General features: G+C 67.1%; 223 protein-coding genes, 4 tRNA genes, 1 other RNA gene and 1 pseudogene (2 of these 229 only partly in view). 97 read left to right on the top strand and 132 right to left on the bottom strand.

Annotated elements, in window-relative coordinates; all coding sequences use genetic code 11:
- Both mhuD and G6N32_RS02415 read left to right on the top strand, forming a co-directional pair.
- A protein-coding gene (gene mhuD, locus G6N32_RS02420; RefSeq protein WP_036341775.1) for a mycobilin-forming heme oxygenase MhuD crosses the window boundary here: on the top strand, window positions 1–250 show its 3' portion. Its footprint begins 68 nt before the window's first position; the window shows 250 of its 318 coding nt (coding positions 69–318); its start codon lies off the left edge, out of view; its stop codon occupies window positions 248–250.
- The gene (locus tag G6N32_RS02415; RefSeq protein ID WP_179964169.1) at window positions 225–1592 is read left to right on the top strand and encodes a serine hydrolase; all 1368 of its coding nucleotides are present in this window, start codon (window positions 225–227) and stop codon (window positions 1590–1592) included. Before mhuD ends, G6N32_RS02415 begins: the two co-directional genes overlap by 26 nt.
- Here the strand turns inward: G6N32_RS02415 and G6N32_RS02410 are convergent.
- The 7 genes from G6N32_RS02410 to lysS form a co-directional block, all read right to left on the bottom strand.
- The gene (locus G6N32_RS02410; RefSeq protein WP_115317520.1) at window positions 1572–2129 is read right to left on the bottom strand and encodes a histidine phosphatase family protein; all 558 of its coding nucleotides are present in this window, start codon (window positions 2127–2129) and stop codon (window positions 1572–1574) included. The genes G6N32_RS02415 and G6N32_RS02410 overlap by 21 nt on opposite strands.
- The gene (locus G6N32_RS02405) at window positions 2126–2929 is read right to left on the bottom strand and encodes a CbtA family protein (RefSeq protein WP_115317521.1); all 804 of its coding nucleotides are present in this window, start codon (window positions 2927–2929) and stop codon (window positions 2126–2128) included. The genes G6N32_RS02410 and G6N32_RS02405 overlap by 4 nt, the downstream gene beginning before the upstream one ends.
- 24 nt (window positions 2930–2953) lie before the next feature.
- Window positions 2954–3166, bottom strand: a complete 213-nt coding sequence (locus tag G6N32_RS02400; protein ID WP_115317522.1) for a CbtB domain-containing protein — start codon at window positions 3164–3166, stop codon at window positions 2954–2956.
- A 145-nt stretch (window positions 3167–3311) separates the two neighbouring features.
- Window positions 3312–3680, bottom strand: a complete 369-nt coding sequence (locus tag G6N32_RS02395) for a YbjQ family protein (protein WP_115317523.1) — start codon at window positions 3678–3680, stop codon at window positions 3312–3314.
- A gap of 108 nt (window positions 3681–3788) precedes the next feature.
- A complete protein-coding gene (clpC1, locus tag G6N32_RS02390) occupies window positions 3789–6317 on the bottom strand; it encodes an ATP-dependent protease ATP-binding subunit ClpC (RefSeq protein WP_115317524.1) in 2529 nt (842 codons plus the stop codon).
- Window positions 6318–6568: 251 nt separating this feature from the next.
- Window positions 6569–6910 carry a histone-like nucleoid-structuring protein Lsr2 gene (gene lsr2 / locus G6N32_RS02385; protein WP_036341782.1) on the bottom strand — a complete coding sequence of 114 codons (342 nt, stop codon included), beginning with the start codon at window positions 6908–6910 and terminating at the stop codon, window positions 6569–6571.
- A gap of 115 nt (window positions 6911–7025) precedes the next feature.
- On the bottom strand, window positions 7026–8546 hold the full coding sequence (lysS, locus tag G6N32_RS02380) for a lysine--tRNA ligase (RefSeq protein WP_115317525.1): 1521 nt from the start codon (window positions 8544–8546) through the stop codon (window positions 7026–7028).
- A gap of 23 nt (window positions 8547–8569) precedes the next feature.
- Between lysS and G6N32_RS02375 the strand changes: the two genes are divergently transcribed.
- Window positions 8570–9838 carry an alanine racemase gene (locus G6N32_RS02375; protein ID WP_115317526.1) on the top strand — a complete coding sequence of 423 codons (1269 nt, stop codon included), beginning with the start codon at window positions 8570–8572 and terminating at the stop codon, window positions 9836–9838.
- Here G6N32_RS02375 and G6N32_RS02370 read toward each other — a convergent pair.
- From G6N32_RS02370 to ftsH, 11 genes are all read right to left on the bottom strand, one after another.
- Window positions 9835–10647 carry a type III pantothenate kinase gene (locus tag G6N32_RS02370; protein WP_115317527.1) on the bottom strand — a complete coding sequence of 271 codons (813 nt, stop codon included), beginning with the start codon at window positions 10645–10647 and terminating at the stop codon, window positions 9835–9837. The genes G6N32_RS02375 and G6N32_RS02370 overlap by 4 nt on opposite strands.
- 2 nt (window positions 10648–10649) lie before the next feature.
- The gene (panD, locus tag G6N32_RS02365; protein WP_115317528.1) at window positions 10650–11066 is read right to left on the bottom strand and encodes an aspartate 1-decarboxylase; all 417 of its coding nucleotides are present in this window, start codon (window positions 11064–11066) and stop codon (window positions 10650–10652) included.
- On the bottom strand, window positions 11066–11995 hold the full coding sequence (gene panC / locus G6N32_RS02360) for a pantoate--beta-alanine ligase (protein WP_115317529.1): 930 nt from the start codon (window positions 11993–11995) through the stop codon (window positions 11066–11068). Before panC ends, panD begins: the two co-directional genes overlap by 1 nt.
- Complete coding sequence (locus G6N32_RS02355) at window positions 11992–12927, bottom strand: Rossmann-like and DUF2520 domain-containing protein (RefSeq protein WP_163789095.1); 936 nt, start codon at window positions 12925–12927, stop codon at window positions 11992–11994. Before G6N32_RS02355 ends, panC begins: the two co-directional genes overlap by 4 nt.
- A 95-nt stretch (window positions 12928–13022) precedes the next feature.
- Complete coding sequence (locus tag G6N32_RS02350; protein WP_115317531.1) at window positions 13023–14327, bottom strand: DUF6779 domain-containing protein; 1305 nt, start codon at window positions 14325–14327, stop codon at window positions 13023–13025.
- A 67-nt stretch (window positions 14328–14394) separates the two neighbouring features.
- On the bottom strand, window positions 14395–14871 hold the full coding sequence (locus G6N32_RS02345; RefSeq protein WP_115317532.1) for a DUF3180 domain-containing protein: 477 nt from the start codon (window positions 14869–14871) through the stop codon (window positions 14395–14397).
- Entirely contained in the window at window positions 14871–15395 is a 525-nt protein-coding gene (gene folK / locus G6N32_RS02340; protein ID WP_115317533.1) for a 2-amino-4-hydroxy-6-hydroxymethyldihydropteridine diphosphokinase, read from the bottom strand. Before folK ends, G6N32_RS02345 begins: the two co-directional genes overlap by 1 nt.
- Window positions 15392–15793 carry a dihydroneopterin aldolase gene (gene folB, locus G6N32_RS02335; RefSeq protein ID WP_115318880.1) on the bottom strand — a complete coding sequence of 134 codons (402 nt, stop codon included), beginning with the start codon at window positions 15791–15793 and terminating at the stop codon, window positions 15392–15394. The genes folK and folB overlap by 4 nt, the downstream gene beginning before the upstream one ends.
- The gene (gene folP / locus G6N32_RS02330) at window positions 15786–16640 is read right to left on the bottom strand and encodes a dihydropteroate synthase (RefSeq protein WP_170310577.1); all 855 of its coding nucleotides are present in this window, start codon (window positions 16638–16640) and stop codon (window positions 15786–15788) included. Before folP ends, folB begins: the two co-directional genes overlap by 8 nt.
- The gene (folE, locus tag G6N32_RS02325; RefSeq protein ID WP_115318882.1) at window positions 16637–17239 is read right to left on the bottom strand and encodes a GTP cyclohydrolase I FolE; all 603 of its coding nucleotides are present in this window, start codon (window positions 17237–17239) and stop codon (window positions 16637–16639) included. The genes folP and folE overlap by 4 nt, the downstream gene beginning before the upstream one ends.
- Window positions 17240–17256: 17 nt before the next feature.
- Window positions 17257–19587, bottom strand: a complete 2331-nt coding sequence (ftsH, locus tag G6N32_RS02320) for an ATP-dependent zinc metalloprotease FtsH (RefSeq protein ID WP_115317534.1) — start codon at window positions 19585–19587, stop codon at window positions 17257–17259.
- Between the two features lie 174 nt (window positions 19588–19761).
- Here ftsH and G6N32_RS02315 point away from each other — a divergent pair, with 174 nt between their 5' ends.
- Window positions 19762–20661 (top strand): alpha/beta fold hydrolase, encoded by a 900-nt coding sequence (locus tag G6N32_RS02315; protein ID WP_170310576.1) that lies wholly within the window; start codon window positions 19762–19764, stop codon window positions 20659–20661.
- Window positions 20658–21851, top strand: a complete 1194-nt coding sequence (locus tag G6N32_RS02310; protein ID WP_115317535.1) for an LLM class flavin-dependent oxidoreductase — start codon at window positions 20658–20660, stop codon at window positions 21849–21851. Before G6N32_RS02315 ends, G6N32_RS02310 begins: the two co-directional genes overlap by 4 nt.
- Before the next feature lie 41 nt (window positions 21852–21892).
- On the opposite strand, the gene G6N32_RS02305 is transcribed toward G6N32_RS02310, so the two are convergent.
- Window positions 21893–22666 carry an MBL fold metallo-hydrolase gene (locus tag G6N32_RS02305; protein ID WP_115317536.1) on the bottom strand — a complete coding sequence of 258 codons (774 nt, stop codon included), beginning with the start codon at window positions 22664–22666 and terminating at the stop codon, window positions 21893–21895.
- A 36-nt stretch (window positions 22667–22702) separates the two neighbouring features.
- On the opposite strand from G6N32_RS02305, the gene G6N32_RS02300 reads away from it, so the two are divergent.
- From G6N32_RS02300 to G6N32_RS02285, 4 genes are all read left to right on the top strand, one after another.
- A complete protein-coding gene (locus G6N32_RS02300; protein WP_115317537.1) occupies window positions 22703–23422 on the top strand; it encodes an SIMPL domain-containing protein in 720 nt (239 codons plus the stop codon).
- Between the two features lie 688 nt (window positions 23423–24110).
- Entirely contained in the window at window positions 24111–26795 is a 2685-nt protein-coding gene (locus tag G6N32_RS02295; RefSeq protein WP_163789093.1) for a cadherin-like domain-containing protein, read from the top strand.
- Between the two features lie 222 nt (window positions 26796–27017).
- Window positions 27018–29216 carry a sensor histidine kinase gene (locus G6N32_RS02290; RefSeq protein WP_115317539.1) on the top strand — a complete coding sequence of 733 codons (2199 nt, stop codon included), beginning with the start codon at window positions 27018–27020 and terminating at the stop codon, window positions 29214–29216.
- Window positions 29203–29865, top strand: coding sequence for a response regulator transcription factor (locus tag G6N32_RS02285; RefSeq protein WP_115317540.1), 663 nt, complete (start codon window positions 29203–29205; stop codon window positions 29863–29865). The genes G6N32_RS02290 and G6N32_RS02285 overlap by 14 nt, the downstream gene beginning before the upstream one ends.
- A 35-nt stretch (window positions 29866–29900) precedes the next feature.
- Here the strand turns inward: G6N32_RS02285 and G6N32_RS28710 are convergent.
- The 5 genes and pseudogenes from G6N32_RS28710 to dacB all read right to left on the bottom strand — a co-directional run.
- Window positions 29901–30035: pseudogene (locus G6N32_RS28710) on the bottom strand (VOC family protein); the annotation flags it as partial.
- A gap of 77 nt (window positions 30036–30112) precedes the next feature.
- Window positions 30113–30682: a hypoxanthine phosphoribosyltransferase gene (gene hpt, locus G6N32_RS02280; RefSeq protein WP_410432862.1), complete on the bottom strand. Its 570-nt coding sequence runs from the start codon at window positions 30680–30682 to the stop codon at window positions 30113–30115.
- A 38-nt stretch (window positions 30683–30720) separates the two neighbouring features.
- Entirely contained in the window at window positions 30721–31686 is a 966-nt protein-coding gene (tilS, locus tag G6N32_RS02275; protein WP_115317542.1) for a tRNA lysidine(34) synthetase TilS, read from the bottom strand.
- The gene (locus G6N32_RS02270) at window positions 31665–32711 is read right to left on the bottom strand and encodes an Rv3626c family coenzyme F420 biosynthesis-associated protein (RefSeq protein WP_115318884.1); all 1047 of its coding nucleotides are present in this window, start codon (window positions 32709–32711) and stop codon (window positions 31665–31667) included. Before G6N32_RS02270 ends, tilS begins: the two co-directional genes overlap by 22 nt.
- Window positions 32708–34093: a D-alanyl-D-alanine carboxypeptidase/D-alanyl-D-alanine endopeptidase gene (gene dacB, locus G6N32_RS02265; RefSeq protein WP_115318885.1), complete on the bottom strand. Its 1386-nt coding sequence runs from the start codon at window positions 34091–34093 to the stop codon at window positions 32708–32710. Before dacB ends, G6N32_RS02270 begins: the two co-directional genes overlap by 4 nt.
- Window positions 34094–34232: 139 nt before the next feature.
- Between dacB and G6N32_RS02260 the strand changes: the two genes are divergently transcribed.
- The 3 genes from G6N32_RS02260 to G6N32_RS02250 all read left to right on the top strand — a co-directional run bounded on the left by G6N32_RS02260 (window position 34233) and on the right by G6N32_RS02250 (window position 36339).
- Entirely contained in the window at window positions 34233–34721 is a 489-nt protein-coding gene (locus tag G6N32_RS02260) for an inorganic diphosphatase (RefSeq protein ID WP_115317543.1), read from the top strand.
- An 83-nt stretch (window positions 34722–34804) separates the two neighbouring features.
- Window positions 34805–35341, top strand: a complete 537-nt coding sequence (locus G6N32_RS02255; protein WP_115317544.1) for a 2-oxo-4-hydroxy-4-carboxy-5-ureidoimidazoline decarboxylase — start codon at window positions 34805–34807, stop codon at window positions 35339–35341.
- A gap of 35 nt (window positions 35342–35376) precedes the next feature.
- The gene (locus G6N32_RS02250) at window positions 35377–36339 is read left to right on the top strand and encodes an alpha/beta hydrolase (RefSeq protein WP_163789089.1); all 963 of its coding nucleotides are present in this window, start codon (window positions 35377–35379) and stop codon (window positions 36337–36339) included.
- On the opposite strand, the gene G6N32_RS02245 is transcribed toward G6N32_RS02250, so the two are convergent.
- Window positions 36336–37181 carry an alpha/beta fold hydrolase gene (locus tag G6N32_RS02245; protein WP_115317546.1) on the bottom strand — a complete coding sequence of 282 codons (846 nt, stop codon included), beginning with the start codon at window positions 37179–37181 and terminating at the stop codon, window positions 36336–36338. The two genes, G6N32_RS02250 and G6N32_RS02245, sit on opposite strands and share 4 nt — an antisense overlap.
- A 78-nt stretch (window positions 37182–37259) precedes the next feature.
- Here G6N32_RS02245 and G6N32_RS02240 point away from each other — a divergent pair, with 78 nt between their 5' ends.
- The 4 genes from G6N32_RS02240 (at window position 37260) to puuE (ending at window position 40594) form a co-directional block, all read left to right on the top strand.
- Window positions 37260–37868, top strand: a complete 609-nt coding sequence (locus G6N32_RS02240; protein WP_115317547.1) for a TetR/AcrR family transcriptional regulator — start codon at window positions 37260–37262, stop codon at window positions 37866–37868.
- A gap of 30 nt (window positions 37869–37898) precedes the next feature.
- On the top strand, window positions 37899–38591 hold the full coding sequence (locus tag G6N32_RS02235; protein ID WP_115317548.1) for a hypothetical protein: 693 nt from the start codon (window positions 37899–37901) through the stop codon (window positions 38589–38591).
- A 61-nt stretch (window positions 38592–38652) separates the two neighbouring features.
- Window positions 38653–39690, top strand: coding sequence for an allantoicase (gene alc / locus G6N32_RS02230; protein WP_410432859.1), 1038 nt, complete (start codon window positions 38653–38655; stop codon window positions 39688–39690).
- Window position 39691: 1 nt separating this feature from the next.
- Window positions 39692–40594, top strand: a complete 903-nt coding sequence (gene puuE / locus G6N32_RS02225; RefSeq protein WP_115317549.1) for an allantoinase PuuE — start codon at window positions 39692–39694, stop codon at window positions 40592–40594.
- On the opposite strand, the gene G6N32_RS02220 is transcribed toward puuE, so the two are convergent.
- The 6 genes from G6N32_RS02220 to G6N32_RS02195 all read right to left on the bottom strand — a co-directional run bounded on the left by G6N32_RS02220 (window position 40579) and on the right by G6N32_RS02195 (window position 45534).
- A complete protein-coding gene (locus tag G6N32_RS02220) occupies window positions 40579–41292 on the bottom strand; it encodes an aspartate/glutamate racemase family protein (RefSeq protein ID WP_115317550.1) in 714 nt (237 codons plus the stop codon). The two genes, puuE and G6N32_RS02220, sit on opposite strands and share 16 nt — an antisense overlap.
- Window positions 41289–42839, bottom strand: coding sequence for an NCS1 family nucleobase:cation symporter-1 (locus G6N32_RS02215; RefSeq protein ID WP_115317551.1), 1551 nt, complete (start codon window positions 42837–42839; stop codon window positions 41289–41291). The genes G6N32_RS02220 and G6N32_RS02215 overlap by 4 nt, the downstream gene beginning before the upstream one ends.
- 53 nt (window positions 42840–42892) lie before the next feature.
- A complete protein-coding gene (locus G6N32_RS02210; protein ID WP_115317552.1) occupies window positions 42893–43615 on the bottom strand; it encodes a GntR family transcriptional regulator in 723 nt (240 codons plus the stop codon).
- A 62-nt stretch (window positions 43616–43677) separates the two neighbouring features.
- Window positions 43678–44049 (bottom strand): SpoIIAA family protein, encoded by a 372-nt coding sequence (locus tag G6N32_RS02205; protein WP_115317553.1) that lies wholly within the window; start codon window positions 44047–44049, stop codon window positions 43678–43680.
- Between the two features lie 26 nt (window positions 44050–44075).
- Entirely contained in the window at window positions 44076–44486 is a 411-nt protein-coding gene (locus G6N32_RS02200) for a hypothetical protein (RefSeq protein ID WP_232077447.1), read from the bottom strand.
- Between the two features lie 79 nt (window positions 44487–44565).
- Window positions 44566–45534: a TerC family protein gene (locus tag G6N32_RS02195; RefSeq protein WP_115317554.1), complete on the bottom strand. Its 969-nt coding sequence runs from the start codon at window positions 45532–45534 to the stop codon at window positions 44566–44568.
- A 239-nt stretch (window positions 45535–45773) separates the two neighbouring features.
- On the opposite strand from G6N32_RS02195, the gene G6N32_RS02190 reads away from it, so the two are divergent.
- Genes G6N32_RS02190 through G6N32_RS02170 form a run of 5 tightly spaced genes read left to right on the top strand, consistent with a single transcriptional unit; the run spans window position 45774 to window position 53352 of the window.
- Entirely contained in the window at window positions 45774–49673 is a 3900-nt protein-coding gene (locus G6N32_RS02190; protein WP_410432856.1) for a Pls/PosA family non-ribosomal peptide synthetase, read from the top strand.
- Window positions 49670–51007 (top strand): M1 family metallopeptidase, encoded by a 1338-nt coding sequence (locus tag G6N32_RS02185; protein ID WP_115317556.1) that lies wholly within the window; start codon window positions 49670–49672, stop codon window positions 51005–51007. The genes G6N32_RS02190 and G6N32_RS02185 overlap by 4 nt, the downstream gene beginning before the upstream one ends.
- Window positions 51004–52290, top strand: a complete 1287-nt coding sequence (locus G6N32_RS02180; RefSeq protein ID WP_410432854.1) for a polysaccharide biosynthesis protein — start codon at window positions 51004–51006, stop codon at window positions 52288–52290. Before G6N32_RS02185 ends, G6N32_RS02180 begins: the two co-directional genes overlap by 4 nt.
- Before the next feature lie 25 nt (window positions 52291–52315).
- A complete protein-coding gene (locus G6N32_RS02175) occupies window positions 52316–53017 on the top strand; it encodes a polyprenyl-phospho-N-acetylgalactosaminyl synthase PpgS (protein WP_115317557.1) in 702 nt (233 codons plus the stop codon).
- Window positions 53014–53352 (top strand): DUF2304 domain-containing protein, encoded by a 339-nt coding sequence (locus G6N32_RS02170; protein ID WP_115317558.1) that lies wholly within the window; start codon window positions 53014–53016, stop codon window positions 53350–53352. The genes G6N32_RS02175 and G6N32_RS02170 overlap by 4 nt, the downstream gene beginning before the upstream one ends.
- On the opposite strand, the gene G6N32_RS02165 is transcribed toward G6N32_RS02170, so the two are convergent.
- Window positions 53349–54281 (bottom strand): NAD-dependent epimerase/dehydratase family protein, encoded by a 933-nt coding sequence (locus G6N32_RS02165; RefSeq protein WP_115318888.1) that lies wholly within the window; start codon window positions 54279–54281, stop codon window positions 53349–53351. The genes G6N32_RS02170 and G6N32_RS02165 overlap by 4 nt on opposite strands.
- A 38-nt stretch (window positions 54282–54319) precedes the next feature.
- Between G6N32_RS02165 and G6N32_RS02160 the strand changes: the two genes are divergently transcribed.
- Together G6N32_RS02160 and G6N32_RS02155 are read left to right on the top strand one after the other, a co-directional pair.
- Window positions 54320–56110 (top strand): hypothetical protein, encoded by a 1791-nt coding sequence (locus tag G6N32_RS02160; protein WP_115317559.1) that lies wholly within the window; start codon window positions 54320–54322, stop codon window positions 56108–56110.
- 27 nt (window positions 56111–56137) lie between these two features.
- Window positions 56138–56506: a carboxymuconolactone decarboxylase family protein gene (locus G6N32_RS02155; RefSeq protein ID WP_115317560.1), complete on the top strand. Its 369-nt coding sequence runs from the start codon at window positions 56138–56140 to the stop codon at window positions 56504–56506.
- A 77-nt stretch (window positions 56507–56583) separates the two neighbouring features.
- Here G6N32_RS02155 and G6N32_RS02150 read toward each other — a convergent pair.
- Both G6N32_RS02150 and G6N32_RS02145 read right to left on the bottom strand, forming a co-directional pair.
- A tRNA-Thr gene (locus G6N32_RS02150) sits at window positions 56584–56659 on the bottom strand.
- Window positions 56660–56682: 23 nt separating this feature from the next.
- Window positions 56683–57897 carry a DNA polymerase III subunit delta' gene (locus tag G6N32_RS02145; protein ID WP_115317561.1) on the bottom strand — a complete coding sequence of 405 codons (1215 nt, stop codon included), beginning with the start codon at window positions 57895–57897 and terminating at the stop codon, window positions 56683–56685.
- Between the two features lie 93 nt (window positions 57898–57990).
- On the opposite strand from G6N32_RS02145, the gene G6N32_RS02140 reads away from it, so the two are divergent.
- Window positions 57991–59592, top strand: a complete 1602-nt coding sequence (locus tag G6N32_RS02140; protein ID WP_115317562.1) for an adenylate/guanylate cyclase domain-containing protein — start codon at window positions 57991–57993, stop codon at window positions 59590–59592.
- Here the strand turns inward: G6N32_RS02140 and topA are convergent.
- The 3 genes from topA to G6N32_RS02125 all read right to left on the bottom strand — a co-directional run bounded on the left by topA (window position 59589) and on the right by G6N32_RS02125 (window position 63443).
- Window positions 59589–62393 carry a type I DNA topoisomerase gene (topA, locus tag G6N32_RS02135; RefSeq protein WP_115317563.1) on the bottom strand — a complete coding sequence of 935 codons (2805 nt, stop codon included), beginning with the start codon at window positions 62391–62393 and terminating at the stop codon, window positions 59589–59591. The genes G6N32_RS02140 and topA overlap by 4 nt on opposite strands.
- 113 nt (window positions 62394–62506) lie before the next feature.
- On the bottom strand, window positions 62507–63085 hold the full coding sequence (locus G6N32_RS02130; RefSeq protein ID WP_115317564.1) for a hypothetical protein: 579 nt from the start codon (window positions 63083–63085) through the stop codon (window positions 62507–62509).
- A 154-nt stretch (window positions 63086–63239) separates the two neighbouring features.
- A complete protein-coding gene (locus G6N32_RS02125) occupies window positions 63240–63443 on the bottom strand; it encodes a cold-shock protein (protein WP_005138711.1) in 204 nt (67 codons plus the stop codon).
- A 289-nt stretch (window positions 63444–63732) separates the two neighbouring features.
- Here G6N32_RS02125 and G6N32_RS02120 point away from each other — a divergent pair, with 289 nt between their 5' ends.
- Window positions 63733–66060 carry a DNA 3'-5' helicase SftH gene (locus G6N32_RS02120; protein ID WP_115317565.1) on the top strand — a complete coding sequence of 776 codons (2328 nt, stop codon included), beginning with the start codon at window positions 63733–63735 and terminating at the stop codon, window positions 66058–66060.
- A 311-nt stretch (window positions 66061–66371) separates the two neighbouring features.
- Window positions 66372–67397 (top strand): PAS domain-containing protein, encoded by a 1026-nt coding sequence (locus G6N32_RS02115; RefSeq protein ID WP_115317566.1) that lies wholly within the window; start codon window positions 66372–66374, stop codon window positions 67395–67397.
- On the opposite strand, the gene G6N32_RS28705 is transcribed toward G6N32_RS02115, so the two are convergent.
- The 7 genes from G6N32_RS28705 to ssd are packed head-to-tail and all read right to left on the bottom strand — an operon-like array spanning window position 67394 to window position 71850.
- Complete coding sequence (locus G6N32_RS28705) at window positions 67394–67720, bottom strand: Rv3654c family TadE-like protein (RefSeq protein WP_115318889.1); 327 nt, start codon at window positions 67718–67720, stop codon at window positions 67394–67396. The two genes, G6N32_RS02115 and G6N32_RS28705, sit on opposite strands and share 4 nt — an antisense overlap.
- A gap of 10 nt (window positions 67721–67730) precedes the next feature.
- Window positions 67731–68021 carry a TadE family type IV pilus minor pilin gene (locus tag G6N32_RS28700; RefSeq protein ID WP_115318890.1) on the bottom strand — a complete coding sequence of 97 codons (291 nt, stop codon included), beginning with the start codon at window positions 68019–68021 and terminating at the stop codon, window positions 67731–67733.
- A 35-nt stretch (window positions 68022–68056) separates the two neighbouring features.
- Window positions 68057–68224, bottom strand: coding sequence for a DUF4244 domain-containing protein (locus tag G6N32_RS02100; protein WP_115317567.1), 168 nt, complete (start codon window positions 68222–68224; stop codon window positions 68057–68059).
- A 53-nt stretch (window positions 68225–68277) separates the two neighbouring features.
- A complete protein-coding gene (locus tag G6N32_RS02095; RefSeq protein WP_172507216.1) occupies window positions 68278–68847 on the bottom strand; it encodes a type II secretion system F family protein in 570 nt (189 codons plus the stop codon).
- Window positions 68844–69623, bottom strand: a complete 780-nt coding sequence (locus G6N32_RS02090; protein ID WP_115317568.1) for a type II secretion system F family protein — start codon at window positions 69621–69623, stop codon at window positions 68844–68846. Before G6N32_RS02090 ends, G6N32_RS02095 begins: the two co-directional genes overlap by 4 nt.
- Window positions 69623–70786, bottom strand: a complete 1164-nt coding sequence (locus G6N32_RS02085) for a TadA family conjugal transfer-associated ATPase (RefSeq protein WP_115317569.1) — start codon at window positions 70784–70786, stop codon at window positions 69623–69625. Before G6N32_RS02085 ends, G6N32_RS02090 begins: the two co-directional genes overlap by 1 nt.
- Window positions 70783–71850: a septum site-determining protein Ssd gene (gene ssd, locus G6N32_RS02080; protein ID WP_172507217.1), complete on the bottom strand. Its 1068-nt coding sequence runs from the start codon at window positions 71848–71850 to the stop codon at window positions 70783–70785. Before ssd ends, G6N32_RS02085 begins: the two co-directional genes overlap by 4 nt.
- Before the next feature lie 449 nt (window positions 71851–72299).
- Between ssd and G6N32_RS02075 the strand changes: the two genes are divergently transcribed.
- Complete coding sequence (locus G6N32_RS02075; protein WP_115318892.1) at window positions 72300–73124, top strand: HAD-IB family hydrolase; 825 nt, start codon at window positions 72300–72302, stop codon at window positions 73122–73124.
- Window positions 73125–73497: 373 nt separating this feature from the next.
- Here G6N32_RS02075 and G6N32_RS02070 read toward each other — a convergent pair whose 3' ends face one another.
- Window positions 73498–74244 carry a Fic family protein gene (locus G6N32_RS02070; protein WP_115317571.1) on the bottom strand — a complete coding sequence of 249 codons (747 nt, stop codon included), beginning with the start codon at window positions 74242–74244 and terminating at the stop codon, window positions 73498–73500.
- Window positions 74245–74357: 113 nt separating this feature from the next.
- Between G6N32_RS02070 and acs the strand changes: the two genes are divergently transcribed.
- Entirely contained in the window at window positions 74358–76316 is a 1959-nt protein-coding gene (acs, locus tag G6N32_RS02065; protein WP_115317572.1) for an acetate--CoA ligase, read from the top strand.
- A gap of 1 nt (window position 76317) precedes the next feature.
- Here acs and G6N32_RS02060 read toward each other — a convergent pair whose 3' ends face one another.
- A complete protein-coding gene (locus G6N32_RS02060; RefSeq protein ID WP_410432848.1) occupies window positions 76318–77028 on the bottom strand; it encodes a S1 family peptidase in 711 nt (236 codons plus the stop codon).
- 144 nt (window positions 77029–77172) lie between these two features.
- Here G6N32_RS02060 and G6N32_RS02055 point away from each other — a divergent pair, with 144 nt between their 5' ends.
- Window positions 77173–77685 (top strand): phage holin family protein, encoded by a 513-nt coding sequence (locus G6N32_RS02055; protein ID WP_036341835.1) that lies wholly within the window; start codon window positions 77173–77175, stop codon window positions 77683–77685.
- Complete coding sequence (locus G6N32_RS02050) at window positions 77685–78653, top strand: alpha/beta fold hydrolase (RefSeq protein ID WP_115317573.1); 969 nt, start codon at window positions 77685–77687, stop codon at window positions 78651–78653. Before G6N32_RS02055 ends, G6N32_RS02050 begins: the two co-directional genes overlap by 1 nt.
- Here G6N32_RS02050 and marP read toward each other — a convergent pair.
- From marP to nth, 4 genes are read right to left on the bottom strand one after another with little or no spacing between them, the layout of a single operon-like run.
- The gene (gene marP, locus G6N32_RS02045) at window positions 78646–79833 is read right to left on the bottom strand and encodes an acid resistance serine protease MarP (RefSeq protein WP_115317574.1); all 1188 of its coding nucleotides are present in this window, start codon (window positions 79831–79833) and stop codon (window positions 78646–78648) included. The two genes, G6N32_RS02050 and marP, sit on opposite strands and share 8 nt — an antisense overlap.
- A complete protein-coding gene (locus G6N32_RS02040; protein ID WP_172507255.1) occupies window positions 79830–80606 on the bottom strand; it encodes an NUDIX hydrolase in 777 nt (258 codons plus the stop codon). The genes marP and G6N32_RS02040 overlap by 4 nt, the downstream gene beginning before the upstream one ends.
- Before the next feature lie 23 nt (window positions 80607–80629).
- Window positions 80630–81271, bottom strand: a complete 642-nt coding sequence (locus G6N32_RS02035; RefSeq protein ID WP_115317576.1) for a TlpA family protein disulfide reductase — start codon at window positions 81269–81271, stop codon at window positions 80630–80632.
- A 21-nt stretch (window positions 81272–81292) separates the two neighbouring features.
- Window positions 81293–82105: an endonuclease III gene (gene nth / locus G6N32_RS02030; RefSeq protein ID WP_115317577.1), complete on the bottom strand. Its 813-nt coding sequence runs from the start codon at window positions 82103–82105 to the stop codon at window positions 81293–81295.
- Between the two features lie 94 nt (window positions 82106–82199).
- Here nth and G6N32_RS02025 point away from each other — a divergent pair, with 94 nt between their 5' ends.
- Window positions 82200–82499, top strand: a complete 300-nt coding sequence (locus G6N32_RS02025) for a hypothetical protein (RefSeq protein ID WP_115317578.1) — start codon at window positions 82200–82202, stop codon at window positions 82497–82499.
- Between the two features lie 100 nt (window positions 82500–82599).
- The gene (crp, locus tag G6N32_RS02020) at window positions 82600–83274 is read left to right on the top strand and encodes a cAMP-activated global transcriptional regulator CRP (protein WP_005138643.1); all 675 of its coding nucleotides are present in this window, start codon (window positions 82600–82602) and stop codon (window positions 83272–83274) included.
- 323 nt (window positions 83275–83597) lie between these two features.
- Here crp and G6N32_RS02015 read toward each other — a convergent pair whose 3' ends face one another.
- The 3 genes from G6N32_RS02015 to G6N32_RS02005 are packed head-to-tail and all read right to left on the bottom strand — an operon-like array spanning window position 83598 to window position 85008.
- Window positions 83598–84398 carry an MBL fold metallo-hydrolase gene (locus tag G6N32_RS02015; RefSeq protein WP_115317579.1) on the bottom strand — a complete coding sequence of 267 codons (801 nt, stop codon included), beginning with the start codon at window positions 84396–84398 and terminating at the stop codon, window positions 83598–83600.
- Window positions 84395–84850, bottom strand: a complete 456-nt coding sequence (locus G6N32_RS02010; RefSeq protein ID WP_115317580.1) for a RidA family protein — start codon at window positions 84848–84850, stop codon at window positions 84395–84397. The genes G6N32_RS02015 and G6N32_RS02010 overlap by 4 nt, the downstream gene beginning before the upstream one ends.
- The gene (locus tag G6N32_RS02005; RefSeq protein ID WP_005138621.1) at window positions 84847–85008 is read right to left on the bottom strand and encodes a Sp36 family protein; all 162 of its coding nucleotides are present in this window, start codon (window positions 85006–85008) and stop codon (window positions 84847–84849) included. The genes G6N32_RS02010 and G6N32_RS02005 overlap by 4 nt, the downstream gene beginning before the upstream one ends.
- A gap of 62 nt (window positions 85009–85070) precedes the next feature.
- Here G6N32_RS02005 and bagA point away from each other — a divergent pair, with 62 nt between their 5' ends.
- Both bagA and bagB read left to right on the top strand, forming a co-directional pair.
- Entirely contained in the window at window positions 85071–86093 is a 1023-nt protein-coding gene (bagA, locus tag G6N32_RS02000; RefSeq protein WP_172507256.1) for an ATPase BagA, read from the top strand.
- A gap of 35 nt (window positions 86094–86128) precedes the next feature.
- Window positions 86129–87262: an ATPase BagB gene (gene bagB, locus G6N32_RS01995; protein ID WP_115317582.1), complete on the top strand. Its 1134-nt coding sequence runs from the start codon at window positions 86129–86131 to the stop codon at window positions 87260–87262.
- 39 nt (window positions 87263–87301) lie between these two features.
- Here bagB and G6N32_RS01990 read toward each other — a convergent pair whose 3' ends face one another.
- The gene (locus G6N32_RS01990) at window positions 87302–87655 is read right to left on the bottom strand and encodes a WhiB family transcriptional regulator (RefSeq protein ID WP_083120837.1); all 354 of its coding nucleotides are present in this window, start codon (window positions 87653–87655) and stop codon (window positions 87302–87304) included.
- 292 nt (window positions 87656–87947) lie between these two features.
- On the opposite strand from G6N32_RS01990, the gene ponA2 reads away from it, so the two are divergent.
- From ponA2 to G6N32_RS01970, 4 genes are all read left to right on the top strand, one after another.
- Complete coding sequence (ponA2, locus tag G6N32_RS01985) at window positions 87948–90380, top strand: transglycosylase/D,D-transpeptidase PonA2 (RefSeq protein WP_115317583.1); 2433 nt, start codon at window positions 87948–87950, stop codon at window positions 90378–90380.
- A 38-nt stretch (window positions 90381–90418) separates the two neighbouring features.
- Window positions 90419–91375: a metallophosphoesterase gene (locus G6N32_RS01980; protein WP_115317584.1), complete on the top strand. Its 957-nt coding sequence runs from the start codon at window positions 90419–90421 to the stop codon at window positions 91373–91375.
- A gap of 25 nt (window positions 91376–91400) precedes the next feature.
- Entirely contained in the window at window positions 91401–92519 is a 1119-nt protein-coding gene (gene cds1 / locus G6N32_RS01975; protein WP_115317585.1) for an L-cysteine desulfhydrase Cds1, read from the top strand.
- Window positions 92520–92759: 240 nt separating this feature from the next.
- Window positions 92760–92833: transfer RNA gene (locus G6N32_RS01970), tRNA-Pro, on the top strand.
- Between the two features lie 75 nt (window positions 92834–92908).
- Here the strand turns inward: G6N32_RS01970 and G6N32_RS01965 are convergent.
- Window positions 92909–93784 (bottom strand): LysR family transcriptional regulator, encoded by an 876-nt coding sequence (locus G6N32_RS01965; RefSeq protein WP_115317586.1) that lies wholly within the window; start codon window positions 93782–93784, stop codon window positions 92909–92911.
- A gap of 70 nt (window positions 93785–93854) precedes the next feature.
- Between G6N32_RS01965 and G6N32_RS01960 the strand changes: the two genes are divergently transcribed.
- On the top strand, window positions 93855–94571 hold the full coding sequence (locus G6N32_RS01960; RefSeq protein WP_115317587.1) for an SDR family oxidoreductase: 717 nt from the start codon (window positions 93855–93857) through the stop codon (window positions 94569–94571).
- Window positions 94572–94589: 18 nt separating this feature from the next.
- On the opposite strand, the gene G6N32_RS01955 is transcribed toward G6N32_RS01960, so the two are convergent.
- Complete coding sequence (locus G6N32_RS01955) at window positions 94590–95426, bottom strand: alpha/beta hydrolase (protein ID WP_163789086.1); 837 nt, start codon at window positions 95424–95426, stop codon at window positions 94590–94592.
- On the opposite strand from G6N32_RS01955, the gene G6N32_RS01950 reads away from it, so the two are divergent.
- Window positions 95419–95898: a hypothetical protein gene (locus tag G6N32_RS01950; RefSeq protein ID WP_163789084.1), complete on the top strand. Its 480-nt coding sequence runs from the start codon at window positions 95419–95421 to the stop codon at window positions 95896–95898. The two genes, G6N32_RS01955 and G6N32_RS01950, sit on opposite strands and share 8 nt — an antisense overlap.
- 232 nt (window positions 95899–96130) lie before the next feature.
- On the opposite strand, the gene G6N32_RS28535 is transcribed toward G6N32_RS01950, so the two are convergent.
- On the bottom strand, window positions 96131–96844 hold the full coding sequence (locus tag G6N32_RS28535; RefSeq protein ID WP_174901037.1) for a hypothetical protein: 714 nt from the start codon (window positions 96842–96844) through the stop codon (window positions 96131–96133).
- Window positions 96845–96974: 130 nt separating this feature from the next.
- A complete protein-coding gene (locus G6N32_RS01940) occupies window positions 96975–98645 on the bottom strand; it encodes an FAD-binding dehydrogenase (protein WP_115317589.1) in 1671 nt (556 codons plus the stop codon).
- A gap of 209 nt (window positions 98646–98854) precedes the next feature.
- Here G6N32_RS01940 and G6N32_RS01935 point away from each other — a divergent pair, with 209 nt between their 5' ends.
- The gene (locus G6N32_RS01935) at window positions 98855–99877 is read left to right on the top strand and encodes an iron-containing redox enzyme family protein (RefSeq protein WP_115317590.1); all 1023 of its coding nucleotides are present in this window, start codon (window positions 98855–98857) and stop codon (window positions 99875–99877) included.
- Here G6N32_RS01935 and G6N32_RS01930 read toward each other — a convergent pair.
- Both G6N32_RS01930 and G6N32_RS01925 read right to left on the bottom strand, forming a co-directional pair.
- The gene (locus G6N32_RS01930; protein WP_232077445.1) at window positions 99854–100084 is read right to left on the bottom strand and encodes a CDGSH iron-sulfur domain-containing protein; all 231 of its coding nucleotides are present in this window, start codon (window positions 100082–100084) and stop codon (window positions 99854–99856) included. The two genes, G6N32_RS01935 and G6N32_RS01930, sit on opposite strands and share 24 nt — an antisense overlap.
- Window positions 100081–100776, bottom strand: a complete 696-nt coding sequence (locus G6N32_RS01925) for a HemK2/MTQ2 family protein methyltransferase (RefSeq protein WP_410432973.1) — start codon at window positions 100774–100776, stop codon at window positions 100081–100083. Before G6N32_RS01925 ends, G6N32_RS01930 begins: the two co-directional genes overlap by 4 nt.
- Before the next feature lie 126 nt (window positions 100777–100902).
- On the opposite strand from G6N32_RS01925, the gene G6N32_RS01920 reads away from it, so the two are divergent.
- Window positions 100903–101601 (top strand): phosphodiesterase, encoded by a 699-nt coding sequence (locus tag G6N32_RS01920; protein ID WP_115317592.1) that lies wholly within the window; start codon window positions 100903–100905, stop codon window positions 101599–101601.
- On the opposite strand, the gene G6N32_RS28420 is transcribed toward G6N32_RS01920, so the two are convergent.
- The 3 genes from G6N32_RS28420 to G6N32_RS01910 all read right to left on the bottom strand — a co-directional run bounded on the left by G6N32_RS28420 (window position 101598) and on the right by G6N32_RS01910 (window position 103366).
- Window positions 101598–101771, bottom strand: coding sequence for a hypothetical protein (locus tag G6N32_RS28420; RefSeq protein ID WP_170310573.1), 174 nt, complete (start codon window positions 101769–101771; stop codon window positions 101598–101600). The genes G6N32_RS01920 and G6N32_RS28420 overlap by 4 nt on opposite strands.
- A gap of 107 nt (window positions 101772–101878) precedes the next feature.
- Window positions 101879–102865 carry an LLM class F420-dependent oxidoreductase gene (locus G6N32_RS01915; protein ID WP_115317593.1) on the bottom strand — a complete coding sequence of 329 codons (987 nt, stop codon included), beginning with the start codon at window positions 102863–102865 and terminating at the stop codon, window positions 101879–101881.
- Between the two features lie 36 nt (window positions 102866–102901).
- Window positions 102902–103366: a GatB/YqeY domain-containing protein gene (locus G6N32_RS01910; protein WP_083120853.1), complete on the bottom strand. Its 465-nt coding sequence runs from the start codon at window positions 103364–103366 to the stop codon at window positions 102902–102904.
- A 93-nt stretch (window positions 103367–103459) separates the two neighbouring features.
- Here G6N32_RS01910 and G6N32_RS01905 point away from each other — a divergent pair, with 93 nt between their 5' ends.
- Genes G6N32_RS01905 through G6N32_RS01885 form a run of 5 tightly spaced genes read left to right on the top strand, consistent with a single transcriptional unit; the run spans window position 103460 to window position 108800 of the window.
- Window positions 103460–104710, top strand: a complete 1251-nt coding sequence (locus G6N32_RS01905; protein WP_410432842.1) for a DUF7847 domain-containing protein — start codon at window positions 103460–103462, stop codon at window positions 104708–104710.
- 13 nt (window positions 104711–104723) lie between these two features.
- Entirely contained in the window at window positions 104724–105380 is a 657-nt protein-coding gene (locus tag G6N32_RS01900) for a DUF4129 domain-containing protein (RefSeq protein ID WP_115318895.1), read from the top strand.
- The gene (locus G6N32_RS01895) at window positions 105377–106498 is read left to right on the top strand and encodes a DUF4350 domain-containing protein (RefSeq protein WP_115318896.1); all 1122 of its coding nucleotides are present in this window, start codon (window positions 105377–105379) and stop codon (window positions 106496–106498) included. Before G6N32_RS01900 ends, G6N32_RS01895 begins: the two co-directional genes overlap by 4 nt.
- Entirely contained in the window at window positions 106495–107478 is a 984-nt protein-coding gene (locus G6N32_RS01890; RefSeq protein WP_115317595.1) for an AAA family ATPase, read from the top strand. The genes G6N32_RS01895 and G6N32_RS01890 overlap by 4 nt, the downstream gene beginning before the upstream one ends.
- The gene (locus tag G6N32_RS01885; RefSeq protein WP_115317596.1) at window positions 107478–108800 is read left to right on the top strand and encodes a DUF58 domain-containing protein; all 1323 of its coding nucleotides are present in this window, start codon (window positions 107478–107480) and stop codon (window positions 108798–108800) included. The genes G6N32_RS01890 and G6N32_RS01885 overlap by 1 nt, the downstream gene beginning before the upstream one ends.
- A 1-nt stretch (window position 108801) precedes the next feature.
- Here G6N32_RS01885 and G6N32_RS01880 read toward each other — a convergent pair whose 3' ends face one another.
- On the bottom strand, window positions 108802–109794 hold the full coding sequence (locus G6N32_RS01880; RefSeq protein ID WP_115317597.1) for a stage II sporulation protein M: 993 nt from the start codon (window positions 109792–109794) through the stop codon (window positions 108802–108804).
- A 28-nt stretch (window positions 109795–109822) separates the two neighbouring features.
- On the opposite strand from G6N32_RS01880, the gene G6N32_RS01875 reads away from it, so the two are divergent.
- Window positions 109823–110707: an RDD family protein gene (locus tag G6N32_RS01875; RefSeq protein WP_115317598.1), complete on the top strand. Its 885-nt coding sequence runs from the start codon at window positions 109823–109825 to the stop codon at window positions 110705–110707.
- On the opposite strand, the gene G6N32_RS01870 is transcribed toward G6N32_RS01875, so the two are convergent.
- A complete protein-coding gene (locus G6N32_RS01870) occupies window positions 110704–111165 on the bottom strand; it encodes an anthrone oxygenase family protein (RefSeq protein WP_115317599.1) in 462 nt (153 codons plus the stop codon). The two genes, G6N32_RS01875 and G6N32_RS01870, sit on opposite strands and share 4 nt — an antisense overlap.
- 83 nt (window positions 111166–111248) lie before the next feature.
- Between G6N32_RS01870 and G6N32_RS01865 the strand changes: the two genes are divergently transcribed.
- Window positions 111249–112181 carry an AraC family transcriptional regulator gene (locus G6N32_RS01865; protein WP_115317600.1) on the top strand — a complete coding sequence of 311 codons (933 nt, stop codon included), beginning with the start codon at window positions 111249–111251 and terminating at the stop codon, window positions 112179–112181.
- Here the strand turns inward: G6N32_RS01865 and G6N32_RS01860 are convergent.
- Genes G6N32_RS01860 through G6N32_RS01835 form a run of 6 tightly spaced genes read right to left on the bottom strand, consistent with a single transcriptional unit; the run spans window position 112168 to window position 116748 of the window.
- Entirely contained in the window at window positions 112168–112509 is a 342-nt protein-coding gene (locus tag G6N32_RS01860) for a hypothetical protein (RefSeq protein WP_232077443.1), read from the bottom strand. The genes G6N32_RS01865 and G6N32_RS01860 overlap by 14 nt on opposite strands.
- Before the next feature lie 44 nt (window positions 112510–112553).
- On the bottom strand, window positions 112554–113726 hold the full coding sequence (locus G6N32_RS01855; RefSeq protein WP_232077441.1) for a cation:proton antiporter: 1173 nt from the start codon (window positions 113724–113726) through the stop codon (window positions 112554–112556).
- Entirely contained in the window at window positions 113708–114085 is a 378-nt protein-coding gene (locus G6N32_RS01850; protein ID WP_115317601.1) for a hypothetical protein, read from the bottom strand. The genes G6N32_RS01855 and G6N32_RS01850 overlap by 19 nt, the downstream gene beginning before the upstream one ends.
- Window positions 114086–114110: 25 nt before the next feature.
- Complete coding sequence (locus tag G6N32_RS01845; protein WP_232077439.1) at window positions 114111–114611, bottom strand: nuclear transport factor 2 family protein; 501 nt, start codon at window positions 114609–114611, stop codon at window positions 114111–114113.
- The gene (locus G6N32_RS01840) at window positions 114604–115353 is read right to left on the bottom strand and encodes an SDR family NAD(P)-dependent oxidoreductase (RefSeq protein ID WP_115317603.1); all 750 of its coding nucleotides are present in this window, start codon (window positions 115351–115353) and stop codon (window positions 114604–114606) included. The genes G6N32_RS01845 and G6N32_RS01840 overlap by 8 nt, the downstream gene beginning before the upstream one ends.
- 48 nt (window positions 115354–115401) lie before the next feature.
- Entirely contained in the window at window positions 115402–116748 is a 1347-nt protein-coding gene (locus G6N32_RS01835; protein WP_115317604.1) for a carotenoid oxygenase family protein, read from the bottom strand.
- 89 nt (window positions 116749–116837) lie between these two features.
- Here G6N32_RS01835 and G6N32_RS01830 point away from each other — a divergent pair, with 89 nt between their 5' ends.
- From G6N32_RS01830 to G6N32_RS01820, 3 genes are all read left to right on the top strand, one after another.
- On the top strand, window positions 116838–117362 hold the full coding sequence (locus G6N32_RS01830; protein WP_115317605.1) for a PadR family transcriptional regulator: 525 nt from the start codon (window positions 116838–116840) through the stop codon (window positions 117360–117362).
- 83 nt (window positions 117363–117445) lie between these two features.
- A complete protein-coding gene (locus G6N32_RS01825; RefSeq protein WP_115317606.1) occupies window positions 117446–118174 on the top strand; it encodes a PadR family transcriptional regulator in 729 nt (242 codons plus the stop codon).
- A 69-nt stretch (window positions 118175–118243) separates the two neighbouring features.
- Complete coding sequence (locus tag G6N32_RS01820; RefSeq protein ID WP_115317607.1) at window positions 118244–119428, top strand: histidine phosphatase family protein; 1185 nt, start codon at window positions 118244–118246, stop codon at window positions 119426–119428.
- On the opposite strand, the gene glpK is transcribed toward G6N32_RS01820, so the two are convergent.
- Window positions 119425–120990, bottom strand: coding sequence for a glycerol kinase GlpK (gene glpK, locus G6N32_RS01815; RefSeq protein WP_163789082.1), 1566 nt, complete (start codon window positions 120988–120990; stop codon window positions 119425–119427). The genes G6N32_RS01820 and glpK overlap by 4 nt on opposite strands.
- Before the next feature lies 1 nt (window position 120991).
- Here glpK and G6N32_RS01810 point away from each other — a divergent pair, with 1 nt between their 5' ends.
- The 5 genes from G6N32_RS01810 (at window position 120992) to G6N32_RS01790 (ending at window position 126640) form a co-directional block, all read left to right on the top strand.
- Entirely contained in the window at window positions 120992–121747 is a 756-nt protein-coding gene (locus G6N32_RS01810) for a class I SAM-dependent methyltransferase (RefSeq protein ID WP_115318899.1), read from the top strand.
- Between the two features lie 47 nt (window positions 121748–121794).
- Window positions 121795–123273: a glutamate-cysteine ligase family protein gene (locus tag G6N32_RS01805; RefSeq protein ID WP_115317609.1), complete on the top strand. Its 1479-nt coding sequence runs from the start codon at window positions 121795–121797 to the stop codon at window positions 123271–123273.
- 25 nt (window positions 123274–123298) lie between these two features.
- The gene (locus G6N32_RS01800) at window positions 123299–123976 is read left to right on the top strand and encodes a class I SAM-dependent methyltransferase (protein ID WP_115317610.1); all 678 of its coding nucleotides are present in this window, start codon (window positions 123299–123301) and stop codon (window positions 123974–123976) included.
- Window positions 123977–124140: 164 nt separating this feature from the next.
- A complete protein-coding gene (locus tag G6N32_RS01795; RefSeq protein ID WP_115317611.1) occupies window positions 124141–125514 on the top strand; it encodes a hypothetical protein in 1374 nt (457 codons plus the stop codon).
- Between the two features lie 328 nt (window positions 125515–125842).
- A complete protein-coding gene (locus tag G6N32_RS01790) occupies window positions 125843–126640 on the top strand; it encodes a C39 family peptidase (protein ID WP_115317612.1) in 798 nt (265 codons plus the stop codon).
- 21 nt (window positions 126641–126661) lie between these two features.
- Here G6N32_RS01790 and egtE read toward each other — a convergent pair whose 3' ends face one another.
- The 9 genes from egtE to G6N32_RS01745 form a co-directional block, all read right to left on the bottom strand.
- Window positions 126662–127777 carry an ergothioneine biosynthesis PLP-dependent enzyme EgtE gene (gene egtE / locus G6N32_RS01785; protein ID WP_115317613.1) on the bottom strand — a complete coding sequence of 372 codons (1116 nt, stop codon included), beginning with the start codon at window positions 127775–127777 and terminating at the stop codon, window positions 126662–126664.
- Window positions 127774–128739, bottom strand: coding sequence for an L-histidine N(alpha)-methyltransferase (egtD, locus tag G6N32_RS01780; protein ID WP_115317614.1), 966 nt, complete (start codon window positions 128737–128739; stop codon window positions 127774–127776). The genes egtE and egtD overlap by 4 nt, the downstream gene beginning before the upstream one ends.
- Window positions 128736–129440 (bottom strand): ergothioneine biosynthesis protein EgtC, encoded by a 705-nt coding sequence (gene egtC, locus G6N32_RS01775; protein WP_115317615.1) that lies wholly within the window; start codon window positions 129438–129440, stop codon window positions 128736–128738. The genes egtD and egtC overlap by 4 nt, the downstream gene beginning before the upstream one ends.
- On the bottom strand, window positions 129440–130726 hold the full coding sequence (gene egtB, locus G6N32_RS01770) for an ergothioneine biosynthesis protein EgtB (protein WP_115317616.1): 1287 nt from the start codon (window positions 130724–130726) through the stop codon (window positions 129440–129442). The genes egtC and egtB overlap by 1 nt, the downstream gene beginning before the upstream one ends.
- The gene (gene egtA, locus G6N32_RS01765) at window positions 130723–132012 is read right to left on the bottom strand and encodes an ergothioneine biosynthesis glutamate--cysteine ligase EgtA (RefSeq protein WP_115318900.1); all 1290 of its coding nucleotides are present in this window, start codon (window positions 132010–132012) and stop codon (window positions 130723–130725) included. The genes egtB and egtA overlap by 4 nt, the downstream gene beginning before the upstream one ends.
- Before the next feature lie 77 nt (window positions 132013–132089).
- Entirely contained in the window at window positions 132090–132731 is a 642-nt protein-coding gene (locus G6N32_RS01760) for a sensor domain-containing protein (RefSeq protein ID WP_115318901.1), read from the bottom strand.
- Window positions 132732–132735: 4 nt separating this feature from the next.
- Window positions 132736–133164: an organic hydroperoxide resistance protein gene (locus G6N32_RS01755; RefSeq protein WP_172507218.1), complete on the bottom strand. Its 429-nt coding sequence runs from the start codon at window positions 133162–133164 to the stop codon at window positions 132736–132738.
- A gap of 82 nt (window positions 133165–133246) precedes the next feature.
- Window positions 133247–134695: a catalase gene (locus G6N32_RS01750; protein ID WP_115317618.1), complete on the bottom strand. Its 1449-nt coding sequence runs from the start codon at window positions 134693–134695 to the stop codon at window positions 133247–133249.
- A gap of 147 nt (window positions 134696–134842) precedes the next feature.
- Window positions 134843–135319, bottom strand: coding sequence for a hypothetical protein (locus G6N32_RS01745; protein ID WP_163789080.1), 477 nt, complete (start codon window positions 135317–135319; stop codon window positions 134843–134845).
- A 128-nt stretch (window positions 135320–135447) separates the two neighbouring features.
- Here G6N32_RS01745 and G6N32_RS01740 point away from each other — a divergent pair, with 128 nt between their 5' ends.
- Together G6N32_RS01740 and G6N32_RS01735 are read left to right on the top strand one after the other, a co-directional pair.
- Window positions 135448–135948: a hypothetical protein gene (locus G6N32_RS01740; RefSeq protein ID WP_115317620.1), complete on the top strand. Its 501-nt coding sequence runs from the start codon at window positions 135448–135450 to the stop codon at window positions 135946–135948.
- Between the two features lie 76 nt (window positions 135949–136024).
- Window positions 136025–136246 (top strand): hypothetical protein, encoded by a 222-nt coding sequence (locus tag G6N32_RS01735; RefSeq protein WP_115317621.1) that lies wholly within the window; start codon window positions 136025–136027, stop codon window positions 136244–136246.
- Window positions 136247–136296: 50 nt separating this feature from the next.
- On the opposite strand, the gene G6N32_RS01730 is transcribed toward G6N32_RS01735, so the two are convergent.
- Genes G6N32_RS01730 through G6N32_RS01720 form a run of 3 tightly spaced genes read right to left on the bottom strand, consistent with a single transcriptional unit; the run spans window position 136297 to window position 139766 of the window.
- Window positions 136297–137406, bottom strand: coding sequence for a DUF4185 domain-containing protein (locus G6N32_RS01730; protein ID WP_115318902.1), 1110 nt, complete (start codon window positions 137404–137406; stop codon window positions 136297–136299).
- A gap of 45 nt (window positions 137407–137451) precedes the next feature.
- Window positions 137452–138498 carry an aspartate-semialdehyde dehydrogenase gene (locus tag G6N32_RS01725; RefSeq protein ID WP_115317622.1) on the bottom strand — a complete coding sequence of 349 codons (1047 nt, stop codon included), beginning with the start codon at window positions 138496–138498 and terminating at the stop codon, window positions 137452–137454.
- A gap of 2 nt (window positions 138499–138500) precedes the next feature.
- On the bottom strand, window positions 138501–139766 hold the full coding sequence (locus G6N32_RS01720) for an aspartate kinase (RefSeq protein ID WP_115317623.1): 1266 nt from the start codon (window positions 139764–139766) through the stop codon (window positions 138501–138503).
- Between the two features lie 95 nt (window positions 139767–139861).
- Here G6N32_RS01720 and G6N32_RS01715 point away from each other — a divergent pair, with 95 nt between their 5' ends.
- Window positions 139862–140515 (top strand): nitroreductase family protein, encoded by a 654-nt coding sequence (locus G6N32_RS01715; RefSeq protein WP_115317624.1) that lies wholly within the window; start codon window positions 139862–139864, stop codon window positions 140513–140515.
- Here the strand turns inward: G6N32_RS01715 and G6N32_RS01710 are convergent.
- Complete coding sequence (locus tag G6N32_RS01710) at window positions 140456–140899, bottom strand: hypothetical protein (protein ID WP_115317625.1); 444 nt, start codon at window positions 140897–140899, stop codon at window positions 140456–140458. The two genes, G6N32_RS01715 and G6N32_RS01710, sit on opposite strands and share 60 nt — an antisense overlap.
- Before the next feature lie 134 nt (window positions 140900–141033).
- On the opposite strand from G6N32_RS01710, the gene G6N32_RS01705 reads away from it, so the two are divergent.
- From G6N32_RS01705 to G6N32_RS01675, 7 genes are all read left to right on the top strand, one after another.
- A complete protein-coding gene (locus G6N32_RS01705; protein ID WP_115317626.1) occupies window positions 141034–142287 on the top strand; it encodes an ammonium transporter in 1254 nt (417 codons plus the stop codon).
- Between the two features lie 94 nt (window positions 142288–142381).
- On the top strand, window positions 142382–143689 hold the full coding sequence (gene glnT / locus G6N32_RS01700; protein ID WP_115317627.1) for a type III glutamate--ammonia ligase: 1308 nt from the start codon (window positions 142382–142384) through the stop codon (window positions 143687–143689).
- Between the two features lie 20 nt (window positions 143690–143709).
- Window positions 143710–144603: a class II glutamine amidotransferase domain-containing protein gene (locus tag G6N32_RS01695; protein ID WP_115317628.1), complete on the top strand. Its 894-nt coding sequence runs from the start codon at window positions 143710–143712 to the stop codon at window positions 144601–144603.
- Window positions 144591–145313: a GltB/FmdC/FwdC-like GXGXG domain-containing protein gene (locus tag G6N32_RS01690; protein WP_115317629.1), complete on the top strand. Its 723-nt coding sequence runs from the start codon at window positions 144591–144593 to the stop codon at window positions 145311–145313. The genes G6N32_RS01695 and G6N32_RS01690 overlap by 13 nt, the downstream gene beginning before the upstream one ends.
- The gene (locus tag G6N32_RS01685) at window positions 145314–146648 is read left to right on the top strand and encodes an FMN-binding glutamate synthase family protein (RefSeq protein ID WP_115317630.1); all 1335 of its coding nucleotides are present in this window, start codon (window positions 145314–145316) and stop codon (window positions 146646–146648) included. It abuts the gene before it with no gap.
- The gene (locus G6N32_RS01680) at window positions 146645–147832 is read left to right on the top strand and encodes an NAD(P)/FAD-dependent oxidoreductase (RefSeq protein WP_115318903.1); all 1188 of its coding nucleotides are present in this window, start codon (window positions 146645–146647) and stop codon (window positions 147830–147832) included. The genes G6N32_RS01685 and G6N32_RS01680 overlap by 4 nt, the downstream gene beginning before the upstream one ends.
- Complete coding sequence (locus tag G6N32_RS01675) at window positions 147807–148481, top strand: type II toxin-antitoxin system RelB family anti-toxin (RefSeq protein WP_163789077.1); 675 nt, start codon at window positions 147807–147809, stop codon at window positions 148479–148481. Before G6N32_RS01680 ends, G6N32_RS01675 begins: the two co-directional genes overlap by 26 nt.
- Here G6N32_RS01675 and G6N32_RS01670 read toward each other — a convergent pair.
- Window positions 148453–149337 carry a hypothetical protein gene (locus tag G6N32_RS01670; protein WP_115317632.1) on the bottom strand — a complete coding sequence of 295 codons (885 nt, stop codon included), beginning with the start codon at window positions 149335–149337 and terminating at the stop codon, window positions 148453–148455. The two genes, G6N32_RS01675 and G6N32_RS01670, sit on opposite strands and share 29 nt — an antisense overlap.
- Before the next feature lie 192 nt (window positions 149338–149529).
- Here G6N32_RS01670 and leuA point away from each other — a divergent pair, with 192 nt between their 5' ends.
- Together leuA and G6N32_RS01660 are read left to right on the top strand one after the other, a co-directional pair.
- Entirely contained in the window at window positions 149530–151407 is a 1878-nt protein-coding gene (gene leuA, locus G6N32_RS01665; protein WP_232077437.1) for a 2-isopropylmalate synthase, read from the top strand.
- 29 nt (window positions 151408–151436) lie between these two features.
- Entirely contained in the window at window positions 151437–151823 is a 387-nt protein-coding gene (locus G6N32_RS01660; RefSeq protein WP_115317633.1) for an SHOCT domain-containing protein, read from the top strand.
- Window positions 151824–151854: 31 nt separating this feature from the next.
- Here the strand turns inward: G6N32_RS01660 and G6N32_RS01655 are convergent, their stop codons facing one another.
- The 3 genes from G6N32_RS01655 to G6N32_RS01645 form a co-directional block, all read right to left on the bottom strand.
- Window positions 151855–152064 carry a hypothetical protein gene (locus G6N32_RS01655; protein WP_115317634.1) on the bottom strand — a complete coding sequence of 70 codons (210 nt, stop codon included), beginning with the start codon at window positions 152062–152064 and terminating at the stop codon, window positions 151855–151857.
- Between the two features lie 119 nt (window positions 152065–152183).
- Window positions 152184–154499, bottom strand: coding sequence for a putative bifunctional diguanylate cyclase/phosphodiesterase (locus G6N32_RS01650; protein ID WP_232077435.1), 2316 nt, complete (start codon window positions 154497–154499; stop codon window positions 152184–152186).
- A 41-nt stretch (window positions 154500–154540) separates the two neighbouring features.
- Window positions 154541–155530: a DEDDh family exonuclease gene (locus G6N32_RS01645; RefSeq protein ID WP_115317636.1), complete on the bottom strand. Its 990-nt coding sequence runs from the start codon at window positions 155528–155530 to the stop codon at window positions 154541–154543.
- An 89-nt stretch (window positions 155531–155619) separates the two neighbouring features.
- Here G6N32_RS01645 and G6N32_RS01640 point away from each other — a divergent pair, with 89 nt between their 5' ends.
- Window positions 155620–156864: a Mur ligase family protein gene (locus G6N32_RS01640; RefSeq protein ID WP_172507219.1), complete on the top strand. Its 1245-nt coding sequence runs from the start codon at window positions 155620–155622 to the stop codon at window positions 156862–156864.
- Window positions 156857–157570, top strand: a complete 714-nt coding sequence (locus tag G6N32_RS01635) for a type 1 glutamine amidotransferase (RefSeq protein ID WP_264028839.1) — start codon at window positions 156857–156859, stop codon at window positions 157568–157570. Before G6N32_RS01640 ends, G6N32_RS01635 begins: the two co-directional genes overlap by 8 nt.
- Window positions 157571–157652: 82 nt before the next feature.
- Here the strand turns inward: G6N32_RS01635 and G6N32_RS01630 are convergent, their stop codons facing one another.
- The 4 genes from G6N32_RS01630 to G6N32_RS01615 form a co-directional block, all read right to left on the bottom strand.
- Window positions 157653–158498, bottom strand: coding sequence for a type IV toxin-antitoxin system AbiEi family antitoxin (locus G6N32_RS01630; protein ID WP_115317638.1), 846 nt, complete (start codon window positions 158496–158498; stop codon window positions 157653–157655).
- Window positions 158499–158604: 106 nt separating this feature from the next.
- On the bottom strand, window positions 158605–159378 hold the full coding sequence (locus G6N32_RS01625) for an EAL domain-containing protein (protein ID WP_115317639.1): 774 nt from the start codon (window positions 159376–159378) through the stop codon (window positions 158605–158607).
- 19 nt (window positions 159379–159397) lie between these two features.
- Window positions 159398–160009, bottom strand: coding sequence for a recombination mediator RecR (recR, locus tag G6N32_RS01620; protein WP_115317640.1), 612 nt, complete (start codon window positions 160007–160009; stop codon window positions 159398–159400).
- A gap of 4 nt (window positions 160010–160013) precedes the next feature.
- On the bottom strand, window positions 160014–160340 hold the full coding sequence (locus tag G6N32_RS01615; RefSeq protein ID WP_163789511.1) for a YbaB/EbfC family nucleoid-associated protein: 327 nt from the start codon (window positions 160338–160340) through the stop codon (window positions 160014–160016).
- Between the two features lie 164 nt (window positions 160341–160504).
- Between G6N32_RS01615 and G6N32_RS01610 the strand changes: the two genes are divergently transcribed.
- Window positions 160505–161263, top strand: coding sequence for an Rv3717 family N-acetylmuramoyl-L-alanine amidase (locus G6N32_RS01610; RefSeq protein ID WP_115317641.1), 759 nt, complete (start codon window positions 160505–160507; stop codon window positions 161261–161263).
- Here G6N32_RS01610 and G6N32_RS01605 read toward each other — a convergent pair.
- Window positions 161260–161706: an SRPBCC family protein gene (locus G6N32_RS01605; protein ID WP_115317642.1), complete on the bottom strand. Its 447-nt coding sequence runs from the start codon at window positions 161704–161706 to the stop codon at window positions 161260–161262. The two genes, G6N32_RS01610 and G6N32_RS01605, sit on opposite strands and share 4 nt — an antisense overlap.
- 89 nt (window positions 161707–161795) lie before the next feature.
- Between G6N32_RS01605 and G6N32_RS01600 the strand changes: the two genes are divergently transcribed.
- Together G6N32_RS01600 and G6N32_RS01595 are read left to right on the top strand one after the other, a co-directional pair.
- Complete coding sequence (locus G6N32_RS01600) at window positions 161796–163169, top strand: FAD-binding oxidoreductase (protein ID WP_115317643.1); 1374 nt, start codon at window positions 161796–161798, stop codon at window positions 163167–163169.
- Window positions 163166–164479, top strand: a complete 1314-nt coding sequence (locus G6N32_RS01595) for a class I SAM-dependent methyltransferase (protein ID WP_115317644.1) — start codon at window positions 163166–163168, stop codon at window positions 164477–164479. Before G6N32_RS01600 ends, G6N32_RS01595 begins: the two co-directional genes overlap by 4 nt.
- 7 nt (window positions 164480–164486) lie before the next feature.
- Here the strand turns inward: G6N32_RS01595 and G6N32_RS01590 are convergent, their stop codons facing one another.
- From G6N32_RS01590 to ffs, 4 genes are all read right to left on the bottom strand, one after another.
- Window positions 164487–164858: a heme-binding protein gene (locus G6N32_RS01590; RefSeq protein WP_115317645.1), complete on the bottom strand. Its 372-nt coding sequence runs from the start codon at window positions 164856–164858 to the stop codon at window positions 164487–164489.
- A gap of 83 nt (window positions 164859–164941) precedes the next feature.
- Window positions 164942–166855: a DNA polymerase III subunits gamma/tau gene (locus G6N32_RS01585; protein ID WP_115317646.1), complete on the bottom strand. Its 1914-nt coding sequence runs from the start codon at window positions 166853–166855 to the stop codon at window positions 164942–164944.
- Window positions 166856–166864: 9 nt separating this feature from the next.
- A complete protein-coding gene (locus G6N32_RS01580) occupies window positions 166865–168160 on the bottom strand; it encodes an aspartate aminotransferase type Ic (RefSeq protein WP_115318907.1) in 1296 nt (431 codons plus the stop codon).
- A 12-nt stretch (window positions 168161–168172) separates the two neighbouring features.
- Window positions 168173–168269, bottom strand: an RNA gene (ffs, locus tag G6N32_RS01575) — signal recognition particle sRNA small type.
- 105 nt (window positions 168270–168374) lie between these two features.
- Here ffs and G6N32_RS01570 point away from each other — a divergent pair.
- The 3 genes from G6N32_RS01570 to G6N32_RS01560 all read left to right on the top strand — a co-directional run bounded on the left by G6N32_RS01570 (window position 168375) and on the right by G6N32_RS01560 (window position 170495).
- Window positions 168375–168460 (top strand) — tRNA-Ser (locus G6N32_RS01570).
- Between the two features lie 81 nt (window positions 168461–168541).
- Entirely contained in the window at window positions 168542–169366 is an 825-nt protein-coding gene (gene lucA / locus G6N32_RS01565; RefSeq protein ID WP_115317647.1) for a lipid uptake coordinator LucA, read from the top strand.
- Window positions 169367–169427: 61 nt separating this feature from the next.
- Complete coding sequence (locus tag G6N32_RS01560) at window positions 169428–170495, top strand: NAD(P)H-dependent amine dehydrogenase family protein (protein ID WP_115317648.1); 1068 nt, start codon at window positions 169428–169430, stop codon at window positions 170493–170495.
- 6 nt (window positions 170496–170501) lie between these two features.
- On the opposite strand, the gene G6N32_RS01555 is transcribed toward G6N32_RS01560, so the two are convergent.
- A complete protein-coding gene (locus G6N32_RS01555; protein ID WP_115317649.1) occupies window positions 170502–170759 on the bottom strand; it encodes a hypothetical protein in 258 nt (85 codons plus the stop codon).
- A gap of 200 nt (window positions 170760–170959) precedes the next feature.
- Between G6N32_RS01555 and G6N32_RS01550 the strand changes: the two genes are divergently transcribed.
- Window positions 170960–171628 (top strand): cutinase family protein, encoded by a 669-nt coding sequence (locus G6N32_RS01550; protein ID WP_178059245.1) that lies wholly within the window; start codon window positions 170960–170962, stop codon window positions 171626–171628.
- 8 nt (window positions 171629–171636) lie between these two features.
- Here the strand turns inward: G6N32_RS01550 and G6N32_RS01545 are convergent, their stop codons facing one another.
- Together G6N32_RS01545 and G6N32_RS01540 are read right to left on the bottom strand one after the other, a co-directional pair.
- Complete coding sequence (locus G6N32_RS01545) at window positions 171637–174168, bottom strand: CocE/NonD family hydrolase (RefSeq protein WP_115317650.1); 2532 nt, start codon at window positions 174166–174168, stop codon at window positions 171637–171639.
- Between the two features lie 148 nt (window positions 174169–174316).
- Entirely contained in the window at window positions 174317–175612 is a 1296-nt protein-coding gene (locus G6N32_RS01540; protein ID WP_147291959.1) for a PecA family PE domain-processing aspartic protease, read from the bottom strand.
- A 49-nt stretch (window positions 175613–175661) separates the two neighbouring features.
- Here G6N32_RS01540 and G6N32_RS01535 point away from each other — a divergent pair, with 49 nt between their 5' ends.
- On the top strand, window positions 175662–175928 hold the full coding sequence (locus G6N32_RS01535) for a hypothetical protein (RefSeq protein WP_115317652.1): 267 nt from the start codon (window positions 175662–175664) through the stop codon (window positions 175926–175928).
- 254 nt (window positions 175929–176182) lie between these two features.
- Here G6N32_RS01535 and G6N32_RS01530 read toward each other — a convergent pair whose 3' ends face one another.
- Together G6N32_RS01530 and ligD are read right to left on the bottom strand one after the other, a co-directional pair.
- Window positions 176183–176377, bottom strand: coding sequence for a PASTA domain-containing protein (locus G6N32_RS01530; protein WP_147291960.1), 195 nt, complete (start codon window positions 176375–176377; stop codon window positions 176183–176185).
- A 158-nt stretch (window positions 176378–176535) separates the two neighbouring features.
- Window positions 176536–177588 carry a non-homologous end-joining DNA ligase gene (gene ligD, locus G6N32_RS01525; protein ID WP_163789074.1) on the bottom strand — a complete coding sequence of 351 codons (1053 nt, stop codon included), beginning with the start codon at window positions 177586–177588 and terminating at the stop codon, window positions 176536–176538.
- A gap of 86 nt (window positions 177589–177674) precedes the next feature.
- Here ligD and G6N32_RS01520 point away from each other — a divergent pair, with 86 nt between their 5' ends.
- A complete protein-coding gene (locus tag G6N32_RS01520) occupies window positions 177675–178739 on the top strand; it encodes an ATP-dependent DNA ligase (protein ID WP_115317655.1) in 1065 nt (354 codons plus the stop codon).
- Here the strand turns inward: G6N32_RS01520 and G6N32_RS01515 are convergent.
- The 3 genes from G6N32_RS01515 to bfr form a co-directional block, all read right to left on the bottom strand.
- Window positions 178736–179137, bottom strand: coding sequence for a DUF302 domain-containing protein (locus tag G6N32_RS01515; RefSeq protein WP_115317656.1), 402 nt, complete (start codon window positions 179135–179137; stop codon window positions 178736–178738). The genes G6N32_RS01520 and G6N32_RS01515 overlap by 4 nt on opposite strands.
- Window positions 179138–179159: 22 nt before the next feature.
- Complete coding sequence (locus tag G6N32_RS01510) at window positions 179160–179429, bottom strand: metal-sensitive transcriptional regulator (RefSeq protein WP_115317657.1); 270 nt, start codon at window positions 179427–179429, stop codon at window positions 179160–179162.
- A gap of 165 nt (window positions 179430–179594) precedes the next feature.
- Window positions 179595–180083 (bottom strand): bacterioferritin, encoded by a 489-nt coding sequence (gene bfr / locus G6N32_RS01505; protein ID WP_036341926.1) that lies wholly within the window; start codon window positions 180081–180083, stop codon window positions 179595–179597.
- A 415-nt stretch (window positions 180084–180498) separates the two neighbouring features.
- Here bfr and G6N32_RS01500 point away from each other — a divergent pair, with 415 nt between their 5' ends.
- The 7 genes from G6N32_RS01500 to G6N32_RS01470 all read left to right on the top strand — a co-directional run bounded on the left by G6N32_RS01500 (window position 180499) and on the right by G6N32_RS01470 (window position 191474).
- Window positions 180499–183045 carry an ABC transporter ATP-binding protein/permease gene (locus G6N32_RS01500; protein ID WP_115317658.1) on the top strand — a complete coding sequence of 849 codons (2547 nt, stop codon included), beginning with the start codon at window positions 180499–180501 and terminating at the stop codon, window positions 183043–183045.
- Window positions 183042–184802, top strand: a complete 1761-nt coding sequence (locus tag G6N32_RS01495) for an ABC transporter ATP-binding protein (RefSeq protein ID WP_115317659.1) — start codon at window positions 183042–183044, stop codon at window positions 184800–184802. Before G6N32_RS01500 ends, G6N32_RS01495 begins: the two co-directional genes overlap by 4 nt.
- Window positions 184803–184836: 34 nt before the next feature.
- Window positions 184837–185721 (top strand): tRNA glutamyl-Q(34) synthetase GluQRS, encoded by an 885-nt coding sequence (gene gluQRS, locus G6N32_RS01490; RefSeq protein ID WP_115317660.1) that lies wholly within the window; start codon window positions 184837–184839, stop codon window positions 185719–185721.
- Window positions 185722–185766: 45 nt separating this feature from the next.
- Complete coding sequence (locus G6N32_RS01485) at window positions 185767–187236, top strand: ABC transporter permease subunit (protein ID WP_115317661.1); 1470 nt, start codon at window positions 185767–185769, stop codon at window positions 187234–187236.
- Window positions 187233–188006, top strand: a complete 774-nt coding sequence (locus G6N32_RS01480; RefSeq protein ID WP_115317662.1) for an amino acid ABC transporter ATP-binding protein — start codon at window positions 187233–187235, stop codon at window positions 188004–188006. The genes G6N32_RS01485 and G6N32_RS01480 overlap by 4 nt, the downstream gene beginning before the upstream one ends.
- Window positions 188007–188035: 29 nt before the next feature.
- A complete protein-coding gene (locus G6N32_RS01475) occupies window positions 188036–189409 on the top strand; it encodes a flavin monoamine oxidase family protein (RefSeq protein ID WP_115317663.1) in 1374 nt (457 codons plus the stop codon).
- A 304-nt stretch (window positions 189410–189713) separates the two neighbouring features.
- Complete coding sequence (locus G6N32_RS01470) at window positions 189714–191474, top strand: Ig-like domain-containing protein (RefSeq protein ID WP_163789072.1); 1761 nt, start codon at window positions 189714–189716, stop codon at window positions 191472–191474.
- A 40-nt stretch (window positions 191475–191514) separates the two neighbouring features.
- Here the strand turns inward: G6N32_RS01470 and G6N32_RS01465 are convergent, their stop codons facing one another.
- From G6N32_RS01465 to G6N32_RS01455, 3 genes are read right to left on the bottom strand one after another with little or no spacing between them, the layout of a single operon-like run.
- Entirely contained in the window at window positions 191515–192735 is a 1221-nt protein-coding gene (locus G6N32_RS01465; RefSeq protein ID WP_115317665.1) for a cytochrome P450, read from the bottom strand.
- Window positions 192736–192751: 16 nt separating this feature from the next.
- On the bottom strand, window positions 192752–193984 hold the full coding sequence (tgt, locus tag G6N32_RS01460; protein ID WP_115317666.1) for a tRNA guanosine(34) transglycosylase Tgt: 1233 nt from the start codon (window positions 193982–193984) through the stop codon (window positions 192752–192754).
- Window positions 193985–194009: 25 nt separating this feature from the next.
- On the bottom strand, window positions 194010–194909 hold the full coding sequence (locus G6N32_RS01455) for a haloalkane dehalogenase (protein ID WP_115318909.1): 900 nt from the start codon (window positions 194907–194909) through the stop codon (window positions 194010–194012).
- A 184-nt stretch (window positions 194910–195093) separates the two neighbouring features.
- On the opposite strand from G6N32_RS01455, the gene G6N32_RS01450 reads away from it, so the two are divergent.
- The gene (locus tag G6N32_RS01450) at window positions 195094–195606 is read left to right on the top strand and encodes a lipoprotein LpqH (RefSeq protein ID WP_115317667.1); all 513 of its coding nucleotides are present in this window, start codon (window positions 195094–195096) and stop codon (window positions 195604–195606) included.
- A gap of 55 nt (window positions 195607–195661) precedes the next feature.
- On the opposite strand, the gene G6N32_RS01445 is transcribed toward G6N32_RS01450, so the two are convergent.
- The 4 genes from G6N32_RS01445 to G6N32_RS01430 all read right to left on the bottom strand — a co-directional run bounded on the left by G6N32_RS01445 (window position 195662) and on the right by G6N32_RS01430 (window position 198973).
- Window positions 195662–197023: a WS/DGAT/MGAT family O-acyltransferase gene (locus G6N32_RS01445; RefSeq protein ID WP_115317668.1), complete on the bottom strand. Its 1362-nt coding sequence runs from the start codon at window positions 197021–197023 to the stop codon at window positions 195662–195664.
- 180 nt (window positions 197024–197203) lie between these two features.
- Window positions 197204–197488: a hypothetical protein gene (locus G6N32_RS01440; RefSeq protein ID WP_115317669.1), complete on the bottom strand. Its 285-nt coding sequence runs from the start codon at window positions 197486–197488 to the stop codon at window positions 197204–197206.
- A gap of 118 nt (window positions 197489–197606) precedes the next feature.
- Window positions 197607–197879: a hypothetical protein gene (locus tag G6N32_RS01435; protein WP_115317670.1), complete on the bottom strand. Its 273-nt coding sequence runs from the start codon at window positions 197877–197879 to the stop codon at window positions 197607–197609.
- Entirely contained in the window at window positions 197879–198973 is a 1095-nt protein-coding gene (locus G6N32_RS01430; protein ID WP_115317671.1) for a hypothetical protein, read from the bottom strand. Before G6N32_RS01430 ends, G6N32_RS01435 begins: the two co-directional genes overlap by 1 nt.
- 70 nt (window positions 198974–199043) lie before the next feature.
- On the opposite strand from G6N32_RS01430, the gene G6N32_RS29075 reads away from it, so the two are divergent.
- A complete protein-coding gene (locus G6N32_RS29075; RefSeq protein WP_264028836.1) occupies window positions 199044–199172 on the top strand; it encodes a hypothetical protein in 129 nt (42 codons plus the stop codon).
- Window positions 199173–199306: 134 nt separating this feature from the next.
- Here G6N32_RS29075 and G6N32_RS01425 read toward each other — a convergent pair whose 3' ends face one another.
- The 4 genes from G6N32_RS01425 to G6N32_RS01410 all read right to left on the bottom strand — a co-directional run bounded on the left by G6N32_RS01425 (window position 199307) and on the right by G6N32_RS01410 (window position 201031).
- Entirely contained in the window at window positions 199307–199744 is a 438-nt protein-coding gene (locus tag G6N32_RS01425) for a hypothetical protein (RefSeq protein WP_115317673.1), read from the bottom strand.
- A 191-nt stretch (window positions 199745–199935) separates the two neighbouring features.
- A tRNA-Ser gene (locus G6N32_RS01420) sits at window positions 199936–200026 on the bottom strand.
- A 28-nt stretch (window positions 200027–200054) separates the two neighbouring features.
- Window positions 200055–200516 (bottom strand): nucleoside deaminase, encoded by a 462-nt coding sequence (locus G6N32_RS01415; protein ID WP_115317674.1) that lies wholly within the window; start codon window positions 200514–200516, stop codon window positions 200055–200057.
- Complete coding sequence (locus tag G6N32_RS01410; RefSeq protein WP_115317675.1) at window positions 200513–201031, bottom strand: tRNA adenosine deaminase-associated protein; 519 nt, start codon at window positions 201029–201031, stop codon at window positions 200513–200515. Before G6N32_RS01410 ends, G6N32_RS01415 begins: the two co-directional genes overlap by 4 nt.
- A 96-nt stretch (window positions 201032–201127) precedes the next feature.
- On the opposite strand from G6N32_RS01410, the gene G6N32_RS01405 reads away from it, so the two are divergent.
- Window positions 201128–202072 (top strand): prephenate dehydrogenase, encoded by a 945-nt coding sequence (locus G6N32_RS01405; protein WP_232077856.1) that lies wholly within the window; start codon window positions 201128–201130, stop codon window positions 202070–202072.
- Here G6N32_RS01405 and G6N32_RS01400 read toward each other — a convergent pair.
- From G6N32_RS01400 to G6N32_RS01380, 5 genes are read right to left on the bottom strand one after another with little or no spacing between them, the layout of a single operon-like run.
- A complete protein-coding gene (locus G6N32_RS01400; RefSeq protein WP_115317677.1) occupies window positions 202035–202637 on the bottom strand; it encodes a putative glycolipid-binding domain-containing protein in 603 nt (200 codons plus the stop codon). The genes G6N32_RS01405 and G6N32_RS01400 overlap by 38 nt on opposite strands.
- Window positions 202634–203422, bottom strand: coding sequence for an ABC transporter permease (locus G6N32_RS01395; protein ID WP_115317678.1), 789 nt, complete (start codon window positions 203420–203422; stop codon window positions 202634–202636). Before G6N32_RS01395 ends, G6N32_RS01400 begins: the two co-directional genes overlap by 4 nt.
- Window positions 203419–204063 carry an ABC transporter permease gene (locus tag G6N32_RS01390; RefSeq protein ID WP_115317679.1) on the bottom strand — a complete coding sequence of 215 codons (645 nt, stop codon included), beginning with the start codon at window positions 204061–204063 and terminating at the stop codon, window positions 203419–203421. The genes G6N32_RS01395 and G6N32_RS01390 overlap by 4 nt, the downstream gene beginning before the upstream one ends.
- On the bottom strand, window positions 204060–205157 hold the full coding sequence (locus G6N32_RS01385; protein ID WP_115317680.1) for an ABC transporter ATP-binding protein: 1098 nt from the start codon (window positions 205155–205157) through the stop codon (window positions 204060–204062). The genes G6N32_RS01390 and G6N32_RS01385 overlap by 4 nt, the downstream gene beginning before the upstream one ends.
- Entirely contained in the window at window positions 205158–206111 is a 954-nt protein-coding gene (locus G6N32_RS01380) for an ABC transporter substrate-binding protein (RefSeq protein WP_115317681.1), read from the bottom strand.
- Window positions 206112–206268: 157 nt separating this feature from the next.
- Between G6N32_RS01380 and G6N32_RS01375 the strand changes: the two genes are divergently transcribed.
- Window positions 206269–206622 carry a LapA family protein gene (locus tag G6N32_RS01375; protein WP_115317682.1) on the top strand — a complete coding sequence of 118 codons (354 nt, stop codon included), beginning with the start codon at window positions 206269–206271 and terminating at the stop codon, window positions 206620–206622.
- Here the strand turns inward: G6N32_RS01375 and G6N32_RS01370 are convergent.
- Genes G6N32_RS01370 through G6N32_RS01360 form a run of 3 tightly spaced genes read right to left on the bottom strand, consistent with a single transcriptional unit; the run spans window position 206619 to window position 209490 of the window.
- A complete protein-coding gene (locus G6N32_RS01370) occupies window positions 206619–207644 on the bottom strand; it encodes a phosphotransferase family protein (protein ID WP_115317683.1) in 1026 nt (341 codons plus the stop codon). The genes G6N32_RS01375 and G6N32_RS01370 overlap by 4 nt on opposite strands.
- A 13-nt stretch (window positions 207645–207657) precedes the next feature.
- Entirely contained in the window at window positions 207658–208266 is a 609-nt protein-coding gene (locus tag G6N32_RS01365) for a histidine phosphatase family protein (protein ID WP_115317684.1), read from the bottom strand.
- A gap of 60 nt (window positions 208267–208326) precedes the next feature.
- Window positions 208327–209490 (bottom strand): CaiB/BaiF CoA transferase family protein, encoded by a 1164-nt coding sequence (locus tag G6N32_RS01360; RefSeq protein ID WP_115317685.1) that lies wholly within the window; start codon window positions 209488–209490, stop codon window positions 208327–208329.
- An 87-nt stretch (window positions 209491–209577) separates the two neighbouring features.
- On the opposite strand from G6N32_RS01360, the gene G6N32_RS01355 reads away from it, so the two are divergent.
- From G6N32_RS01355 to G6N32_RS01335, 5 genes are read left to right on the top strand one after another with little or no spacing between them, the layout of a single operon-like run.
- Window positions 209578–210621: a phosphotransferase family protein gene (locus tag G6N32_RS01355; protein ID WP_115317686.1), complete on the top strand. Its 1044-nt coding sequence runs from the start codon at window positions 209578–209580 to the stop codon at window positions 210619–210621.
- Entirely contained in the window at window positions 210622–211407 is a 786-nt protein-coding gene (locus tag G6N32_RS01350; RefSeq protein WP_115317687.1) for an SDR family NAD(P)-dependent oxidoreductase, read from the top strand. It abuts the gene before it with no gap.
- Between the two features lie 12 nt (window positions 211408–211419).
- The gene (locus tag G6N32_RS01345) at window positions 211420–212727 is read left to right on the top strand and encodes an acyl-CoA dehydrogenase family protein (protein ID WP_115317688.1); all 1308 of its coding nucleotides are present in this window, start codon (window positions 211420–211422) and stop codon (window positions 212725–212727) included.
- The gene (locus G6N32_RS01340) at window positions 212724–213347 is read left to right on the top strand and encodes a TetR/AcrR family transcriptional regulator (protein ID WP_115317689.1); all 624 of its coding nucleotides are present in this window, start codon (window positions 212724–212726) and stop codon (window positions 213345–213347) included. Before G6N32_RS01345 ends, G6N32_RS01340 begins: the two co-directional genes overlap by 4 nt.
- The gene (locus tag G6N32_RS01335) at window positions 213347–214321 is read left to right on the top strand and encodes an NADPH:quinone oxidoreductase family protein (RefSeq protein ID WP_115317690.1); all 975 of its coding nucleotides are present in this window, start codon (window positions 213347–213349) and stop codon (window positions 214319–214321) included. The genes G6N32_RS01340 and G6N32_RS01335 overlap by 1 nt, the downstream gene beginning before the upstream one ends.
- Window positions 214322–214326: 5 nt before the next feature.
- Here G6N32_RS01335 and G6N32_RS01330 read toward each other — a convergent pair whose 3' ends face one another.
- The 7 genes from G6N32_RS01330 to G6N32_RS01300 form a co-directional block, all read right to left on the bottom strand.
- A complete protein-coding gene (locus G6N32_RS01330; protein ID WP_115317691.1) occupies window positions 214327–216204 on the bottom strand; it encodes an alkyl/aryl-sulfatase in 1878 nt (625 codons plus the stop codon).
- Between the two features lie 28 nt (window positions 216205–216232).
- Window positions 216233–218221, bottom strand: a complete 1989-nt coding sequence (locus G6N32_RS01325; RefSeq protein WP_115317692.1) for an alkaline phosphatase family protein — start codon at window positions 218219–218221, stop codon at window positions 216233–216235.
- Between the two features lie 72 nt (window positions 218222–218293).
- A complete protein-coding gene (locus G6N32_RS01320) occupies window positions 218294–220198 on the bottom strand; it encodes a glycosyltransferase family 39 protein (protein WP_115317693.1) in 1905 nt (634 codons plus the stop codon).
- Window positions 220198–221439: a bifunctional glycosyltransferase family 2/GtrA family protein gene (locus G6N32_RS01315; protein WP_115317694.1), complete on the bottom strand. Its 1242-nt coding sequence runs from the start codon at window positions 221437–221439 to the stop codon at window positions 220198–220200. Before G6N32_RS01315 ends, G6N32_RS01320 begins: the two co-directional genes overlap by 1 nt.
- 44 nt (window positions 221440–221483) lie before the next feature.
- Window positions 221484–223280, bottom strand: a complete 1797-nt coding sequence (locus G6N32_RS01310) for an ArnT family glycosyltransferase (protein ID WP_115317695.1) — start codon at window positions 223278–223280, stop codon at window positions 221484–221486.
- On the bottom strand, window positions 223277–224779 hold the full coding sequence (locus G6N32_RS01305) for a sensor histidine kinase (protein ID WP_115317696.1): 1503 nt from the start codon (window positions 224777–224779) through the stop codon (window positions 223277–223279). Before G6N32_RS01305 ends, G6N32_RS01310 begins: the two co-directional genes overlap by 4 nt.
- Window positions 224757–225461 (bottom strand): response regulator transcription factor, encoded by a 705-nt coding sequence (locus G6N32_RS01300; protein WP_170310615.1) that lies wholly within the window; start codon window positions 225459–225461, stop codon window positions 224757–224759. Before G6N32_RS01300 ends, G6N32_RS01305 begins: the two co-directional genes overlap by 23 nt.
- A 160-nt stretch (window positions 225462–225621) precedes the next feature.
- On the opposite strand from G6N32_RS01300, the gene G6N32_RS01295 reads away from it, so the two are divergent.
- On the top strand, window positions 225622–225805 hold the start of the coding sequence (locus G6N32_RS01295) for a DUF4249 domain-containing protein (protein ID WP_115317698.1). It continues 287 nt past the right edge of the window; only the first 184 of its 471 coding nucleotides appear in the window; it begins with the start codon at window positions 225622–225624; its stop codon lies beyond the right edge, outside the window.

The raw sequence follows: 225805 nt of genomic DNA, 5'->3' as shown, positions 1-225805 counted from the left end.
CGCCAACCGCGCTCACGCCGTCGACAACCAGCCCGGCTTCCTCGGGTTCCAACTGCTGCGACCCGTCAAGGGCGAGGACCGCTACTTCGTGGTGACCACATGGGAGTCCGAGGAGGCGTTCCAGGCCTGGGCAAGCGGGCCGGCGATCCACGCTCACGCCGGTGAGCGCGCCAACCCGGTGGCCAAGGGTGCCCATCTGCTCGAGTTCGAGGTTGTGTTGGACGTTGCCGGGACCGGCTCGAAGGCGTAACGCACGCCGGGTGTGCCGGCGCGCGGTGGCAGTGGCGACCGTGATCGCGTCCGCCGCCGCCCTGGCAACCAGCTGCACATCGGCTCCCGCGCCGCCCGCCAATGCCGGCGCGGGTGTCCGCATCGACCTCAACACCCCGCAGGGCGTGCGAGCCAAGCAGGTCATGGACATGCTGAACTCCGACTGGCCGATCGGAAACGAGAGCGTCAAAACGTTGGCCACCCCGGACCTGGTGGACCCGGTCGCCCACACCATGGACTCGCTGTGGTGGGACCGGCCCTACACACTGGCCGGCGTCGAGGTCGGCGCCAACGTCGCCACCCTGCACATGCTGACCTCCTACGGCGCCCGCCAGGACATCGACCTGCGCATCGGCGACGACACCTTCGTCAGCCGGTTCGTCGTGACCACCGAGAAGCCGAAGATCGAATCGTGGCAGGACGTCGATACCGCGCTGAGCCGCACCGGCGCGCGCTATTCCTGGCAGGTGTCCAAAGTCGACGACGGCCGCTGCGAGAAGGTCGCGGGCACCAACACCTCTGAATCTCTGCCGCTGGCTTCGATTTTCAAGACATACGTGTTGTACGCGGTTGAAACTGCCGTCACCGCAGGAACTGTGAACTGGGACGACAAGCTGACGATCACCGCCGAAGCGAAGAAGCTTGGCTCATCGGGCTTCGACAAGCTTCCGCCCGGATCCCAGATCACCGTCCGCGAAGCCGCGGGCAAGATGATCTCGACGAGCGACAACATGGCCACCGATCTGCTGATCGGACGGGTGGGAACCCACGCCATCGAAGAGGCCCTGGTCGCCGCGGGTCACCACGACCCGGCGAGCATGACTCCGTTCCCGACGATGCGGGAATTGTTCGCGATCGGTTGGGGCAATCCCGATGTGCGTGAGCAGTGGAAGAAGACCGTGCCCGCGAATCGGGGAAACCTGTTGCACGAGGCCGATTCCCGCCCGTACGACCCCGATCCGATGCGCTCCCACACACCGGCCTCGACCTACGGCGTCGAGTGGTACGGCAACGCCGAGGACATCTGCCGCGTGCACGCCGCACTGCAGCGTGGCGCCGTCGGTCGCGCGGCGCCGGTCAAGGACGTGATGTCGGAAGCCGCGGGCATCGATCTCGACCCCGCCGAGTGGCCCTACATCGCCGCCAAGGCCGGAAACCTGCCCGGCGAGATGACATTCAGCTGGTATGCGGTGGACCGAACCGGCCAGGCCTGGGTGGTCAGCTTCCAGTTCAACTGGCCCCGCTTCCACAGCGCGAACGCGGGCGGCTGGGCGATGATGATCATCAAGCAGGTGTTCGGGCTACTGCCCCGGTACCGCTGACCGCAGCGTCCACATCGAACCCCGGTGATGTAGGGCGGTGCTGCTGGCCGGTGCGATATCGATGCGCCAGAACGACTTTGGCGGCGCATCGAGCGTGCTGAGGATCGCCGCGCGAACCACCGCGGGGTGGGTGAACGCGACGACGCGGCCCGGTGTGCGGGCCACATCGTGCAGCCAGCCGCGCACCCGGACGATCAGCTCGACCACCGACTCGCCACCGTGCGGGCGGCTGTCCGGGTCGGTCAGCCACTGCGTGAGCTCAGCCGGCGGCACCTGGTCGAGGCTGCGTCCGGCCCAGGAGCCGCACGCGAGGTCGGCCAGCCGCGGATCGACCGCGGGAGTCAAGCCGAGCGCTTCCGCGCTCTGACGGGCCCGGAGTTCCGGCCCGGAGAGCACCACATCGGCGGCACCCGCGTCGAAGCCGGCGAGCTGACGTCGGCCCAGCGGGTTGAGCTCTTCGTCGAGCGGAAATCGTCCGGCTGCCATGGCGTCGGTCATGGCGTGTGACACCAAGGTCAGCCGGACGACCTCGCTCACGCCTTGACGAGCTCCCGCTGCTTGCTGTCGAGCAAGCGGTGCAGCATCGCCGCACCGGCCAGACCGATCGTCGCCCATACGATCACCTGGGTGCCCAGCGCGTAGAGCCGGAACTCGTAGAGATCCGTCGCGGGGAAGCCCGGGAACACAATCATCCCGGCGTCGTTGACCATCGGTCCCGGCGTCTCGTTGATCGTCGGCAGCAGCAGCATCACGACCGCGACCGCGACGATGTACGCGCCGCCGGCGGCCAGCGTGGCGTTCCAGGCGCCGAGCTTCGGCGTGAGCTGGAAAGCCAGATAGACCGCGGCGACCATGAACAGCGCCGAGAGCGCCACCATCAGGATGTACAGCAGCGCGCGCTGCTTGATGGTGTCGTCCAGGCTGGTGGCCGGCGGGCTGGGCGGATACTTGAGCGCCGGCACCACCCACAGCGAGACGAGCATCGCCCCCGCGGTCAGTACCGCGAGCTTGCGCGCCGACACATTGCTGATGCGGCTGTACGCCACGCAGAACACGACGGCGAACAACGCACCGAGCGCCACGCTGAACAACAGCACGCCCAGCCCCATGCCGATGTTGGACTGCACCGTGCGGGTGAACAGCTCTCCGCCTTCATGGCTGTGCCCGTGCCCATGCGCGGACGCCGCCTCCATGGCTTCGTGTGCCGCTGTGGTGCCGTCTTCAAAGTCGATGGCGCGGCCGACGATCGGCTCGATGAAGATCTTGGACCAGACGAATCCGAACACGCCTGCAAGGGCGCCGGCCAGGATGCCGCGCCAGATTATTGATTTTTCCATTGTTTTTGTGTGATTCCCGCCGACTCAGTGGCAGGGGAATCCGAGGAGGTGGCGGGCGTCATGCACGAATTCGTGGATGTACATGTTGTCGCCGAACACCGAGGTGGCCCCTTGATCGACACCGACGAAGTACAGCACCAGCAGCGCGAAGAAAGCGGTCAGCGAGAGCCAGACGACGGCTTTGGCGGCCGAGAGATCGACGGCGCGCGAGCGGCTCTTGGTCTGCGGAGTAGTCATTCGGTGTCCTTCCAGGGAGCTGCGCGTCCCAATGCGAACCATGACGGGCCTCGGGTCTGACTCTCGACAGTGGCGCGACCGTTCTGGAATTTCACCAGATTCCTCGACTCGTCTCTTACACCGAGGATGCTATACCGCCGCGGGTTCAGCTGGCGCCGTAACCCAGTTGCTGCGCGGTGTACTTGGCGGCATCGGTGACCGGGACCGCCTGGACCGCGGTGCCGTAGGCGCAGATTTCGGTCCACACATCGCCGAGTTCGGTGGTGTCGAACCGCATTCCGATGATCGCGTTGCCGCCGCGGGTGCGGGCCTCGTTCATCAAGCGATTCATCGCCTCGTTGCGGCTCTCGGCGAGGTTCTTGGTCATGCCCTGCAACTCGCCGCCGAACATGCTCTTGAAGCCCGCACCCATCTGGGAGAAGGCGTTGCGCGATCGCACGGTGAGGCCGAAGACCTCGCCGCACACCCGCTGGATCTCCCAGCCGGGGATGTCGTTGGTGGTAACCACAAGCATGAAGCGCAGCGTAGCGGTCACACTCGGGCGAATCGATGCAGACGCAAACAATTCACCGCGGGTACGAAAAAGGCCCCCGACGGGGTCGGGGGCCTTTCTCTCAGCTGCTTACTCGCTGGCTGTGCCTGCGTTGGCCAGATCCGCTTCGGGGATCTCCGGACGCTTGGGTCCACCGAGGAAGGTGAACTTCGCGTCCTCGCCGGCGCCTTCGCCGTCCCAGTTCTCCACGTCGACCGTGACCAGCTGACCGGGGCCGACCTCCTCGAAGAGAATCTTCTCCGAGAGGGCGTCCTCGATCTCGCGCTGAATGGTCCGTCGCAGCGGCCGGGCACCGAGGACCGGGTCGAAGCCTCGCTTGGCCAACAGCGCCTTGGCGTTGTCGGTCAGCTCCATCTCCATGTCCTTGGTCTTGAGCTGCTTGGACACCCTGCCCACCATCAGGTCGACCATCTGGATGATCTCGTCCTGAGTCAGCTGGTGGAAGACGATGATGTCGTCGATGCGGTTGAGGAACTCCGGGCGGAAGTGCTTCTTCAGCTCGTCGTTGACCTTCTGCTTCATCCGCTCGTAGTTGTTCTCGCCGCCACCCTGGGTGAAGCCGAGTCCGACCGCCTTGCTGATGTCGGAGGTGCCCAGGTTCGAGGTGAAGATCAGCACGGTGTTCTTGAAGTCGACCGTGCGGCCCTGGCCGTCGGTCAGACGGCCGTCCTCGAGCACCTGCAACAGGGTGTTGTAGATCTCCTGGTGGGCCTTCTCGATCTCGTCGAACAGCACCACCGAGAACGGCTTGCGCCGCACCTTCTCGGTGAGCTGGCCGCCCTCCTCGTAACCGACGTATCCGGGCGGTGCACCGAACAACCGCGACGCGGTGAAGCGGTCGTGGAACTCGCCCATGTCGATCTGGATGAGTGCGTCGTCGTCGCCGAACAGGAACTCCGCCAGCGCCTTGGACAGCTCGGTCTTACCGACACCGGACGGGCCGGCGAAGATGAACGAGCCGGACGGGCGCTTGGGATCCTTCAGCCCGGCGCGGGTACGCCGGATGGCCTTGCTGACCGCGCGGACCGCATCCTCCTGGCCGATGATCCGCTTGTGCAGCTCGTCCTCCATGCGCAGCAGCCGAGTCGTCTCCTCCTCGGTCAGCTTGAACACCGGGATGCCGGTCCAGTTGCCGAGCACCTCGGCGATCTGCTCGTCGTCGACCTCAGCCACGACATCGAGATCGCCTGAGCGCCACTGCTTTTCACGCTCAGCACGTTGAGCGACCAGTTGCTTCTCCCGGTCCCGCAGATTCGCGGCCTTCTCGAAGTCCTGCGCGTCGATCGCGGATTCCTTCTCCCGGCGAGCGTCGGCGATCTTCTCGTCGAACTCACGCAGGTCTGGCGGTGCGGTCATCCGGCGGATGCGCATCCGCGCGCCGGCCTCGTCGATCAGGTCGATCGCCTTGTCCGGCAGGAACCGGTCGTTGATGTAGCGGTCGGCCAGAGTGGCCGCGGCAACCATCGCCGCATCGGTGATCGACACCCGGTGGTGGGCCTCGTACCGGTCGCGCAGACCCTTCAGGATCTCGATGGTGTGCGCCACCGTCGGCTCACCGACCTGGACCGGCTGGAAGCGGCGTTCCAGGGCGGCGTCCTTCTCGATGTACTTGCGGTACTCGTCGAGCGTGGTCGCACCGATCGTCTGCAGCTCACCTCGAGCCAGCTTCGGCTTGAGGATCGACGCCGCGTCGATGGCACCCTCGGCGGCACCGGCACCGACCAGCGTGTGCAGCTCGTCGATGAACAGGATGATGTCGCCGCGGGTGTTGATCTCCTTGAGCACCTTCTTGAGGCGCTCCTCGAAATCACCGCGGTAACGGCTGCCGGCCACCAGCGACCCGAGGTCGAGGGTGTAGAGCTGCTTGTCCTTGAGCGTCTCGGGGACCTCGCCGTGCACGATCGCCTGGGCCAGGCCCTCGACGACGGCGGTCTTGCCGACGCCGGGCTCGCCGATCAGCACCGGGTTGTTCTTGGTGCGCCGGCTCAGCACCTGCATCACCCGCTCGATTTCCTTCTCGCGGCCGATGACCGGGTCGAGCTTGCCCTCCATGGCGGCCGCGGTGAGGTTGCGGCCGAACTGATCGAGGACCAGCGACGTCGACGGGTTGCCGGACTCGCCGCCACGGCCGCCGGTACCGGCTTCCGCGGTCTCCTTGCCCTGGTAGCCGCTCAGCAGCTGGATGACCTGCTGGCGCACCCGGGTCAGTTCGGCGCCGAGCTTCACGAGGACCTGGGCGGCGACGCCCTCGCCCTCCCGGATCAGGCCGAGCAGAATGTGCTCGGTGCCGATGTAGTTGTGGCCGAGCTGCAGCGCCTCGCGCAAGCTCAGCTCCAGCACCTTCTTGGCGCGCGGGGTGAAGGGGATGTGCCCGGACGGGGCCTGCTGGCCCTGACCGATGATCTCCTCGACCTGGCTGCGGACACCTTCCAGTGAGATGCCCAGCGACTCCAGGGACTTGGCAGCTACGCCCTCACCCTCATGAATAAGTCCCAACAGGATGTGCTCGGTGCCGATGTAGTTGTGGTTGAGCATCCGGGCTTCTTCTTGAGCCAGGACGACGACCCTGCGGGCACGGTCGGTGAATCTCTCAAACATCCTCGGTTACCTGCTCTCCATCACGATTAGGTACAGCGGTAGTCACCACGTACCTGTCGTCCACTCTAATGGGCGGCCCGGGAAGGCGTCCTCCCTTGTCACCCTTACCGCTTTCCCCAGCGGTGCGGACCTAGCACACCAACGCGGCGGAGCTGCGAATCGTTTCCGGCAATCACCGGCATCCGCTTCGCCGCCAGCGAAACGACGCCGACACCGTCGTCGCGGCGAGGGACGAGCAGGTTAGCTGGCGGCTATGTTGCGGCGTGGAAGGCGTCGATGATGTCGGCCGGGATGCGTCCCCGAGTCGACACCTTGTGGCCGTTGCGGCGCGCCCATTCCCGGATCGCGGCGCTCTGCTCCCGATCAATGCTGGCGCGGCCACGGCCGGCCGGGCCCGAACGCCCACGGCGACGGCCGCCCACCCGGCGGCTGGCCTCGACCCACTGCTTTAGATCGTTGCGCAGTTTCTGAGCATTCTTTGACGAAAGATCGATCTCATAGCTCACGCCATCGAGCGCGAATTCGACCGTTTCATCGGCTGCGCCCGCACCGTCGAAATCGTCGACGAGAGTCACGGTCACTTTTTTGGCCATTGCCTCACTGAATCCTTCTGCCTGCGCTCAACAACCCATAGTCGAGCGTCTTCCCCATGTGAACCAATGTGCCACAGCGGCCCACATCATTCAACGTAGCTCGGATAAGCGCACCTCAGCCATGTCGGCGAACAATCGGGAACAAAACAGTTTCCCGAATTGACAAGCCGGTGAGTGCCATCAGCAGCCGATCGACACCCATTCCAGTTCCCGTGGTCGGGGGCATCGCATACTCCATTGCCGCCAGAAAATCCTCGTCGAGTGCCATCGCCTCGTCGTCGCCCGCGGCCGCTGCCCTGGCTTGGGCTTCGAAGCGCTCGCGCTGCACGATCGGGTCGACCAGCTCGGAATAGCCGGTGGCCAACTCGAACCCGCGCACGTACAGATCCCACTTCTCCGTCACGCCGGGGATGCTGCGGTGCTGCCGGGTCAGGGGTGTGGTCTCGACCGGGAAATCCTTGACGAATGTCGGAGCCCACAATGTGTCGCCGACGGTGTGCTCCCACAGTTCTTCGATCACCTTGCCGTGCCCGTAGCCGCGATCCCTTGGGATCTCCACCTCCAGCCGGTCGGCAATAGTCAGGAGATATTCCAGCGAAGTGTCCGGGGTGATCTCTTCACCGAGGGCTTCAGACAACGACGGGTACATTTCCAGCGACGGCCATTCACCGTCGAGGTCATAGATTGTTCCGTCCGGCAATGGCACTTGCCGGGTGCCGATCGCCTCATCCGCGACTTCCTGAATAACTTCACGGGTGACGATCGCCGAATCGTCATAGGTTCCCCATGCTTGATAAGTCTCGAGCATCGAGAATTCCGGCGAATGCGTCGAATCGGCACCTTCGTTTCGGAAGTTCCGATTGAGCTCGAAAACCTTCTCCAGTCCGCCGACCACGCATCGCTTGAGGAACAACTCCGGCGCGATCCGCAGATACAGATCGGCGTCGAGCGCGTTGGAGTGGGTGATGAACGGCCGTGCCGCCGCCCCACCGGCCAGCGTCTGAAGCATCGGCGTCTCGACTTCGAGGAACCCGCGACGATCCAGCGCATTACGCAGCGCTCGGACTACGGCGATGCGTTGCCGGGCCACGGTTCGGGCCTGCGGGCGCACGATCAGGTCGACGTAGCGCTGCCGGACGCGCGACTCTTCGCTCATTTCCTTGTGAGCGACGGGCAGTGGACGCAATGCCTTGCTGGCCATCTGCCAGGCATCGGCCAGCACCGAGAGTTCGCCGCGGCGGGAACTGATCACCTCGCCGTGCACGAACACGATGTCCCCGAGGTCCACCTCGGTCTTCCAGGCCTCGAGGGCGTCCTGACCGACACCGGCCAGGCTGATCATGGCCTGCAACTGGGTGCCGTCGCCCTCCTGCAGGGTGGCGAAGCACAACTTGCCCGAGTTCCGGGCGAACACCACCCGCCCGGTGACGCCGACGATCTCGCCCGTGGCGGCGTCGGCTTCCAGGTTCGGATACGCGGCCCTGATCTCGGCCAGCGAATGGGTTCGTGGCACCGAGACGGGATACGGATCTTTTCCTTCGGCCAATAAGGCCTCGCGCTTGCCCTGGCGAATCCGGAACTGCTCGGGGACGTCGGAGTCCGCGTGGTCGGTTTCCGGAGTATCAGCAGAGCTCACGACGTGCCAGCTTAAATGAGGTCATGGGGTCCCTCCTAAACGCGGCCGCGGTCACAGCCCTGGCGGGCGAACGAGTGGACTGGCGGTTCAAGGGGCTGCCCGCTTCCTGGTCGGGGCTGACGGTGGCGCAGATCTGTGCCGCCGCGCCCGACCTTCTCGACGCCGGGCCGCTGGGCCCGGTGTGCGTGCTCTCCGACACGGCGCTGCGGCACAACCTGGCCACGATGGCGCAGTGGTGCGCCCGGCACGGGGTCGAGCTGGCACCGCACGGGAAAACCCATATGTCGCCGCAGCTGCTGGCCCGGCAGTTCGCAGCTGGTGGGTGCGCGGTCACCGCCGCGACGATCAGCCAGGTGCGCACCTACCGCGCGTTCGGAGTGCGCGAGGTGGTGCTGGCCAACGAACTGGTGGACGCCGCGGGTCTGACGTGGCTGGCCGCGGAGCTCGACACCGATCCCGAGTTCCGGCTGATCTGCTGGGTGGACTCCGCGCGCGGGGTGGCGCTGATGACCGAGGCGTTGCACGCGGCGGGCGCGCGACGCCGGCTGGATGTCTGCGTCGAGTTGGGCGCGCTGGGCACCCGCACCGGCTGCCGCGACGACACGACGGCCGACGCCGTGGCGGCCGCTGTGGTCGCCAGTCCGCGGCTTCGCCTGGTCGGGGTGGCCGGCTACGAGGCCGCCCTGGGCCACGACGTGTCGCCCGCCGGCGTCGAGCGGGTGCGGGGCTATCTCGAGTGGGTTCGCGCGGTGGCTATTCGACTTGCGCCGCTGTGTTCGGACATGGTCGTAACCGCGGGTGGCAGTACGCATTTCGATCTGGTCGCCGAGACGCTGACGGGCCCGTGGCGCACGGTCCTGCGCAGCGGGGTGTATCTGACCAACGACGACGGGCTCTATCTGCGGACCTCACCGCTGACCAGGCCGGGTGCTGAGCCGGGCGGGTTCGTACCGGCGATGCACGTGTGGGCTCAGGTGTGTTCGCGGCCCGAACCGGGCCTGGCGTTGTTGACGATGGGCCGTCGCGACGTGTCCTTCGACGCAGATCTGCCTGTCCCACAACGACTTCGAGTCGGATCTGACTGGACGGACCTGGCCGGCTGTGAAGTGACCGCGCTCAACGACCAGCACGCGTTCGTGCGCCTGTCGCCGGCCGCCGAGGACGCCGTCCAGGTCGGCAGCTGGATCGAGTTCGGGGTGTCACACCCGTGCACGGTGTTCGACAAATGGCAGCTGATCCCGGTTTTGGATGCTGGCGGCCGGGTGGTCGATCTGGTGCGCACGTTCTTCTAGCGGGCTGATTTGATCCGGCGCTGATTGTCGCGGTTGCGTTCGTAGACCATCCGCAGGCCGTCGAGGGTGAGGTGCTGATCGTAGTGCTGCACGGTGTGCAGATCGGGCAGCATCAACGGGGCGGTGTGACCGGTGGCGACAACCGCCACGTCGGAGCCGGCAAAGCCGTCGACATCCTCGCGGATCCGGTTCACCAGGCCGTCGACCAGCCCCGCGAAACCGAACATCGCACCGGCCTGCATGCACTCCACGGTGTTCTTGCCGACCACGGACCGCGGCCTGGTGAGCTCGACGCGACGCAGCGCCGCCGACCGTGCGGCCGCCGCGTCCGAGGACACCTGAACACCGGGAGCAATTGCGCCCCCGAGGAATTCGCCCTTCGCGGAGACGACATCCACACAGATCGAGGAACCGAAATCCACCACGATGGCCGCCGAGGAGAACTTCGCGTAGGCAGCGAGGCAGTTCACGATCCGGTCGGCGCCGACCTCCTTCGGGTTGTCGACCAGCAGCGGAATTCCGGTGCGCACACCAGGCTCGATCAGCACATGCGGTACGGCAGACCAGTACTGCTCGAGCATGAGCCGGACCTCGTACATCACCGAGGGCACGGTGGACAGGCCGGTCGCACCGGTCAGTCGTTCGGAGTCGTCGCCGATCAATCCCTCGATGGTGAGCGCGAGTTCGTCGGCGGTCACTTCCGGCTCGGTACGGATTCGCCAGTGCTGCACGACTTTCGCATGATCGCCGGATCCTGAGATCAATCCGACGACTGTGTGGGTGTTGCGGACGTCGATCGCCAGCAACACGGTCAGCTCACCGTCCGCGGCGACAGCAAGCCGGTGACATCGTCGGGCACGTGGGCCGGGTCGTCACCGAGATCGATCTGCCGGTTGTCGGCGTCGACGAACACGACGCGCGGCCGGTACTCCCGCGCCTCGGCATCGACCATCACGCCGTAGGCGATCAGGATCACCAGATCGCCGGGATGTACCAGATGTGCTGCGGCACCGTTGATTCCGATCACCCCGGTGCCGCGCTTCCCAGTGATGACGTAGGTCTCCAGCCGCGCACCATTGTCGATGTCGACGATGGTCACCTGTTCACCCTCGAGCAGGTCGGCGGCGTCCATCAGGTCGGCGTCGACGGTCACCGAGCCGACGTAGTGCAGGTCGGCGTGGGTGACGGTCGCGCGATGAATCTTCGACTTCAGCATCGTGCGGAACATCAATTTCTCCAGGTGATTTCGGGGTGATCACCGTTGCCGCCAACGCCGGGCGGAGCGGTGTCGGTGGACAGATCGACGGCGATGTTGTCCAGTAGCCGGGTGCTGCCCAGGCGTGCGGCGACCAGCAGACGCGCGGGGCCGTACGGCGGCGCTGGCTCCAGCCACGGCCCCCGCAGTTCTAGGTAATCGACCTTGATGGCAGGCACTTCGTCGAGCACTGCCCGGGCGGCGTCCAGCGCGGCGTCGGCTCCGCCGGCCGCTGCCCACATGCCGGCCAACAGCGCCGAGGACAGCGCGCAAGCCTGCTCACGCTCCTCGGAATTGAGGTAGCGATTGCGCGAGGACATGGCCAACCCGTCAGACTCGCGGACGATGGGTACACCGACGACCCGGACATCAACGTTGAGGTCGCCGACCATCTGGCGGATCAGCACGAGCTGCTGGTAATCCTTCTCACCGAAGAACGCCCGATCCGGTCGCACGATCTGTAGCAGCTTCAGTACGACGGTCAGCATGCCGGCGAAATGCCCTGGCCGAGAGGCGCCTTCGAGATCGCCACCCAACGGACCGGGATGCACCGTGGTCCGCGGCCCGTCTGGATACATGGCCGACGCGCTCGGGGCGAACACCACCTCGACGTCTTCACCGCGAAGGAGTTCGAGATCGGATTCCAGAGTGCGAGGATAGGCGTCGAGATCTTCGCCGGCGCCGAACTGCAAGGGGTTGACGAAGATCGACACCACGACAACCGCGCCGGGCACCTTCTTGGCGGCGCGCACCAGAGACAGATGGCCGTCGTGCAGCGCGCCCATCGTCGGCACCAGCATCACCCGCCGCCCGGTGTGGCGCAGCGCGCGCGTCACATCGGATACCGCCTGCGGCGCCTGGTACAGATTGAGTTGTCCGGGAGCGAATTTCGGCGAAGTCATGACCGCCGCCCTTGTCCTGACCAGTTGGCCAACACCTCAACAACCTCCTCGGGGGCGTGCGCACGCTGGGCGGTGCGTAGTGAGTTCGCGCAATACGATTGGGCCAGTTCGGGATTCACCGCGTGAAGGGCAGCGAGGTGCCCGGCGACCGCAGCCGCATCGCCGCGGGCGACCGGTCCCGTCAGGGCCGCCTGCCCGCGTTGCAGCGTGTTCTCCAGCGCAGCACGGGCCAACGGGCCGACGATCCGCTCCGCCAGGCCACCGGGTGCGTCACCGACCAGTTCCTGCCCGAGCAGCTCCTGGCCGGATACCGCCGCTCGCAACGCATCCAGCGCGTCGGCGACCACCGTGACAAGGTGGTTGCTGGCGTGGGCAAGGGCCGCGTGATAGAGCGTGCGTGCATCCTCGCGCACCCCGAACGGCTCGCCGCCAATCTCCAGCACCAGTGACTGGGCGATCGCGTAGCCGATCTCATCGGCGGCGGTGACGCCGAAGCAGCTGTCGGACAGCCGGGCGATGTCCTCGTCGGCGCCGGTGAATGTCATCGCCGGGTGTATCGCCAGCGGGACGCACCCCAGTTCGGCCAGCGGCGCCAGGATCGAGACCCCGTTCGCGCCCGAGGTGTGCACGACGATGGTTCCCCGGCGGACCGCACCCGTCGCCGCCAGCCCCCGCACCAAGCCGGGCAGCTCCGAATCGGGGACAGTCAGCAGCAGCAGCTCGGCCCGGTCGGCGACATCCGGCACCGGCAGGATCTCGGTGTCGGGTAGCCGCCGTTCTGCGAGCCGCCGCGACGCCGTCGAGATCGCACTGCAGGCGACCACCACATGCTCGGCACGCTCCAACGCGACGCCGAGGGCGGTGCCGACACGGCCGGCCGACACGATGCCGACCTTGAGCCTGGCCGGGCGCAAGCCGCTGGGGGTCCCCACGTAGACGACCTCGCTGACGTCAATGAGTTGGTCGTTCCAGTCCTATGCCAGGTACCGGACGGTCGACACAACTCTAACCCGCCCCGATTCGCGGCCTATTCGTCGCGTCGACGCCGCCTACCGCCCTCGCCGGGAGTGGCGTTGGCCTGCAGGCGGGCCAGCAGGTCGGCGACCGACTGGCCGCCGGTCTGCTCGGCGTCCCGGGCCCTGCGCCGGGGCTCCTCCTCGGTCCCGCGGTGCCGGGCGGGAGGCGGTGGGGTGGTCATCGCGGGCTGGCCGGGACTTTCGACGGAATGACGCGACCGGGGCGCGGCGGGTTCCGGCGCCGGCTGCATCACAGGTTCGGGCCGCGCCTCGGGCTGCGGCTCCTGCGGCGGGGTCCAGTGCCGGCCTCGGGGCTCGCTGGCCGGTGATCCCTGCGCCGCGGCCGACGGCACAACGAAACCGTTGTCGGCGTTGGCAACCCAATTACTGCCCGGCGAGCCCGGCGGCAGCCAGCGCCCGTCGGCTTCCACGGGTCGCCATTCGGCGCCCTCGGGTGCCGGGCGCGGCGGTTCGGGCTGGGCCGGTTCCGGGGCCAACGCCGCGGCCGCTGCTGCGACATCGGGATCAGATAGCGGCGGTGGTGGCGGCGGCGCAAACGGTCGTTCCGGCTCGGCAGGGCGCCCGGCGTTCTGGCCGCCGTTTTCCCACGGCCGCCGATGCGAACCACCCGGCTCGGCTTGCGGCTCGGCCCGGCGTCGACGCCGCGGCGACGGTGCAGCAGGCTCCGGCTGCTCGGGCTGCGACGAGACCAGCGGCTCTTCGGGAACGTCGATGATCGGGTTCTCGGCGGTCCGGCTGGCGGTGTCCTCGGGCCGGACCGGGGTGATCCGGCTGCTCTCGACACGCCCGGGCACCGGCGGCATGGTCGTCGTGTCGCGGGTCCAGTCGGCGGTCCGTTCACCCTCGAGTGCCGGCCGGTCACCCAGGTCGGCGTCGAACATGATCTCCAGGTTGGCGCGCAGCGCCGCCAGCTCGGCGCGCAGTGCGGCGACCTCGTCGGCGGCTTGCGCGCGCAGCTCGGAGGCGAGCTCGCGGCGCAGATGCGATTCGACGCTGAGTTCGTATTCGCGCCGGGCCGAGATCTCCCGGTCGAGCTGCAGGTCGTAGACCAGCTTCAGGTCGCGCGCCCGGGCGGCATCGATATCGCTCTGCCTGCGGTACATCACCGAGACGAATGCACCGATCACTGCGGCCCACAACGACAGGATGACCGCCAGTTTCAGCAGCTCGACGCGGGTGGTGAACACCAATGCGGAGCTGGCCGCAATGGCAAGGACCAGCAACACCGTCAAGAGCAGCCAACCCGGCCTGCGGCCGCCGCGCCGATTCTTGGCGCCGCGGGACAGAACGGTCATGGGCTGACTGTACCCGCGCGATGTCCGTGCGCGTGTCGTCGAGCTGCGGCGATTCGCCGCCTTCGCACTACTCCCGGGCGGCGTCGGGATCGTCGGTAGGGTCACCGGGCGAACGGCAGCAATGTTGCAGCCACAGCGCCGCGACGACGAGCGCCAGCGCGCTGAACGCGGCCACCACCGCACCCGGGGTGTCCGCGCCTGCCACCCGCAGCTCGGTACGGCGGGGCAGCAGATAGGCCAGCACCCCGACCCACCAGCCCAGCATCACCGCGCCGACCCAGGTCGAGGCCTTGGCGACCACCACGCTGCGCGCAACTGTGAGCGGGTGCAGCCTGCCGCCGCCGACGCCGATCTGGCCGTCGCGGATCTTGGCTCGCACCGACACCGCCCAGGCACCCTCGATCGCCGCGACGGCCAGCAGGGACAGCCCGGTGAACAGGGTGATCGGTGGAAAGTAGCGGTACAGCATGTGCACGAGCAGATAGGCCAGGATCGCGACACCGACTGCGGCGACGATGAGATCGCGTGTACGGGTCGGGCCCATCAAGCGCCGCCCAGCCGAAGTACGAGAGGGGTCAGGCGCACTCCGTCGCGGTCCACCGCGTCGAGCTCGGCCAGCAGCCGGTCGACGCGCTGGGTCTGGCCGGCCACGGTGAGTTCGGCGTCGGGGTCGACGGCCAGCCACGGCACCATCACGAAGGCCCGCATGTGGGCAAGCGGATGCGGCAGGGTCAGGCCGTCGTCGCGGGAGAACACCTCACTGTCGCCGTCATGGCAGGTGACGAGGTCCACGTCGAGGGTGCGCGGCCCCCACTTCTGCTCGCGGATGCGATCGTTGGCGTTCTCCAAAGCCTGTGCGCGGCGTAACCATTCGTGGCCGTCGGCCTGGCGATCGTCGGCGACCACGACCGCGTTGAGGAACGGTCCCTGCTCGACGCCACCCCAGGCATCGGTTTCGTAGACCGGGGACAGCGCACGCACCAGGTCGCCGAGCCCGTCGACGGCGGCTTGCAGCCGCGCCATCCGGTCGCCGAGATTGGAGCCGATCGACAGCACCACGCGGGTCACAACTCGCCCCCGAGCGGAACGATCTGGCCGCGTCCGCTGCGCCGAGACCGCCGCGCAACGACGGCAACGTCGGTGAACGTCAACGGGATCGGCGCGTTCGGCTTGTGCACCACCACCTCGACGGCATGCACCCGCCGGTCGTTCATCACGTCCTCGGCGATCTCGCCGGCCACCGTCTCGATCAGATTGCGTGCCGGGCCGCCGACGATGGCCGCCGCGCGCTGGGCCAGCGTGCCGTAGTCGAAGGTGTCGGCGAGGTCGTCGCTGGCGGCGGCGGCGTCCAGGTCGATCCACACGGTGATGTCGACGATGAAGTCCTGTCCGTCTCGGCGCTCGTGATCGAAGACGCCGTGGTTACCGCGGACCGTCAGGCCGCGCAGCTCGATCCGGTCAGCCATCTGCACCTGCTTGCTCGCCGCCGCCACCCCATGCTCCGGCCACTTTCAGCGCGTCCACGCTGGCGCGCACGTCATGCACCCGCACACCCCAGGCGCCGTGGACTGCGGCCAGCGCCGAGATCACCGCGGTCGCGGTCTCGCGCCCGTCCGGTGGTCGGACGGTGCCGTCGGCGTCGGCGAGCAGCGAGCCGAGGAACCGCTTGCGGGATGCACCGACCAACACCGGGATCCCGGTCGCAACGAACTCCGGGAGCGCGTGCAGCAGCGCCCAGTTGTGCGCGGCGGTCTTGGCGAATCCCAGGCCCGGGTCGATGATCAGGTTCTCTTGGTCCACGCCTGCGGCGACGGCAGCCTCGACACCGGCGAGCAGATCGTCGCGCACCTCGGTCACCACGTCGCCGTAGTCCGGCACATCGTGGGGATGCTCGGCCCGCACCGATCGCCAGTGCATCAGCACCCAGGGCACCTTGGCCTCGGCCACCAGCGGCGCCATCACCGGATCGGCCTTGCCGCCGGAGACGTCGTTGACGATGGTGGCGCCGTTGTCCAGAGCGGCAGCCGCGACGGCCGCGTGCATGGTGTCGATGCTTACCGTGACCCCTTGGGCGGCAAGCCCTTTGATGACGGGTATGACGCGGGCGGATTCCACCGCGGCGTCGATGCGCACCGCCCCGGGGCGGGTGGACTCACCGCCGACGTCAATGATGGACGCACCCTGGGCGGCCAGGGCCAGTCCATGTTCGACGGCGCGGGCGGGGTCGAGATAGCGTCCGCCGTCGGAGAAGGAGTCGTCGGTGACGTTGACAACTCCCATCACCAGGGTGCGCGGGCCGTGTGATTGCGTCATTTACGCAAGATGAGATCCAGCGCCTCGGATCGCGATGCGTGGTCGCTCTTGAACTGTCCGCGGACCGCCGATGTCGTGGTGCTCGCACCTGGCTTACGTACCCCGCGCATCGCCATGCACAGGTGCTCTGCCTCGATCACGACGATCACCCCGCGCGGCTTGAGCTTGCGCATCACGGCGTCGGCGATCTGGGTGGTCAGCCGCTCCTGCACCTGCGGGCGCTTGGCGTAGAGATCGACGACGCGGGCCAGCTTCGACAGTCCGGTCACCCGGCCGTCTTCGCCGGGGATGTAGCCGACGTGCGCGACGCCGTGGAACGCCACCAGGTGGTGCTCACAGGTCGAGTACATCGGGATGTCCTTGACGAGCACGAGTTCGTCGTGTTGCTCATCGAAGGTGGTGTCCAACACCATGTCCGGGTCGGTGTAGAGCCCGGCGAACATCTCCTGGAAGGCCCGCGCGACCCGCGCCGGGGTGTCCTGCAGACCGTGCCGGTCGGGGTCCTCGCCCACCGCGAGCAGCAGTTCACGAACGGCGGCCTCGGCCCGGGACTGATCGAAAACAGGCATCTCCAACGTGCTCACGTCGGGCTGCGGCATCGAAGCTCCGTTCGTCATCAGCCGTTGGACGGTGGCTTCGACCGGCCCCCGTCGTCACCCGATTCGTCCTGCGGCTTCGCATGCTGACCGGTGTGACTGGGTGAAGGATACGGCTGGTAGGGCGGATAGGGCTGGCCCTGTTGAGGATGTTGCTGTCCCCAGCCGGGCTGCGGCGGATACCAATATCCGCCCTGCTGACCGTGTTGCTGACCCGGCTGGCCCTGCTGCGGACCTCCCGGCGGCGGCCAGCCGGGGGCATGCCAGCCGGCCGGCGCACCGTAGTCAGGCTGCGTCGAACCCGGCTGCGGCTGCTGGCCGGAGTGCGCGCCGTTGCCGTTCCCGCCACGGGGCTGCTGGGCCTGCGCCGCCGCGGTCGCCTGGGCGATCGCTTTCTTGAAGGCCGGTTCCGGCATCGGCTTGGGCCACGGCTCGCCGCGTTCGATCGCCAGCTCACCCGGAGTCTTGATTGGCGGCTTGTCGGACGGGATACGACCACCGAAGTCGTCGAACACCGTCAGACGCGGCCGCTTCTTCACCTCACCGAAGATGGCTTCCAGCTCCTTGCGGTGCAGCGTCTCCTTCTCCAGGAGTTCACCGGCCAGGATGTCGAGGACATCGCGGTACTCGGTGAGGATCGTCCACGCCTCGGTGTGGGCGGCCTCAATCAGCTTGCGGACCTCGTCGTCGATGTCGCGGGCGACCTCGTGGCTGTAGTCCGACTGGGTGCCCATCGTGCGGCCCAGGAAGGGGTCGCCGTGCTCGGTGCCGTACTTGACCGCACCGAGCTTGGAGCTCATGCCGTACTCGGTGACCATCGCCCTGGCGATCTTGGTGGCCTGATCGATATCGGACACCGCGCCGGTGGTCGGCTCGCGGAAGACCAGTTCCTCGGCCGCGCGGCCGCCCATCGCGAACACCAGCCGGGCGATCATCTCCGAGCGGGTCATCAGACCCTTGTCATCCTCGGGCACCGACACCGCGTGGCCGCCGGTACGTCCGCGGGCCAGGATCGTCACCTTGTAGATCGGCTCGATATCGGGCATCGCCCAGGCCGCCAGGGTGTGCCCACCCTCGTGGTAGGCGGTGATCTTCTTCTCCAGCTCGCTGATCACGCGACCCTTGCGACGCGGTCCGCCGATCACCCGGTCGACGGCTTCCTCCAGCGCGGCCGCCGTGATGATGGTGCCGTTCTCGCGGGCGGTGAGCAGCGCGGCCTCGTTGATGACGTTGGCCAGGTCGGCGCCGGACATGCCGACGGTGCGCTTGGCGAGGCCGTCGAGATCGGCGTCGGGAGCCATCGGCTTGCCCTGCGAGTGCACCCGCAGCACGGCCTTGCGGCCGGCGAGGTCGGGGCTGGTGACCGGGATCTGGCGGTCGAAGCGGCCCGGGCGCAGCAGCGCGGGGTCGAGGATGTCAGGCCGGTTGGTGGCCGCGATCAGGATGACGCCCTGGCGGTCACCGAAGCCGTCCATCTCGACGAGCAACTGGTTCAGCGTCTGCTCGCGCTCGTCATGGCCGCCGCCCATCCCGGCGCCGCGCTGGCGACCCACAGCGTCGATCTCGTCGACGAAGATGATGCACGGGCTGTTTTGCTTGGCCTGCTCGAACATGTCCCGCACCCGGGAGGCGCCGACGCCGACGAACATTTCGACGAAGTCCGAACCAGAAATCGTGAAGAACGGAACTCCGGCCTCACCGGCGACCGCGCGGGCCAGCAGCGTCTTGCCTGTCCCGGGCGGACCGTAGAGGAGTACGCCGCGCGGGATCTTGGCGCCGAGCGCCTGATACCGCGACGGGTTCTGCAGGAAGTCCTTGATCTCGTACAGCTCTTCGACCGCTTCGTCCACACCCGCGACGTCGGCGAAGGTCGTCTTCGGCATGTCCTTGCCCAGCTGCTTGGCCTTGGACTTACCGAAGCCGAAGCCCATCCGGCCGCCGGTCTGCATGCGGGAGAACAGCACGAACAAGCCGACCAGAAGGAGCAAAGGAAGCATGTAGACCAGTAGCGAGCCCAGAATGCTGCCCTGGTTGACCACGGTGTTGGTCTTGATGTTCTTGGCGCTGAGGGCGTTGAACAGGTCGACCCCGTACCCGGTCGGGTACTTGGTGATCACCTTGTTGGAGTTCTCGGTGTCGCCGTTGCCGTTCTTCAGCTCGAGGCGAAGCTGTTGCTCGCGGTCGTCGATCTGCGCGGTCTTGACGTTGTCGCTGGTGATCTGCGACATCGCCACCGAGGTGTCGACGGGTTTGTAACCCCGGGTGTCGTCACTGAAATAGAAGAACGACCAGCCGAGCAGCAGCACAACGGCAACGACCGTGAGTGTGCGGATCACGTTTTTGCGGTTCATCAAGCATCGGCCGTTACGGCCCGGTCCTTCCGATATGCGCAGCTGGGATAGTTCAGGCTACCGCTAGGACAACGTGGGCAAGTGCCCACAGGGTTTCCGTCAGGCTTTGGTAGCTGTTCGCTGTGCGCCGAACCGGCTCTTCCGGGCTGCCCGGAGCTGTGCTTGGCTGGCACCGTGCTCGCTTCGACCGAACGGTTAGTCGATGTCGGCGAGGTCCGGTTGCGGGTGCTCGAAGCCGGTGACCGGGGCGCGCCCGTGGTGGTGCTGGCGCACGGCTTCCCGGAACTGGCGTACTCGTGGCGACACCAGATTCCCGTGCTCGCCGCCGCCGGCTACCACGTGCTGGCACCTGACCAGCGCGGCTACGGCGGATCGTCGGCACCCGAGGCGATCGAGGCCTACGACATCCACCGCCTCACCGGCGACTTGGTGGCACTGCTGGACTCCGAAGTCGGCGGCGGCGCCGCGCAGGCCGTGTTCATCGGTCACGACTGGGGCGCGATGGTGGTGTGGCATACCGCGCTGCTGCACCCCGACCGGGTCCGGGCGGTCGCCGGCTTGAGCGTGCCGCCGATCCCGCGGGCGCGGAGCCGGCCCACCGAGCGGTGGCGGGAGAAGTTCGGCGAGGACTTCTATATGTTGCGGTTCCAGGAGCCAGGGAAGGCCGACGCCGAAATGGCCGCCGACGTGGCGGCCACCATGCGCGGGATGTTCGCCGACCTCTCCCCGTCGGCACCGCCCGGGTGGATCAGGGACGACGAATTCGACCACTACGTCGGCGAGTTCGGCAGGACGGGATTCACCGGCGCGCTGAACTGGTACCGCAACTACGACCGCAACTGGGAGTCGACGCCTCAGCTCGCGGACGCGCACATCACCGTGCCCGCGTTGTTCGTCGGCGGGACCGCCGACCCGATCGCGCCGACGATGAACCCGGCCCGCGCCCGCGAGGTGGTGGCGGGGCCGTACACCGAGCGGTGGATCTCCGGCGCCGGGCACTGGGTGCAGCAGGAGCGCCCCGAGGACGTGAACCGGATCCTGTTGGAATTCCTACACGAAGTGGAGTCGCCGTGACGCAAAAGCCGCTGAACTTCGGGGTGTTCATCACTCCGTTTCATCCAGTGGGCCAATCCCCAACCGTCGCACTGGAATACGACCTGGAGCGGACGGTCGCCCTGGATCGGCTCGGATTCGACGAGGCGTGGTTCGGCGAACACCACTCCGGCGGGTACGAATTGATCGCCTGCCCGGAGGTGTTCATCGCCGCGGCCGCCGAGCGCACCAAGCACATCCGGCTGGGCACAGGCGTTGTGTCACTGCCCTACCACCACCCGCTGATGGTCGCCGACCGCTGGGTGCTGCTCGACCACCTGACCCGGGGCCGGGTGATCTTCGGCACCGGGCCCGGCGCACTGCCGTCGGACGCGTACATGATGGGCATCGATCCGGTGGAGCAACGACGGATGATGCAGGAATCGCTGGAGGCGATCCTGGCGCTGTTCCGCGCCGGGCCAGACGAGCGGGTCGACCGGCACTCGGATTGGTTCACGCTGCGCGACGCGCAGCTGCATATCCGGCCCTACACCTGGCCGTACCCGGAAATCTCCACGGCGGCAATGGTTTCCCCGTCGGGTCCGCGGCTGGCCGGGCAACTGGGCACCTCACTGCTGTCGCTGTCGATGTCGGTGCCCGGCGGGTATGCGGCGCTGGAGGACGCCTGGGGTGTCGTCGTCGATCAGGCCGCCAAGGCCGGTCGGCCCGAGCCCGACCGCTCGACGTGGCGAGTACTGGGGATCATGCACCTCGCCGATACCCGGGAGCAGGCGATCGAGGACTGCACATACGGGCTGCAGGATTTCGCCAACTATTTCGGCGCAGCCGGGTTCGTGCCGCTGTCCAATGATGTCGAAGCCGCCGAGCAGTCCCCGCGCCAGTTCGTCGCCGACTACGCCGCCGGGGGCAACTGCTGTATCGGCACACCCGATGACGCCATCGCCTACATCACCGACCTGCTGGATCGCTCGGGCGGCTTCGGCACCTTCCTGATGCTCGGTCACGACTGGGCGGACCCGCAGGCCACCTATCATTCGTATGAGCTGTTTGCGCGAAAAGTCATGCCGCACTTCAAGGGACAGCTTCAGGCGCCGAGGGCGTCGCACGACTGGGCGCAGCGCAAGCGCGACGACCTGTTCGGCCGCGCCGGTGAGGCGATCATGAAGGCGATCGGCGAGCACGCCGGCGAGCAGGCCGGCGAGCGCACTTAGGCCTCGGTCAGCTGCAATCTCGTTGCAACACCTGTACCGCCCTAGATTTCAGCCGGCGTTCCCGGCGTGAGCCAGTGGACATTCGCGAGCTCCGACAGTGCCTGGCGTGCAACATCTTCCGGCTCGCGGAAGTGCGTCCAGCCCTCGTAGTGCACGGGCACCACCACCCGCGGCCGCATCAGTTGGGTCAACTCGAGGCCCTCGCGGGCGGTCATGGTGAAGCGCACCGGCCCGGTGAACCCGAACCGCACCCCGCCTAGATGCAGCAGCGCCACATCGACCGGCATCCGCCGAGCGACCTCACGCAGACCGTCGTAGAGCACGGTGTCCCCCGACATCCACAGCGCGGCGGCATCCTCGCCGTCGCGGTGCAGCGCGAACCCGTTGACCTTTCCGGTGATCGGGCCGCTGAAACGGGGGCCGTGCCGGGCCGGGGTGGCGGTCACCGTCAGCGGCGGGCGGCCCTCGGCCGTCAGCGTCGTCGACTCCCAATCCGCCAGGCCGCGGACATTCGGCGCGGCCAGCCGCCGCGCGGCGGGCACGGTGGAGACGACGGTGCCGGCCTGAGCGAGCAGGGCACGGCCGGAGTCGTCGAGGTTGTCCGCGTGCTGATCGTGGCTGAGCAACACCACGTCGACGGGTGCGATGGCGTCGCGCGGCCGGGCCGGACCCGCGACCTTGCGCGACGACGTGCCCCAACCGAACGTGTACCGGCGCCCTGGTGAGTCGAAGGTCGGGTCGGTCAGGATCCGCCAGCCGTCGGCCTCGACCAGCGTGGTGGGGCCGCCGAGGTGAGTGAGCACCAGCTTGGCCATCGGAAAAACCTAGCGCGCCACGCTACGGTGTCTCCCATGCCCATCGCCGGACGTCGTGTCGTTGTCGCGCTGGCCTCGGCGGCTACCGCCGCCGCCGTACTCACCGGCTGCGACTCCGCACCCGCGGTGCCCACCAATCCGCGACAGGTCACCGTCGTCGGCTCCGGCGATGTGAAGGGCGTGCCCGACACCCTGACCGCCGACGTGAGCGTCGAGGCAGCCGCAGCCGACGTCACCACGGCGATGAACCAGGCCAACGACCGCCAGAACGCGGTACTCAACGCGCTCAACGCCAGCGGCGTCGACACCAAGGACATCAGCACCACCGGGGTCAGCCTGCAGCCCCAGTACGGCGACAACTCCGTGATCACCGGCTACCGGGCGAGCAACTCGATCCAGATCAAGATCCGCAAGTTGGACACCGCCTCGCAGGTGCTGGCCAATATCGTCAGCGCCGGTGGTGCCGCCACCCGAATCAACTCGGTGAGCTACTCGATCGAGGACGACGCCAAGCTGGTCGGCGACGCCAGGGCCCGCGCGTTCAACGACGCCAAGCAGCGGGCGCAGCAGTACGCCGACCTGTCCGGGCTGTCGCTGGGCAAGATCATCTCAATCTCCGAGGCACCCGGTGGCACACCCCCGCCGCCCCCACCGATGCCGATGCCGATGCGCGGCGAGATGGCCAGTTCGGTTCCGCTGTCCCCCGGCCAACAGACGGTGAGTTTCTCGGTGACGGCGGTCTGGGAGCTCGGCTAGTACGGCTGACGTCCTCGCACTTCCGCACTGGTGACGAGACTTGGCGAAGAATCACCCGTTCGACCGACATCACTTCTGTTATCGCGTTGTTATTTTGTGCGCGGGGGCAAGCATCGTTGCCAGAATCCAGAAACCCCCTGGATGCGGATCGAACTAGAACGACTGCGCTGGTGGTCAATGGCTTAGCGCACGCTCTACTTTCGATCTCGCGGCGTCGATGCGAAAGCGCGAAGGAACCGCCGTGGCTGCTACGAGTCCGAAGAAGTCCGCGCGTAAGGGAAGGCACCGCAAACTTCAGCCAGCAAATGCTGTGGCCACCCGGTGGTTGCGTATCGGCGCGGTCGGCGTGGGGTTGGGCGCCGCTTTCACTGTCGGGCAGGGGACCGCTACAGCAGCACCCGATGACACCTCGCACGCCGGCACTCACGTCAGCAGTGACGCAAACGACACGCACGGGGCCCAAAGCAAACGAAAGAGTCCGGGCACCGCGGCGCCCCGACGCGACACCGGATCCAGGGCAGCGAAGCCGGATCACGGCTTGAGCCCGACTGACGGATCGGCCGGCACCAAGACGGCAAGCTCGACAACTGTGCCCTCCGTGCTGACGCCGCCTCGTCGGAGCAATCTGAGCTTGCCCCAAGCCCCCGCGCCGACAGCGCTGCTGGGTGCATCGGAGTTGCCCACCTCGATGGCGACGACCCCCGACGTCAGTGGCTCGCCAACTGTTCGTCGAACCGTCTCACCAGATGGTTTCGGCAAAGTCGTCAGCGGCGTGTTCAACTCAATTGGTCTGGGGCAGTTGCCAACTGACCTGCCATCGCCAACAATCCCATTGGGACCGCTCTTTGCCACACTCTCCGGCGCGGCTCGAGAAGTCGAACTCTTGTCGAACAGCCGACACACCCCCACCGGGTCGATCAGCGCCGGCGCGCTCAGCACCGAAGAAACCGAGGATGCCGTCGACAATTCAGCGACTGCAGCCCACTCAGCCAATGACGCCGCGTCCGACGCAGAAGCGGCCCGGGAACGGTCCCAGGCCGAGCTCAACAAGTCTCTCGGCTGGGTTCCCGTGTTGGGCACGGCGTTCAACGCATTCAACTTTGTGGCAGATTTCGTCGACTTCGCCCGCGCGGCCCTGCGCGGCGACACCGCTGACATGAGTGACGAGATCAACGATATGACCGTCGATCTCGTCGGAATGATCCCGGTCGTCGGGGGTCCGCTCGCGGCGATGATCCACCAGACACTGGTAGTGGGCCCCGTCGTTGGACACGCTCCTGCCCCAGTGAACGACAGCTTCACCACGGACGAAGACACTCCACTGGCCGGCAACGTACTAACTAACGACACCGATGCTGACGGCGACGTTCTGACCGCCGCCCTAAGCAAGCAAGCCGCCCACGGCGCTGTCGTTCTCGACCAAGACGGCACGTTCACCTATGCACCGGTCGGCGACTACAACGGCGTCGACACATTCACATACACCGTCAGCGACGGTGTCAACATCAAGACCGCCACCGTGACCGTTACCGTCAGACCGGTCAGCGACGCACCCATCGCCAAAGACGACACTGTCACTCTCAACGAGGACACTTCGAAAATAATCGCGGTGCTGGCCAACGATACCGATGTCGATCGAGATCCCTTGAGCGTCCTCGCGACCACCATCCCCCAACACGGGGAGGTCAGCGTCGGTACTGGCGGTGCGATCACGTATACACCAGTGGGGGACTACAACGGAGCAGATTCCTTCGCGTACACGGTGACCGACGGGCACGGCGGCACCAGCACCGCCACGGTGTCTATCACCGTGACTCCGGTGAACGACGCACCCATTGCGGTGACGGACAACGTTGCCACCGACGAAGACACAGCGTTGACCTCGAACGTGTTGACCAATGACCAGGACATCGATGGTGACGCCTTAGGTGCAACGCTCAGCACCCAGGTCGCTCACGGCACCCTGATCTTCAACGTTGACGGCTCATACACCTACACCCCGAATGCTGACTACAACGGCGTCGACAGCTTCACTTACAGCGTCAGCGACGGTGTAAAGACCAGCACAGCCAATGTCAACATCACAGTCAACCCTGTCAACGATGCGCCTGTGCCCGGCAACGACTCCACCGCCCTCGACGAAGACTCCTCGACCGTAATCGCGGTCCTGGGCAACGATTCTGACGTCGAACACGATCCGCTGAGCGTCGTTGGCACCTCGACTCCCGGACATGGGACGATCGCCGTCGGCGACGGGGGCACCATCACCTACACTCCGTCAGCCAACTACAACGGCGCAGATAGCTTCACCTACACAGTCTCCGATGGCAACGGCGGCAATACGGTCGCCACCGTGTCTGTGACAGTCAATCCGGTCAACGATGCACCGGTGGCCAATACCGATAACTACGGCGTCGACCAGGACAAGCAGCTAACCGGCAACGTTCGCAACAACGACACCGATGTCGACGGCGACGCCCTCACTGTCGGCTTCGTCTCCGGCCCGAGTCACGGCAGCCTGACTCTCAACCCTGACGGCTCATTCACTTACAACCCCGCTGGCGGCTACAACGGCGGGGACAACTTCACCTACACCGTGACAGATGGCAGCGGCGCTAGCGCGACCGGCACTGCGAACATCACGGTCAATTACGTGGCTCCCCCTGTAACAACCCCAACGCTGAGCCAGAAGGTCGGCACGTTCGTCGGAAACACGAGAGGCAGAACTATAGCGAACCCGGACGGGTCCTACGCCGGCGAATGCGTCTCCCTCGTTCGCCAATACCTCGAGCAAGTCTTCAACATTCGAACCGGCGCCTGGGGCAACGCGATCGACTACCGCAGCGGTGGCTCTGGCGGAAATCAGCTCGCCGCTCGCGGCTTCACTTGGCACACCGACCGCAACTTCCAAGACGGCGACATCCTTGTGTTCGGCCAGAACTCACAGGCAGGCACAACCGCCTACGGTCATATAGGAATCTGGTATGGCGGCCAGTTCTACGACCAGAACGACGGCTGGCGGGCAAATGCGAGAACCGCCAACTATTCACCGTTCAGCGGTGTTTCGCCAGCCTTGCTGGGCTATTGGCGGGCATCTGGCAGCAGCAATCCGCAATACGCCACCGCAAAGGTCATGGCGAGAACCCAGCGGATGGCGGCTGCCACTCTGAATTCCCAGCAGCTTGGTTGGTACGAGGTGAACACAAACCTATCGTTGGTTTGCTACGCGCGGGGCCAAGCAGTCAAGGGCTATTACAGTTCCTCCTTCAGCGGAGGCCTGGACAACCTTTGGTACAAAACTTCAGATGGCGGATACGCTGCCGACGTCGACATCAGCACAGGGTCCAACAATCCCGTCACAGGGTCTTGTTGACAGGCGTCAGCAGAACGGCGTTGGCGTCTGACGGCAACAGTTTGGCAGTACTGGTGTCGTACGATCGACTGATTTATCTTGCGTGGCCGTCAAATATATTCAGTCGTGAGTTCAATAGTCACTCAGCCGATATGATCCGCACCAACGGCGAATTTGAGCCGACTTGGGGAATTCGACGGTTGTGCGGCGGGGGCGCAAAAGTTGATACAAACACACCATTCGGTGCGTGCGTTCTCTGAGCGGCACCTGTGGTTGATCGCCAGGTTTCTCACGGTCGTGCGTGCTGGCGCGATCCTCGTGATATCTGCAGCGACGCTGTTCGACCCGGCTTCGGACGGCGTCGCCAATCTGGTCTTCATGGCGGTCCTGGCGGGATGGTCGTCTTTTCGGATCGTGCGAAATGCGCCGACACGAGGCGCTCTCACCGTCGACTTCGGCTGGGCGATCCTGACAGCCGCACTTCTGTCGATCCTGGAGCACGCGGGCACATGCGGACTGTCGCACGCGGCACCGCTCGTGATCGTCACCGTCTCGGTCGTCACCTTGGCCGCGCAAGTGTCGACGCGATCGGCAGTGGCGATGCTCGCCGTGACACTCATCAGTTACGGCTGGGGCGCGGCCCAGCTCATCGGCTGGGAGCGGACCGAGAAGATCGACGACCTCTACCGGATAGCGTTCGGCTGGATCATCGCAGTCGTGCTGCGCGCTGTGGTGCTGCGCGTTGCGGCGGCCGTCGACCAGTCACACAGCGATCATCTTGCTGCCGAGTTGGCGAATCAGGTCAGTGAGGCGCGGCGAAATTTTGTCGCTGAACAGTTGGCCGTCTTGCACGACACCGCGGCAGCGACGCTGCTACTGGTTGGCCAGGGAGCGACTGTCACCTCCGAAAGACTTGCGGCACAAGCCCGGCGAGACTTGCAGATTCTGCGCTCGGCACCCGCCATGGACAGCGACCGCTTGATGGACACTGTTGCTCTGCTCGAGGAGGCCACCTGCCGGATCGGGGTTCCCATCTCCATCACGGGGCGCAGCGAACTATGGCTTCCAGGAGAGCTTGCAACCGCGATCTGTGCCGCCGCGTCCGAAGCGATGACCAATGCCCAACGGCATGCCTGCGCCGACGCGATCACGATCGACGTTGGACGCGAGCATGTGGTGGTCTGCGACAACGGCTCGGGATTCTCGCCGGACACGAAAATGGGCAATGGCGTCACCGAGTCGATCGTCGGACGGATGAAGCGCGCCGGTGGATCCGCCACCCTCACAACCGGCCCAGGCGGGACGGTTGTCAAGATACGTTGGGCAACTGCGAGATCAAGACAGAATCTCGACGTCGATCGCACTATAGAGCAGCTGAGCGCCGGGTACCGGATCGCGTTGGTCGTCCTGGCAATCACGAACCTGGTTGCGGCTGTTGTGTGGGCTTCTCCAGCGTCCACCCACCGTCCGGTGCAGTACGCGTTGGCAGCACTAGCGGGGCTGTGCGCGCTGGCTGGGCTGCCGGGTCGATTCTCGGAGTGGCGGTGGACAGCGCCAACGGCTGCAACCTGTCTGGGTGCCATCGCAGTGATGCAGCAAGCGGAGCTGTCAGCCGCTGAGCTGAGTACCGACGCGAACTGGTCACAGCTGACGATCGGGTTCTGCCTTCTGCCACATACTTTGAGCTGGTCGTCGGGTCGAGCCGCAACGGTTCTGATAGCTCTGTGGACGGTGCCGGCGGCGGTAGCGCTGTCCCGTAGTCCTGACTGGTCGATATTTCTGGCCGCCACGATCGCTGCCTGCTTGATCCCGCAACTCGGGGTGGCGATGTTCAGCAGCCTGGCCCGTAGCGCGGCGACCGAAGCGAGCCGCGAGAACCGGGCACGCCTGCAGGTGGTCGGCCGCGAACACGTTGCGCAGGCTCTTCAACGCGAGTACCTGGACCGCTATGCCGCCCTCGTCGATCGGCTCACTCCTCTGCTTACCGCGTTGAGCGAAGGCCAGCCGGTCACACCTGCCTTGAGACGGCAGGCGCGAATCGAATCACAACGCCTACGGGCGCTGTTCGACGAGGCGTCGTCATCCAACGGGCAACTGCTACAGCAACTTCAGCACGCAATCGGGCCCGCCCAGGACCGCGGGCTGGAGGTGAGCCTGCACGTCGACGACGACCTGCCAGGGCTCACCGAGGATGCCGTCACGTCGTTGATGGGGCGCGTCACCGATGTCCTGGATATCGCCGACTCTCACGCCCGGATCGTGCTCACCCGCGCAGATAACGGCGGGGTCGCCGTGAGCGTACTCGTCGACGTGACTGATCAACACCCCGAACAGCTTTGGGCCGACGACAGCGCCCAGGTCGTTTCGACCGACACGTCGACATGGGTCACGTTCTCAACGCCGGCGGGCAACATGGCATCGGATCAGGATGTCAGTGCCTGATCACAGTCCTCTCAGGGTCGTTGTCATAGACGATCACGACGCCATCCATGACGCCGTACGTATCTGGTGCAGAGACGCTGAGCCTGCGGCTACCTTCGTCGCGGCATTCTTCTCGACTGAACAATTCCTGTCCGATGTCGGCTCTGAGGTCGATGTCGTAGTGTTCGATCTCGAACAGGACGGCCGCAGAATCGATTTTGCCGGCTTGTCGCGCGTGATCGAGCGCGGCTACCGCGTCGTCGTCTACTCCTACCAATCCGCCAACGAAGTGATACTTCGCTGTCTGGAGATAGGAGCACTGAGTTACATCGCCAAGTCGGAGAACAAGCAACACCTCATCGACGCGATCACGGCGGCCCACGCCGACGAGCCCTACGTCGGTCCACGCATGGCTGCAGCGATGTTCGCAAACCAAGATGCGGGGCGGCCCAACCTGACATCACGCGAAATGGAGGTGTTGATCGCATGGTTCCAGACGGAAAGTAAAGACCTCGTCGCCCAGCGACTGTTCATCTCGCCCTCGACGGTACGCACCCACCTGCAACGCGTACGGGCCAAATACGCGTCCGTCGGCCGGCAGGCTCAAACGAAGTCCGCTTTGGTGGCCCGCGCCATCCAGGACGGCATCATCGCCGTCGACGATCTTTAGGCTCGCTCGACCAGTCGGCGGAGGTGGCCGACAGTTCACCGACAAGCGTCGAAGTCCTCCTGCGAATACTCCCGGACCTCGACCAGCACCATCTTGTTGCCGGAGTTGCCCCGCATCAACGCTTCGACTCCATAGGGCCGCTCCTCGGGCGCCTGGAGGCACTCGAGCCCCGCGCCGAGATCGACGAGATGGCGTGATCCACTCGAACTTCGGCGGCCAAACGTCGGTTTGGGCGCGGTGGAACCGACTAGCCCTGGTACACCTTCGGCTCGAGTGTGCCGATGAAGGGCAGATCGCGGTAGCGCTCGGCGTAGTCCAGGCCGTAGCCGACGACGAACTCGTTGGGGATGTCGAAGCCGACGTATTCGATGTCGACATCGGCGCGTACCGCGTCGGGCTTGCGCAGCAGCGTGCACACCCGCAGCGACTTGGGATGGCGGGTTGCCAGGTTGCGCAGCAGCCACGACAGCGTCAGCCCGGAGTCCACGATGTCCTCGACGATCAGCACGTCGCGATCATGGATGTCGCGGTCGAGATCCTTCAGAATGCGGACCACCCCGGACGACGACGTCGACGATCCGTACGAGCTGACCGCCATGAATTCCAACTGGGTAGGCAGCGGAATCGCGCGGGCGAGGTCGGTGACGAACATCACCGCACCCTTGAGGACCGTGAGCAGCAGTAGGTCCTGACCGTTCAGCGAATCGCCGTAGTCGCGGGCAACTGATGCCGCCAGCTCAGCGGTCCGGGTGTGAATCTGCTCTTGTGACAACAAGACCGATTTGATGTCCCCGGGATACAGCTCGTGCGCCGACACGTCCACACTGTGCCACGAGCAAGGCCTGACGACCAATCTCACACCGGTTGCGTGTACATGATCAGCCTGCCGTCACGGCGGGCGGCGAACAGTCTTTGCTGCCGAAGCGCCGAGCCGACCGCCACTCCGCCCTGCCCGTGCCAGGCGGTGACCAGGGCGTCCACCGCACGGATCTGCTTGTCGGTGAGGTTGGTCGCGCCGCCACCCAGCAGCCAGCCGCGGATCACCCGGCGCCGCACGGCGGTGGGCAGGGCAGTGAGCGCAGTGACCGCGACGGTGTCGCCGGTGTCGCCGAGGGCACCTGCCGCCAGGGCGGCCCATTCGTCCAAAGCGTCGGTGTCCTCTCGCAGCGCGGCCGCGGTGCGGGCCAGCGCCTCGGCAACGCCGCCGCCGAGCACGTCTTCGAGCAGCGGGAGCACTTCGGTGCGCAGCCGAACCCGGGTGAACCGGCCGTCGTGATTGTGCGGGTCGTCCCACGGGGTCAACCCGAGCTCGGCGCACGCGGCGTGGGTGACGGAGCGGCGCACCCCCAGCAGCGGGCGGTACCAGGGCGGGTCGCAGGCCCGCATGCCGGCGATCGACCGCGGTCCCGACCCGCGGCCCAGCCCGAGCAGCACGGTCTCGGCCTGGTCGTCGAGGGTGTGCGCCAGCAGCACCGGCGTCTCGGCGCGCGCGGCGTCCAGCGCGGTGTAGCGCGCGGCGCGCGCGGCGGCCTCGGGACCGCCGTCGGCGCCGACCTGCACCCGCAGCACCCGGGCGTCCACGCAGCCGAGGTCATGCGCCTGCCTGCGGGCAGTCGCGGCGACCTGGTCGGAGCCGGGCTGCAGACCATGGTCAACGATGAGGGCGGTGGTCGGCAGTGCCGCGGCGGCCGCCGCCGTCAGAGCCAGCGAGTCGGGTCCACCGGACAGCGCGACGCACCACGACGTCGCGCCGGGCAGGTGCTCGGTCGCGAAGCCGGCCACCCCGGCCCGCAGGGCGGCTACAGCACCCGGTCGATCCACCGCTGCGGATCTTCGATCTCGTCGGGCAGCGGCAGGGTGTCCGCATTCGTCCACACCGTGTTGAACCGGTCCATCCCGACCCGGTCCACGACGTGGTCGACGAACGCCTTGCCGCGGGTGTACTGGCTGAGTTTGGCGTCCACCCCGAGCAATGCCCGCAGCAGCCGCTGCAGCGGCGGTTGCTTGCGCTGCCGGCGTTGATCGAACCGGTTGCGGATGGTTTGCACCGACGGCACGACGGCCGGACCGACCGCGTCCATCACGTGGTCGGCGTGACCTTCGAGCAGGGTGCCGAGCACCAGCAGCTGATCCAGCGCCACCTGCTGCGGCTCGGACTGCACCGCGCGCATGAACCCGAGGATGCCCGCATCGTTGGGGCCCAGGTCCCCGCTCCGCCGCTTCTTGGCAAACTCCGCCAGCCGTCCCACCACCTGCGTCACGTCGTCGGCCGCATCGGAGGTCAGCACCCCGAGCGCCTGCGACATGTGTTGTGCCAACCAGGGATTGGCGGAGAACTGCACCCGGTGGGTGACCTCGTGCAGGCATACCCACAACCGGAAGTCGGCCGGGGAGACCCGCAGTTGGCGCTCGACGGCGATGACGTTCGGGTAGACCAGCAGCAGCAGGCCGTCCTCGGAGCCGGTGTCGGCGAACGGGTCGTACTGGCCCAGGATTCCCGAGGAGATGAACGCCAGCACCGCGCCGGTCTGCGCGCCGGTCACCCGGCCGGTGACCGGGTTGCTGGGTGTGTCGGTGCCGCCGGTCATCACCCGCATGGAATCCGACGCCGCCCGGATCCAGCCCTGGCGGTCGACGATGCGTGCCTCGGCGACCGGGGCGTCGCCGCCCATCCGGGTGACCTCGCGGACCGGGCCTTCGGCCTTGCGCGCCGCGACAGACAGTTCGTCGACGGCCTGGCTGCGGGTGTAGTCGGTGGCGGCCGGCCCCGGCCGGGCCAGCCAGGCGCCGACATTCCCGGCGAACGACCAGTCCACGGCCCGCCCGACGGTCACCTGCGAGCTCATGAGCCGCACCCGCAGGTGCGCAGGACGCTGGCCAGTGCGTCGAGGGCCACCCGGCCCATCGGACCGGCGTCGTTGGAGATGAACGCGAACGTCAGCACTCGGCCGCCGGCATCGGTCACCACTCCGGCCAGGGAGTTGATCGCCGTCAGCGACCCGGTCTTGGCCCGCAGCCAGCCGGCCGACGCCCCCTTGGAGTCACCGCCGAGGAAGCGGTCCGACAATGTTCCGCTGCCGCCGGCGATCGGCAGCAGGTCGAGCAGCGGACGCATGCTGGGCTGATCGGGGCCCGCAGCGGCCTGGACCACCTCGTCGAGCGTTTTAGCCGTGAGCCGGTCCAGCACCGACAACCCACTGGAGTCGAACAGCGTGGCGCCGGTCATGTCGACGCCGGCGCCGGCGAGCTTGGTGGTGATCGCGTCGACCGCGCCCGCGAAGCTCATCGGGCGTCCGCCGGCCTTGGCCACCTCCCTGGCGATCGACTCGGCCATCACGTTGTCGGAGGCGTTCATCATCTGCCGCAGCCGCTCGATCAGTGGTGCGCTTTGCACCGCCGCCAACTGCCTGCCGGTCGGCCGCCCCGGCGCCATCGTGACCTTGGCCGGGTCGACGCCCAGCGCGGTGGCCAGAGCGCGGCCCGCGTCCAGGGCCGGGGTTCGGGACCGGGCCGAATCGACTGTGGTCGGCTGGATACGTCCGGCGTCGATCATCACCGACTGCATGGGGGCGATGTCGCCGCCATCGATGTCGGCGGGATCCCAGCCGGGCGCGAAATCCGGCCCGCTGTACAGAGAGTCGTCCACCTGGACCGCCGTCGCGGTGATCCCGCTCTTGCGCACCTGATCGGCGAGATCACTGATCCGGGCGGCACCGCGATACCAGGTCTCCTGGCCGGCCGGGGCGGCCGACAGGATGGGGTCGCCGCCACCGACGAGCACAACCACGCCCGGCTGCGTGGTCTGGTCGGCCGCGACGACGGTGGTGGTGACCCGCTCGTCACGGTTCAGGGCCAGCAGCGCGGCACCGGTGGTGAGCGTCTTGTTGGTCGAGGCCGGCAACAGTGGCACGTCTGAGCGGTGCTCCCAGAGCTGGGTACCGGTCTGCGCGTCGGTGACCCGGCCGCTGACATTGCCGAGATTGGGATCGGCGACGGGCAGGGCCAGCGCAGCGGTCAGACCGGCGGCGGTGGGCACCGGCGCGCTGTCGGACACCGGGACCACGCCGGGGTTGGCCGTCACCAGCGCATGACCGGGCGGGGCCTGCGCGCTGCCGGTGTCACTGCCGTGGGTCAGGACGGCGGCTATTGCCACGATGGCGGCGACCAGCACGACCACCGCCACGGCGAGCACCACGTGGGCCCAACGCCACCCGCGAGTCGGGCTCATCATTCTCCTGGGGCCTTCCTGACTTCTGTTTCGTCTCATTGTGCCGAACCACCGTGCAGTGCAGGCCAGCGCGGGCGTTAGGGTAATGCCGCGTCGCCGGCCCGGCGGGCACGAGTCAGCGGAAATAAGGAGTCGCACGGTGGAGTTCGACGTCACCATCGAGATCCCGAAGGGTCAGCGCAACAAGTACGAGGTCGACCACGAAACCGGACGGGTCCGCCTCGACCGCTACCTCTACACCCCGATGGCCTACCCCGCGGACTACGGCTTCATCGAGGACACCCTCGGCGAGGACGGCGACCCGCTGGACGCGCTGGTGCTGCTGCCGCTGTCGGTGTTCCCCGGCGTGCTGATCGAGGTACGCCCGGTCGGGATGTTCAAGATGGTCGACGAAGCCGGCGGCGACGACAAGGTGCTGTGCGTGCCTGCCGGAGACAAGCGCTGGGACCACATCCAGGACATCGGCGACGTGCCCAAGGACGAACTCGATTCGATCCAGCACTTCTTCACCCATTACAAGGACCTCGAGCCGGGCAAATTCGTCAAAGGCTCCGACTGGGTCGGACGAGCCGAGGCCGAGGCCGAGGTGGAGCGCTCCCGCGAGCGGTTCGCCAAAGAAGGTCACTGAGCGCCGAGGGCGCTGGTGAGAAAGTTTGCCTGGCCGTAACAATCGGTAACCCGGTTGTCCTTTGGCTTTTCGATCATGAACTGGTGTTGATGCACCAGGGCATCGGTCTCGAGGCCTTCAACGAGCTGCCGGACAGCAAGGCCGTCCACGCGCTCTATGAGTGCTGCAACAGTGTCACCTTGGCGCGGGACCTGACCAGGGGACGCCCGTACTCCGACCGGGACGAATTGTTCCGGCGCGCCGACGACTTGCTGTTCTCGCTGTCGGAGTCCTCGATCGACGACATCCTGCAGGCCTACCCGCATGTCGGCCGGCGCCCCGGGAGCACCAAGTCGCAGGCCGAGCAGTGCTCGGTCTGGGACTCCTCGCCCGAGGTGATGGCCGAACTCACCGCGGCGGTAACCGACTACAACGAGCATTTCGGTTTCGGATTCGTCATGCACATCGGCGGCTTGCCCCGTGAGGTCTGCGCCAAGTCGGTGATCGCGGCGGTCCGCGACCGGATGCACCACGACCCCGAAACCGAACGCAAGGTTGTCTGCAACGAGCTGGCCCGGATCAATCGAAGCCGGCTCGAACGGATGCTCGGACCCGAGGGCGGCTACGACAACTGGGGCTGACAACTGGGGCTGACAACTGGGGCTAGGGTGCAACCGTGCCCCTGCCGATGGATCCGGAAGTACTGACCCTGCTGCAACCGCTGATGGAGGCGGCAGCCGCTCTCGAACCGCCCGCGATCGGGGATGTGGCGACCCGCCGCGAGCGGGCGATCCCGATGTTCCAGACGCTCGGCGCGTCGCGCGATCCGGTCGACGGCGTCGAGGTGTCGCGGCACACGCTGCGCACCGCCGACGGCGCGGAACTTGATCTGTCGTGGTACTTCCCCACCTCCGAGTCGCCCGGCAGCGCCGTGCTGTACCTGCACGGCGGCGGCATGATCTACAGCCTGGCCGAAACCGCTCCGGCCTACGACACGGCGATGCGTGGCTACGTCGCGGCCACCGGGGCCCCGATGCTGCTGGTGGATTACCGTGTGGCCCCGGAGTTTCCGGACCCGACGCCGGTCGAGGACTGCTACGCCGCGCTGTGCTGGCTGGCCGAGCACGCCGCCGATCTGGGCGTCGACCCGGCCCGTATCGCGGTCGCCGGTGACAGCGCGGGCGGGGGCCTGGCAGCCGGGGTGAGCCTGTTGGCCCGCGACCGCGGCGGCCCCGCGCTGGCTGCGCAGGTGCTGATCTATCCGATGCTCGACGACCGCACCACCACCCCGGATCCCGAACTCGACCCGGAACTGCTGACCTGGAACTACGACGACAACATCACTGGCTGGGGTGCGCTCCTGGGCGATCGCGCCGGGGGCGATGACGTGTCGATCTACGCCGCGCCGGCCCGCGCGCAGGTGCTGACCGGGCTGCCGCCCACCTACCTCGACGTCGGCGATCTGGACATCTTCCGCGACGAGAACATCGCTTATGCCGCGCGGCTTTCCGCTTCCGGAGTGCCAACCGAACTGCACGTTCATCCTGGCTGCCCGCACGCCTGGGAGGCGCTGGCCCCCGCCGCGGCGGTGTCGGAGCGCGCGGTGGCCGACCGGATCCGGCGATTGCGCGCGGTCTAGCGTCCGACAGCGCTTGTGGCCGTGGCGAACTCGGCGATCAGATCGGCAAGGACATCCGGCTCGTCGAGCATCGAGAACGTGCGTGCGCCGCGGATGATCTCCAACCGGGAGTTCGGCAGGGCGTCGGCAAGCCTGCGGCCGTCGGCCTGCGGGAAGAACGCGTCATCGGCCGACCACGCGATCAACGCCGGCTTGGCGAACTGCGGTAGCTTGGCGGCGGCGTCGAGAGTGGTCTGCCGGGTGAGCGATCCGGTGAACCGACGCAGGTTCTCGGCGATCGCGCGGTCGCGGACGGCCTTGCGGGTCCATTCGGCAGTCAGCGCGTCGAGGTTGGTGTGGGCCAGCGCACCGTACGCGCGGCGCCGGACCGTACGAGAACGCATGCCCTGCACCGCGATTCGCCATAGCAACGGAATCCTCGCCGCGGTGATGAATGGTGCCAGGATCGGTGGCGGAAAGTGTTCGAACGCATCGCAACTGGTGAGGACCAGCGCGCCGAGCCGGTCGGGGAACTCGGTGGCGACCACCTGGGCGACGGCTCCCCCGGTGTCATTGCCGACCAGGACGACGTCGTCGAGCCCGGTTTTGTCGAGGAACTCGGCCACCATCGCGGCGACGCCGCGCATCGTCATATCGGCCGACGACCGCATCGCCGTCTGGTGTGCGCCCAGCGGCCAGGTCGGCACGATGCACCGCAGGCCATGCCGAGCCAGCCTGGCGCTCAACGGGCGCCACAGCGACCCACCCATCGCGTAGCCGTGGATGAAGACCAGCGGCCTGCCCGCGGCCGGTCCGGCCGTTTCGTAATGGATGGTTCCGCTGCTGAGTTCTACGGTGTGCATGACGATCTCCTCTCGATGACAACTAACAAACAGACAGTCTGCATGTAAGATACCGACAGGGTGTACGGAAAACAAGACATGACCACCAGACGTACTCAGGCGCAGCGCTCCGCGGCAACCCAGGACGCGCTGCGCATGGCCGCGCGCGAACTGTGGGGCCAGCGGGGTTACGCCGAGGTCGGAACGCCGGAGATCGCCCAGCGCGCCGGCGTCACCAGGGGCGCGATGTACCACCAGTACGCCGACAAGTCGGCGCTGTTCCTCGACGTCGTCGAGGCAGTCGAAGCCGACGTGATGAACCGGTTGGCCGCGGCAGTTCTCGCTCAGGAGCCGCCGACGCCGGCCGCCACCCTGCACGCCGCCGTGGACGCCTGGCTCGACATCAGCTCGGAGCGCGAGATCCGTCAACTGATCCTGCTTGATGCACCGAATGTATTGGGCTGGAATGGTTTCCGCGATATCGCTGAGCGCTACAGCCTGGGCATGACCGAGCAGTTGCTGCAGGCCGCGATGGACTCCGGCGAACTCGCGGACCAGCCGGTGCGTCCGCTGGCGCACATCCTGATCGGCGCGCTGGATGCCGCGGCGCTGACCATCGCCCACGCCGAGGATCCCGAACGCGCGGGCACCGAGGTGCGCAGCGCCCTGCACCGCATCGTCAACGGGATGCTCGCCGGACAGCCCTGACCTTCGAGCACGTACACCGACTGCGGTGGCATGCTGGAGGCGGTGGATTCGCTGTGGCACTTCTGGTGGCTGATCTTCCCGCTCGGCGGGGTGATCGGCGGTGTGGTCCGGTCTGTGGCCGCGGCCAACGAACGGCGGGCCGAGCGCCGCATGGAGCGTTACCGCCTCAAACAGCAGGCCAAGATCGCCGTCGCGGAGGCGGCCGGTAGAAACCGTGGTACCGACGCGGCATACCGGCGGGAGCTGAAGCGAATCACCGCTGCGCACAATCGGACCGACGAACGTTGGCTCTCCTACGAGACCGACGTCGCCAAGCTGCTCGACTTCCCGATGATGACCGACATGCGCGATCCCCTGACGGTGTCGTTTCACAAGGCCCGCCAGCGCGCCGAGCTGTTGCGGCCGGAGAACATCGACGACGTCGTCGGCGATCGCGATGCCCAGCTGGAGTATCGCGATGCCGTCGGCGAGTACGCCGCCGCGTTCGACGTCGCCGAGGCCGAGGCGATCCGCCGGCGCCGCAGTGATTTCTCGGTCGGCGATCAGCAGCGCCTGAGCCGCGCTCAGCACTTGTTGCACCTCGCCGAGGACACCGCCGCCACCCCCCAGGAGCGGCGCATTGCCTACGACAGGGCGCGGCGCGAACTCGACGGACTGGTCGTGCTGCCCGCCGCCGCTCGAGAGGCGATCGAGCGGCGCGTGGCCGGCGAGATCGAAGCCTGAGACGAACCCGGCGGCCGATGCTCGGCGCGCCCCGAAGTGGCCGGTCACTTAGGCTCAGAAGGTGATCGACGGCGGGCAGGACTCCACTCGGACGCAATCAGACTTCCTGTCCCTCCCCGATCTGGCGGCCCGGCCGGCAGGCGGAACTGTGGTTTGGGCCAACGACGACTTGTTCGCCGAGCGAGAGAACCTCATCAACCCCCGGCCGGCCGAGTTCCGCCCGGCCACCTTCGGGCACAAGGGCCAGATCTACGACGGCTGGGAGACCCGGCGCAGGCGCGGCACAATGCCCGGGGACTGCGACACCGCGATCGTTCGGCTAGCCGCCCCGGCCATCGTGCGCGGCGTCGTGGTCGACACCGCGTGGTTCACGGGCAACTACCCACCGCAGGTCTCGGTCGAGGCGGCCTGCGTCGAGGGTTACCCGAACGTCGAAGACCTTGTGCACCAAACTGACTGGACCACCATCCTCGACCGGGCCGACGTCAACGGTGACACCCGGAATCTGTTCGAGGTCAGTTCGTCTCGCCGGTGGACGCATGTCCGGCTGTCGATCTACCCCGACGGCGGAGTGGCCCGGCTGCGTGTCCACGGCCAGGGTCTGCTCGACCCGCGGTTCGTCGACGGCATTCCGCTCGATCTCGCCGCCCTGGACAACGGTGCCCGAGTCACGGCCTGCTCCAACATGTTCTATTCGTCGCCGAACAACCTGCTGCTGCGCGGCACCGCGCACACGATGGGTGACGGGTGGGAGACCTCGCGGCGGCGTGACAACGGAAATGACTGGGTGCAGGTGCAATTGGCCGGTCACGGGGTGCTCACGGTGGCCGAACTGGACACGTCCTACTTCGTCGGTAACGCCCCCGGCAGCGCCCGGCTGGTGGGTCGCGACGACGACGGCGACTGGTTCGAGCTGCTGCCGCGCACCGATCTGCAACCCGATACCCGGCATCGCTTCCTGCTGTCCAGCCAACGGCCGGTCACCGATGCCCGCCTCGAGGTGTATCCCGACGGCGGTATGGCGCGGCTGCGGTTGTTCGGCCGGCTCACCGACACGGGACGGCGTCGGGTTGCGGACAAATGGGCTGCGGCGGCGTGACATGACCTATCCGAGGGACATGGTCGGCTACGGCCGTATACCCCCTCACCCGCACTGGCCGGGCGATGCCGCCATTGCGGTGCAATTCGTGCTGAATTACGAAGAAGGGGCCGAGAATTCGGTCCTCGATGGCGACCCGGCCTCGGAGACGTTCCTGTCCGAAATGACACCGGCCGAGCCGTTCCCCGACCGGCACATGAGTATGGAGTCGCTCTACGAGTACGGCTCACGCGCAGGGCTGTGGCGGCTGCTTCGGCTCTTCGAGCGTCGCGGTATCCCGCTGACCGTCTTCGCGGTCGCATTGGCCATGCAGCGAAATACCGAGGCGGTGGCGGCTTTCAATGAGCTCGGCCACGAGATCGCTTGCCACGGACTGCGATGGAAGTCCTACCAGTCCGTCGACCGGGACACCGAGCGGGCGCACATGGCGCAGGCCGTTTCGATCCTGCGCGATCTCACCGGAGCGGCTCCGCTGGGCTGGTACACCGGCCGCGATTCGCCGCACACGCGCGAACTCGTCGTCGAACACGGCGGCTTCGTCTACGATTCCGATTCCTACGCCGACGATCTGCCGTACTGGGTGGACGTTGCCGGCCGTGCCCATCTCGTCGTGCCATACACGTTGGACACCAACGACATGCGGTTTGCCTCGGCCGCAGGCTTTTCCAACGGTGACGAGTTCTTCGCCCATCTGCGGGACGCGTTCGACGTGCTCTACGCCGAGGGTCGCGCGGGCGCCCCGAAGATGCTGTCCATCGGACTGCATTGCCGGCTGGCCGGGCGTCCGGCGCGCACCGCGGCGCTCGAACGGTTCTGTGACCACGTCCAATCCCACGATGGGGTCTGGATCGCCCGCCGTATCGAAATCGCCGACCACTGGCGCAGGGCTCACCCCGCCGAGTAGCGCTTGTCCGGCGGTGTCGCGTACTCGCCTCGCTTGGACGTGCGTAAACCCATGGTCACCAGCGACTGCACCGTCAGGGTTGCGGCGGTGACCCCGTCAATGACGGGTACACCCACGTCGGCGGAGATCTCGGCACACATATCCGCCATACCGGCACACCCCAGCACCACGACGTCGGACCCGTCGGCCTCGATGGCGTCGCGGCAGGCCTCGGTGACGACCTTGCGCGCGTTCGGGTCGGTCTCCAGATCGAGTACCGGAATCTCGCAGGCATGGATACCGCGGCAGAACCGTTGCATGCCATACCGTTCGGCAAGTCGCGCCGACTGGCCGATGGTCCGCGTCAGTGTGGTGACGATGCTGAACCCGCTGCCGAGATGGCTGGCCGTCTGCATCGCGGCCTCCGCGATCCCGATGACCGGTCCGGCCGCCACCTCCCGTGCGGCATCGAGGCCAGGATCACCGAAACACGCGATCACGTAGCCGTCGACACCCTCTCGATCACCGTGGCGCACCGCCTGCAGCACGCCCGGAACCGCCAGCGCCTCGTCGTAGTGGCTCTCGATCGACTCCGGTCCGATCTCGGAGGTGATTCCGGTGATGACCACACCGGATCCGGCCACCGCGCGGGCACACTGTGCGATCGTGTCGGTCATGGCCCGTGTGGTGTTGGGATTGATCACCCAGATCCGGGTCACGGCAGCGCAGCGACGGCCAGCTTGCCGCGCGTCGCGAGCCCGTAGTAGATCGCCAGGCCCAAACCGCAGCCGATGAACCAGCTGTACTGCGCAGCGGTATGCATACCCGGCACTCCGACAGCCAGCACCGGCACCACCGCGACCAGGGCCGAGACCGCCGTAGCGATCACCGCAGCCGGGTTGTAACCCTTCTTGTACCAATAAGTTCCGTCCTCGGCGAGGGTGAACAGCGCGTCAACGTTCACCTTCTGCTTGTGGATCAGGTAGTAGTGGCCGATCAACACGCCGAACAGCGGGCCGATGAACGCACCGAGCGTCTCCAGTGTGTAGTGGATGACCTCGGGATTGTTGTACAGGTTCCACGGGGTGATGAGCACCGAGCCGACGGCGGCGATCATTCCGCCCGCGCGCCAGCTGATCCGCTGCGGGCTGACGTTGGAGAAGTCGAAAGCCGGCGAGATGAAGTTCGCGACGATGTTGATGCCGATCGTGGCGATGGTGAAGGTCAACGCTCCCAGCACGATTGCGAAGGTGGAGTCGATCTTGGCCACGGTCGCCACAGGATCGGTGATCAACTCGCCGAAGACCGGCACGGTGAGTGAGGCGGTGACGACCACCAGGATCGAGAACACCAGAAAGTTCACCGGCAGACCGAGGAAGTTGCCACGCTTGACCGCCGCGAACGACCGGCCGTAGCGGGCGAAGTCGCCGAAGTTCAGCATCGGGCCCGAAAAGTACGACACCACAAGGGCGATGGCACCGAGCATGACCGGCACGGCATCCAGACCCGTGTACTTGACATCGCCGAGATTGAGATCGATTGCGCCCCAGCCCGCTTTGTAGATCAGATAGCCACAGAGCATGAACATCACCACGTACACCGCGGGACCGCAGAAATCGATGAACTTGCGGATGGATTCCATCCCACGCCAGAAGACGCATGCCTGCAGGACCCAGAGCAGCAGGAAGCTGCCCCAGCCCAGGAACGGCAACCCCAGAAAGCCGTGCTGGTTGACGTCGGCGTACGGCGCAAGTGCGGGAAAGAGCTTGAGCAGCACCACATCCAGCGCAGCGGAGGCCAGATAGGTCTGGATGCCGTACCAGGCCACCGCGATCAGACCGCGGATGATGGCGGGGATGTTCGCACCGAGCACACCGAAGACGCTGCGGCAGATCACCGGATATGGCACGCCGGTGGCCTGGCTGGGCTTGGCGACCAGGTTGCAGAAGACGTTGACGATCACGATGCCGATGAGCAGTGCGATCAAGACCTGCCAGCTGGCAAGGCCCAGGGCGAACAGGCTGCCCGCCGTGACGTAGCCCCCGACGCTGTGCACGTCGGACATCCAGAAGGCGAAGATGTTGTAGGAGCTCCAGTGCTGCTCGCGCAGCGGAGCCAGGTCCTCGTTGGTCAGGCGCGGGTCGTAACCCGGCTTGATCAGTCCGCCGCCGACCGGGTGGCCGGCGGCTTCCACGATGTCACCCGCGCCGACGACGGCGCCGGGCGGCAGGTTTTTCACGCTCTGCGGTGTGTCGATGTCGGTCATGGCCGGACGCTATCGACGGTGCGTTTCCCCGGTATTTCCGGTGAACTACCCGGCTATTGCGCCGAAGATATATCCGCAGGCAGAAACAGCCCGGTGTCCGTCGGCAAGGCGGCGATGACGGAATTGAGCCGCCCGGCGTGCAACTCGGCGACAGTGAGCAGCTGTTCCACGTCGCCGGCCAGGAATGCGAGCACCATTTCGCGGTGGTCGCCGTGCAGCGCGGCCCGGGCCGAGGGCTCGACATGCACCATGGACTGCACGGGTTCGGTCATGTTCCATGCTGATTCGAGCATGTGCAGCAGCCGGAACATGCGCGACGGCCGGCTCAACGAGAGATGAAAGTGCCTGCTCTGCCGGTGGTAGGTGAGCGGATCGTCGTCGTCGACGGCCTGCTGCAGGGCATCGTTCGCCGCGACGATCGCCGCCCGGTCGGCATCGGTCGCGTTGGCCACCGCGGACGCCAGCGCCGCGGCCTCCAAAGTCTCACGCACGATGTACATTTCGCGCAGTTCTTGCACCGTGAGCTGTGCGACGGTGTAGCCGGAGTTGGATCGATGCGCGACCAACCCCTCTCCGATCAGTGTCTTCAGCGACTCACGGACCGGAATCTGGCTCACCCCGAACAGATCCGCCACTTCGGCCAACGGAATCGGCGTCCCGGGCGCGACGGCACCGTCGAGGATCACCCGCCTCAACTCGTCGAGGATGGCCTGTTGCGGGCTTCCTGGGTGGTCGACCACCAGCCGATCGAGCAGCGCCGAACGTCGTCGCAACATCGGGTCACGGTAGGCGCACTATGTTTCCGCGGTGCTACGGCGCAGCCGACCGGTTGAGGCGACTACCCGGCCGCCCACTGCTTGGCCTGCTCGAGCTCGGCGAGACCGAACACCGCGACGTCACCGGGCATCAACCAGCCCACCGCGTGAATGGTGTGGACCACCCACTCCTTGTCGCTGACCACCGCGACCCGCTTGAACGCGGCGTGCCGGGTGAACAGCGTGCCCAAGCCGAGTTTGAGATCCTCGACCAGGCCACCGGGCCCGAACCCCTGGTAATCGGAGTCGATGACTTCGACGATCCGGATGTCGCCGTCCGGCTTCATCAGGTCGTCCATCGCCGGCTTGAACGCCTTGAGGTCCTCGCCGCTCACCCGGCCGGACACCCGAAGGCCCGTCACACCCTCAGGCATGTCGGAAAGGACTTCGATCATGGATTCAGCGTAGAACCGCGACCCGCTCAGGCGGCCGGGATTCGCAACCGATCCTGGATGCGGCTCAGGGCGGCGTGCGCCCGGGGACGCAGATCGTCGGCCGGTCCGACCGGGATCAGCGTGACGCCGTCAGCGACCCCGGCCACATACAGGTCGGCGACCAGCCCGGCCAGGCCGTCAACGGTCCCGGCGTAGCGAACTCCCTCGGTGCCGCCATGGTCGGAGATCGCGGCCAGCGCCGTGCGCGGGTCGTCAGCGACCGCCACCGACAGATCGAGCACCACGGCGACGTCGGTGGGCAGTCGGCGGCGCCGTCGTGCCGCTTCCTGCAGGTCCGGCGCGCTCAACCGCACCACCGGGCGCTGGCCCGCGGTCACCTCGGTCAATTCCGTCCAGGCATCGTCGGTCTCGGCGATGAACACCCGTAACTCCGGCATGTCGGCCACGCTAAGGACACCAGCGAGCACCGGCAATGGTTCCGTTCAGCCGGACCAGAACTCCGATGTCTGCGGGCTTTCAGCGGTTGTCGACCACCCGCGTCTTGATCAGGCTGGCGACCATCGTCAGGAACAGCGTCAGGATGATGACGGCCAGGCTCAGCAGTGTCGGAATCTCCGGCACGTGCACGCCTTCGCCCCCGTTGATGAACGGCAGCTCGTTTTCGTGCAGGGCATGCAGCACCAGCTTGACCCCGATGAAGAACAGGATGAAGGCCAGGCCCTGCGACAGGTACACCAGCCGGTTGAGCAGATCACCGAGCAGGAAGTAGAGCTGGCGTAACCCCATCAGCGCGAAAAGGTTTGCGGTGAACACGATGTAAGGCTCGCGGGTGAGGCCGTAAATCGCGGGGATGGAGTCCAGCGCGAACAGCAGGTCGGTGGTGCCCAGCGCCACGATGACCAGAAACATCGGCGTCATCAGGCGCTTGCCGCCCTCCTTGACGTACAGCTTCAGGCCGTCCCATTTGTCGGTGCTCGGCACGTACTTGCGGGCCAGGCGCACCACGGTGTTCTCGGCGTCGTCGTCGTGCTCGGTATCGCGGACCAGCCGGATCGCGGTGTACAGCAGGAATGCCCCGAAGATGTAGAAGATCCACGAAAACTGTTCAATGGCAACAGCACCCAGCGCGATGAAGATGCCGCGGAAAATCAGCGCCAGGACGATGCCGATCAGAAGTGCCTCTTGCTGATAGATCTTCGGCACCTTGAAGCTGGCCATGATGATGATGAAGATGAACAGGTTGTCCACCGACAGGCTGTACTCGGTGAGCCAGCCCGCGTAGAACTCCAGGCCGAACTGACCGCCGTGGAAGTTCCACACCCACAGCCCGAATGCGATGGCCAAACCGATGTAGAACGACAGATAGATGCCGCACTCACGCATCGTGGGTTCGTGCGGGCGCCGCGCGACGAAGATCACGTCGAACAGGAGCACCGCGACCGTCACGCCGATGGTGATGAACCATTCGAGCGGTGTCACATTCATAACAGGACCTCCGGGCGTCACAAAACGTCCGAGGTCTCTTCCGCCGAGCAAAGCTCGGCCCGCGGCACCGGACAGCCAACGTTGGCCGCCGTGGTGACGACACCGCGACGAAGGAATACTCCCCTCTGGCAGCAGTCTGTCAGGTCGGCGCGCCCAGCAGCAAACCGAACGCGGGATCGCCTCGGCCACCGGCCGCGTCCGGCACCGCGATGTCGACGAGGCGGCCTAGGATCCTCGTCGTGGCGACGCCGGAAATTCCCCCGCAATACTTGTTGTCGGAGCAGGCACCGGCCCCGCGCACCCTCATCGACATCCTCTACGACACCGCCAACCGATACCCCGACGCAGCCGCCATCGACGACGGCACGGTGCAGCTGACCTATGCCGAGCTGATCGCCGACATCGAGGAGAGCGTCGAGTGGCTGGCCGCCCGCGGCATCGGCCGCGGCGACCGGATCGGCATCCGCATGCCGTCCGGCAGTTACGCCCTCTACGTCGCGATCCTCTCGACGCTGGCCGCCGGTGCGGCCTATGTCCCGGTCGACGCCGACGATCCCGACGAGCGCGCCGAGCTGGTGTTCAACGAGGCCGGCGTGGTCGCCATCATCACCGAAGCCGGCCTGACCCGCGGGCCTGGCTCGTCGCGCGGATGGCGGGCGACAGCCCCACTGGGTCGCGACGACGCGTGGATCATCTTCACCTCCGGATCCACCGGAACCCCCAAGGGTGTCGCCGTCACCCACCGCAACGCGGCGGCGTTCGTCGACGCCGAGGCGCGAATGTTCTTGCAGAACAACCCGATCGGACCGGCTGACCGGGTGCTGGCCGGGTTGTCGGTGGCGTTCGACGCCTCCTGCGAGGAGATGTGGCTGGCCTGGCGGTACGGCGCATGTCTGGTGCCTGCGCCCCGCGCCCTGGTGCGTAGCGGCATGGACCTCGGGCCGTGGCTGGTGGCGCGGGACATCACCGTGGTGTCGACGGTGCCCACGCTGGCGTCGTTGTGGCCGGCCGAGGCGCTGGAAGCGGTGCGGCTGCTGATCTTCGGCGGCGAGGCCTGCCCGCCCGAGCTGGCCGAACGGCTGGCGGTCGAAGGCCGCGAGGTGTGGAACACCTACGGACCCACCGAGGCAACCGTGGTGGCCAGCGCCGCCCGCCTCGACGGGCGCAGTCCGGTCAGCATCGGGCGCCCGCTGCCGGGCTGGGACCTGGCGGTGGTCGACTCCAGCGGCGCCCCCGTCGCTCTCGGCGAAGTGGGCGAACTGGTGATCGGCGGAGTCGGCCTGGCCCGCTACCTGGATCCGGAGAAAGACGCCGAGAAGTACGCGCCGATGCCGTCGCTGGAGTGGGCGCGGGCCTACCGCAGCGGCGACCTCGTCCGCTTGGAAGCCGACGGACTGTATTTCCAGGGCCGTGCCGACGATCAGGTCAAGGTCGGCGGACGGCGCATCGAACTCGGCGAGGTCGACTCGGCGCTGGTGAACCTGCCCGGCGTCAGTGGTGCCGCTGCGGCGGTGCGACGCACCGCCAGCGGCACTCCGATGCTCGTCGGCTACATCTCCAGCGCCAACCCCGATTTCGACCTCGCCGCGGCCCGCACCCACCTGGCCGAGGCCCTGCCCGCAGCGCTGGTGCCGCGCCTGGTGCTACTCGACGAGCTGCCGACCCGGACCTCGGGCAAGGTCGATCGCAATGCGCTGCCGTGGCCGCCGCCCGGCTATCAGGACTCCGAACCCGACCTCGGCGGCACCATGGGCTGGCTGGCCGGGCTGTGGCGCGACGTCCTTGGCGCCGTGGTGGACGGCCCGGAGGCGGACTTCTTCGCCCTCGGCGGCGGCTCGCTGTCGGCGGCCCAGCTGGTGGCCGCGCTGCGCGAGCGCTACCCGCAGCTGACCGTCGCCCAGCTCTACGACCACCCGCGGCTGGGATCGCTGGCCGAATTCCTCGACGAGCAGAAGCCGTCGGCCGCGGTCACCCCACGCCATGTCACGCCGACGCCGGTGTCGACGCAGGCGGCCCAGGTGCTGTTGTCGGTGCCGCTGGCCACGCTGACCGGGCTGCAATGGGTGACGTGGCTGGCGCTGATCAACAACGTGGCCGCCGCGGTGCATCCGCTGCCGTGGCTCGCACCGGTCAACTGGTGGCTGGTCGTGGTCGCCTTCATCCTGTTCATCACCCCGATCGGCCGGATGGGCATCGCTGTGCTGGGCGCGCGGACGCTGCTGTCGGGGCTGGAGCCGGGCACCTATCGCCGGGGCGGGTCCGAACACCTGCGGGTGTGGCTGGCCGAACGGCTGGCCGACGCCAGCGGCGCCGAGAACCTCGCGGGTGCGCCGTGGCTGGTGTACTACGCCCGGGCGCTGGGTAACAAGATCGGCAAAGGCGTAGATCTGCATTCGGCGCCTCCGGTGACCGGCATGCTCACGCTCGGCCACCGGGTTTCCATCGAACCGGAGGTCGATCTGACCGGGCATTGGATCGACGGCGACCTCTTCCACGTCGGCCCGATCAGCGTCGGCAACGATGCCAGCATCGGGGCACGGACCACGCTGTTCCCGGGTGCCGTCGTCGGGAAGAACGCCGACGTGGCGCCCGGCTCAGGTGTGGTCGGCAAGGTGAAGAACGGGCAGTACTGGAAGGGTTCGCCGGCGGTGAAGTCCGGCAAGGCCCGCCATCCGTGGCCCGAGCACCGGCCGCCGCGCGCCGCCCTGTGGGTGGGCGTCTACGGGGTGACGTCCATGCTCCTCGGCGGGGTGCCGCTGCTGGCGCTGGCGATCGGGCTGGGTGTGCTGGTCTGGCCGGCCCGGCACAGTGCGACGCTGGGTTCGGCCCTGGCCGCGGCTGCGCCGTGGATTCCGGTGGCCGCGCTGGTCGCCCTGGTGGTGTACGCGGCGTTCACCGTCGTGGCGGTGCGGATCCTCGCGATCGGGCTCCGCGAGGGCTATCACCCGGTGCGCAGCCGGGTGGGCTGGCAGCTGTGGACCACCGAACGGCTGATGGACGCCGCCCGCAACTACCTGTTCCCCGTCTACGCCAGCCTGCTCACCCCGTGGTGGCTGCGGGCCCTCGGCGCGAAAGTCGGCCGCAACACCGAGATTTCAACCGCACTGCTGACCCCGAAGTTCACCGTCGTGGAAGACGGCGCATTTCTGGCCGACGACACCATGGTGGCCTCCTACGAACTCGGCGGCGGATGGATCCACGTCGCCAAGGCCACCGTCGGCAAGCGCGCTTTCCTGGGTAACTCCGGTATCACCCAACCGGGCCGGCGGGTGCCCGACGATGGCCTGGTCGCGGTGCTTTCGGCCGCCCCGCACAAGGCCAAGGCCGGTTCGTCGTGGCTGGGCAGCCCGCCGATCCGGTTGCGCCGCCGCGCCGATGAAGGCGACGCCGCACTGACATTCAGCCCCCCGATGCGGTTGAAGGTGATGCGCGCCGCGGTCGAGACCTGCCGGCTGTTCCCGGTGATGGTCACCTTCGCGATCGGAGTGGCGGTTCTGGCCGCGCTGCAGGCCTTGGCGCTCGAATTCGGCTATGCGGTCACCGCACTGGCCGGCGGCGTCGTGCTGCTGATTGCGGGCGCAGTCGCCGGAGGGACCGCGGTGGCCGCCAAATGGCTTGTGGTGGGGCATATCCCGGCCGACGAGCAGCCGCTCTGGTCGTCGTTCGTGTGGCGCAACGAGGTGTCGGACACGTTCGTGGAAACGGTGGCGGCGCCGTGGTTCGCCCGCGCCGCCAGCGGCACCCCCGTGATGAACCTCTGGCTGCGGGCGCTCGGCGCCAAGATCGGCCGTGGCGTGTGGTGTGAAACGTACTGGCTGCCCGAAGCCGACCTGGTGACGCTGCAGCGGGCCAGCACCGTCAACCGCGGCTGCGTGGTGCAGACGCACCTGTTTCATGATCGGATCATGCGCATGGACACCGTCGTGCTCGACGAGGGTGCCACGCTGGGTCCGCACTGCGTGGCATTGCCCGCTGCCAAGCTCGGCGCAGGCGCCACCGTCGGCCCGGCATCGCTGGTGATGCGCGGCGACGAGGTGCCGCCGTCGACCCGCTGGCAGGGCAATCCGATTGCCCCGTGGCTCGTTTCGAGGAAGAAAACCCGCGACGATGCGCGCAAAGCCGAGGACAGCGCCGCGTGAAACAACCCGCCAAGAAGGCCACCAAGAAAGGTGGCCCACCCGTCATCGATCCGTATCTGCCGAACAATGGCAACTTCGGCTATCGAGTCTCACGCTACGAATTGGACCTCGAGTACAAGGTGGCGATCAATCGGCTCACCGGTACCGCGACCATCACCGCGGCGACGCTGGCGTCACTGAAGACGTTCACGCTGGATCTGTCCGCGGCCCTGTCGGTGTCGAAGGTCACGGTCAACGGCCGCCGGCCGGCCAACTTCTCCGCCTCCAACGGCAAGCTGCACATCACCCTGTCCACACCATTGCCCGCCGGCGCGGCGATGTCGATCAGCGTGCGCTACGGCGGCAACCCCCGGCCGATCCGAAGTTATTGGGGTGAAGTCGGTTTCGAAGAGTTGTCGAACGGCGCGCTGGTGGCGGGCCAACCGAACGGCGCAGCGTCATGGTTCCCGTGCGACGACCATCCCAGCGCCAAGGCCAGCTACCGGATCCAGATCAGCACCGACAGCCCCTATCGCGCGGTGGCCAACGGTGAACTGGTCTCGCGGCGGGTTCGGGCCGCACACACGGTATGGACCTACGAACAGCCGGAGCCGACGTCGACCTACCTGATCACCCTGCAGATCGGCATGTACGGCGCACACAAGCTGCCCAAATCCCCAGTGCCGATGCAGGCGGTGCTGCCCGACCGGCTGCGTCCCGAATTCGACCAGGACTTCGGCCGTCAACCGCAGATGATGAAGTTGTTCGTCAAACTGTTCGGCCCGTACCCGCTGAGCAACGGCTACACCGTTGTGGTGACCGACGACGATCTCGAGATACCGCTTGAAGCACAAGGTATCTCGATCTTCGGCGCCAACCACTGCGACGGCAAGCGTGGCGCCGAACGACTGATCGCCCACGAACTGGCCCATCAGTGGTTCGGCAACAGCGTGACCGCGCGGCGCTGGCGCGACATCTGGCTGCACGAGGGATTCGCCTGCTACGCCGAATGGTTGTGGTCGGAAAACTCCGGCGGGCGCTCCGCCGACCAGTGGGCCCACCACTACCACGCCAAGCTGGCGTCCTCTCCGCAGAATCTGCTGCTGGCCGATCCCGGGCCGCGGGACATGTTCGACGACCGGGTCTACAAGCGAGGTGCGCTCACCCTGCACGTGCTGCGCGATACCCTTGGTGACGAGAAATTCTTTGCGCTGCTGCGTGATTGGACCAGCAGGCACCAGCACAGCACGGTCGTGACCGACGACTTCACCGGTCTTGCCGCCAACTACGCCGACATCTCGCTGCGCCCGTTGTGGGATGCCTGGCTGTATTCCACCGAGGTGCCGCGGCTGTGACCGACGCGGGTGCCTCGTTCGAGGCGCTGAGCGCCACCGGTGCTGACCAGATCAGCGGCACCGGGGCGATCACCCGCAGCAGTGTGGCCAGAGTCGGCGCGGCCACCGCGATCTCGGCGGTCTGCGGATACGCGGTTCTCTACCTGGCCGCCCGGGCGCTGGACCCGGCCGGCTTCTCGGTGTTCGGGGTGTTCTGGGGTGCGTTCGGGTTGGTCGGCGGCGCGGCGTACGGGTTACTGCAAGAAGCCACCCGGGAAGTCCGCTCCGCGGGTTATGTCGAGATCGCGGAGGGACCCCGCACGCATCCGATGCGGATCGCGACGGCGGTCGGAGTGGTGTCCGCCCTCGTCATGGCGGGCACCTCGGTCTTGTGGGCGCCGCACGTGTTCAGCGTGTCCCGGCCGCTGTCGGTGGTGCTGCTGAGCGTAGGCCTGGCCGGATTCTGCATTCACGCAACACTTTTGGGCCTGCTCGCCGGCACCGGCCGCTGGGGTGGTTACGGGGCCTTGATGGTCACCGACGCGATCATGCGGGTAGTGGTCGCGGTGGCGGCGTTCGCGGTGGGCTGGGGGCTCGACGGCTTCTTGTGGGCGACTGTCGCCGGTGCGATCGGATGGCTGCTGCTGCTGTCGGTGTCACCGGGCGCGCGAACCGCGGCCGGGCTGCGCACCCCGGGTAGTACCGCGACCTTCCTGCGCGGAGCCGGACACTCGATCGCGGCCGCCGGCGCCAGCGCCATCCTCGTCATGGGCTTCCCGGTATTGCTCAAGGCGACCTCCGGTGGTGACCTCGGGGCGGCCGGCGGCGTGGTGATCCTGGCGGTGACACTGACCCGCGCGCCGCTGCTGGTTCCGCTCACCGCGATGCAGGGCAATCTGATCGCACACTTCGTCGACCACCGCGGCCACCGACTCAAGGCGTTGATCGCCCCGGCGGCGGTGGTGCTGGTGCTCGGCGCCGTCGGGGTGGTGGCCGCCGGACTGCTCGGGCCGTGGCTGATCCGGGTGGCGTTCGGCGACGAGTACGGGCCGGGCGGACTACTGCTGGCCTGGCTGACCGCCGGCGCCGTGGCGATCGCGCTGTTGACCGTGACCGGGGCCGCCACGGTCGCCGCCGGCCTGCACCGGGCGTACTCGATCGGCTGGGTCGGGGCCACCGTCGTCTCCGCGGCCCTGCTGAGCCTGCCCATGGACCTCACCGATCGCACCGTGGTCGCCCTGCTGTGCGGACCACTGGTCGGCATCGTCGTCCACCTGGCCGCGCTGGGCCGCGCCGCACGCTGAAGCCACGGTTCCCGGCGTGTACCTTGTGGACATCGACACGTCCTACCCCGACGCCTGGATCATCGTGCCGGCGTTCAACGAGGCGCAGGTCATCGCCGACGTCATCGCGGACCTGCGCCAAGTCTTCGACCACGTGGTCTGCGTCGACGACGGCAGCAAGGACGACACCGCCGACATCGCCTGGCGGGCGGGCGCCCACGTGGTCCGCCACCCCGTGAATCTCGGACAGGGCGCGGCCATCCAGACCGGCGTGGAGTACGCCCGCCGCCAGCCCGGCGCGGCGGTGTTCGTCACCTTCGACGCCGACGGGCAGCACCGCGTCAAGGACGTCCTCGTCATGATGGAGCGGCTGGCCAAAGGCGATGTCGACATCGTGGTCGGCACCAGGTTCGCCGGCACCACCGTCAGCCACACCCCGCCGCTCAAGCGGGTGATCCTGCGCGCGGCGGCCGTGCTGAGCCCCAGCAGCCACCGTCTGCATCTGACCGACTCGCACAACGGGCTGCGGGTGTTCAACAAGACCGTCGCCGACAATCTCAACCTGACGATGAACGGGATGAGCCACGCCGGCGAATTCATCACCCTGATCGTCGAAAACCATTGGCGGGTAACCGAAGAGCCCGTCGAGATCCTCTACACCGAGTACTCGATGTCCAAAGGCCAGCCGCTGCTCAACGGGGTGAACATCGTCTTTGACGGGTTCCTGCGCGGAAGGATGCGCCGATGAACTGGATCCAGGTGCTGCTGATCACGGCGGTGATCGCACTGCTGGTCTACCTGCTGCGGTCCCGCACCAACGCCAAGGCCAAGGCGTGGGTGAAGGTCGGCTATGTGCTGTTCGTGGTGCTTGCGGTTTACGCCATCCTCCGCCCGGACGACACCACGGTGCTGGCCAACTTCCTCGGGGTTCGCCGTGGCGCCGACCTGATCACCTACGCACTGATCATCGCGTTCGTGTTCACCACGCTGAGTACATATCTGCGGTTCAAGGAACTCGAGCTGAAGTACGCCCGCCTGGCCCGTGCGGTCGCCCTGGAGGGTGCGCGCACCCCGGAGCACTAGCCCCGGAAATAGCCCACCGTGCGGGCGATGCCCTCTTCGAGGCGCACCCGCGGCTGCCAGCCCAGCACCATCTCTGCTTTGCGGACATCCAGGCAGGACCGCTTCACGTCGCCGAGCCGCGCCGGGGCGAACTCCGGGTTGTCGGCCACCCCGAGCGCCTTGGCCACCACCGAATGCAGTTGCCGGTCGCTGGTTTCCACACCGGTGCCGATGTTGAACCGCTGCCCGCACCCGCCTGCTCCGGAGGCCCGGACGAAGGCATCGACGACGTCGTCGACGAAGACGTAGTCGCGGGTGTTGGAGCCGTCGCCGTAGACCCGGGTGGGCCGGCCGGCCAGCAATGCGTTGACGAAGATCGCGACCACCCCGGCCTCGCCGTGCGGGTCCTGGCGCGGGCCATAGACATTCGACGGCGCGATGAACGAGCAGTCCACGCCGTAGAGGTGGCGGAAGGTGTTGAGGTACAGCTCGCCGGCCACCTTGCCGGCCGCGTAGGGCGACCCGGGATCGACCGGGGCGGTTTCGTTGGTGGGGAAGTTCGTCGGCACGCCGTAGATCGATCCGCCCGAGGAGGCGTGGACGATCTTGCGCACGCCGGACCGCCTGGCCGCCTCGGCGAGCCGCACGGTGCCCACGACGTTGACCGCCGCGTCGAATTCCGGCTCCTCCACCGAGCGGCGCACGTCGATCTGGGCAGCGAGGTGGTGGACGACCTCGGGCTTGTGCTTGTCGAACAGCCCGATCAGGTCTGCGTCGGCGATGTCGGCCTCGACGAATTCGAACCGGTCGCTGGTGCCCGCCGCCGCCAGGTTCGCGGTGCGGCCCCGGCTCAGGTCGTCGAACCCGACGACGGTGTGCCCGTCTGCGAGCAGGCGATCGACCAGCGTCGACCCGATGAAGCCGGCGGCCCCCGTGACCAGTACCTGCATGTCGGTCACCCTACCGACAGGTGAGTACAGTCGACGCGATGGCAGTTCCGACCCGGGTGGCGCGCATGCCACCGGTGGCTGCCGCGGCCGTCGCCCTCATCGCCGTACAACTGGTGGTCCGCGCGATCCTGGCATTCGGCGGCTACTTCTACTGGGACGACCTGATCCTGGTGGGCCGGGCCGGCACTCAAGACCTGTTGTCGACGTCGTATCTGTTCGACGATCACGACGGACACGTCATGCCGGGGGCGTTTCTGGTGGCCGGGGTGATCACCCGACTGGCGCCGCTGGTGTGGGCGTGGCCGGCGGCCAGCCTGGTGGTGTTGCAGCTGCTGGTGTCGCTGTCGCTGCTGCGCGCGTTGCACGTGATCCTCGGCTGGCGACCGGTGTTGTTGATTCCGTTGACCTTTGCCTTGTTCACCCCGCTGGGTGTGCCCGGATTCGCGTGGTGGGCGGCGGCGCTGAACTCCCTGCCGATGCTGGCCGCGATGGCCTGGGTGTGTGCCGATGCAATCCTGCTGGTGCGTACCGGGAATCGACGGTATGCGATCACCGCGGTGCTGGTTTTCCTCGGTGGTCTGCTGTTCTTCGAGAAAGCCGCGGTCATCCCGTTCGTCGCATTCGCGGTGGCCGCGCTGCTGTGTCACGTCCGGGGTGGCACCGCGGTGCTGCGCACGGTGTGGCACCGCGGCCTAGCGCTGTGGGCGCCCGCTCTGGCGTTGACGGCGGGGTGGGTGGCCGTCTATTTGGCGGTCGTGGACCACCGGCGCTGGAGCTCGGATCTGGCGATGACGTGGGACCTGTTGTCCCGCTCTGTCACTCACGGGATCGTGCCGGGCCTGGCCGGCGGCCCGTGGGAGTGGCAACGGTGGGCGCCCGCCTCGCCGTGGGCAGTGCCGCCGGTGGCCGTGATGATCCTGGGCTGGCTGGTACTGGTCGCGGTCGCGGCGGTGTCGCTGCTGCGCAAGCGGCGCGTCGGCCTGGTCTGGCTGGTGGCCGTCGGTTACGCGGTGGCCTGCCAGATCCCGATCTACCTACTGCGCTCGTCGAAGTTCACCGCCCTGGAACTGGCGCAGACCCTCCGGTATTTCCCCGATCTGGTGGTGGTGCTGGCATTGCTTGCGGCAGTGGCGTTCTGCGCGCCCAACCGCGACAGCCGATGGCTGGACGCCTCGCGCTCCCGTACCGCGGTGGTGTCGGCGGTCGCGGTGGCGTTCGTGATCAGCAGCGTGTACTCGACGGCGACATTCCTGACGAGCTGGCGGGACAATCCTGCACAGCCCTACCTGCAGAACGCGATCCGCGCGCTGGCCCAGGCCCGGGCATCGTCATCGGTGCCACTGCTCGACCAGGAGGTCGACCCGCTGGTTCTGCAGCGCGTCGCCTACCCGGAGAACCTGGCCAGTCACATGTTCGCGCTCATTCGCGATCGACCCGAATTCGGCAGTTCCACACCACAGTTGCGCATGCTCGACAGCAGCGGCCGGCTGACGGATGCGATCGTCACCTGGACCCGCACGATCGTCGCGGGCCCGCAGCCCGGCTGCGGTTATTTCGTCCAGCCCGACGCGCCGGTTCGGATGCCTTTGGACGGGCCGCTGCTGCCCGCGGACTGGACGGCCGAGATCAACTATCTGGCCAACAGCGACGGCTCGATGGTGATGTCGCTGAACGAGGGCCCCGAGACCAAGGTGCCCGTGCACCCTGGGCTGAACCGGGTCTTCGTCCGGCTGCCGGGGGCCGGCGACGCCATCACCGTGCGGGCGTCGACCGCGGCTCTGTCGCTGTGCCTGGCGTCGGGCCCGGTCGGGTATCTGGCACCGCGCTGATCCCCGTCATGTGCCAAAGTAGTTTGTATGTCTAACTTGCGCGAGGATGGCCTACGCGTTTTCCGGGAGATGCTGCCCGGAACGCTGCCCGACGGGGACGTCGACTTCGGTGGTGGGTTCGCCCCCGAACTGATGGATATCGGTGTCGAGAGCGTGTTCGGCCGGCTGTGGACCCGTGAGGGGCTCAGCCGCCGCGACCGAAGTCTGGTGACGCTGGGCATCCTGATCGCACTGCGGGCCACCGCGGAGATGGACGCGCACTTCCGGATCGCCCGGCAGAACGGCCTGTCCGAGGAGGAATTGGCCGAGGTGATCTATCACGCCAGCGGCTACGCCGGTTTCCCGGCGGCGGCCACGGCCCGCACCGTCGCCGCCGAAGCGCTGTCGCGCGATTAGGTGAAAGCCCAGTGTGCGGACTGATCCGCACATCCCGGCGCGTCCCGTACGGCACCGCACAATCGTGCGGGCAAGAGTGGAGCCACCTAGGAGAATCGAACTCCTGACCTATTCATTACGAGTGAATTGCTCTACCGACTGAGCTAAGGTGGCGCGGCCTCGACCGAGCAGTGAGTCTACAGGTCCGAGCGCAGTGCTTGACCCACGGTCGCCACCATCGCATCGACGGCGAACTTGGGCTTGACGTTGATCGCCAGCGCCTCGCGGCACTCGAGTACGGCTTCGATGCAGCGCAGCAGCCGCTCAGGGGACGCATGCGCCGCCAGAGCTGCCACCCGCTCGGCCATGTCGGGGTGATTCGGCGCCACCGAGCCCGCACCGTTGGCCACCACCAGCGCATCCCGGAAGTACGTCGCCAGATCGATCAACGCACGGTCGAGCGCATCCCGCGAGGCGCGGGTCTGCCGGGACTTCTGTCGCCGTTCGAGATCCTTGATCGCACCCGCCGACCCGCGCAGCGTTCCCGCAGTCCCCTTCCCGGTCCCACCGGCACCCAGCGCGGTGCGCAATTCGTCCGCCTCGGCCTCGTCACGGTCCACGTTGAGGGCCTTGGCCTCGGCCTCGGCAGTGGCGACCAGCTCTTCGGCTGCCGCATACGCGCGCGACGGCGTCGCGGCGTCGCGGGCCAGGCTCAGCGCGCGGGACCGGCGTTCCCGGGCGTCGGGATCGGTGGCCAGCCGCCGGGCCCGCCCGACATGCCCTCCGCTGATCGACGCCGCCCACTGTGCCTCCTCGGCGGACAAGCCGTCACGGTCAATCAGCACCTGCGCGATCGCCCCGGCCGGGGGCGTCACCAACGCGACGTGCCGGCAACGCGAGCGCAGGGTGATCGCGATGTCCTCGGGGTCCACCGACGGCGCGCACAGCAGGAACACCGTCGACGGCGGTGGTTCCTCCACCACCTTGAGCAAGGCGTTGGCCGCACCCTCGGTGAGACGGTCGGCGTCCTCCACCACGACGATCTGCCAGCGGCCGGTGCTCGGCCGCCGGGACGCGATCTGGACGATGGCGCGCATCTCGTGGACCCCGATGGACAGCCCCTCGGGGATGATCCGCCGGACATCGCCGTGGGTGCCGGCCATCGTGGTCGTGCACGCCCGGCACTCTCCGCAGCCGGGTGTGCCCTCGGCGGTGCACTGCAGGGCCGCCGCGAAGCACTGGGCGGCCACCGAGCGCCCTGATCCGGGCGGACCGGTGATCAGCCAGGCGTGTGTCATGGTGCCGGTGGCAGCCACATCGTGAGCGGAATCACCCCGGGCGGCTCGAGCCGCACCGACCAGCTCCGCTTCCACGGCGCTTTGGCCCACCAACCGCGTGAAAACTCCGGACATCGCCTCAAACACTAGTGCGCAGCAACGACACAATCGCTGCCCACCGGGTTCTAGAGGTGCTGATCGGTCGCTCTGTACCGATACGGTGGGTTCGTGACCACCGCGCAACTCAGCCCGGGGCGGATCAATGGATTCGTCCGGTGGGTCGCGCGTACACCGTGGCCGGTGTTCACCCTGGGCATGCTGCAGGCCGACATCATCGGAGCCCTGCTGGTGCTGGGCTTCCTGCGGTTCGGGCTGCCGCCGTCGGACCGGGTCATGCTGCAGGACCTGCCGACGTTGAACCTCGTCATCTTCCTGAGCTATCTGTTCATTTCGTTCGCGGTGGGTGCCTTCGTCAGCCTCAAGCTGCTCGTTCCGGTGTTCCGCTGGCAACGCCGCGACGCCCTGCTGGCCGAGGACGATCCGGCGGCCACCGAGACGGCCCGGCTGCGGGCGCTGCGGATGCCCATCTACCGCTCGGTGATCAGCATGACCAACTGGGTGTTGGGCGCGGTGGTGTTCATCGCCGCCAGCTGGCCGGTGGCCAGCCATGCCGCACCGGTGCTGGCGGTGTCCACGCTGCTGGGTGCCACGGCCACCACGATCATCGGCTACCTGCAGTCCGAGCGTGTGCTGCGCCCGGTGGCGGTCGCCGCGCTGCGCGGCGGCGTTCCGGAGAAGTTCCACCGGCCGGGCGTCGTCCAGCGGCTGGTGCTGACCTGGCTGCTGTCCACCGGGGTGCCGCTGCTGGCAATCGTGCTGTCGGTCGTGGCCAGCAAGTTCTCCCTGCTGGCCGCCTCCGCTGACGCTCTGTTCACGCCTATCCTGCTGATGGCCGTCGCTGCCCTGGTGGTGGGGATGGCCGGCAATGTGCTCGCGGCCATGTCGATCGCCGATCCGCTGCGCCAGCTGCGCTGGGCGCTCGGGGAGGTCCAGCGCGGCAACTACAACGCCCACATGCAGATTTACGACGCCAGCGAGCTCGGCCTGCTGCAGGCGGGCTTCAACGACATGGTCCGCGATCTGAGCGAACGGCAGCGGCTGCGCGACCTGTTCGGCCGCTACGTCGGTGAGGACGTCGCCCGGCGCGCACTGGAACGTGGCACCGAGCTGGGCGGCCAGGAGCGTGACGTTGCGGTGCTGTTCGTCGACCTGGTCGGTTCGACGCAGCTGGCTGCCTCACGCCCGCCCAGCGAGGTCGTGAACATGCTCAACGAGTTCTTTCGCGTGGTCGTCGACACGGTCAAGAAACATGGCGGCTTCGTCAACAAGTTCCAGGGCGACGCGGCGCTGTGCATTTTCGGCGCGCCCATCGAGCACCCCGACGCCTCCGGGGCGGCGCTGGCCGCCTCCCGCGAACTGCACGACGAGCTGGTCGGCGTGCTGGGCCAGACCGAGTTCGGTATCGGTGTCTCGGCCGGGCGTGCGATCGCCGGTCATATCGGCGCGCAAGCCCGCTTCGAGTACACCGTGATCGGTGACCCGGTCAACGAAGCCGCCCGATTGACCGAACTGGCGAAGCTGGAGAACGGCCATGTGCTGGCGTCGGCAATCGCGGTCAGCGGTGCTTTGGACGCAGAAGCGTTGTGCTGGAACGTCGGCGAGATCGTCGAGCTGCGCGGCCGCCGCGCACCCACACAGTTGGCCCGGCCGGTCAACCTTCTGCTGCCCAGCGGAACCCGCGGCGAAATGGCCACCGGCTCAGGAAGTTAAGCCTTCTTCGCAGCCTTCTTGGCGGGCGCCTTGCGCGTCGTCTTCTTCGCGGCAGCCTTCTTCTTGACCGGTCCACGAGCCCGGCGATCAGCGAGCAACTCCGAAGCCCGCTCGTCGGTGATCGACAGGACGTCGTCACCCTTGCGCAGGCTCGCGTTGGTCTCGCCGTCGGTGACGTACGGACCGAAGCGCCCGTCCTTGATCACCATCGGCTGACCCGACGCCTGATCGACACCGAGCTCACGCAGCGGCGGCGCCGCGGCGCCCTGGCGGCCACGGCGTTTGGGCTCGGAGTAGATCTTCAACGCCTCTTCGAGGGTGATCTCGAAGATCTGATCCTCGGTGGCCAGCGAGCGAGAGTCGGTGCCGCGCTTGAGGTATGGCCCGTAGCGGCCGTTCTGCGCGGTGATCTCCTCGCCGTTGGCGGGATCCACGCCGACCACCCGCGGTAGTGAGAGCAGCTTCAGAGCGTCCTCGAGGGTGATGGTCTGCAGGTCCATCGAGCGCAGCAGGGAGCCGGTGCGCGGCTTGGGGCCGGTCGGCTTCTTACCCTTCTTGGCACCCACGCCGGGATCATCGTCCGGCGGCGGGGGCAGCACCTCGGTGACATACGGGCCGTAACGCCCGTCTTTGGCCACGATCTCGTGGCCGGACTCCGGGTCCACGCCGAGTGATCGGCCCTCTTGCGGTGTGGCGAAAAGGGTTTCGGCCATCTCGAGGGTCAGCTCGTCGGGGGTGATCTCGTCGTTGAGGTTGGCCCGCTGCGGTTTGGGCTCGCCGTCCTCGCCGGTGATCATCCGCTCCAGGTACGGGCCGTTCTTGCCCACCCGGACCACGATCGGGCGGCCCTCTTCGTCATCAAAGAGCTTGATGGAGTTGACTTCTCGGGCGTCGATACCTTCGAGGTTGACGCCCACCAGCTTCTTGAGGCCACCGGCACGGGCGATCGAATCCGCCACGCCGTGCTCACCGCCGAAGTAGAAGTTCGACAACCAGTTGGTGCGCCGTTCCTGGCCGGTGGCGATCTCGTCGAGTTCGTCCTCCATGGCGGCGGTGAAGTCGTAATCCACCAGCCGGCCGAAGTGCTGTTCGAGCAGACCGGTCACCGCGAACGCCACCCAGGACGGCACCAGCGCGCTGCCCTTCTTGTGGACGTAGCCGCGGTCCTGGATCGTCTTGATGATCGAGGAATACGTTGAGGGCCGGCCGATTCCGAGTTCCTCGAGCGCCTTGATCAGCGACGCCTCGGTGTAGCGGGCCGGCGGGTTGGTGGTGTGCCCGTCGGCGGTCAGGCCGGTCGCGTCCACCCGCTGGCCCTGGCGCAGCTGCGGCAAGCGGCTCTCGGCGTCGTCCGCCTCACCGCCGGCCTGCTCGTCGACGGTCTCGACATAGGCCTTCAGGAAGCCGGCGAACGTGATGGTGCGGCCGCTGGCGGCGAACGTGACTTCCCGTCCGTCCGAAGATGTTCCGCCGATACGCAGGCTCAACGTCGTGCCGCGGGCATCGGCCATCTGCGAGGCGACCGTGCGTTGCCAGATCAGCTCATAGAGCCGGAACTCGTCGGTATCGAGTTCGCGGTGCAGCGCCCCCGGGGTGGCGAAGACATCACCGGCGGGGCGGATCGCCTCGTGCGCCTCCTGCGCGTTCTTGACCTTGCGGGTGTACTGGCGCGGCGAGGGATGCACGTACTCGTCGCCGTAGAGCTGGCGCGCCTGGTTGCGCGCGGCATCGATCGCCGACTGCGACAGTGTCGTCGAGTCGGTACGCATATAGGTGATGTAGCCGTTCTCGTACAGCCGCTGCGCGATGCTCATGGTGCGCTCGGCGGAGAACCGCAGCTTGCGGCCTGCCTCCTGCTGCAACGTCGAGGTCATGAACGGCGGATACGGCTTGCGGGTGTAGGGCTTCTCCTCCACCGAGGCCACCGACAGGCTGGCGCCCCGCAAACCGGTGGCCAGCGAACCGGCCGCCGCCTCGTCGAGCACGACCACCTCGTCGGGCTTGCGGATGACGCCGAGGGAGTCGAAGTCGCGCCCGGTGGCCACCCGCTTGCTGTCGACGTTGACCAGCCGGGCGGTGAACCGCGGCGGCGCGGCGTCTGGGTCCGAGACACTGGCGTCGAGTTCGGCGATGACATCCCAGTAGGACGCGCTGCGGAAGGCCATCCGGTCGCGTTCGCGCTGCACGATGATGCGGGTGGCCACGGACTGCACCCGGCCCGCGGACAGCTTCGGGGCGACCTTCTTCCACAGCACCGGGCTGACTTCGTAGCCGTAGAGCCGGTCGAGAATTCGTCGGGTTTCCTGCGCGTCGACCAGGTCGTTGTCGAGGTCGCGGGGGTTTTCGGCGGCCGCGCGGATGGCGGGCTCGGTGATCTCGTGGAAGACCATCCGCTTGACCGGGACGCGGGGCTTCAGCGTCTCCAGCAGGTGCCAGGCGATGGCCTCGCCCTCGCGGTCACCGTCGGTGGCCAGATAGAGCTCGTCGACATCCTTGAGCAGCCCCTTGAGCTCGGTTACCGTGCTCTTCTTCTCCGGGCTGATGATGTAGAGCGGTTCGAAGTTGTCCTCGACGTTGACGCCCAGGCGCGCCCACGGCTCGGTTTTGTACTTGGCGGGCACGTCGGCGGCATTGCGCGGCAGGTCACGGATGTGACCGCGGGACGACTCCACGATGTAGTTGGAGCCCAGGTAACCAGCGATTTTGCGCGCCTTGGTGGGCGACTCGACGATGACGAGCCGCCGAACGTTGCCGTTGCCCCGTCCGTCGCCGCCGTTGCGGCGGGTTCCGTCGTCAGCCAACTGCCCCTACGCTCCACTTCTGTATGTCCGTCAGGTACCCCCAAACCCGCGGGCAACTGACAATTTCGCACTATGGACCGGTCAACGCAAACCGACCCTCGCTGCGCAATCTCTCAGATCCGAGGCCACGCTGACAACGCTTCGATCTGATTCGGGGGTTCCCCGACGTTCTCCACCAGGCGCGATAGCCGTCGACGGCCGCTGATTCTCAGTGCCGGCCGGGCCCCTCGGGTGCCGATCAGCGTGGGTGCAATCCCCACCCTCATCAACGCCGACGCCAGCGGGGAATGCGTGTCGGGGGCGTGCGGGTCGAGCCCGAGCAGATAGCGGTCGGCTTCGGGAATGCCTGCTGCCAGCGTCCAGGCCCGCAGCTCCCGCGCTCCGGGCAGCCACTGCGGCGGCACCGTCTTGACGGCCCCCCTGGTCCATGCGGCGGCGATTCCGGCCAGCCGTCCGTCCACCGCGGTGCGCACCAGCGGATTGTTCTCGTCGGTGCGGGTGATCTCGGCGGCGAGGCCGGTTTCGGTGATCATCTCCGCCAGCGCGTCGGCCCGCCACAGGTCGTCGACCACCACCGACAACCGTGCCCCACCGCCCACGACCACCACCTGTCCGGTGGCGGCGAGCAGCCCGGTGAGATCGGCGACCGCGGGGGGCACCGATTCAGCCGAGAAGAAGGACAGCTGGCTCACGAGTCGACAGTAAGGCAGTGGGAGACGAGCGGGACGCAGCCGAGCGCTACGACCGGCGACGGGCGTGGCGGACCCTGCGCGGGACAGCCACCAACGAAAGCACCCCCGAAGCCCGTCACCGGGACCCGGGGGTGTTTCGTGATGTCGTTGTTGATCAGACGGCGCGAACGCCTGTGGCCTGGGGGCCCTTGGGGCTCTGACCGACCTCGAACTCGACCCGTTGGTTCTCCTCAAGGGTGCGGAAGCCCGACCCCTGAATTTCCGTGTAGTGGACGAACACGTCGGCAGAGCCGTCCTCGGGTGCGATGAACCCGAAACCCTTCTCGGCGTTGAACCACTTCACAGTTCCCTGTGGCATCTTTCGTACTTTCCTTCTCTTCCAACCGGGAGCGGCCGACCGAGTTTTCGGCAGACCGGGCCCGTTCCGACCGCCATCCTTCGTGGAGTCGCCGGAACTCACCCGACCTACAACCCTCGCAGGAACCGCGATCGCAACGTCGATCCTGCGAGTGCTGACACACGAACACAGAAGCTGCGACCGCCCTTATCCAATCACGTCCAGAGCTGTTAGGACAGTCTCAGTGCTACTAACTGATGAACAATTCGATACAGGGGTGTACATCGCTTTTAGAAAGGGCCGATTTCAAATGGTGAGTTTCGGCAGCGAGCTGCTTAACGCGGCGGTCGCGGGTGCCGAATCATCGCCTGCTGCGCTGCTTCACGTCGCCGAGCTTCCCGCCCGGCAGGCGAGCGCGGCGGACTGGCCTGCCTGGGCTGATCCAGATGTGCTCCGCGCGTTCCATGATCACGGAATCGCCGAGCCGTGGTCGCATCAGGTGCAGGCCGCCGAGCTGGCGCACGCGGGCCGCCATGTCGTCATCAGCACCGGCACCGCATCGGGCAAGTCGCTGGCGTTCCAATTACCGATCATGGATGCGCTGGCACGTGATCCACGCGCCAGGGCACTTTATTTGTCACCCACCAAAGCACTCGGCCACGACCAATTGCGCACCGCCCATTCTTTGACCACTGCCGTGGCCGCGCTGGCCGACGTCGCACCCACCTCCTACGACGGCGACACACCGGTCGAGGTACGCAGATTCGCCCGCGAGCGGTCGCGCTGGTTGTTCTCCAATCCCGACATGATCCACCTGTCGTTGCTGCGCAACCATGCCCGGTGGGCGGTCTACCTGCGTGGGCTGCGCTACATCGTCGTCGACGAATGCCATTACTACCGAGGAATTTTCGGGTCCAACGTGGCCATGGTGTTACGACGGCTGCTGCGGCTGTGTCAGCGCTACGCCCCGGCCTCGGGACCCGGGCCGACGGTCATCTTCGCCAGCGCGACCACCGCGTCCCCCGGTGAGACTGCCGCCGAGTTGATCGGGCAGACCGTGACGGCGGTGACCGAGGACGGGTCACCGCACGGAGCGCGCACGGTGGCGCTGTGGGAGCCCGAACTGCGTACCGACCTGACGGGCGAAAACGGTGCTCCGGTGCGGCGTTCGGCCGGTGCCGAGACGGCTCGCATGATGGCCGATCTGGTTGCTGAGGGGGCGCGGACGTTGACGTTCGTCCGGTCGCGGCGGGGGGCTGAGCTGACCGCGCTCGGTGCCAGGGCGCGGCTGGAGGACATCGCCCCGCAGCTGATCGACACCGTGGCGTCCTATCGGGCCGGGTACCTCGCCGAGGACCGCCGGGAATTGGAGCGCGCCCTCACCGACGGCGAATTACGGGGGCTGGCCACCACGAACGCACTGGAGCTGGGGATCGATATCGCCGGGCTGGATGCCGTTCTGCTGGCGGGCTTTCCGGGGACGGTGGCGTCGTTCTGGCAGCAGGCCGGCCGGTCGGGGCGGCGCGGTCAGGGTGCGCTGGTGGTTCTTGTGGCACGCGACGACCCGTTGGACACCTACCTGGTGCACCACCCGGAGGCGTTGCTGGACAAGCCGGTTGAGCGGGTGGTGATCGACCCGACGAACCCCTACGTGGTGGGTCCACAGCTGCTGTGCGCGGCGACGGAGATGCCGCTGGAGGACGCGGAGGTACGGCGCTGGGAGGCCGAGCCGGTGGCAGCCGAGCTGGTCGACGACGGATTGCTGCGCCGGCGCGGCGGCAAGTATTTCCCCGCCGCCGGCCTGGATCCCCATCCGGCGGTGGACATCCGCGGTTCGGCCGGAGGCAGTATCGCGATCGTCGAGGCCGGGACGGGGCGGATGCTCGGCAGCGCCGACGCCGGCCAGGCGCCGGCGGCCGTTCACCCCGGCGCGGTGTATCTCCATCAGGGTGAGAGCTACCTCGTCGACTCGTTGAGCTTTTCCGACGGCGTGGCGTTCGTGCACGCCGAGGATCCCGGCTACACCACATTCGCCAGGGAGGTCACCGACATCGCGGTGACCGCAACGGGCGAGCGGGTGCACTACGGCCCGGTGACGCTGGGCCTGGTCCCGGTATCGGTGACCCACCGGGTGATCGGCTACCTACGCCGGCGGTTGTCCGGCGAGGTCATCGACTTCGTCGAATTGGACATGCCTGAGCACTGCCTGCCGACCACCGCGGTGATGTACACGATCACGCCGGAAGCGTTGGCGGACAGCGGGATCGGACAACTGCGCATACCGGGTTCGTTGCACGCCGCCGAGCATGCCGCGATCGGACTGCTGCCGCTGGTGGCCAGTTGCGACCGCGGCGACATCGGCGGCGTGTCCACCGCCGTCGGCGCCGACGGCCTGCCGACGGTGTTCGTCTACGACGGGCATCCTGGTGGCGCCGGCTTCGCCGAGCGCGGCTATCGTCTGGCCGGCACCTGGCTGGGCGCCACCGCGGCCGCGATCGAAGCGTGCGAATGCCCGCAGGGCTGTCCGTCATGTGTGCAGTCGCCCAAGTGTGGCAACGGGAATGACCCGCTGGACAAGTCCGGTGCTGTCGCGGTCCTCAGGCTCGTTCTCGCCCAGCTGGCTGCAGGCGGTGCTTGACCGGTGCGTGCCGACTGACCCCTCGAACAGCCGACACCCACGATGCAAGCACGCGCCACGGTGATGGCGCTGCACCCCCACTGCTGGAGGCGTTGCGACAGCCTGACATCACTGCCCGCGGCGAACGGCCGGACAACGCGATCCGTTCCCAACCCGACAGGTCGGGTAGGCGAAAAAATACCTAACCGCGATTGCGGCCGCAAGAGAATCGGCATCGCGGTGGTTTGCCGGACCAACTCATTGTTTTCCACCAGCGGATTCCAGCCGTCCGCCCCAAGCTCGTCCCAAGGTGCTCTCGTTAAACTGCCACCATGACGCCCGACTGGCTGCTGGTGGAGACACTCGGCACCGAACCGGTGGTGGTCGCGCAGGGCCGTCAGATGAAGAATCTGGTGCCCCTGGCCATCTACTTGCGACGCAACCCGCACCTGGCCGCCATCCAGACCGCCATCGCCGAAACCGTGGCGACCGGCAACAGCCTGGCCAGCATCACCCCGAAGAGCGACCGCGTGATCCGCACCGAACCCGTCCAGATGTCCGACGGTCGGATGCACGGTGTGCACGTCTGGATCGGCCCCGCCGACGCCGAGCCGCCGGAGCGGCCGATACCGGGGCCGTTGAAGTGGGACATGACTCTCGGGATCGCCACCGACACCGTCGAATCACTGGTGAACGCCGGGCTGGATCCCACCAAGGAGCCCACGCACGGCCGGGCCTTCGCCGAGGATCTGCCGTCGCGCAGCTTCAACCGCGACGAGGCCAAGGTGCTGGCCCTGGCGATCGATGCCGCACCTGGCCGAACATACTGCACCACTTGGACTTTCACCGATAGTAACGGCGAGACCATTCGGGCGGGCTTTGTGGCGCGCACCGCATCGGAGATGGCCGACGACGCCACCGAGCACCTCGTCGCCCGGGCGATGAACCTGCGCTGCGACCTCGACGATGGTGCACTGCCACCCGACCACCTGGCGCAACGCATTCTCGACGGGCTGTCGCAGCCGGGCGTCCACCGGGCCCTCGTCGACCTCAACACATGGAAGCTGCTGAAGTGGCTCGATGATCCGTGCCCGCACTACGACTGGCGTCAGAGCGTCCAATTTCACCCTGACGACCGCGACCTGCTCATTCCGATGGCGGACGACTTTGCGACCGGCAGCACCAGCCAGGTGTTGCGGTTGCCCGGGATGGACGGCGGCTGGGTGCCCATGCACGTCACCGTCAATCGCGTCGAGGTGGACAAGAACATCTTCGCCGGCCTGATCACCCTGCGGCTGCCCACCGCCGCGGAACTGTCGGCGGCGCGGCTGACCGCCGAGGGCACCTCAACCTCCTAGCCCAGATCAACCGGACCCGCCCGCGCCGCGGCGTGCGCGCGGCCCCCGAGAAGCCGTCCCGTCGCGACCTCGACATGAACCACGATGTCGAGCGTGTCGACGTCGCACCCGCTCAGTGCCGCGCCCATGGCGCGGCTGACCGCCGCGGCCTGCCGACACGCCGTCTCGGCTCCCTGCGGCAGCCACATGGCCGCGGCCAGCGCCGCCATGTCCGCGCCGGCCTGCGCCCGATGTCGTGCCACCACAGCGCTTCCGACCTGGACACCGGCCACGGTGATGGCCGCCAAGATGGCGATGAGCACCGCCGCCAGCACGGTCGCCACACCGTGCTCGTCACGCGCCAGGCTCGCCGGCCGCGACACCGTCGGCGGTGATGACGACGCCGGGCAGCAGCCGGGACCTGGCGGTGACCGTCGCGACGATGAAGCCCCCGTCGCGGCGGATCCGCAGTGTCGCTCCCGCCGGCCCGACCCACCGGGCAGCGGTGTCCGCGCCCGCCTCATCACCGCGGGCCGCCAACCGGGCTGCCTCGCGGGCGGCGTCGATGCAGCGCACCTGCATCGCGACCGCGGTGATTCCACTGGCGCAGACGACCAGGACCACCACCAGCGCGGCGATGGCCAGAGCTGCCTCGACCGTGGCGAAACCGCGGTCACTGCTTAGACCTTCGTGTTCAGCGCGCGGTTGATGATGTTGGTCAACGCCCCGACGATGGAGTCGCCGGTGACCACGCTGTAGAGGATCGCGCCGAACGCCGCGGCGGCGATCGTGCCGATCGCGTACTCGACTGTCGACATCCCGGCGTCGTCGACCGCCGCTATCATCATCCGGGCTTTCAGTTCTCGAAATACACTGCTGCTCAATTGTTTTCCTCCTGATCTCACAGAATTCCCGATGCGAACACATCACCGGCCAAGCCGGCCACCACCGGCACGATGCCCAGGCAGACGAATGCCGGCAGGAAGCACAGCCCCAGTGGTCCGGCGATCAGCACCGAGGCCCGCTCGGCGGCCGCCGCCGCGGTGTGGCCGGCGTCTTGCCGCGACTGCTCGGCGAGTTCGGCCACACCCTGTGCCAGTGCACTTCCCGACGACGCCGACCGGCGCGCCAGCCTGGCCAGGGCATCGGTGTCCTCGCCGGGCTGCGGGCACCAGGCGGTGTCGGCGTCGGCGCCCAGTGCCAACAGGTCCGCCGCGCGTCGCAGCACCGCACCGAGTCGCTCCGGTGCCGAGGGCGCCGTCGCCGCGGCCGCAGCGGACACCGACATGCCGCCCGCGAGGCATACCGCGAACACGTCGAGCGCCGACGCGGTCGCCAGCGGGTCAGTGCGCAGTCCGCTGCGGCGCACAGATGCAGACGTATCGGAGGCGCCCCTCATCCGGCGACGGATCACCAGCGGACCCGGTGTGACGAGCAGCGCAGCAGCCAACAGCACTGCAGCCGTGGTCATGTCAGCAGCCGATCGGTGATGCGGTCGGCCCACACCAGCCCCACACAGACCAGCGCCGCACCCACGACCAACAACCAGCCGCCCGCACCGCCGCCGAGGAGAAAGGCGACCGGATGCGCACCGACCAGCTCTCCGAGTAGGACCCCGAGCGCCGGCAGGCCGGCAAGGATGACCGCTGTCGCCCGCGCTCCTGCCAGGCCGGCGTCGACCCGCGCGGTGAACCGTTGTCGCTCAACGATGTCGCGGTGTGCGGTCCGGATCAGTGCCGCCATCGCCAGTCCGTGGTCGGCCGCCAGTTGCCAGCACACCGCAAGCCGCTCCCATTGCGCGGGAACCGATGTCGACTCTGCGAGTGCCCGCAGCCCGGTTCCGACGTCGGCGCCCAGTCCCGCGCGGGCCGCGACCGACTGCAATGCGGTTCCGATGGCGCCGCCGGATTCTCCTGCGGCGACAGCGAAGGCCCGCACCGGGTGCGCGCCCACACGCAGCTCGCCGGCCAGCGTCTCCAGCGCTGCCGCCAACGTATGGCCGGCCTCGCTACGGTCCCGGCGCCTCAGTCGACGGCGCCGCCGCTGACTCACCGTGACGCCCAGCATCACCGAGGCCACCAGCGCAGGGGGCGGCAGCGCCACCGCGACGACCACAAGAGACGCGACCAGCGCGGGCACCCGCACGCCGGATCGACGCGGCGCCAGGCCCAGCCGCGACCGCGGCGGTGGCGGTGCAGCCAGCACCGCCAGCCCCAAAAGCACAGCAGCGAAGGGTATTCCGGTCATTACCGCCGCCGCTGGTCGATCAGTGTCTGCAGGGGTTGTCGACCGCCCTGCCAACCCCGGTCGGCGTGCCACGCCGTCATCGCATGCACGCCGCCGCCGTCGCCCCGGCGCAGTACCGCGATCTCGGAGAGCCTGCGCGTTCCGTCGCGACGACGACCCACATGCACCACCGCCTGGACCGCCGCGGTCAGTTGGCTGTGCAACGCCGCGCGGTCCAGACCGCCCAGGGCCGCGAGTGCCTCCAGCCGGGCAGGCACCTCGGCCGGGCTGTTGGCGTGCACTGTCCCGGCACCGCCGTCGTGGCCGGTGTTCAGAGCGGTCAGCAGGTCGACGACCTCGGCGCCACGCACCTCGCCGACGACGATCCGGTCCGGCCGCATCCGCAGGGCCTGACGAACCAGCTGCCGCATCGTGACCTCGCCGGCGCCCTCCACGTTGGCTGCCCGCGCCACCAGCCGCACCAGGTGGGGGTGGCGGGGCGCTAGTTCTGGGGCATCTTCGACGCACACGATCCGCTCGCTGCCGTCTACCGCACCGAGCGCAGCGGCCAACAAAGTTGTCTTTCCTGCGCCGGTACCGCCGGAGACGAGAAACGCCAGCCGGGCGTCGATGATGCCGGCGAGCACGTCGGCGGCGTCAGGTGCGATCGCCCCTGCGGCGATCAGGGCGGCGAGATCCTGAGACGCGGGCCGCAAGACCCGCAGCGACAGACAGGTGCCTGCGACAGCGACCGGCGGCAGCACAGCGTGCAGTCGCACCGAGAACTCCCCGGTGCCAACCCCGGTCAGCTGCCCGTCAACCCATGGCTGTGCGTCGTCCAGTCGTCGTCCTGCGGCCACGGCGAGCCGCTGCGCCAGCCGGCGCACTGCGGCTTCGTCGGCGAATCGGACCGCGGCAGGGCGCAGGCCGGTGCCGTCGTCGACCCACACCGCGTCGGGTGCGGTGACCAGAACGTCGGTTGTTCCCGGTGCGCGCAGCAACGGCTCCAGCGGTCCGGCGCCGGTGAGCTCGGTCTGTAGGACCCGCAGGTTGGTCAGGACCTCGGTGTCCCCGAGCACTCCCCCGGATTCGGCGCGGATAGCGGCCGCAACAGCCGTCGGCCGCAAAGACGACGACTCGGCAGCCAGCCGCTCGCGGACCCGGTCGACCAGCGACGCGTTCATGCGGCGCGCACCTGTCCACCGGTCGTCAGGATCTCGAGCACCGCACGCGCAGCGGTACCGAGCGGGGAACGCCGCCGCATCCGCAGGCCGCCCCGCTCCAGCCGTTCGGCCAGCATCGGCTCGGGACGCATGGCGGCCAGAAGCGGCAGATCCGCGACCGCGGCGGCCTCCTCGGCGCGCAGCCCGCTCGGTGCCGGACCGCGCACCACCAGGCCGACGTTCGGGTTGACGCCGCGCAGCACCGGCGCCAGGGCCGCGGCCGCCGCGACGCCCCGGATGTCGCAGCTGGTGATCATCACCACCAGGTCGGCGGTGTCCAGTGCACAGGTGACCGCCCCGGTCATTCGCCGCGGTAGATCGCAGATCACCAGAATTCCGCCGCGTCGCCCGGCATCGACGACAGCCTCGACCGCTCCGGGTGCCATCTCCTGGCCGTGCCGATCGCCGGACAACACACTCACACCGTGGTGTCGCGGGAGCGCATCACGCACCGCCGACCAGGCCAATCGACCGCCCTGCAGGCTCAAATCGGGCCAGCGCAGCCCCGGCACGGCCTCACTTCCGATCACGAGGTCGATGCCGCCGCCCCATGGGTCGAGATCGACCAGCAGCGACGACGACGCCACCTGCGCCAAGGCCGCCGCGAACGTCGAGGCGCCGGCTCCGCCGCGGCCGCCGGTCACAGCGATCACCCGCCCGGTGCGCGGGCCGTCGCGAACCGACTCGGCGGCGTCAGCCAGATGCCGCACGAGCTCGGCGTCTTGGGCGGGAAGTGTGCAAACCTGCTGAGCGCCAACGGCCATGGCCGCTGCCCACACCGGTCCATGCGGGTCGGTCGGGCAGACCAGGATCACCCCGTCGCGCCTGGGCAGACCGTCTCGCTCACAGCTTCGCGCCGCGTCCTCATCGAGGATGACGGCGACGGCGGCCGACCACGTCTTGCGAGTGAGCGGCGCAGAAACCGCCATCGGGCGCAGGCCCACCGCGGCGGCGACCCGCTCGGCCTGTTCGCGTAACTCGGTGTCGCCGGCGAGGACGAGGACGACACCCGGACTGCTGCTCACCACGCAAGAGTCGGCGCTGCGACGCGCCGGCGCCAGTCGCCTCGGACGGATCTGGGGATAAACGCGGAACTGGGGAGTGACTACCGACACCAGGGCAGCGCACAAGTGATCCCGGCAACGTTTCTCAAGTTTGCCGGGATCGCCCGAGATTCTTTGTCGGAAAAAGGGACGACCCCCGCCAGGGGGGGAGGAGGCGGAGGTCGTCGTGTATCAGCCCCGGGGGGTCGGGCTGATGCACACCCGGCATAAGCCGAGTAATACTTACTATACACACGACGATGTGGAGTCGCGCAAGTGTTGCTACCAAGTCGAAACCATGTATTCGCTGTGAAAATGCAGGGTGCGACACGTGGCTTGGCCTGCCACTTTGCCCTCGCCTCCGAACCGGGGCGTCCGCCGCGCCTATCCTGAGAAGCGTGACCGACCCTGCCTCGGCCGCCGACCAGCTAATCCACGTTCGGCCGGAGCCCGCGACCGGGCTCAACTCTCGGACGGCGGCGTTCTTCGACCTCGACAAAACCGTCATTGCCAAGTCAAGCACGCTGGCTTTCAGCAAACCCTTCTTCGATCAGGGTCTGCTCAACCGGCGAGCGGTCCTGAAGTCGAGTTATGCGCAATTCCTCTTCCTGATGTCCGGCGCCGATCACGACCAGATGGACCGGATGCGCTCCTACGTCACCGCGATGTGCGCAGGCTGGGACGTCGAACAGGTGAGGGCCATCGTCACCGAGACGCTTCATGACATCGTCGACCCGCTGGTCTTTGCGGAAGCTGCCGAACTGATCGCAGACCACCGGCTGTGCGGCCGCGACGTCGTGATCGTCTCGGCCTCGGGCGAGGAGATCGTCGCACCGATCGCGCGTGCGCTGGGTGCCACGCATGCCATGGGAACCCGGATGGTCATCGAGGACGGCAAGTACACCGGCGAGGTTGCTTTCTACTGTTATGGCGAGGGAAAAGCCGCAGCCGTTCGCGAGCTGGCCGCGCTGGAGGGATACGCCCTCGAACACTGCTACGCGTACTCCGATTCGATCACCGACTTGCCGATGCTGAGGTCGGTCGGCCACCCAACCGTGGTCAATCCTGACCGCGCATTGCGCAAAGAAGCCACCGCGCAGGGCTGGCCGGTGCTGACGTTCCTGCGTCCGGTGCCGTTGCGCGACAGGATCCCGGCGCCGTCGGGCGCGGCGGTGGCGACGACGGCCGCGTTGGGAATCAGCGCGCTGGCCGCCGGCGCGCTGACGTATTCGGTGCTGCGCCGGTTGTCGTTCTAAACGCATCCAATTCGTTGCCGATTAGCCCCTTGCTGTGACCGTGGTCACGGAGTACAAAGGAAGGCACGGACGCCTGGCAAGGCCAAGATAGCGCCGGAAGAGAAGGCACTATCTCCCAAGCCAAGCGGCCCAGCACGGTTCCCGGCACCCACGCGGAGCACGCCGCGATAATGGCAGAAGTGTTGCGGGCCTGCGTAATTGCGAAGAGCGGACGGACAGAACGACCCCTTGGGTGGGGTTGTAAACGAACCGCAGCGCAAGACCGCCGAGGCCAACCCACGCAGCCCACCTCGCACGCTTGGTAACCGCGAAACCGTGCTAGCGGGCGGCGAGCCGAAGAGATTCGGATCGTCGCCCGCTTCGCTGTCCGGACCTACTTGGCGGCCGCGTCCGCGATCGATATCGCCTCTCGCGCACCGTCTTCCAGCGCCTGGCAGGACATCAGTAGCCAGGCCCCGACGGCTGACGGGTCGCCCGTCGCGAACGCCTGCGCGCGATCCCGGTACTCATCGGCGCGGCGCATCCAGTACACCTCCGGCACGCCCAGCCCGTGCGGGTCCAGACCGGTGGCCATGGTCACGAGCCGCGACACCGCGCGTGCCACCACCCCGTCCCCGGGGCCGAACGGCGCCAGTGCGAGCAGCTCGCCGTGAGCGACGGCGGCCAGCACCGGCGCCGGAGCCGAGCTGCCGCCGGTGGTCAGCCGGGTGACCAGATCCAGCCGCGCGGCCACCTCCGGATTCTGGCGCGGCCGGCCAAGAAGATCTCCGTCGGTCAGATCCGCCGCGGCCAGCGCGTGCAGCCGCGCCAGCGCTTGTAGCGGGGCGCGCTGCCACACCCCGACCAGGTTGGTGGTTCCACCCTCCAATGCCTGGCCGACGCGCAGGGCGCCGGCCAGCACCGGGTCGTTGGGCTCGGCACCGGAGGCATCCAATTGCACGGCGCCGCCGTCGAGAGCCGACGACGAACGCGCTCCGCGGATGGCTGACTCCGCCGCGGTCACCGGCCAGTTCCGCAGATTGGTGCGATGCCGGTGCGCCTTGGCCAAGGCTTCCCGGGCGGCCTCGGCGGCGTCGGCCACCCCGGGCAGAGTCATCAGCGGGGCCAGGACGTCACTCACGTTCGGTCACGCTATCCGATTCCCGCCTGCCGTTCGGCGCGCGGCAGTAACCGCCCGCCGACGATTGTGACGTGCCAACTCCGATGCAACGTTCGGTGACTACGCTCACAGACATGACCGAGGCGCACACCGAAGTTCAGTCAAGTTTCCCGGCGTCGGACGAATTCGCCGCCGCCGCCAACGCCACCGCCGCCCTCTACGACGAGGCCGAGGCGGACCGGTTGGCGTTCTGGGCAGACCAGGCCAACCGGCTGTCGTGGGAGACGCCCTTCACCGAGGTACTGGACTGGTCCGGCGCGCCGTTCGCGAAATGGTTCGTGGGCGGCAAGCTCAACGTCGCCTACAACTGCGTCGACCGGCACGTCGAGGCCGGCAACGGGGACCGCGTCGCCATTCACTGGGAGGGTGAACCGGTCGGCGACTCGCGGGTACTGACCTATGCCCAACTCAAGGACGAGGTCTGCAAGGCCGCCAACGCGCTGACCGACCTCGGGCTGGCCGCGGGCGACCGGGTGGCCATCTACATGCCGATGGTCCCGGAGGCCATCGTGGCGATGCTGGCCTGTGCGCGCCTGGGTGTGATGCACAGCGTGGTCTTCGCCGGCTTTTCGGCGGCCGCGCTGCGGGCCCGCGTGGAGGACGCCGAGGCCAAGGTCGTCATCACCACCGACGGGCAGTACCGGCGCGGAAAGGCGGTGTCGCTCAAGGAAGCTGTCGATGATGCGGTCGCCGGCCAGGATTGCGTTGAGCACGTTCTGGTGGTGCGCCGCACCGGCATCGACATCAGCTGGACCGACAACCGCGACCAGTGGTGGCACGAAGTCGTGGACTCCGCGTCGACCGAGCACACACCCGAAGCGTTCGACTCCGAGCATCCGCTGTTCCTGCTGTACACCTCCGGCACCACGGGTAAGCCGAAGGGGATCATGCACACCTCGGGTGGCTATCTGACGCAGGCGTCGTACACCCACTACAACGTGTTCGACATCAAGCCGGAGACCGACGTGTATTGGTGCACAGCCGATATCGGCTGGGTCACCGGCCACACCTACATCGTCTACGGGCCGCTGTCCAACGGCGCGACGCAGGTCGTCTACGAAGGAACTCCGGCCTCCCCCGATGAGCACCGTCATTTCCAGGTGATCGAAAAGTATGGTGTCACAATCTATTACACGGCACCTACGCTGATCCGCACGTTCATGAAGTGGGGTCGGGAGCTCGCGTTCGAACACGATCTGTCCAGCCTGCGGCTGCTCGGATCGGTCGGCGAACCCATCAACCCGGAGGCCTGGCGTTGGTACCGCCTGGTTTTCGGCGCCGACAAGACACCGATCGTCGACACCTGGTGGCAGACCGAGACCGGCGCGATCATGATCTCGCCGCTGCCCGGCGTGACGGACTGCAAGCCGGGTTCGGCGATGCGGGCGCTGCCCGGCATCTCGGCCAAGATCGTCGACGACGACGGAAATGAATTGGCGCCCAGCGTCGATGGCGGTGAGCACGTCACCGGGTATCTCGTGCTGGACAAGCCGTGGCCGTCGATGCTGCGTGGCATCTGGGGCGACCCGGAGCGGTTCAAGGAGACGTACTGGGCGCGCTTCGGCGAACAGGGCTGGTACTTCGCCGGCGACGGCGCCCGGTACGGCAGCGACGGCGAGGTGTGGGTGCTCGGCCGCATCGATGACGTGATGAACGTGTCAGGGCACCGGATTTCGACCGCCGAGGTGGAGTCAGCGCTCGTCGGGCACGCCGGAGTGGCCGAGGCTGCCGTCGTCGGCGCCACCGACGACCACACCGGGCAGGCGATCTGCGCGTTCGTCATCCTCAAGGCCCACCACGCCGAGATGCCGAATGATCAGATGGTCGACGAGTTGCGCGCCGAGGTGGCCAAGGAAATATCCCCGATCGCGAAGCCACGCGAAATCCATGTTGTCCCAGAGCTTCCCAAGACCCGCAGCGGCAAGATCATGCGACGGCTGCTGCGCGACGTCGCCGAGGGCCGCGAACTGGGCGACACCTCGACCCTGGTCGATCCGACGGTGTTCGAAGCGATCCGGGCCAGCAAGACCTGAGTCAGCCGACGTCGGCTGTCGGCACGAAACCGGTGCCGGGCCGGTTCTTGCCTGCGACATCGCCCAGGATCGCGTTGATCGACATCGTCACCGCGGGTGTGTGCAGCGGGATGAACTTGACCACGCAGGTGGGCAGGTCCTCGCTGAACGCGCCGTGGATCATGCCGACCAGCTTGTTGTTCACCGTGACCGGTGCACCGGAATCGCCGGGCTGTCCGCACACCTGGTTGACGATCGTGCCCGGGTCCTGGCCGGGGCCCCAGGTCACGCCGCACGAGTAGCCGGTGGTGCGGCCGAGCTTGCAGGCGACCTCACCGAACGTCGGATCCGGCCCGATGCCGTCGATGACGAAGCCCTTGTAGTTCGAGATCGGCTGCACCTTGGCAGGGTCGAACCGGATCACCGCGTAGTCCAGGCCGTCGTTGCCGGCGACCATGGTGCCGATCACGCCGTCGGCGGGCCGATCCTCGGAGGCCACCTGGGCGCCGGGGCCGCCGCAGTGCGCGGAGGTGAAGCCGATGAGCGCGCCGGTGTTGTCGTTGCCGATGGACGTCAGCGTGCAGTAGGTGTCGCCGTTGACGACGATCCCCGCCCCACCGCCCATGGGCACCTTGCCGTCGGCCGTCGCGACCGGTGCCACGCCGGCGATCAGGGCGACAAGGGCCATCAATGCGGCCCTCGCCGTCAGGCGCACACGCTGCGCGGTCGTCACTGGCAACCTCCATTCACCGTCCGCCCCGACAGGGCGAGTCTAGCCTGATCACACCCGTAACTTGCGTAACAGCTCAGTGGGTATCCCCGCTGCGGGCGCGGCATGGCAACATGAACCGCGACGACAGAAAGTTGGAGGACAGCCGTGAGCAATGGCGATCGCAAGACCGGTGTACCCACCACCGTCACCTCGATCCCGCTGGTGGATCCGAACGCGCTACCGGCCAATCCCTCCGTTGGCGATCTGGTCAAGGACGCCACCGCACAGATGTCCACGCTCGTGCGCGCCGAGGTCGAGCTCGCCAAGGCGGAGATCACCCGCGACGTGAAGAAGGGCCTCACCGGCAGCGTCTTCTTCATCCTCGCGCTGGTTGTGCTGTTCTACTCGACGTTCTTCCTCTTCTTCTTCCTCGCCGAGCTGCTGGACACCTGGCTGTGGCGCTGGGTGGCCTTCCTGATCGTCTTCCTGCTGATGGTGGTCACCACCGCGGTGTTCGCCCTGTTCGGGTATCTGAAGGTCCGCCGGATCCGCGGACCGCAGAAGACCATCGAATCGGTCAAGGAAGCGCGCGAGGCATTCACCCCCGGCCACGACAGGTCACCGGCCAAGGTCGCCACCACGGGCACCCCGCCGCCCACTGATCCCTCCGGCTGGTGATGGCTCAACCGGATCCCTCGGTCACCCGCATCGCGGGGCCGTGGCGGCATTTCGACGTTCACGCCAACGGAATCCGGTTCCACTGTGTCGAATCGACCCATGACCGTGATGCGCGCGCCGAGTCGGCGGCGGGCGCGTCGCGGCCGTTGGTGATCTTGCTACACGGTTTCGGCTCGTTCTGGTGGTCGTGGCGCCACCAGCTGCGCGGTCTGTCCGGCGCCCGGGTGGTCGCCGTCGATCTGCGGGGTTACGGCGGCAGCGACAAGCCCCCGCGCGGCTACGACGGCTGGACCCTCGCCGGTGACACCGCCGGGTTGATCCGGGCGCTCGGCCACAGCTCGGCCACGCTGGTGGGGCACGCCGACGGCGGCCTGGTGTGCTGGGCGACAGCGGTGTTGCATCCGCGGGCGGTGCGGGCGATCGCACTGGTGAGCTCGCCGCATCCCGCCGCACTGCGGGCCTCGGCGCTCGGAAGGCGCGACCAGGGCCGCGCCCTGCTGCCGACGCTGCTGCGGTATCAGCTACCGATCTGGCCCGAGCGCGCCCTCACCCGGCACAACGCCGACCTGCTCGAGCATCTGGTGCGCAGCCGCGCATCCGGTAAATGGCTTGCTTCCGAGGACTTTTCGGAAACCATCGCGCACATGCGCCGGGCCATCCAGATCCCGTCGGCGGCGCACTCCGCGCTGGAGTACCAGCGCTGGGCGGTGCGCAGCCAACTGCGCAGCGAGGGTTGGCGATTCATGAAGCTGATGAACCGTCCGCTCGTCGTTCCGCTGCTACACCTGCGCGGCGACGCAGACCCCTACGTGCTCGCCGACCCGGTGGACCGCACCCAGCGGTACGCGCCCCGCGGCAGGTTCGTGGCGGTCTCGGGCGTCGGGCACTTCGCCCACGAAGAGGCCCCCGACGAGGTCAACGATCACCTGCGGCGGTTCCTCGGGCAGGTCTACGACACCACTAGGTGACGCAGGCCCCGGTGGCCACCTTGGCGGTGTTGCCGATCTTGGCCAGCTGCCGCGACACCTCGTTGGCCGTCAGCACGAAACCGGTGTCATTGTCGTCGACTGCGGCGCCGAACACGACGCCGAGCACCTGGCCCGCCCGGTTGATCATCGGTCCGCCCGAGTTGCCTTGGCGCACAGTTCCTCTGATTGTGTACACCTCGCGGTTGACCGTCGTCGTGCGGTAGATGTCCGGCCCGTTGAGCTCGATGGTCTCGCGTACCCGCGCCGGAGTCGCCGCGAACTCGCCGCCACCGGGATAGCCCAGCACGACCGCGTCGGTGCCGGATTTGGCCGGCTGGTCGGCGAACACCAGCGGGCGCTGCGGCAGGTTCGGGACGTCCAGGATGGAGATGTCCTCGTTGGGGTCATATGACACCACGGTCGCGTCGTAGGTCTGCCCTTCGGCTTCCACGGTGACACTGTCCGAGCCTGCGACCACGTGCGCGTTGGACATCACCCGGTTCGGGGCGATCACGAAACCGGTGCCCTCCAGTACCTTTTGGCATCCGGGCGCCACGCCGCGGATCTTCACCACGCTGGCACGCGCATTGCCGACAACCAGGCTGTCGGCCAGCGATGCGTCGGGGGCGTCCACGGCCTGAATGGGAGTGCGGCCGAAGGGCTGCAAGACATCCGGCAGCCCCGAGGTGCGCAGCAGTGCCGACATCCGCTTGGGCACGGCCTTGAGCCACTCGGGTGCGTACTTGTCCACCTCGGCAAGCACTTTCGAGCCGCGCGTGGCAGCGGCCAGGTTCGGCTGGTCCGACGACGTCAGCGGGCTGGCGAGCAGCCACGCCGCGACCATCACCACCAGCAGCTGCACAGCCACGCCGATCACCGAGTCGACGGTGCGGACCGCACGGTTGCGGATCGCGCCGCGTACCGCCCGGCCGAGCACCACTCCGGCCACCTCACCGACGACCACCAGAGCCAGGATCAAGAACAGTGCGGCAAACAGCTTGGCCCGCGGTGAGCTGATGTGGCTGACGATGTGGGGTGCGAGCATCACTCCGGCGATGGCGCCGAGGATGACGCCGACGAACGACATCAGTGAACCCAGCGCGCCGGACCGCCAGCCCGAGACGGCCGCCACCAACGCCACCGCCAGCACGGCGATGTCCAGCCATTGCGAACTCGTCACAGGGGCTCCTCACTGCTTCCGACGAGCGCCATGGCCTCGTCCAACTCCCGGACGTCCTCGCTGTTCCACGGTTGCGACCAACCGGCCACATCGAGCATCGCTGAGATTACGTGTCCGGTGAACCCCCACACCAACATCTGGTTGAGCAGAAATGCCGGCCCCGCCAGGCCGCGTCCAGCGCCCGTGCGGTAAACCATCAGCCGGTTCTCAGGATTGATGAACGCCCGCACCGGAACTCGCGCGACGAGCGCGGTCTCACCCTTGTCGACGACGGCCACCGGGCCCGGATCCGGTGAGTACGCCAGCACCGGTACGACATGAAAACCCGAGGGCGGGATGAACATTCGCTCGAGGACGGCCAGCGGATGCAGGCGGTCGGGGTCAATGCCGGTCTCCTCCTGCGCTTCTCGCAGCGCAGTGCCCACCGGCCCGTCGTCCCCCGGGTCGGCCGCCCCGCCGGGAAACGCGGCCTGGCCGGCATGGTGGCGCAGCGAGCCTGCCCGCACCGTCAGCAACAGATCGGCGTCGTCGGGCAACCGGCCGTCGGTGTAACCGGAGCTCGGCCCGGAGAACAACACGAGCACGGCGGCGTCGCGTGCATTGGTCCCGGCCTCGCGCGCTTCGACAACCGCCGCCAACAGCTCAGGGGGAACCTTGCGGCGATACGCATGCGGAACACGGTCGACGTTGTCGACCAACGGTGCCAGCCAGGGCGGCCGGTACTCCGGGGTGAGCGCGCCCAAGCCTGCCGATCGGGGGGAACCCTGGGTCACCGGCGCGTCTCTCTCGTCTGTCGTCACTGCATTGCATTCTTCACCGCGGCAGCGATCTCGTCGGCACTGGTGAACGCCTGCGGCAGGATTTTGGCAACGCTACCGTCCGCGCGCAGTATGACGGTCGCGGGCATCACGTTGGGCACTCCCAACGCCGCGGCGATCCGGCGCTGGCCGTCCTGCAGCGTGGGTAGTCGCACGCCGAGCTCGGCCAGTCGCAACAGGCCGGCCGTCTCGTTCTCATCCTGATGCACGGTCACCACGGCCACGTCCGGCCCGACTCGGCGCTGGTAGTCCGCCATCGCAGGCAGTTCCTCCGTGCACGGCCCGCACCAGTAGGCCCAGAGGTTGAGCACCACCGGGCGACCGGCCAGCGCGCGGGCCACATCTACCTGTGCGCCGTCGCCCGCACACTCGACGACGATGCCGCGCAACTCCTTCGGCCCGGGGTTGTCGGCCGCGGCCGGGCACGGCGGCAGGTCGGCGCGCCGGCGCGGCTCGGCCAGCGCCTCGGGCGTGTCGGCGTCGCGGTGTGTCCGCGATAGCTGGGCACCCGGCGAACCGCCCGACCCCGACGGGGTGTCGCCGAGTTCGAGGGCAAATGCTGCGATCAGGGCGGCCGCCACCGCGAGCACCACCAGCGTCCAGCGGGTCGACGTCGTCATCAGTGCAGTCGGGCCGAAACGTCAGAGACCGGCCAGGGCCAGCAGATGCTCGGTCTCGGGGCCCTTGACCAGCGGCGCGGCGGTCAGCGGATCGGTGGGCCCGAGACCGAAGGACGGGCAGTCCTTGGCCAGCACACACACTCCGCAGGCCGGCTTTCGGGCATGGCAGACCCGTCGGCCGTGAAAAATCACTCGATGGCTCAGTAATGTCCACTCACTGCGCTCGATCAGGTCGCCCACGATGTGTTCGACCTTGACCGGGTCTTCCTCGGCGGTCCACCGCCAGCGGCGGACGAGGCGGCCGAAATGGGTGTCAACGGTGATACCGGGAATGTTGAAGGCATTGCCCAAGATCACGTTGGCGGTCTTGCGGCCCACGCCGGGCAATGTCACCAGTTCGTCGAGGGTGCGCGGTACTTCGCCGTCGAACCGCTCGACGAGTTCCTGGCCCAGCCGGATCAGTGAATTGGCCTTGTTTCGGTAGAAGCCGGTGGGCCGGACCAACTCCTCGAGTTCGGTGCGGTCCGCCTGCGCGTAGTCGAGGGCGGTGCGGTACTTCTTGAACAGCGCCGGCGTGGTCCGGTTGACGCCCTTATCGGTGGACTGCGCCGACAGAATCGTGGCGACGGTCAGTTCCAGCGGGTTGGTGAAGTCGAGCTCGCAGTAGACGTGCGGAAACGCCGTGGCCAAGGTGCGGTTCATCCGTCTGGCGCGCCGGACCAGGCCCAGATGGGTTTCGGAGTCCCACTTCTTTGCTTCCGCCTTGCTCGCGGCCGGCGGGGTCGCAGCGCCGCCAGCGGTCTTGCGCCTGGTTGACGGGCTGTTCGTGGTCACGATGCAAGGGTACTGACTCCGGTCCGGCGAGCTGCGGACTGACCGGTGACAATTCGTGATCCCGCTGAGACCTTGCCCGTGTTTACTTTCCCCCGTGACCTGGTTGCTCGCGGTATGTGTCCCCGGGCTTTTGATGCTGTCGACGTTCGGGTTGCAAAGACTTGAGGAGGCCTTGCACGTCGATCGCAAGGCCGCCGACGAGGTCACCGAATATCTGGAACGGGCCGCCACGACGCCGGCCGCGCACCTTGTGCCGCGCACCGAACCCGCGCCAAGACGGGCCGACACACCGTCCCGACTGGCCGATGACGAGCCCGGTTTGCCGACGCGCTCACACGCCTACGCACGTCCCAATCCGCAATTTCACCGGACTCAGTACGCCAATCGTGTGTAGCGTTGGCACGTCGAAAGACCGGCAACGACTAGACTGACAGTGCCCGGCCACACAGCTGGCCTGCGCATTTCATATCACCGAAGACTTTAAGAGGGGCGACGTGGACGAGATCCTGGCGAGGGCCGGAATCTTCCAGGGAGTTGAACCCAGCGCTGTTTCCGCGCTGACGAAACAGCTTCAGCCGGTTGACTTCCCGCGGGGACATACGGTCTTCGCCGAGGGTGAGCCCGGCGACCGGCTGTACATCATCATCTCCGGGAAGGTGAAGATCGGCCGCCGCTCGCCGGACGGCCGGGAAAACCTGCTGACAATCATGGGTCCGTCGGACATGTTCGGTGAGCTGTCGATCTTCGATCCGGGCCCGCGGACGTCTAGCGCCACCACCATCACCGAGGTACGCGCAGTCTCCATGGACCGCGACGCGCTGCGGGCGTGGATCGCCGACCGGCCCGAGATCGCCGAGCAGTTGCTGCGGGTGCTGGCTCGCCGCCTGCGCCGCACCAACAACAACCTCGCCGACCTGATCTTCACCGATGTCCCGGGGCGCGTCGCCAAGCAGCTGCTGCAGCTGGCACAGCGATTCGGCACCCAGGAGGGCGGCGCACTGCGGGTCACCCACGACCTCACGCAGGAGGAGATCGCCCAGCTTGTCGGCGCCTCACGCGAGACGGTGAACAAGGCGCTGGCCGATTTCGCCCACCGCGGGTGGATCCGCCTGGAGGGCAAGAGCGTGCTGATCAGCGACAGCGAGCGGTTGGCTCGCCGAGCGAGGTAAGCGCGGACGGAGCTTGCGGAGCCCGGGCGCAACCAAGCGAGAATCGGCACAGTGCGAGGTAAGCGCGGACGGAGCTTGCGGAGCCCGGGCGCAACCAAGCGAGAATCGGCACAGTGCGAGGTAAGCGCGGGCGGAGCTTGCGGAGCCCGGGCGCAACCAAGCGAGAATCGGCACAGTGCGAGGTAAGCGCGGGCGGAGCTAGCGGAGCCCGGGCGCAACCAAGCGAGCATCGGCACAGTGCGAGGTAAGCGCGGGCGGAGCTAGCGGAGCCCGGGCGCAACCAAGCGAGAATCGGCACAGTGCGAGGTAAGCGCCCGCCGACGTCACGCCCGCAGGTAGTCCAGCTGGGCGCGCACCGATTTCTCGGCCGCGTCCCATAATTCCTCGTTCACGTCGGTGTAGACGTGCTCGACAACCTGGCGCGCACTGGCGTCCTCACCCAGCACCCGCAGAGCCTGGCGTACCTGATCGAGCCGTTCCTCGCGATGCGCGAGATACATCGCAGTGACGGCTTCGAGGTCGTCGAGGTCGGGACCGTGGCCCGGCAGCACAGTGCGACGTCCGAGCCCCTGCAGCCGGCGCAGGGATTCCAGGTACTGAGTCAGGCTGCCGTCCTCGTCGTCGATGACGGTGGTCCCCCGGCCCAGCACGGTATCGGCGGTCAGCACCGGACCTTTCCCGGCGCTGCGCTTGCCCTTGGCGCCATCGACCAGGAACGACAATGAGTCGGCGGTGTGACCCGGGGTGGCCATCACGGTGATCCGCAGGCCGGCGGCGTCGATGACTTCGCCGTCGCTCAGCGGACCGCCGAGCCCGCGCAGGAACCCGCTGCCCACCGAGCGCACCACCGCACCCGTGCGGTCGACGATCTTGTCGATGCCGCCGGTGTGGTCCTCGTGCTTGTGACTGATCAGCACCAGCGAAATGGTGCCGAGTTCGGCGAGCCTGCCGATGTGCTCGTCGTCGTCGGGACCCGGGTCGACGATCACCATCTCGTCGCTGCCGGGCCCGCGCAGCACCCACGTGTTGGTGCCGTCCAGCGTCATGATCCCGGGGTTGTTGCACAGCAGTACGGAGGCCGATTCGGTCACCGGCCGCAGAATCCCGTACGCCGGATGGGTCATTCCACCTCGGCGATGAGCTCGACCTCCACCGGCGCGTTCAGCGGCAGCTCGGAGACTCCGACCGCGGAGCGGGCGTGCGTGCCGGCCTCGCCGAACACCTCACCCAGGAACTCCGAGGCCCCGTTGATGACACCGGGCTGACCGGTGAATCCGGGTGCCGACGCGACGAACCCGACGACCTTGACCACTCGCGTCACGTTGTCGAGACCCACCAGCGCGTCGATGGCGGCCAGCGCATTGAGCGCGCACAACTGCGCGGCCTGCTTGGCCTGCTCTGCCGTCACCTCGGCGCCTACCTTGCCGGTGTGGATGAGGCTGCCCGATTCGGTCGGCAGCTGGCCAGAGGTGTAGATGAGATTGCCCGTCCGCACTGCGGGCACGTACGCCGCCAGCGGCTTGGCGGGCGTCGGGAGAGTCAGGCCGAGCTCGGCCAGTTTCTGGGATGCGGTCACTTGGGCCGCTTCAGGTACGCGACGTGTTGTTCACCGGTAGGACCGGGGAGGACGGCGACCAGTTCCCAGCCGTCGGCGCCCCACTGGTCGAGGATCTGCTTGGTCGCGTGGGTCAGCAGCGGAACCGTGGCGTATTCCCATGTCGTCGGTTGACTCATGACCGAAGCCTATCGCCCGCTCCCTTTGCCGCCGGGGCCCACAGGGGCTTGGCTAGCATGCACTGATGGCGACCACATCGAGCGACGGCAGCTCTCTGGCCTGGCCCTCCCGTCTGACCAAGGCGCGTCTGCACTTCGTGACGGGCAAAGGCGGTACCGGCAAGACCACGGTCGCGGCGGCGCTCGCGCTGACCCTGGCCGCCGGCGGTCGCAGGGTGCTGCTGGTGGAAGTCGAAGGGCGGCAAGGCATTGCGCAGCTGTTCGATGTTCCGCCGCTGCCGTACGAGGAGCTGAAGATCGCCACCGCCGAGGGCGGCGGCCACGTCAACGCGCTGGCTGTCGACATCGAGGCGGCGTTCCTGGAGTACCTCGACATGTTCTACAACCTGGGTCTGGCCGGCCGGGCGATGCGCCGGATCGGTGCCATCGAGTTCGCGACGACCATCGCGCCGGGTCTACGGGACGTCCTGCTCACCGGCAAGATCAAGGAGTCGGTGGTGCGACTGGACCGCAACAAGCGTCCGGCGTACGACGCGATCGTCGTCGACTCTCCCCCGACCGGCCGGATCGCCCGGTTCCTCGACGTCACGAAGGCCGTCTCGGACCTGGCCAAGGGCGGGCCGGTGCACTCGCAGGCCGACGGCGTGGTCAAGCTGCTGCACTCCGAACAGACCGCGATCCATTTGGTCACCCTGCTCGAGGCGCTGCCGATCCAGGAGACCATCGAGGCCATCGAGGAACTCAAAGAGCTCGACCTGCCCATCGGCAGCGTGATCGTGAACCGCAACATTCCGCCGTTCCTGCCGCCCGACGACCTCGCGAAGGCCGCCGAGGGTGACATCGATGCCGACGCGGTCCGCGCCGGGCTCGACAAGGTGGGCATCAACCTGGCCGACGACGACTTCGCCGGGCTGCTGACGGAGACCATCGAGCACGCCAGCCGGATCAAAGCCCGCTCGGAAAGCGCCGAGCAACTCGACCGCCTCGAGGTCCCGCGCCTGGAGCTACCGACGATCGCCGACGGGGTGGATCTGGGAAGTTTGTACGAGTTGGCGGAAACGCTTGCGCAGCAAGGCGTCCGATGAGCGGAGCGAAGACGACCATTAGAGGAAGCCGATAGATGAGCACCACTCCCCCAGTACTCGACATGAAGTCGATCCTGGCCGACAAGTCCAATCGGGTCGTGGTGTGTTGCGGCGCCGGTGGCGTCGGCAAGACCACCACCGCGGCGTCGATGGCCTTGCGGGCCGCCGAATACGGCCGAACCGTCGTGGTGTTGACCATCGACCCGGCCAAGCGGCTGGCGCAGGCCTTGGGAATCGAGGAGCTCGGCAACACCCCGCAGCGGGTGCCGCTGGCCCCCGAGGTGACCGGCGAGCTCTACGCGATGATGCTCGACATGCGCCGGACGTTCGACGAGATGGTCGTCGAATACTCGGGATCCGAACGCGCACAGTCGATTCTGGACAACCAGTTCTATCAGACCGTCGCCACGTCACTGGCCGGCACGCAGGAATACATGGCCATGGAGAAGCTCGGCCAGTTGCTCGGGCAGGACCGCTGGGATCTGGTGGTGGTGGACACCCCGCCGTCGCGCAACGCCCTGGACTTCCTCGACGCACCGAAGCGGCTCGGCAGCTTCATGGACGGCCGCCTCTGGCGGTTGCTCCTGGCACCCGGTCGCGGCTTCGGCAAGCTGGTGACTGGTGTCGTCGGCCTGGCGATGAAGGCCATGTCGACCATCCTCGGTTCGCAGATGCTCTCGGACGCTTCGGCTTTCGTGCAATCGCTGGACTCGACGTTCGGCGGTTTCCGCGAGAAGGCGGACCGCACCTACGAGTTGCTCAAGCGGCGCGGCACTCAGTTCGTGGTGGTGTCGGCGGCTGAGCCGGATGCGCTTCGCGAGGCGTCGTTCTTCGTCGACCGGCTCTCCGCGGAGGGCATGCCGTTGGCGGGGCTGATCCTCAACCGCACCCACCCGACGCTGTCCGCGCTGACCGTGGAGCGAGCCATCGACGGCATCGAGGAGTTGGAAGCCGCTGGCCCGGATAACGGGAATCAGCTTGCGGCGGCGGTCCTGCAGATCCACGCGGACCGGGCGCAGACCGCCAAGCGGGAAGTCCGGTTGTTGTCGCGGTTCACCGGTGCCAACCCGCATGTACCGGTGGTCGGCGTGCCCTCGCTACCGTTCGATGTGTCGGATCTCGACGCCCTGCAGGCGATCGCCGATCAGATCACGGGCGAGACCGCGTAAAGAGAGTCCCGGCCGATCGGCCGGGACTCCTCGCGAAAATTAGCTGACGCTACGGTGCTTGCGCTGCGCGGCGAAGAATTCCGACCAGGACACCACCTCGGGGTGCTGCTTGAGCAGTGCACGACGCTGACGCTCCGTCATGCCGCCCCAGACCCCGAATTCCACACGATTGTCGAGCGCATCCGCGCCACACTCGGCCATGACCGGACAGTGACGGCAGATGACCGCGGCTTTGCGCTGGGCGGCGCCGCGGACAAATAGCTCGTCAGGGTCGGTTGAGCGGCACAGAGCTCGCGAAACCCAGGCAATCCGGGCTTCCCCGTCCGCACCTGGAATGGATCCGTGCAAAAGCGCTGCGCTTGGCTTGCGAACAGCGGTCCGAATACCTGACACCGACGATCCCCTTCGTCCGGCCGCGGTCTGCGGCTGACAATCTTCTGGTGTAGGCCGCGTATGCGATCTACGCCACATTGCGACTTGGAGTGTTACCTGTATCGCACTGTCTGTTTAAGTTAGGTGGTCAGGTATCTTTTGCGCAACAGTTGAATCACAGGTTTTTTGGGACGATCGTCCAGACCGATCATGAACTGGCTTTTTCTGACTCTTGCGTAAATACCGTCGATATCCTCGTCGGCCCTGGGACGCTGCGCAAGAGCCGTCCCGGTCTCTCGTTACTCTGTAGCTCATGTCGGAACGCCCGCCAGCCGGGGCCACGATCATCAAGCTGGCCTGGTGCTGCCTGCTGGCCAGCGTGATACTGGCGGCGCTTCTATTTCCCGTGGTCGGCGGGATAGGCCTGATCTCCAACCGCGCCTCCGATGTGGTGGCCAACGGCTCCGCCCAGTTGGTCGAGGGCGAAGTGCCCGCGGTGACCACCATGGTCGATGCCAAGGGCAACCCCATCGCCTGGCTGTACTCCCAACGTCGCTTCGAGGTTCCGAGCGACAAGATCGCCGACACCATGAAGCTGGCAATTGTGTCCATCGAGGACAAGAGATTTGCCGAACATAACGGTGTCGACTGGAAAGGCACGCTGACCGGCCTGGCCGGCTACGCCTCCGGCGACGTCGACACCCGGGGCGGATCCACTCTCGAGCAGCAGTACGTGAAGAACTATCAGCTGCTGGTGATCGCCCAGACCGACGCCGAAAAGCGCGCCGCCGTGGAGACCACGCCGGCCCGCAAGCTGCGTGAGATCCGGATGGCGCTCACGTTGGACAAGACATTCACCAAGCCTGAGATTCTCACCCGTTACCTCAACCTGGTCAGCTTCGGCAACGGCGCCTTCGGCATCCAGGACGCCGCCCAGACGTACTTCGGCATCGACGCCTCACACCTGAACTGGCAGCAGGCCGCGCTTCTGGCCGGGATGGTGCAGTCGACCAGCGCGCTGAACCCGTACACCAACCCCGACGGCGCGCTGGCGCGCCGCAATCTCGTGCTGGACACGATGATCGACAACGTCCCGGGTAAGGCTGACGAGCTGCGGGCCGCCAAACAGGAACCGCTGGGCATCCTGCCGCAGCCGAACGAACTGCCGCGCGGCTGCATCGCCGCCGGCGACCGCGCGTTCTTCTGCGATTACGTGCAGGAGTACCTCGCACGGGCCGGCATCAGCAAGGACCAGCTCGCCAGGGGCGGCTATCTGATCAAGACCACGCTGGATCCCGATGTCCAGAATTCGGTGAAGAGCGCCGTCGACTCGCTTGCACCGCCGGACATCAACGGCATCGCCAGCGTCATGAGTGTCGTGCTGCCGGGCAAGGACGCGCATCCGGTGGTCGCGATGGTCAGTAACCGGACCTACGGTCTGAACTCCGCGGTCGGGGAAACCATGCAGCCGCAACCCTTTTCGCTCGCCGGCGACGGCGCGGGCTCGATCTTCAAGATCTTCACCACGGCCGCGGCGCTGGATATGGGCATGGGAATCAACGCCAACCTCGACGCCCCTGCCCGCTTCGAGGCCAAAGGCCTCGGCAGCGGCGGCGCCAAAGGCTGCCCGCGTGACACCTGGTGCGTGCAGAACGACGGCAACTACCGCGGATCGATGAGCGTCACCGACGCGCTGGCCCAGTCGCCCAACACCGCGTTCGCCAAGCTGATCTCCCAGGTGGGCGTCCAGCGCACCGTCGACATGGCGGTCAAGCTGGGCTTGCGTTCCTACGCCGAGCCCGGCACCGCGCGCCCGTACGACCCGGAGACCAACGAGAGCCTCGCCGACTTCATCAAGCGGCAGAATCTCGGATCGTTCACGCTGGGCCCGATTCAGGTCAACGCGCTCGAGCTGTCCAACGTCGCGGCCACGCTGGCCTCCGGCGGCACCTGGTGCCCACCCAATCCGGTCGACAAGCTCTTCGACCGCAACGGCAACGAGGTCTCGGTCACCACCGAGACCTGCGATCAGGTGGTTCCGGAAGGGTTGGCCAACACGCTGTCCAACGCGCTGAGCAAGGACGACGTCAGCGGTACCGCGGCCGGGTCGGCCCGCTCGGTGGGCTGGGACCTGCCGAGCTCCGGTAAGACCGGCACCACCGAGGCGCACCGGTCCTCGGGTTTCCTCGGCTACACCAACCGGTACGCGGCGGCCGCCTATATCTATGACGACTCCAGCACCCCGTCGGATCTCTGTTCCTTCCCGCTGCGGCAGTGCGGCGACGGCAACCTTTACGGCGGTAACGAGCCCGCCAAGACCTGGTTCACGGCGATGAAGCCGATCGCGACGAACTTCGGCGACGTCGCGCTGCCGCCCACCGATCCGCGGTACGTCGACGGCGGACCGGGCTCCCGGGTGCCCACGGTGTCGGGCCTGACCCAGGACGCGGCACGTACCCGCCTGAAGGAATCGGGCTTCCAGGTGGCCGACCAGGCCACCCCGGTCAACAGCACATCCCCGGCCGGCACGGTGGTCGGCACATCGCCGGGTGGGCAGACGATTCCCGGCTCGATCATCACGATCCAGATCAGCAATGGCATACCGCCTGCGCCGCCGCCTCCTCCGCCGGGGGCGCCGCCGATACCGGGGCTCGACGGAGCGCCGTTTGGGCAGACCGTGGTCGAGATCCCCGGACTGCCGCCGATCACCGTTCCGCTGCTGGCTCCGCCGCCGCCACCACCATGATCGGGTGAAGGGCGGGCAGGGGCAGTATTCTTGCGCGTATGGCTGTGCCGTCCGCTGTGAAGTCGTCCGCTCTCGTAGCTGCCGGCTCGGCCGCGCTTGCGGTCGGCTACGCCACGGTGATCGAACGCAACGCGTTCGTGGTCCGCGAAGTGACGATGCCGGTGCTCTCGCCCGGCTCCACCCCGCTGCGGGTGCTGCACCTCAGCGACATCCACATGCGTCCGACCCAGCGGCACAAGCAGGCCTGGCTGCGTGAGCTGGCCCGCTGGGAGCCCGACCTGGTGGTCAACACCGGCGACAACCTGTCGCACCCCAAGGCAGTGCCCGCGGTGGTGCAGGCGGTCGGAGACCTGCTGTCGGTGCCGGGTGTCTTTGTGTTCGGCAGCAACGACTATTTCGCCCCGAAGTTCAAGAACCCCGCGCGGTACTTGTACGACAGCAAAGGTCGTATCCACGGCAAACCGCTGCCCTGGCAGGACCTGCGCGCGGCGTTCACCGAGCGTGGCTGGCTGGATCTGACCCATAATCGCCGCGACTTCGAGGTGGCCGGGCTGACAATCGCCGCCGCCGGGGTCGACGATCCGCATCTGGGCCGGGACCGCTACGACACGATCGCCGGCCCGCCGTCGGCCGCAGCCAACCTGAGCCTCGGCGTCGCGCACGCCCCCTACACCCGGGTGTTGGACCGTTTCGCCGCCGACGGTTATCAGCTGATCATGGCCGGACACACCCACGGCGGGCAGGTGTGCCTGCCCTTCTACGGCGCCCTGGTCACCAATTGCGATCTGGACCGGTCCCGCGTCAAGGGTGCCTCGCGCTGGGGCGCCGATACCGGCCTCCATGTATCGGCGGGCATCGGCACATCGCCGTTCGCGCCGTACCGATTCTGCTGTCGTCCCGAAGCCACCCTGCTGACCTTGGTGGCCGCGCCGACCGGCGGGCATGACCAGACGCGAAGCGTGGTGCGTTCCAGCCCCACCGCCTCGGTGCGGTGAGCGCCGCCTGCTGTCTCAGCCGGCGATGACGTCGGTCGCCGCCCACACCCGGCCACGCGGCTGGGTGGACAACGCCATCCGGTTGATCGAGGCCGACAGCCGGCGCAGCGCGGATACCCATCTGCTGCGTTACCCGCTGCCGGCGTCGTGGAGCGGTGGCGTCGACATCGCGCTCTATCTCAAGGACGAATCGACCCACATCACCGGCAGCCTCAAGCACCGGTTGGCTCGGTCGCTGTTTCTCTACGGGCTGTGCAACGGCTGGATAAGCGAGCACACCACCGTCGTCGAGGCGTCCTCGGGATCGACGGCGGTGTCCGAGGCCTACTTCGCCGCGTTGTTGGGGCTTCCGTTCGTCGCCGTGATGACCGCATCGACGAGCGCGTCGAAAGTGAAGCTGATCGAGGCGCAGGGCGGGCGGTGTCATTTCGTCGACGAACCCGGCGAGGTGTACACGGCGGCGCAGCGGATCGCCGAGGAGACCGGCGGCCACTACCTGGACCAGTTCACCAACGCCGAGCGGGCCACCGACTGGCGGGGAAACAACAACATCGCCGAGTCGATCTACCACCAGATGAGTGCCGAACGCCATCCAATTCCGACGTGGATCGTGGTGGGCGCCGGGACCGGGGGCACCAGCGCGACGATCGGGCGCTATGTCCGGTATCGACGCCATGAGACGAAGCTGTGCGTGGTGGACCCGGAGAACTCGGCGTTCTTCCCGTCCTACGCGCACGGCCGCGATGTCGTCACCGGTGCGCCGTCGCGGATCGAGGGCATCGGCCGTCCGCGGGTGGAACCGTCGTTCCTGCCGGAGATCGTCGACCGCATGGTGAGCGTGCCCGATGCCGCGTCGATCGCGGCGGCCCACCATGTGTCACGGGTCTTGGGACGTCGCGTGGGGCCCTCGACGGGAACCAACGTCTGGGGCGCGTTCGGCCTGCTGGCCGAGATGGTCGCGGCCGGGGTCGGTGGTTCGGTGGTCACGCTGATCGCCGACAGCGGCGACCGCTATGCCGACACCTACTACGACGCCGAGTGGTTAGCGGGTCACAACCTCAATCCCGGCGAGCACGCGGACGCGCTGGCCGAGTTCGAACGTTCCTGCGGCTGGGTCTGGTCCGGCTCGTCGACGACGTCGTAGTCACCGGTCACCACCAGCCACAGCGCTGCGAGCAGGAAGAAACCCCCGTACACCACGGCCCCCAAAGCGGTCATCATCCGCCCCACCTTTCGCTGCTCGGCGCATTTGTGTCGCCGTCAGTTTCCATAACGCCACCGACAAGTCAGATCCATCCCGCGACACGCCGTGAACTTCGCCGAGGGCCCGACAAGCCGTTTGGCTTCTCACCCGTCGCGTGCGATACGCTGTCGAGGCTTCACGCGGGGTGTGGCGCAGCTTGGTAGCGCGCTTCGTTCGGGACGAAGAGGTCGTGGGTTCGAATCCCGCCACCCCGACTCCAGTTGATGCAGCTAGTGGCCCTGATCCGGGTAAGCCGGTCAGGGCCTCTTGCGTAAAACGGCGTAGGCGGGTCAGACCGTCTCAGCCGCGCACGCCAGAGCGGCGGTCACAAATGCGTCGCGGACCGGATCGGCGACAGCAGCATCCCAGATCAGCGTGACCCCAGCCGGTGCCAGATCCTCGATGGGGACGACGCAGACGTCAGGCCGCCGGTAGAACGCTGTTGCCGACCGCGGGAGGATCGCGAATCCTTCGTGCGCGGCGACGCGTTCGAGTTTCTCCTCCATGGTGGACGCGATGCGGTGACCACCGCGGCGGTGTTCGGGCATCGCGAGGGCGCACCATTCCGGTATCAGGGCGGGATCCTGCAGAGGGCGGTACGAGGCCAGCTCGGAGAGCCGCACCGACCGACGGCGGGCAAGGGGGTCGTCGGCGGGCAGCAGCGCGTCGCGCGGTTCCTCGAGGAGCGCCGCAGCCCCGAGCCCGCGGTGGTCGATGGGCTCGCGGGCGTAGACCACGTCGAGAGTGCGGTTACGCACCGATTCGAGCTGTGCGGCCCAACCAATCGGGACCACCTCCGCACGGTGGGCCGGGTTTGCCGCTGCGAAGCTCCGCACGGCCGCGGTCGCCAACAGGCCGGGCATTACGCCGACCCTGACGACTCGGGTGCTACTCGCAGCTCGAGTGAGCCTGTCCTGCAATGCCTTTGACTCTGACAGCAAGAAGCGCGCATCCTGCAGCAACTGGCTGCCCGCGTCAGTGAGTGTGGTACCTCGGGTGTCACGGATCAGCAGTCGGACGCCGAGCTCGTCCTCGAAGGCCCGAATCTGACGAGAAAGCACCGGCTGGGCGATGTGCAGCCGGCGGGCGGCGCGACCGAAGTTCAGCTCCTCGGCCACCGCGACGAAGTATCGAAGCTTGCGCATGTCCAGGTCGGGACCGCTCATACCCCGAGGGTATCGCTCGGCGACGAAGAGAGTCTTGGACGTACGCGGTCGCGCGGCGGACCGTTGAATCATGAGCCTGAAGCACACCAACGTCCTCGTCATCGGCGGCACCTCCGGTATCGGCCTCGGCGTCGCACACGCCGTGGCCGACCGCGGCGCCACCCCGTATGTCGCGTCTCGCCATCAGACCGGCGTCGACCGTGCGCTGGCGGAATTGCCCGACGGAGCGCGCGGGGCCACCGTCGACCTCACGGACCCCTCGGCCCTCGACCGGCTCGCCGCCGATGTCGGCGACCTTGACCATCTGGTGTACACGGCCGGCGAATCACTCGAATTGGCTGCGCTCGCAGACCTCACACCGGCGGTCGTCAACGGCTTCCTGCAAACGCGGTTCGTCGGCGCTTTGAGCGCGGCACGGGTATTCGGCCCTCGACTGCGCAGTGGTGGCTCGATCACATTGACCAGTGGCACGGCAGCGTGGGACCCCGGCTACGGCCCGCTCCCATCCAGTCTGTGCGGAGCGATGAACGCATTGACCACCGCGCTCGCGGTCGAGCTCGCCCCGATCCGGGTCAACGCGGTCGCACCGGGGATGATCCGCACCCCGCTGTGGGATGAGATGGCGCAAGCCGATCGAACCGCGCTCTTCGACCAAGAGGCGCAACGGATTCCATTGGGTCGCATCGGTGAGGTGGACGACGCGGTGCTCGCCTACATCTACTGCATGGAGCAGACGTTCGGCACCGGCACCGTCATCAGGGTGGAGGGCGGTTCGCTGTTGGTCTGACACACCGCTCGTCGGAAACTACAGGCCCAGCGATTGATAGATCCCGGCACGCTCCCGGTAGGCGTCCGGCAGGGGCGCGAAGATCGTCCAGTCGTGGAACTGGCCCTTTCGCAACACGAACGTGAAGTCCGCGCCGGCCGCCGTCGCCTTGTCACGCAACCGCAGCGCCTGCTGGGTCAGCAGATCCCGAGAGCTCGAGTACACCGTGGTCGGCGGCAGTCCGGCCAGCGATCCGAAGATCGGGCTGACGACGGGATCGGTTGTGGCGAGATCGCCCGCCCACGTCAGAAGGTTGTTGTCGTGGCCATCGTGGGGATTGCCCAGCAGCGGGTCGTCGACCGGATTGGGGAACGTGTCGCTGAGGTCGAGCGCCGGGGCCAGCAGCAGCAGGCGATGCGGCTGGGTGCCGGTGCGCTTGACGATCTTCTGCAGGGCGGCCAAGGCGATGGTGCCGCCGGCCGAGTCACCCATCACGCTCACGTTGTCCGAACCGTGCGCGGCAATCTGCGCGCCGATGAAGTCGGCCATCACCGGGATGTCGGTTGCGGCAGTGCCAACGGGGGCAAGGGTATACAGCGGGACCACGATCGTAGCGTGCGTGTCGCGGGCCATGTCGGTGTAGGTCCACCAGTGGAAGATGCTGATCTGGCCGATGAACGAGCCGCCGTGAATGGCCACCACGTACTGGCCGCTGGGATCGTGCGGCGTCAGCGTCCACACGGCCATGCCTTCGTATTCGGTCTTCTGCGCTGTGATCCCGGACAGCAGGAAGAAGTCCGGCTTCCCGTCGGTGAAGAACGGGATCTGCGCGCTGGTTCCACTGAGGCTGAATGGCAGATTGAAGGTCTTGGTCACGAAATTGATGACGCGTAGGCCGGCCACCACTGCGCGCTGGAAGATCGTGGGTGGCGGACCGCTGTACAAATTCTCGTCGACCGGCGGTGCCGCCTCGGCGGGCACCGCCTCTGCTCTCGCGGTCGCCCTGGCCGACGAGGCGTGTGCGACGGCATCGATGCTGGGACTTACCACCAAAGACGTTGTGGCAGATGGCTTTACTGTTGCCAACGCAGGCGAGACGGAGTCCTGGTCGTCGCGCCGGGTGGCGCCGAGAACCGAGAGTGCCACCGCCACGACGTTGGGTGCCTTGGGCGTGGGGGCAGTGGGCGTGAGCCGCACCGGATTCGAAACCACCGACAGCGCTTGGGATTTCGCTGCCGAACGAGGTCTTTGTCGCGCGCTGGACGCGGAGGTGCTCTTGGTCGACGACGCCGCCGACGACGACGGACTGTCCGACCCGGATCCGGTATCCGCCCACGCGACGCCTTGAGCAGCCAGTGCTATGCCCGCACCTACTCCAAGGGCAGCGGCAAGGCCGCCGATTCGTCCGACGAACACGCCTGCTGCCATGGCCCGACCTCCCGACGACGCTGTGGTTAGGCCGAACGTAGCAGGACTGCCCTGGTCGCAAAGCGATTTGTCGACGTGGCCGGCCAGGCGAGCACAGGCAAAAACCGTTCGCCGGCTCATACGGCGAACGGTCCAGCCTCAACGGCTGCGCGTCAGAACGGTGGTGGCGGCAGCCCCGGCGGGGGCGGCAGTGGGGGCGGGCCGGGTAGCGGCGGCGAGCCCGGCAGGAACGGAATCCACGGCGGCGGCGGCAGCGCGGGTGGCGGCGGCAGCGGCGGCGGTCCGATCGCGGGCGGCGGAGGCAGCGGGCCGAGCGCCGGTGGCGGCGGCAGCGCAGGGGCTGCCGGTGGCGGAGGCAACACCGGAGCTGCCGGCAACGCGGCAACCGCGGGTGGCGGTGGCAGCGCGGGGGCCGCCGGAGGCGGAGGCAACACCGGCGCTGCCGGCAACGCAGCTGCCGCCGGAACCGCTGCTGCGGCAGGAACCGCGGCTGCCGCCGGAGCCGCCGCGCCCGTCAAGGCCGCGAGCGGGTTGCCACTCTGGAAAGCGGAGAACACCAGCGCAGAGCCCACACTGCCGGCCACCGCGGTAGTACCACCGATCGCCCCATTGGCGATCGGCACCCCGATGGCGAGCCCGACGTTCTGCGCGGCCTGGTCCTGGGCGGTCTGGCGGGCCTCGTCCACCGAACGACCGATGGTGTTGTTGTATGTATTCGTCAAGCTGTCGAGGTACGTCTGCAGATCCGACCCCTGATCAGCCGTCGCGCTGGGGGCGGCTGCACCCGTACCGGCCGCCGCAAACAAGGTCCCCAGCGACAACGAAGTCGCAGCCACCGCTCGAAGCGATGTATGACGAAGGCTCATATCGGCCTCCTTCCTGATGGCGCCATAGTATCGGGCTGGGCGATAAACCGACACTTACGTTTTTCTAAGCTATCGGGAATCCGGCCAGCAACGTGACAAAGCTCAGTTCAGGAACACCGTCATGCAGGCGTCACAGTGCTGTCGCGGCCGCCCGACCCGCGGCACGCCCGGAAAACAGGCAGCCGCCGAGGAACGTTCCTTCCAATGCGTTGTATCCGTGCACGCCACCGCCGCCGAAGCCGGCGACCTCCCCCGCCGCGTACAGCCCGTCGATCGGCTGGCCGTCCGTTCCGATGGCCCGCGACGACAGATCGGTCTGGATACCGCCGAGAGTCTTTCGCGTCAGGATGTGCAGCTTCACCCCGATCAGCGGCCCCGCGGCCGGGTCGAGAATCCGGTGCGGTGCGGCGGTCCGGCCGATGCGGTCGCCGATGTAGCGACGAGAGTTGCGAATGCCTTGCACCTGAGCGTCTTTGGAGTACGGGTTTGCCATCTGCAGGTCGCGCGACTCGATCTGTCGGCGAATCAGCCCGGCATCCAGCAGCGGTTCGTCGGTGAGCGCATTCATCTTCGCCACCAGTTCGTCGAGACCGTCGGCCACCGCGAAGTCCGCTCCGTTGCGCTTGAAGGCCTCCACCGGCGCCGGCGCACCCTTGCTGAACAACCGCTCCTTGAGGAATCCGGTGCGGTCCTTGCCGGTGATGTCGGGGTTCTGCTCGGAACCCGACAGGGCGAACTCCCGCTCGATCATCTTCTGGGTCAGGATGAACCAGCTGTGGTCGTACCCGGCGATCTCCGGGGTGGTGCGCAGATAGCGCAGCGTGCCCAGGGTGTCGTAGCCGGGCAGGTACGGCTGGGGCAGCCGCCGGCCCAGTGCGTCGAACCACATCGATGACGGTCCCGGCAGAATCCGGATGGCGTGCTTCGGCCAGATCGGATCCCAGTTCTGCACACCTTCGGTGTAGTGCCACATCCGGTCTCGGTTGACCAGGCGCACGCCGGAGCCGGCGGCGATGTCGAGCATCCGCCCGTCGACGTAGGCCGGCACACCGGTGATCATCGACGTGGGCGGTGTGCCCATCCGCTGCGGCCAGTAGCGCCGCACGATGTCGTGGTTCCCACCGATGCCACCGGTGGTGACGATTACGGCCTGAGCATGAAATTCGAAGTCGCCCAGTCGATCCCGATTCGACGGCGCACCGCGTGGTGCGTCGTCAGGCGCCAGCACCGTGCCCCGCACGCCGGTTGTGGCACCGTCCGCGATGACCAGTTCGTCGACCCGGTGCCGGTGCCGGAAGATCACCAGGCCGCGCTCGGCGGCAGCCAGTGCGGAGTTGACGAACGGCTCGACCACGCCGGTGCCGGTGCCCCAGGCGACGTGGAAGCGCGGCACCGAGTTTCCGTGCCCGTCGGCGCGGAGGTCACCCCGCTCAGCCCAGCCGACGGTCGGCAGGAACGTGATGCCGTGCCCCAGCAGCCAGGAGCGTTTTTCACCGGCGGCGAAGTCGACGTAGGCGCGGGCCCACCGCACCGCCCAACTGTCCTCGTCGTCGACCCGGTCGAATTGCGCACTTCCGGACCAGTCACCCCAGGCGAGCTCGAGACTGTCCTTGACACCCAGCCGACGCTGCTCGGGGGTGTCGACCAAGAACAGGCCACCGAACGACCAGAACGCCTGACCGCCGAGGTTGGCCTGGTTCTCCTGGTCGAGCAGCAGCACCTTTTTACCGCGGCTGGTCAGTTCGTGGGTGGCGACCAAACCGGCCAGGCCGGCGCCGATCACGATGACGTCTGCGTCCATTTGATCTGAACCCTTCGGTGTCGACAGAGGATTATCGTCCCCCCATGCCGGAAATCAGTTTCGATCGGTGGTCTCGGCCACTGGCTGCTCCGCTGGGTTTGGGCCCCGGTCGCTGCGACGTCTCGGTGTCCGCTTGCTCACACAAGGAAAACCGCAACTGGAGTGACGGACGGGGTTTAGCTCCTCGCCTCTGCGGGGACAAGCTTTCAGTGACGCTTGCTCCCATAGTTGTAGAACCGCGCCTCCCTGAAGCTCGTGGGCCGGTATCGATGGCCGTCCTCGAGCTTCTCACCGAACGTGCGCCGCGCAACTATCTGCAGCGGATCGAAGCATCGCTCCATGACTCCGATCCTTACGGCATCGACATCCAGCTTGCGCTCTACGTCTGCTACGAGCTGCACTACCGCGGGTTTGCCGGAGTCGATCCCGGTTGGGAGTGGAACCCGGGACTTCTGTATCTGCGCGCCCAACTCGAAGAGACGTTCCTGACCGCTGTGCAGCGCGACGTCGGTGACATCGGTCCCGAAGACACGGCCGACGCCGAGATGGCGAAGCTGACGATCGAACCGGCGGACGGCACCGGCCCGTCCTACTATCTGCGCAGCAAGGGCACCTGGGAGCAGATGCAGGAGTACTTCGTGCATCGCTCGCTCTACCACCTCAAAGAGGGCGACCCGCACGCGTGGGCCATCCCCCGGCTGACCGGACTGGCCAAGTCGGCGTTCGTGGCCATCGAGTTCGACGAATTCGGCGGTGGCAGAAGCGATCACGCGCACCAGCAGCTCTTCGCCGACCTGATGGTCGCCGCTGGCCTCGACGCGAGCTACCTCGGCTACATCGACGCGGTGCCCGCCGCGTCGCTGACCGTGGTGAACCTGATGTCGATGTTCGGACTGCACCGTGCGTATCGGGGCGCTGCCATCGGACACTTCGCCTCCACCGAGATCACCTCGTCGCCGGGGTCGCGTCGACTGGTCGATGCCATGGAGCGGATGGGTGCGCCGGACACGTGTGCACAGTTTTACCGTGAGCACGTGGAGGCTGACGCCGTACACGAGCAGGTGGTCCGCACCGACGTCGTAGGCGATCTGGTGAGCCGGGAGCCGGCGCTGGAGCGGGATGTCATCTTCGGAATCCGGGCCCACCTGGTGGTGGAGGACCGGCTAGCCGATCACCTGATGCGATGCTGGACCGGCGGACGCAGCTCGCTACGCCGGCCGCTGAGCAGCTGACGACTCGCCGTCGCCGGTACGCCGGCGACGGCGATGACTGGTGTCACACAGCGGATAGGTCTTGCTGCGCTTGCACATACAGATCGCGACCATGAAGCGGTCGGACTCGACGACGGAGCCGTCGGGCATCTCGATCCGCACCGGCCCCTGCACCATCATGGGGCCGCCGCTGACGATCCGGACCACCCGGGGTTCGTCGTCGCTCACCGCTTTTCCGCGCGAATCACCACGATTTCCTCCTCCCGCCTGCCGGCGGGCAGCATACCGATCCTCTCCATCCACGACGCCCGGGCGCTCAGCACCGGCCCGAACGGAATGACCTGACGCAGAACAACGTCCGCGTCCAGACCAGCGGACCGCAAGCGGCTCAGCGACTGATCGGTGTCCGAGAACTCCGACTGCACGATCAGCATCGTTCCATTGTTGCTCAGGAATTCCGCGGCCGAGTCACACAGCGGATTCAGAACCTGGCGGCCGTCGACGCCGGCATTCCAGGCCGTCGACGGACCCACTTCGGCGGAGATCTCCTCAAGGTGGGCATCGGGACTCGTTGGCACATAAGGCGGATTGGAGACGACGAGATCGAACGGACCGGCTGCGAGGGCGTCGCCCCAGGTGCCCAGCCGCGTTTCAACTCCGACACCGGCCTCTTCGGCGTTGTCGGCGGCACATCGAACCGCCTTGGGGCAGATGTCGAATGCGGTGACGCTATCGGCGCCCAGCTGCGCGGCCGAAATCGCGATCACGCCGCTTCCAGTGCACAGATCAACCACACGGCGACCGGGGACAGCGCCAAATATGGTCATGGCTTCGATGAGTAACTGCGAATCCTGTTGCGGCGCATAGACGCCGGGAACAGCTGCAACCGAACTTTCAAGGTCGGGGTAGAGAATGGTCAACATTGGCCTTTCGACAGTCGATCGCGCCCGTGTTTTCTCACCGCGCTGCGAGATACATGCCCCATTACGGGGGCGTTAAACCCGGCGAGTTGTTTGCCCGCCCCACCGACCGGGAAGGCATTCGGTGTGAAAGCTTCCGATCTTGCAGCCCTTCCCATTGCCGCCGGCGCCGCACTGCGGCAGCGCCGTTTCTTCCATCCCAGCGGCGTATTGGCCAACGGCACGATCGAGCGGTTGTCGCCACCGCATGAAGGTCTTCCGGTCGAATCCGGCAACATCGTCGGGCGCGTCTCCAAAGCTCTCGGCACACCCGGCGCCCTGCCGGATGCCGCTGGGCTGGCCTGGCGGATGCCCCCTGCCGCGTTCGCTGCCACCCCGTGGGACGTCTTGCTGGTGTCTGCGGGGTTCGGGGCGAGCGCCTTCGTACCCAACCGGGTGGCATTGCGTGCGGTGACGTCATGGTCAGAGGCGGTGTATTCGAGCCTGCTGCCGCTGCGATACGAGGACGAACTGTGGTGGATCCGCGCCCGCCTGACCACGCCCGTCGGCGGCTCGGGATTGTCACTGCAGGCAGTGCACCAGCGGATCAACGGCGACGGCCTGGACTTCGACGTCGAGCAAGCGCGCGGGAACGGCGGATTCGAGCCGATGGCGACCCTGCGGCTCACCGAGGTGGTGCCGCTGAACCAGCACGCCGAGCATGACGTCTCGTTCGACCCGGTCCGCCACAGCGCACCGGACGTACAGGTCTGGCCGGAATGGTTGCGAAACGTCCGGGCCAAGGCGTACCGCAGCAGCCGAGAAGGACGCGACGCCGAGTCCTAGTCGGGCGGCTCCTGATCGGGCGACGCGGCGACGTCAGGGGCCACTTCGCGGGTGGACATCCCACCTTGCCCGCCCTTGTCCGCAGGACCGGGCCGTCCGCCACGCGGCTCGTCCTGGTGGTCGTCGGTGTAGTCGGCGTGATCTTCTTCATCCGAGGTGCGGTCTGTCATGACCAGCGGGATTACCCCGACACCTTTCGTTTGAACCCGTTGGTGGGCCGCATCACGCCGGCCCTAGCTGTTCGGTGCCAAACGCTGCGCGACCAAGGGATGTGCAATCAGTGTGCGGCGTCCCGCAGCTTCGCCAACAAGGGTTCAGCCGCCTTCGCCAGGAATTCGTCCTGCCCTTCGTCACCGATCTGCACGAGCGCGATGTCGGTGAATCCGGCGTCCCAGTACTTCTTGACTGATTCCACGATGGCGTCCAGGTCGGGTCCGCACGGAATGCTGTCCGCAACGTCCTGCGGTCTGACGAACTGGGTGGCGCCGGCGAACCCGGCCGGGGTGGGCAAGTCGGCGTTGACATCCCAGCCGCCGCCGAACCAGCGGAACTGGTCGTGCGCCCGCTGGATCGCGGCGTCGCGGTCGGGATCCCAACACACCGGAATCTGCCCGATGATCCGCCCGCCACCGGCCAGACCGGTGGCCTGGCGCGCCCGGTGCCAGGCGTCGACCAGTTTGCCGTCGGGTTCCACGGCGATCAGATGGTCACTCACCGTCGCGAAGGCATCGACCGAGCGCTCGCCCGACATTGCGACGCCGATGGTGACCGGTTCGTCGGGGACGTCCCATATCCGTGCCGAATCGACCTCGAAGTAGTCGCCCTTGTGGTCCACGAGCTCGCCGCTCAAGAGCTCGCGAATCACGACGATCGCTTCTTTGAGCATGTCCTGGCGCCGCTGGATCGTCGGCCACCCTTTGCCGACGACGTGTTCGTTGAGGTTCTCACCGGAACCCAGACCGAGGGTGAATCGCCCGTCGGCCAGGATCTGCAGGGTGGCGGCCTGTTGCGCGACCACGGCGGGGTGATAGCGCATCGTCGGGCACGTGACGTAGGTGTAGAGCGCCACCCGCTCGGTCGCGTGCGCGACAGCGCCCAGCGTCGTCCAGGCATTGGGTGCGTGCCCCTGGGAGGTCAGCCAGGGCGAGAAGTGGTCACTGGAGACTTCGAAGTCGAAGCCTGCCTGTTCAGCCGAAACAGCGTAGCGCACAAGGTCTTTGGGCCCGCTCTGCTCGGTCATCAGGGTGTATCCGAAGCGCGTCATGCGCGACGAGTACCCCGACGCCGGAGACCGAAACGACTACAAGCGTGCTTTGACCGCCGCGGACAGCCGCGATCCGTCGGCTTTGCCCGCGGCGATCGCGTTGGCCGCCTTCATCACCAGGCCCATCTGCTTGGTCGACGGGCGCTCACCGATCTCCTCGGCCACCTGGGCGATCGCGGTGTCGGCCACATCGGCCACCTCGGCGTCGGTCAGCGGAGTCGGCAAGTACTCGTCGATGATCCGGGCCTCGGCGTGTTCCTCGGCGGCCAGCTCGCCGCGTCCGTTCTGGGTGTAGATCTCGGCGGACTCGCTGCGCTTCTTGGACTCCCTCGCCAGGACCTTCAGCACCTCCTCGTCGGAGAGATCCCGCGCCTGCTTGCCGGAGACCTCCTCGGTCTGGATCGCCGCGAGCAGCAGCCGCAGCGTCGCGGTACGCAACTTGTCCTGGGTCTTCATCGCTTCGGTGAGGTCCGATCTCAGCCGGTCCTTGAGCTCCGCCATGGCGCAAACGCTACGCGCCCGGGACGGCGAGGACGTTGAGAAATACTTCGCCGCTCGACAGGATGGGCTGATGAGCTACGACGTCGGGGACGGTTGCCGGTGACGGTACCGCCTGCCGGACCTCCAGGACCGCCACCGGGATGGCCTGGTCAACCGCCCTTCCCGCCGCCCGGATATCCGCCGCCGGGCTACCCGCCGCCCGGCTACGGGCCACCGGGATATCCCCCGCCCGGCTACGGGCCGCCCGGATATCCCCCGCCCGGCTACGGGCCGCCCGGATATCCCCCGCCCGGCTACCCACCCCCGGGCTACCCACCGCCCGGCTACGGCCCCCCGGGATTCCCACCGCCCGGCTATGGCCCGCAGCTTCTGATGGCGGCCAAACCAGGCATCATTCCGCTGCGGCCGCTGTCGCTCAGCGACATCTTCAACGGCGCCGTCGGCTACATCCGCGCCAACCCGAAGGCCACGCTGGGCCTGACGACGGTCGTCGTGGTGATCACTCAGGCGCTGGCACTGATCCTGCAGCTGGGTCCGCTGCTCTCGATGGGCAAGGTGGGCGCCCAGACCGGCGAGGAGCTGTCCACGCCGGCAATGCTGGGTTCCGCGGCGTCCAGTGCGACCAGCGGGCTGACCACCGCCCTGGCCGGAATTCTGCTGTCCGGCATGCTCACCGTCGTCGTGGGCCGAGCCGTCTTCGGCACCAAGATCACCGTCGGCGAGGCATGGCAGCGCCTCCGCGGCAGACTGTGGGCGCTGATCGGCTTCAGCGCCATCGAAGTCCTCGCCGTCCTGGTGCTGGTCGGCGTTGTCGTGGCGGTCATCGCCGGTGTTGCGGTGGCCGGCAACGGCACCGCAGCGGTGATCGTCGGTATTCCGCTGGTACTCGGGCTGATCGCGGCGCTGGTCTACCTGTACACCGCGCTGTCGTTCGCGCCGGCAGCTGTGGTGCTCGAGCGTAAACCGGTCATGGCAGCCATCCGGCGCTCGTTTGGCTTGGTACGCAACCACTTCTGGCGCATATTCGGCATCCGGCTGCTGGCGTCGGTGGTGGCCGGGGTCATCGCCGGAGCGGTCGCCGTCCCGTTCAGCATCGCCGGACAGGTGTTCCTTCTCGGAGCGGACTCGTCGGGACCGATCATCCTTGCCACGACGTTGACGGCCATCGGCGGTGCGATCGCACAGATCATCGTCGCACCCTTCACCGCAGGGGTGACGGTGCTGCTGTACACCGACACCCGCATCCGCGCGGAAGCGTTCGATCTGGTGCTGCAGACCGGTGCCACCGCGGCGCCCGCGGACACCGGGGCCGCCGACGATCTGTGGCTCACACCGGGGCGCTGACGCGCCGATCACCATGCCTGTCATCGACATCGACCGGGAGACCGCTCACGACGCGGCCCAGCGTGAGCTGGCCAAACCGATCTACCCGAAGGAATCGTTGACCGACCGGCTCAACGAGTGGCTTCAGGAACTGCTGTATCGGGTGATCGCCAAGGGGGCTTCCATCCCGGGCGGGTGGTTGACCATCGCGGTGCTGGCGATCGTCGTGCTGGTGGCGTTCATCGTCGCGGTGCGGATCGCCAGGCGGACGATGCGCACCAAGCGGGGTGGTGATGCGGGCCTGTTCGGCACGCGCGAACTCAGCTCGGCCGAACACCGGGCCACCGCGCAGGCGTATGCGACGCAGGGTAACTGGGCTGCCGCCATCCGGCACCGGCTTCGCGCGGTCGCCCGCCATCTCGAGGAGATCGGACTGCTCAACGCGGTCCCGGGTCGCACCGCCAACGAACTCGCCGCGGACGCCGGCGAGCTTCTGCCCGCTTTCGGCGGCGACTTACGCCGGGCGGCAACGGTTTTCAATGATGTCACCTACGGAGAACAACCCGGCACCGAACCGGACTACCTGATGGTCGCCGCCCTCGACGAGGCCCTGCGCCGGCACGCCGGCCCGGCCTCTTCCGACGGCGGCGATGCTCCCGTCGTCGCCGACACGTGGGCTCCGCTGCGGTGAGCGCCACCCTCGGCCAGCGGTGGCGTACCGGACGCTGGATTGCCTTGGCGCTGATCGTGATCGCGGCGATCGCCGCGATCAGCGCGTTCCTCACCGCGCCGCGACCGGGCGGCCGGATGGATCCGGATTCCACCAGCCCCGACGGGGCGCATGCCCTGGTCGCCCTGCTGCGCGACCGCGGTGTCGACGTCGTCGTCGCCGACACCGTGGCCGATGTCGAAAACTCCGCCCGCCCGGACAGCCTCCTGCTGGCGGCCGAGACCTACAACACCCGGGGTGCGGATCTGCTGACCCGGCTGGCCGATGTCCCCGGAGACCGGCTGGTGCTGGAGCCCACCTCCCGGGCTCGACAGGCGCTGGCCGCCGACGTCCGCCTCGGCGGTGCCAGCATGCTCACCTCCGAGCCCGAGTGCAATCTGCGCGAGGCGACCCGCGCCGGCACTGTGCAATTGGGCGCCACCGACACCTATGAGAAGGCCGGCGACATCGATGTGACGCGCTGCTACGGCGGCGCAGTGGTGCGCTATCAGGACGGCGGACGCACCGTCACCGTCGTCGGCAGCGCGGACTTCATGACCAACGGCGGCCTGCTCAGCGAAGGCAACGCGGCGCTGGCGATGAACCTGGCCGGTGACCGGCCACGGCTGATCTGGTATGCCCCGCAGAAGCCGGAAGGCGAAGGGGCAGAAGGTTCATCGCTGACCGATCTGATGCCCGACGCGGTCAACTGGTTGGTGTGGCAGCTCTGCCTGGTGGTGGTGCTGCTGGCGGTTTGGCAGGGCCGCCGGTTGGGACCGCTGGTCGCCGAGAAACTGCCGGTGGTGGTGCGGGCGTCCGAAACCGTCGAAGGTCGCGCCCGGCTCTATAGGTCTCGCCGAGCCCGCGGACAGGCCGCCGAGGCTCTGCGCACCGCGACACTGCAGCGGCTGGCACCTCGACTCGGCCTGGGCCCCAGCGCCTCTCCTGCGGCGGTGACATCTGCGGTCGCCCAGCGCTACGCGGGGGACCCGAACACCCTGCAGCGCCTGCTTTTCGGTCCTCCCCCGTCGACCGATACCGATCTACTCCAACTAGCCAACGCACTCGATGACATCGAAAGGCAGGTCACGACGTCGTGACGAACTTTGCCCAGCCTCCCGCCCCCATCGCCGAGCACGATGCGGCGCGCAGCGCTCTGCTTGCCCTGCGCGGTGAGATCGCCAAAGCCGTCGTCGGCCAGGACGCCGTGGTGAGCGGGCTGGTGATCGCCCTGCTGTGCCGCGGACACGTTCTCCTGGAGGGAGTTCCGGGCGTGGCGAAAACCCTTCTGGTGCGGGCGATGTCGGCCGCGCTGCAACTGGACTTCAAGCGGGTTCAGTTCACCCCCGACCTGATGCCGGGTGACGTCACCGGGTCGCTGGTGTACGACGCCAAGACCGCGGCGTTCGTGTTCCACGAAGGGCCGGTGTTCACCAACCTCATGCTCGCTGACGAGATCAACCGGACCCCACCGAAAACCCAAGCCGCACTGCTGGAGGCGATGGAGGAACGTCAAGTCAGCGTCGACGGTGAGCCGCGGCCACTGCCGGACCCGTTCATCGTGGCCGCCACCCAGAACCCGATCGAGTACGAAGGCACCTATCAGTTGCCCGAGGCGCAGCTCGACCGGTTCCTGCTGAAGCTGAATGTCCCGCTGCCACCGCGCGATCAGGAGATCGCGATCCTGTCCCGGCACGCGAACGGATTCGATCCGCGCGACCTGAGCGCCATCCGCCCGGTGGCAGGCACCGCCGAACTGGCCGCGGGCCGCGAAGCGGTCAAGCGGGTGCTGATCGCCGACGAGGTGTTGGCCTACATCGTCGACATCGTCGGCGCCACCCGCAATTCCCCATCGCTGCAGCTCGGTGTGTCACCACGCGGCGCGACCGCCCTGTTGGGCACGGCGCGGTCCTGGGCGTGGTTGTCCGGACGCGGATACGTGACCCCCGACGACGTCAAGGCCATGGCCCGGCCGACGCTGCGGCACCGTATCGCGCTGCGCCCCGAGGCCGAACTCGAAGGAGCTACCCCCGACGGCGTGCTGGACGGCATCCTGGCCGCGGTGCCGGTGCCGCGCTAGTGGTCCTCACCGGACGCGCCGGCCTGATCGCCCTGCTGGGCGCCCTCCCGATCACGCTGTCGCCCTGGCCGGCAACGACATTCATCGTTGCACTGCTCGTGCTGCTGCTCATCGTGGCCCTCGACATGGCGCTCGCCGGAAGTCCGCAGGCCCTGCGCCTGACCCGCGAGCCCGACACCTCCGCGCGGCTGGGGCAGACGGTCGATGCCGTCATCCACATCCACAACACCGGCGGCCGCCGGTTCCGCGGTGCGGTGCGCGATGCCTGGCCGCCCAGCGCCTGCGCCGAACCCCGCGCGCATGCACTGTCGTTGCGAGCGGCTGAAACCGGCACCGTCACAACTGTTCTGCGGCCCGTTCGCCGCGGCGATCTGCGCTCGGAGGTGATCACCGTCCGCTCGATCGGGCCGCTGGGTGTCGCCGGGCGGCAGCGGTCTCATCCGATCGCGGGGCAGGTTCGGATCCTGCCGCCGTTCCTGTCGCGCAAGCATCTGCCGTCCCGGCTGGCCCGGCTGCGGGAGATCGACGGGCTGATGCCGGTGCTGATCCGCGGCCAGGGCACCGAATTCGACTCGCTCCGCGAGTATGTCGTCGGCGACGACGTCCGCTCGATCGACTGGCGCGCCACCGCCCGCCGCGCCGACGTAGTGGTGCGCACCTGGCGCCCCGAACGGGACCGGCGTGTGGTGATCGTGCTCGACACCGGCCGCACGTCGGCGGGGCGCGTCGGTGTCGATCCCACCGCCCGGGACCCGGGTGGCTGGCCACGGCTGGACTGGTCGATGGACGCCGCACTGCTGCTGGGCGCGCTGGCATCGCGCGCGGGCGACCACGTCGACTTCCTGGCGCACGACCGGCTCACTCGCGCAGCGGTGTTCGGCGCATCCCGCACCGAGCTGCTGGCCCACCTGGTGGAGGCGATGGCGCCGCTGGAGCCGGCGCTGATCGAATCGGATGCGACCGCGATGGTGGCTGCCGTCCAGCGCCGGGTGCGCCGCCGCGCGCTGGTGGTGCTGCTGACCGACCTCAACTCCTCTGCGCTCGATGAGGGGCTGCTGCCGGTGCTCCCACGGCTGTCGGCCAAACACCAGGTGATCGTTGCCGCGGTATCGGATCCGCGGGTCGACGAGCTGGCTGCCGGTCGCGCCGACGCTGCCCAGGTTTACGACGCGGCTGCCGCCGAGCGGGCCCGCAACGACCGGCGCAGCATCGCCAGCCGACTGCGGCACAGCGGTGTCGAGGTCGTCGACGCGGCGCCGGAGGATCTCGCGCCGGCCCTGGCCGACCGCTACCTGTCGATGAAGGCCACCGGCCGCTTGTAGCTCAACCCGTCGGCACGACGTCGGGGGCGTCCTCGACGTCGCCGGTTTCTCCAGCGCGGCTGGCTTTGCGGCCGAAGTACACGACATACGCCAGGAATCCGGCCTCTGCGGCCACTCCGATGCCGATTCGGACGAAGGTGGGCAGCGGTGACGGCGTCACCAGCGCCTCGATCAGCCCCGACACCAGCAGCACCCCGGCGAGCCCGACCGCCGCCGCGACCACCGCACGGCCCTGCTCGGCAAGCGCCTGTCCCCGTGGCCGGTCGCCCGGGGAGATGACCGTCCACCCCAGTCGCATGCCGACCGCTCCGGCCAAGAAGACCGCCGTCAGCTCCAACAGCCCGTGCGGAATCAGCAGCCCGAACAGCACATCGGCTTTGCCCGCGTGGATCATCAAGCCGCCGACCACGCCGAGGTTGGCCGCGTTCTGGAAGATCACCCACGGGATCGGGATGCCGAGCAGGATCGCGAACCCGATGCACTGCGCGGCCACCCAGGAGTTGTTCACCCACACTCGCAAGGCGAACGAGCCTGCCGGGTTCTCGCTGTAGTACGAGGCGAAGTCGTGGTTGATCAGATGGTCGATCTCCTGCGGTGTGCTCAGCGCCGACTGCACCTCCGGGCTGCCGCCCACCCAGATCCCGATGACAGTTGCCACCGCGAAGAACGCGACGGCCGTCGCCAGCCACCAGCGCCATGCGCGGTAGGCCACCACGGGGAACGACACCGTCCAGAACCGGGCGAACTCATGCCACATGGGGGCGTGCGCACCGGTGACGGCCGCGCGGGCCCGCGCCACCAGGCTGGAGAGCCGACCCACCAGAACCGAGTCCGACGAGGCCGAACGCACCATCGACAGATGCGTCGAGACCCGCTGATAGAGCTCGACGAGTTCGTCCACCTCCGGCCCGGAAAGGCGCCGGCGCCGCTTGACCAGGTGCTCGAGCCGAGTCCAGGTGTCCTGGTGGGCCAGCACGAATGCGTCGACGTCCACCCGGCCGACACTAGTACCGTGGACCGTTATGGTGCCCGAGACGGTGGTGACCGGGGACGCCGTCGTCCTCGACGTCCAGATCGCCCAACTGCCGGTGCGGGCCGTCAGTGCGCTCATCGACATCGCGGTCATCCTGGTCGGCTACGTCATCGGTGTGCTGCTGTGGGCCGCCACGATCACCCAGTTCGACGAGGCGCTGTCCGCCGCGGTTCTGATCATCTTCACGGTGCTGGTGATGGTCGGCTACCCGGTCGTTTTCGAGACTGCCACGCGGGGAAGGACACTCGGCAAGATCGCGATGGGCCTTCGGGTGGTGTCCGACGACGGCGGCCCGGAACGGTTCCGCCAGGCGCTGTTTCGGGCACTGGCGGGTTTCGTGGAGATCTGGATGTTCATGGGTGGACCCGCGGTGATCTGCAGCCTGGTCTCGCCACGGGGCAAACGTATCGGTGACGTGTTCGCCGGAACCGTGGTGATCAGTGAACGCGGCCCGAAGATGCCGCCCCCGCCCGTGATGCCTCCGTCGCTGGCGTGGTGGGCTTCCTCGTTGGAACTCTCTGCGCTCGGCCCTGAGCAGGCTGAGCTGGCACGCCAATTCCTGGCTCGTGCACCGGAATTGGATCCCTATGTGCGTGACGATATGGCGTTCCGCATCGCCGTCGACGTCGTAGGCCGCATTTCGCCTCCGCCGCCACCGGGCACGCCGCCGCAATACATTCTGGCTGCCGTGCTCGCCGAGCGGCACCGCCGCGAGCTGACTCGGCTCCGCCCGCCGGATCCTGCACCGCACTTCCCCGCCGGGCCGCCGCCGTCGTATCCTGCTGGGCCGCCGTCATATCCGGTCACGCAGGCGCCGGGGCCCGTGCCGCCGGCGCCCCCACCCCGCACTGACGGGTTCGTACCACCCAGCTAGCGCAGCCGAACGCCGATCAGCATCAGCACCGAACCGGCCAGCGCCCCGACCGTCCGCACGTGATTCCACAGCGTCCACGTCCGGTAGTAGTCCTGCCACGGCAACCCGGCCGCCAGCCGGTCGTTCAGCGGCACGTTGACCGCGACCGTCACGACGAACGGCACCAACGCGAGCACCGCCCCGACCACCAGCCAGCCGCTGCCCGGATGGCGCCATTGCGTCAGGGCGGCGACGCCCACGACGACCGCAACCAATGCCGAGCCCATGAAGAGGATCAAGAACGGGCCGTTGGTCGCCGCCTCAGCGTTGATGCCGCGCATTGCGGCGGCGGCATCGGGATACTCCGTTCGGTCCAGGCCACGCATCACGAACGTGGAGAAGGCATAGAAGACGCCGCCGACGACGGCAGCGGCGATCGCGGCGACGGTGGCCAGCACGATGACGGGAGAGTTCGACATGCTGTCAGTAGACCGGCTACTGATGAGACGCAGAATCGCTCAAGCTCGTCGATTCATACGCCTAAGTCTCTACTCTGGGCGGCGTGGACGCGTTGGTGGGCCTGCTCGACGGGGTTCGCGCTCATGGCGCGTTCGTTCTGCGGATGGTGCTCGACCCACCCTGGTCCATGCGGCTCCAGGACGAGGCGCCGTTGACGGTCATCTGCGTGACCGACGGCGGCGCAGTGCTCTGCCCGGACGGTGGCGAGGCGATCGCCCTGCATCCCGGTGACGTGGCCCTGACCCGTGGCACCGCGCATTACGTGCTCGCCGACGACATCGGAACACCCGCGCAGATCGTCATCCACCCGGGTCAACGGTGCACGACGCTGACCGGTGAGGACCTCGCGTTCGCGATGACGCTGGGTGTGCGGACGTGGGGCAACAGCGCGACGGGCGCCACCCGCGCCGTTGTGGGGGCCTATGAAGGCCACAGCGCGGTGAGCGCCCGGCTACTGGGCGCGCTGCCGAACATCGCCGTGCTGCGTGCCGCCGACTGGGCCAGTCCACTTCCGCAAGCATTGGCCACCGAGGCCGTCCGCGACGGCCCCGGTCAGGAAGCCTTCCTCGACCGGCTGCTCGATCTGCTCCTGCTGGACTTCCTACGAACCTGGTTCAGCCGGCCCGGCAACGCTCCACCCTGGTGGACCGCCGGGACCGATGAGCTCGTCGGTCCGGCGATTCGACTCATGTACAACGAACCGGCTCACCCCTGGACCGTTGCGAATCTTGCTGCCGCGGTGGGGAGTTCACGTGCTTCATTCGCCAGGCGATTCACCGCGCTGGTCGGCGACTCACCGATCGCGTTCCTGACCGCGTGGCGGCTGGCCCTGGCCGCAGATCTGTTGAGCTCCTCGGACCTCACCGTCGGCGCCGTCGCACGCCAGGTCGGCTATGGCACACCGTTCGCGCTCAGCACCGCGTTCAAACGTGCCCACGGCCTGAGCCCGGCTGCCTTCCGGGCTAGGAGAACGTAGCGAACAGAATCGCGATGTCGATGATCAGCAGGACCCACGCGATGACGGGAACCACCCAGCCGCGGGGATGTTTCGCCGTGAAGACGGTGATGAAGACAGCCAGCACCGCGATCACCGGAGCGCCGTAGGTGAGCAATCCGTAGAGAAAGCCGCTCGGCTTCGGGCAATTGGGATTGCTGCACGCAGCGGTACCCATCACCGCGCCCATCGCGAACAATTGGACGGCGCCCGCGCCTACGAGGGTGGACAGCGCCAGCAGCCAGTTGATCCAGAGGCGAGCCCGCGGCGCCTTTTCGGGGTGCGTTTCGGTGGCGTTCGATGCGCTCATGGACGTCGGCTACCCCAACCGGACAACCGGCACACGTCGCGACGCTAGGGAGCTGGGGCGGGTGGCTGCGCCCGGTGCCGTCGAGCCGCGATCACGCTGGCTATCGACGTGACGCCGATGGTCAGCAGCGCGCCGAGCATCAGGGCGGAGGGCTCGCCCGCGTTGAGCAGACGGTTCTGCGTGCCGAGAGTGGCCGCGGCGACCGGCACTCCGAGTTGGGCGGCGGCCAGCGCGGCCAGCGCCAGAGGCTGTCCGGTCAGCCGTCCGGCGCAGTGCGCCAGTACCGCGCCGACGCCCAGGCCAACCCCCAGCAGGATGTAGGCCGGATGGTCGCCGAGTTCACGCACCTGCAGCGAGGCTCCTAGCCAGACAAAGAACAACGGGCTGAACAAACCCTCGGTGATGCCGAACAGCTGGCGGGCCAGTCGCCTCGGTTCGCCCGCAGCCTTGACAGCCAGGCCCAGAGCGAAGCCGGCCAACATGATCGACACGTGGGTGGTGATCGCGAGGGTCGCAAGCGCGAACAGGACGAGCAAGCTGATGCGCAACTCGAGGGCGAAGTTGTTCCGCTCGGAGAAGTGATGCAGCCGCCTTCGCCAACCTCTGCGGGTGGACACCCAGAGCCCGAGGAAAACCGCACCGGCGCAGAGTGCGATCAGCAGCGCGCCGGAGGCGGCGGCCAGCGCGTGGCCCGGGTCGATCACCAAGGGCAGCAACACGATCGACGTCGCGTCCGCGATCGCGATCTGCGCGGTGACGGCCTGCACCGCGGCCCCGCCGAGGCCGAGTTGCTGGATGACCGGCAGGGCCAGTGCTGCCGACGACGACGCCATCAACACCGCATACACGCCGGTGTGACCGGTGTGGAACACCGCAGCCAAACCTGCCGCCAAGCCGGTCGCGACCGCGCCGACCAGAACCGCCCGAACGACCGCCATCGGAATCGAGGACCGCAGGGTGACGTCACGGATCGGCACATGCGTGCCCACCACGAACATCACCAACGCGAACCCGATGTCGGCCAGCAGCGTGAATGTCTTGTCACCGGGGTCGACGAGGCCGAAACCCGTTCTGCCGATAAGCAATCCCACCGCCAACTCGCCGATGACGACCGGAATCCGCAGTCTCGGCACCGACGCCAGAAGTGGTCCGGCCAATCCGACGACCGCGACCAACGCCAGGGTGGAGAAGCCGAAGCTCACGCCGGGTGCACCCACGACACCAGCCGGCACGGGATCGCGGTGTTCTCGTCGGTGAGGAAACTGGCGCAGACCCGGTGGTAGCCGTCGGCGATCTGCATGGCGTCGGCAGGGGTGCCACGCACCAGCAGTATCGGGGAGAGCTTCTTGCCCGCCTCGATCTTCGCCAGATCGGACTTCACATGCGGATTGTCCACGGGCAGCGCCGTCAGCCGGGCCGCTCGGAGAATGTCTTTGGCCTTGCGGTACATCGGTTTCACCGATCGAAGGGCGGTCACCGTGGCTGTCACTGTGGCGTCTTCGGCGAGCATGCTCAAATAGTCCGCCGCCGCGTCATAGTCGTGGTCTTCCGGGTCGTCCAGCCATTTCACCGCCATGGTGTGGTGAGGGTACTCGCAACCCCTACAGGCCAAAGCGTTTCATGAGGACGGGCAGCGGATCGGCAGCGTCGCGGGTGCCGCGGGGTCCGGGCTGTTCCGGGGCGACGAACACGTCCGGACGGGTCCACTCCCGCACCGCCCAGCGCTCAGCGATCGCCCACCGGCCGGCTCGGCGCTCCATCAGGTCGACGTAGCGTGCGCCGGTGGTGAAATTGGCGCGCCGGCCTGAGCCCGGCGGGCCCCAATGCGTTGCCATCACGTAGGTCTCGCTGATGGCGGTGTCCTGGTCGACGAAGTCGACGTGGTGGTTGCCGATGAAATGCATTGTTCCGGCGAGATATTCGAGGCTCTTACTCACCCACGAGACGTATCCGCCGACGGTTCCATCGAAACCGGTGTGATGGTCGATGCCGTCGTCGTGGTAGGCCTGCCGCACAAGATCGAAGTCGAGGCGGTCGATGCCTCGGCAATAGAGAGCGACCACATCGCGGATCGCGTGGATATCGGTTATCCGGTCAGACACCGTAACCGCCGTCCACGTCCAGCTTCTGGCCGGTGATGAACCCGGCGCGCGGCGAAGCCAGGAAGCACACTGCCTCGGCGATATCGGCGGCATCGCCGAAGCGACCCAGCGGGGTGTTGCGCCGGGCGGCGTCGAGCGCCTTCTCGTCGAGGTCGCCGTCGGCGATCAGTCGCTGCGCGTTGCCGTCGACGAGCATCCCCGGACCGACGCAGTTGGCGCGCACCCCGAATCTGCCCTCCTCGGCGGCGATCCCGCGGATCAGCGCTTCGATGGCGGCCTTCGGGGCGACCGACAGCCCGTCGCGGACCGCGAAGCGTCGCGTGGCGGCGGTGGTGACGGCCACGAGACTGCCCCGCGATGAGCGAAGGTGCGGCAGGGCGGCAGCGACGACGTTGAAGAAGCCGGCGGTGTCGGTGCCCAGCTGCTGATCGAACCGGTCGGGATCGACGGTGCTGAGGTGCCGCATCGGCACGTGCGCGCCGGCGGCATGGACGACGGTGTGCACGCCCCCGTCGTAGGCAAGGGCATCGACAACCCGCCGCACCTCCGGGGCGTCGGTGATGTCGAGTTGCTCGGCAGTGACGCCTATTCCCGCGAGTTCCGCCGCCTTGCTTGCGTTGCCGCGGTAAGTGAAGCCCACCCGGGACCCGCGCGCGGCCAGCATCCGGACGATCTCGGCGCCGATCCCGCCGGTGCCGCCGACGACGATGGCCGTGCCCGGTAGCGCGCTGAAGTCGCCCATGAGCTCATATCGTCGCAGGGTCGACGCCGGGCGGGTGCCGGAGTACCGCTACGCGGGAATCCAGTTGCCGTGGAAGCCGTATGGAACCCGCCGCGGCAGCTGGATTCGGGCCACCGGTTTACCCGCGAAGTCCGACGCATCCAGGATCACCAGATCGCTTCCGTCGCGCGCGCCGTCGTACACGTAGGCGATGTACCAGCCGTTGCTCTCGTCGGCCGGTCCCGATGTGGACGGGACGAAGACCGCCTCGCCCGGCCCGCCCGGCACCAGTCCGGTGCTGAACCGGTGCTCGACGGCGCTGCCGTCGGTCAGGTCGTGGCGGACCAGGCTGGCGTCGCCGACGGAGACCGAGTAGCGCGCGGGCAGGCCGGCCAGCCGGTCATCGATCCGCGGGAATTCCACCGCACGGTCGTCGAGCTGACGCTCGCTGACCGTGCCGTTCTGCAGGTCGATCGTCCAGCTCCACATCACCGCGTTGGCGTCGAATCCGCCGTTGTCCCGCCAGAGTTCGGCGTACCGGACGGCCTGCAGCACAATCGATTTCCCGTCAACGGATTCGTGTGCGTTGGCGACATGGAAGACGTAGCAAGGGTCGATGTCGAACCACCGCACCTCGCCGAACGGATCGTCGCGCCGCAGCACTCCGAGCCGGGCGCCGTAGTCGTCGTCCCACCGGTATGGCATGTCACCTTCGCCGCTCATCGCGATGTCGAGGTTGAACACGATCGGCAGGTCCATGAAGATCACGTGCTCGGCGGTCATCGCGAAGTCGTGCATCATGGTGTGCGCCTTGACATCCAGCGGACGGTTGACGGTCAGCTCACCGTTGGCGTCGGCGCGGTGGTAGGTGACGTACGGCTCGAAGATGCTGCCGTACCCGAAGAAGTGGAGTTCCCCGGTGGTCGGGCAGATCTTGGGGTGTGCAGTCATCGAGTTCTGCAGCTTGCCGCCGAAGTCGTAGCAGCCCACCGTCTCCAGCTCGTTGGTGATCTCGTACGGGAACGAGGACTCCACCAGCGCCAGCGTCTTGCCGGCGTGGTTGACGACGTGGGTGTTGGCGACGGCGGCCCGCAGGTCACGAGTGCCGTCCTCGCGGTACAGCGGGAACGGGTCGACGAAACTGTCGGTGCGCACCCAGCGGTTGCGGTACCACTTGGCCGCGCCATCTTCGATGCGCACGCCGTGGATCATCCCGTCGCCGGTGAACCAGTGACTGTTGGCCTCCCGCGGGTTCGGCCCGTTGCGCAGGTACCAGCCGTCGAGTTCGGGCGGGATCGCTCCCTCGACGGGCAGCGTGTACTCGGTGAGCTCGTCCGGCACCGGCGCGTAGTTACCGCGCTGGAAGAACTGCCCTTCGGCGGGCAAGTTGGTTGTGTCGGTGGTGGTGTCCGTCATGCCGCTAACTGTGACAGTCCACTGATGACCTGTCAATAGTGGTGTATGAGATAGTCCATAACTGACATGTCGAGCCTTACGATGGTCGCGTGAGTCTTCGGTACGCGGCGCTGGGCCTTCTCGCCCAGGAGCCCGGCAGCGGGTACGACCTGCTCAAACGCTTCGACGTCTCGATGGCCAACGTCTGGCCGGCGACTCAGAGCCAGCTTTACGGCGAGCTCAACAAGCTCGCCAATGCGGGCCTGATCGAGGTCACCGACGTCGGCCCGCGTGGACGCAAGGAGTACCGCGTCACCGACGCCGGGCGCCAGGATCTGCTGCGCTGGATGACCAACCCCCAGGACGACCCGCCCTACCGCAGCGCCGAGTTGCTGCGGGTGTTCCTGCTCAGCGAGATGACGTCCGAGCAGGCCCGGGCCTACATGGTCTCGGTCGCCGAGCACGCCGAAGCCGAGCTCACCCGCTACGAACAGGTGCGCGACTGTATGGAGTGGGGCGACACCGACGTCGGCTTCTACGGGCGCGCGGCCCTGGAATTCGGACTGCGAGTGGAGGCCATGGAGGCCGACTGGGCGCGCTGGGTGGTCAAGGAAATCGACCGGCGATCCAACTAACCGTTGCATCGCGATAGTTTCCGATATATCGTCAACGTATCGGAAGCGCATTCGGCGTTTCCCGACCAGAAACGAGAACCTCTATGAACACCCCATTTCCCCAGTTCGGAGGCCCGGATATGGGCCGCCCCGGCTTTGGTCCCGGCTTCGGTCCGGGTTTCGGTTTCGCACCCACCGGCCGTGGCCGCCGGCACGGCCGTCGCGAGCTCCGCGATCAACTGCGTGAGCAGTTCCGCGAGCATGGCGGCCACCACGACGGTCCGCCGTTCGGCCCGCGCGGCGGCTTCGGTCCCGGTTTCGGCCCGGGCTTCGGTCCCGGCTTCGGTCCCGGTGGCGGCGGACGCGGCGGTCGCCGCGGACATGGCCGCGGCCGCGGTCGTCGCGGTGACGTGCGTGCCGCGATCCTCAAGCTGCTCGCCGAGCGGCCGATGCACGGCTACGAGATGATCCAGGAAATCGCCGAGCGCACCCAGGATCTGTGGAAGCCCAGCCCCGGCTCGGTCTACCCGACTCTGCAGCTGCTGGCCGACGAAGGCCTGCTGGTGGCAACCGAATCCGAAGGCAGCAAGAAGCTTTTCGAGCTGACCGACGAAGGCCGCGCCGCCGCCGACAAGATCGAGACCGCCCCGTGGGACGAGATCACCGAAGGCGCCGACCCGGGCCAGGTCAACATCCGTGCTGCGGTAGGCCAGTTGTTCGGTGCCGTGCGGCAGGCGGCTTTCGCTGCCAACCCGGAGCAGCAGCAGCGCATCATCGACATCGTCAACAATGCGCGCCGCGAGATCTACCAGATCCTCGGCGAATCCGAGTAACCAGAACTTGGGCGCGGTTTCGTGCGCACAGCGCTCGAAACCGCGCCCAGTTCATGCTTCGATGCCACAGTGCTGAGACTGATCGCACTGGCCGTCACACTCTGCATTCTCGGTGGGGCACTACCGTCCGCCAGCCGAGCCGACACCTGGCGTGTCGTCCGCACTGTCATGCTCATGCGCCACGGGGTGCGGCCGCCGAACAAGGAACCACCAGTCCCGGTGTCGATCGCTCCTGACCCGTGGCCGGCGTGGAGCACCCGCCCGGGCTGGCTCACCGATCACGGCGCGGCGGCCGTTCGTCTTGTCGCAGCCGCCGACGCGCGCCGCTTCATCGCCGACGGCACACTGCCCGCTCACGCCTGCCCTCCCCCGGGTTCCGTCCGGGTCGTATCCGACTCTCTGCAGCGCACCATCGCGACCGGTGACGCGTACGCCTCATCGCTGGCCCCCGGCTGCGGGATCGTGAATCACCATGCCCCACAAGGTGAAGCGGATCCGCTTTTCGACGCGTACCGCACATCGGACATCACGACCGCTGCGGCACAGGAGGCTGTCGCGTCGGCGGTCGGGCCCGGCGGCGTGACTGCGCTCGCGCAGCAATACCAGTCGGCGCTCGACGCCGTGACCCACATCGTGTGCGGCAACCGGCCTGATCGGTGCGGTCTCGCTGATGTGCAGAGCGGCACCGAGGTCGACCCGTCCGGCGCCCACCGCCCCCGACTCACCGGCGCCTTGGCCTACGGGTCGGTGATCTCCGAAGTGTTGGAGCTCGAATACGCCGAAGGCAAACCGCGTGCCGATGTCGGGTGGGGACGTGCCACCGCCGACGACATCCGGCTGGTCGGAGGCCTTCACGCGCTGGAGCTGTCGATCATCGCCCGGCCCCGCCCACTGGCTGTGGCCAACGCGGGCAAGATCGCCGACGTCATCCGCGACGCTGTGGACACCGGGCCGCCGCTGACCGTCATCGTCGGGCATGACACCGAGGTCGCAAACATCGCCGGCCTACTCGACGCCCATTGGTCCGTCACAGGTTTCGCCGATGACGAACCGGCACCCGGCGGCGCGCTCGTCTTCCAGCTGCTCGAGGCGCCGAACGGAGACCAAACCGTCCGAGCCTGGTATCGCTCTCAAACGCTGGAGCAGATCCGCGCACTCACCGACGGCGATTCGACGTGGGTTCCGCTGGCAATCCGCGGTTGCCCCGGCGAGCTGTGCTCACTCGACTCGTTCGTCACAGCGCTGACGGCCTAGACCTCGACCCAGTCCAGCGTGCGCTGCACGGCTTTGCGCCAACCGGCGTAGCCGGCCTCACGCTGATCGTCGTCCCACACCGGCGACCATCGCCGGTCCTCCTGCCAGTTGGCGCGCAGGTCATCGGGATCGGCCCAGAATCCGACCGCCAACCCGGCGGCATAGGCCGCACCCAGTGCGGTGGTCTCGGCAACCACCGGGCGCACCACGTCCACGCCCAGAACATCGGCTTGGATCTGCATGCACAACTCGTTCTGGGTGACGCCGCCGTCGACTTTCAGAATCTCAAGGTGCACACCGGAATCGGCTTCCATAGCGTCGACCACGTCGCGACTCTGATAGCAGATCGCCTCCAGCGTCGCGCGGGCGACATGCGCGTTCGAGTTGTAGCGGGACAACCCGACGATCGCCCCGCGCGCATCCGAGCGCCAGTACGGTGCGAAGAGTCCCGAGAACGCCGGCACGAAGTACACGCCGCCGTTGTCAGCTACCTGCCGGGCCAAGGTCTCGCTCTGCGAAGCCCCGCTGATGATGCCGAGCTGATCGCGCAGCCACTGCACCGCCGAGCCGGTCACCGCGATCGAGCCCTCAAGGGCGTAAACAGGTTTCGCTTCTCCGAACTGGTAGCACACGGTGGTCAGCAACCCGTTCTCGCTGCGCACGATCTTCTCGCCGGTGTTGAGCAACAGGAAGTTGCCGGTGCCGTAGGTGTTCTTGGCTTCACCGGGGCTCAGGCACACCTGCCCCACCATCGCCGCCTGCTGATCGCCGAGGATCCCGGTCAACGGCACCTCACCGCCCAGCGGTCCAGCGGGTAGCGTCACCCCGTACGGCTCGGGTGACGAAGACGGCCTGATCTCCGGCAGCATCGCGCGCGGAATCCCGAAGAGCGACAACAGTTCATCGTCCCAGTCCAGGGTTTCCAAGTTCATCAGCATGGTGCGACTGGCGTTGGTGACGTCGGTGACGTGTACGCCGCCGTGCGTTCCCCCGGTCAGATTCCACAGCACCCAGGTGTCCGGAGTGCCGAACAACGCGTCACCGCGTTCGGCGTCGGCGCGCAGGCCGTCGACGTTCTCCAGGATCCACTGCAGCTTGCCCCCGGAGAAGTACGTGGCCGGCGGCAGGCCGGCTTTGCGCCGGATGATGTCACCGCGGCCGTCCCGGTCCAGCGCGGCCGCGATGCGGTCGGTGCGGGTGTCCTGCCACACGATCGCGTTGTGGTACGGCCGTCCCGTCTTGCGGTTCCACACCAGTGTGGTCTCCCGCTGGTTGGTGATGCCCAGCGCAGCCAGGTCCTCGACGGACAGTTTCGTCTTGTTCAACGCCGAGACCACGACGGTCTGCGTGCGTTCCCAGATCTCCACGGGGTTGTGCTCCACCCACCCGGACTTGGGCAGGATCTGTTCGTGCTCGAGCTGATGCCGGCCCACCTCAGCGCCCTTGTGATCGAAGATCATGCAGCGGGTGCTCGTGGTGCCCTGGTCAATCGAGGCGACGAAGTCAGCCAACAGTGCTCCTCTGACGTGTGATGCTGCCGATGCAGCCGACCTTTCGTCCATGATGGCCTACATGGCATCCGAGATCACCGACATCGCCGACATGCCGCGGGGTGGCCCGGATGCGTCGTGTCTGGATCGCCTGCTGGAAACCGACCGGCCGGAATACCTCGACCGTGACGACGTCGACGACGAGGTCAAGCGTGGAATCGTGACGGCGCTGGACGTGATCGGCAACCTGTTTCGCGAACACGACCGCAATGCCGAGCTGGTGCTGCGCGAGGTCGCCGACGTCATCGACCCCACCATCCTGGAACTCGGCGCCGGTCATGGCGCACTATCGCGCAGGGTCCTCGAGCAGCATCCGACCGCCCACGTCACCATCTCCGACGTCAACGCCGAGTCGGTGGTGGCGATCGCGGCATCCGATCTCGGTGACCACCCGCGCGCCACAGTGCGCACCATCGACGCGACCGCGATCGACGCCGACGACGGCTCGTTCGACCTGGCGGTCTTCGCGTTGTCGTTTCACCATCTGCCGCCCACCCAGGCCGCCCTGGTTCTCGCCGAGGGCACCCGGGTGGCCGACGAGCTCCTGGTCATCGATCTGCCCCGGATGCCCTCGCTTCTGCACATTGCCAAGCTGGCCGCGATGGCGCCGCTGGTGTGGTGGCCGTTCGTGCACGACGGTCTGGTCAGCTCGCTGCGCTCCTACAGCCCGTCGGCGCTGCGCGCGCTCGGCGCCCATGCCGGCGTCGAGGTGGAGGTCAGCACCAACCCGTTCGATCGCCAGGTTCTGCGGGCGCGGCGGCGCGAGTGATGGCGATTTGCTTGCGCAGCTTGGTCTGAACCGGTTCCATCGACCCCATGGGCGACGAGGTCACGCACGCCACCTTCAACCGGGCGCATCGGCAGCAGTACCGGCGCAAGGTCCAGTTGTGTCTGGACGTGTTCGAGACAATGCTGGCCCAATCCAGCTTCGAATTCGACCGACCGCTGACCGGCATGGAGATCGAGTGCAACCTGGTCACCGATGACTACCAGCCGGCGATGTCGAACCAGGAGGTCTTGGCCGCGATCGCCGATCCGGCCTACCAGACCGAATTGGGCGCCTACAACATCGAATTCAACGTCCCGCCGCGACCTCTGCCCGGTCGGACGGCACTGGAGTTGGAGGCCGAGGTACGGGCGAGCCTGAATGCCGCCGAGACGAAGGCGAACACCGACGACGCGCACATCGTGATGATCGGCATCCTGCCGACGCTAATGCCCGAGCACCTGACCGGCCACTGGATGAGTCCGTCGCTGCGCTATCAGGCGCTCAACGATTCGATCTTCACCGCCCGCGGCGAGGACATCCTCATCGACATCACCGGCCCCGAGCGGCTGAGCATGCACGCGGAGTCCATCGCTCCTGAATCCGCCTGCACCAGTATGCAATTGCACCTGCAGGTATCCCCGGCCGACTTCGCCGCCAACTGGAACGCCGCTCAGGTGCTGGCCGGTCCGCAGCTGGCTCTCGGCGCCAACTCGCCGTACTTCTTCGGTCACCAGCTGTGGGCCGAGACCCGTATCGAGCTATTCGCCCAGGCGACCGACACCCGGCCCGACGAACTCAAGGCCCAAGGCGTGCGTCCGCGAGTGTGGTTCGGGGAGCGCTGGATCACCTCGATCTTCGACCTCTTCGAAGAGAACGTCCGCTACTTCCCCTCCTTGCTGCCCGAGATGTCCGACGAGGATCCGGTAGCCGAGTTGGCGGCCGGCCGCACGCCTGCCCTGTCCGAGCTGCGGCTGCACAACGGGACGGTGTACCGCTGGAACCGGCCGGTCTACGATGTCGTGAACGGCCGGCCGCATCTGCGGGTGGAGAATCGCGTGTTGCCCGCGGGACCCACTGTCGTCGACATGATGGCCAACTCGGCGTTCTACTACGGCGCCTTGCGAGTATTGGCCGAAGAGGACCGCCCGTTGTGGACGAAGATGAGTTTCACTGCCGCACATGACAACTTCATCGAATCTGCTCGGCACGGCATGGATGCCCGGCTGTACTGGCCCGGGCTCGGCGAGATCACACCCGACGAGTTGGTGCTGCGTACCCTGCTCCCGATGGCCGATGAGGGGCTGCGGCGCTGGGGCGTGGCCACCGAAGTACGCGACCGCTATCTCGGCGTGATCGAGGGTCGCGCCAAGACTGGACGCAACGGGTCGGCATGGCAGATCGCGACGGTGCAGGCGCTGCAGGATCGCGGCATGGCGCGACCACAGGCACTCGCCGAGATGCTGCGGCGCTACTGCACCCTGATGCACAGCAACGAACCGGTGCACACCTGGGGCAGCACCGAGTGACCGCGGGTCCTTGTACGTTGAGGACATGGACTCTGAGGTGATGGACTGGGACGGCGCCTACAGACAAGAGGGCGCCTTCGCCGGGCCGCCGCCGTGGAACATCGGTGAACCGCAACCCGAACTTGCTGCTCTGGCTCGCGACGGGAAGATCAGCGGTCATGTGCTGGACGCCGGCTGCGGGCATGCCGAACTCGCCTTGGCCCTCGCGGCGACAGGCGCCACCGTCGTCGGTATCGACGTGTCGCCAACGGCGATCACGGCGGCGACCGAGGCCGCCCGGCAGCGCGGCTTGAGCAACGTGACTTTCGTGTGCGCGGATATCACCTCCTTCACCGGCTACGACGAGCAGTTCGCCACGATCATCGACAGCACGCTGTTCCATTCGCTTCCGGTCGACGCCCGCGACGCCTACCTCCGTGCGATCCATCGGGCCGCCGCGCCCGGGGCACAGCTCTACGTGCTGGTCTTCGCAAAGGGTGCCTTCCCGCCGCACCTCGAGACCAAGCCCAACGAAGTCGACGAGGACGAGCTGCGCGCCGCGGTGTCGAAGTACTTCGTGATCGACGACATCCGGCCGGCGAAGATCCACTCCCACAAACCGGCGTTCGCCGACATACCAGAGGGTGCGATGCCGTTCGACCTCGACACGAAGGGCCGGCTGATGATGCCGGCCTACTTGCTCAGCGCCCACAAGAACGGCTGAGTGCCGCCCGGCACTGCCGGCGCAAGAATTTGCGGTTGCCTACTATTGCGTCCGAGTTTTTGGATCTAGCAAACGAATTCCCGCACCGTCCCCTAGGCTGTCCCTCGGCGTCGGGAGACCAGACGCCGGCCGTGCTTTATCGGAGTCGGGGCCGAGGGGACGCAGTGCTGACCGGGAAATCGATGGTGCCTCAGTGCGCCGCCTTATATGCATGGCTGATCGCAGGCCTCGTCGCGGTGGGGTTGGGTGCCGCACTGTTGGCAGGCACAGCGGTCGCGACCGCTGACACCGGCGGGTCATCCACGGGCGGCAGCACATCCAGCGCGGGCAAAGCGACGTCGACGAAGCATGGCCTCGCCTCCAGCCGGCGCGCACCGGTTGCGGCCAAGGCCGGACCCGCGCGAACTGACGCGAAGACCCGAAGCACCCGCACCAGCCAGGCAAAGCCCACGGCCCCCGTCAGCGCGGCAGCCACGACACCGACGCTCAACCCGGTGCAGGCATTCATGCGTCAGCTCAACTACATCTTCGCCAACAAGGCGCCGTCGATCGAATCGGGCACCCAGACTTCAGGCGCCGCCGGCACCGTGTCGGGAACCGTAATCAGCAAGAGCAACAACGGTTTCACGCTCAAGTACTCGATCGGCGACCAGCCGAGCAACGGCTCGGTGGTTCTCGACCCGGTGACGGGTGCCTACACCTACACGCCCAACACCACGCTGCCCGCGGGCGCCATCATGGACGAGTTCACCATCGTCGCCGACAATGGTTCCGCGGCAAAACTGCACGGACCGCTCGGCGCGATACAGAACGCGCTGCGGTCAATTGCGGTGCAGCTGGGCGCATCCGGAATCACCACCGCCGATGCCGCCATCTACGTCGACCTTGACAACCCCGCCGTCCCGACGATCATCGGCAATCCGGACGTCACCAAGCAGTACTGGGTCACCGACGGAGCACAGACCTCTGGCCTGGCCGCCGTGGTGATGGCGGTAGGTCAGCTGACCGGCACGATGCCGAATATCGCGGACTGGATCGCCAAAGCCAAGATCACCGACAGCGTCGACCGGCAATTGTTCGTCGGCGACCGCGCCACCGGTCAATACCGGAAGATGTACCTGGACAACGGCACCGACTGGGTGTGGACCGGTGACGCCCTGGAGCTGCTCAGCACAAGCGGTAACGGGATCAACGTCTCGACGACGTACTTCCCCAAGACCAAGGCCGACGTGGCCCTGACCACCATGGCGTCCGCACTCACCGCCGGTTCGGTCGTCCTCGTCACCATCAAGACCCCCATCCTGGGTGACACCGACCCCACGAACCATTTGGTCGTGGTCCTCGGCATGAACACCGAGACCGATCAGATCTTCGTCAATGACGCCGCGTGGGGCGCCGAGGGCCAGAACCGGGCGATGTCGCTGACCGACTTCATGAAGGGATGGGAGCCGAACTACCCGCTGGGCATCGCCACTCGCCCGTTGGCGGCCGCGGCAGGCCAACCCCTGACACAAGCCGATCTCGCGCTGGCGGCCTGAGGCTACGGAACCGGAGAGCCGAAGTATGAATCGGATCAGGCGACTCGCCCCCTTGACCCTCGCGGCCTGCGGGCTGGCCGTCGGCGCGGGGATCCTGCTCGCGGGCGCAAGCCCGGTCGCATCGGCCGCGCCGGCCGACACCAATCACTCCTCGGTGAGCTCGGCATCCGCCTCGAGTGCGCGGACCTCTGGCCCGCTACGCTCCGTAAAGGCTACTGACTCAAACAAGTCCCGCGCGAGTGCGAAAACGCCGACAGCTGCACCGGTCGCGGCGACCGTAACGCAGCGCCGCCTTCCGAAGCCGCCCGCGCTCCCTACACCGGCGGCGGTGGTGCATGCGGTGCAGGATGCGCTGACCACGCTCGGGCGCGACCTGGGCCGGTTGACCGTAAAGCCCACTCCGACGTCGGCGAATGAATCATCCACCGCCACAACGCCGCTGCGAGACCCACCCGCCCCCGGTGACGTGGTCTACGGCAATCCACTGCAGAACGTGAAGTACTTCATCTCCCAGGGGAACAACAACACCTGCGTGCTGTCCTCGACCGCCATGGTGATCGGACAGCTCAAGGGGCCGGGCGGCATGCCCACCTGGTCCGACATCGTCCAGGAAGCCAAGGACACTCCCAGCTATTCGTCCTCGCGCAATACCGGTTCGGTCTGGAGCAAACTGCTGAAAAAGTACGTCGCGCGAACGGGGAACATCTACGACCCGGTCGCCGACGAGTACGTCTACTACGTGGACAGCATGGCGCTGATGGAGAACCACGGCGTCGACGCGACGATGACCACCTACACCAAGAGCCAAGGCGATCTGGCGTTGGCGAACTTGAAAACAGCGCTGACCACCAGCTCCGTTCTGGTTGCCGTCAACAACCGGATCTGGGCCGAGGCGATCGGCGGCGCACACAGCGCGAGGCGGTTCGGTACCGCCAACCACGCGATCACGGTGCTCGGGATCAACCAGACCAAAGACATCATCTACATCAACGACTCCGGTGGGACGGGCGGACAGGGTTTGGCCGTTCCGCTGGAGGGCTTCATGGAAGCCTGGCAGCGCGGCCAGTACCTGTCGGTGAGCGCTCGTCTGGCCGCCCCGAGTAGCCAGGCGGCCCTGGCGGCCTGACGCCGATTGCGCTGAGGCCCTTCAGGTCACCGCTCGCAGGGCGACGACCAGCGCTTCGAGGTCTTCGGTGCCGGCGTCGACGTGCGGCGAGATCCGCAGTACCGGCGTCGTCAACTCCAGCGGGGCGCGCTCGACTCCGGCCGCGGTGGTGACAATGCCGTGCTCGTCGATCAGTCGGGCTCGCACCTGGACGGGGTCGGCACCAGCGGTGGGCTCCAACGTGGTGATCGCTGTCGGCGCGTCCTCGGGTTCCACCACTCGCCACCCCTGCACCTCGGCCAGCATCGTGCGGGTCTGACGTCCGAGCGCGGCCAGCCGCTGGCGTACCGTCTCCGGCCCAGCCGCGAGATGCTGTCCCACTGCGACCGAAAAGCCGACCCGCGCAGCAATATTGGCTTCACCGAGCTCCAGGCATTGCAACGCCGAAACCGCACCGGCCCACGGCGGGGATTGCAACAGATCAGCCAGCGCCGGGCGCACCGCCAGCACTCCGACCCCGCGCGGGCCCGCCAGCCATTTGCGCGACGACGAGTAGACCGCATCCGCGTCGCTCACACAGTCGATGTGGCCCAGTGCCTGCGCGGCATCGACGATCAGCGGGACGCCGATCTCCCGGCACACCTCCGCGACTGCGGCGACTGGTTGTACGACACCGCGGTGGCTGCCGACCGCGGTCAGGTGGACCATCGCCGGGGGCGTATCGGCCAGGGTGCGGCGGGCCGCCTCCGGGTCGACCCGGCCGAGACTGTCGACGGGGAGCTCCTGTCGGGTGAAGCCGCGCGCAGTGAACTCCACCAGGTTGGGGCCGTACTCGCCGGGCAGGCACGCCACGGTCCGTTCCATCGGCCAGACGCCGAGCAGGAGTTGCAGTGCGTTGCCCGATCCGGTGGTGAAAACGACATCGTCCGAGGACATTCCGGTCAACACCGCAACACCTGCGCGCCCTGCGTCGAGAACCGGAGCGGCTGCTTGCGCAGCGACGTAACCGCCGACCTCGGACTCGTGGCGGGCGTGAGCGGCCGCCGCCTCGATCGCCGCCAGGCTCTGCCGTGAACATGCCGCGCTGTCGAGGTGCACACCGGCCGCGGGCAGCCGGGCTTCCCGCCAGCTGTCAGCCAGGGTGTCGGGTGCGCTCACTTCACCGCCAGCGACAGCCCGAAGTCCCCGGCCTCGTCGGTCCACCACTGCGTCCGCCGCAACCCCGCGGCCTCCAGCTCCTGCGCTACCGCCTCGGGCCGAAACTTGCACGACACCTCGGTCAGCATCTCCTCGCCCGCGGCGAACTCGACACGCAGGTCCAGACCGGCGACGGCGACCTGCTGCGGAGCCGTTGCGCGCAGCCACATCTCGATGCGTTCCTCGTCAGGGTTCCAGCGGGCGACGTGCTCGAAGGCGTCGATGTCGAAGTCGGCACTCAGCTCCCGATTGACCACGGTCAGCACGTTGAGGTTGAACCGTGCCGTGACCCCGGCACTGTCGTCGTAGGCGCGAACCAGCCGCCCGGTGTCCTTGACGAGGTCGGTGCCCAGCAGCAGGCTGTCCCCGGGGTCCAGCACGTCGGCCAGCGCGGTGAGGAACTGCGCGCGCGGGGCAGCGGTCAGATTGCCGATGGTGGACCCGAGGAACACGAACAACCGGCGACCGCCCGACGGGATCTTGGCCAGGTGTTCCTCGAAATCGCCACACACCGCGTCGATGTCGAGATCCGGGTATTCCTGCTCCAGCGCGGCTCCCGCCAGTTCCAACACGCTCGAGTCGACGTCGAACGGCACAAACCGCCGCAGTGACCCGCTGTCGCGCATGGCACTGAGCAGTAGCCGGGTCTTCTCCGACGTTCCGCTGCCGAGCTCCACCAGTGTGTCGGCACCACTTGCAGCCGCGATCGCCGCCGACTGGGACCGCAGGATCTGTGCTTCGGTGCGGGTCGGGTAGTACTCCGGCAGCCGGGTGATCTGGTCGAACAGATCACTGCCGACGGCGTCGTAGAACCATTTGGGCGGCAACGACTTCGGTGTCTGCGTCAAGCCCTGCAGCACATCGTCGCGCAGCGCCTGGGCGGCGGCGTCGGCGGCCAGGTAGTTCGACAGCGTGAACGTCACGAAGTTCCTTTCAGCGGGGTGAGCGTCACCTGTCCCCCGCTCACGTCGACGAGATGCCGGTCCGGGATGTCTTGCCAATCGGGGTGGTCGTCATAGGGTTCGCTGGCCAGCACAACTCCGTCACTGCGGCGCAACACCGACAGTGTGTCACCCCAGGTGGTGGCCAGAAGCCGAGATCCGTTGGCGGCCATGATGTTCAGCCGGGCACCCGGATCGGCAGCCCCGACTTCGGCGATCGTATGGCCGAGGTTCTCCGGTCCGCGCTCGAAGATCAGCGCCGCCAGCATGGCGCTGTCGACGGTCGATTCGGCGGCCGCGCTGACCGGCAAGACGCCCCGGTCGACCACCCCGTTGTGGGACAGCAGCCAGGTGCCATCGCTGAAGGGGGCGGACGCACTGGCCTCGATCGGCATGCCGACCGTCGCCGAACGTACCGCAGCGACAACGCAATTGCTGCGCAACGCCGGCGACACCGAGGCGAACGAGACCTCGCCCCACAACGGTGACGCGCTGCGCCAGCGGCAGGGCCCGTTGCCCGGCAGATCGGACGGGTAGAAGCCCACGCCCCAGCCGTCGGCGTTGATCAACCCGTGCTTCTGCCGGCGCGGCGCGTAGGACTGCACTCTCAACCCGCACGGCGGGTCGAGGACCAACGAGGCGATCGTCACCGGTTCGCCCAGCCAGCCCAGGTGTCGGCACATCAGACGTCCCACGCCAGGCGGACACCGGAGAAGATCTGCCTGCGGATCGGGTGGTCCCAATTCCGGAAGCTGGGCCGCAACGTGTCGGCGCCAACCGCCCACGAACCACCGCGCAGCACCTTGTAGTCACCGTCGAAGAAGGGCTCTGAATAGCGTTGATAGATCATCGGCGTGAAGCCCGGCCACGGCCGAAGCGGCGAGGTGGTCCACTCCCACACATCTCCGAGCATCTGCTCGGCGCCGTAGGCCGACGCCCCATCGGGGTAGGCCCCGACCGGCGCAGGACGCAACGCCTGCCCGCCGAGATTGGCCCGCTGCGGCGTCGGTTCCGCCGACCCCCACGGGTATCGACGGCGCGCGCCCATCTCGGGATCCCAGGCGGCGGCCTTCTCCCATTCGATTTCGGTCGGCAACCGCGCGCCCGCCCACGCCGCGTAGGCCTCGGCTTCGAAAAAGGTGATGTGCTGGACGGGTTCGTCGCCGGGAATGTCCTCGACGTGGCCGAATCGGGTTCGGCTGCCGTCCGGATTCCAGAACTCCGGTGCACTCAACTCGGCCTGGACCCGGTGCTCCCATCCGCGCGGTGACCACCATCGCGTTTGGGTGTAGCCGCCGTCGTCGACGAACTGCCGCCATTCGGCGTTGGTCACCGGCACCCGGCCGATGCGGAACGCCGGCACATCGACTACATGGGCGGGGCGTTCGTTATCCAGTGACAGCGGTTCGCTCACCGCGTCGACGCCGAGGACGAACGGACCACCGGGCACCAGAACCGAACTGCCGGCGAGCCCGGGACGGCCCTGGGGCAGGGTTACCCGATGCGCCAAAATCGGTGCGCCGCTGCGCAAGTTGAGCGCTTGCAGAATGGTTTCGTCGTGCTGGTTCTCGTGGCTGATCACCAGACCGAAGCGGAAGGCGACCTCGGCGTCGTCATCGCGGTGGGGCAGGGTGTCGAGCACGTCGAGTGCGGCGGCCCGCACGCTGTTGCAGTACGCGCGGGACTGTGCCGGTGACAGCAGCGGGAGGTCGACGCGACTGGCGCGTGAGTGCACGAACGCGTCGTAGAGGCCTTCGATGTTGGCGGGCAGCATGCCGGGCCGATTCGGGTCGCCGTCGCGCAGCAGCCACAGCTCTTCCTGTTGCCCGATGTGGGCGAGGTCCCAGACGAGTGGACTCATCAGCGGGCTGTACTGGCGATGCAACTCGGCGTCGTCGAAGTCGGTCAACATCGATGTGCGCTGGCGGGCCCGTTCGAGGTCGCGGGCCAGTGTCTCGCGTGCGATCACGCTGTCGCCTCGGCCATCTGCAGGACGGCACCTTCGATACCGCGCTCGATGACCCGGTCGGCGAAATCGTCAGCTGGGCAGCGTCCTTCTTCCACGTTCTGGACCAACCGCCGCATCGACTCGGATAATTCCGCGGGTGCCAGGTCGGCGACCAGCGCGATGCAGCGGTTGGCCGCTTGGTAGAGGCGGTCGTCCTTGAGGCCGACCCTGGCTGCCAGGTCCCATGCGGTCGCGACCGGTTCGACGGCCTCGGCGGCCAACTCGGCGAGGGCTGGGTCGTCGAGCAGGGTGACGATGAGGAACACCACTGCGGGCAGTAGTGCGTCGGGCACGCTGTCGAGGTAACGGATCTCCAACCAGCGGCGCGGGCGCACCGGCGGAAACAGCGTGGTGAGGTGGTAGTCGAGGTCGGCGGTGGTCGGGCGGCGATCGCCGAGGAGGACCAGTCCGTCGGCCCAATCCGCGAACGGCACATGCTCGGTGACCGCGACCGGATCCGGGTTGTGCACCAGCATCACCGGCGCCTTGAGCGCGTAGCGGGCCCAGTCGGTGCAGGGATCGTCACCGCTCGCGCCCAGGACGGGCCCGCAGCGCGCCGAATCCAGCTGACTCCACACCCTCTGTCGAGTCGAGACCCAGCCGGTGAAGTCCCCGCCGAGCAGCGGTGAATTCGCCGCGATCGCGATCATGGTCGGGCCGAGCGCATGGGCGAGCCGCACCCGCTCGGCCCAGCCGTCGCGCGGACCGGCGTCGAGGTTGATCTGGATCGAGGCCGTCGAGGTCATCATCGCCGCCCCTGCGCTCGCCGTGCCGGAGGCCACGAAGAACTGTTCCATCGCCTGGTAGCGGGCGCCGGGATTGATTCGTTGAGTGCGGCGAAGCGGGTCGGCGCCGAGCAGGACCAGGCCGAGGCCGGCCTCGGCGAACGCCGAACACAGCGTCGACCGGTCAGCCGCCAGCGCGGCGATGGCCGGCAGGGGGCCTGCAGCCGGCGGGCCGGACAGTTCGACCGCACCACCCGGTTCCACGGTGACGGCGCTGCCGCCGGGCAGCGGCCCGACGGTGGCGATCACGTCGCTCAGTTCCGACCAGCCCGGACGGCGCAGGGGGTCGGCCAGATCGAAGCAGTGCGCCTCGAGTTCCAGACCCACCCGACCGATCGGACCGTCGTCCAACGAGGCGCCCGCGATGTGCAAGGCAGCCGAGGATGAGCTGTTCAGGACACGTTCTTCGGCACCCGAACCGCAATGTGCGCGGCCCGACTCCGAGGTGACGACGAACGTCATGACATCCATCTTCCAGACCGCACCGACAAATTTCGTCGATCCGCGGCTGACCCGTTGATGACGTTCACCCGACCTCGCTATAGACCCAGTGTGTTCTGCATGGCGCCGGCCAGTACGTTGACCGCCGGCCCGCCGTTGCCGGACTGGCAGACCTTGGCCTGCAACAGCACGTTTTCCCGCAACCGTGTCTGGGTGAAACACCGCCGATCGGTTTCTGCTTCCTGTTTGACCCACACTGCGTCGGTGGCCGTCGGGGGCGCACCGCCGAACGACCACACCTGAGTTGTTCCGTCGTCGAGGTGCATGGCGGTGGTCTGACCCGCACACCCCGTGGTGCGATCGACGACGCGATGGTAGGCGCGGGTGGCGGCGTCGACGGTGGCGAACACCCCGATGGCCTGTTTGACCAGGTGGTTCTGATCGGTCGCCGACGTTTGGGTCACCGCGCTGTTGAACGACGCCAGGTCGGGGTCGTTGAACACCTCGGGCAACCCGATGTCAGCCCAGTTGTTGCAGACCGGCAGATCGACCCAGAACCCCTGCACCGGGTCGGTGCTCACCGACTCCCACGTCATCGGGGCTCCGACGATGTTGCCGACCGACCCTTTGCCGAGCACGGCGTAGGAGACAACGCCCGGGTCCGCCGGCCGGGCCTGCGCCGGAGCGGCCACCAACACGCCTACTGCCAGCACTGCGGCGGCCGCGGCGGCGCTGCGCATCACCTCAGACCTTGGCGGTCAGCGTGACGTCGATATTGCCCCGGGTTGCCTTTGAATACGGGCACACCTGGTGAGCCTTGTTCATCAGGTCCTCGGCCTGACCCTGCTCGAGTCCGGGGAGATAGCCGATGAGGTGGGCGTTGATGCCGTACCCGCCGTCGGCGTCCTTGCCGAAGCCGACCTGCGCCGTGATACCCGATGCGCTGTCGAGCCTGATCTTCTCCGAGCGCGCCACCAATTGCAGCGCGCCCAGGAAGCAGGCGGCATAGCCCGCCGAGAACAGTTGCTCGGGGTTGGTGCCCTCGCCGCTGCCGCCCGCTTCCTTGGGTGGCCTGGTTTCCAGATCGATTCGGTTGTCCGACGACTTCACGTGGCCGTCACGCCCGCCGCCGCTGGCCGTCGATTCCGCGGTGTAGATGACCTCGATACTCATGACTTCGATCATGCCAGGCCGCGAGATCGACATGAAGGTCGCGAAGATTCAGCTATCCCAACCTTCATGTCGATGTCGACCGTTACTCGGCCTTGCCTCGCACGCCTTCCTCGATCTTCTTGCCGAGGTCGGGATCGATGTTGCGCCAGTACTCGAACACCCGGGACAGCACCGGCTCCTTGACGCCCTTGGAGACGTGACCGATGACGTTGTGCGCCAACCGGTCTCGGGCATCGTCGTCGAGAACTTCCCGAACCAGGGTGCCGGCCTGGCCCCAGTCGTCGTCGTCTTGACGCAGGGCGTAGGCCGAGCGGACCATGTCGCCGTCGGAGGCCCAGTGCACCTCAGCCGCCCGCGCGGGATCGGCCTGCGGGCCTCCGACCGAGTTCGGCGCGTACACCGGGTCGGTGACGTTGCGCATCCGCATCGCACCGTCCTTGGAGTAGCTGTGCACCTCGACTCTCGGTGTGTTGACCGGAATCTGCTTGTAGTTCACCCCGAGTCGGTGCCGATGGGCGTCGCTGTAGGAGAACCCGCGCGCCAACAGCATCTTGTCCGGGCTCAGTCCGGTGCCGGGCACGATGTTGTTCGGTTCGAAGGCGGCCTGCTCAATCTCAGCGTGGTAATCGGTGACGTTGCGGTTCAACGTCATTCGACCAACTTCGTGCAGCGGGTAGTCGCTGTGCGGCCACACCTTGGTCAGGTCGAACGGATTGAACCGGTATGTCTTGGCGTCCTCGAACGGCATGATCTGGACGTGCAGCGTCCAGCTCGGGAAGTCGCCGGCCTCGATCGTGTCGAAGAGGTCCCGTTGGTGGTAATCGCCGTCGCTGCCGGCCAATTCGTCGCCTTCCTCCTGGGTGAGGAATTCGATGCCCTGGTCGGTCTTGAAGTGGTACTTGACCCAGAACAGCTCGCCGGCCGCGTTCATCCAGCTGTAGGTGTGACTGGAGTAGCCGTTCATGTTTCGCCACGTCTTCGGAATGCCGCGGTCCCCCATCAGCCAGGTGACCTGATGCGCGGATTCCGGTGAGAGCGTCCAGAAATCCCACTGCATGTGGTGATCACGCAGGTTCGACGACTGCAGGCGCTTCTGGGAGCGGATGAAGTTCTGGAACTTGATCGGATCCCGCAGGAAGAACACCGGGGTGTTGTTGCCGACGAGGTCGAAGTTGCCCTCGGAGGTGTAGAACTTCAGCGCGAATCCGCGCGGGTCACGCCAGGTGTCTGGACTGCCGCGTTCACCGGCGACGGTGGAGAATCTGGCCACCATGTCGGTCTTGGTGCCGGGCTGCAGGAACGCCGCCCTGGTGAATCGGCTGACGTCCTGGGTCACTTCGAATGTTCCGAACGCACCGCCACCTTTGGCGTGCGGCTGTCGCTCCGGGATACGTTCGCGGTTGAAGTTGGCCATCTGCTCGATCAGGTAGTGGTCCTGGAGCAGGATCGGGCCGTCCGGCCCGACGGTCAGGGAATGTTCGAGGCTCGGGGCTGGAGCACCGGCATCTGTCGTCGCAAAGTTCTCAGTCATCGTCTCCCCTATCTGGAGTCAGCGCCTTTCGGAAGGCGAGTACCCAAGACCCGTTCTACTCTCCCAAACAACACCTGGGCGATCGGCGAACAGCAGGGCGCCCAGCGTCCCCGGGGGGTGGGACGCTGGGCACGTCTGCCGGTCCGGTCAGGGACGCGGGGTCGGGGTGGCAGCGCCGCCGGGACCGGCGCCGCCGGGGCCTCCGGGCGCGATTCCGGGGCCGGCGCCCGGACCCTGCCCGCCCGGGGCTCCCGGTCCGCCGGGTCCGCCGGGTCCGCCGGGTCCGCCGGGACCCATCGGACCCCAGGGCCCGCCGCCGGGCATCATCATCCCGGGACCACCGGGTCCGCCCCGGTGGTGGAACTGCTGCGAGTCACCATCTCCCCCGCGGTGGTGCCAACCGCCATGGCCGCTGGTGCGACCGAGGATGAAGCCGGTGAAGAAGACCGCACCGACAATGAAGACGGTGCCCGCGACGATCGCGACCCAGGCGGCGACCTGGTTCAGCCGGTTGGGCCGGGTGGCGACGGGGACCTGGCCGTAGTACGGCGGCGGTGGCGGGGGGTCGAGAGTAGCGACGGGGCTGGTTACGGGCTCGTCGGCCCGCTCGGGTGTTTCGGTCATGAGTCGATCATGCGAGCGTGCTGCCCAGTGCGGGTTAGGTGCCACCTTTGAAAAGACTGTGAATGACGGATTCTGGCCCGCATGTTCGTTTCCACCCGCAGCAGGCTGACCCGCGCTATGAACCAAAGATGAACAAGCTGCTCAACTCGCTGACCGAGGCCGAGTTCGTGTTGATCCGGGAGACCGAGCCCGCCGCACTCACCGACCTCGACGAGGACGCGCTGCTGGACCTGCACGGCAGGATTCGACGCGCCCGAAACAAGTACGTCGGGCTCTACCGCCGCAAGGGCGCGGCAAAGGTCTCGGCGAAAGGTGCCCGAGGTGCGGCCCGATCGGCCAACGAACGCAATGGCGCCAAGGCCGAGATCTTCGAAGGTGCGCTGGGACGGGTGAGCAAGCAACTCGGTGTCGCGGCAGCGCGCAGCGCCCGTGAACTCAAGGATGAGCGGCTGGCCCGGGCCCGTCAGGAAAGCTCGGCTCCGGCGGCGCCGGCCAAGGGCGGCGGCAAGGTGGCGACGCTTGGGCGGGCCCGGGTGGACCAGTCCCGTAAGTCTCCGGGCCGCAAGAAGCGCGAGGCCGGGTCGATTGCAACGGGTGCGCGGCGGCAAGCCAAGCGCGACAACCGCTGAGTTCCGGTAGGCGACTGGACAGCATCAGCGAACTTTGCGACTATTGCGCGGGGGTTGCGGTGAAGGAGCGTCTGCTGTGCTGTTGTACCTCTATCTCACCGGCATTCCGCTATTCATTTTTCTGGCCTGGGTTTTCTCCGAGGCCTTTCACCCAGGTGAGGCGGTGCGGACCGGGATACGCCTCCCGTTGATCGCCGCTGCGGGTCTCTTGTGGCCGGTGTTGCTAATGGGAGTTGCCCAGATACAGGTGATGCGGATACGAGCGAAGCTCGTCGATCCCGAGGCCAGCACCGCCTGAGCGACAATCGTGGTACCCGCGGACACAGCGCCCGCAGCTGAAGACGGGACTCACCACGGCTTGATCGGGTTCACCGCGAACTGCAGCACGCGATACGGCGCGCGGTCGCGCGGCGTGGTGTTCCACTGGCTGATGAACACCCGCACCTCGTCCAGTGTCGAACCCGGAGAGATGTAGCCGCCGTAGGGCTGCGCGAGCCGGTTGTCATCCGGTGGCGGCAGGCTCTCAGCGGGATCAGGCCAGTCGCCCGCCTGCACCACCGTCGTCACCGGCGCGGTTCCCAGACCCGTCGGGTCGTAGGCCACCCGCATCTCCATGTTGCCGGTGCTGGCGTTGAAGTACGACAGCACCGGCTTTCCGTCGACCTCCCGCAAGCTCATCTCGCCGATCTTGTCCGGCCACAACGGTGTCGGTGTCTTGTTCCAGCCCCCGGCCGGACCGGCCGCCCAGCCTTGCCAGCGCGCGCGGTCAGTGAAGCTCTCTGGCGTTGCGCGGTAGAGCATCACCGGCCCGGACCGGTCGAAGTTGTTGGCCACGATGTATACCCAGCCGGTCTGCGAGTCCCCGGTGGGGATCGGGTCGTAGTAGCCGCTGATCTGCGTCTGACGGCCGCCGGCGTAGGAGGCTGGACGTTGCGAACCCGCAACGGTCTGCCAACCACCCTGCCCGGCAACGGCTTTCACCAGCCGCGACGTCTGCGGCACCAGGTCGTTGGTGGTGGTCACGAGCAGATAGTTCTGCCGGTTGATCTGCACCACCCCCGCGGGCAGCTGGGAAGCACCTGGCGGCTTGGGGTCGGCCAGCAGCGGTTTGTCCACCCCGACGACCCCGGTGTAGCGAATCCCTTCGGGATCGTCGACCGAGTCGCCGGCCACCCGCAGCGCGACCGGCGAGAACCATCCACCGAACCCGACGCCCTGGCCGGCGAAGCTGTCACCGCAGATCTGGAGCAATTCGGTTGGGAACTCCATGAACTCGCACAAGTCGGTGGCGCCGATGCCGTAGTCGCGCGTCGGCGTCCCGGTACCGGCGATCGGCCCGATCCGAACCACCTGGCCCGGCGCCAGCGGCGAGAGGATCGGGTCAGGAGCCGGACTCGGTGGGTCGGCAATCGCCGTCGGCGCCAGCACCAGCGCCGAGATCGACGAAATTGCGCACACCACTCGCACTGTCACGCCCAAACTCACGTTTCGGCGCAAAGCGGATCAGAGCTCGGCGGCCAGCAGCTCGGCGATCTGAATCGTATTGAGGGCAGCACCTTTTCGGAGGTTGTCCCCCGAGAGGAACAGCGCAAGGCCACGACCGTCCGGTACGCCGGGATCCTGGCGGATCCGGCCGACCAGGGTCTCGTCCACCCCGGCGGCGGCCAGCGGCGTGGGCACGTCGACCAGCTTCACACCAGCCGCGCCGTCGAGCAGCGCGGTAGCGCGCTCCGGCGAAATCGGCTGAGCGAATTCGGCATTGATCGACAGCGAGTGCCCGGTGAACACCGGCACCCGCACGCACGTACCAGACACCGCCAGCTCCGGGATCCCGAGGATCTTGCGGGACTCGTTGCGCAGTTTCTGGTCCTCGTCAGTCTCCCCGGAGCCGTCGTCGACCAACGAACCGGCCAGCGGCACCACGTTGAAGGCAATGGGCGCAACATATTTCACCGGAGCGGGGTAGTCCAGCGCCGACCCGTCGTGCACAAGTTCCTCGACACCGTCGATGACCGCGCGGGCCTGGGTGGCCAGCTCGTCGACGCCGGCCAGGCCGCTGCCGGATACCGCCTGATACGTGGAGGCGATCATCCGGACCAGTTGCGCTTCGTCGTGCAGCACCTTGAGCACCGGCATCGCAGCCATGGTGGTGCAATTCGGGTTGGCGATAATGCCTTTGGAAAGGGATCGAGCGCGATTTCCGACATCTCTTGCGAAGTTCACCTCGGACACCACCAGCGGCACTTCTGGGTCCTTGCGCCACGCCGACGAGTTGTCGATCACCACAACACCGGCAGCAGCGAACCGCGGCGCCTGCACCCGCGACATCGTCGCGCCTGCCGAGAACAACGCGATGTCCAGGCCGCTGGGATCGGCGGTCTCGGCGTCCTCGACCTCGATCTCCTGGCCGCGGAACGGCAACTTCTTGCCGGCCGAGCGGGCCGAGGCGAAGAACCGCACGCTGGTCACCGGGAAGTCGCGCTCCTCGAGCAGGGTGCGCATCACCTGGCCGACCTGGCCGGTGGCTCCTACAACACCGATCGCGACCATGACTACCGCCCTGTTCCCGCGTAGACGACGGCTTCTTCCTCACCGCCGAGGCCGAATGCCTCGTGCAGCGCGGCGACCGCCGTGTCCAGCTCAGTGTCCTTGACCAGCACCGAGATTCGAATCTCGGAGGTCGAAATCAGTTCGATGTTCACCCCGACCTTGGCCAGTGTCTCGCAGAACGTCGCGGTCACGCCGGGGTGGCTGCGCATGCCCGCGCCCACCAGCGACACCTTGCCGATGTGGTCGTCGTAGAGGACCTTGGTGAAGCCGATCTCACCCTGCAGCGCGGAGAGCTTCTCGACGGCGGTTGGGCCGAGGTCGCGAGGGCAGGTGAAGGTGATATCGGTCTTGCCGTCCTCGACCTTCGAGATGTTCTGCAGCACCATGTCGATGTTGACGTCGGCGTCGGCGACGGCGCGGAACACCATTGCCGCGTAACCGGGTACGTCGGGCAGACCGACAACGGTGACCTTGGCCTCGCTGCGGTCGTGGGCAACTCCGGTCAGGATGGCGTCTTCCATGGGGATGTCCTCGATAGATCCTGTGACAATCGTGCCGGGCCTGTCGGTGTACGACGACCGGACATGAATCGGAACGTTGTAGCGGCGGGCGTATTCCACGCAGCGGAGCATGAGCACCTTCGCGCCGCAGGCCGCCATCTCGAGCATCTCCTCGAAGCTGACGGTGTCCAGACGGTGCGCGTTGGGCACGATGCGCGGATCGGCGGTGAAGATGCCGTCGACATCGGTGTAGATCTCGCAGACATCGGCGTGCAGGGCGGCAGCCAAAGCGACAGCGGTGGTGTCCGAGCCACCGCGGCCCAGCGTGGTGACGTCCTTGGTGTCCTGGCTGACGCCCTGGAAGCCGGCCACCAGAACGATCTGTCCCTCGTCGAGGGCCGACCGCAACCGGGTGGGTGTGACGTCGATGATCTTGGCGTTGCCGTGGGTGCCGGTGGTGACGACGCCGGCCTGCGAGCCGGTGAAGCTGCGGGCTTCGGCGCCCAGCGATTCGATGGCCATCGCGACCAGCGCGTTCGAGATCCGCTCACCGGCGGTCAGCAGCATGTCCAGCTCGCGGGCGGGCGGTGCGGGGCAGACCTGCTTGGCGAGGTCCAGCAGTTCATCGGTGGTGTCGCCCATCGCCGAGACGACCACGACGACGTCGTTGCCGGCCTTCTTGGTTTCGACGATGCGCTCGGCGACGCGCCGGATCCGGTCGGCATCGGCCACCGAGGATCCGCCGTACTTCTGCACGACGAGCGCCACTGTCTGCCCTTTCGAAAGAGTGGGATGTCGGCTCTAAGGATAAGGGGTCGCAGCACCTGCTTTTTCCTCCCCGATCGGGGCGTAACGTCGCGGCGGTGCCTGACCAACCCGTGGACCGCCACGCCCGGACCCGGGTGCCGATCCACCCGCCGATCGCCGCGCGATGGAGTCCGCGGGCCTTCGCCCCCGAGGCGGAGGTCACCGCAGAGCAGCTGATCGCGCTGCTCGAGGCCGGTCGCTGGGCAGCGACTTGGGGCAATCGCCAGCCGGTCCGGTATGTCGTGGGCCTTCGCGGTCAGGACGGGTTCAGCACCCTGACCGGCCTGTTGCGCCGCGGCAACAGCTACGCCCAGGCGGCCGGCGCGCTGATCCTGGTCTGCGCCGACCAGGGCGAGGACGAGCGCACGGCGCTCTACTCTGCGGTCGATGCGGGTGCGGCCATCGCGAATCTGTCCGTCGAAGCGGTCGCCCAAGGCCTCATCGTGCATCCGATGGCGGGCTTCGACGTCGACGGCGCCCGCACCGCATTCGGCCTGCCGGACGGGCTGCGTCCACTGGCGGTGGTTGCCGTCGGCGCACTGGGCGATTACGCGCAGGTGGCACCGGAGATCGCCGAACGCGACGGCCGGCCCAGGGAGCGTCTGCCGCTCGAGCAGATCGTGCTCAACTGGTCAGGAGCATGGCCGTCGTCAGGAGCAGGTCTTCCGGAGCTCGCCGAGCTTGGCGACGATCCGGTCGTTGAGCAGTGACATCTCGTAGACCTGGGGCGGTGCCGGTGCGCCGGGCGCACGGTTCTGGGTCTGAGACCGCAACGTCGGCAACCCACTGACGAACTGATTGGCCAGCTGTGCCACCTCGGTGGCCTGGGCGGCCAGGCTCGGATCGGTCACCTTTTGCGCCCGCTCGGCCAGGCCGTCGGCCCAGTCTTTGTACGCGGTGTCCTCGGCAACGGTCGGCACGCCTTCGTTGCCCTTGGAGTCGATCTTCGCGGCCTGGGAGCGGCTGAAGTCAAGGAAGTCGATCACCGGCTTGCACTTCTCCGGCGGCCCGTCGAACCACTTCGAGTAGATCGCGAAGCCGACCGCGATGACCACCACGGTAATGGTGAGGACCCAGCGCGGACGTCGGTGCATGGTCGCCCAGCGTAGCGAAGCGTCAAACGTTTAACGCGGCGGCAACACCACGAGGGTGTCTACGTAACAGAAACATCGTTCACTGCCGGTGAACGGCCCAACCATGGACGGGCCGCCCACCCGCAGGAGATTAGATGGATACAGGGACCACAGCATTCATGCTGTGTTGCATCATCGGGCTGACGATGATGATCCCGGGCCTGGCGCTGTTCTACGGCGGCATGGTCTCGGTCAAGAGCTCCACCAACATGATGATGATGACGTTCGGCGCTGTGGCCATCGTCGGCGTGCTCTGGATTTTGTTCGGCTTCTCCATGACATTCGGGACGTCCTATGGCGGATTCGTCGGCAGCCTGACCGAATTCGCCGGGATGAAGAATCTGCTGGAGTCACAGACCACGATCTCCGGTCTGCCGGTCAGTCTGTTCGCGTTGTTCCAGGCGCTGTTCGCCGCGATCACCGTCGCACTGATCTCCGGTGCGGCGGCCGACCGAATGAAGTTCGCAGCCTGGATGGTCTTCGCAACCCTGTGGGCGGTCCTCTGCTATTTCCCCGTCGCGCACTGGGTGTTCGCGTTCAACGGCGTCGTCACCCCGGACGCGGTCGGCGGCTGGATTGCCAACAACCTCAAGGCGATTGACTTCGCCGGCGGCACCGCGGTGCACATCAACGCCGGTGCAGCCGCACTGGCTGTGGCCATCGTGCTCGGCAAGGGCGCCAGCTGGGGCAAGCTGCGCAAGCCGCACAACGTCCCGCTGACACTGCTCGGTGCCGGTCTGCTGTGGGCCGGCTGGTATGCGTTCAACGGCGGTTCGGCTCTGGCTGCGGGCAATTCGGCGGCCATCGTCATGGTCACCACGTTCGTCGCCACCTGCGCCGCCACGCTCGCCTGGCTGGCGGTGGAGAAGTTCAAGGACGGCCACGTCACCGGCGTCGGTGCGGCGGCGGGTGCCATCACCGGCCTGGTCGCGATCACCCCGGCCTGTGGTTCGGTGACACCGGTCGGCGCGATCATCCTCGGCCTCGTCGCGGGCGCCATCTGCCCGTTCGCCGTGGGCCTCAAGGAGAAGTTCGGCTATGACGATTCGCTCGACGTCGTCGGCGTGCACCTCGTCGGTGGTGTCATCGGCACCCTGCTGATCGGCTTCCTGGCCAGCGACACCATGCCGAACAAGGTCAACGGCTTCTTCTACGGCGGCGGTTTCGACCAGCTGTGGCGACAGGCCGTGGCGGCGGGCGCGGTGATGATCTATTCGTTCGCGATCGCATTCGTCATCGCATGGGCCATCAAGAAGACGATGGGCATCCGCATCTCCTCCGAAGAAGAGGAGAAGGGTATCGACACCCACGTCCACCGCGACCCGGCGTACGAGCTCGAGTACGCCTGATGAGGACTCGAGCCGGGCGCGGCACCTCCTTCCCCCGCCCGGCTCGAGCCCCTCGCGTTTCTCTCCCCATTGATCAAAGAGCTTGTTGGAGAACATGTCTGCCACCCTCGCTGAGCTGGCCGAGGCCTCAGCAACCAAGTTCATCCTCGCGCTGTTCGTCGACCTACGCGGAAAGCCCTGCGCCAAACTGGTTCCCGTCGAGGCCGTCGATCTATTAGCCACCGAGGGAGTCGGCTTTGCCGGATACGCCGTCGGCGCGATGGGCCAGGAGCCCAAAGACCCTGACCTCATGGCGATCCCCGACCCCGAGTCGTTCACCCCGATCCCATTCATCAAAGACGGCCTGGCGATCGTGCACTGCGATCCGCACGTCGAGGGCCGGCCGTGGCCGTACGCGCCCCGCGTCATCCTCAAGTCATTGATCCAGCGCGCCGCCGACGCGGGCTTCGAGCCCTGGGTCGGCGCGGAGGTCGAATACTTCCTGCTGACCCGCGGCGCAGACGGAACACTGGCCACCGCCGACACCGCGGACACCGCGGCGCAGCCGTGTTACGACGCCCGCGGTGTCACCCGGATGTACGACCACCTCACCGCGATCTCGACCGCGATGAACACCCTGGGCTGGTCCAACTACGCCAACGACCACGAAGACGGCAACGGCCAGTTCGAGCAGAACTTCCAGTTCGCCGACGCGCTGACGACCGCCGACCGGGTGGTGACGCTGCGCTACCTGCTGTCGATGATCGCCGCCGAGCGCGGCATGGTTGCCACGTTCATGCCCAAACCGTTCTCCGATCGAACCGGCAGCGGCTTGCACCTGCACCTGTCACTGACCAGCGGCGGAACGCCGGTGTTCCCCGAGGAGTCCGACGATCGCGGCCTGGGCCTGTCGCCGACCGCGTATGCGTTCATCGGCGGCATCCTCGACCACGCCTGCGCCCTGCAGGCCGTCGTCGGTCCAACGGTGAACTCCTACAAGCGAACCGGCGCGTTGACGACGGCCTCCGGGGCCTCCTGGGCTCCACGCCTGCCCACCTACGGCGGCAATGACCGCACCCACTACATCCGGGTGCCGGACTCCGCGCGGGTCGAGTTGCGCGGCGGCGACGGATCGGCCAACCCGTATCTGGCCATCGCGGCCGCGCTCGGCGCCGGTATCGACGGAATCAAACGCAGCACCGACCCCGGCGCGATCGGCAACACCGACGGCCGCACGGCCCTGCCACCGACCTTGCTGCACGCCGTCGAAGAGTTCGAGGGTGACCCGGTGGTCACCGGTGTGCTCGACACCGTCGGCGACGGCGTTGCCCGCTACTTCGCCGGCATCAAGCGTGACGAGTTCTTCGCCTACCACAGCGCGGTCAGTCCGTGGGAGGTCGACCAGTACCTGACCGCATTCTGACCCCCGAGGAAGGAACAACCATGTGTGGGATCGTGGGTCTGCACCTGCGCAACCCCCAGCTGTACCCCCGGCTCGGCGAACTGTTGACCGGCATGCTGTGTGAAATGTCCGACCGAGGAAGCGATTCCGCCGGAGTGGCGGTCTATGGCGATCCACGGTGGTCGCCCCCGGGGAAGGGCACCGTCTCGGTGCTCGACGTGGACGACAGCCCCGACCAGATGGCCGAGGCGCTGCATGCGGCGCTCGGCGAGGTATCGGTGCACCGCGTCGACGAAACACTGCTGGTCTCGGCTGATGTCGCGCCCGAGACGCTGCACGCGGCGATCACCGCGCACTATCCGCATGCGCTGATCGCGGGGTTCGGCGCAAATCTGGCTGTGCTCAAGGGAGTCGGGCACCCGACAGCCCTCACCGAAGCGTGGGGGCTCGCTCATGCGCAGGGCTGGCAGGGGGTGGGCCACACCAGGATGGCCACCGAGTCGGCGGTGATACCGGCCGGTGCGCACCCGTACGCGGTGGGCCCGGACCAGTGCCTGGTGCACAACGGATCATTCGCCAACCACGCCACCATCCGCCGCGACCTCCGGGCCCAGGGTGTGGTCTTCGACAGCGAGAACGACACCGAGGTGGGGGCGCGCTTCGTGGCAGACCAACTCGCCCGGGGCCGCGATGTCGAGACCGCGCTCAAGGAGTTATGTGCCACCTTCGACGGCTTCTACACGCTTCTGGTGTCCAACCACGATTCGTTCGCCGTTGTCCGGGATGCGATCGCCTGCAAGCCGGCCGTGATCGCCGAGACCGACGACTGGGTGGCCATGGGCAGCGAATACCGCGCCCTGGCAGGGCTTCCCGGTGTCGAGAAGGCCGTCATCTGGGAGCCCGAACCGGAGGTGGTGTACGCATGGACGAGGTGATCCGACGGGCAGGAGCGCAGCGACCCGGGGATCCAACACAGTTCGATTTGGCGTCCACGCCGCTACGCGAGGTCAACGCGGCCCTGCACGCGCCGGGCTTGTCCGGTGAGTTCGCGATCACCAATCCCGCCGGCGCGCATAACGTCGCGGTAGGCCTCGACGCCCCGGTCCGTGTGCGGATCGACGGTCACGTCGGCTATTACGCCGCCGGGATGAACAAACAGGCGGAGGTCATCGTCGACGGCAACGCCGGGACCGGGGTGGCCGAGAACATGATGAGCGGCACCGTCTGGGTCAAGGGGAATGCCTCCCAGTCGGCGGGCGCCACCGCACATGGCGGCCTGCTGGTGATCGAGGGCAATGCCGCTGCGCGGTGCGGAATCTCGATGAAAGGAGCTGACATCGTGGTGGGCGGCAGCGCCGGACATATGAGCGCGTTCATGGCCCAGGCCGGCCGGCTGGTGATCCGCGGCGATGCCGGTGAGGCACTCGGCGATTCGATCTACGAGGCGCGCCTCTACGTTCGCGGCGAGATCGCCTCGCTCGGGGCCGACTGCGTTGCCAAGGAGATGCGCGCCGAGCACCACGAAGAACTCGGCCGCCTGCTCAAGGCCGCCGGATTCGAAGACGACGACACCAGCTCCTACACCCGATACGGCTCGGCACGCCAGCTCTATCACTTCCACATCGACAACGCAGAAGTGTACTAAATGACCTACGCAGAAGATGACCGCGCCCGCCTCGGCCTGCGCGAGTCAGCGACGTTCGACCGGGCCACGATCGCGGGTATTCAACGAGCAGCCGAAACCGGCATCTACGACATCCGCGGCTGGGGCGCCAAACGCGCACTCCCCCACTTCGATGACCTGCTGTTCCTCGGCGCATCGATGTCGCGCTACCCGCTGGAGGGCTATCGCGAGCGGTGCGGCACCGACGTCGTGCTCGGCGATCGCCACGCCAAACATCCACTGCACCTGGATATTCCGGTGACGATCGCGGGCATGTCGTTCGGCGCACTGTCCGGGCCTGCCAAGGAGGCGCTCGGGCGCGGTGCCAGCGAGGTCGGCACTTCGACCACCACGGGTGACGGCGGCATGACTCCCGAAGAACGCGGGCAGTCGAAATATCTGGTCTATCAATATCTTCCGTCGCGGTACGGGATGAACCCCGACGATCTCCGCAAGGCCGACGCCATCGAGGTGGTGCTCGGTCAGGGCGCCAAGCCTGGCGGTGGCGGAATGTTGCTGGGGCAGAAGATCTCCGAACGGGTGGCAGGTATGCGCACCCTGCCCCAAGGCATCGACCAGCGCTCCGCGTGCAGGCACCCGGACTGGACCGGGCCCGACGATCTGACCATCAAGATCAACGAGCTGCGGGAGCTCACCGACTGGGAGAAGCCGATCTACGTCAAGGTCGGCGCCACCCGCACCTACTACGATGTGAAGCTGGCGGTGGCAGCGGGGGCCGACGTGGTCGTGGTCGACGGCATGCAAGGTGGCACCGCAGCCACCCAGGACGTGTTCATCGAGCACGTTGGCATCCCGACGCTCGCCGCGGTTCCGCAAGCGGTGCAGGCACTCTCTGAGCTCGGGGTGCATCGGAAGGTGCAACTGATCGTGTCGGGGGGGATTCGCACCGGCGCGGACGTCGCCAAAGCCATGGCCCTGGGTGCCGACGCGGTGGCGATCGGTACCGCGGCACTGATCGCGCTGGGCGACAACGACCCGAAGTATGCCGCAGAATACGAAAAGATCGGCAGCGCAGCCGGTTTCTATGACGATTTCCAGGACGGTCGCGACCCGGCCGGAATCAGCACCCAGGATCCCGAGCTTGCGGCCCGCCTCGACCCGATTGAGGGCGGTCGCCGCCTGGCCAACTATCTGCGGGTGCTGACGATGGAGGCTCAAACCATCGCGCGCGCGTGCGGTAAGGCCCACCTGCAGCACCTGGAACCCGAGGACCTCGTCGCGGTGACCATCGAAGCAGCGGCGATGGCGCGGGTTCCGCTGGCGGGGACGTCGTGGATTCCCGGGGCGGGGCTGTGACCGAGACCGCCGACGTCGTCATCGTCGGTGGCGGCATCGAGGGGTGTGCCGCCGCTTGGGCGCTGAGCCAGCGCGGAATCACCGATGTCGTTGTCCTCGAACGCAATACCGTCGGTTCCGGGATGACCGGCAAGTCCAGCGGGATTGTGCGCTGCCACTACGGCGTGAGTTCCCTGGCCGCGATGGCAACCGTCGGCCTGGAGGTGTTCGAAAAGGCCGACGAGATCTTCGGTGACGACATCGGTTTCCGCCAAACGGGGTACGTCGTCGGTGTCGGCGAACCCAACGTCGACTCCTTGCGCAGCAGCATGGCCGCGCAGCGAGCGGTCGGCGTGCAGACCGAGGAGATCGACGCCGCTGACGTGGCCCGGCTGTGGCCGTGGGCCGACCTGTCCCCGTTCGCCGCATTCGGGTGGGAGGCGCGCGGCGGATACGGCGACGCCTACCAGACCGCCCAGGCGTTCGCCCTCGCCGCCCGGGCGAGCGGAGTACGAATCCGCCAGGGCGCCACCGTCACCGGCCTGCTCACCAACGGCGACGCCGTCACCGGGGTGCAGCTGGCCGACGGAACACAGATCAGCGCGGGCAGCATCGTGGTCGCGACCGGCGTGTGGACACAACCCTTCCTGGCGCCCTACGGCGTCGACGTGCCCATCCGGGTGGTCCGCGAGCAGATCGTGATGATCTCGCCCGGCGTCGATCTGGGACCGGTTCCGGTGTTCTCCGATCTGGTGTCACTGCAGTATGTACGCCCCGAGGTCGGCGGTGACGTGCTGTTCGGCAACAGTGACCTCTCCGATGTGCTCACTGCCGATCCCGACGACTACCTGAACCGGGCCACCGAGGACTTCATCGACCTCACCGTCGACAAGGTGGGCACCCGATTTCCCGGCTTCGCCGACGCGGCCATCACCTCGAGCTACGCCGGGTGTTACGACGTCACCCCGGACTGGAATCCGGTCATCTCCGCCGGCGGGCGGGACGGGCTGTTCGTGGCCGCCGGCTTCAGCGGCCACGGGTTCAAGATCGCGCCGGCCGTCGGGCGGCTGGTCGCCGACCTTCTCGTCGACGGTCGCAGCAGCGATCCGCGGATACCCGAGACCGATTTCCGGCTGTCCCGATTCGCTGAGGGGGACTTGCTGAAGAGCCCGTACCCGTATGTGGGTGCGGGCCAGATGCGATAGTGCGCTTGTGACCGATCTGCTGCGCAACCAGTCGGGTACCGCCCGCGATCGCGACCCACATGAGCCGGTCGCGGACCTGGAGATCGAGACCGCGATCGCCCGCAACGTGCGGCAGTTACGCCAGCAGCTGGGCCTGTCCGTCGCCGACATGGCGACCAGGGTCGGCATCTCGAAGGCGATGATGAGCAAGATCGAGAACGTCCAGACCTCGCCGAGCCTGTCCACTCTGGCGTTGTTGGCCAAGGGTTTCGACGTACCGGTGAGCACGCTGTTCCGTGGCGCCGACGTGGAACGGCCGGCAGCCTTCGTCAAAGCGGGTACCGGCGCGCGGATCGTGCGCAACGGCACGAAAGCCGGTCACGAGTACGAACTGCTCGGATCTTTGCGGGGCGAGCACAAGCGGCTGGAATGCCTGCTGGTCACACTGTCGGAGAAGAGCACGACCTATCCCCTGTTCCAGCATCCCGGCACCGAATTCATCTACGTACTCGAAGGTGTCATGGACTACGCGCACAGCCGCTCGGTGTACCGGCTGCATCCCGGCGATTCACTGCAGATCGACGGTGAGGGCGCGCACGGTCCGGCGGACCTGATCGAGGTGCCGATCCGGTTCCTGTCGGTTATCGCGTTTCCCGATTCCCAGGTCTAGCCGACTGGCCTTTGCCGTCCGAGCTCACCTTTCGGGCGCCGGAACCGGCGGCTGCGCGCGTCGCGCTGGGCCGCTTGCCGCCGGAAACGACGGTCTTCTGCGTACCGGGAACCAGCTGTGGCCGACGGCTCTGGCCGACGGCCGGAGTCCCGCCGTCCGACGGCGAAGCGGCGACGGACGGAGCTGACTGCCCGGACTGCTTCGGTGCGCTGGCCGCGGCGGGCTGCGGGGACTCGGCAGGCGGCACGATCTGAAGCGCTTTGGCGATCGACGGTCCGATCGACAGCAGGTAGCCGAGCGGGCCGGGATTCAGCAGTCCGAAGGCCAGCTGGAACAGCGGGGTGGAGCAGCAGTTGAACGCGGTGTTGAGGAAGACGGCAGGCGCATCGATGAACGCCTGCAGCACGGTCTGCGGGGTGGACGGATACTTGGCGGTGTCGGCGATCAGCTGCACGATCATCACGCCGGGCGCGATGAACGGACCGATGAGGGTGAGCGGCGCCATCACCGCGAGGGTGCCGATCACGCCGGCCACCGCCGCGGCGTGATCGCCCATCGTCTGCACGATCTTCGCGGGGGTGCCCCCGTCCTGCCCGACCAGCCAGTGCGAATAGGTGGTGAAGTTCTTGGCCACCTGGGTCAGGATCGGCGCGGGCGGATAGTTGACGACCAGCGACACGAGATTGGCTATATCGGCCGCGACATTGGTCTGCAGGGTCTGCCACGCGCCGGTGAGGGCGACCGGCGCGACCTGCGCAGTCGGCGCCGGATGGGTGGGCAGTGGCGCCAGCGCGATGGTCGCGGCGGCGGTCAGCGACACCCCGGTCGCAAGGATGGAGCGAACACTCAATTCCACGAACAACCCCCGATCACGGCTTCCGGCGCCGTCAATTTACCCTGCCAGCGAAGTCTTGGTTCTGGTATTGAGCTCGCGCTTTGGCCTGGTGGGGCAACCGGAGTACAGTACCGATTTGTGCAGCGGGTGCTCCTCCTCGGACGCCGCGACGGGGTCTGATCCAGACTGGCTTCCCGTCGCGGGTGTTTCGCGATGCGCCGGTCTGAATCCAATCCAAGACACCCGGAGCCAATCGTGACCACCCACAAACCGTCCTTTGATTCAGTGGACGCCTACGTATCTGCCCGCACCATCTCCACCCCAGCCGGCCCGCGACGCGACGGCCAGCCTTCCTGGAACACCCAGCGCAACTCGTCGATGCCGGTCGACCGGTACCGCCGGTTCGCCGCTGAAGTCGAACCCGTCACCTTGGCCGACCGCACGTGGCCCGACAAGGTCATCGAGCACGCACCGCTGTGGTGTGCGGTCGACCTGCGCGACGGCAACCAGGCCCTGATCGATCCGATGAGCCCGGCCCGCAAGCGCCGCATGTTCGAGCTGCTGGTCAACATGGGCTACAAGGAGATCGAGGTCGGTTTCCCTTCGGCCAGCCAGACCGATTTCGACTTCGTCCGCGAGATCATCGAGCAGGGTGCGATCCCTGACGACGTCACCATTCAGGTGCTGACGCAGTGCCGCCCGGAGCTGATCACCCGGACCTTCGAGGCCTGCGCAGGAGCGCCGCGAGCGATCGTGCACTTCTACAATTCGACGTCGATCCTGCAGCGCCGCGTGGTGTTCCGGGCCGATCGCGAGGCCGTCAAGAAGATCGCCACCGACGGCGCCCGGCTGTGCGTCGCGGAGGCGGCGAAATATCCCGACACCCAATGGCGATTCGAGTACTCCCCCGAGTCCTACACGGGCACCGAGTTGGAGTACGCGGTCGAGGTGTGCAACGCCGTAGCCGAGATCGTGCAACCCACCCCGGACGTGCCGCTGATCGTCAACCTGCCCGCGACCGTCGAGATGGCCACCCCCAATGTGTATGCCGACTCGATCGAGTGGATGCACCGGCACCTGACCCCGCGAGACTCGATCATCCTGAGCCTGCACCCGCACAACGACCGCGGAACCGCCGTCGCCGCAGCAGAATTGGGCTACCAGGCCGGTGCCGACCGGATCGAAGGTTGCCTGTTCGGCAACGGTGAGCGCACCGGCAACGTCTGCCTGGTGACGCTGGGACTGAACCAGTTCTCCCGCGGTGTGGATCCGCAGATCGACTTCTCCAACATCGACGAGATTCGTCGCACCGTCGAGTACTGCAATCAGCTGCCCGTGCACGAGCGCCACCCGTACGGTGGCGACCTGGTGTACACCGCGTTCTCCGGCAGCCACCAGGACGCCATAAACAAGGGCCTGGATGCGATGAAAGTCGCTGCCGACGAGGCGGATTCGGACGTCGACGACATCCTGTGGCAGGTCCCGTACCTGCCGATCGACCCCAAAGACGTCGGTCGCACCTACGAGGCCGTCATCCGGGTCAACTCGCAGTCCGGCAAGGGCGGCGTCGCCTACATCATGAAGGCCGACCACGGACTGGTGCTGCCGCGCCGGCTGCAGATCGAGTTCTCCCAGGCCATCCAGGCCATCACCGACGGTGAGGGCGGCGAGGTGTCGCCCAAGGAGATGTGGGACGCATTCGCCGACGAATACCTGTCCCCGATCCGGCCGTTGGAGCGCATCCGCCAGAAGGTGGTCGGTGCCGAGGTCGACGGCGGCACCGACGTCATCGAGGCCGTCGTGAAGATCGACGGCACCGAGACCGAGATCACCGGACAGGGCAACGGACCGCTGGCCGCGTTCGTCGACGCCTTGGGCACAGTCGGTTTCGACGTCAGCGTGTTGGACTACTCCGAGCATGCGATGTCGGCCGGCGAGGAGGCCGCCGCGGCCGCCTACGTCGAGGCGTCCATCGGCGGGCGCACAGTCTGGGGCGTGGGCATTGCGACGTCGATCACGACGGCATCGTTGCGAGCCGTGGTCTCCGCGGTGAACCGCGCCGCCCGAATCGGCGCCATCCCAACAACTTAACGTTCTCCCGACGACTTGAGGAGTAGGTCATGGACTGGGGTTCGACGTGGGATTTCCTCTGGCACTTCTTGATCATCTTCGCCTGGATCGCCTACCTGCTGGTGCTGTTCCAGATCCTGGTGGACCTGTTCTGGCGTGACCACACCACATCCGGCTGGATCAAAGCCGTCTGGGTGATCTTCCTGATCGTGTTCCCATGGCTGACCGCGCTGGTCTACTTGATCGCACGCGGTCAAGGCATGACCGAACGCGCGCGCGAAGCCGCGATGGCCGCGAAGAAGGACACCGACGCGTACATCCGCGAGGCTGCCGGACGTTCTCCGGCACAGGAGATCGAGCACGCCAAGCAGCTCTTGGATGCCGGGACCATCTCCGAGCAGGAGTTCGAGTCACTGAAGGCCAAAGCTCTCAGCTAGTCGCACTGCACGACGAGGGTGCCCGTGGCGCTCAGCGCACCGCGGGCACCATCGTCGTGGTCACGGCCCCGGAAACCTCCGCCGGCGGCGGCGGGGTGGGGGTGGGGAATTTCGACTCTTGCCCCGAATCGGCGGTGGTGTGCGTGGGGGCGCCCGCGTCGGCACCGCCGGTGACGGCGAACAGCGCGAGCATCGCGATTGCCGCAGCACCGATCATCGCGGTGAGTGTCTTGTTGTTCATCTGAAGCCTCCTGCCAACAATGCTGTCAGTGGCCCCAACTCGACGGTACGCCAACATATTTCGCCGAAAGCCTCACCTCAGGGTGTTGGGTACAGATACACAGGATTCTGCGAGGGTCGCTACGGTCTTGCTTGGGCCGCCACCAGAGCCGAGACCTCGGCGGAGGAGATCGGCATCGAGAAGTAGTAGCCCTGTCCGATGTCACAGCCGTGTTCGCGCAGCCATGAGGCGGTTTCGGCGTCCTCCACCCCTTCGGCGACCACCGTGATCCCGAGGTTGTGGGTCAGATCGATCACGGCGCTGACCACCGCCGCAGCCCTGGCGTCCGTCGCGACCGAGGCGATGAAATGCCGATCGAACTTCACCTCGTCGATCGGCAGATCCCGCAGGTAGCTCAAAGCTGAATAGCCGCTGCCGAAGTCGTCGATCGCGATCCGGATCCCGTCGTCGCGCAGCTGCTGCAGCACACCGGTTACCCGGCCTACCTCGTCGAGCATCAAGTCCTCGGTGATCTCGATGGTCAGCAGTCCGGGCGACAGATTCCGTTCCTGCAGTAGCCGCCGTACCGTGTCGGGCAGTCGCGCGTCGCGCAGCAGGGGCGCGAACAGGTTTACCGCCACCGGGATGTCCAATCCCATCGACACCCACCGAGCGCAGTCGTCGAGCACCTTCCGGAACACCAGATCGGTGACCGGCCGCATCAACCCGTGTCGCAGGATCAGCGGCATGAATGCCCCCGGCCGAAGCACATTCAGCCTCGGATGCGGCCACCGCAGCAGCGCTTCCACACCCGTGATCCGGCCGGTTTCGAGGTCCAGCTTGGGCTGATAGACCATGTCGAGGCCGCCGCGATCGATCGTGCGTCGCAGTTCGCCGAGGAGCCGGACCTGTTCGGCTCCGCTCTTGGCCGACCGGGGTTCACCGTCACGGGCCAGCTCCTCGATGTCCGGATCGAGCAACGTCATGTCCGCACTGAAGGTGTGCACCATCGAGTTGCGCGACCGCTTCGCGAAGTACATCGCGGTGTCGGCACGCTTCACCAGATCCTCTGCGGTGATGTCGTTGTCCGTCAACGACGTAACGGCCATTCCCGCGCTCGGCCGCATCAGGACTTCGTGCCCGTCGATCAGGAACGGGGTGTCGAATGCGGCGATCACGCGCTCGCACACCAGGTGCGCATCGTCAACGTCGCCCTCGAGCAGCAACGCGAATTCGTCACCGCCGAGCCGTGCCACGGTATCGCCGGCGCGAAGACACCCTGCGATGCGTTCGCCGACGCGGATCAGCAGGCTGTCGGCCGCTGGATGACCCATGCTGTCGTTGATCAACTTGAAGTCGTCGAGATCCAGCGACAACACTGCGACGCACCGATTGTCGCGGCCGCGCAACGCCATTGCGTGCGCCAGCCGATCCTGGAACAACGTGCGATTGGCGAGGCCAGTCAACGGATCGCGCAGCGCCTGATCGGCCGCAGCCGCGAGCAATCGCCGGTTCTCCCAGCCCGAAAGTACCTGCCGAGCGCAGATGAGGGTCATCAAAATGGGAACGAGGACCCGCAGCAGACCGGTCATGACGATCGCAGGCGCCACGGTGCCTGCGATGAGCAGCGGCACATAAGGCAGCCACAACGCGATCGAGGATTGCGGTACCGGCGTCGGCGGGACCGGTGGGCGCGGCCTGCGGCTCAACAGCGCGGCTGCACCGAAACACGACATGCCCAGTACCCAACCAATACTGGTGATGTGCCCCGGGTGATACCGGTTGGAGCCCTGCAGGACTGCGAACGCGACTCCGGAGAACGCCATGAGCGTGACCCCGCCCATCAGAAGCCACATCACGATGCTGTTGCCCGCACCGGACCGGACGACGAACACCACCGCCCCGACGAACACGAACAGGATGAACAGCGGGTACAACAGGGCGCGGCCCTGCTCGGCGGGACCCACTCCGGTGGCTTGATACACGTTGCCCAGCACCACCACCCACAACACAAGGAACAACGACGTGGCGACGATCAGCGCGTCGAACAGCAACCGGATACGTGAGCCCTGCGTGGGTTCGGCCGGGAATTGCAGGAAAGCGACCGGGGCCAATACGACAAAGACCAGGTACAGGAAGTCCGCGGGCGACGGGAACAGACTGCGTTCCAACACCAGAGTCAGGTACGCCCGCGTCAGCTCGCCCAGGGTCCACGCCGCCAAGGCGATGGCCATGGTGGTCCAGGCGAGGCGGTTTCGTCCGTGGGCCGCACGCGCCGCGACGACTGCGCACACCGCCGCGTACGCGCCGAACGCGGCGAAAGCTATGCCGTCGACGATGCGGACGGCATCGTCACCGCCCCAGTTGAGAGCGAAACCCAAAGCGAGCAGCAGACAGCTGAGCGCCGAGATGAGGATGGGCACGCCCGACTGCAGCATGCTCCTGCGATCGTCCACGGCATCATCACCTCGGTGGACGATGCTAACGGTGCGACCAGTTAGAAAAGGGCGAACTGCTGACCCTGGTCGACCGAGGGTGCGAAGTCGTCCAGTCCGGTGCCATTGGCCACTGAATCGACCGAATCCATGAACTGCCGGTCGGAGACCACCGGCACTCCGAGTTCCCGGGCCAGATAACCCTTGCCCTGTTCGGGTGTGCGCTCATTACAGATGACCAGCGACGTCTCGGGATCGACGGCATCGGAGTAGGCGAGCCCGGCGTGGATGATTCGCTCCACGAGCTCTTCGTGGGTGCGATCCACCTCGGCCGACAGCGCGACCCGCATACCCTGCACCAGTGGCGCACCCCGCCGGTACGGCCCCGGATTCAGGTAGGGGCATGGCATCCGGGACGCCAGCATCTTCAACGGCCGCAGCTCGTCGTGCGTGACCCTGCCGTTCGGCCAGCGGCGCCGGGTCACCGGCCGCACCGGCAACCACACCTCGCGTTCGCGGGCCCGCTGCAACGCCGGGCTCAACACCCGGGACAGCACCAGGGCGTCGTCGAAGGCATCGTGTGCGCGGGTCTGAGGCACCGCCCAGTGCCGCGCCAGCGTCTCGAGCCGCAGGTTGTCCAGTCCGAGGTCGAGGCGGCGAGCAAGCTCGACGGTGCACATGACGGAGTCGACGGGCAGCGCGGTGTCGGCGAGCTCAGCCTCGCTGGACAGGAACGCGTAGTCGAACGCGACGTTGTGGGCGACCAGCGTGCGGCCGTGCAGGAGATCGATGACATCGGGCGCGATGTCGGCGAACGTCGGCTGATCTTCCAGCATTTCCGCGGTCAGGCCGTGAATGTGGGTGGGGCCGGGATCGACGCCGGGATTGAGCAAGCTGACCACGGAGTGCTCGACGCGGCCTTCGGGATCCAGCGCCAACGCGGCGAGGCTGATGACCCGGGCGTGGCCCGGCCGAAAACCGGAGGTCTCGACGTCAACCACGACCCAGCCGTCCCCCGGCTCGCGGGCTGGTCGACCCCAGGTGTGGCTCACACAGTCAGGATGGCACGCAGGTCCGACAGTCCCCGGGACATCGAATCCGTGTCGGCCCGCCCGTCATTTCACGCATAAACTGCCTTCCGATGCCCAGGCCGACCATGACACTGCGGGGGCGCGCCGCGCTGGCCGCCGGATCCGCCGCGCGCTGGGCTTCCCGGGCGACCGGGCGCGGTGCCGGCGCCATGATCGGCGGCCTCGTCGCGATGACATTGGACCGCTCGATCCTGCGCCAACTCGGGACCGGGCGGCGCACCGTCGTCGTGACCGGCACAAACGGCAAATCCACCACCACCAGGATGACCGCGGCCGCGTTGGCGACGCTGGGGCCGGTGGCGACCAACGCGGAGGGCGCCAATATGGACGCCGGGCTGGTGGCCGCGCTCGCCGGCACCCGCGACGCGGCGCTGGCCGCCCTCGAAGTCGACGAGATGCACGTGCCGCACGTCGCCGATGCGGTGGACCCGGCGGTGATCGTGCTGCTGAATCTGTCCCGCGATCAGCTGGACCGGGTGGGTGAGATCAACCACATCGAGCGCACGCTGCGGGCCGGGCTGGCCCGCCACCCCGATGCGATCGTCGTCGCCAATTGCGACGACGTCCTGATGACCTCGGCGGCCTACGACTGTCCCCGGGTGGTGTGGGTGGCCGCGGGCGGCGGCTGGGCCAACGACTCGGTCAGCTGCCCGCGCAGCGGCGAGGTGATCGTCCGCGACGGGGTGGACTGGTATTCGACAGGTACTGACTTCACGAGGCCCAGCCCCCAGTGGTGGTACGACGACGCCAACCTGTACGGACCGGACGACCTGGTGGTGCCGATGCGGCTCTCGCTGCCGGGCACGGTCAACCGCGGCAATGCCACCCAGGCGGTGGCCGCCGCGGTGGCGTTGGGTGCGGACCCCGCAGCTGCGGTGGCCGCCGTCTCCCGGGTGGACGAGGTCGCCGGCCGCTACCAGACCGTGCCGATCGGTGAGCACACCGCGCGCATCCTGCTGGCCAAGAATCCGGCCGGGTGGCAGGAGGCGCTGTCGATGGTCGACCGAAGCGCCGACGGGGTGGTCATCGCCGTCAACGGTCAGGTGCCCGACGGGGAAGACCTGTCCTGGCTGTGGGACGTCAACTTCGAGCACTTCGAGGACGTGCCCGTGGTCGCCGCCGGTGAGCGGGGAACGGACCTGGCGGTGCGACTCGGTTATGCCGGTGTCCGTCATACGTTGGTGCACAACACGATTGATGCGATCGTCTCGTGCCCGAAAGGTCACGTCGAGGTGGTGGCGAATTACACGGCGTTCCTACAGCTGACGCGGACACTCGGGAGGATGCGTGCCTGAGACCGTGCGGATCGGGCTGGTGCTGCCCGATGTGATGGGCACCTATGGTGACGGCGGCAATGCCGTCGTGTTGCGTAAACGGTTGCAGCTGCGCGGGATTCCGGCTGAGATCGTCGAGATCACGTTGGCCGACCCGGTGCCCGACTCGCTGGATCTCTACACCCTCGGCGGCGCCGAGGACTACGCGCAGCGACTGGCCACCAAGCACCTTCTGACGCATCAGGGTTTGCAGCGGGCGGCCGGCCGCGGCGCTCCGGTGCTCGCGATCTGTGCGGCGATCCAGGTGCTCGGCCACTGGTATGAGACGTCGGCCGGTGAGCGGGTCGAGGGGGTTGGCCTGCTGGATGTGACAACCTCGCCGCAGGAGAAGCGCACGATCGGCGAGGTGGTGTCCACACCACTGGTCGACGGGTTGTCCCAGCCGCTGACAGGTTTCGAAAACCACCGCGGCGGAACCGTTTTAGGCCCTGACGCCCGTCCACTGGCGACGGTCGTCAAGGGCGCGGGCAACCGCGACGGCGACGGATACGACGGCGCCGTACAGGGCAGCGTGGTCGCGACCTATCTGCACGGACCGTGCCTGGCCCGCAATCCCGAGCTGGCCGATCTACTGCTGTCGCGGGTGGTCGGACCGCTGGAGCCGCTCGAGTTGCCCGAGGTCGAGCAGCTGCGCCGCGAGCGCCTCGCCGCCCCCCGCCGGATGTAGTGCCTTAGTTCCCTGGCGCCCCCTGCGCCGAGATTGAACTCACGCAGACGAAGTGCGAGTACACCCCTGCGTCAGTTCAATCTCACGGACGCCAGCCGCGGGCCGTCAGAGCGTTTCGAACTCGCGTGATCACGTCGGCGGGTTCGTCCTCGTTGATGACGCGCACGACCGCCCAACCCATCCCCGCGACGAGCCGCGACCTCTTCTGATCCCAGACGTACCGGTCTCGGTTACTGCGATGCAGGTCGCCGTCGTACTCCGCAGCCACCATGTAGTCCTCCCATCCCATGTCCAGCATCGCGATCAGACCCCAGTTGTTCTGGACAGGAATCTGAGTCGTCGGCGCCGGAAGCCCAGCGTCGACCAATAGGAGACGCAACCACGTTTCCTTCGGTGACGCCGCACCGCGGTCGACCAGAGGCAAGACCTCGCGGAGCCTGCGCACGCCTCTGGCTCTCGGATACCGCTTGGCGAGGAGCAAGACCTCGTCGTTGGACAACACGATGGCGCGTGACAACGCGTCCAACCGCGCGATTGCTTTGTGGCGCGGCAAGTATCGGCCGAGATCGAAGGCCGTTCGGGCCAGCGTGGTGACCGGTAGCCCCGCGATACGGGTCACCTCGTCGTTGCCGAGCGTTTCGTTGCGCACGATGAGCCCGCTCGGCGGGCGGCCGTTGTTCCAGAACAACTCGATGGGCTCGTCGTCACTCACCCATTGCGCGCCATGCAGAGCTGCGGCTGCCGCACCGGCGATGACAGCGCGTCTGCGCGACCACAGCCAGGCGGCAACCGTGCGATCGCGCAAGGATTGCGCCTGCCCCCGCGCGCGATAGACGTCAGGCAGCAGCCGCTCGTGGAACCGCTGCAGTCCATGGCGGGTCAAGGCACCGCTTGCGACGGCTTCGCTGCCGAGGAACACCTCACCCATCGGGTCAGCATGGTGGGCGCCACCGACAGGTCCGCGAGATTGAACTCACGCAGACAACGTGCGAGTAAACCTCTGCATCAGTTCAATCTCGCGGCACGTCACCCAGTCAGGCGGCCGTGCGCACTTCCGGATTGACATCGGCCACGCTTTCGAATGTCGGCCGGGCAATGTAGTAGCCCTGGAACAGATGCACGCCCAGGTCTTGCAGGCACTCCATCTCTTCCCGGCGTTCGATCCCCTCGGCGATGAGTCCGATCCCCAGATCCTCGCTCATTCCGACGATGCCTTTGCAGATGGCCCTACGGGCCTTGTCCTGGTCGATGTCGCGGATCAGACCCATGTCGATCTTGACGAGATCCGGCTGCAGATCCGCCAAGAGGTTGAGTCCGGCATGCCCGGCGCCGAAATCATCGATGGCGACGGTGAATCCGCGCTGCCGGTAGTCGGCCACGATCGCCTGCAGATGCCCGAAGTCGGCGATCTTCTCTGCTTCGGTGAACTCGAAAACGATGCGGTCGGCAGGAAAGCCGTACGTCTCAGCAGCTTCCAGCGTTGTCCGGATGCAGAGTTCCGGGCGGTAGACGGCGTTCGGCATGAAATTGACGTTGAGCGACGTCGAGATCCCCAACTCCGCCGCCAATCTGATCGCCGTGACACGGCACACCTGATCGAACCGGTACAAGTTGTGGTCGCCGACTTGAGCGAACACCGCCGACGCCGGCTCGTTGCGCACGCCGCGAACCAGCGCCTCTTGCGAGTGGACCTGTCTGGCGTTGCTGTCGAAGATCGGCTGGAACGCCATCGAGATATCGAATCCCAAACCGGCGCCGTCGACGCAGGCCCCGCAGTTCAGTCGGACAAAGTCGTTAGGCCTCGCCATGTAGGCGATCCTACGGACGCTAAACCATTTGCCGGCGGCCGGACAGGGCGCGGCCCAGCGTCAGCTCGTCGGCGAACTCCAGATCCCCGCCCATCGGCAAGCCCGACGCGATGCGTGAGACCGTCAACCCGGGAATGTCGCGCAGAATCCGCACCAGGTAGGTGGCTGTCGCCTCACCTTCGGTGTTCGGGTCGGTCGCGATGATCACCTCGGTAATGTCCACTCCGTCAATTCGCTCGCCAATTCTGTTCAGCAGCTGCCGAATTCGCAGTTGATCAGGTCCGATACCGGACAGCGGGTCCAGCGCTCCGCCCAGAACGTGATAGCGCCCGCGGAATTCGCGGGTACGTTCCACGGCCTGCACATCCTTGGGTTCCTCCACCACACACACCAGCGACCCGTCGCGCCGTGCGTCACTGCAGATGCGGCACCGGTCGGCATCGGAGACGTTGCCGCACACCTCGCAGAACTGCACCCCGTCGCGGACCCTGCCCAGCGCCGCGGTCAGCCGGTCGATGTCCGGCGGCTCCACCGACAACAGATGGAACGCGATGCGCTGGGCACTCTTGGGACCGACACCCGGCAGCTTGCCGAGTTCGTCGATCAAATCCTGGACGGGTCCTTCGAACAACGCGTCAGGCCCCCGGAATGCCTGGGGCCTGCCCGGCCAGAGGGCCGAGGTGGGTCTGCGCCAGGATCGTGAACTGACGGGCCGAGTCGGCGAGCGCGCCGACGATCAGGTCCTGCAGCGTCTCGACATCATCGGGGTTGACGACCTTGGGGTCGATCCGGATCCCGACGACCTCGCCGCTGCCTTTCATCGTCACCTGAACCAGCCCACCGCCGGCCTGACCGTGCACCTCGGCAGCGGCCAGCGCGGCCTGGGCCTCCATCAGCTTCTGCTGCATTTCCTGGGCCTGCTGCAACGCAGCCTGCAGACCCGGCATCACCTGGTCGCGCATCTGCTCGGCCTGCTCGCGAAATCCTTCGAGGTTCGGCAGCTCACCGGGTCCGGGTTGCATGACAGTCTCCTTGCGTCTCGGTCTCGACTTGGTTTCGCCTGCGAATTCGGGCAGTCAGCGACTTCAAGACTAGACGGCGAAGAGTTACGGTGACGCGCGTGCTTATGTCCGCCCGCACGCGTGTCGTCGCCTCAACATGCACCGCCGTGTTGGTGGTCCTATCGCAGGCGCTCACCCCGCTCAGCCATGCCGCACCGACCAGCATCGCCGGGATGATCGTGTTCCTCGACCCCGGCCACAACGGCGCCAACGACGCGTCACTGACCAAACAGGTGCCGACCGGCCGTGGCGGCACCAAGGACTGCCAGACGTCGGGCACCACCACCAACGACGGGTTCCCTGAACACACCTTCAACTGGGACACCGTGCTGCTGATCCGCCAGATGCTGAGCCAGCTCGGCGTGCGCACCGCCATGTCGCGCGGTAACGACAACCAGGTTGCGGCGTGCGTCGACGAACGCGCTGCGATGGCCAACGCGCTGGCGCCCAACGCGATCATCTCGATCCACGCCGACGGCGGCCCGGCGACCGGCCGCGGCTTCCACGTCAACTACTCCAGCCCGCCGCTGAATCAGGCCCAGGCAGGGCCGTCGGTGCAGCTCGCCAGGGCCATGCGCGACCAAATGGTCGCAGCCGGCATCCCCGCCGCGAACTACATCGGCTCCGACGGCCTCTACGGGCGCGCCGATCTCGCCGGGCTGAACCTGGCCCAGTACCCATCGGTGCTGGTCGAGTGCGGCAACATGAAGAACCCGGCCGACTCGGCGCTGATGGAAAGCCCCGAAGGTCGCCAGAAGTACGCCGCCGCCGTCGTGCAGGGCATCGCAGCGTTCCTGGCCACCCAGCCGGCCCGCGCCAGCTAGGCCTTCGCGGCCTCGACGGTCTTCTTGAGGTTGCCGAGCAACTCGTCCTGAATCTTGCGCAGGCCCAGCGGCGCGAACGTCTTCTCGAAGAAGCCGCCGATGCCGCCCGCCCCGGTCCAGGTGGTCTTGAGGGTGACGCTGGAGCCTGGGCCGGCCGGCGCGACGGTCCAGTTGATCACCATCGAGGAGTTCGCGTCTTTCTCGATGACGGTATGGCCGGCGACGTCGACGACGGCCTGCACTTCGCGCACCCGCGACTTGGTGGCCTGCAACTTCCACTTGGCGACTGTGCCCTGACCCTGGCCGCCCTGCAGCACCTGGTATTCGCTGTACTGCGGCGAGAGGATCTTCGGGCGCACGTTCTGGTAGTCGGCGATCGCGTCGAGCACGGCGGCCGGTTCGGCGTCGATCAAGATCGAACTTGCGGCGCTGACCTGTCCCATCAGGGAAACTCCTCGGGTAACGGCGGGTTGCGGTGTGATCCACCGGCCGTGCGGTCGCATCGGCTGTGGCTGCGGACTAGCGTAGTCGTGTGTCTGTTTCTGCAGCACTGTCAGCTCATGCCCAGGGCGTGGAGCGGCTCCTCGCCAGCTACCGCGCCATTCCTTCGAACGCCCCGGTACGTCTGGCGAAACCGACGTCCAACCTGTTCCGCGCACGCGCCAAGAGCAACGCGCCAGGGTTGGACACCTCCGGGCTCACCAACGTGATCTCCGTCGACCCGGCAGCCCGGACCGCCGATGTCGCCGGCATGTGCACCTACGAGGACCTGGTCGCCGCGACCCTGCCGTACGGCCTGTCCCCGCTGGTGGTTCCGCAGCTCAAAACCATCACCCTGGGCGGGGCGGTGACCGGGCTGGGGATCGAGTCGGCGTCGTTCCGCAACGGTCTGCCGCACGAGTCCGTGATCGAGATGGACATCCTGACCGGCTCGGGTGAGGTGATCACCGCGAGCCGTGAGGCCCATCCGGACTTGTTCCGTAGCTTCCCCAATTCCTATGGCACGCTTGGCTATTCGGTACGCCTACGCATCGAGCTGGAACCGGTCAAGCCATTCGTCGCGCTCAAGCACCTGCGATTCCATTCGCTGCCCGACCTGGTGGTCGCGATGGACCGGATCATCGAGACCGGTGGATACGACGGCACCCGGGTCGACTACCTCGACGGCGTGGTGTTCAGCGCCGACGAGAGCTACCTGTGTCTGGGCGTGCAGACCCCAGCCGCCGGGGCGGTCAGTGATTACACCGGCCAGGACATCTACTACCGCTCGATCCAGCACGACGACGGGGTCAAGGACGACCGGCTGACCATCCACGACTACCTGTGGCGCTGGGACACCGATTGGTTCTGGTGCTCGCGGGCATTCGGCGCGCAGAACCCGAAGATCCGCCGTTGGTGGCCGCGCCGCTACCGCCGGAGCAGCTTCTACTGGAAGCTGATCGGCTACGACCAACGGTTCAACATCGCCGACCGGATCGAGGCCCGGCACGGCCGTCCGCCGCTGGAGCGGGTGGTCCAGGACGTCGAGGTGCCGATCGAGCATTGTGTCGAATTCCTGGACTGGTTCCTGACCAATGTCCCCATCGAGCCGCTGTGGCTGTGTCCGCTTCGGCTGCGTGACCCGGCGGGCTGGCCGCTGTATCCGCTGCGCGCCGGACACAGCTACGTCAACATCGGATTCTGGTCCTCGGTACCGATGGGGCCAACACCGAGCCACACGAACCGCCTGATAGAAGAGCAGATCGGCAAGCTCGACGGACACAAGTCGCTGTATTCCGACGCCTTTTACAGCCGGGAGGAGTTTGACAATCTCTACGGTGGCGAAACCTATAAGACCGTAAAAAAGACCTACGACCCTGATTCACGGCTACTGGGCCTGTATGCAAAGGCGGTGCAACGACAATGACGATCTTTCGTGAGAACGAGGCGCATGCGCCAGGAAAGTTCAAGCTTGCCGAGATCCTCGAGATCTTCACCGCCGGTGGGGAACTGCCGCTGAAATTCACCGCGTACGACGGCAGCTCCGCGGGGCCTGAAGACGCCGAGCTGGGTCTGGATCTACTCACCCCGCGTGGGACCACGTATCTGGCGACCGCCCCGGGCGATCTGGGCCTGGCCCGCGCCTACGTCTCGGGCGACCTCGAGATGCAGGGCGTCCATCCCGGGGATCCGTACGACCTGCTGCGGGCACTGTCCCACCAGCTGGATTTCAAGCGGCCGCCGGCTCGCGTGCTGGTCGATATCGTGCGTTCGATCGGCATCGAGCACCTCAAGCCGATCGCCCCGCCGCCTCAGGAAGCGCTGCCGCGGTGGCGCCGCGTCGCCGAGGGCCTGCGGCACAGCAAAAAGCGCGACGCCGACGCCATCCACCACCACTACGACGTGTCAAACACGTTCTACGAGTGGGTCCTTGGGCCGTCGATGACGTACACGTGTGCGTGCTACCCGAGCGCGGATGCCACGCTGGAGGAAGCGCAGGAGAACAAGTACCGGCTGGTGTTCGAGAAGCTGCGCCTCAAGCCCGGCGACCGTCTGCTCGACGTCGGTTGCGGCTGGGGTGGCATGGTGCGCTACGCGGCGAAGCACGGGGTGAAGGCGATCGGCGTGACGCTGTCCCGCGAGCAGGCCGCGTGGGCGCAGAAGGCCATCGCCGAGCAGGGCCTGGCCGACCTGGCCGAGGTCCGCCACAGCGACTACCGCGACGTCTTGGAGAGCGGCTTCGACGCGGTGTCATCGATAGGGTTGACCGAGCACATCGGGGTGGCCAACTACCCGGCGTACTTCGGCTTCCTGAAGTCCAAGCTGCGCGTCGGCGGGCTGCTGCTCAACCACTGCATCACCCGCCCCGACAACAAGACCGGCCCCAGCGCGGGTGGTTTCATCGACCGCTATGTGTTCCCCGACGGCGAACTGACCGGCTCGGGCCGCATCATCACCGAAGCCCAGGATGCCGGCCTGGAGGTGGTGCACGAGGAGAACCTGCGCCACCACTATGCGATGACGCTGCGGGACTGGTGCCGCAACCTCGTCGAGCACTGGGACGAAGCCGTCGACGAGGTGGGCCTGGCCACCGCCAAGGTGTGGGGCCTGTACATGGCCGGATCACGGCTCGGCTTCGAGACCAATGTCGTTCAGCTGCACCAGGTTCTGGCCGTCAAGCTCGACGAGAAGGGCGGCGACGCCGGGCTGCCCCTGCGGCCGTGGTGGACGGCGTAGACCGGAACTAGACACCCGATCCGGGCAGCTGACCGCAGCGATTCTTGATGTCCACCAACGGTTGTCGGATCCCGCCGATTTCGGAAGCGGTCTGCGGATTGGCGGCCATGTAGGCCTTGACCCGGGCGCGCACCTGATCGCGCGGGAGGCCGGCCAGGCTGGTGAAGAATGCGTTCACGTCGGGATGGGTGAACAGATAGGCCGACGTCGCGGCCTGCACGCCCATTCGTACGCCTTCCATATCGGCCGCGGTGCAGTTCGGCGGTGGCGGCGGCGCGTCGGGATCGGCTGCAGCAGTGGCCATTTGCCCGAACAGAGCCACTGCGAGCGCCCCGCATCCGGCGAGCGTCGCCGCGATTCGACGACTGTCGATGATCATGCACCGACGGTAAAGGCGCTGACGCACAAGCGCTTCACAGCACAGCAGATCCACAGCGGACCACGAGAACGCACACAGAACTGCTAGCCCTCGATCTTGCGCGCGCCCAACTCGTTCTGCAGTAGCTCGAGCGCCACTTCCTCCGGGTCGCGTCGCGGCGCCGAGTCGTCGTCGCGGCCGACCTCGGCGATCATGCTGTCCTCTTCGGCGCGCTGGCGATCTACCGGATCGGGCTCGGGTTCCGGAGGTAATGGCGCGGCTTCGCGCACCGGCTCACCGACGCCGACCTCGCAGCGTACCCGCCAGTCCACCCCGAGCGCATCCTTGAGCGCGTCACGGATGACATCGGCGTTGCGCTGCTCACACAGCCGCTTGGCCAGCGGTGCCGACTCATGGCCGAGGATCAGAGTGTTGTTCTCGACCGCACGCACGATCGCTCCGGCCAGCATGACCTCGGTGGTACGGCTGCGCTGACGCACCTTCTCCCGCACCGTCGTCCACATGGTGCGTACCGCAGCCGCCCCCGGTTCACCCGGGGCAGCGGCGGCCGGGGCCGCGGCCGGTTCGGTGGCCGGCGGCGGCGGTGTGGCTTCCGGCACCGGGTCGGGCTTGGCGACGGGCTCGGGCCGTGCGACCGGCTCCGGTCGTGCAATCGGCTCCGGCTTGGCGATCGGCTCGGGGACCGGCGCGGGAGCAGGAAGCGGCTCGGGTGCAGCCGCGGGTGCGGCGGGTGCTGCTGCCGCCTCGGGAGCAGCAGCCTGCTGCGTCTTGCGCACATACTGCTTGGCCGGCGCCGCCGCCGGTGCACCGGAATTCAACCCGGCCTCACCCGCCGGGATCGTGATCTCCATCCGGGTCTCGATACGTTCGATCCGCTGCAGCAGTGCCGACTCGGTGTCGCTGGCCGACGGCAACAGAAGCCGGGCGCAGACCACCTCCAGCAGCAACCGTGGTGCCGTCGCGCCGCGCATCTCCCCCAGCCCCGCGTGCACCACCTCGGCGTAGCGGGTCAGCGTCGCGGGCCCGATCTTCGCGGCCTGCTCGCGCATCCGCTCCAGCACGTCGTCGGGGGCGTCGACCACACCGCGGGTGGCAGCGTCCGGAACTGCTTGCAGCACAATCAAATCGCGGAACCGCTCGAGTAGGTCGACGGCAAAACGGCGCGGATCATGTCCGGCGTCGATTACCGACTCCACCGCACCGAACAGCGCAGCCGCATCGCCCGCGGCAAGCGAGTCAACAGCGTCGTCGATCAGGGCCACATCGGTGGCGCCCAGCAGCGCGAGCGCGCGCTGATAGTGCACGCGGTTGCCTTCCGCACCGGCGAGCAGCTGGTCCAGCACGCTCAACGTATCGCGGGGCGAGCCGCCGCCGGCCCGGATGACGAGCGGATACACCGCGTCGTCGACGGTGACGCTCTCCGAGGCGATGATCTTCTCGATCAACGCGCGCATGGTCTTCGGGGCCAGCAGCCGGAACGGGTAGTGATGGGTGCGCGAGCGGATCGTCGGCAGCACCTTTTCCGGTTCGGTGGTGGCGAACACGAAGATCAGGTGCTCGGGCGGCTCCTCGACGATCTTCAGCAGCGCATTGAAGCCGGCGGTGGTGACCATGTGTGCTTCGTCGACGATGAAGATGCGGTAGCGCGACTGAGCGGGCGCATAGAACGCCCGATCGCGCAGCTCGCGGGTGTCATCCACACCGCCGTGGCTGGCGGCGTCGAGTTCGACCACGTCGACGTTGCCCGGGCCGTTCGGGGCCAGCGCCACGCACGAATCGCACACCCCACACGGGGTCGGCGTCGGACCCTGCTCGCAGTTCAGCGAGCGGGCGAGGATGCGCGCCGAGGACGTCTTACCGCAACCACGCGGCCCGGAGAACAGATACGCGTGGTTGATCCGATGCGCCGACAGCGCGGTCGACAGCGGTTCAGTGACGTGCTCCTGGCCCACCACCTCGGCGAAGGTTGCCGGCCGGTACTTGCGGTAGAGCGCCACGGGTGAAGGCTACCGACCGTCGGTGACAGCCGTGGACCCCAGCATGGACTCGGTGGCCGCCAGCAACGCGCAGGTGGCCAGGCCGTCGATCGCATCGGTCAAATCCGACACCGGCGGGAATGTCGGCGCGATCCTAATGTTCTTGTCGTCCGGATCTTTTCGATACGGGAACGACGCGCCCGCCTCGGTCACCGCGATACCGGCATCCTTGGCCAGCGCGACGGTCCGCTTGGCTGTCCCGGGCAGCACATCGAGGCTGATGAAATACCCGCCCTTGGGCTCGGTCCAGGACGCGACCTTCGAGTCCGTGAGGCGTTTGTCCAGGATGTCCAACGCCAGCGCGAACTTCGGCGCCAGCAGCTGCTGATGGCGCTGCATGTGCAACCGCACCCCGTCGGCATCTTTGAAGAACAGCAGGTGCCGTAGGTGGTTCACCTTGTCGGGGCCGATCGACTTCTTGCCGGCGTACTGCAGATACCAGGCGATGTTGCCCAGCGAGCCGCCGAAGAAGCTCACCCCCGCGCCGGCGAAGGTGATCTTCGAGGTGGAGGCGAAGACATAGGGCCGGTGCGGGTTGCCCGCCTTGTCGGCCAGACCCAGGATGTCGACCTGTCGCGGGAATTCCAGCGTCAACGTGTGCACGGCGTAGGCGTTGTCCCAGAACAACCGGAAATCCGGTGCGGCGGTGCGCATTTGCACCAGCCTGCGCACCACTTCCCACGAGTAGGTGGTGCCGGTGGGGTTGGAGAACACCGGCACGCACCACATGCCCTTGATGGCGGGATCGGCTGCCACGAGTTCTTCGATGAGGTCGACGTCGGGGCCGTCCTCGTTCATCGGCACGCCGATCATCTCGATGCCGTAGCTCTCGGTGATGGCGAAGTGCCGGTCGTATCCCGGGGCCGGACACAAGAACTTGATCACCGGCTCCTGGCTCCAGGGCCGCGGTGAGTCGACACCGCCGTGCAGCAGCGAGAACACCACGATGTCGTGCATCAGCTCCAGGCTGGCGTTGTTCCCGGCGATCAGATTGGGCACCGGGATACCGAGCAGCTCACTGAAGATCGATCGCAGACCGGGCAATCCGTGCAGGCCGCCGTAATTGCGGGTGTCGGTGTTGTCCTCGTCGCGGTACTGCTCACCGGGCAGGCTCAGCAGCGCGTTGGACAGGTCCAGCTGCTCGGCCGACGGCTTGCCCCGGGTGAGGTCCAACGACAGCTTCTTGGCCTGCAGGTCGGCGTAGTTCTGCCGCTGCAATTCGTGCTGGGCTCGCAACTCATCGGGGCCCAGGGAGTGGAACGACACCATGCGCCTTTCACGAAGGGGACCCCGCGCACCCGCCAGAGCCCATTGACCCTTGCTGCCTTCCGGCCCTGGGGGAGTTCACAGGATAGACGCCGCGCGGGGTCCATTGCGAGTGTAATACCCGCGCGCCGGTGGCCCGTCGCGGAGGCGACAAGTCACGGGTGAGCCAGGCAGCCGGGGCGAGGCACTTCCCGAGTCCGCTACCATTGCCGACGGAGGATTCGCCTAGTGGCCTATGGCGCTCGCCTGGAACGCGGGTTGGGTTAACAGCCCTCAGGGGTTCAAATCCCCTATCCTCCGCACCTGATCCGAGGTGCGATCGGGGGGACACAACGCCTGGTCGCACCTCGGATTTTGACTTTTAGGAGGGGCATGAGGGGTATGGGGCGCGTTCCGGCGACTGCACTTCAGCTGGTGCTGTGGGTGCTGGCCGGAGCTCTGTACTTCTTGTTCGTGCTGCCCCGGTGGTGGGAGCTCATGGGCGACACCACCCACGCGCTGGGCACTATTGCGCGCATCGTCACCGGTGTCCTGATCGCGCTGGCCGCGCTGCCGGTGTTGCTCACCTTGCTGCGCAGCCGAAAGCCCGAGGCAGGCACTCCGCAGCTGGCGCTGCGCTTGCGCCTGTGGTCGGTGATCCTGCACGTGCTGGCCGGTGTGCTGATCGTCGGGACCGCGGTCGCCGAGATCTGGGTCAGCCTCGATAAGGGCGGGCCGTGGCTGTTCGGCGTCTACGGCGCGGCCGCGGCGATCGCGGTCCTCGCGCTGCTCGCCTTCCAGCTGGCCTACACCGCCGAGTTGCCGGCCAAGCCGGCAAAGCCGAAGAAAGAGAAGAAGGCCAAGAAGAAACGCGGCAAGGCGGCCGACGACTCCGAAGACACCGCCGAGACCACCGAGGTCGCCGAAGCCACCGAGCCTGCCGACTCCGCGGAAGCAGAGGAGACGAGCGAGCCGGCCGTCGAGGACGAGAAGCCCGCCGACGTGTCGGCCGAGGCGTCGCCGGAGGCCGAGCCCGCGCCCGAGGCCGAGGCGTCGTCGGAGGCCGAGCCCGCGCCCGAGGCCGAGCCCGTACCGGAAGCCGACGCCAAGCCAGAGCCAGAGCCCGACGCCGAGCCGAGCGGCGCGCTGCGGAACAAGCGCCCGACCGGTAAGACAAACCATCGGCTGCGCCGCCGCAACCGCGGCAATGTCGCGGTCGACGAGTAGACGACTGTCGAGTTCACCTAAACAACCGTCTGAACTGCGCAGCTGACCCTATGCTGAGCGAGTGCCCAACATTTCTCCCTATCGGGTCGTCCAGTGGACGACCGGCAATGTAGGAAAGAGCTCCGTTCAGGCGATCACCGCCAACCCCACCCTCGAACTCGTCGGTTGTTACGCGTGGTCATCGGACAAGGCCGGCCGCGACGTCGGAGAACTGGTCGGGATCGATCCGCTGGGAGTCACCGCGACCAACGACGTGGATGCTCTGCTGGCGCTCAAGCCGGACTGCGTGGTCTACAACCCGATGTGGATCGACGTCGACGAGCTGGTCCAGATCCTGTCGGCCGGCGTCAATGTCGTCGCATCGGCGTCATTCATCACCGGCCAGAACCTCGGCGACGGCCGTGCCCGCATCGAGGAGGCATGTAAGGCCGGCGGTTCGACGATGTTCGGCTCGGGGGTGAGCCCCGGCTTCGCCGAGCTACTGGCGATCGTCGCAGCCACGTCCTGCGATCGCGTCGACAAGATCACCATCGCCGAGTCCGCTGACACCACCCTCTACGACTCCCCCGAGACCGAGCGCCCGGTCGGCTTCGATATGCGCATCGACGATCCCGACCTGCAGCCGATGGCTGCCAAGGGCACCGCGGTGTTCGCCGAGGCGGTGCAGTTGGTCGCCGATTCGCTAGGCCTGGAGCTGGACGAGATCACCTGCGTGTCCGAATACGCTCAGACCACCGAGGATCTGCCGATGGCATCGTGGACCATCAAGGCAGGCCACGTCGCCGGGGTCTACGCCAGCTGGCAGGGCATCGTCAACGGCAAGACCGTCATCGACATCAATGTGCGATGGAAGAAGGGCACCACCCTCGAGCCGGACTGGCAGCTCGACGCCGACGGCTGGAAAATTACGATCGACGGACGCCCGACGGTGAACATGCAGGTCGGGTTCCTACCGCCGATGGACATGATCGAGAACGCAAAGTCACTCGAAGACTTCTTCGTTCTCGGCCACATCATGACGGCGATGCCACCGATTCACGCGATCCCCGCCGTCGTCGCCGCACCGCCGGGCATCGCGACCTACAACGATCTGCCGTTGCCCAGGGCCCGAGGCGTGGTGCAGGGCTAGCGGCCGCTAGATGCAGGCGCCGCCGGTCACCAGCCCGAACGGACCGGTGGCCTGCACACAGGCTGCGGGCGGCCCGTAGAACACGGGACCGTAATCGGGTCCGCGCCAGTCGCCTCGGCCGCGGTCATGGTCGTTCCACTCCCAGCCGTCATGGCCGTGGCCATGTCCCGGATCGGCGTAAGCGATACCGGCGCCCACACCAAGCCCCGCCAGGCTGAGCCCTGCGGAAAGTGCTGCTGTTGCTGCGATCTTCGTCAGTGTCATCGTGCTAATCCCTTACGACCTCAAGCGCCCCGACCCGTCACACTCGTTTTGCAACAGAGCATATTTTAGTCGAATTCCCCTAGCCGACAACAACTTAGGGCAGCCCGCACCAGTGCCGGCTCCTGTGTATTTGCTCATGAGTTCCCGTCGGGTTCGGCGCGCCTAATTCTGGTGTGGTCAACGGGTGCCACCATGCAGCCGTGCACACGCATCCGGGCGCACCGATTTTTGCTGCTGGTGTGTTGGCACTCGCGGTGCAGGTGATGCTGCCCACTATGTCGATGGCGCGGGCCGACGCCTGCCCTGACATCCAGGTCGTGTACGCCCGGGGAACTAATACCGTGCCCCCGGTCGACCCGGTCGGACAAGCTCTGGTCAACGCGATGAGCGCACAGCTTCCCGGAAAATCGCTGTCGGTCTACGGCATCAGTTATCCGGCGAATCTGGACCTGAACGGAGGAACCACCACCGGTGCCACTGACGGTTGGGTGCACGTCGAGAACCTCGTCGCGGCATGTCCGGCGACCCGCGTGGTGCTGAGCGGCTACTCGCAGGGTGCCGATGTCATCGATCTGCTCACCACGACCGCAGGCGCCGCGTTCGGCACTCCCACCCCCATGCCGGACGCCGTCGCCGGTCACGTCGCCGCGGTCGTGGTGTTCGGCAATCCCTCCCGCAAGATGGGCGGCGGACCGTTGCCACCCAGGAGCCCTCTGTACGGGGCCAAGGCCCTCGACCTGTGCCTCACCGGCGACCCCGTCTGTTCGAACGGCGTGGACCTGCTCGCACATAGCCGATATGTCGTATCCGGTGTGGTCGGTCAAGCCGCACAGTTCGCGGTCAGCCGGCTGAAGTCACCCGCCGGCTGACCCCGGCCCTACGGTTCCGGGCTGAACTTGGTCGGGTCGGCTGTCGGCAGCGTCAGGCTGATGTTGGAGATGTTGATGACGCCGAATGCGGTGAACCTCTCATACGCGGTCGCCGAGCTGGTGATCTGCAGGGTCAGATCGTCGCTCGGGTCGGCTGCGGTGTAGACGATGTTCTCCATGTTGATGCTTGCGGTGTGCGTGCGCCCATCCATCGTCACCGCCACCGGCGTCACCAGGTTGCCGACGACCAGACCCGTCTTGTTGTCGACCAGCTGCGCGTAGACGAAGCGGGTGTTACCCAGGCCCTGGTAATCGAAGCTCACGGTGGGCGCGCCCAGATACGTCGTACCGACCTGGGTCGGCACGGCCACGTTGATCGCGTTGTTCGCTTTGGACGCCAGGCCCAGCGAGTACGGAATCGCCGCCTGCGGCGCGGGCCCGGAGCCACCGATGATCGGGACGATGCCCAGCGTGCCGCCCGACGCTCCGGTCACCGCCTGGTCGGGTGTGCCGAACAAGCCGCTGCCCGTCGTGGGGAGGAAGTCGGACTGGTACCAGTTCCCGTTCTGGTCGGTGAACTGGAAATTGGGGATGTTCGGCGTCCCGCTGGTGTTGCCGTCCTTGACGTAGTAGTCCAGCCAGGCGAACGTCGAGGCCAGGTTGGGGTTGACGTCGCCGTCGTTGGTCAGGCACACCCCGTGGCCGCCACAGAACCAGATCATCTTCACCGGCGTGCCATACGGGTTTGCGATGATGGTCTGCGCGTTGTCGATCGCCTGCTGCAGGGTGAACAACACGTCCACCGTGCCCTGGATCAGTAGCGTCGGCGCCTTCAGTTGGTTGAGCAGCGAGGTGGGACCACTGCCGGCCAACAATGCCTGCGCACTGTTGCTCAGCACCCCGAACAAATCACCGGTGATGATGCCCTGATAGATCAGGTTGTTGATCCGGGCCTTCGACAGGACCAGCGACAGCAGCAGCAGCGACGCGTAGGCCGTCTTGAACGAGCCGCCGGGGTACAGCGAGTTGTTCAGCGAGTTCCACGAGATACCCGGGACGATGGCGTCGATCCGTGGGTCGGTGGCCGCACTGGTGAGCTGGATACCGCCACCGTAGGAGCCTCCGACCATCCCGACGCGGGGATCATTCGGACCATCTAGAAGCGAATTATCCAGTCCGGCAACATAATTGAGGATCGATGAGACGTCGCGTGCCTCGAAGAAGGGGCTGTCGAGCTGGAGAATGCCGCCGGAGGCGAACTCGCCGCGGGGATCCCAGGTGACCACGTTGTAGTTGTCGCGAAGGAGAGACACCCCGGGTGTCAGTCCGCCGATGCCGTATTGCGTGTACGGGTCGGTCTGGCCTGCGGTGGCCAGGCCAGGGCCGTCGAGAATCGTTGGCGCCGTATCGGATCCGGTGAGGCCGAGCTTCGGGAACCAGTTGACGCTGATCAGCGTGCCGTCGAAGGACGGCATCTTGTAGGTGTAGGCCACCGGGTCGGTGGCGGGCAGCACAGCCGTCGAGTTGAACGTCGCGACCTGCGAGTACCCGATGATCGGTGCGAGCAGGTCGCCGAGGACCGGAGTCTGGTGCAGAACGACGATGACCTGCCCGGCCAGCCCGCCGAGAAGCGGGATGCTCTCCACGATCTGGTCGAACTGGGTCTTCTGAGCCACCAGGATCTTGAACTGCTCGTTGACGGTCCCGCCGAGCACCGACTGGTCGGGCAGATAGCTGAAATTGCCGAGCTGATAGTTGGTGTCACCGGTCGCGGAGAAGGTGATCTTCCCGCCCTTGTTGGGCCCACTGATCAACGTGTAGGTCAGGCCGGACGCCCCAGTGGCGCCGGTGGTGCCGTCGATGATGCCGTCATTGATGACCAATACCGGATTGATCGCGATCGGATTGCTCGCCAGCGCCGACGCCGAGGTGCGGCGCTGAAGTGCCGCGAAGGTCAGCGCCAGTGGCGAGTCGACGGCGGGCCTCGGCAGGCCACCGGAGAACGGGTCGAGCACGTCGTGCAGCGCGGTGGTCAGCACTGACGAGATCGCGCTCGGCGACGGCAGCACGGGCAGCTTGGGGGCCAGCGAGGCCACCGGTGTCACCACCGCGGCAGTCGAACTCGCCGACGGCGCGACGACATCTGCGCCGCCGCCGGAACCGGATTGCGATCCCGAGTTGTTTGCCGCTTCGGCAGTGGAACTCGTCGTCTGTGCGGACACCGCCGACTCGGCACGCACTTGAGCGGGGCCGGTCTTGGAATGCTTGGAGCTGGTCTTGGCGCCACCGGTACCGACCGCTTGGCCCGACCCGGCAGTGGTAGTCCGCTTGGACGACCCGGTCGATGCCGACGGCCCCTTCGACCCGGTTCCGGACGAGTCCGAGCCACTGCTCGCCGAGCTCGAATTCGAGCCTGCCCCCGACGATCCCGTCGACCCGTCCGCCCATGCGACGCCGTAACCGGTGGAGAACACCGCGGCGCCCACTCCGAGCGCCACCGCCAATCCGCCAACCCGTCCGACAAACCTCGAAGCACCCATGACTTTCTACCTCCCGACCAACGACGGCGACAGCGCCTCAGCGGAGGGTATGCCTGCAAACCGACGACGGTTCGCGAAACGCCCAAACTGTCAGCAACTAATTTGCTATAGCGACAAAAGTGGGCGAGTCGCGTTGCGCGACAAAGAATCAGGCGTAGTCGAAATGCGTCGTACCCTGGCCGCCCGGCGTTGTGTAGTCGAGGTAGACCGGGCCGTGCTGATACGGGGCGTAGCCGGTGTTGATGAGCCCGCTCGTGATCACCGTCGGCCGATTCTGCGACGTGACGGTGTAGGAGTACAGCAGCACTCCGTCAGGGGTGTACACCGAGATCCTCGTCCCGACCGGCACGCTGCTGGCACCGCCGATCATCGAGGACAGGATCGTCCCGTAGACGCCACCGGAGTCGATGATCGCCCCGACGGTCGTCGGCGAATTGTTGTTGATCTTCACGTTCAGGTAGGCATCGGGCGCGCCGGATACCGAGGTCCGACTCGGCAGCGGGTTGGGTCCGAACACCATCACGCCGGCGATGCCGAGGAACAGGCTCTGGTAGAGGAACACGCCCTGGCTGAGGTCACCGGGCAGGGCGGTGGTCGGCAGACCCTGCGGTCCGGGACCTGCCGCGTTGGCGCCGATTCCCAGTACGCCGGACGCGCCGCCCAGCTGGTGGAAGAAGGCCAAGGCGGCTGCGGCGTCCTGCGGGTCGACGATGTTGACATTCGTCGGCCCGGAGACGATGCCGTTTCCGAAGTTCACCGTCGTCGTGTAAGTCGTGGCCGTGTACGTGAGGCCGCCGCTGTAGCCACTGGTGACGGTGCCGGTCGGTGCGCCAAGCGGCGCCGCGTCACCCACCGATGCCATGGTGACCACCAGGCCCGACGAGCCGGTGTCGACGAGCACGGGTGTGCTCGGTCCGCCGTTGATCGTGATGTAGACGATGGGCTCGGTGGTGGACCGCATGGTCACCGGGACCAACGCGTACACCCGGCTGTTGAGCGCGGCCGTGCTGACCGCGTTCTGCACCGGTGTGATGCTGCCGGTCCCCTCAAGGGCACCGACCAGCGGGAGGAACAATCCGGTGCTGTTGAGCGCGGTGGTGGCCAGCGTCGGGAGCAACAGAACGCCGAGCAGGCCCACGCCGGCCAACTCGTGCACGATCGGGACGCCCGAGGTCCTGGCATAGAGCGACTGGGCCGGAGTGATCGCAGTCCCCCAGGTGTTCAACGCCAGCGCGGCCTGCGACAGCAGTACCTGCGGGACGATCGACACCAGCCCGGCGGCGATGTTGCCGCTGCCCCAGGTCTGTTGCTGCAGCTGCGACTGCGCCTGCCCGATCTGCTCCAGGGCCAGGCTCACCGCGACGTTGGCGACCACGGGCGGAGTCGACGGCAGCCAGGAGTAGCTGCTGGGGGTCGAATTGGCCGCGGCGGGGGTGGTCGTCACCGCAGCCACTGCGGGTACGCGAGCCGAATGAGCGGTCGAGGTAGCCGGCGTGGGCGGTGTGGTCGCTGTCGCGCTCGCCGTGTCGGCTGATTCGGTGTCGACGGCGGCCGCCGCGGCCGGTGCGTCACTCGCCGTGGCGGACGACGCCTTGCGCGCGCTGACGTTTCCGCCCGACGACGTCACGGCACTGTGGCGTGCCGAGCGCGCAGTGGACTTCTTGACCGCGGTCGAGTCGGTGCTGCTCGACGACGTCGAGCTGCTCTCAGAACTGGTGGCCGAGGCCTTGCCCGCCCCCGAGGCGCCGGTGTCGGCATAGGCGACGGCGGTTCCACTGGCCATGGCCGCGCCCAGCCCCAGAGTCACCGCACCGGCTCCGAGCCAGGCATACGGCTGGCGGCGAGGTCGCCGGGCGCGGTACGCGCCCTGTCCGCTACCGCCATGCCTCATGGTTCCCCCTGTACTCCGGCCACATTTCGCCCGGCTGAGAAATTCCTAAGCGAGTTTGCTGAGTGTCTACCACAACTTGCGGCGGCGGCAATAGCCAACCCGCCTGGGGATCACGTGTGGATATCAGGCGGCGAACTGCAGCGTGATCACCGCGTCGCTGGCGATGACCTGGCCGGGCGCCGGCGTCTGCACGGCGATCTGGTTACGCGCGTAGGGGGTGCCCGGCAGACTCGGGCCTTTGTCCAGCACCCCGGTCCAGCCCAGCGTACGAAGGGCCGGATCGGCGTCGGCCCAGTACATCCCCCGCAAGTCGGGCATGACGAGTGCTTCGCGGGACCGCGGCTGCGGGCTCCGCGTGATCGCCGGGGCCGCAGTTGTGGCAGCCGAATCAGTTGCGACGACGGGGTGGCCTGCCGACGAGCAGGCTCCGACGAACAACACCGTCGACGCCGTAATGATCAGTCCGCGTGGCACTTTCACGTCTTCGGGTTGCCGTGTTCATCCCAGTGCGCCGCCACCTTCTTACTCGGCTGCACCCGTGGCGGTTCGCCAGGCATCTTCGGATAGTTGGGCGGATAAGGCAGGTCGCCGAGGCCACGCTCCTCGTCGGCCGCCGCCATGTCCAGCAGCGAGTCGATCGAGTGGGCAACCTCGTCCAGGCCTGCCATCGGGTCGCCCCGTTCGGCGATCAGCGCCGGCACCGTGGCCATGGTGAAGTCGTCGGGATCGGCGTCGACCAGTTCCTCCCATGTCAGGGGGGTCGACACTGTGGCGATGGGCGTCGCGCGCACCGAGTAGGCGCTGGCGAAGGTTCGGTCGCGGGCGTTCTGGTTGTAGTCGATGAAGACCCGCTGGCCGCGTTCTTCTTTCCACCACGACGTGGTCACCAGCTCCGGCGCCCGGCGCTCCACTTCGCGCGCCAGCGCGATCCCGGCGCGGCGGACCGCGGTGAAGTCCCAGTCCGGCCGAATGCGGACGAACACGTGCACACCGCGGCCGCCGGAGGTTTTCGGATAGCCGACCAGACCGAGCTCGTCGAGCACCGGCTTGAGGATGTCGACGGCGATGGTGCGCGCCTCGGCGAAGCCGGTACCCGGTTGCGGGTCGAGGTCCACCCGCAGTTCGTCGGGATGGTCCGTGTCCGGACAGCGAACTTGCCACGGGTGCAACGTGATTGTGCCCATCTGCGCGGCCCACACGATCGCCGAGGGGTGGGTCACCATGAGCGCATCGGCGGTGCGACCAGACGGGAAGGTCACCCGGCAGGTGTGCAGATAGTCGGGGCGCTTTTCCGGCACCCGCTTTTGGTAGATCTCCTCGCCGTCGATGCCGTCCGGGAACCGCTGGAGGTGAGTCGGGCGGTCGCGCAACGCGGCCAGCAGCTGTCCGCCCATTGCCACTGCGCGGTAGTACTCGACGAGCTTGCCCTTGGTGCCGTTCGCCCCGAGTTTGGGGAAGTACACCTTGTCCGGGTTGGTGAGCCTGACGGCGACGCCGTCGACGTCGACCTCTTCGGCCTTGGTCGCCATCAGAACGACCGGTTGAATTGGGGTCTGCTCACGCTATTCAACCTACTCACGCTCGAAGCCCACTCGCACGAGACGAGAATGAACCCATGCAGCTGCCCGTCAATCCCCCGGTGTCGCCGATGCTCGCCAAGTCGGTGCGGACCATCCCGCCCGACGCGTCCTATGAACCGAAGTGGGATGGGTTTCGCTCGATCTGCTTTCGGGACGGCGATGACGTGGTCCTGGGCAGCCGCAACGAGAAGCCGATGACGCGCTATTTCCCCGAGTTGGTCAGCGCCGCCCTCGCCGAATTGCCCCCGCGGTGTGTGATCGATGGGGAGATTGTCATCGCCACCGACTCCGGGCTGGACTTCGAGGCGCTCCAACAGCGGATACATCCCGCGGACTCCCGCGTCCGCATGCTCGCCGAGAAGACCCCCGCCGCGTTCGTCGCGTTCGATCTGCTCGCGCTCGGCGACGACGATTTCACCGGCCGCCCGTTCACCGAGCGTCGCGCCGCCCTGACGGCGGCCCTGGCCGATGCGGGTCCGTCCTTCCATGTCACACCCGCGACCACTGATGCGGACACCGCGCAGCGGTGGTTCTCCGAATTCGAAGGAGCCGGGCTCGACGGCGTGATCGCCAAACCGCTGACGGTCACCTACCAGCCGGACAAGCGGGTGATGTTCAAGATCAAGCACGAGCGCACCGCGGACTGCGTGGTGGCCGGCTACCGCGTACACAAGTCGAGCGACGACGCGATCGGTTCGCTGCTCCTCGGGCTGTACAAGGACGACGGGGCCTTGGCGTCAGTCGGAGTGATCGGGGCGTTCCCGATGACCGAGCGGCGGCGGCTGTTCGCCGAATTACAGTCTTTGGTAACCGAATTCGACTCTCACCCGTGGAACTGGGCTGCGCTCGAGGCGGGTGAACGCACACCCCAGAAGAACGCCGGGTCCCGATGGAACGCCGGCAAGGACTTGTCGTTCGTTCCGCTGCGCCCCGAGCGGGTGGTGGAGGTGCGCTACGACCACATGGAAGGTGAGCGATTCCGGCACACCGCCCAGTTCAATCGTTGGCGGCCGGACCGCGATCCACGCTCGTGCACCTACGAGCAGCTGGAGCAGCCCGCGACCTTCAGCCTCAGCGAGATAGTGCCCGGGCTGGGCTAGGCGGCCGTCAGCGCCGCGATGGCGGCGCCGAGCTTGTCGGCCACTTCCTGCGCGACGGGCTGGAGTTCCGGCTCTTCGGTCACGTCCACGAGCAGCTGCGGGTTCATCGCCTCGACGAGGGTGCGGTCCGCATCATCCGGGTCGCTACGAACGACGACGTTGCATGGCAGCAGCAGACCTATCTGCCGGTCGACCCCGATCGCACGGTGTGCCAGCGGTGGGTTGCAGGCGCCGAGGATCAGGTAGTTCTCCATGTCCGCGTTCAGCTTGTTCTTCATCGTTGCCTTGACATCGATCTCGGTGAGGACACCAAAACCTTGATCTGCCAATGCCTTACGCGTTCGGGCGACAGCGTCGTCGAACGATGTGTTCAGACTTGCGGTCAACGCGATGCTCATGATGACTCCTGTGTCGTCGACGCTATGCGAGTGCGAGGAACAGCTTCTCCAGCTCCGCCTCTGTCATGGGCTTGTCCGCGCCGGATGCCTCACCGGTGACGCACTCCCTCAGTCCGGTGGCGACGATCTTGAAGCCGGCGCGGTCGAGTGCGCGTGAGACGGCAGCCAGCTGGGTGACCACGTCTTTGCACTCACGCCCCTGCTCGATCATCGAGATGACGCCGCCGAGTTGACCTTGCGCCCGGCGCAGCCTGTTGAGCACGGCTTCGATGGCGTCCTGATCGCCGACCATGGTGAATCCCTTCGTCAGCCCCGCCGAGGTTACCCGCGGGGGTATCTAGACCACCATAACCGCAATTGCCAGGTCAGACATTCCGCCTGTCGCAGGCGCGCTGCGTTACCGCCGGTATCCGCGGTGCCGGACGGGCCAATCGGTGCCGATGCGTACGGAGCGGCTCTAGTCGAGCGAGCCCGGCGGACGGGACACGCACTGCGCCGAGTAGAGCTCCACACCGAGCTTGTTCATCAGCTCCAGCTGCGTCTCGAGGTAGTCGATGTGATGTTCCTCGTCGGCGACGATGTCCTCGAAAAGGTTGGCCGTGGTCGAGTCCTGCTTCTCACGGCACAGCACGATGGCCGGCTTCAGCCGGTTGACCACTTCGTACTCCAGCGCCAGGTCGCTCTCGAACTGTTCGCGAATCGTCTGGCCGATGTTCAGCGTGCCGATTCGTTGGTAGTTGGGCAGCCCGTCCAGGATCAGGATCCGGTCGGTGACGCGCTCGGCGTGGCGCATCTCGTCGAACGACTCGTCGCGGGTGTGCTTAGCCAGTTCGGTGAAGCCCCAGTTGTCCTGCATCTTGGAGTGCAGGAAGTACTGATTGATTGCGGTCAGCTCGCTTGTCAGCTGCTGATTCAGGAGCGTAAGAACCTCGCTGTCGCCTTGCATTCACTTTCTCCTGTCATCGCACTGAAGCCACGATTAGCGGGCTGCCGAATTGGCCTGAATCTATTCAATACCGTACGAGGTGAATCTAGTACAGCACCACCGCAAGCGCGGCACTTCTCAGCGCTGGATCGGTGTTGTCGCGCTTGCACTTTGGCACGTCGCGGGGCCGTCGGCAACTTAGATGAGGCTGGGCTGTCCTCGCCACAATATAGTTAGTCTGGGCTTAGTTTTCGGCCGCTATTAGTCCTGAGCGGCATATAGAATTAATAAATTTTCGCCGACGAAAGTTTCGGTATTAACGCGCCGGGTCGTTCGCCTACTTACGCAACTACCTGGAGTGACGGGGAGGCCCGACAGGCTAGTTAGCTTAGGGTAAGCTAACTAGCCTCATGAGTCGCGAGCAGAGGACACCGTGATGGGACGAGGTTTCCAAGGCGCCATGCTGCGCGGATTCGGAGGGCGCGACCACCTCGCGACCGTCGAACAGGTCGAGCACATCGCACCCCACTGCGTCCGGATCACCATGTCCTCGGCGACCTTGTTCGACGACGTCGACGCGGGACCGACAACCTGGCTGCGGTTCTGGTTTCCCGATCCGGCCGGGGGCCGCACCGAGTTCCAACGCGCCTACACGATCGTCTGGGCCGACGCCACCGCCGGCCGTTTCGCCATCGACGTCGTGCTCCACGAGCCTGCCGGCCCGGCCTGCACGTGGGCTTCGAGCGCCGCGCCCGGCATGACCATTCCAGCGGTGTCGCTGGGATCGGCGCCGTTCGTGGTGCCCGAGGAGCTTCCGGCGGGCTTCCTGCTCATCGGCGACTCCGCGTCCATCCCGGCGATCAACTCGATCCTCACCGCGCTGCCCCCCGAGGTCGACGTCGAGGTCTACCTCGAACGCCATGGCGACCACGACGAACTCATCCCACTCGCCGAGCACCCGCGTCGCCGCCTGCATTGGGTGCCGCGGGTTGACGACACGTCACTGGCAGCGGCCATCGAGGACCGGGACTGGTCCAACTGGTCGGCATGGGCCGGCCCAGAGGCCGGTGCGCTCAAACATCTTCGGAAAAGGCTGAAAGACGCATTCGGATTCCCCAAGACCGAAGTCAAGGCCCAGGCGTACTGGACGCAGGGGCGCGAGATGGGCAGCACGCGCGACGACGAATCCCCGACGACTGCTGCGGAAACACCGGAGCCCGCAACGGCACTGACCCCCTCGATCACCGCCAAGGGGACGTGGCGTTCCCAAGCGGGCAAAGAGCTTCTCGCACCGGTGAAGCCACAGCTGATCGTCGCAGGCGTGCTGCAGGCACTGCTCACCCTGCTCCAACTCGCTCCGTTCGTGGTTCTGGCCGAGTTGGCGCAACAGTTGCTCAGCGGCGCCGACCAATCCCGGGTGTGGAACACAGTGACCGTGTTCGTCGTGCTGCTGACCACCGGTACCACGCTGGGAGCGGTTCTGGTGCTGTGGCTGCATGTGGTCGACATGCGGTTCAGCGCTGAGGTGCGGCGCTTGCTGCTCGACAAACTGGCTCGAATGCCGTTGGGCTGGTTCACCGATCGCGGATCGGGCTCGGTGAAGAAGCTCATCCAGGACGACACCCTGTCGCTGCATTATCTGGTGACGCACGCGGTGTGCGACGCAGTCGCAGCGGTCGTCGCGCCGATCGCGGTGCTGATCTACCTGTTCGCCGTCGACTGGGGCATGGCGCTGATCCTGTTCCTGCCGATCCTCGTGTACATCGTCACGACGTGGACCATGGTCTATCAGAGCGGCCCGAAAATCGCCGAGGCATCCCGCTGGGCCGAGCAGATGAACACGGAGTCTGCGGCATTCCTGGAGGGCCAGCCGGTGATTCGGGTATTCGGCGGCGCGGCGTCCTCGTCCTTCCGCCGCCGATTGGATGGCTACATAGTGTTCCTCAACGAATGGCAACGCCCGTTCATCGGTAAGAAGACCTTCATGGATCTGGTGACCCGGCCGAGCACATTCTTGTGGCTCATCGTCACGGCGGGCACCGCGTTCGTGGCCGCCGGCTGGACGGCGCCCACCGCACTGCTGCCATTCCTGTTGCTGGGCACCACTTTCGGTAGCCGCCTGCTCGGAATAGCCTACGGTCTTGGCGGCATCCGGGAAGGCACGCAGGCCGCCAGGCGCATCGCGGTCACGATTGACGAAACCGAATTGACCACCCGGCCCGACGAACTCCCGACATCACCCGCGCCGGAAGGCGTGACTTTCGAGGCGGTCAGCTTCGGTTATCGCCCGGGGGTGCCCGTGATCCACGACGTGACGCTGACGATGACGGCGGGAACGGTGACCGCTCTGGTCGGTCCGTCCGGGTCGGGCAAGTCCACCCTGGCCGCGCTGCTGGCGCGCTTCCACGACGTCGACACCGGCGCGATCCGGATCGACGGCCGCGACATCCGCACGATGTCTCCCGACGAGCTGTACACCCGGGTCGGGTTCGTGTTTCAGGACATTGCACTCGTCGCCGGCACCGTGCGCGACAACATTGCGCTCGCCCGGCCGGACGCGGCAGCCGCCGATATCGAACGCGCAGCGCGCACCGCGCAGATCCACGACCGGATCCTGCAGTTGCCCGACGGCTACGACACCGTCATCGGGGCGAACACGCCGCTGTCGGGCGGTGAAAAGCAGCGCCTCACCATCGCCCGCGCACTACTGGCCGACACCCCGATCCTCATCCTCGACGAGGCCACGGCCTTCGCCGATCCCGAATCCGAATACCTGGTGCAACAGGCGTTGAGCTCATTGATCGCCAACCGCACGGTACTGGTGATCGCCCACCGGCTGCACACCATCACCGATGCCGACCAGATCGTCGTGCTCGACGGCGGCCGCATAGCCGAGGCCGGCACCCATTCCCAACTGCTCGCCACCGACGGCCGCTACCGCCGCCTGTGGGATAGTCGAATGACCGCCGAGGCCGCACGATGATCCGCTCCCTGATCCGGCTGATTCCCGCCCAGGATCGTGGCCAGCTCACCAGCTACGTTGCGCTGACGCTGATTTCGGTGACCCTGCGTGCGGCCAGCGCACTGCTGCTGGTGCCGCTGCTCGCCGCGCTGTTCGGTCCACACGCGGCGGACGCGTGGCCGTGGGTCGGTGCACTCACCGTGGTCACGGTCGGTGGGTGGGTCGTCGACATGGTGTTGGCCCGCATCGGTTTCAGTCTCGGCTTCACGCTGGCCGACACCACCCAGCACTCCATGGCCAACCGGCTCACCGACGTTCCGCTGCGGTGGTTCACCGCCGACAACACCGCCGTGGCCCGCCAGGCCATCGCGGCCAGCGCGCCGGAACTGGTCGGCTTCGTGGCGAACCTGCTGAGTCCCTTCGTCGGTGCGCTGCTGTTGCCCGCCGCCATCACGGCCGGCCTGTTCTTCGTCTCGTGGCAGGTCGGAGTGGCGGCGGCGATCGCGTTGCCGTTCCTCCTCGGGGCTCTGGTCGCCAGCCAGCGGCTGGTCCGAGCCGCCGACGCCGCCGACGCCAGCGCCCACAGTGCCCTTACCGAACGCCTCGTGGAATTCGCCCGCACCCAGCAGGCGTTGCGAGCCAGTCGCCGCGTCACCGCGGCCAGAAGCCAGACCGGAGAAGCTCTCACCGCCGTCCGCGGTGCAACCGCCCGGCTGCTGCTGTTCCAGATCCCCGGTCAGCTGTTGTTCAGCGTGGCCAGCCAGATCGCACTCATCCTGCTGGCGGCCACCATCACGACACTGACACTGCGTGGCGACCTCGGCGCGGCCGAGGGGGTGGCACTGGCGATCGTGATGGTGCGCTTTCTCGAACCGTTCACGGTGCTGGCCGACTTGTCCGGCGCGGTGGAGTCCTCGCGCGGCCTGCTGGACCGGCTCAACACCGTCACCTTTGCACCGGTGCCTGCACAGCCTGGACGCAGTGCGCTGCCGTCGGGTGAATCATCGGCGCCCAGAATCGAATTCCGGTCAGTGAGCTTCGGCTACCAGGGAACCGAGGTCCTCAAAGACCTGTCGTTCACCCTCGAACCCGGGACCACCACCGCGATCGTCGGCCCGTCCGGTTCCGGCAAGAGCACGATCCTGTCGCTGATCGCCGGACTGCACACTCCTGAGGGCGGCCAGATCGTCGTCGGCGGCACCGACAGCGCCGATATCGGTCCCGACGCGCGCCGCGCAATGGTCAGTGTGGTGTTCCAGCATCCGTATCTGTTCGACGGGACGATCGCGGACAACATCCGCGCGGGGTATCCCGAGGCCGGCGACGACGCACTGCACCAGGCGATGAGCTTGGCTCGCGTCGACGACATCGTCGAACGCCTTCCTGACGGCGCACAGTCCACCGTCGGCGAGGCAGGTACCGCCCTGTCCGGCGGCGAACGCCAACGGGTCAGCATCGCAAGGGCATTGGTCAAGCCTGCGGGCGTTCTGCTGATCGACGAAGCGACCAGCGCGCTGGACACCGAGAACGAAGCGGCGATCACCCAGGCGATCAACGACGATCCCCAGCCGCGGACCCGGGTGATCATCGCGCACCGCCTCGACGCCATCCGGCACGCCGACCAGGTGCTGTTCGTCGACGCCGGCACGGTCGTCGAACATGGCAGCATCGACGAACTCAACGCTCTGGGTGGGCGTTTCGCCGAGTTCTGGCACCACCAGGAATCCAGCGCCGGATGGCGGATCGCCGCGGACAGCGCAGGCCAGCGCGTCGGTTGAGCGGCGGTCGAATCCCCTGAGCTAGATTGCGGGCGTGACCCGCCCAACACCGGGCGCAGGCCGGTTCGCCCCCAGCCCGTCCGCCGACCTGCACATCGGCAACCTGCGCACCGCGGTGCTGACATGGCTGTTCGCTCGCTCGACAGGCCGGAACTTCCTGATGCGTGTCGAAGACCTCGACGACCGCACACACGACAACGTGGCGCAGCGTCAGCTCGATGACCTGGCCGCAATCGGTGTCACATGGGACGGCGAACCGCAATGGCAGTCCCGGCAGCGGGAACGCTACGACACGGTAATCGCCGAGCTGGTGGAGCGCGACCTGGTGTACGAATGCTATTGCAGCAGAAAGGATATTCTCAGCGCGCCGCGCGCGCCGCACGCCCCGGAAGGCGCCTACCCCGGCACCTGCCGTGACCTGTCTACCGCCGAGCGGGCCGCCAAGCGCGAGACAGGGCGCCCGCCCGCACTGCGGCTGCGTGCCGATACCGGCGAGTACACGGTCACCGACGTCATCCACGGCAGCTACACCGGGGTGGTCGACGACTTCGTGCTGCGCCGCGGTGACGGGGTGCCTGCCTACAACCTGGCCGTCGTCGTCGACGACGCGCGCTCCGGCATCGACCAGGTGGTCCGCGGCCACGACCTGCTGGCCTCTGCCCCCCGGCAGGCCTACCTGGCCGGGCTCCTCGGCTATCCGCAGCCGGTATACGGCCACGTTCCACTGGTCCTCAACGCAGAAGGCAAGCGGCTGGCCAAACGCGACGGCGCCGTCACTCTGGCCGAACTCGGTGTGACCAGAACGTTCGCCTTGATCACCGAATCGCTGGGCTGGCCGTCGTCGGACATGGCTGAACTGCTGGGCCGGTTCGATCCGGCCAGGTTGCCCCGCGAGCCGTGGGTGTATCAACCGGTTTGATCGCAACCCTTGGCGGGCATCTTCCACAGCATTACTGTCCGCCGAATGCGTCATTTCCCACGCGCAGCACTGCTGGCCATCGCGATGGTCGCCGCAGTGCTCCTCGGCGGCTGCGCCAAGCCCGATAGTGGCGACCCGCTGTCCTCCGGTGTGCTGCGGGTCGGCACCGAAGGCACGTATGCGCCGTTCAGCTTCCAGGACCCCGCCACCGGACAACTCGCCGGCTATGACGTCGATGTCGCCAACGCGGTCGGCGAGAAACTCGGCAAGAAGGTCGAATTCGTCCAGACACCATGGGATTCCATCTTCGCAGCACTAGAGGCCAACCGGTTCGACGTCGTGGCCAACGAAGTGACCATCACCCCGGAACGTAAGAGCAAATACGATCTGTCCGAACCCTATTCGGTCGGTGAAGGCGTCATCATCACCCGGGCAGATGACAATTCGATCACCTCGCTGCGCGATCTCAAGGGCAAGACCGCCGGTGCCAGCATCACCAGCAACTGGGCCCAGGTCTCCCGCGACGCCGGGGCGACGGTGGCCCCGGCGGAAGGGTTCACCCAGGCGATCACCCTGCTCAATCAGGGTCGGGTCGACGCTGTCGTCAACGACAGCATCGCCTTCCACGCCTATCAGGCCGAGACCAACAACCAGTCGGTGAAGATCAGCGCCACGATCGGGGAGAAGAGCGAACAGGGCTTCGCCGCCCGAAAGAACAGCGGTCTGCTGCCGGACCTGAACCGGGCCCTCGACGAATTGAAGGCCGACGGCACCTTGGCCGCGATCTCCCAGAAGTACCTCAAAGCCAACGCCACCGGAGCGCCGGCATCCGCGGGAACCGAAGCCGGACAGCGCTCGGTATGGCAGCTCATCGGTGAGAACCTGTGGCCGTTGGCCAAGGCCGCGATCACGGTGACCATTCCGCTGACCGTCATCAGCTTCGTCATCGGGCTGGTCATCGCGCTCGTGGTGGCGCTGGGCCGATTGTCCAGAAACGTGGTGGTGTCGAACGTCGCCCGGTTCTACATCTCGGTCATCCGCGGCACACCACTGCTGGTGCAGTTGTTCATCATCTTCTACGCACTGCCGCAGATCGGCATCAAACTCGACCCGTTCCTCGCGGCGGTGATCGCGTTCAGTCTCAACGTCGGCGGCTACGCCGCCGAGATCATCCGCTCGGCGATACAAAGCATCCCGAAAGGCCAGTGGGAAGCCGCCGAGACCATCGGCTACCACTACGCCGGCGCGCTGCGGCGGATCATCCTCCCGCAGGCGGCCCGGGTTGCGGTACCGCCCCTGTCCAACACCCTGATCTCACTGGTCAAAGACACCTCGCTGGCCTCGACCATCCTGGTGACCGAACTGCTGCGCACCGCACAGGTGGCCGCCGCGCCCACCTTCGAGTTCTTCGCGCTGTACGGCACGGCCGCGGCGTACTACTGGATCATCTGCCTGGTGCTCTCGTTCGGCCAGAGCCGCCTCGAGCACCGGCTGGAAAGGTACGTGGCGAGATGACCGAGACCAGCGGCGAAACCGAATACCGTGTCGTCGCCGACGGCATCGAGAAAGCGTTCGGCGACAACAAAGTACTCAAGGGCGTGTCGTTCACGGTGCAACGCGGAACCGCGACCGCGATCATCGGCCCGTCCGGGTCGGGCAAGACCACGTTGTTGCGTACGTTGAACGCCTTGGACCGCGCCGACGCCGGCGTGATCCGGATCGACGATGTCGAGATCGACTTCGCCACGCCGACAACGAAATCCGAGCTGCGCAGGTTCCAGTCACAAAGCGGCTTTGTGTTCCAAGGTCACAACCTGTTTCCACACAAGACGGTGCTGCAGAACGTCATCGAAGGACCGGTGATCGTCCAGAAGCGACCCAAAGAAGAAGCGATCGCCGACGCGGTCACACTTCTCGACCAGGTCGGACTGGCCGACAAACGCGATCAGTACCCCTATCAATTGTCCGGCGGGCAGCAACAGCGGGTCGGTATCGCCAGGGCGCTGGCGCTCAAGCCCAAGCTGGTGCTGTTCGACGAGCCGACGTCGGCACTGGATCCCGAGCTCGTCGGTGAGGTGCTCTCGGTGATCAAGGACCTGGCCGTCGAGGGCTGGACGATGGTGATCGTCACCCACGAAATCCAATTCGCCAGACAGGTTTCCAATCAGGTCTTGTTCACCGATGGTGGCGTCATCGGTGAACAGGGCCCGCCCGAGGAGGTGCTCGGCAACCCGAAGGAAGCCCGAACCCGCCAGTTCCTGGAGCGGGTCCTCAATCCTCTGTAGCCGGACCGGCGCTGTGCCACAGTGTCCTGATGCCGAAGCAGACGCAGGTCGACGCGGACGTCGTGATTGTCGGGGCCGGGCTTTCCGGAATGATCGCTGCCCGCACGGTGCTGGCGGCCGGGCTCACACCGGTGGTGTTGGAGGCCGACGAGCGCGTCGGCGGTCGCATCCTCACCGAGGAGGTCATACCCGGCCTACCCGTCGAGCTCGGCGCCCAGTGGATCGGCGACACCCACGAGAGGATGTTCCGGCTGGCTGCCGAGCTCGGCGTCGAGACCTACCCACAGTTCGACGACGGCGAGACGTCCTATGACCTCGTCGGGTCTGGAGTGTTGCGCGAGAGCGAATTCCACGCCCGCTTCGGCGACGAGCTTGCCGAGCTGGAGCGTGTGCTGCGCCGGCTGGACGAGCTTGCCGCCCAGGTTCCCGTCGATGCTCCGTGGTCGGCAAACCAAGCGGCCGAATGGGATTCCATCACCGCAGGCGCATGGTATGACGCCCAGGGACTGTCAGCGGTCGCCCGCACCCTGGTCGAGATCTGTACGGTCGGCATCCTCGCGGTGCCGACCGCGGAGGTGTCGTTTCTGCATCTGCTGTTCACCATCCAGACCTGCGGAGTGACCTCCGAGCTGTTCGCCGAATCCGAAGGAGGCGCCCAGACCACCCGGTTCGTCGGCGGCACCGGCGAGATTCCGCGACGACTGGCCGCACTGATCGCCGATCACATCATGCTGGAGGTCCCCGTCCAGCTGATCGAGCACTCCGCCTCTCGTGTGAGCGTGCACTGCCGCGGCGGAGTGGTCGCTCGCGGCCGTCGCGTGATCGTGGCCATCTCACCGACCCTCGCAGGCCGGATCATGTACGACCCGCCGCTTCCCGGGGTGCGCGATCAGCTCACCCAGCGGCTACCCAACGGATCGGCCATGAAGGCGTTCTTCGTCTACGACGAACCGTTCTGGCGCACTGACGGATTCAACGGGCAGCTGATCTCCGACGTCGGCCCGGCCCGGATGTCCAACGACACCTGCATCCCCGGTGACGATCACGGCGTGATCCTGATGTTCCTCGAAGGCGAACAGGCCCGCACCTTCGGACGCCTCCCCGAAGACGAACGCCGCGCCGCGCTCACCGCCGAACTGGTGCGCCATTACGGCGGCAAAGCGGCCCATCCCGAGTTCTACGTCGACGGCGAGTGGTCGGACCGGCAGTGGACCCGCGGCTGCTACAACGCCAACCTGGGCCCGCATGTGTGGACGGCGTACGGTCCTGCCCTTTCGGCGCCTATCGGCGTGATCCATTGGGCCTCAACCGACACCGCGACGCATTGGAGCGCCTATATGGAGGGCGCCGTCGACGCCGGCGAGCGGGCTGCTCAGGAAGTGATCTCCGCACTGGCCGGCTGACAGCGAGCCGTGAGTTACGCTACGCGACGGATCGAAACCACAACGTTGTGCCCCGGGGGGTCTTTCGATGAGCAGAACAGCCGATGGCTCCGGCACGCGCGGTTATGGCCGATACGTCGGCAGAGTCGGCGCGCTGGCCTTGTTTCTCGGGGTGGGTGCCGCACTGGCACCGGCTGTCGCATCCGCCGACTCACCCAGCGCCGGACATGCGTCATCGACAGCGGATTCCGCAGCGCCGGGGCCGTCCGCCGCCACAGGCGCAACGGCATCCCGGTTTTCTGCTCCCCTACGCAAGTCTGCACACGTGACCAACAACGCCCGCGTCACATCAGCACCGTCGCAGCGCGCGAGCACGCGGGTCGCCGCCCGCAGCGTCCGACCGGATGGGCACCCCGCGCGGCTGCCGTCCCCCGACGAGGCACTGGCCGGTGCGGCCCAGTGGATTCGCCGGCACGTCGGCGCCGCGTTCTTCAACGCGGCGCCCACCATTTCGTTCGACCCGGCACAGAACGCGGCCTCCCAGTACGGCGTGGTGACCGGCTCCCTCAACGGTGTCGATCGGGAAGGGGACAAGATCTCCTATCTGCTGACGTCCGCGCCCGCCCACGGAAGCGTGATCATCAGGCCCGACGGGACGTTCTCCTACGTGCCCACCGACAAGTTTGCCGCCACCGGCGGCACCGACACCTTCATGGTCAGGGCCGACGACCACTCCGGAAACCCACTGCACATGAACCTCTCGGGACTGCTGAATCCCGACCCGACCGACGGGCAGACGCAGATCAGCGTGACCCTGGCCCCCGGGTCGACAGCCGCGCCCGAACAACTCCAGATGGAAGCCCTGGCAGCCCAGGTCGCCAATTCGCCTCGGCTGCAATGGATCAAGGATGTGTTGCGGCCATGGTGGTTCACCATGGCGGCGTTGAAATACCTGCCGGCCGGTGGGCTCGACAGCGGCAACATCGCCCGGCTGAACCACGCTCTCGACGAGTTCACCTTCGGTGTCGCCATGCGTATGGTCAACACCGACGCCGCTCGGCCGCGAGTCTTGACCTACGAGATACCGCCCCACGCCTGGGGTCCCTTGGCTATTCCGGGCGGTCGCTGGGCATACGACAATCCCGATTCGGTCTATCGGACCATTCCGGTCAACGCCAAATACTCGTATGTGATCACCGGAAAGTTCGTCGGCGAGCGCCCTGCCGACCTCAACTTCTCGGTGTACACCGACCCGAACGTGACGAACTCGGTGGACAACATCGGGTTGCATGACCTGGTGGTGAACCCGGACGGAACATTCACGATCACGGTGGATGCCGGACCGGACGACGGCACTCCCAATCACCTGCACATGACGCACGACGCCCAGCAGGTGTTCATTCGCGACACGCTGGGACAGTGGACCGACTCGCCGGTCGAGCTGTCCGTGTCTCGCGTGGACGGACTTCCAGCGGTGACACCGAAGACCTACGATCAATTGGTCGGCGGCGCAGTCTCGTTGGCCTTGACCTCGGGCGTCGCCTTGTACGGCCTGATGCTGCTGCCCTTCGTCCAGCCGGTGAACTCGCTGGGTAAGCCCACCCACACCTTCGGAACCCTGTCCACACAACGGCAAAGCTCCACGCTGTTTCACCTCGATGACGACCAGGCCATGGTCGTCACCGTGACGCTCGGCGATGCCGGCTATTTCACCACGCCCATCACCGACGCCTGGACGATCACGCCCGACTACCGCAACCACCAGAGCAGCCTGAACTCCTCGCAGGCCGTTGGGAACGCGGATGGGTCCTACACATTGGTCATCTCCAAAAGCGATCCCGGAGTGGCTAATTGGGTAGACACGGCGGGCCTCTCGCAGGGCAGCCTTTTCGTGCGATGGCAGCTACCCAACGCCAACCCCGGCGCCGGTCCGCCTACCGTGACCTCCCGCGTGGTGCGTCTGGCGGACCTGCCGTCAGTGTTGCCGTCTGACATCGTGTTCGTCACCCCCGCGCAGCGGGCCGAGCAATTGGCAATCCGACAGCAGGGCTATGACTCGCGCTTCGACCGTTTCCTGGCGGTCTAGCCGTCTATTCCTTTACAGGTCAGGCCTATTCGCGGTGAGCTCAGACGGCGACCTCGAGGCGGGCCATGCCGCGCAGCGTGACGTGCGGTTTGTAGGTCGGCTCGGCGGCCAGCCGCGCGTGTGGGAAGCGTCGGGTCACCGCGGTCAGCGCCACCGCGGCCTCCATCCGCGCCAGCGGTGCACCGAGGCAGAAGTGCGGTCCGTGCCCGAATGCCAGGTGGCGGATCGGGGTGCGGGCCGGGTCGAAGTCGTCGGGCCGCTCGGTGACAGCCGGATCGCGATGCGCTGCCGCCAGCAGCAGCATCATGATGTCGCCCTTGGGGATTCGGGTGTCACCGATCTGCATGTCCGCGCCGGCCACCCGGCTGGCCAGCTGCACCGGTGGGTCGTAGCGCAGCGTTTCCTCGATGATGTTCGGGGCCAGGGCAGGGTCGGCACTCAACGCCGTCCAATGCTCGCGGTGCCGCAGCATCGCCAGGATGGCATTGGCGATCAGGTTGACCGTTGTCTCGTGGCCGGCGATCAGCAGCAGATTGCAGGTCGCGACGATCTCCTCTGCGGTGAGCTGGTCACCGGATTCCTCCACGGCGATCAGGCCCGACATCAGGTCGTCGCGCGGCTCCGCGCGGCGGCGCTCCAGCAATTCGCGCAGATAGCCCCGCAGCCACATTCCGGCCTTCAGACGTTCTTCGAGACCCTGGGGCTCACCGGTGAACGTGGCGAACGGGTCAAGTCCCTGCGCCAAAAGTGTTGATGCCGAACTGAACTGCGGTTCATCCTCGATCGGCACGCCCAGCAGCCGACAGATCACCGCGACCGGTAACGGATGCGCGAGCTGCTCGATGGCGTCGAATTCGCTTGTCTCGGCGGCCTTGTCGAGCAGGTCGTCGACCATCGTGGTGATGTCGGGCTCCAGCGCCTTGACCACTCGTGGCGAGAACGCCTTGCTGACCAGTTTGCGCAACCGGGTGTGATCGGGCGGGTCGAGGAACAGAAAGCCGGGGGTGCCGAACGGCCGGGGCTGCTCACCGGCGTCGATGGCCCGCTGCGCGGCGGTCGATTTCAGCCGGTCGCTGCACGAGTCGGGGTGGCGAAGCACCTCGTCGCAGTCGGCGAAGCTGGACATCACGTGCAGGGTGGACTCGGGAATCAGCATCGGGCTGCGGTCGAGGATCTGCCGGTAGACCGGGTACGGGTTGGCCCGGTTGGCGGGGTCGAGCAGTTTTACCAGCAGCTCTTGCGGCTCGGCGGCGGCAGTCATCTACCTATTGTGCACGCTATTGTGCACGCGTCGAATGGCCGTAGTAGTTGCCGAGCGCATCCTCGCGGAGCTCGTCGAACTCGCCGGCCACGATCGCGGCGCGGATCTGGTCGACCAGGCGGATGATGAACCGCTCGTTGTGAATCGTGCACAGCGTGGCGGACAGGATCTCCTTGGCCTTGAACAGGTGATGCAGGTAGGCCCTGGTGTAATTCGCGCAGGTGTAGCAGTCGCAGTCGGCGTCGATCGGGGTGAAGTCCCGCCGATAGCGTGCGCCGGTGATGTTGAAGCGCCCGGTCGGCGAGTACACCGCCGCGTTGCGCGCCACCCGCGACGGTGACACGCAGTCGAAGGTGTCGGCACCCGCGGCGATCGCGGCGAACAGGTCGTCGGGCTCACTGATGCCGAGAAGGTGACGGGGCTTGTCGTCGGGCAGCTCGTCGACGCACCAGCCGACGATCGTGGCCAGGTTCTGCTTTTCCAGCGCGCCGCCGATTCCATAACCGTCGAAGCCACGTCCCTCGGAATCGACGATGCCGGCCAGGTCCCGCGACGCCTGACGGCGCAGGTCCTCGTACTGCGCACCCTGAACCACCCCGAACAGCGCCTGCGCGGGCCGCTCCGGACGTTCGGCGGTCAGCCTGCGATGCTCGGCGATGCAGCGCACCGCCCATGCTTGCGTGCGCGCCACCGATTCCTCTTGGTAGCCACGGGTATTCACCAACGTCGTCAACTCGTCGAACGCGAAGATGATGTCGGCGCCGATCTTGTGCTGAATCTGCATCGACACCTCGGGAGTGAACCGGTGCGTCGACCCGTCGAGATGCGAGATGAACGTGACCCCGTCGTCGTCCACATGGGCCAGCCGCTGCTTGCCCTCGGCGATCACGTCGTCGGCCTGTACCCGGTTGGCGTCCATCGACAGGACCTTGCGGAACCCGGCACCCAACGACAGGACCTGGAACCCGCCGCTGTCGGTGAACGTCGGCCCCGGCCAGTTCATGAACGCACCCAGGCCGCCGGCCTCGTCGACGATGTCGGGGCCAGGCTGCAGGTAGAGGTGGTAGGCGTTGGCCAGAACCGCCTGCGCACCCAGCTCACGCATCGTCTCGGGGAGCACCGCCTTCACGGTGGCCTTGGTGCCGACGGCGACGAACGCCGGGGTGTGGATGTCGCCGTGGGGCGTGTGGATCACCCCGCTGCGGCCCCGCCGGCCGGGCAGCTCCGCGTCGACGGTGAAAAAGGGCACGTCGACATCTAACCAGCGCGGCGCGCTACTCCAGGAACCGCACGATGTGGCCGGCCAGCTCCTCGCCGGCATCCTCCTGGATGAAATGCCCGGCTCCGTGCAGCGTGGGGTGTTCGCGACCCTGCGCCCCCGCCATCTGCTGGAAGATCGGGGCCATCGCGCCGGTGATCGGGTCGCCGTCGCTGAAGGCCACCAGCATCGGCGTCGAGCCTGCGGTCAGGGTGGCCCAGGCCCGGCGGTTCGCCTCGGATGCGGGATCGTCCGGGGTGGTGGGCACCAATCCGGGCATCGCCCGCGCACCGGCGGTGAAGCTGTCGTCGGCGAAAGGGGCGTTGTAGGCCTGGCGGACGTCGTCGCTCATCGGTCGCAGGCATCCCGACTCGACGAACCGGCCGACGTCGATGCTGGGCGAGTCCTGGATGGCGCGCCGGAACTGCCACCACACCTCGGGCATGTCGAAGTCACCCGTCGGCAGTCCGGTGTTGGCGACGACGATGCGGGCGAACCGGTCGGCGTTCTCCGCAGCCAGGCGCAGCCCGATCAGCCCACCCCAGTCCTGTCCGAACAAAGTCACCCGCTGCAGATCGAGGACATCGAACGCCAACGCGCGCATCCACTCGACGTGGCGGGCATAGCTGTGGTCCTCGCGGCGGGTGGGTTTGTCGGAACGCCCGAAACCGACCAGATCCGGACAGATGACCCGATGCCCCGCGGCAGTGAGCACCGGGATCATCTTGCGGTACAGAAACGACCACGTCGGTTCGCCATGCAACAACAGAATGGGATCGGCGTCCTTCGGGCCCTCGTCGATCCACGCCACTCGCAGGCGTCCGCCCTCGTCATCGTCGAGCTCGCAATAGTGCGGTACATAAGGGAAATTCGGGATTCCCGCGAATCGCTCGTCGGGTGTGCGCAATGTCTGCATGACCGTGAAGATACCGACTTTGCCTGTGCGGCTCGTCATTTGCCCCGATGTCGGGTGAAGTTTCGGCTACGTGACTGGCAGAGGAGATTTTCGCGCATTCTTGCCATGACCGCGAATTGGCGCACCATACTTTTCTCCGATGATCCGTCAATGTCGACGGATCACCTTACATAAGGAGAAATCAGTGAAACGTGGCTTGGTGGTGACCGTTGCCGGCGCCGCGGTCCTGGTGGCCGGATTGTCAGGTTGTTCGAAAGACGACAACAAATCAACGTCGACGACGAGCGCAAGTGCGACGACATCCGCGGCTGCGACGACGACGAGTGCGGCGGGATCCCCGAGCGCGACCGCCGGTGCAGGGACCGCCACGGTGACGATCGACGGTCAGGCGCAGAACGTCCAGGGTCAGGTCGTCTGCGCGACGGCCGGCGGCAACCTCAACATCGCGATCGGCGAGGCGACCACCGGTATCGCCGCCGTCCTGTCCGCCGATGCCTCGTCCGTGCAGTCCGTCGGCCTTGGCAACGTCAACGGCGTCACGCTGGGCTACACCGCGGGCGTGCCCGGTGGCGCCAACGCCACCGCCACCAAGGACGGCAACACCTACAAGATCAGCGGAACTGCGACGGGCGTCGACATGGCCAACCCGATGCAGCCGGTGACCAAGCCTTTCGAAATTCAGGTCACCTGCCCGTAGCGGCAGCCCGGACGAAGCGGCGGCGCCCCGAGGGGTCGCCGCCGCTTTCTTGTGGTTAGACCCCGACCGCCTTTTCGAGCCCGGCCAGCGAGTCCTCCAGCTGAGCGAGCAGCCTTTGCAGATGCGGGATGCTGCGCCGGCAGCCGACCAAGCCGAAGTCGAGATTGTCGGCGTTGTTGGACATCGTGATGTTGAGCGCTTGGCCGTCGAGCGCGATCGACAACGGATAATTGCCGTCCAGCCGTGCGCCGTGCCAGTACAGCGGCTCGCGGGCACCGGGCACGTTGGAGATCACGATGTTGAACGGAGGCGCAGCCGCGGCAGCCAGCGCCGGCAGCAGGGTCAGGGCCAGGGGTGCCATGTTGAACGCAGACAGGGCCAGCTGCTGCATCTTGGGCAACTGCAGGAACACCTCTTTGTTGCCGCTGATCGACGCGTTGATCGCCGCCAGGCGCTTGGCCGGGTCACTCTCGTCGGTGGCCAGGTTGCACAGGATGGCGCCGACCTGGTTGCCACCACTGGACTGGTCATCCTCGTCGCGCAGATTGACCGGCACCATGGCGATCAGCGGCTTGTCGGGCAGGGCGTCCTGCTCGATCAGATAGGCCCGCAGCGCACCCGCGCACATCGCCAGGATGACGTCGTTGACGGTGACACCTGCGGCGTCCTTGATCGCGATGATGCGTTTGACCGGCCAGGACTGAGCGGCCACGCGACGAGCCCCACCGATCGGGACGTTGAACATCGTCTTGGGCGCCTCGAACGGCAGGGTCAGCTGTTGTTCGAGGAGGGCGGCGCGCGCGATGGTCACCGCGGAGGGGGCCAGCCCCATCATTGATCCGGCCGCTCGCCTCAGACCGCCCAGCGGCGACCCGCGGCCGTTGTCTTTGGTGCGTGCGCGCGGGCCGATGGTCCACGGCGCCCGGATCTCGTCGTCCTGCGGATCCGTCGACAGGGTGCGCCGGGTCAGCTTCATCGCCGAGACACCGTCGAGCAGCGAGTGGTGCACCTTGGTGTAGACCGCGACCCGCCCATCGTTGAGGCCTTCGACCAGGTGGGTCTCCCACAGCGGCCGGTGCCGATCGAGCAGACTGCCGTGCAATCGCGAGGTCAGCTCGAGGAGTTCACGGACCCGGCCCGGCTGGGGCAGCGCCGAGCGGCGCAGGTGGTATTCCAGATCGATGTCGCGGTCGAAGGCCCAGGTCAGGTTGGCGATGCCGCCGAAGAATGCACCAGGGTGCTTGCGGAACGTCGGCTGCACGTCCTGATAGGTGAGCAGATCGTTGTAGATGCCGGCCAGGAACTCCGGGCCCATGCCCTCGGGCGGCTCGAACAGCTGCAGGCCACCGACGTGCATGGGATGTTCTCGGGACTCGGCCAGCAAGAACATCGAGTCGGTCGGTGAAATCAGCTCCATCGATGACCTCCGCTTAGATTTCTAACCCGTGTGCCCATTACACCGGTTTGCCACACGGATTTCCCAGAGGCGTCGCGCCCGGTCAGCGGCGGCAGGAGCGAGAGTGCGAACTGATACGCCGGCGCCGGAGTGTCGCGGATGAAACCGCACGATGGAATGGTTGTCCGGCGCCGCTTTGGGTCAGCGGTGTCCGCCGCCCCCACCGCCGCCACCGCCGCTGTGGTTGCCGCCGTTGAAGCCGGGCTCGGCCACCTCGGCCTCGGTGAGCTGATCGCTGGTATCGGGAATGATCGTCGGCGCGCAGTTCATCGAGAAGCTGTCCTCGGTATCGGAGTCCGCGCACTGCGCCGCCAGCCGCGGCGTGGGGTCGGCGGCGGCGAACACCGCGACAGCCGGGGCGGCCGCGATCGCCAATCCGATTGCGGCATAAAGCAATCGTCGGGTGCTGGTCGAAGCGGTCGTCATGATCTCGAACCCCCTGGCATACAACGTTGAATCGTCAAAGCGCCAGGGTAGGCGAGGTTCCTGGGAATCGCGACGCGTCGAGCGGTATTCACAGCCATGGCGCAGGCAGGGCGACGATTTACGTAACGACGACGACCAGCAGGTAGACGCTGAACAGGATCGGGAGAACCGGTGCAGACCAGAAGGCCGCAGCCTTGAGCGTGTGCTTGTGGCGGACGGCCAAGGCCACCGCGATCGAGGTGAGGGCAACCAGCACGATGGCACCGGAGAGCACCCAGAAGCGCACTGGGGTAGTTGCCGCGATGATCGCGGTTGCGCCGAGCCACACCAGGTAGCCGACTACCGCCCCGATGAGGGCGGACAGCGTCCTGCGTACCGGCGTGGTCGCCATCAGACGACGACCACACCAGGCTGCGGCGGTCGACCCGGCAGCCTCGCGTTGAGATTGTCGGCGAACACCTGCCACACGGCCTTGTTCAGCCAGCTGGTGCCCGGTATGAGGCTGAGGTCTGACACGGGACCCGACGCGGCGACCCGCAATTCCCAAGCCAGGCGTCCGGGTATTGGACTTGCCGGCGCTTGGACGATGCTGAAAGTAATTGTGCGGCCGGCACCTTCGTTATGGCCGGGCAGCGATACGAAGGTAAAGCTGTCGGGCGTGACACTCACAACCTTCACCGGCTCGTTCTCACCGAACGGTCCTTGGAGGTTGATCGTGGCACCTTCGACCAGGTCAGCCGGATCCGCGGTGAAGGTGAAGTAATTGTTGAAATGTGCCCGGGTCTCGCTCATGATCTGCTCTTTCGTCCAGCCCTCCGGTGTGCTGAACGGGTAGCCGTAGTGATAGCTGCCATACCCTCCGCCGGGCGCGGGAGGGTCGCTGGTGTCATCCGCCGGCGAATCCTTGAAGCGGAGGGCGCTTGCGGGCTCCACGACGCTCTCCCCCTCGCCGTCGAGGAAGTTCGCAGCACCGACACCTGCCGTGGCATTCCTTATTCGCGCCGCGATCTGGCGATCAGCGAGGACGAGTTCGCCTACCCGGGCTCCTATGTCCGTAGCGAAGGCTTCAGCCTCAGCCTGCCAAATTGCCATGTCCGCCGGGCTGACCGCATTGCGGGTGGTGACCGAAAAGTCCTCGCCGACAACGAATCCAGCTTCGCTTGCTCGGTGCACCGAATCAACGACTCGCTGTTTGGCATACGCGATCTGATCAGCGCCGCGCTCAGCGATTCGCGCGGCTTCGTGAAGCCGGTCAGCCAAGCCGGTGACGCGCAGACGGTCCGAGAAAGCCCGTACTTGGGCGGCCTGAGAGGCCGAGCCGTCCCACCGAGTGCCACCCGGAACGGATATCTGCGATGAGACGCGCGTGAAAGCGTCCTCCCACCCAGCCGCTGTGTCAGTCCAGCGGGCCGCTGCCTCGCTGAGGTGGCCGACATCCCAGGCGCGGACCTGCGTTAGCGACGGGATCACACCGATGGCGGCCATCTACACCTCGGCTACCAGAACACGTAGGTCACTGGCCGAGCGATCCTCGTTCACTTCGTAGTGTGCAGCCGTGATGCTCAGACTCGCGGCGGTGTCCTGCATCCGCGCACCCATCGCACGGGCAGCGACGGCAGCGTCGGCGTTGGCGTCATTGATGGCCGCGACCGTCGCCTGCCACGTCGACCCACTGGGCGCGTAATCAGTCCCTGCGGCTATCGCCGCGCCAAGGGACCGACAGTCCGTGGCTAGCTGGTTCAATCCGACGCAGCTGGTGTCCAGCAAACCCATAGCGCCGATCTTAGGAGCTGGTCCCCGACCTGCAAGTCACCGCAATCAGCCGGCTGTGCCGATGCCGCTTCTGGAGATTGTGAAACCACGACCGCCCGCCGAGGTGCAGCTGACCCCGCTCTCTTCGGAGAGACACGTGAATTGCCCGAGCGCCATCGTCTTTCCGTAGGCGAGCGTCGGGATCCCCTGTGCGGCGTTGCCAAGGCAGCTCACGCCCGTACACGACTTGAACGTGCCGTCGTTGTTCAGCGTGACCGACTGGGGCGGGCTGTCGGTCTGGCAGTACACGCCGTCCTCGCCGACGCGGCCGCCGGTGTTGATCTCACAACTGATGTTGCGCGACGGCGAGTAGAAGCCGCAGTACTGGCCCACCGAAGTGCAGACCGAATCGTCAGCCGCCGCACTCGGTACACCGAGAACCGAGCCGACGACGAAAACGGTTGTCGCCGCGACAAACACCCGAGCCCGGAGATCTTTCGCCATGCTTACTACCTTGACGGACGCGCGCGGGGTTTGCTGGCGATTCAGCAAAACAGGCGTCAGTCGCCGGCCGTACGACGCCGAGCGTGCGTCTTGTCGTCGAGATCTCGTGCCTTTACCGCCGGTATCCCCCACTGTCGGCGAACCACTGCCGTCGACAAAGCCCCGCAAGCCAATGCAGGCTTCGGGGCTTATGGCGGTGGCGGAGGGATTTGAACCCTCGGACGGGGGTTACCCGTCACACGCTTTCGAGGCGTGCTCCTTAGGCCGCTCGGACACGCCACCGCCGAAGAGCTTACGTGTCGCGGGCGGGCTAACCCAAATCGCGCTGACGAGCGAAAAAGCCCTCCAACAGCCCGGCGCACTCGTCGGCAAGCACTCCCCCGCGCACCTCTGGCCGATGCGTCAGCCGCCGGTCGCGCACCACATCCCAAAGTGAGCCCGCCGCACCGGTTTTGGGCTCCCACGCACCGAACACCACGCGCGCCACCCGGGCCATCACCAACGCGCCCGCGCACATCGTGCACGGCTCGACGGTCACCGCCAGCGTCGTTCCCGCCAGCCGCCACCCGTCGCCGTACACCTGGGCGGCCGCCCGCAGCGCCAGAATCTCGGCGTGGGCGGTCGGGTCACCGAGCTTCTCGCGGGCGTTGGCTGCCCGGGCCAGCTCGGTGCCGTCCGGGCCGACGACCACCGCACCGATCGGCACGTCCTCGGACCCGGCCAGTCCGGCGGCGTCGATGGCCGCGCGCACCAGGAGTTCGTCGCGATTCACCGCTCGAGGCGGTCGAGCACTGCTGACAGCTCGTCGGCGAAACCCATCTCCCGCGCGATCCGGCCGAGTTGTTCGTCGGCGTACAGATCGGTTTCGTCGAGGATCACGCTCAGCACCGGCTCGGGCAGCCCGATATCGGCCAGGACACCCAGGTCACCCTCTTCGAACGGGTCGGCATCGTCGAGATCTTCCGGTGAAATGTCGGCGTCCAGAGTCTCCAGCGCCTCGGCGGCAATGTCGTAATCCAGCGCCGCCGTCGCATCCGACAACAGCAGCCGCGTCCCTGACGGCGCCGGCCGCACGATCAGGAAGAACTCGTCGTCGATGTCCAACAGCCCGAACACTGCGCCGGCGCTGCGCAATTCTCGCAACTCCGTCTCGGCAGCAGTCAGGCTGGTCAAAACCTTTGCGCTCATGGCCGAGCAACGCCACTTGCCGTCTTCGCGAACCACGGCGACCCCGAAGCCATCCGGGGCCTCCGACCCGGGGCTGTTCTGGGCACGCTGTGCTTCCATGGGCGCATACGCTAGTCGCTGATCAGGCCTTTTGACCAGGTACCCATCTGCCGTGCGGTTTGGATGTGTCAACCTGGACATGTGACGAAGACACCCGTGTGCGTCCTCGGTCTCGGGCTCATCGGCGGCTCGGTGTTGCGAGCGGCGGTCGGGGCCGGGCGTGAAGCACTCGGCTACAACCGATCCGTCGAGGGCGCCCAGGGCGCGCGGTTCGACGGTTTCTCCGCCACCACCGATCTCACCGAGGCATTGGAGTGGGCCGCCGAGCGCGAGGCGCTGATCGTCCTGGCCGTGCCGATGCCGGCGGTGTCGCAGTTGCTCAGCCACATCAAGGACGTCGCCGGCGACTGCCCGCTGACCGATGTCATCAGCGTCAAGCGCGCGGTCCTCGATGCGGTCCGTAAGGCCGGCCTGCTCGACCGCTACGTCGGCGGCCACCCGATGGCCGGCACCGCCCACTCCGGGTGGAGCGCGGGCGACGCGAGACTGTTCGCGGGAGCACCATGGGTCCTCACCGTCGACGAGCACGTCGATGCCCGGGTGTGGGAGCAGGTGATGCACCTGGCGCTGGACTGCCAGGCCGTCGTCGTCCCAGCCACGTCCGACGAGCACGACGCTGCGGCGGCCAGCATTTCGCATCTTCCGCATCTGCTCGCCGAGGCATTGGCGGAGACGGCGGGCGAGGTTCCGCTGGCATTTGCTCTGGCGGCCGGCTCATTTCGGGACGGCACCCGGGTCGCGGCGACGGCCCCCGATCTGGTTCGGGCCATGTGCGAGGCGAACGCCGAGCAGCTGCTGCCCACTCTCGATCGCGCGTTGGAGTTACTGAATCAGGCCCGTGCATCGCTGGCCGACAGGGGTTCGGTGGCCGAGCTCGTCGAGGCCGGGCATGCCGCCCGTGCGCGCTACGACAGCTTCTCGCGCCCGCAGATCGTGACCATCGCGATCGGGGAAGAGGATTGGCGCGCGGAGCTCGCCGCCGCCGGTCGGGCCGGCGGCGTGATCAGATCCGCGTTGCCAGTCCTGGGTAGTCGACGATGAAGCCGTCGGCGTCGACCGTGATCGTGGTGTCGGCGACCGGTGAGTGCAGCTTGATGCCGTCCCCGGTGTCCGGGCCGGAGCTGCCGTAGCTGATGGTGGCCTGCTTGACGGTCAGGTCGGGCAAACTCACGTACACCACCGGCAGCGTCACCGAATCGACCCGCTGATACAAGCCGGTGCGCCGGATCGGCAGGGCGTTGAAGAACGGGCTGAAGACGACGTCGACGTCCAACGCCCCTTCGTAGGCACCGCGCGACTGGCCCTGGTGATCGGTGATGAGCCACATGCCTTCCTCGTCGCGGGCGATCGACAGCTGCCGATCCCGCTCGGCGAGGGTGACGCTCATGGACAGCCGTTTGGTAGCGCCGGTCTCATCGGTCACCAGGTCATAGGAAGCGCTGAAGGCCGGGTTGGTCTCGGCGGCCGCGGCGACGATTCGGCCGTAGGCCTTGATCCGCTTCCCTGATAGCTGGACTCGGGCGGATTCCATCCGCGAATCATCGTGCGCGCGCCAGGTCAGGATCGCCGGCCAGGCGCTTTCGGTCGAGTCGTTGGCTGCACTCACCCGTCTACCGTATGCGACGGGCCGCCCCGTTCGTAACCAGGTGGGGAAGTGCGGCTCATCTGTGATGTGGGTACGCGTGCATCCAAACTGACCTCGTCGTCGAGCAACGGTTGCGGCATCCGCCGGAATCGGCCCGACCCGGGCACCGAAGCCCACACGGCCAGCGCCAGCAGCGCATCGAGCGCCAGGGCCAGCACCGTTACCAGCAACGCACCTACCAGGGCGAGGTAGAACTGGCGGACCTTGATGCCGTCGATCAGGTAGCGCCCCAGGCCGCCGAGGCTGGCGTAGGCCGCCACCGTCGCGGTCGCCACCACCTGCAGGGTCGCTGTGCGCAGTCCGCCCAAAATCAGCGGCAGCGCGTTGGGTACCTCGACGCGCAGCAAAACCCTGGTCTCGGTCATGCCCATCGACCGGGCCGCATCCACCACCGCCGGGTCGACGTTCGCGATCCCGGCATAGGTGCCGGCCAGCAGCGGCGGGATGCCCAGCAGCATCAGCGCGACCGTGGGCGGCAGCAGCCCGAGCCCCCACAGCAACACCCCGAGCAGCAGTACGCCCAGCGTGGGCAGTGCACGCAGGGCGTTGACCCCGGTGACCACCAGGAAGGTCCCGCGTCCGGTATGCCCGATCAGCAGGCCGATGGGAATCGCGATGAGCGCGGAGACGACGACCGCGACGGCGGTGTACTGCAGGTGCTCGGCGATGCGGACCGCCAGCCCGGCCCGGCCGCCCCAGTTGGCGCCGGTGAAGATGTAGTCGAGGGCCTGCTGCAGGAAGTTCATGAGCCCGCCTTCACCCGGGCCCACGGGGTGATCAACCGGCCGGCCAGCAGGATCAGCACGTCGATGACGATCGCGAGCAGGAAGATCGCGATGATGCCGGCGACGATCTGGTCACTCTTGTCGGCTTGATAGCCCTCGGTGAACCAGGTTCCCAGCCCGCCGATGCCGATGACCGAACCCACCGACACCATCGAGATGTTCGTCACCGCCACCACCCGCAGACCGGCGATAAGGACTGGAATTGACAGCGGCAGTTCAACTTTGAGCATCCGCGAGACCCGGGTGTAGCCGACCGCGGTGGCGGCGTCACGCACCTGGGCCGGTACCGCATCCAGCGCTTCGGGCACCGCCCGCACAAGCAACGCGGTGGTGTAGAGGGTCAACGCGACGATGACATTGGCCTCGTCGAGGATCCGGGTCGGGATGATCAGGGGCAGCACCACGAACAACGCCAGCGACGGAATCGTGAAGATGATGCTCGCCGTCACTGTGGTCAGCCGGCGCAGCGCGGTCGTTCGCCACACGTAGGCGCCAAGCGGCACCGCGATCACCAGACCCAGCACCACAGGAACCAGGGACAGCCGCAGGTGGATCACGGTCAGCGCCCATGCCTTGTCGAGATGGGTGAGCAGATAGTTCATGTCGCTCGCTGCTTTTCCAGCGCGTCGACCACATCCTCGGCCTTGACCCCGCCGATCACCTGACCGTCGTCGTCGACGGCTACTCCCAGGCCGGCCGGGGAGGACAGCGCTGCATCGAGAGCCAGGCGCAGCGTCCCCCCGGGGGTGAACAGCGATCCACCCGCAATTGTGCTGTCGTACAACGAACTTCCACCCCGATGCAGTTGCACGCCGTCGGCGTCCAGCCAGGCATAGGGCCGGCCGTCGTCCCTGGTGACCAGTCGCCAGTCCCCTGGCGCGAGGGTCAGCGCATCGATCTCGGCCTCGGTGACCGTCTGGATGTCATGCAGCGGCAATCCGGATGCCTGGCGGAACTGCAGGCCGCGGTAGCCGCGGTCGGTACCGATGAACCCGGAGACGAACTCGTTTGCGGGATTCGACAACAGCCGGGCGGGGGCGTCGTATTGCTGCAAGGTGCCGCCCGGACCGAACACCGCGACCCGGTCGCCCAGTTTGATCGCCTCGTCGATGTCATGAGTGACGAAGACGATGGTCTTCTTCAATTCGCCTTGCAGGCGCAGAATTTCGGCCTGCAGCTCATCACGCACCACCGGGTCGACCGCCGAGAACGGCTCATCCATCAGCAGCACCGGCGGATCGGCGGCCAGCGCGCGAGCCACCCCGACGCGCTGTTGTTGACCGCCGGACAGCTGCGCGGGATAGCGATCACCGAGCTTGGGGTCGAGGCCCACCCGCTCCAGCACCGCGTAGGCGGCCTTGCGGGCGGTCCGCCGGGACTCGCCTTTGAGCACCGGCACGGTGGCGACGTTGTCGATAACCCGCTGGTGCGGCATCAAACCGCCGCTCTGAATGACATAGCCGATCCCGAGCCGCAGCTTGACCGGGTCGACATCGGCGATGTCGCGGCCGTCGAGGGTGATCGTCCCGGAACTGGGCTCGATCATCCGATTGATCATCCGCATCGAGGTCGTCTTACCGCAGCCGGACGGCCCGACGAACACCGTCAGCGTGCCGGTCGGCACCTCCATGCTCAGGTCATCGACGGCGACGGTGCCGTCCGGGTAGGTCTTCGTGACGCCTGCGAAGGTGATCATCTATTTCCCGATCGGCTTGTCGAAACCGTTGTCACGTATCCACTTTCGCGCCGCCTCGTCGGGGTCGACGCCGGAGTTGCCGGACACGGCGGTGTTGAGTTCGATCAGTCCCTCGGTGCTCAGCTTGGCCGAGACCGCATCCAGCACGGTCTTGAGTTCATCGGACTTCTTCTGCGAACTGACCAGCGGCACGACATTGGCCGCCAGAAAGTTGTTCTTCGGATCTTCCAGCACGACCAGCTTGTTCTGAGGAATGGCCGGTGAGGTACTGAAGATGTCGGCAGCGGTGACGGTGCCGTCCACCAGCGCACGCACCGTCGCAGGGCCGCCGCCGTCACTGATCGAGACGAAGTTGTCCGGTTTGATGTCCAGCCCGTACTTGGCCTTCAGACCCGGCAGACCCTCCGTGCGACTCTGGAATTCTGATGGCCCACCGAACTTGACCTCCGCGGAATGTGCGGCCAGGTCGCCGATGGTCTTCAGATTCCATTTCTGCGCGGTGGCTTCGGACACGGCGACGGTGTCGGTGTCGTTGGCCGGCGAGGGAGTCAGGATCGACAGATCGCCGGGCAGCACCCGGAACAACGCCAACTCGACCTGATCTGGCGTCGTCACCGTGGTCTTGGAATCGAAGTACTGCAAGAGGTTTCCGGTGTACTCGGGCACCAGGTCGATGGAGTGGTCACGCACCGCGGGAATGTAAGTCTCGCGGCTGCCGATGCCGAACTGCCGGCCCACGGTGAAACCGTTTGCCTCCAGGGCCTGGGCGTAGATCTCGGCGATGATCTTCGACTCCGGGAAGTCCGCGGATCCGACGACCAGATTCTTCAGATCACCCGATGTCGATCCACCGCCAAGGGGATTAGCGCTGCCACACGAAACCACCACCGGCAGCACGAGCGCGAACAAGATCGCCGCAAACCACAGTCGCTTGCCGCCCCGCGACGCATCCATACGCGTCCTTTCACCCCGACCCGTTTAGCCGACAGTAACGACACTTACCCTGCTACGCCGAGCTTTAGATCAGCGCAAACGTTATAGATCTGTCATAACCCCATTGTTTCTACCCGGCCAGGGTGGGAACAATGACTATGTGACCACGAGTGAACCGATGGGCCCGAATTACGAGTCGACGCCGAATCCGTCGGTGCCGCCGGCCTCGGAGCCTCCCGCGCCCGGCACTGCCAAGGCAGTCAACGAGGTCAAGTTCACCCGCGCCGCGGCACTGTGGTCATCGTTGATCTTCGGATTGTTGATCCTGACGGTCCTGCTGATCTTCATCGCCCAGAACACCGGATCGACGTCGTTCGCGTTCCTGGGCTGGCACTGGTCCCTGCCATTGGGCGTCGCGATCCTGATGGCCGCGGTGGCCGGCGCCCTGGTGACCGTACTGGCCGGGGCGGCCCGTATCTTCCAGCTCCGCCGCGCCGCCAAGAAGAACCTGCGTGCAGCCCGCACGACCTAGCCGAACGCCTCCAGGCCACGGCTGATCAGCACGGCGACAGCCTCTCCCGCCTGGTCGTCGCTGTCGGCGGCATCCGCGGCCATCCGGCGCCGGAAGTCGATACCGGCCACGATGATCGCCAGCTTGAAATAGCCGAGTGCCATCTGGAAATCCCAGTGCGCCAACGGGTTTCCAGATATCACCGAATAGCGCTGAGCCAGATCGTCGGCCGACGGCATCTGGGGTGCCGTCCACGACTTGTGCTCCTGGCTGAGCAGGTCCAACATCGGATCTCGCTGCACACACATCACCGCGACGTCCGCCAGCGGGTCGCCGAGAGTGGACATCTCCCAATCCAGCACCGCCCGAACAACTGTCGGGTCATCGGGGTCGATGATGGTGTTGTCGATGCGGTAATCCCCGTGCACGATCGAGCTACGACTTTCCGACGGCACCGCGGCGGCCAACTTGGAATGCAGTCGTTCGACGTCGGTGTCACGCGGATCGTCGGGCAGCCGAACATGCTGCCACTGTGAACCCCACCGGCGCACCTGACGCTCCAGATATCCGACGGGCTTACCGAAGTCACCGAGGCCCACGCTGTCAGGGTCGATCTCATGGAGGTCGGCAAGCACCCGGATGAGGCTGTCGACGCAATCGCTGACCACGCCCGCATCGCCGAGCGCATCGAGTTCGGCGCGGGTGCGGACCACTTGGCCCGCCACGTATTCCACCATCTGGAACGGCGCGCCTCCGACAGAGTCGTCGTCGCGCATGGTGACCGCGGGCGCGACCGGCACCGGACTGCCGGCCAGCGCGGCGACCACTCGATACTCGCGGGCCATATCGTGCGCCGACGGGGTGAGCCCGTGTAGCGGCGGGCGGCGCAGCACCCATCTGGAGGCGTCGTCGAAAATCAGGAAGGTCAGGTTCGACCGGCCACCGGAGATGAACTCCGCCTGCAGTTCACCGCTACGCGCAATGCCCGCCGATCGCAGATGCCTGTCCAGTGCCGCCAGATCGAGCCCGTCCAGAGAAGTCACCAGCTATGTATAGCTAATAGCGCTGGTTGCGCGGCAAGAGATCCCAAACATGTTCGGTGGTGTTGACCGCCGCCACCGTGCCGAACCCGCTGCGGGCGTAGAGCAGGCGGGTGATCGACACGTAATCGATGGGGAACGACAGCAGCCGTTTGGTGCCGAGCAGTTCATGCAGGATCACGTTGATCACTCCGCCGTGGCTGAATACGGCCACCGTCTCGTCGTGGTCGGCGGCAGCGACGATATCGCTCAGCGCGGCACTCACCCGGCCGCGGAACTCGTCTTCGTCGACCGTGCTGGGCAGCCGGCCGTCGGCCATCCGCGCCCACTCCTCGGGGCGCTCTTTGCGCACCTGTTCGATCGGGACGTAGTGGGACAGCCCGCGGTCGTACTCGGCAAGCCGGTCGTCGATGTCGACGGTCAGCCCGGTGGCCTTCGCGACCGGCTCGGCGGTTTGCAGCGCGCGCCGCTGGGGGCTGCTGATCAGCCGGGCGAGCGGGAATCGGTCCAGTGCCTCGGGCAGCCTTCGAGCCTGGTCCCAGCCCTCATCGGACAGTTCCGGGTCGCTGCCTTCACCGGCCTCGGTGCGGTGTGGCAGGGCATGCCTGACGAGCAGCAGCTGCATGGGTGCGGGGGTCCTTTCACGCGCCGAGCGTGTGAGTTGTCGCGGATTCTTCGACGATTTTCAACGATATCCCGCACGTTCGGCGAGCTCGGCGAGGACCTCGTCGGTGTGCTCGCCGAGCTTCGGGGCGGCTGAGCGCGGCGCCCACGGGGTGCCGTGGAAGTCGGCCGGTGTGGCGATCATCGGGCCGCCGTCGGGCACGTCGACCAGGCCGCCCGCGGCGTGGAACTGCTCGTCGGCGAGGACGTCCTCCATCGAGTTCACCGGCGACCAGAACAGGTCGGGCTCGGCGTCGAACGCTGAAGCCCATTCGGCGAGCGTCTTCGTCGCGAAGATCTCGTCAAGCGTCGCGATCAGCTCACGGGAATGGATCGCGCGGTCCCGGGCGGTGGCAAACCGGTTGTCGGTCAACCACTCCGGGCGCCCGACCGCACGGCACAGCGACGGCCAGTGCCGATCTGCCTCAAGTCCGACGATCCAGAGTCGCCGCCCGTCGGCCGCAAGGTAGTTGTTCATGCATGGGTTGAACATCGTCTCGCGCTGACCGATCGCGATCGGATTTCCGGTCAGCAGGAAGGTGTTGAGGTCGAAGCTGACGGTGTAGGCGCCCTGGCGGTAGAGCGAGGTCGTCACCAGTTGCCCTTCGCCGGTGCGGGCGCGGGCGACCAGTGCGGCGTTGATCGCCGCGGCCAGCGTCATACCGGTCATGTGATCGCCCATGCCGCCCCGCTGGAACGGTGGGCTGTCGCCGGGACGGGTGAGCAGATCGGCGACCCCGGAGCGGGCCCAGAACGCGGCGACGTCGTAGGCCGGGCGGTTGGCCTCGGGCCCGGTCTCGCCGTACCCGGTGATCAGACCATAGATCAGACCCGGGTTGAGGGCGGCCACCGACGGATAGTCCAGATCGAGCCGCTCGAGCGCGTCGGGCCGGACGTTGGTGAGGAAAACGTCTGCCGCCGCGAGCAATTGGCGCGCGGTCGCCAGTCCACCGTCGGTGGTCAGATCGAGCACGATGCTGCGCTTGGACCGGTTGTCCATCTCGAACGGCGGGTTGCTGCCGTCGTCGAGGCCGAGCATCCGGCCGAACATCCGGCCCGGGTCACCGGTCGGCGGTTCGATCTTGACGACGTCGGCACCCCAGTCGGCCAGGATCCCTCCGGCGGCCGGCCCGGCGACCCACACCCCGAGCTCGACAACCTTGATGCCTTCCAGCGGTCCGGCCATCGCCGCCCCTTTCGCTATCCGTTGGCCAAAGGCTAGTGGCTGCGCAGGCGGAGAATGCTATTCTCCAAACGGAGATTGAGGAGTTCCATGACGAGAACGCACAACCCCGCGGAGCTCGACACCGCGACGCTCGGCCGATGGCTCGACACCCAGGACGCTCCCGGTCACGGCGAGGAGCCCGTCGCCGAGGTCCTCAAGGGCGGCTCGCAGAACATGCTGTACCGGATCAACCGGGGTGGTGAGGGCATGGTGTTGCGGATGCCCGGACCACGCGCCGACGAGCGCCGCCTCGGTGAGCTGCTTCGCGAAATCCGTCTGGAACGGGCGTTGAAGGGCACCGATGTGCCGCACGCCGAGCTGGTGGCCGCCGACGAGAGTGGGGAGGTGCTCGGCAAGCCGTTCTATCTCATGAAGGAAGTCGACGGCTGGAGCCCGATGGAGAGCGGCTGGGAGGCGCCGTTCGACGCCGACCTCGACGCCCGCCGCGACCTGGCATTCCAGCTGATCGAGGGTGCGGCGAAGCTCGGCCGGGTGGATTGGAAAGCCCAAGGCCTGGCGGGCTTCGGCAAACCCGACGGGTTCCACGACCGACAGGTGGATCGCTGGCTGGCGTTCCTCGCCGCGTTCCAGGTGCGCGAACTGCCCGGGCTGGATGCGGCATCGCAGTGGTTGCGCGACAACCGGCCGGCGCACTACACCCCCGGGATCATGCACGGGGACTACCAGTTCGCGAACGTCATGTACGCACACGGGACACCCGGGCGGCTGGCCGCGATCGTGGACTGGGAGATGACCACGATCGGCGACCCGCTGCTGGACGTGGCATGGGCGCTGCTCGGCTACGACGGCGAGGATCCCAAGGACACCGGCTTCTACCTTCCGATGGACGGTATGCCCACCCGCAGTGAGCTGTTGGCGCACTATGAGAAGGTCAGCGGGTTGTCTACCGAGAACATCCACTACTACCTGGTGCTGGCCAACTGGAAGCTGGGCATCGTGCTGGAGAAGACCTACGCCGCCGCCGTCAACGGTGGCACGGCAGATCCGAAAGTGGTCGAGGCCTTCGGCGCGATGGTGCCCGATCTGATCGCCACCGCGGCCCGGTTGGCGCAATCCGGTGAGGAGGCCTGAATGGGCTACGCAGACGCTCTTTTCGATCTGACCGGGCGCGTAGTGCTGGTCACCGGCGGTAGCCGCGGCCTTGGCCGCGAGATGGCGATGGCGGCTGCGCGCTGCGGCGCGGACGTGGTGATAGCCAGCCGCAAGTTCGACACCTGTGTGGCGACCGCCAAGGAGATCGAGGCCGAAACAGGCTGTACCGCAATGCCCTACGGCGTGCACGTCGGGCGATGGGATGAGCTCGACGGGTTGGTCACCGCGGTCTACGACCGGTTCGGCAAGCTTGATGTGCTGGTGAACAACGCCGGTATGTCGCCGACCTACGACAAGCTCTCCGATGTCAGCGAGAAACTGTTCGACGCGGTGATGAACCTGAATCTGAAAGGGCCGTTCCGCCTTTCGGCACTGGTGGGTGAACGCATGGTCGACGACGGCGGCGGTGTGATCATCAACGTCAGCACCCACGGCTCGCTGCGGCCGCATCCGTCGTTCATCCCGTACGCGGCATCCAAGGCCGGACTGAACGCGATGACCGAAGGTCTCGCGGCGGCGTTCGGGCCGACGGTGCGGGTCAACACGCTGATGCCAGGACCGTTCCTCACCGATATCAGCAAGGCGTGGGGCCTAGGGCTCGGCCCGACAGACGGACCCAGCGGTCCCGAAAATCCGTTCAGGGCGCACGCCCTGCAGCGGGCCGGCGAGCCGCCCGAAATCATCGGCGCCGCACTGTTCTTGATGTCGGATGCCTCCAGCTTCACCACCGGCTCGATCCTTCGGGTCGACGGCGGAATCCCGTAAAGGAGTACGACGATGGCGTGGGACTTTTCCACCGAGCCGGAATTCGAGGAGAAGCTCGAGTGGATCCGGAATTTCGTGCGCGACGAGATCGAACCGCTCGAAGTGATCTTCCCGAGTTGCGAGTTCCTGCCGCTCGACGACGAGCGCCGCAGGATCGTCGACCCGCTCAAGCAGAAGGTCCGCGACCAGGGTCTGTGGGCACCGCACCTCGGGCCTGAGCTGGGCGGCCAGGGCTTCGGGGCCGTCAAGCTCACGCTGATCAACGAAATCCTGGGCCGCGCCACGTGGTCGTCGATCATCTTCGGCACCCAGGCACCCGATACCGGTAACGCCGAGATCCTCGCCCGCTTCGGCACCGAGGAACAGAAGCAGCGGTACCTGACCGGGTTGCTGTCCGGGGAGATCTTCTCGACATTCTCGATGACCGAACCGCAGGGCGGGTCTGATCCGCGGGTGTTCACCACCCGCGCGGTGCGCGACGGTACCGAGTGGATTATCAACGGCCGCAAGTATTGGTCGTCGAACGCCTCGGTGGCGTCGTTCTTCATCGTGGTCGCAATCACCGATCCGGACGTGCCGGTCCACACCGGTGCTTCCACATTCCTGGTTCCCGCCGACACCCCCGGCGTCCACATCGAGGCGACGCACCACCTGGTCGGCTCGCACTCCCATGACCCTGGGCACTCACTGGTGCACTACGACAACGTCCGGGTCCCCGCGTCGGCGATGCTCGGCGAGGAGGGCCACGGCTTCGGCGTCGCCCAGTCCCGGCTGGCCGGCGGGCGCCTGCACCATGCGATGCGCTCGATCGGGGTGGCCCAGCGAGCGATCGACGCGATGGCCCGCCGGGCGAAAAGCCGCTTCACACAGGGAAGTCTGCTGGCTGACAAGCAGTTGATCCAGGAGATGGTCGCCGACTCGTTCGTCGAGCTGACCCAGTTCCGGCTGATGGTGTTGCACGCCGCATGGCTGGTCGACACCGCCGGTGAGCGGGCCGCACGGGAGGAGATCGCGGCCTGCAAGATCGCAACCGCCAGTGTGCTGAAGTCCATCGGCCTGCGTGCCATCCAGGTGCACGGCGGCCTGGGGCTGACCGACCAGATGCCGTTGACCAGTGTGCTCATGGGCGGCATCACGCTGGGGCTGGCCGACGGCCCCACCGAGGCGCACAAGGTCAACCTGGCCCGCCAAATTCTCAAGGGTTACGAGGCGGAGGATCCGGTCTGGCCCAGTGAGTTCCTGCCCAACCGGATCGAGCGGGCCCGGCAGAAGTACGGCCATTTGGTCGATCGCATTCCCGCGCTTCCTGTTTCGCCGTGACCAGCAGAGCCGCGGCCGCCGTGGTGCGAGCCCTCGACGACCGGCAACGCGAGGCCACCGAGGACGTGGAGCGCATCCTGGCTGCCGCGCTGCGGGTATTGCAGCGGGTCTCCCCCGACGCACCACGGGTCAGCGACATCGTCGCCGAGGCCGGCGTCTCCAACAAGGCGTTCTACCGCTACTTCGCCGGCAAGGACGATCTGATGTTGGCGGTCATGGAACGCGGTGCGGCAATGGTGGTTTCGTACCTGGAGCACCAGATGGCCAAGGAATCCACCCCGAAGGGCAAGATCACCCGATGGATCAGCGGGGCGCTGGCGCAGGTCGCCGATCCGGAGCTGATCGGAATGAGCCGCGCCCTGGTGGTGCAGATGTCCGACTCGGACAAGCGCCGCCTCGGCGAGGAGGAGATCTTGGCAGCCATGCGCGAGCTGCTGGTCGAGCCGATTCGCCAGCTCGGCAGTAGCGATGCCCAGCGTGATGCCGACGCGGTGTTCGTGTGTACCGTCGGCACGATGCGCCGCTACGTGAACTCCACCGACCAACCGGGTCGCAAGGACATCAACCACCTCGTCGGGTTCTGCCTGCGAGGCCTCGGCCTGCCGGAAGCGACGAGCTGATGCGCGCCGTCGTCTGCCGCGAGTACGGCGCCCCGGAGGATCTGGTCACCGACGAACTGCCGGACCCCACACCGGGTCCCGGCCAGGTGGTGGTCAAGGTGCATGCCGCCGCGGTCAACTATCCCGACGTGCTGCTGATAGCAGGCAAGTACCAGATCAAGGTGCCGCCGCCGTTCAGCCCGGGCAGTGAGCTGGCCGGTGAGGTGCTGGCCGTCGGCGATGGCGTCGACTTCCGGCCGGGCGATCGGGTGTCGGCCACCACGTTCGTCGGCGGGTTCGCCGAGCAGGCGCTGGTCGATGCGCGGGGTCTGACCCGCGTTCCGGACGGTGTCGACTTTGCCGATGCCGCCGCATTCGGGGTCACCAACCGAACGGCCTACTACACCCTGCGTACCGTCGCTCCTGTCCAGCCGGGCGACTGGGTGGTTGTCCTCGGCGCCGGTGGTGGTGTTGGCCTGGCCGCCGTCGACATCGCGGTTCTGATGGGCGCCAAAGTCATTGCGGCGGCATCGGGCGCCGAGAAGCTCGAGGTATGCCGCCGCCGCGGCGCGACGGAGGTCATCGACTATGACCGGGAGGACCTCAAGAGCCGGCTCAAGGAGATCACCGGCGAGGCCGGCACCCGCGTGGTCCTCGACCCGGTCGGTGGTAAATATTCCGAGCCCGCCCTGCGTAGTCTCGGCCGCGGCGGAAAGTTCGTGACGCTGGGCTATGCGGCCGGCGAGATCCCCCGGATTCCGTTGAACCTGGTGATGCTCAAGGGAATCACCGTGCAGGGCATGGAGATCCGGACGTTCGCCACCGACTATCCCGATGACATCGCGCGCGACGATGCCGAGCTTGCGCAGTTGTTCGCCGAGGGCAAGCTGCGGCCCTACCTCGGCGCGCGGTTCCCGCTGGAGCAGGCGGCGACCGCGCTGCGTTACGTCGCCGACCGCAAGGCGATCGGAAAGGTCGTCATCGACGTCTGCTGACCGTGCTAGGGCGTGATGATGTTGAAGCTCGGGTCCGGCTGATCCAGCGCACCGAGAAACTTCTGCAGGGCTTCCGCCTCACCGGTGGTCTCCAGGCCCGGTGAGGTGAAATCGCCTGCCGCGGCGGCCAATAGCCGTAACTTGGTGGCCAGCCGGATGGTGGCGGTCGCTGTCGACTCGTCCGCCGGGCACTGCCGGTAGACCAGCACACCATTACGTAGGGTGAGCCGGTAGTTGGCGTCGAGGTCGGCGAACGTGACATCGAGCGCGATGTCCAGATCCCACGACCGCGGCCCGTTGACGCTGATCGCCAGCACGTCGAACATCTGCTCCGGGGTCAGCTGGGCAAGCAACGTCGTCGGCGATACCTGGGTGGGTGTGCCGAAGTTCCCGTCGCGCAGCTCGGTGGCACCGGACAGGAAGAAGTTGCGCCACGTCGCACACTCGGCGCCGTACGCCAGCTGCTCGAGTGTGTCGGCGTAGAGCTCCCTGGCCCCCGCATGCTGCTCATCGGTGAAGATGACGTGATCCAGTAGCGTTGCCGCCCAACGATAGTCACCGGATTCTGCGGCCGCCCGGGCCAGCTCGACCACTCGGTCGGCGCCACCCATCGCCTCGACGTAGCGCGGCCCGATCGCCTCGGGCGGATGAGCCCACAACCGCGCGGGGTTGCCGTCGAACCAGCCCATGTACCGCTGGTAGACAGCTTTGACGTTGTGGCTGACCGACCCGTAGTAGCCGTGCGCATGCCACGCCTTGTGCAGCGCGGGCGGCATCTGGAAGCCCTCGGCGATCTCGATGCCGGTGTAGCCCTGGTTGAGCTGACGCAGCGTCTGGTCGTGCAGATATGCGTAGAGATCGCGTTGCAGGGAGAGGAATTCGACGATGTTGTCCTGACCCCAGGTCGGCCAATGATGCGAGGCGAACACCACGTCGGTGCGGTCGGCGAACGTCTCGATGGCCTCGGTCAGGTACCCCGACCACCCGTGCGGGTCGCGCACCAGCGCCCCGCGCAACGTCAACAGGTTGTGCAGGTTGTGCGTGGCGTTCTCGGCCATGCACAGAGCGCGGAACTTCGGAAAGTAGAAGTGCATCTCGGCGGGCGCCTCGGTGCCCGGTGCCATCTGGAATTCGATCTCGACGCCGTCGATGGTGTGCTTCTCACCGGTAGTGGTGATGTCGATGGTCGGCACGATGATCGCGACCTCGCCCGTCGACGGGGTCTGCCCCAACCCGCAGCCGACCTGCCCTTGCGGGCCGCGGCCGAGGACGGCGCCGTACATGTAACCGGCACGACGGGCCATCGCGGTGCCGGCGTAGACGTTCTCCTGGACGGCGTGCTCGGTGAACCCCTCCGGGGCCAGCACTGCGACCTTGCCCGCGTCGACGTCGGCCTGGGTGGTCACCCCGAGGACACCGCCGAAGTGGTCGACGTGGGAGTGGGTGTAAATGACCGCGACAACCGGACGGTCGCCACGGTGCGCCCGGTAGAGCGCGAGAGCGGCCGCAGCGGTTTCGGTGGAGACCAGCGGATCGATCACCACGATGCCGGTGTCGCCCTCGATGAAGCTGATGTTGGACAGGTCCAGTCCGCGGACCTGGTAGATACCCTCGACCACCTCGTAGAGGCCCTGCTTGGCAGCCAGGATGGACTGCCGCCACAGGCTCGGGTGCACCGATGTCGGCGCATCCCCGTCGAGGAATCCGTACGCGTCGTTGTCCCACACCACCCGCCCGTCGGCGGCCTTGACCACGCACGGGGTCAGGGCGGCGATGAAGCCGCGGTCGGCGGCGTCGAAGTCCGCGGTGTCCTCGAACGGCAGGGACTCCAGGTGCTCGGCATGGGCGGCCTCGATGACGGCGGACGGCGGCTTGGGTGTCATACCGCAATCCTCGCCTAGGACGACGTCGTCAGGTCCAGAATCCGTTGAGAGGTTGGGCATACTTGTCGTTGTTGGTCATCGGCGGCAACCCGAGCGCGTCCTCGATGGTGCGCAGCGTGCTGTAGTGGTCGTAATGATCGGTGACGACGAAGGCGCCGCCCTTCATACCGCCCGCACTCACCGCCATCGGCGAGGGGATCACCACCGTGACGACGTGGTTGCCCTCGTTGCCGAAGCCCAGCGTGATGTTGTTGTTGTCCTCGTCGAACGTCACGATCAGCACCGACTTGGTGGTATTCCAGACGTCGGAATTCATGATCGTCGGGACGTTGTCCGCCAGGAACTGGTCGAGCGCGGGGACGTTGTACTGGTGACGCGGATCGATCTGCGAGAACGCGAAGTGCGCGACACCCGCCAGCGAGTCGACCGGGCCTTCGCCGTTGGAATCCTCGTCGGCGGCGAACCACACGAAATCCGGTGTGGTGGCGTCTGATTGGAGGTCGATGGCCATTTGCGTCAGCGGGAACATGTGCGCAGCGGCGTAGGCCTGGTTGTCGCCGATGCCGGCGAAGGCCGGCCACGGGGTCTGGTCCGTCGAATAGTTCGCGGTCGACTGCAACGGCTGCCCCGGTGTCATGCCTTGGGCGTAGGCCGCCCACGTCTTGCCGTGGGTGTCCAGGTTGACGGCGAGATTGTTGGGATCGGTGATGCAGACCGATTTGCAGTTGTAGGTCTTGCCGTACACCTGGCCGCCGACGATGGCGTAGTAGTTCGGCAGGCTGGGATGAGTCACCGCGTAATAGTTGTTGGCGAGGCCGTAGCCGTTGATCAAGCTGTTGAGGAACGGTGCGTTGGGGCTTCCGACGATGTCGTTGTAGCCCTTGTTCTCCATGTAGACCAGGAACACGTGGTCGAGCGGCTGGACATCGGACACCGGCGGCGTGGGCGCGGGCGGTGCGGGTTGGGCGGTGCCGATGCTGAAGGACAGGTTGTCGGCGTACGCGTTGTTGTAGCGGGCGGTGAAACCGATCACCACCGGATTCAGGTCGTGCATGGTCAAGGTGACGACGGCGCTGCGCGTGCCCACCGGGACGGTACCGATGGAGGTGCGCTGCCGGAATCCGGTCTGCCCCCAGCGATCCAGGTTGGAGACCGGCCCGATCGTCGAGCTTCCGAGGTAGAGCTGGTTCTGGTCCAGGAAAGTGACCTTCACACTGGCGAAGGACGGATCCAGTAGGTAGCCGCCCAGGTAGCCGTTCAGATTGAAAGGGACTGTGCCGCTGTCGATCTCAGCACTGGATGCACTGAGGTCCACGGTCTGGGAGAGCTTGGACGTGGCCACGTCTCCGCCACCGAAGAACTGGGCGCCCCCACCGGGGGGTGCCGCGTTGACGCCCGGGAACGAGACGATGGCGGGAAGATTCGGCCATGCGAAGCTCAGGCCCACCGGCCACGCGTTGCGGAGTTCGCCGTACTGAACCACAGTCGGGGTGCCTGTTGCCGTCCAGCCCGGCACGCTGACGGTGCTGTTGCCGTACCCGGCCGGATCACCGAGCTCGGCACCCGGATTCGTCAGCAGGTTGGGCCCGGTGGCCGGTACCGCGGTGGTCGTGACCGCGCCCTGCTTCCCGATGCCCGTGATACGACGCAATTCGTCGCCCGCATATGCCAGCATCGACGAGATCGTCGCCGGTGTTGGCGGCCTGCCATCGCCGACCAGAGAATGCACTGCGACGGCGATCGAGTGCACTGTCGGCGCGTGCATCACCGGAGCCGAAAGGTGCGCGGGCTTGGCCACTTTGGCCGACGACGGGCCGGCGGCCAAACTGGGCGTCACCCGGTGCGTCTTGCCCACTGCCGCGGGTTTCGGTTTGGCCGCCGATGCCGTGGCCCCCGAGGCAGTCGAGGTGTTCGACGGCTGGGCATTCGCCACAGGCGGGGTGCTCGCCAACCAGGAACCGATCCCGAGGGCTACCGCGAGCGCCCCGACCCTGCCGATATGTGCTGCGTTACCCATGACCCGTACTCCCGCCAGCCGATACGACAGATGGTACGAAGTACGGGCCGTCCGCGGACGGTAATTGACGGGTTAGTTCGGCGCGGTCAGGTCGTAGACCTCGGTCCCGCCCACATCCTGTGCGGTGAAGTGCTGCTTCACCCACTGGGTGATCTGGGTACCCGCACCCGAGTCGCCGCCGGGTCCGTGATGGCCACCGCCGGGTCCCTCCCCTGCGATGAAGTAGTGGACCTGCCCTGCGGCCACGTAGGACTTGAATTGCTCCAGTGTCGGCGAGTTGTCGCCACCGCCGAAACCACCGATCGACATGATCGATGTGCCGGTGGCCAGCTCCAGCGGGCTGGTGCCCATGGACCCGACAGTCGCTGCGGCCCAACGATTGTCGGCCGCAGTGAGCATGGCCTTCAGTTCGGTGTTATCCGACGCCTGCTGGCCGCGAGGACCACCTGGGCCGCCGAAGCCCATACCTCCGCCGGAGCGAACCGGTCCCGATGTCGGAATCCCCCCGCTGTGGCTGTTCGCCACGGTCTCGACGGTGTAGGCCGCTGTGGCACCGAGGCCGAAGAGCAGGCCCGCCGCCGCCAGTGCGACCGTCCAGCGCCCGAGGCGATGTCCGCCCGCCACGAGCACGGCGGTGACCACGATCGAGCCGGCCAACACCACCCAGCGCAGCCAGGGAAGCCACTCGGGTGTGCGGTCGAGAAGGACGAAGTTCCACACTCCGGTGGTCACCAACATTGCTCCGAGCGCCACCCGTGGTAACACAAACTGCTTGCCGCGCCACAGTTCTCGCACACCGATGCCGATCACTGCGCCGATCGCCGGCGCCAAAGCGATTGTGTAGTAGGGATGCATGATCCCCTTCATGAAGCTGAACACCACGACTGTGACCACCAGCCAGCCGCCCCACAGCAACAGCGAGGCGCGGGTTCGGTCGGTGCGGGGCGCGCGCCTGGTGAACCACAGGCCGGCCACCAAGGCGATCAGCGCGGCAGGCAACAGCCAGGAGATCTCGGTGCCCATCGACTCCCCGAACATCCTGGTGATGCCGGTGGACCCACCGAACATCCCGCCACCGGGACCGCCACCCCCGCCGGCGCCCCCGCCGGAGTTGCCGCCCGGATTCCCGTCGCCGCCGAACACCCGTCCCAGGCCGTTGTAACCCAGCGCAAGCTGCAGCAGGCTGTTGTCGGTGGATCCGCCGATGTAGGGCCGAGAATCACTGGGCCACAGGCTGACCAGAGCCAGGTACCACCCGGCGGAGACCACCATCGCGAGCAGACCGACGCCAAGATGACGCAGCCGCAGCCACACACTGCCCGGGACCGCGACCAACACCACCAGGGCGAATGCCGGGGTGACCAGCAGGGCCTGCAGAAGCTTGGCCAGGAATGCGAATCCGATGGCCACACCGGCCAGGGCGATCCACCGGGTCGGGTTGGCCTCCAGTGCACGGATCAGGCAGTAGGCGGCCACCACCATCAGCAGAACGAGAAGTGCGTCGGGGTTGTTGAAGCGGAACATCAACGCCGCCACGGGCGTCAGCGCCAGGACCGCACCAGCCAGCAGACCGGCACCGTATCCACTGACCCGGCGTACCGTGCTGTAGACCAGCGCCACGGAAGCCACGCCCATCAAGGCCTGTGGCACCAGCATCGACAGTGTGCCGAATCCAAAGATCCGCCCGGACAATGCCATCACCCACAGCGATGCCGGTGGCTTGTCCACCGTGATCGCGTTACCCGCGTCGAGCGACCCGAACAGCAGGGCCTTCCAGCTCTGGGTGCCGGCCTGCACAGCGGCCGCGTAGTAGTCGTTGGCCCACCCGGCGGCGCCCAGCCCCCACAGGTAGAGCACGGCGGTGACGGCCAACAGCAGCCCCAGCGCCGGGCGCACCCAACGCGGCCGCAGCGGGTGCGGCTGTTCGTGGGGGTGAATGTCCGTCGGCTTTTCTGTGAACTCGGCGAGCACAGTCATCACTTTCCTCCAACAGTCTGGCCGGTGCGGCGGGGATGGAAGACCCAGCCGCGCAACAGCACGAAGCGAACGACGGTGGCCATCAGGTTGGCCGCGATCAGCACCAGGAGTTCCACGGCGCGGTGCGGTTCGCCCATCGTGTGCAGCAGCGCCAGCGCTCCGCTGGTCAGACCCAGCCCGATGGCGAAGACCACCAGGCCCTCGAACTGGTGGCGTGCCACCCCGCCTCGGCCGCGGACCCCGAAGGTGAACCGCCGATTGGCCGCGGTATTGACTATCGCGGTCACCAGCAGCGCCACCAGGTTGGCACCCTGAGCGCCGATCGGGCGTAGCAGCAGGAACAACAGCAGATAGGCCAGTGTCGATCCGATGCCGATCGCTGCGAATCGCACGCCTTGGGTCAACAGCGATTTGGGCGCGCCGGCCTGGTTGCCGAACTGGGCGCCGATTGCTTTGACCGGGATCTGTCCGGTGCCGAATCCTTTGAGCAAGCGTGCGATTCCCTTCAGGTCGGCGACCGCGGTGGCCACGATGTCGACCCGGCTGTCGGGATCGTCGATCCAGTCCACCGGGACCTCGTGGATGCGGAGCCCGCTGCGCTCGGCCAGCACCAGCAGTTCGGTATCGAAGAACCAGCCGGTGTCCTCGACGTAGGGCAGCAGCTCGGCCGCGACATCCGCGCGGATCGCCTTGAAACCGCATTGGGCATCACTGAACTTGGCGGCGAGCGTCGAACGCAGGATGAGGTTGTAGCAGCGCGAGATGACCTCCCGCTTGGCACCCCGCACGACACGGGAGCCGCGACCCAGCCGGGTGCCGATGGCCAGATCGGAATGCCCCGACACCAGCGGTGCCACCAGCGGTGCCAGCGCGGCCAGATCGGTCGACAGGTCGACGTCCATGTAGGCCAGGACCGGCGCATCCGAGGTCGACCACACCGCGTGCAACGCCCGCCCCCGGCCCTTCTGCTCCAGCCGCACCATGCGGACCTCGGGCAGTTCGGCAGCCAGACCGGCCGCCACCGCGGGGGTGTCGTCGATGCTGGCGTTGTCGGCGATCGTGATGCGGAACGAGAACGGGAAGTCCTCCCGCAGGTGGCGGTGCAGCCGGTGGATCGAGTTGGCCAGCACGGCCTGCTCGTTGTACACCGGCACGACGACATCGAGCACCGGTACACCGCGGTCGGCGGCGGTCAGTGCGGCATTGCGTCGGCGTGCCACGGGGATGTCGGTGATGGTCATGTATTCATCGTCGGCCGCGGCGGTGAGGGCCCAATTTGTCTTTGCTATGCGGCGGCTGTGAATCCCCGCGACAGGTCGTAGACGGTGACACCGTCGACCTCGCGGGACGTGAAATTCGCGCTCACCCAACGCTGGATCTGCTCGGCGGCGTCACTGCCCGACCGGTTGCCGAACATGAATCCGGGCATGTCAGAACGGATGAACCAGTGGATGCGGCGCGCAGTGACGTAGGCCTGGAACTGCTCGAGGGTCGGAGCGGGGTCGGTGCCGTTGAAGCCGCCGACGGCCATCACCGGCAATCCGGTCGCAAGCTGGTATCCGGCGGCGTTGCTCGAACCGACTACTGCTGCCGCCCAAGTGAATTGACCGGCGTCCTGACTCAGTGCGGCCGTCAGCGCCGCGCCCGGTCGAGGTGCGTCGAACATGCCGCCCGGCGGTCCGCCCCGCCCGCTCGACGGGCCCACCGAAGGGATGGCACCGCTGTGCGGAGCGGCGACGGTGGCCAGCGAGAACGCGACCGGTCCGGCCAGCGCGGCGACCACGGCCACCATCCCCACCGCCATGCCGACCCGGCGCGGCAGGCGCACCAGCACCAACAACAGCAGGGCACAGCCGATGGCGGTGACGACCACGGCCATCCGAAGCCAGGGCAGCCACTGCGAATCACGTTGCAGCAGAAGGTAAGCCAGCACACCGGTGATGACAACCATCCCGGACAATGTGGTGGCAGCGCGGATATCGGTGCGATGCCGCCACAGCAGTGCCGTGCCGATCGCCAGGCCGCCGGCAATCGCCGGGGCCAGCGCCACGGTGTAGTACGGGTGCAGGATGCCGTTGGCGAAGCTGAACACCAGCGCGGTGACGACGAGCCAGCCGCTCCACAACAGCAGCGCGGCCCGGGTGACGTCGGTACGGGTTGCGCGGCGGGTGATCACCAGCCCGGCGACGATCGCGATGACCGCGGCGGGCAGCAGCCAGGCGATGTGGGTGCCCATCTCTGCACCGAACAGCCGCGCCCACCCGACATCGGAGTTCATGTTGCCAAGGCCACCGGTTTCCTCTCCGGTGATGCGGCCCAGACCGTTGTAGCCCAGTGCCAGCTCGAGGATCGAATTGTGCTGCGAACCACCGATATACGGCCGCGCCGTGGCAGGCCACAGGGCGACCAGCAGCAGATACCAGCCACCGGACACAGCCAGGGCAGCCACCGCGGCCGCCACGCGCACGAACCGTGTCCGCAGCGGCGCCGCGGCGGCGAACAGATAGACCGCGCCGAGCGCGGGCAACACCAAGAAGGCTTGCATCATCTTGGCCAGGAAGCCGACGCCGACCGCCACTCCCGCCAGCGGCATCCACCACCACGCGGCGCCGTCGTCCACTGCGCGCAGCGTGGCATAAGCGGCCACCACCAGCGAAAGGACCAGCAGCGCATCGGGATTGTTGAACCGGAACATCAGCGCCGCGGCCGGGGTGAGCGCCAACACCGCACCGGCGAAGAGTCCCGCCCACGGTCCGCTGACTCGGCGTACCGCGGCGTACAGCACCGCGACGGCCGCGACGCCGAACAATGCCTGCGGCACCAGGATGCTCCAGGGATTGACCCCGAACACACGCGCCGATAAACCGGTCACCCACAACGCGGCGGGCGTCTTGTCGACGGTGATCGCATTGCCCGCGTCGCTCGACCCGAACAGCCAGGCCGTCCAGTTCTGCGCACCGGCCTGCGCTGCCGCCGAATAGAACGGATTCGCCCAGCCACTGGCTCCCAGGTTCCACATGTACAGCACAGCTGTGACGGCCAGCAGCACCGCGAGAGCACCATAGTGCTTGCTGCGGATCATGATTGGGCCGACCGGGGCAACCGTACCGTGAATTCGGTCAGGCCCGGCACGCTGGACAGCTCGATCACGCCGCCGTGAGCCCGCACCACAGCCGACGCGATCGCCAGGCCGAGTCCGGTGGACCCACCCTTGCGGGATCTCGACGTATCCCCGCGCGCGAATCGCTCGAACACCTCGGACTGCAGCTCCGCCGGGATGCCCGGCCCGTCGTCGACCACCCGCAGCACCGCGGCGTCGGGCTCCGCGTGCAGCGACAACGTGACCGTCGTCCCGGGTGGGGTGTGCGTGCGGGCGTTGGCCAGCAGGTTGGCCACCACCTGGTGCAGTCGGGCGTCGTCGCCGATGACATACAGCGGATCCGACGGCACGTCGAGGTTCCACTCGTGGTCGGGTCCGGCGATGTGGGCGTCGCTGGCGACGTCGGCCGACAGCCGGGACAGGTCGACCGGCTCGCGTTCCAGCGGGCGCCCGGAGTCCAGCCGCGCCAGGAGCAGCAGGTCCTCGACGAGGTGGGTCATGCGTTCGGCTTCGGACTCCACCCGGCCCATCGCGTGTGCCACGTCGTCGGGCACCTGATCCCGTTTGCGTTGTGCCAGTTCGGTATAACCCCGGATGGCGGCCAGGGGGGTGCGTAGCTCATGGCTGGCGTCCGCGACGAACTGACGCACGCGGCTTTCGCTGGCCTGCCGCGTCGACAGCGCGGTCGAGATGTGGTCGAGCATCCGATTCAGCGCCAGCCCCAGCCGGCCCACCTCCGTGTAGGGATTGGCATCGGTGTCCGAGACCCGCACGGGCAGTTCCACCTCGCCACGGTCCAACGGCAGGTTCGCCACCTCGCCCGCGGTGGCCACCACCCGGGTGAGCGGCGCCAGTGCACGACGGTTGATCACGATGCCGACGGTCGTCGCCACGGCCAGCGCCGCCAACGTCACCACCGCGAAGGTCAGGGCCACCTGCAACAGCGTCGCGTTGAGATTGCCCAGGCTCAGCCCGATCACCAGCGTCTCACCGGTCAGCCTGCTGCGAACCGACATCACCCGGTAGTCACCGAGGCTGTCCAGATTGCGCGTCACCGGGCGGCGTTGGTCAGCGTTGCGGGTGAGTTCGGCTGTCGCGCCAGACGGTACCTGCGCGCGCACGCCGCCCGGACCGAGTAGCCCGGCGTCGCTGGCGGTGCCGTTGGTGATCACAGCCGCGACCATCCCGATCGGTTGTCCCGGAGCGTCCAGGAACTGCGGCCCGGGCCCGGGCCGCGGCCACGGTGGCCGGTTGTCGCGCAATGCCGGCGGCAGCGGTGGTGGTAGGGGTTCGCCGTAGATGATGGCCGACCGGTGGGCGGTCTCGCGCAGCTGATTGTCGACCTCGCCGATCAGATACTGGTGCAGCGCAAGGATTGTCACCGCGCCGATACCGAGGCAGACGACCAGCAGCAGACACAGCTGACCGATCAGCAGCCGCGCGCTGAGCGACCGGGTGTTAGCTCGCAGGTTTGAGAACATAGCCCGCGCCGCGCAACGTGTGGATCATCGGGTCGCGGCCGCTGTCGATCTTCTTGCGCAGGTATGAGATGTACAGCTCGACAATGTTGGACCGACCGCCGAAGTCATAGCTCCAAACCCGGTCCAGGATCTGGGCTTTCGACAACACCCGCTTGGGGTTGCGCATCAGGAAGCGAAGCAGTTCGAACTCGGTGGACGTCAGTGAGACCGGTTCACCGCCGCGAGTCACCTCGTGGCTGTCCTCGTCGAGCACCAGATCACCGACGACGATCTGGGCACCGCTGTCCTCGGTGGTCACACCGGTACGACGCAACAGGGCCCGCAGCCGCAACACGACCTCTTCGATGGAGAACGGCTTGGTGACGTAGTCGTCGCCGCCCGCCGTCAGCCCGGCGATGCGATCCTCCAACGCGTCTTTGGCGGTCAACAGCAGCACCGGCAGTTGGGGGTTCTGTTCGCGCAGCTTGCGCAGTACATCCAGGCCGCTCATGTCGGGCAACATGATGTCGAGCACCACGGCGTCCGGCCGCGCGCTGCGGGCCGCGGTGATCGCCGACGCGCCGTCGGCGGCGGTGGCGATGGTCCAGCCCTCGTAGCGCAGCGCCATCGACACCATCTCGGCCAGCACTGTCTCGTCGTCCACGACCAGCACCGTGATCGGGTTTCCGTCGGCTCGGCGCATAACGACACGTTCCGCCGATGAAGAGGTCATGTACTCCAGTATGCGAGCGGCGATGAGTGGTTCCTATGCCGTTCCTATGCCCCCGCTGTGAAACACGATGCACAGACCGGGCTGATCGCGCGCACAGCGGACACACAGCTCGGCTGCCCACCGTGGTGGCATGAGTGTCGAACAGCAGCCTGTGTGGGGTGCGCCCGCGGAGCACCCCAAGACCTGGTCAACCCGCACGACGGCGGCCGCCGTCGGGATCGCCGCCGCACTTGCCGCGGTCGGTGGCGTGGTGGTCTACGCCGCCGCCGGCAACGGTGACGAGCACGCGGGCGGCCCACCCGGATGGGGTGGCG

It is taken from the genome of Mycolicibacterium aichiense (genome assembly GCF_010726245.1).
Classification (GTDB): domain Bacteria; phylum Actinomycetota; class Actinomycetes; order Mycobacteriales; family Mycobacteriaceae; genus Mycobacterium; species Mycobacterium aichiense.
The sequence above is the reverse complement of the archived record's forward strand: the minus strand, read 5'-3'. Positions and strand labels throughout refer to the sequence as shown.

What these genes read in the sequence shown, in the direction of transcription:
- G6N32_RS02405 (WP_115317521.1), bottom strand. Translation starts at nt 2,929, where the DNA reads ATGGAAAAATCAATAATCTGGCGCGGCATCCTGGCCGGCGCCCTTGCA.
- G6N32_RS02400 (WP_115317522.1), bottom strand. Translation starts at nt 3,166, where the DNA reads ATGACTACTCCGCAGACCAAGAGCCGCTCGCGCGCCGTCGATCTCTCG.
- G6N32_RS02395 (WP_115317523.1), bottom strand. Translation starts at nt 3,680, where the DNA reads ATGCTTGTGGTTACCACCAACGACATCCCCGGCTGGGAGATCCAGCGG.
- clpC1 (WP_115317524.1), bottom strand. Translation starts at nt 6,317, where the DNA reads ATGTTTGAGAGATTCACCGACCGTGCCCGCAGGGTCGTCGTCCTGGCT.
- lsr2 (WP_036341782.1), bottom strand. Translation starts at nt 6,910, where the DNA reads ATGGCCAAAAAAGTGACCGTGACTCTCGTCGACGATTTCGACGGTGCG.
- G6N32_RS02375 (WP_115317526.1), top strand. Translation starts at nt 8,570, where the DNA reads ATGGGGTCCCTCCTAAACGCGGCCGCGGTCACAGCCCTGGCGGGCGAA.
- panD (WP_115317528.1), bottom strand. Translation starts at nt 11,066, where the DNA reads ATGTTCCGCACGATGCTGAAGTCGAAGATTCATCGCGCGACCGTCACC.
- panC (WP_115317529.1), bottom strand. Translation starts at nt 11,995, where the DNA reads ATGACTTCGCCGAAATTCGCTCCCGGACAACTCAATCTGTACCAGGCG.
- G6N32_RS02350 (WP_115317531.1), bottom strand. Translation starts at nt 14,327, where the DNA reads ATGACCGTTCTGTCCCGCGGCGCCAAGAATCGGCGCGGCGGCCGCAGG.
- G6N32_RS02345 (WP_115317532.1), bottom strand. Translation starts at nt 14,871, where the DNA reads ATGGGCCCGACCCGTACACGCGATCTCATCGTCGCCGCAGTCGGTGTC.
- folB (WP_115318880.1), bottom strand. Translation starts at nt 15,793, where the DNA reads ATGGCTGACCGGATCGAGCTGCGCGGCCTGACGGTCCGCGGTAACCAC.
- folP (WP_170310577.1), bottom strand. Translation starts at nt 16,640, where the DNA reads ATGACGCAATCACACGGCCCGCGCACCCTGGTGATGGGAGTTGTCAAC.
- folE (WP_115318882.1), bottom strand. Translation starts at nt 17,239, where the DNA reads ATGCCGCAGCCCGACGTGAGCACGTTGGAGATGCCTGTTTTCGATCAG.
- ftsH (WP_115317534.1), bottom strand. Translation starts at nt 19,587, where the DNA reads ATGAACCGCAAAAACGTGATCCGCACACTCACGGTCGTTGCCGTTGTG.
- G6N32_RS02305 (WP_115317536.1), bottom strand. Translation starts at nt 22,666, where the DNA reads ATGGCCAAGCTGGTGCTCACTCACCTCGGCGGCCCCACCACGCTGGTC.
- G6N32_RS02300 (WP_115317537.1), top strand. Translation starts at nt 22,703, where the DNA reads ATGCCCATCGCCGGACGTCGTGTCGTTGTCGCGCTGGCCTCGGCGGCT.
- G6N32_RS02295 (WP_163789093.1), top strand. Translation starts at nt 24,111, where the DNA reads ATGGCGACGACCCCCGACGTCAGTGGCTCGCCAACTGTTCGTCGAACC.
- G6N32_RS02285 (WP_115317540.1), top strand. Translation starts at nt 29,203, where the DNA reads ATGTCAGTGCCTGATCACAGTCCTCTCAGGGTCGTTGTCATAGACGAT.
- G6N32_RS02270 (WP_115318884.1), bottom strand. Translation starts at nt 32,711, where the DNA reads ATGAGCTCGCAGGTGACCGTCGGGCGGGCCGTGGACTGGTCGTTCGCC.
- dacB (WP_115318885.1), bottom strand. Translation starts at nt 34,093, where the DNA reads ATGAGCCCGACTCGCGGGTGGCGTTGGGCCCACGTGGTGCTCGCCGTG.
- G6N32_RS02245 (WP_115317546.1), bottom strand. Translation starts at nt 37,181, where the DNA reads ATGCACACCGTAGAACTCAGCAGCGGAACCATCCATTACGAAACGGCC.
- G6N32_RS02240 (WP_115317547.1), top strand. Translation starts at nt 37,260, where the DNA reads ATGACCACCAGACGTACTCAGGCGCAGCGCTCCGCGGCAACCCAGGAC.
- G6N32_RS02235 (WP_115317548.1), top strand. Translation starts at nt 37,899, where the DNA reads ATGCTGGAGGCGGTGGATTCGCTGTGGCACTTCTGGTGGCTGATCTTC.
- puuE (WP_115317549.1), top strand. Translation starts at nt 39,692, where the DNA reads ATGACCTATCCGAGGGACATGGTCGGCTACGGCCGTATACCCCCTCAC.
- G6N32_RS02215 (WP_115317551.1), bottom strand. Translation starts at nt 42,839, where the DNA reads ATGACCGACATCGACACACCGCAGAGCGTGAAAAACCTGCCGCCCGGC.
- G6N32_RS02210 (WP_115317552.1), bottom strand. Translation starts at nt 43,615, where the DNA reads ATGTTGCGACGACGTTCGGCGCTGCTCGATCGGCTGGTGGTCGACCAC.
- G6N32_RS02205 (WP_115317553.1), bottom strand. Translation starts at nt 44,049, where the DNA reads ATGATCGAAGTCCTTTCCGACATGCCTGAGGGTGTGACGGGCCTTCGG.
- G6N32_RS02200 (WP_232077447.1), bottom strand. Translation starts at nt 44,486, where the DNA reads ATGCCGGAGTTACGGGTGTTCATCGCCGAGACCGACGATGCCTGGACG.
- G6N32_RS02195 (WP_115317554.1), bottom strand. Translation starts at nt 45,534, where the DNA reads ATGAATGTGACACCGCTCGAATGGTTCATCACCATCGGCGTGACGGTC.
- G6N32_RS02170 (WP_115317558.1), top strand. Translation starts at nt 53,014, where the DNA reads ATGAACTGGATCCAGGTGCTGCTGATCACGGCGGTGATCGCACTGCTG.
- G6N32_RS02165 (WP_115318888.1), bottom strand. Translation starts at nt 54,281, where the DNA reads ATGCAGGTACTGGTCACGGGGGCCGCCGGCTTCATCGGGTCGACGCTG.
- G6N32_RS02160 (WP_115317559.1), top strand. Translation starts at nt 54,320, where the DNA reads ATGGCAGTTCCGACCCGGGTGGCGCGCATGCCACCGGTGGCTGCCGCG.
- G6N32_RS02155 (WP_115317560.1), top strand. Translation starts at nt 56,138, where the DNA reads ATGTCTAACTTGCGCGAGGATGGCCTACGCGTTTTCCGGGAGATGCTG.
- G6N32_RS02145 (WP_115317561.1), bottom strand. Translation starts at nt 57,897, where the DNA reads ATGTCCGGAGTTTTCACGCGGTTGGTGGGCCAAAGCGCCGTGGAAGCG.
- G6N32_RS02125 (WP_005138711.1), bottom strand. Translation starts at nt 63,443, where the DNA reads ATGCCACAGGGAACTGTGAAGTGGTTCAACGCCGAGAAGGGTTTCGGG.
- G6N32_RS02120 (WP_115317565.1), top strand. Translation starts at nt 63,733, where the DNA reads ATGGTGAGTTTCGGCAGCGAGCTGCTTAACGCGGCGGTCGCGGGTGCC.
- G6N32_RS02115 (WP_115317566.1), top strand. Translation starts at nt 66,372, where the DNA reads ATGACGCCCGACTGGCTGCTGGTGGAGACACTCGGCACCGAACCGGTG.
- G6N32_RS02100 (WP_115317567.1), bottom strand. Translation starts at nt 68,224, where the DNA reads ATGATGATAGCGGCGGTCGACGACGCCGGGATGTCGACAGTCGAGTAC.
- G6N32_RS02095 (WP_172507216.1), bottom strand. Translation starts at nt 68,847, where the DNA reads ATGACCACGGCTGCAGTGCTGTTGGCTGCTGCGCTGCTCGTCACACCG.
- G6N32_RS02090 (WP_115317568.1), bottom strand. Translation starts at nt 69,623, where the DNA reads ATGACCGGAATACCCTTCGCTGCTGTGCTTTTGGGGCTGGCGGTGCTG.
- G6N32_RS02085 (WP_115317569.1), bottom strand. Translation starts at nt 70,786, where the DNA reads ATGAACGCGTCGCTGGTCGACCGGGTCCGCGAGCGGCTGGCTGCCGAG.
- acs (WP_115317572.1), top strand. Translation starts at nt 74,358, where the DNA reads ATGACCGAGGCGCACACCGAAGTTCAGTCAAGTTTCCCGGCGTCGGAC.
- G6N32_RS02050 (WP_115317573.1), top strand. Translation starts at nt 77,685, where the DNA reads ATGGCTCAACCGGATCCCTCGGTCACCCGCATCGCGGGGCCGTGGCGG.
- G6N32_RS02035 (WP_115317576.1), bottom strand. Translation starts at nt 81,271, where the DNA reads ATGACGACGTCGACCCGCTGGACGCTGGTGGTGCTCGCGGTGGCGGCC.
- G6N32_RS02015 (WP_115317579.1), bottom strand. Translation starts at nt 84,398, where the DNA reads ATGACCCATCCGGCGTACGGGATTCTGCGGCCGGTGACCGAATCGGCC.
- G6N32_RS02005 (WP_005138621.1), bottom strand. Translation starts at nt 85,008, where the DNA reads ATGAGTCAACCGACGACATGGGAATACGCCACGGTTCCGCTGCTGACC.
- bagB (WP_115317582.1), top strand. Translation starts at nt 86,129, where the DNA reads ATGAGCACCACTCCCCCAGTACTCGACATGAAGTCGATCCTGGCCGAC.
- ponA2 (WP_115317583.1), top strand. Translation starts at nt 87,948, where the DNA reads ATGTCGGAACGCCCGCCAGCCGGGGCCACGATCATCAAGCTGGCCTGG.
- G6N32_RS01980 (WP_115317584.1), top strand. Translation starts at nt 90,419, where the DNA reads ATGGCTGTGCCGTCCGCTGTGAAGTCGTCCGCTCTCGTAGCTGCCGGC.
- cds1 (WP_115317585.1), top strand. Translation starts at nt 91,401, where the DNA reads ATGACGTCGGTCGCCGCCCACACCCGGCCACGCGGCTGGGTGGACAAC.
- G6N32_RS01965 (WP_115317586.1), bottom strand. Translation starts at nt 93,784, where the DNA reads ATGAGCGGTCCCGACCTGGACATGCGCAAGCTTCGATACTTCGTCGCG.
- G6N32_RS01960 (WP_115317587.1), top strand. Translation starts at nt 93,855, where the DNA reads ATGAGCCTGAAGCACACCAACGTCCTCGTCATCGGCGGCACCTCCGGT.
- G6N32_RS28535 (WP_174901037.1), bottom strand. Translation starts at nt 96,844, where the DNA reads ATGAGCCTTCGTCATACATCGCTTCGAGCGGTGGCTGCGACTTCGTTG.
- G6N32_RS01940 (WP_115317589.1), bottom strand. Translation starts at nt 98,645, where the DNA reads ATGGACGCAGACGTCATCGTGATCGGCGCCGGCCTGGCCGGTTTGGTC.
- G6N32_RS28420 (WP_170310573.1), bottom strand. Translation starts at nt 101,771, where the DNA reads ATGACAGACCGCACCTCGGATGAAGAAGATCACGCCGACTACACCGAC.
- G6N32_RS01915 (WP_115317593.1), bottom strand. Translation starts at nt 102,865, where the DNA reads ATGACGCGCTTCGGATACACCCTGATGACCGAGCAGAGCGGGCCCAAA.
- G6N32_RS01910 (WP_083120853.1), bottom strand. Translation starts at nt 103,366, where the DNA reads ATGGCGGAGCTCAAGGACCGGCTGAGATCGGACCTCACCGAAGCGATG.
- G6N32_RS01900 (WP_115318895.1), top strand. Translation starts at nt 104,724, where the DNA reads ATGCCTGTCATCGACATCGACCGGGAGACCGCTCACGACGCGGCCCAG.
- G6N32_RS01875 (WP_115317598.1), top strand. Translation starts at nt 109,823, where the DNA reads ATGGTGCCCGAGACGGTGGTGACCGGGGACGCCGTCGTCCTCGACGTC.
- G6N32_RS01870 (WP_115317599.1), bottom strand. Translation starts at nt 111,165, where the DNA reads ATGTCGAACTCTCCCGTCATCGTGCTGGCCACCGTCGCCGCGATCGCC.
- G6N32_RS01860 (WP_232077443.1), bottom strand. Translation starts at nt 112,509, where the DNA reads ATGAGCGCATCGAACGCCACCGAAACGCACCCCGAAAAGGCGCCGCGG.
- G6N32_RS01850 (WP_115317601.1), bottom strand. Translation starts at nt 114,085, where the DNA reads ATGGCGGTGAAATGGCTGGACGACCCGGAAGACCACGACTATGACGCG.
- G6N32_RS01840 (WP_115317603.1), bottom strand. Translation starts at nt 115,353, where the DNA reads ATGGGCGACTTCAGCGCGCTACCGGGCACGGCCATCGTCGTCGGCGGC.
- G6N32_RS01835 (WP_115317604.1), bottom strand. Translation starts at nt 116,748, where the DNA reads ATGACGGACACCACCACCGACACAACCAACTTGCCCGCCGAAGGGCAG.
- G6N32_RS01825 (WP_115317606.1), top strand. Translation starts at nt 117,446, where the DNA reads ATGAACACCCCATTTCCCCAGTTCGGAGGCCCGGATATGGGCCGCCCC.
- glpK (WP_163789082.1), bottom strand. Translation starts at nt 120,990, where the DNA reads ATGGACGAAAGGTCGGCTGCATCGGCAGCATCACACGTCAGAGGAGCA.
- G6N32_RS01810 (WP_115318899.1), top strand. Translation starts at nt 120,992, where the DNA reads ATGGCCTACATGGCATCCGAGATCACCGACATCGCCGACATGCCGCGG.
- G6N32_RS01805 (WP_115317609.1), top strand. Translation starts at nt 121,795, where the DNA reads ATGGGCGACGAGGTCACGCACGCCACCTTCAACCGGGCGCATCGGCAG.
- G6N32_RS01800 (WP_115317610.1), top strand. Translation starts at nt 123,299, where the DNA reads ATGGACTCTGAGGTGATGGACTGGGACGGCGCCTACAGACAAGAGGGC.
- egtC (WP_115317615.1), bottom strand. Translation starts at nt 129,440, where the DNA reads ATGTGCCGACACCTGGGCTGGCTGGGCGAACCGGTGACGATCGCCTCG.
- egtA (WP_115318900.1), bottom strand. Translation starts at nt 132,012, where the DNA reads ATGACGTTCGTCGTCACCTCGGAGTCGGGCCGCGCACATTGCGGTTCG.
- G6N32_RS01760 (WP_115318901.1), bottom strand. Translation starts at nt 132,731, where the DNA reads ATGCGCAGCGCCGCCGCGGCCGCCGCAGTGCTGGCAGTAGGCGTGTTG.
- G6N32_RS01755 (WP_172507218.1), bottom strand. Translation starts at nt 133,164, where the DNA reads ATGAGTATCGAGGTCATCTACACCGCGGAATCGACGGCCAGCGGCGGC.
- G6N32_RS01750 (WP_115317618.1), bottom strand. Translation starts at nt 134,695, where the DNA reads ATGACTGAGAACTTTGCGACGACAGATGCCGGTGCTCCAGCCCCGAGC.
- G6N32_RS01745 (WP_163789080.1), bottom strand. Translation starts at nt 135,319, where the DNA reads ATGACCGAAACACCCGAGCGGGCCGACGAGCCCGTAACCAGCCCCGTC.
- G6N32_RS01740 (WP_115317620.1), top strand. Translation starts at nt 135,448, where the DNA reads ATGAACAAGCTGCTCAACTCGCTGACCGAGGCCGAGTTCGTGTTGATC.
- G6N32_RS01725 (WP_115317622.1), bottom strand. Translation starts at nt 138,498, where the DNA reads ATGGTCGCGATCGGTGTTGTAGGAGCCACCGGCCAGGTCGGCCAGGTG.
- G6N32_RS01710 (WP_115317625.1), bottom strand. Translation starts at nt 140,899, where the DNA reads ATGCACCGACGTCCGCGCTGGGTCCTCACCATTACCGTGGTGGTCATC.
- G6N32_RS01705 (WP_115317626.1), top strand. Translation starts at nt 141,034, where the DNA reads ATGGATACAGGGACCACAGCATTCATGCTGTGTTGCATCATCGGGCTG.
- glnT (WP_115317627.1), top strand. Translation starts at nt 142,382, where the DNA reads ATGTCTGCCACCCTCGCTGAGCTGGCCGAGGCCTCAGCAACCAAGTTC.
- G6N32_RS01695 (WP_115317628.1), top strand. Translation starts at nt 143,710, where the DNA reads ATGTGTGGGATCGTGGGTCTGCACCTGCGCAACCCCCAGCTGTACCCC.
- G6N32_RS01690 (WP_115317629.1), top strand. Translation starts at nt 144,591, where the DNA reads ATGGACGAGGTGATCCGACGGGCAGGAGCGCAGCGACCCGGGGATCCA.
- G6N32_RS01685 (WP_115317630.1), top strand. Translation starts at nt 145,314, where the DNA reads ATGACCTACGCAGAAGATGACCGCGCCCGCCTCGGCCTGCGCGAGTCA.
- G6N32_RS01675 (WP_163789077.1), top strand. Translation starts at nt 147,807, where the DNA reads ATGTGGGTGCGGGCCAGATGCGATAGTGCGCTTGTGACCGATCTGCTG.
- leuA (WP_232077437.1), top strand. Translation starts at nt 149,530, where the DNA reads ATGCGCCGGTCTGAATCCAATCCAAGACACCCGGAGCCAATCGTGACC.
- G6N32_RS01660 (WP_115317633.1), top strand. Translation starts at nt 151,437, where the DNA reads ATGGACTGGGGTTCGACGTGGGATTTCCTCTGGCACTTCTTGATCATC.
- G6N32_RS01655 (WP_115317634.1), bottom strand. Translation starts at nt 152,064, where the DNA reads ATGAACAACAAGACACTCACCGCGATGATCGGTGCTGCGGCAATCGCG.
- G6N32_RS01640 (WP_172507219.1), top strand. Translation starts at nt 155,620, where the DNA reads ATGCCCAGGCCGACCATGACACTGCGGGGGCGCGCCGCGCTGGCCGCC.
- G6N32_RS01630 (WP_115317638.1), bottom strand. Translation starts at nt 158,498, where the DNA reads ATGGGTGAGGTGTTCCTCGGCAGCGAAGCCGTCGCAAGCGGTGCCTTG.
- G6N32_RS01625 (WP_115317639.1), bottom strand. Translation starts at nt 159,378, where the DNA reads ATGGCGAGGCCTAACGACTTTGTCCGACTGAACTGCGGGGCCTGCGTC.
- G6N32_RS01615 (WP_163789511.1), bottom strand. Translation starts at nt 160,340, where the DNA reads ATGCGCGACCAGGTGATGCCGGGTCTGCAGGCTGCGTTGCAGCAGGCC.
- G6N32_RS01610 (WP_115317641.1), top strand. Translation starts at nt 160,505, where the DNA reads ATGTCCGCCCGCACGCGTGTCGTCGCCTCAACATGCACCGCCGTGTTG.
- G6N32_RS01605 (WP_115317642.1), bottom strand. Translation starts at nt 161,706, where the DNA reads ATGGGACAGGTCAGCGCCGCAAGTTCGATCTTGATCGACGCCGAACCG.
- G6N32_RS01595 (WP_115317644.1), top strand. Translation starts at nt 163,166, where the DNA reads ATGACGATCTTTCGTGAGAACGAGGCGCATGCGCCAGGAAAGTTCAAG.
- G6N32_RS01590 (WP_115317645.1), bottom strand. Translation starts at nt 164,858, where the DNA reads ATGATCATCGACAGTCGTCGAATCGCGGCGACGCTCGCCGGATGCGGG.
- lucA (WP_115317647.1), top strand. Translation starts at nt 168,542, where the DNA reads ATGGGGCGCGTTCCGGCGACTGCACTTCAGCTGGTGCTGTGGGTGCTG.
- G6N32_RS01555 (WP_115317649.1), bottom strand. Translation starts at nt 170,759, where the DNA reads ATGACACTGACGAAGATCGCAGCAACAGCAGCACTTTCCGCAGGGCTC.
- G6N32_RS01545 (WP_115317650.1), bottom strand. Translation starts at nt 174,168, where the DNA reads ATGGGTGCTTCGAGGTTTGTCGGACGGGTTGGCGGATTGGCGGTGGCG.
- G6N32_RS01530 (WP_147291960.1), bottom strand. Translation starts at nt 176,377, where the DNA reads ATGCCCGACTTGCGGGGGATGTACTGGGCCGACGCCGATCCGGCCCTT.
- ligD (WP_163789074.1), bottom strand. Translation starts at nt 177,588, where the DNA reads ATGGCGACCAAGGCCGAAGAGGTCGACGTCGACGGCGTCGCCGTCAGG.
- G6N32_RS01520 (WP_115317655.1), top strand. Translation starts at nt 177,675, where the DNA reads ATGCAGCTGCCCGTCAATCCCCCGGTGTCGCCGATGCTCGCCAAGTCG.
- G6N32_RS01515 (WP_115317656.1), bottom strand. Translation starts at nt 179,137, where the DNA reads ATGAGCATCGCGTTGACCGCAAGTCTGAACACATCGTTCGACGACGCT.
- G6N32_RS01510 (WP_115317657.1), bottom strand. Translation starts at nt 179,429, where the DNA reads ATGGTCGGCGATCAGGACGCCATCGAAGCCGTGCTCAACAGGCTGCGC.
- bfr (WP_036341926.1), bottom strand. Translation starts at nt 180,083, where the DNA reads ATGCAAGGCGACAGCGAGGTTCTTACGCTCCTGAATCAGCAGCTGACA.
- G6N32_RS01500 (WP_115317658.1), top strand. Translation starts at nt 180,499, where the DNA reads ATGGGACGAGGTTTCCAAGGCGCCATGCTGCGCGGATTCGGAGGGCGC.
- G6N32_RS01495 (WP_115317659.1), top strand. Translation starts at nt 183,042, where the DNA reads ATGATCCGCTCCCTGATCCGGCTGATTCCCGCCCAGGATCGTGGCCAG.
- G6N32_RS01485 (WP_115317661.1), top strand. Translation starts at nt 185,767, where the DNA reads ATGCGTCATTTCCCACGCGCAGCACTGCTGGCCATCGCGATGGTCGCC.
- G6N32_RS01480 (WP_115317662.1), top strand. Translation starts at nt 187,233, where the DNA reads ATGACCGAGACCAGCGGCGAAACCGAATACCGTGTCGTCGCCGACGGC.
- G6N32_RS01475 (WP_115317663.1), top strand. Translation starts at nt 188,036, where the DNA reads ATGCCGAAGCAGACGCAGGTCGACGCGGACGTCGTGATTGTCGGGGCC.
- G6N32_RS01465 (WP_115317665.1), bottom strand. Translation starts at nt 192,735, where the DNA reads ATGACTGCCGCCGCCGAGCCGCAAGAGCTGCTGGTAAAACTGCTCGAC.
- G6N32_RS01455 (WP_115318909.1), bottom strand. Translation starts at nt 194,909, where the DNA reads ATGCAGACATTGCGCACACCCGACGAGCGATTCGCGGGAATCCCGAAT.
- G6N32_RS01445 (WP_115317668.1), bottom strand. Translation starts at nt 197,023, where the DNA reads ATGGAGCTGATTTCACCGACCGACTCGATGTTCTTGCTGGCCGAGTCC.
- G6N32_RS01440 (WP_115317669.1), bottom strand. Translation starts at nt 197,488, where the DNA reads ATGACGACCGCTTCGACCAGCACCCGACGATTGCTTTATGCCGCAATC.
- G6N32_RS01435 (WP_115317670.1), bottom strand. Translation starts at nt 197,879, where the DNA reads ATGGCGACCACGCCGGTACGCAGGACGCTGTCCGCCCTCATCGGGGCG.
- G6N32_RS01430 (WP_115317671.1), bottom strand. Translation starts at nt 198,973, where the DNA reads ATGGCCGCCATCGGTGTGATCCCGTCGCTAACGCAGGTCCGCGCCTGG.
- G6N32_RS01425 (WP_115317673.1), bottom strand. Translation starts at nt 199,744, where the DNA reads ATGGCGAAAGATCTCCGGGCTCGGGTGTTTGTCGCGGCGACAACCGTT.
- G6N32_RS01410 (WP_115317675.1), bottom strand. Translation starts at nt 201,031, where the DNA reads ATGGAAGCACAGCGTGCCCAGAACAGCCCCGGGTCGGAGGCCCCGGAT.
- G6N32_RS01395 (WP_115317678.1), bottom strand. Translation starts at nt 203,422, where the DNA reads ATGAACTTCCTGCAGCAGGCCCTCGACTACATCTTCACCGGCGCCAAC.
- G6N32_RS01390 (WP_115317679.1), bottom strand. Translation starts at nt 204,063, where the DNA reads ATGAACTATCTGCTCACCCATCTCGACAAGGCATGGGCGCTGACCGTG.
- G6N32_RS01385 (WP_115317680.1), bottom strand. Translation starts at nt 205,157, where the DNA reads ATGATCACCTTCGCAGGCGTCACGAAGACCTACCCGGACGGCACCGTC.
- G6N32_RS01380 (WP_115317681.1), bottom strand. Translation starts at nt 206,111, where the DNA reads ATGGATGCGTCGCGGGGCGGCAAGCGACTGTGGTTTGCGGCGATCTTG.
- G6N32_RS01375 (WP_115317682.1), top strand. Translation starts at nt 206,269, where the DNA reads ATGGGCCCGAATTACGAGTCGACGCCGAATCCGTCGGTGCCGCCGGCC.
- G6N32_RS01365 (WP_115317684.1), bottom strand. Translation starts at nt 208,266, where the DNA reads ATGCAGCTGCTGCTCGTCAGGCATGCCCTGCCACACCGCACCGAGGCC.
- G6N32_RS01360 (WP_115317685.1), bottom strand. Translation starts at nt 209,490, where the DNA reads ATGGCCGGACCGCTGGAAGGCATCAAGGTTGTCGAGCTCGGGGTGTGG.
- G6N32_RS01355 (WP_115317686.1), top strand. Translation starts at nt 209,578, where the DNA reads ATGACGAGAACGCACAACCCCGCGGAGCTCGACACCGCGACGCTCGGC.
- G6N32_RS01350 (WP_115317687.1), top strand. Translation starts at nt 210,622, where the DNA reads ATGGGCTACGCAGACGCTCTTTTCGATCTGACCGGGCGCGTAGTGCTG.
- G6N32_RS01345 (WP_115317688.1), top strand. Translation starts at nt 211,420, where the DNA reads ATGGCGTGGGACTTTTCCACCGAGCCGGAATTCGAGGAGAAGCTCGAG.
- G6N32_RS01335 (WP_115317690.1), top strand. Translation starts at nt 213,347, where the DNA reads ATGCGCGCCGTCGTCTGCCGCGAGTACGGCGCCCCGGAGGATCTGGTC.
- G6N32_RS01330 (WP_115317691.1), bottom strand. Translation starts at nt 216,204, where the DNA reads ATGACACCCAAGCCGCCGTCCGCCGTCATCGAGGCCGCCCATGCCGAG.
- G6N32_RS01325 (WP_115317692.1), bottom strand. Translation starts at nt 218,221, where the DNA reads ATGGGTAACGCAGCACATATCGGCAGGGTCGGGGCGCTCGCGGTAGCC.
- G6N32_RS01320 (WP_115317693.1), bottom strand. Translation starts at nt 220,198, where the DNA reads ATGACTGTGCTCGCCGAGTTCACAGAAAAGCCGACGGACATTCACCCC.
- G6N32_RS01315 (WP_115317694.1), bottom strand. Translation starts at nt 221,439, where the DNA reads ATGACCATCACCGACATCCCCGTGGCACGCCGACGCAATGCCGCACTG.
- G6N32_RS01310 (WP_115317695.1), bottom strand. Translation starts at nt 223,280, where the DNA reads ATGATCCGCAGCAAGCACTATGGTGCTCTCGCGGTGCTGCTGGCCGTC.
- G6N32_RS01305 (WP_115317696.1), bottom strand. Translation starts at nt 224,779, where the DNA reads ATGTTCTCAAACCTGCGAGCTAACACCCGGTCGCTCAGCGCGCGGCTG.
- G6N32_RS01300 (WP_170310615.1), bottom strand. Translation starts at nt 225,461, where the DNA reads ATGCGCCGAGCCGACGGAAACCCGATCACGGTGCTGGTCGTGGACGAC.